The 230686-nt window shown below is 38.1% G+C and carries 190 protein-coding genes and 10 pseudogenes (2 of these 200 cut by a window edge); 101 read left to right on the top strand and 99 right to left on the bottom strand.

Translation table 11 applies throughout. From position 1 onward, the window contains the following. The 3 genes from AA650_RS10945 to AA650_RS10935 all read right to left on the bottom strand — a co-directional run. On the bottom strand, positions 1-892 hold the 5' end (the start) of the coding sequence (locus tag AA650_RS10945; RefSeq protein ID WP_053539048.1) for a PP2C family protein-serine/threonine phosphatase. Its footprint begins 1277 nt before the window's first position; 892 of the gene's 2169 nt are visible here — the first part of the coding sequence; the start codon lies at positions 890-892; the stop codon falls past the left edge of the window. A gap of 214 nt (positions 893-1106) precedes the next feature. Next, positions 1107-1463, bottom strand: a complete 357-nt coding sequence (locus AA650_RS10940) for an NAD(P)H-quinone oxidoreductase subunit M (RefSeq protein WP_027400788.1) — start codon at positions 1461-1463, stop codon at positions 1107-1109. Between the two features lie 141 nt (positions 1464-1604). Continuing rightward, a complete protein-coding gene (locus AA650_RS10935) occupies positions 1605-2786 on the bottom strand; it encodes an RNA-guided endonuclease InsQ/TnpB family protein (RefSeq protein WP_081424202.1) in 1182 nt (393 codons plus the stop codon). A 34-nt stretch (positions 2787-2820) separates the two neighbouring features. On the opposite strand from AA650_RS10935, the pseudogene AA650_RS26370 reads away from it, so the two are divergent. After that, positions 2821-2949, top strand: a pseudogene (locus tag AA650_RS26370) (transposase); the annotation flags it as partial. Between the two features lie 942 nt (positions 2950-3891). Continuing rightward, entirely contained in the window at positions 3892-4173 is a 282-nt protein-coding gene (locus AA650_RS10930) for an Npun_R1517 family heterocyst differentiation transcriptional regulator (protein WP_027400789.1), read from the top strand. Between the two features lie 264 nt (positions 4174-4437). Here the strand turns inward: AA650_RS10930 and AA650_RS10925 are convergent, their stop codons facing one another. Next, the gene (locus AA650_RS10925; protein WP_053539047.1) at positions 4438-5133 is read right to left on the bottom strand and encodes a response regulator transcription factor; all 696 of its coding nucleotides are present in this window, start codon (positions 5131-5133) and stop codon (positions 4438-4440) included. A 220-nt stretch (positions 5134-5353) separates the two neighbouring features. Here AA650_RS10925 and cobA point away from each other — a divergent pair. Then, a pseudogene (cobA, locus tag AA650_RS29455) lies at positions 5354-7022 on the top strand (uroporphyrinogen-III C-methyltransferase). Positions 7023-7181: 159 nt separating this feature from the next. Beyond that, complete coding sequence (gene coaE, locus AA650_RS10910; protein WP_053539045.1) at positions 7182-7781, top strand: dephospho-CoA kinase; 600 nt, start codon at positions 7182-7184, stop codon at positions 7779-7781. Between the two features lie 81 nt (positions 7782-7862). Here coaE and AA650_RS10905 read toward each other — a convergent pair whose 3' ends face one another. The 6 genes from AA650_RS10905 to AA650_RS10880 form a co-directional block, all read right to left on the bottom strand. Then, positions 7863-8678 (bottom strand): PD-(D/E)XK nuclease family protein, encoded by an 816-nt coding sequence (locus AA650_RS10905; protein WP_081424201.1) that lies wholly within the window; start codon positions 8676-8678, stop codon positions 7863-7865. Between the two features lie 249 nt (positions 8679-8927). After that, positions 8928-9410, bottom strand: coding sequence for a DUF3368 domain-containing protein (locus AA650_RS10900; protein ID WP_053539043.1), 483 nt, complete (start codon positions 9408-9410; stop codon positions 8928-8930). Continuing rightward, positions 9407-9652 carry a UPF0175 family protein gene (locus AA650_RS10895; RefSeq protein ID WP_053539042.1) on the bottom strand — a complete coding sequence of 82 codons (246 nt, stop codon included), beginning with the start codon at positions 9650-9652 and terminating at the stop codon, positions 9407-9409. Before AA650_RS10895 ends, AA650_RS10900 begins: the two co-directional genes overlap by 4 nt. A 37-nt stretch (positions 9653-9689) precedes the next feature. Continuing rightward, positions 9690-11201, bottom strand: coding sequence for an anthranilate synthase component I (gene trpE / locus AA650_RS10890; protein WP_053539041.1), 1512 nt, complete (start codon positions 11199-11201; stop codon positions 9690-9692). A 222-nt stretch (positions 11202-11423) separates the two neighbouring features. Next, positions 11424-11840: a photosystem I reaction center subunit II PsaD gene (locus AA650_RS10885; protein ID WP_015079642.1), complete on the bottom strand. Its 417-nt coding sequence runs from the start codon at positions 11838-11840 to the stop codon at positions 11424-11426. A gap of 566 nt (positions 11841-12406) precedes the next feature. Next, positions 12407-14425: a DICT sensory domain-containing protein gene (locus AA650_RS10880; RefSeq protein ID WP_053539040.1), complete on the bottom strand. Its 2019-nt coding sequence runs from the start codon at positions 14423-14425 to the stop codon at positions 12407-12409. A 617-nt stretch (positions 14426-15042) separates the two neighbouring features. Between AA650_RS10880 and ovoA the strand changes: the two genes are divergently transcribed. From ovoA to AA650_RS10845, 8 genes and pseudogenes are all read left to right on the top strand, one after another. Beyond that, complete coding sequence (gene ovoA, locus AA650_RS10875; protein ID WP_053539039.1) at positions 15043-16365, top strand: 5-histidylcysteine sulfoxide synthase; 1323 nt, start codon at positions 15043-15045, stop codon at positions 16363-16365. Between the two features lie 898 nt (positions 16366-17263). Next, entirely contained in the window at positions 17264-18379 is a 1116-nt protein-coding gene (locus AA650_RS10870; protein ID WP_053539038.1) for a mechanosensitive ion channel family protein, read from the top strand. A gap of 170 nt (positions 18380-18549) precedes the next feature. Beyond that, positions 18550-20130 carry a mechanosensitive ion channel family protein gene (locus AA650_RS10865; protein ID WP_053539037.1) on the top strand — a complete coding sequence of 527 codons (1581 nt, stop codon included), beginning with the start codon at positions 18550-18552 and terminating at the stop codon, positions 20128-20130. 355 nt (positions 20131-20485) lie between these two features. Then, a pseudogene (locus AA650_RS29450) lies at positions 20486-20614 on the top strand (5-histidylcysteine sulfoxide synthase); the annotation flags it as partial. A gap of 45 nt (positions 20615-20659) precedes the next feature. Next, positions 20660-21637 carry an L-histidine N(alpha)-methyltransferase gene (gene egtD / locus AA650_RS10860; protein ID WP_053539036.1) on the top strand — a complete coding sequence of 326 codons (978 nt, stop codon included), beginning with the start codon at positions 20660-20662 and terminating at the stop codon, positions 21635-21637. A 173-nt stretch (positions 21638-21810) separates the two neighbouring features. Beyond that, positions 21811-23349 (top strand): radical SAM protein, encoded by a 1539-nt coding sequence (locus AA650_RS10855; protein ID WP_053539035.1) that lies wholly within the window; start codon positions 21811-21813, stop codon positions 23347-23349. 148 nt (positions 23350-23497) lie between these two features. Beyond that, entirely contained in the window at positions 23498-23995 is a 498-nt protein-coding gene (locus AA650_RS10850; protein WP_053539034.1) for a DUF427 domain-containing protein, read from the top strand. A gap of 3 nt (positions 23996-23998) precedes the next feature. After that, on the top strand, positions 23999-25354 hold the full coding sequence (locus AA650_RS10845; protein ID WP_053539033.1) for a hypothetical protein: 1356 nt from the start codon (positions 23999-24001) through the stop codon (positions 25352-25354). A 265-nt stretch (positions 25355-25619) separates the two neighbouring features. On the opposite strand, the gene AA650_RS29445 is transcribed toward AA650_RS10845, so the two are convergent. The 4 genes from AA650_RS29445 to AA650_RS10830 form a co-directional block, all read right to left on the bottom strand. Beyond that, the gene (locus tag AA650_RS29445; RefSeq protein ID WP_442853956.1) at positions 25620-25793 is read right to left on the bottom strand and encodes a hypothetical protein; all 174 of its coding nucleotides are present in this window, start codon (positions 25791-25793) and stop codon (positions 25620-25622) included. 200 nt (positions 25794-25993) lie between these two features. Further along, on the bottom strand, positions 25994-29086 hold the full coding sequence (locus AA650_RS10840) for an alkaline phosphatase (protein ID WP_442853955.1): 3093 nt from the start codon (positions 29084-29086) through the stop codon (positions 25994-25996). A gap of 382 nt (positions 29087-29468) precedes the next feature. Continuing rightward, positions 29469-30995, bottom strand: a complete 1527-nt coding sequence (locus AA650_RS10835) for a glycine betaine ABC transporter substrate-binding protein (RefSeq protein ID WP_053539032.1) — start codon at positions 30993-30995, stop codon at positions 29469-29471. 195 nt (positions 30996-31190) lie between these two features. After that, positions 31191-31958 (bottom strand): ATP-binding cassette domain-containing protein, encoded by a 768-nt coding sequence (locus AA650_RS10830; protein WP_053539031.1) that lies wholly within the window; start codon positions 31956-31958, stop codon positions 31191-31193. 352 nt (positions 31959-32310) lie between these two features. On the opposite strand from AA650_RS10830, the gene AA650_RS10825 reads away from it, so the two are divergent. After that, complete coding sequence (locus AA650_RS10825; protein WP_053539030.1) at positions 32311-34572, top strand: amylo-alpha-1,6-glucosidase; 2262 nt, start codon at positions 32311-32313, stop codon at positions 34570-34572. Between the two features lie 787 nt (positions 34573-35359). Next, positions 35360-36046 carry a hypothetical protein gene (locus AA650_RS10820; RefSeq protein ID WP_027400825.1) on the top strand — a complete coding sequence of 229 codons (687 nt, stop codon included), beginning with the start codon at positions 35360-35362 and terminating at the stop codon, positions 36044-36046. Positions 36047-36142: 96 nt separating this feature from the next. On the opposite strand, the gene AA650_RS10815 is transcribed toward AA650_RS10820, so the two are convergent. Beyond that, positions 36143-39349 (bottom strand): glycoside hydrolase family 15 protein, encoded by a 3207-nt coding sequence (locus AA650_RS10815; protein ID WP_053539029.1) that lies wholly within the window; start codon positions 39347-39349, stop codon positions 36143-36145. A gap of 135 nt (positions 39350-39484) precedes the next feature. Between AA650_RS10815 and AA650_RS10810 the strand changes: the two genes are divergently transcribed. Beyond that, the gene (locus AA650_RS10810; protein WP_053539028.1) at positions 39485-40483 is read left to right on the top strand and encodes an Rpn family recombination-promoting nuclease/putative transposase; all 999 of its coding nucleotides are present in this window, start codon (positions 39485-39487) and stop codon (positions 40481-40483) included. Between the two features lie 339 nt (positions 40484-40822). Then, positions 40823-40993, top strand: a pseudogene (locus AA650_RS10805) (LuxR C-terminal-related transcriptional regulator); the annotation flags it as partial. Here AA650_RS10805 and AA650_RS10800 read toward each other — a convergent pair. The 3 genes and pseudogenes from AA650_RS10800 to AA650_RS10790 form a co-directional block, all read right to left on the bottom strand. Continuing rightward, positions 40985-41385: pseudogene (locus tag AA650_RS10800) on the bottom strand (type II toxin-antitoxin system VapC family toxin). The pseudogenes AA650_RS10805 and AA650_RS10800 sit on opposite strands and share 9 nt — an antisense overlap. Before the next feature lie 4 nt (positions 41386-41389). Further along, complete coding sequence (locus AA650_RS10795; RefSeq protein ID WP_053539026.1) at positions 41390-41686, bottom strand: hypothetical protein; 297 nt, start codon at positions 41684-41686, stop codon at positions 41390-41392. Positions 41687-42367: 681 nt separating this feature from the next. Then, positions 42368-43270, bottom strand: a complete 903-nt coding sequence (locus AA650_RS10790) for an AAA family ATPase (RefSeq protein WP_053539025.1) — start codon at positions 43268-43270, stop codon at positions 42368-42370. Positions 43271-43717: 447 nt separating this feature from the next. On the opposite strand from AA650_RS10790, the gene nifJ reads away from it, so the two are divergent. Beyond that, positions 43718-47275, top strand: coding sequence for a pyruvate:ferredoxin (flavodoxin) oxidoreductase (gene nifJ, locus AA650_RS10785; RefSeq protein ID WP_053539024.1), 3558 nt, complete (start codon positions 43718-43720; stop codon positions 47273-47275). 598 nt (positions 47276-47873) lie between these two features. After that, entirely contained in the window at positions 47874-48605 is a 732-nt protein-coding gene (locus tag AA650_RS10780; protein WP_168636027.1) for a Uma2 family endonuclease, read from the top strand. Between the two features lie 158 nt (positions 48606-48763). On the opposite strand, the gene AA650_RS29225 is transcribed toward AA650_RS10780, so the two are convergent. Both AA650_RS29225 and AA650_RS10770 read right to left on the bottom strand, forming a co-directional pair. Continuing rightward, the gene (locus AA650_RS29225; protein ID WP_053539022.1) at positions 48764-49783 is read right to left on the bottom strand and encodes a Rid family detoxifying hydrolase; all 1020 of its coding nucleotides are present in this window, start codon (positions 49781-49783) and stop codon (positions 48764-48766) included. A 155-nt stretch (positions 49784-49938) separates the two neighbouring features. Next, positions 49939-50370: an NUDIX domain-containing protein gene (locus AA650_RS10770; RefSeq protein WP_053539021.1), complete on the bottom strand. Its 432-nt coding sequence runs from the start codon at positions 50368-50370 to the stop codon at positions 49939-49941. Positions 50371-50522: 152 nt separating this feature from the next. Between AA650_RS10770 and malQ the strand changes: the two genes are divergently transcribed. Further along, entirely contained in the window at positions 50523-52040 is a 1518-nt protein-coding gene (malQ, locus tag AA650_RS10765; RefSeq protein ID WP_053539020.1) for a 4-alpha-glucanotransferase, read from the top strand. Positions 52041-52164: 124 nt separating this feature from the next. On the opposite strand, the gene AA650_RS10760 is transcribed toward malQ, so the two are convergent. After that, complete coding sequence (locus AA650_RS10760) at positions 52165-52941, bottom strand: helix-turn-helix domain-containing protein (protein ID WP_053539019.1); 777 nt, start codon at positions 52939-52941, stop codon at positions 52165-52167. A 16-nt stretch (positions 52942-52957) separates the two neighbouring features. Next, positions 52958-53731, bottom strand: a complete 774-nt coding sequence (locus tag AA650_RS10755; RefSeq protein ID WP_053539018.1) for a pseudouridine synthase — start codon at positions 53729-53731, stop codon at positions 52958-52960. Between the two features lie 142 nt (positions 53732-53873). On the opposite strand from AA650_RS10755, the gene AA650_RS10750 reads away from it, so the two are divergent. After that, positions 53874-54587 carry an LmeA family phospholipid-binding protein gene (locus AA650_RS10750; RefSeq protein WP_053539017.1) on the top strand — a complete coding sequence of 238 codons (714 nt, stop codon included), beginning with the start codon at positions 53874-53876 and terminating at the stop codon, positions 54585-54587. 103 nt (positions 54588-54690) lie between these two features. On the opposite strand, the gene AA650_RS10745 is transcribed toward AA650_RS10750, so the two are convergent. Beyond that, positions 54691-55581, bottom strand: a complete 891-nt coding sequence (locus tag AA650_RS10745) for a phosphatidate cytidylyltransferase (protein WP_053539016.1) — start codon at positions 55579-55581, stop codon at positions 54691-54693. A gap of 567 nt (positions 55582-56148) precedes the next feature. Beyond that, positions 56149-56751 carry a precorrin-6Y C5,15-methyltransferase subunit CbiT gene (gene cbiT / locus AA650_RS10740; RefSeq protein ID WP_053539015.1) on the bottom strand — a complete coding sequence of 201 codons (603 nt, stop codon included), beginning with the start codon at positions 56749-56751 and terminating at the stop codon, positions 56149-56151. A 388-nt stretch (positions 56752-57139) separates the two neighbouring features. Here cbiT and AA650_RS10735 point away from each other — a divergent pair, with 388 nt between their 5' ends. The 9 genes from AA650_RS10735 to AA650_RS10695 all read left to right on the top strand — a co-directional run bounded on the left by AA650_RS10735 (position 57140) and on the right by AA650_RS10695 (position 64358). Further along, positions 57140-58594, top strand: a complete 1455-nt coding sequence (locus AA650_RS10735) for a serine/threonine protein kinase (RefSeq protein ID WP_053539014.1) — start codon at positions 57140-57142, stop codon at positions 58592-58594. A gap of 374 nt (positions 58595-58968) precedes the next feature. Beyond that, positions 58969-59145: a twin-arginine translocase TatA/TatE family subunit gene (locus AA650_RS10730; RefSeq protein ID WP_027400866.1), complete on the top strand. Its 177-nt coding sequence runs from the start codon at positions 58969-58971 to the stop codon at positions 59143-59145. 396 nt (positions 59146-59541) lie between these two features. Continuing rightward, a complete protein-coding gene (locus tag AA650_RS10725; protein ID WP_027400865.1) occupies positions 59542-59766 on the top strand; it encodes a type II toxin-antitoxin system HicB family antitoxin in 225 nt (74 codons plus the stop codon). Further along, positions 59759-59995, top strand: coding sequence for a type II toxin-antitoxin system HicA family toxin (locus AA650_RS10720; protein ID WP_027400864.1), 237 nt, complete (start codon positions 59759-59761; stop codon positions 59993-59995). The genes AA650_RS10725 and AA650_RS10720 overlap by 8 nt, the downstream gene beginning before the upstream one ends. Further along, complete coding sequence (locus AA650_RS10715) at positions 59988-60374, top strand: hypothetical protein (RefSeq protein WP_053539013.1); 387 nt, start codon at positions 59988-59990, stop codon at positions 60372-60374. Before AA650_RS10720 ends, AA650_RS10715 begins: the two co-directional genes overlap by 8 nt. Next, positions 60361-61572, top strand: coding sequence for an AAA family ATPase (locus AA650_RS10710; RefSeq protein ID WP_234413356.1), 1212 nt, complete (start codon positions 60361-60363; stop codon positions 61570-61572). Before AA650_RS10715 ends, AA650_RS10710 begins: the two co-directional genes overlap by 14 nt. Beyond that, positions 61569-62225: a DUF4276 family protein gene (locus tag AA650_RS10705; RefSeq protein WP_053539012.1), complete on the top strand. Its 657-nt coding sequence runs from the start codon at positions 61569-61571 to the stop codon at positions 62223-62225. Before AA650_RS10710 ends, AA650_RS10705 begins: the two co-directional genes overlap by 4 nt. Positions 62226-62275: 50 nt before the next feature. Next, positions 62276-63328 (top strand): dipeptide epimerase, encoded by a 1053-nt coding sequence (locus AA650_RS10700; protein ID WP_053539011.1) that lies wholly within the window; start codon positions 62276-62278, stop codon positions 63326-63328. Further along, on the top strand, positions 63312-64358 hold the full coding sequence (locus AA650_RS10695; protein ID WP_053539010.1) for a DUF1611 domain-containing protein: 1047 nt from the start codon (positions 63312-63314) through the stop codon (positions 64356-64358). Before AA650_RS10700 ends, AA650_RS10695 begins: the two co-directional genes overlap by 17 nt. A gap of 46 nt (positions 64359-64404) precedes the next feature. On the opposite strand, the gene AA650_RS10690 is transcribed toward AA650_RS10695, so the two are convergent. The 3 genes from AA650_RS10690 to lgt form a co-directional block, all read right to left on the bottom strand. Further along, entirely contained in the window at positions 64405-69900 is a 5496-nt protein-coding gene (locus tag AA650_RS10690) for a trifunctional serine/threonine-protein kinase/ATP-binding protein/sensor histidine kinase (RefSeq protein WP_053539009.1), read from the bottom strand. Between the two features lie 335 nt (positions 69901-70235). Beyond that, positions 70236-71051 (bottom strand): precorrin-4 C(11)-methyltransferase, encoded by an 816-nt coding sequence (gene cobM, locus AA650_RS10680; RefSeq protein WP_053539007.1) that lies wholly within the window; start codon positions 71049-71051, stop codon positions 70236-70238. Positions 71052-71175: 124 nt separating this feature from the next. Next, positions 71176-72051: a prolipoprotein diacylglyceryl transferase gene (gene lgt / locus AA650_RS10675; RefSeq protein ID WP_053539006.1), complete on the bottom strand. Its 876-nt coding sequence runs from the start codon at positions 72049-72051 to the stop codon at positions 71176-71178. Between the two features lie 422 nt (positions 72052-72473). On the opposite strand from lgt, the gene coaD reads away from it, so the two are divergent. The 5 genes from coaD (at position 72474) to AA650_RS10650 (ending at position 78536) form a co-directional block, all read left to right on the top strand. Continuing rightward, positions 72474-73007: a pantetheine-phosphate adenylyltransferase gene (gene coaD, locus AA650_RS10670; RefSeq protein ID WP_053539005.1), complete on the top strand. Its 534-nt coding sequence runs from the start codon at positions 72474-72476 to the stop codon at positions 73005-73007. Continuing rightward, entirely contained in the window at positions 72935-73648 is a 714-nt protein-coding gene (locus AA650_RS10665) for a DivIVA domain-containing protein (RefSeq protein ID WP_053539004.1), read from the top strand. Before coaD ends, AA650_RS10665 begins: the two co-directional genes overlap by 73 nt. A gap of 297 nt (positions 73649-73945) precedes the next feature. Then, positions 73946-74407, top strand: coding sequence for a hypothetical protein (locus tag AA650_RS10660; protein ID WP_053539003.1), 462 nt, complete (start codon positions 73946-73948; stop codon positions 74405-74407). A gap of 140 nt (positions 74408-74547) precedes the next feature. Then, a complete protein-coding gene (locus AA650_RS10655; RefSeq protein ID WP_081424200.1) occupies positions 74548-76860 on the top strand; it encodes a tetratricopeptide repeat protein in 2313 nt (770 codons plus the stop codon). 278 nt (positions 76861-77138) lie between these two features. Beyond that, positions 77139-78536: an IctB family putative bicarbonate transporter gene (locus AA650_RS10650; RefSeq protein WP_053539002.1), complete on the top strand. Its 1398-nt coding sequence runs from the start codon at positions 77139-77141 to the stop codon at positions 78534-78536. 162 nt (positions 78537-78698) lie between these two features. Here AA650_RS10650 and smpB read toward each other — a convergent pair whose 3' ends face one another. Then, positions 78699-79169 (bottom strand): SsrA-binding protein SmpB, encoded by a 471-nt coding sequence (gene smpB, locus AA650_RS10645; protein ID WP_027400847.1) that lies wholly within the window; start codon positions 79167-79169, stop codon positions 78699-78701. A gap of 312 nt (positions 79170-79481) precedes the next feature. Here smpB and AA650_RS10640 point away from each other — a divergent pair, with 312 nt between their 5' ends. Next, entirely contained in the window at positions 79482-80165 is a 684-nt protein-coding gene (locus AA650_RS10640; RefSeq protein WP_053539001.1) for a response regulator transcription factor, read from the top strand. Between the two features lie 102 nt (positions 80166-80267). On the opposite strand, the gene AA650_RS10635 is transcribed toward AA650_RS10640, so the two are convergent. The 5 genes from AA650_RS10635 to AA650_RS27835 all read right to left on the bottom strand — a co-directional run bounded on the left by AA650_RS10635 (position 80268) and on the right by AA650_RS27835 (position 85179). Then, positions 80268-81356, bottom strand: coding sequence for a leucine-rich repeat domain-containing protein (locus AA650_RS10635; RefSeq protein WP_053539000.1), 1089 nt, complete (start codon positions 81354-81356; stop codon positions 80268-80270). A gap of 190 nt (positions 81357-81546) precedes the next feature. Beyond that, positions 81547-82503, bottom strand: coding sequence for a leucine-rich repeat domain-containing protein (locus AA650_RS10630; protein ID WP_053538999.1), 957 nt, complete (start codon positions 82501-82503; stop codon positions 81547-81549). A 191-nt stretch (positions 82504-82694) separates the two neighbouring features. Further along, positions 82695-83651 (bottom strand): leucine-rich repeat domain-containing protein, encoded by a 957-nt coding sequence (locus AA650_RS10625; protein WP_053538998.1) that lies wholly within the window; start codon positions 83649-83651, stop codon positions 82695-82697. 69 nt (positions 83652-83720) lie between these two features. After that, positions 83721-84785, bottom strand: a complete 1065-nt coding sequence (locus AA650_RS10620) for a potassium channel family protein (RefSeq protein WP_053538997.1) — start codon at positions 84783-84785, stop codon at positions 83721-83723. 238 nt (positions 84786-85023) lie between these two features. Further along, on the bottom strand, positions 85024-85179 hold the full coding sequence (locus tag AA650_RS27835; RefSeq protein WP_199924424.1) for a hypothetical protein: 156 nt from the start codon (positions 85177-85179) through the stop codon (positions 85024-85026). 70 nt (positions 85180-85249) lie between these two features. Here AA650_RS27835 and AA650_RS10615 point away from each other — a divergent pair, with 70 nt between their 5' ends. The 6 genes from AA650_RS10615 to AA650_RS10590 all read left to right on the top strand — a co-directional run bounded on the left by AA650_RS10615 (position 85250) and on the right by AA650_RS10590 (position 93261). Continuing rightward, positions 85250-86533, top strand: coding sequence for an aspartate aminotransferase family protein (locus tag AA650_RS10615; protein WP_053538996.1), 1284 nt, complete (start codon positions 85250-85252; stop codon positions 86531-86533). A 203-nt stretch (positions 86534-86736) separates the two neighbouring features. After that, the gene (locus tag AA650_RS10610; protein WP_053538995.1) at positions 86737-87792 is read left to right on the top strand and encodes a YwqG family protein; all 1056 of its coding nucleotides are present in this window, start codon (positions 86737-86739) and stop codon (positions 87790-87792) included. 722 nt (positions 87793-88514) lie between these two features. Continuing rightward, positions 88515-90089, top strand: a complete 1575-nt coding sequence (locus AA650_RS10605) for a group II intron reverse transcriptase/maturase (protein ID WP_053537880.1) — start codon at positions 88515-88517, stop codon at positions 90087-90089. A gap of 298 nt (positions 90090-90387) precedes the next feature. After that, positions 90388-91347, top strand: coding sequence for an IS110 family transposase (locus AA650_RS27830; protein ID WP_027404406.1), 960 nt, complete (start codon positions 90388-90390; stop codon positions 91345-91347). Positions 91348-91574: 227 nt separating this feature from the next. Next, on the top strand, positions 91575-92687 hold the full coding sequence (locus tag AA650_RS10595; RefSeq protein ID WP_053538994.1) for a pentapeptide repeat-containing protein: 1113 nt from the start codon (positions 91575-91577) through the stop codon (positions 92685-92687). A gap of 316 nt (positions 92688-93003) precedes the next feature. Continuing rightward, a complete protein-coding gene (locus AA650_RS10590) occupies positions 93004-93261 on the top strand; it encodes a hypothetical protein (RefSeq protein ID WP_027400878.1) in 258 nt (85 codons plus the stop codon). 12 nt (positions 93262-93273) lie between these two features. On the opposite strand, the gene AA650_RS27825 is transcribed toward AA650_RS10590, so the two are convergent. The 5 genes from AA650_RS27825 to AA650_RS10570 all read right to left on the bottom strand — a co-directional run bounded on the left by AA650_RS27825 (position 93274) and on the right by AA650_RS10570 (position 98418). Further along, positions 93274-93429: a hypothetical protein gene (locus AA650_RS27825; RefSeq protein WP_199924423.1), complete on the bottom strand. Its 156-nt coding sequence runs from the start codon at positions 93427-93429 to the stop codon at positions 93274-93276. A 69-nt stretch (positions 93430-93498) separates the two neighbouring features. Continuing rightward, complete coding sequence (locus AA650_RS10585) at positions 93499-94518, bottom strand: transposase (RefSeq protein WP_053537527.1); 1020 nt, start codon at positions 94516-94518, stop codon at positions 93499-93501. A 188-nt stretch (positions 94519-94706) separates the two neighbouring features. After that, a complete protein-coding gene (locus AA650_RS10580) occupies positions 94707-96083 on the bottom strand; it encodes an aminopeptidase P family protein (RefSeq protein ID WP_053538993.1) in 1377 nt (458 codons plus the stop codon). 124 nt (positions 96084-96207) lie between these two features. Next, positions 96208-96435, bottom strand: a complete 228-nt coding sequence (locus AA650_RS10575) for a hypothetical protein (protein ID WP_039199568.1) — start codon at positions 96433-96435, stop codon at positions 96208-96210. A 138-nt stretch (positions 96436-96573) separates the two neighbouring features. Then, complete coding sequence (locus AA650_RS10570; RefSeq protein ID WP_053538992.1) at positions 96574-98418, bottom strand: S8 family peptidase; 1845 nt, start codon at positions 98416-98418, stop codon at positions 96574-96576. Positions 98419-98630: 212 nt separating this feature from the next. Here AA650_RS10570 and AA650_RS10565 point away from each other — a divergent pair, with 212 nt between their 5' ends. Beyond that, positions 98631-99059 carry a hypothetical protein gene (locus AA650_RS10565; RefSeq protein WP_053538991.1) on the top strand — a complete coding sequence of 143 codons (429 nt, stop codon included), beginning with the start codon at positions 98631-98633 and terminating at the stop codon, positions 99057-99059. A gap of 507 nt (positions 99060-99566) precedes the next feature. Here the strand turns inward: AA650_RS10565 and AA650_RS10560 are convergent. From AA650_RS10560 to AA650_RS10550, 3 genes are all read right to left on the bottom strand, one after another. Beyond that, positions 99567-100742, bottom strand: coding sequence for a TRC40/GET3/ArsA family transport-energizing ATPase (locus AA650_RS10560; RefSeq protein WP_053538990.1), 1176 nt, complete (start codon positions 100740-100742; stop codon positions 99567-99569). Between the two features lie 42 nt (positions 100743-100784). Next, the gene (locus AA650_RS10555) at positions 100785-101177 is read right to left on the bottom strand and encodes a DUF2358 domain-containing protein (protein WP_053538989.1); all 393 of its coding nucleotides are present in this window, start codon (positions 101175-101177) and stop codon (positions 100785-100787) included. Between the two features lie 75 nt (positions 101178-101252). Next, positions 101253-101756, bottom strand: a complete 504-nt coding sequence (locus tag AA650_RS10550; RefSeq protein ID WP_168636048.1) for a hypothetical protein — start codon at positions 101754-101756, stop codon at positions 101253-101255. 458 nt (positions 101757-102214) lie between these two features. On the opposite strand from AA650_RS10550, the gene AA650_RS10545 reads away from it, so the two are divergent. From AA650_RS10545 to AA650_RS10530, 4 genes are all read left to right on the top strand, one after another. Then, positions 102215-102928 carry a PspA/IM30 family protein gene (locus tag AA650_RS10545; RefSeq protein WP_053538987.1) on the top strand — a complete coding sequence of 238 codons (714 nt, stop codon included), beginning with the start codon at positions 102215-102217 and terminating at the stop codon, positions 102926-102928. A 10-nt stretch (positions 102929-102938) separates the two neighbouring features. Continuing rightward, positions 102939-103859 carry a phosphate ABC transporter substrate-binding protein gene (locus AA650_RS10540; protein ID WP_053538986.1) on the top strand — a complete coding sequence of 307 codons (921 nt, stop codon included), beginning with the start codon at positions 102939-102941 and terminating at the stop codon, positions 103857-103859. A 272-nt stretch (positions 103860-104131) separates the two neighbouring features. Next, entirely contained in the window at positions 104132-104770 is a 639-nt protein-coding gene (locus AA650_RS10535) for a lysophospholipid acyltransferase family protein (RefSeq protein ID WP_039202124.1), read from the top strand. 255 nt (positions 104771-105025) lie between these two features. Then, entirely contained in the window at positions 105026-105322 is a 297-nt protein-coding gene (locus AA650_RS10530) for a DUF2288 domain-containing protein (RefSeq protein WP_053538985.1), read from the top strand. 172 nt (positions 105323-105494) lie between these two features. On the opposite strand, the gene mnmE is transcribed toward AA650_RS10530, so the two are convergent. Continuing rightward, entirely contained in the window at positions 105495-106889 is a 1395-nt protein-coding gene (gene mnmE, locus AA650_RS10525; RefSeq protein ID WP_053538984.1) for a tRNA uridine-5-carboxymethylaminomethyl(34) synthesis GTPase MnmE, read from the bottom strand. A 98-nt stretch (positions 106890-106987) separates the two neighbouring features. On the opposite strand from mnmE, the gene AA650_RS10520 reads away from it, so the two are divergent. The 11 genes and pseudogenes from AA650_RS10520 (at position 106988) to AA650_RS10475 (ending at position 115824) form a co-directional block, all read left to right on the top strand. Beyond that, complete coding sequence (locus tag AA650_RS10520) at positions 106988-108424, top strand: TldD/PmbA family protein (RefSeq protein ID WP_053538983.1); 1437 nt, start codon at positions 106988-106990, stop codon at positions 108422-108424. 154 nt (positions 108425-108578) lie between these two features. Continuing rightward, positions 108579-108791 (top strand): annotated as a pseudogene (locus tag AA650_RS10515) (Uma2 family endonuclease); the annotation flags it as partial. A 231-nt stretch (positions 108792-109022) separates the two neighbouring features. Continuing rightward, positions 109023-109301: a hypothetical protein gene (locus tag AA650_RS10510; protein ID WP_053538981.1), complete on the top strand. Its 279-nt coding sequence runs from the start codon at positions 109023-109025 to the stop codon at positions 109299-109301. A 26-nt stretch (positions 109302-109327) separates the two neighbouring features. Beyond that, positions 109328-109702 carry a hypothetical protein gene (locus tag AA650_RS10505; RefSeq protein ID WP_053538980.1) on the top strand — a complete coding sequence of 125 codons (375 nt, stop codon included), beginning with the start codon at positions 109328-109330 and terminating at the stop codon, positions 109700-109702. A 104-nt stretch (positions 109703-109806) separates the two neighbouring features. Continuing rightward, on the top strand, positions 109807-109929 hold the full coding sequence (locus AA650_RS29090; RefSeq protein WP_257720902.1) for a hypothetical protein: 123 nt from the start codon (positions 109807-109809) through the stop codon (positions 109927-109929). Positions 109930-110008: 79 nt separating this feature from the next. Beyond that, positions 110009-110737: a hypothetical protein gene (locus AA650_RS10500; protein WP_053538979.1), complete on the top strand. Its 729-nt coding sequence runs from the start codon at positions 110009-110011 to the stop codon at positions 110735-110737. A gap of 71 nt (positions 110738-110808) precedes the next feature. Further along, complete coding sequence (locus AA650_RS10495) at positions 110809-111510, top strand: Uma2 family endonuclease (protein ID WP_053538978.1); 702 nt, start codon at positions 110809-110811, stop codon at positions 111508-111510. A 238-nt stretch (positions 111511-111748) separates the two neighbouring features. Next, on the top strand, positions 111749-112513 hold the full coding sequence (locus tag AA650_RS10490) for a Uma2 family endonuclease (protein WP_053538977.1): 765 nt from the start codon (positions 111749-111751) through the stop codon (positions 112511-112513). A 3-nt stretch (positions 112514-112516) separates the two neighbouring features. Continuing rightward, complete coding sequence (locus tag AA650_RS10485; protein ID WP_053538976.1) at positions 112517-113866, top strand: TldD/PmbA family protein; 1350 nt, start codon at positions 112517-112519, stop codon at positions 113864-113866. A 167-nt stretch (positions 113867-114033) separates the two neighbouring features. Then, positions 114034-115131: a DUF262 domain-containing protein gene (locus AA650_RS10480; protein ID WP_199924422.1), complete on the top strand. Its 1098-nt coding sequence runs from the start codon at positions 114034-114036 to the stop codon at positions 115129-115131. A gap of 6 nt (positions 115132-115137) precedes the next feature. Further along, on the top strand, positions 115138-115824 hold the full coding sequence (locus AA650_RS10475) for an MAE_28990/MAE_18760 family HEPN-like nuclease (RefSeq protein ID WP_053538975.1): 687 nt from the start codon (positions 115138-115140) through the stop codon (positions 115822-115824). An 11-nt stretch (positions 115825-115835) separates the two neighbouring features. On the opposite strand, the gene AA650_RS10470 is transcribed toward AA650_RS10475, so the two are convergent. After that, the gene (locus tag AA650_RS10470) at positions 115836-116867 is read right to left on the bottom strand and encodes a DNA cytosine methyltransferase (protein WP_053538974.1); all 1032 of its coding nucleotides are present in this window, start codon (positions 116865-116867) and stop codon (positions 115836-115838) included. 242 nt (positions 116868-117109) lie between these two features. Here AA650_RS10470 and AA650_RS10465 point away from each other — a divergent pair, with 242 nt between their 5' ends. Both AA650_RS10465 and AA650_RS10460 read left to right on the top strand, forming a co-directional pair. Next, positions 117110-117325, top strand: coding sequence for a hypothetical protein (locus AA650_RS10465; protein WP_053538973.1), 216 nt, complete (start codon positions 117110-117112; stop codon positions 117323-117325). Positions 117326-117485: 160 nt separating this feature from the next. Next, on the top strand, positions 117486-118559 hold the full coding sequence (locus tag AA650_RS10460) for an AAA family ATPase (RefSeq protein ID WP_053538972.1): 1074 nt from the start codon (positions 117486-117488) through the stop codon (positions 118557-118559). Positions 118560-118776: 217 nt separating this feature from the next. On the opposite strand, the gene AA650_RS10455 is transcribed toward AA650_RS10460, so the two are convergent. Continuing rightward, positions 118777-119421: a DUF3386 domain-containing protein gene (locus AA650_RS10455; protein WP_053538971.1), complete on the bottom strand. Its 645-nt coding sequence runs from the start codon at positions 119419-119421 to the stop codon at positions 118777-118779. A gap of 103 nt (positions 119422-119524) precedes the next feature. On the opposite strand from AA650_RS10455, the gene AA650_RS10450 reads away from it, so the two are divergent. The 3 genes from AA650_RS10450 to rlmN all read left to right on the top strand — a co-directional run bounded on the left by AA650_RS10450 (position 119525) and on the right by rlmN (position 122617). Beyond that, entirely contained in the window at positions 119525-120193 is a 669-nt protein-coding gene (locus AA650_RS10450) for a helix-turn-helix transcriptional regulator (RefSeq protein WP_053541250.1), read from the top strand. Positions 120194-120418: 225 nt separating this feature from the next. Then, positions 120419-121252, top strand: a complete 834-nt coding sequence (locus AA650_RS10445) for a metallophosphoesterase (RefSeq protein ID WP_053538970.1) — start codon at positions 120419-120421, stop codon at positions 121250-121252. Between the two features lie 294 nt (positions 121253-121546). Continuing rightward, positions 121547-122617 (top strand): 23S rRNA (adenine(2503)-C(2))-methyltransferase RlmN, encoded by a 1071-nt coding sequence (rlmN, locus tag AA650_RS10440; RefSeq protein ID WP_053538969.1) that lies wholly within the window; start codon positions 121547-121549, stop codon positions 122615-122617. Positions 122618-122637: 20 nt separating this feature from the next. On the opposite strand, the gene AA650_RS10435 is transcribed toward rlmN, so the two are convergent. The 11 genes from AA650_RS10435 to AA650_RS10395 form a co-directional block, all read right to left on the bottom strand. After that, the gene (locus AA650_RS10435) at positions 122638-122817 is read right to left on the bottom strand and encodes a hypothetical protein (RefSeq protein WP_053541249.1); all 180 of its coding nucleotides are present in this window, start codon (positions 122815-122817) and stop codon (positions 122638-122640) included. 388 nt (positions 122818-123205) lie between these two features. Continuing rightward, the gene (locus AA650_RS27820) at positions 123206-123415 is read right to left on the bottom strand and encodes a hypothetical protein (RefSeq protein WP_199924421.1); all 210 of its coding nucleotides are present in this window, start codon (positions 123413-123415) and stop codon (positions 123206-123208) included. Positions 123416-123708: 293 nt separating this feature from the next. Continuing rightward, positions 123709-124485 carry a sulfite exporter TauE/SafE family protein gene (locus AA650_RS10430; RefSeq protein ID WP_053538968.1) on the bottom strand — a complete coding sequence of 259 codons (777 nt, stop codon included), beginning with the start codon at positions 124483-124485 and terminating at the stop codon, positions 123709-123711. Between the two features lie 178 nt (positions 124486-124663). Beyond that, positions 124664-125623: a DUF4351 domain-containing protein gene (locus AA650_RS10425; RefSeq protein ID WP_053538967.1), complete on the bottom strand. Its 960-nt coding sequence runs from the start codon at positions 125621-125623 to the stop codon at positions 124664-124666. 40 nt (positions 125624-125663) lie between these two features. Beyond that, positions 125664-125828: a hypothetical protein gene (locus tag AA650_RS27815; RefSeq protein ID WP_160289983.1), complete on the bottom strand. Its 165-nt coding sequence runs from the start codon at positions 125826-125828 to the stop codon at positions 125664-125666. Positions 125829-126220: 392 nt separating this feature from the next. Next, positions 126221-127129 (bottom strand): AAA family ATPase, encoded by a 909-nt coding sequence (locus tag AA650_RS10420; protein ID WP_039201934.1) that lies wholly within the window; start codon positions 127127-127129, stop codon positions 126221-126223. 207 nt (positions 127130-127336) lie between these two features. Then, complete coding sequence (locus AA650_RS10415) at positions 127337-127927, bottom strand: hypothetical protein (RefSeq protein ID WP_039202138.1); 591 nt, start codon at positions 127925-127927, stop codon at positions 127337-127339. Continuing rightward, positions 127924-129360 (bottom strand): AAA family ATPase, encoded by a 1437-nt coding sequence (locus AA650_RS10410; protein ID WP_053541248.1) that lies wholly within the window; start codon positions 129358-129360, stop codon positions 127924-127926. The genes AA650_RS10415 and AA650_RS10410 overlap by 4 nt, the downstream gene beginning before the upstream one ends. Before the next feature lie 288 nt (positions 129361-129648). Further along, entirely contained in the window at positions 129649-130644 is a 996-nt protein-coding gene (locus AA650_RS10405; RefSeq protein WP_053538966.1) for a bifunctional riboflavin kinase/FAD synthetase, read from the bottom strand. 146 nt (positions 130645-130790) lie between these two features. Further along, positions 130791-131546: a 16S rRNA (guanine(527)-N(7))-methyltransferase RsmG gene (gene rsmG / locus AA650_RS10400; protein WP_199308475.1), complete on the bottom strand. Its 756-nt coding sequence runs from the start codon at positions 131544-131546 to the stop codon at positions 130791-130793. A 122-nt stretch (positions 131547-131668) separates the two neighbouring features. After that, positions 131669-132328, bottom strand: a complete 660-nt coding sequence (locus tag AA650_RS10395) for an ABC transporter ATP-binding protein (protein ID WP_053538965.1) — start codon at positions 132326-132328, stop codon at positions 131669-131671. Between the two features lie 216 nt (positions 132329-132544). On the opposite strand from AA650_RS10395, the gene AA650_RS10390 reads away from it, so the two are divergent. From AA650_RS10390 to AA650_RS29300, 6 genes are all read left to right on the top strand, one after another. Beyond that, the gene (locus AA650_RS10390) at positions 132545-133468 is read left to right on the top strand and encodes a Sll0314/Alr1548 family TPR repeat-containing protein (protein ID WP_053538964.1); all 924 of its coding nucleotides are present in this window, start codon (positions 132545-132547) and stop codon (positions 133466-133468) included. An 11-nt stretch (positions 133469-133479) separates the two neighbouring features. Next, complete coding sequence (locus AA650_RS28685) at positions 133480-133686, top strand: hypothetical protein (protein ID WP_053538963.1); 207 nt, start codon at positions 133480-133482, stop codon at positions 133684-133686. Then, positions 133661-134113 (top strand): DUF3531 family protein, encoded by a 453-nt coding sequence (locus AA650_RS10380; protein WP_039201939.1) that lies wholly within the window; start codon positions 133661-133663, stop codon positions 134111-134113. The genes AA650_RS28685 and AA650_RS10380 overlap by 26 nt, the downstream gene beginning before the upstream one ends. Positions 134114-134121: 8 nt before the next feature. Further along, positions 134122-134553 (top strand): NUDIX hydrolase, encoded by a 432-nt coding sequence (locus AA650_RS10375; protein WP_053538962.1) that lies wholly within the window; start codon positions 134122-134124, stop codon positions 134551-134553. Positions 134554-134674: 121 nt separating this feature from the next. After that, positions 134675-135022: a Uma2 family endonuclease gene (locus tag AA650_RS29305; protein WP_335337443.1), complete on the top strand. Its 348-nt coding sequence runs from the start codon at positions 134675-134677 to the stop codon at positions 135020-135022. Positions 135023-135024: 2 nt separating this feature from the next. After that, positions 135025-135258, top strand: coding sequence for a Uma2 family endonuclease (locus AA650_RS29300; RefSeq protein WP_335337442.1), 234 nt, complete (start codon positions 135025-135027; stop codon positions 135256-135258). Between the two features lie 68 nt (positions 135259-135326). Here AA650_RS29300 and AA650_RS10365 read toward each other — a convergent pair whose 3' ends face one another. From AA650_RS10365 to AA650_RS10355, 3 genes are all read right to left on the bottom strand, one after another. After that, the gene (locus AA650_RS10365) at positions 135327-135599 is read right to left on the bottom strand and encodes a cupin domain-containing protein (protein ID WP_053538961.1); all 273 of its coding nucleotides are present in this window, start codon (positions 135597-135599) and stop codon (positions 135327-135329) included. 9 nt (positions 135600-135608) lie between these two features. Further along, complete coding sequence (locus AA650_RS10360; protein WP_053538960.1) at positions 135609-135947, bottom strand: Mo-dependent nitrogenase C-terminal domain-containing protein; 339 nt, start codon at positions 135945-135947, stop codon at positions 135609-135611. A 501-nt stretch (positions 135948-136448) separates the two neighbouring features. Further along, positions 136449-137261 carry an HAD-IIB family hydrolase gene (locus AA650_RS10355; RefSeq protein ID WP_053538959.1) on the bottom strand — a complete coding sequence of 271 codons (813 nt, stop codon included), beginning with the start codon at positions 137259-137261 and terminating at the stop codon, positions 136449-136451. Between the two features lie 105 nt (positions 137262-137366). Between AA650_RS10355 and AA650_RS10350 the strand changes: the two genes are divergently transcribed. Next, a complete protein-coding gene (locus tag AA650_RS10350) occupies positions 137367-138155 on the top strand; it encodes a hypothetical protein (protein WP_152540406.1) in 789 nt (262 codons plus the stop codon). A gap of 143 nt (positions 138156-138298) precedes the next feature. On the opposite strand, the gene AA650_RS10345 is transcribed toward AA650_RS10350, so the two are convergent. The 3 genes from AA650_RS10345 to AA650_RS10335 all read right to left on the bottom strand — a co-directional run bounded on the left by AA650_RS10345 (position 138299) and on the right by AA650_RS10335 (position 141780). After that, complete coding sequence (locus AA650_RS10345; protein WP_027400919.1) at positions 138299-139015, bottom strand: DevA family ABC transporter ATP-binding protein; 717 nt, start codon at positions 139013-139015, stop codon at positions 138299-138301. Positions 139016-139137: 122 nt separating this feature from the next. Beyond that, on the bottom strand, positions 139138-140292 hold the full coding sequence (gene devC, locus AA650_RS10340) for an ABC transporter permease DevC (RefSeq protein WP_039203688.1): 1155 nt from the start codon (positions 140290-140292) through the stop codon (positions 139138-139140). Between the two features lie 69 nt (positions 140293-140361). Then, positions 140362-141780, bottom strand: coding sequence for an HlyD family efflux transporter periplasmic adaptor subunit (locus AA650_RS10335; protein ID WP_053538958.1), 1419 nt, complete (start codon positions 141778-141780; stop codon positions 140362-140364). A gap of 953 nt (positions 141781-142733) precedes the next feature. On the opposite strand from AA650_RS10335, the gene AA650_RS10330 reads away from it, so the two are divergent. The 4 genes from AA650_RS10330 to AA650_RS10315 all read left to right on the top strand — a co-directional run bounded on the left by AA650_RS10330 (position 142734) and on the right by AA650_RS10315 (position 145482). After that, the gene (locus AA650_RS10330) at positions 142734-143423 is read left to right on the top strand and encodes an ATP-dependent Clp protease proteolytic subunit (RefSeq protein ID WP_039202028.1); all 690 of its coding nucleotides are present in this window, start codon (positions 142734-142736) and stop codon (positions 143421-143423) included. Positions 143424-143462: 39 nt separating this feature from the next. Next, positions 143463-144116, top strand: coding sequence for an ATP-dependent Clp protease proteolytic subunit (locus AA650_RS10325; protein ID WP_053538957.1), 654 nt, complete (start codon positions 143463-143465; stop codon positions 144114-144116). An 86-nt stretch (positions 144117-144202) separates the two neighbouring features. Next, a complete protein-coding gene (locus AA650_RS10320) occupies positions 144203-144796 on the top strand; it encodes an ATP-dependent Clp protease proteolytic subunit (protein ID WP_027400925.1) in 594 nt (197 codons plus the stop codon). Between the two features lie 104 nt (positions 144797-144900). Then, positions 144901-145482 (top strand): J domain-containing protein, encoded by a 582-nt coding sequence (locus AA650_RS10315; protein ID WP_053538956.1) that lies wholly within the window; start codon positions 144901-144903, stop codon positions 145480-145482. Between the two features lie 96 nt (positions 145483-145578). Here AA650_RS10315 and AA650_RS10310 read toward each other — a convergent pair whose 3' ends face one another. Next, entirely contained in the window at positions 145579-146910 is a 1332-nt protein-coding gene (locus AA650_RS10310; RefSeq protein ID WP_053538955.1) for an aromatic ring-hydroxylating dioxygenase subunit alpha, read from the bottom strand. An 87-nt stretch (positions 146911-146997) separates the two neighbouring features. On the opposite strand from AA650_RS10310, the gene AA650_RS10305 reads away from it, so the two are divergent. From AA650_RS10305 to AA650_RS10245, 13 genes are all read left to right on the top strand, one after another. After that, a complete protein-coding gene (locus tag AA650_RS10305; protein WP_053538954.1) occupies positions 146998-147186 on the top strand; it encodes a hypothetical protein in 189 nt (62 codons plus the stop codon). Between the two features lie 8 nt (positions 147187-147194). Further along, positions 147195-147452 carry a MoaD/ThiS family protein gene (locus tag AA650_RS10300; protein WP_053538953.1) on the top strand — a complete coding sequence of 86 codons (258 nt, stop codon included), beginning with the start codon at positions 147195-147197 and terminating at the stop codon, positions 147450-147452. 746 nt (positions 147453-148198) lie between these two features. Then, entirely contained in the window at positions 148199-148390 is a 192-nt protein-coding gene (locus AA650_RS27810) for a hypothetical protein (protein WP_199924420.1), read from the top strand. A 333-nt stretch (positions 148391-148723) separates the two neighbouring features. Beyond that, the gene (locus AA650_RS10295) at positions 148724-156946 is read left to right on the top strand and encodes a non-ribosomal peptide synthetase (RefSeq protein ID WP_053538952.1); all 8223 of its coding nucleotides are present in this window, start codon (positions 148724-148726) and stop codon (positions 156944-156946) included. Positions 156947-157012: 66 nt separating this feature from the next. Then, a complete protein-coding gene (locus tag AA650_RS10290) occupies positions 157013-157420 on the top strand; it encodes a hypothetical protein (RefSeq protein WP_053541246.1) in 408 nt (135 codons plus the stop codon). An 870-nt stretch (positions 157421-158290) separates the two neighbouring features. Further along, positions 158291-158596 (top strand): hypothetical protein, encoded by a 306-nt coding sequence (locus AA650_RS10285; RefSeq protein WP_053538951.1) that lies wholly within the window; start codon positions 158291-158293, stop codon positions 158594-158596. A gap of 343 nt (positions 158597-158939) precedes the next feature. Further along, entirely contained in the window at positions 158940-159431 is a 492-nt protein-coding gene (locus AA650_RS10280) for a hypothetical protein (RefSeq protein ID WP_027400933.1), read from the top strand. Positions 159432-160301: 870 nt separating this feature from the next. Beyond that, positions 160302-160865, top strand: coding sequence for a Pycsar system effector family protein (locus AA650_RS10270; protein ID WP_053538949.1), 564 nt, complete (start codon positions 160302-160304; stop codon positions 160863-160865). Between the two features lie 15 nt (positions 160866-160880). Continuing rightward, positions 160881-161738 (top strand): EAD6 domain-containing conflict system protein, encoded by an 858-nt coding sequence (locus tag AA650_RS10265; RefSeq protein ID WP_053538948.1) that lies wholly within the window; start codon positions 160881-160883, stop codon positions 161736-161738. Between the two features lie 28 nt (positions 161739-161766). Continuing rightward, positions 161767-162918 carry an EAD6 domain-containing conflict system protein gene (locus tag AA650_RS10260; protein WP_190383197.1) on the top strand — a complete coding sequence of 384 codons (1152 nt, stop codon included), beginning with the start codon at positions 161767-161769 and terminating at the stop codon, positions 162916-162918. Continuing rightward, positions 162911-164080: an AAA family ATPase gene (locus AA650_RS10255; RefSeq protein WP_053538946.1), complete on the top strand. Its 1170-nt coding sequence runs from the start codon at positions 162911-162913 to the stop codon at positions 164078-164080. Before AA650_RS10260 ends, AA650_RS10255 begins: the two co-directional genes overlap by 8 nt. 167 nt (positions 164081-164247) lie before the next feature. Further along, entirely contained in the window at positions 164248-166890 is a 2643-nt protein-coding gene (locus AA650_RS28680) for a formylglycine-generating enzyme family protein (RefSeq protein WP_053538945.1), read from the top strand. A 194-nt stretch (positions 166891-167084) separates the two neighbouring features. Beyond that, on the top strand, positions 167085-167900 hold the full coding sequence (locus AA650_RS10245) for a formylglycine-generating enzyme family protein (RefSeq protein ID WP_053538944.1): 816 nt from the start codon (positions 167085-167087) through the stop codon (positions 167898-167900). 717 nt (positions 167901-168617) lie between these two features. Here AA650_RS10245 and aroC read toward each other — a convergent pair. Further along, positions 168618-169705: pseudogene (aroC, locus tag AA650_RS10240) on the bottom strand (chorismate synthase). Positions 169706-169947: 242 nt separating this feature from the next. Between aroC and ftsH the strand changes: the two are divergent. After that, positions 169948-171855, top strand: coding sequence for an ATP-dependent zinc metalloprotease FtsH (gene ftsH / locus AA650_RS10235; protein ID WP_053538943.1), 1908 nt, complete (start codon positions 169948-169950; stop codon positions 171853-171855). Between the two features lie 298 nt (positions 171856-172153). Here ftsH and AA650_RS10230 read toward each other — a convergent pair whose 3' ends face one another. Continuing rightward, positions 172154-172741, bottom strand: a complete 588-nt coding sequence (locus AA650_RS10230) for a hypothetical protein (protein WP_053538942.1) — start codon at positions 172739-172741, stop codon at positions 172154-172156. Further along, complete coding sequence (locus tag AA650_RS10225) at positions 172738-173115, bottom strand: hypothetical protein (RefSeq protein ID WP_233455474.1); 378 nt, start codon at positions 173113-173115, stop codon at positions 172738-172740. Before AA650_RS10225 ends, AA650_RS10230 begins: the two co-directional genes overlap by 4 nt. A gap of 168 nt (positions 173116-173283) precedes the next feature. On the opposite strand from AA650_RS10225, the gene AA650_RS10220 reads away from it, so the two are divergent. Next, entirely contained in the window at positions 173284-173661 is a 378-nt protein-coding gene (locus tag AA650_RS10220) for a hypothetical protein (protein WP_053538941.1), read from the top strand. A gap of 2 nt (positions 173662-173663) precedes the next feature. Here the strand turns inward: AA650_RS10220 and AA650_RS10215 are convergent, their stop codons facing one another. After that, on the bottom strand, positions 173664-176708 hold the full coding sequence (locus tag AA650_RS10215) for an Eco57I restriction-modification methylase domain-containing protein (RefSeq protein ID WP_053538940.1): 3045 nt from the start codon (positions 176706-176708) through the stop codon (positions 173664-173666). A gap of 125 nt (positions 176709-176833) precedes the next feature. After that, the gene (locus AA650_RS10210; protein ID WP_053538939.1) at positions 176834-178090 is read right to left on the bottom strand and encodes a hypothetical protein; all 1257 of its coding nucleotides are present in this window, start codon (positions 178088-178090) and stop codon (positions 176834-176836) included. A gap of 406 nt (positions 178091-178496) precedes the next feature. Here AA650_RS10210 and AA650_RS27805 point away from each other — a divergent pair, with 406 nt between their 5' ends. The 4 genes from AA650_RS27805 (at position 178497) to AA650_RS10185 (ending at position 182116) form a co-directional block, all read left to right on the top strand. Next, on the top strand, positions 178497-178643 hold the full coding sequence (locus AA650_RS27805) for a hypothetical protein (protein ID WP_157749952.1): 147 nt from the start codon (positions 178497-178499) through the stop codon (positions 178641-178643). 564 nt (positions 178644-179207) lie between these two features. Continuing rightward, entirely contained in the window at positions 179208-179921 is a 714-nt protein-coding gene (gene nblR / locus AA650_RS10200; protein WP_053541244.1) for a response regulator transcription factor NblR, read from the top strand. 780 nt (positions 179922-180701) lie between these two features. Beyond that, a complete protein-coding gene (locus AA650_RS10190; protein ID WP_053538937.1) occupies positions 180702-181229 on the top strand; it encodes a DUF192 domain-containing protein in 528 nt (175 codons plus the stop codon). A 659-nt stretch (positions 181230-181888) separates the two neighbouring features. Next, the gene (locus AA650_RS10185) at positions 181889-182116 is read left to right on the top strand and encodes a DUF2949 domain-containing protein (RefSeq protein WP_053538936.1); all 228 of its coding nucleotides are present in this window, start codon (positions 181889-181891) and stop codon (positions 182114-182116) included. Between the two features lie 92 nt (positions 182117-182208). Here the strand turns inward: AA650_RS10185 and AA650_RS10180 are convergent, their stop codons facing one another. From AA650_RS10180 to AA650_RS10140, 9 genes are all read right to left on the bottom strand, one after another. Then, positions 182209-183360: a pyridoxal-phosphate-dependent aminotransferase family protein gene (locus AA650_RS10180; protein ID WP_053538935.1), complete on the bottom strand. Its 1152-nt coding sequence runs from the start codon at positions 183358-183360 to the stop codon at positions 182209-182211. A 167-nt stretch (positions 183361-183527) separates the two neighbouring features. Further along, positions 183528-183773 carry a DUF5340 domain-containing protein gene (locus tag AA650_RS10175; protein ID WP_039202208.1) on the bottom strand — a complete coding sequence of 82 codons (246 nt, stop codon included), beginning with the start codon at positions 183771-183773 and terminating at the stop codon, positions 183528-183530. Positions 183774-184162: 389 nt separating this feature from the next. Then, the gene (gene trpC / locus AA650_RS10170; protein ID WP_039202207.1) at positions 184163-185044 is read right to left on the bottom strand and encodes an indole-3-glycerol phosphate synthase TrpC; all 882 of its coding nucleotides are present in this window, start codon (positions 185042-185044) and stop codon (positions 184163-184165) included. Positions 185045-185213: 169 nt separating this feature from the next. Then, complete coding sequence (lpdA, locus tag AA650_RS10165; RefSeq protein WP_053538934.1) at positions 185214-186644, bottom strand: dihydrolipoyl dehydrogenase; 1431 nt, start codon at positions 186642-186644, stop codon at positions 185214-185216. A gap of 620 nt (positions 186645-187264) precedes the next feature. Continuing rightward, the gene (locus tag AA650_RS10160) at positions 187265-188224 is read right to left on the bottom strand and encodes a hypothetical protein (RefSeq protein ID WP_053538933.1); all 960 of its coding nucleotides are present in this window, start codon (positions 188222-188224) and stop codon (positions 187265-187267) included. A gap of 94 nt (positions 188225-188318) precedes the next feature. Next, entirely contained in the window at positions 188319-189356 is a 1038-nt protein-coding gene (locus tag AA650_RS10155; RefSeq protein WP_234413354.1) for a hypothetical protein, read from the bottom strand. A gap of 347 nt (positions 189357-189703) precedes the next feature. Next, the gene (gene truB / locus AA650_RS10150) at positions 189704-190585 is read right to left on the bottom strand and encodes a tRNA pseudouridine(55) synthase TruB (RefSeq protein WP_053538931.1); all 882 of its coding nucleotides are present in this window, start codon (positions 190583-190585) and stop codon (positions 189704-189706) included. Between the two features lie 170 nt (positions 190586-190755). Beyond that, entirely contained in the window at positions 190756-192513 is a 1758-nt protein-coding gene (locus AA650_RS10145) for an alpha/beta hydrolase (RefSeq protein WP_053538930.1), read from the bottom strand. 250 nt (positions 192514-192763) lie between these two features. Further along, positions 192764-193681 (bottom strand): DMT family transporter, encoded by a 918-nt coding sequence (locus tag AA650_RS10140; RefSeq protein WP_053538929.1) that lies wholly within the window; start codon positions 193679-193681, stop codon positions 192764-192766. A 320-nt stretch (positions 193682-194001) separates the two neighbouring features. Here AA650_RS10140 and AA650_RS10135 point away from each other — a divergent pair, with 320 nt between their 5' ends. Next, entirely contained in the window at positions 194002-195576 is a 1575-nt protein-coding gene (locus AA650_RS10135) for a serine hydrolase (RefSeq protein ID WP_053538928.1), read from the top strand. 144 nt (positions 195577-195720) lie between these two features. Here AA650_RS10135 and dprA read toward each other — a convergent pair whose 3' ends face one another. The 11 genes and pseudogenes from dprA to psaA form a co-directional block, all read right to left on the bottom strand. Continuing rightward, a complete protein-coding gene (dprA, locus tag AA650_RS10130) occupies positions 195721-196839 on the bottom strand; it encodes a DNA-processing protein DprA (RefSeq protein ID WP_053538927.1) in 1119 nt (372 codons plus the stop codon). Positions 196840-197072: 233 nt separating this feature from the next. Next, a complete protein-coding gene (locus tag AA650_RS10125; RefSeq protein WP_053538926.1) occupies positions 197073-197741 on the bottom strand; it encodes a DUF2301 domain-containing membrane protein in 669 nt (222 codons plus the stop codon). 74 nt (positions 197742-197815) lie between these two features. Beyond that, a complete protein-coding gene (locus tag AA650_RS10120; RefSeq protein ID WP_053538925.1) occupies positions 197816-198544 on the bottom strand; it encodes an ABC transporter ATP-binding protein in 729 nt (242 codons plus the stop codon). 120 nt (positions 198545-198664) lie between these two features. Next, positions 198665-198892 (bottom strand): indolepyruvate ferredoxin oxidoreductase subunit alpha, encoded by a 228-nt coding sequence (locus AA650_RS10115; protein WP_027400959.1) that lies wholly within the window; start codon positions 198890-198892, stop codon positions 198665-198667. A 111-nt stretch (positions 198893-199003) separates the two neighbouring features. Beyond that, entirely contained in the window at positions 199004-200215 is a 1212-nt protein-coding gene (locus tag AA650_RS10110) for an ATP phosphoribosyltransferase regulatory subunit (RefSeq protein WP_053538924.1), read from the bottom strand. Next, positions 200215-201147, bottom strand: coding sequence for a J domain-containing protein (locus AA650_RS10105; protein WP_053538923.1), 933 nt, complete (start codon positions 201145-201147; stop codon positions 200215-200217). The genes AA650_RS10110 and AA650_RS10105 overlap by 1 nt, the downstream gene beginning before the upstream one ends. 580 nt (positions 201148-201727) lie before the next feature. Then, a pseudogene (locus AA650_RS10100) lies at positions 201728-202321 on the bottom strand (IS982 family transposase); the annotation flags it as partial. A gap of 17 nt (positions 202322-202338) precedes the next feature. Then, positions 202339-202785 (bottom strand): annotated as a pseudogene (locus tag AA650_RS10095) (S1 family peptidase); the annotation flags it as partial. 54 nt (positions 202786-202839) lie between these two features. Further along, positions 202840-202998 (bottom strand): annotated as a pseudogene (locus tag AA650_RS28675) (COP23 domain-containing protein); the annotation flags it as partial. Between the two features lie 195 nt (positions 202999-203193). Further along, entirely contained in the window at positions 203194-205425 is a 2232-nt protein-coding gene (gene psaB, locus AA650_RS10090; protein WP_053538922.1) for a photosystem I core protein PsaB, read from the bottom strand. Between the two features lie 167 nt (positions 205426-205592). After that, positions 205593-207851, bottom strand: coding sequence for a photosystem I core protein PsaA (psaA, locus tag AA650_RS10085; RefSeq protein WP_053538921.1), 2259 nt, complete (start codon positions 207849-207851; stop codon positions 205593-205595). 530 nt (positions 207852-208381) lie between these two features. Between psaA and AA650_RS10080 the strand changes: the two genes are divergently transcribed. Then, positions 208382-209662: a hypothetical protein gene (locus tag AA650_RS10080; protein WP_053538920.1), complete on the top strand. Its 1281-nt coding sequence runs from the start codon at positions 208382-208384 to the stop codon at positions 209660-209662. A gap of 414 nt (positions 209663-210076) precedes the next feature. On the opposite strand, the gene AA650_RS10070 is transcribed toward AA650_RS10080, so the two are convergent. Further along, positions 210077-211012: a glutaminase gene (locus tag AA650_RS10070; protein ID WP_053538918.1), complete on the bottom strand. Its 936-nt coding sequence runs from the start codon at positions 211010-211012 to the stop codon at positions 210077-210079. Positions 211013-211296: 284 nt separating this feature from the next. Between AA650_RS10070 and AA650_RS10065 the strand changes: the two genes are divergently transcribed. Then, the gene (locus AA650_RS10065) at positions 211297-211662 is read left to right on the top strand and encodes a hypothetical protein (protein WP_081424198.1); all 366 of its coding nucleotides are present in this window, start codon (positions 211297-211299) and stop codon (positions 211660-211662) included. A gap of 364 nt (positions 211663-212026) precedes the next feature. Here AA650_RS10065 and aroB read toward each other — a convergent pair whose 3' ends face one another. Further along, positions 212027-213193: a 3-dehydroquinate synthase gene (gene aroB / locus AA650_RS10060; RefSeq protein ID WP_053538916.1), complete on the bottom strand. Its 1167-nt coding sequence runs from the start codon at positions 213191-213193 to the stop codon at positions 212027-212029. Between the two features lie 130 nt (positions 213194-213323). Here aroB and petL point away from each other — a divergent pair, with 130 nt between their 5' ends. Then, positions 213324-213416, top strand: coding sequence for a cytochrome b6-f complex subunit PetL (gene petL / locus AA650_RS26340; RefSeq protein ID WP_035081422.1), 93 nt, complete (start codon positions 213324-213326; stop codon positions 213414-213416). A 162-nt stretch (positions 213417-213578) separates the two neighbouring features. Here petL and AA650_RS10055 read toward each other — a convergent pair whose 3' ends face one another. From AA650_RS10055 to AA650_RS10040, 4 genes are all read right to left on the bottom strand, one after another. Beyond that, positions 213579-213998 (bottom strand): type II toxin-antitoxin system VapC family toxin, encoded by a 420-nt coding sequence (locus AA650_RS10055; RefSeq protein WP_015081509.1) that lies wholly within the window; start codon positions 213996-213998, stop codon positions 213579-213581. Further along, positions 213995-214264: a DUF2281 domain-containing protein gene (locus AA650_RS10050; protein ID WP_028084968.1), complete on the bottom strand. Its 270-nt coding sequence runs from the start codon at positions 214262-214264 to the stop codon at positions 213995-213997. Before AA650_RS10050 ends, AA650_RS10055 begins: the two co-directional genes overlap by 4 nt. Before the next feature lie 316 nt (positions 214265-214580). Continuing rightward, positions 214581-215144 carry a GTPase gene (locus tag AA650_RS10045; protein WP_053538915.1) on the bottom strand — a complete coding sequence of 188 codons (564 nt, stop codon included), beginning with the start codon at positions 215142-215144 and terminating at the stop codon, positions 214581-214583. Positions 215145-215151: 7 nt separating this feature from the next. Continuing rightward, positions 215152-216138 (bottom strand): GTPase, encoded by a 987-nt coding sequence (locus tag AA650_RS10040; protein ID WP_053538914.1) that lies wholly within the window; start codon positions 216136-216138, stop codon positions 215152-215154. A gap of 169 nt (positions 216139-216307) precedes the next feature. Here AA650_RS10040 and AA650_RS10035 point away from each other — a divergent pair, with 169 nt between their 5' ends. Beyond that, positions 216308-216841 (top strand): hypothetical protein, encoded by a 534-nt coding sequence (locus AA650_RS10035; protein WP_053538913.1) that lies wholly within the window; start codon positions 216308-216310, stop codon positions 216839-216841. 83 nt (positions 216842-216924) lie between these two features. On the opposite strand, the gene AA650_RS10030 is transcribed toward AA650_RS10035, so the two are convergent. The 3 genes from AA650_RS10030 to bioB form a co-directional block, all read right to left on the bottom strand. Next, entirely contained in the window at positions 216925-217293 is a 369-nt protein-coding gene (locus AA650_RS10030) for an aspartyl protease (RefSeq protein ID WP_053538912.1), read from the bottom strand. Further along, entirely contained in the window at positions 217290-217607 is a 318-nt protein-coding gene (locus AA650_RS10025; RefSeq protein WP_053538911.1) for a hypothetical protein, read from the bottom strand. The genes AA650_RS10030 and AA650_RS10025 overlap by 4 nt, the downstream gene beginning before the upstream one ends. A gap of 81 nt (positions 217608-217688) precedes the next feature. Beyond that, entirely contained in the window at positions 217689-218690 is a 1002-nt protein-coding gene (gene bioB / locus AA650_RS10020) for a biotin synthase BioB (protein ID WP_199924419.1), read from the bottom strand. A gap of 78 nt (positions 218691-218768) precedes the next feature. Between bioB and AA650_RS10015 the strand changes: the two genes are divergently transcribed. Continuing rightward, positions 218769-219341, top strand: a complete 573-nt coding sequence (locus AA650_RS10015; protein ID WP_053538909.1) for a GNAT family N-acetyltransferase — start codon at positions 218769-218771, stop codon at positions 219339-219341. A 361-nt stretch (positions 219342-219702) separates the two neighbouring features. Here the strand turns inward: AA650_RS10015 and AA650_RS10010 are convergent, their stop codons facing one another. Further along, complete coding sequence (locus AA650_RS10010) at positions 219703-223470, bottom strand: response regulator (protein ID WP_053538908.1); 3768 nt, start codon at positions 223468-223470, stop codon at positions 219703-219705. Positions 223471-223807: 337 nt separating this feature from the next. On the opposite strand from AA650_RS10010, the gene opgC reads away from it, so the two are divergent. The 3 genes from opgC to AA650_RS09995 all read left to right on the top strand — a co-directional run bounded on the left by opgC (position 223808) and on the right by AA650_RS09995 (position 227852). Further along, positions 223808-224956 (top strand): OpgC domain-containing protein, encoded by a 1149-nt coding sequence (opgC, locus tag AA650_RS10005; RefSeq protein ID WP_053538907.1) that lies wholly within the window; start codon positions 223808-223810, stop codon positions 224954-224956. Positions 224957-224958: 2 nt separating this feature from the next. Beyond that, complete coding sequence (locus tag AA650_RS10000) at positions 224959-226260, top strand: DUF3131 domain-containing protein (protein ID WP_053538906.1); 1302 nt, start codon at positions 224959-224961, stop codon at positions 226258-226260. A 203-nt stretch (positions 226261-226463) separates the two neighbouring features. Further along, a complete protein-coding gene (locus tag AA650_RS09995) occupies positions 226464-227852 on the top strand; it encodes a DUF3131 domain-containing protein (RefSeq protein ID WP_081424197.1) in 1389 nt (462 codons plus the stop codon). Positions 227853-228114: 262 nt separating this feature from the next. On the opposite strand, the gene AA650_RS29220 is transcribed toward AA650_RS09995, so the two are convergent. Together AA650_RS29220 and AA650_RS09985 are read right to left on the bottom strand one after the other, a co-directional pair. Further along, positions 228115-229572 (bottom strand): hypothetical protein, encoded by a 1458-nt coding sequence (locus AA650_RS29220; protein ID WP_053538905.1) that lies wholly within the window; start codon positions 229570-229572, stop codon positions 228115-228117. 336 nt (positions 229573-229908) lie between these two features. Next, on the bottom strand, positions 229909-230686 hold the end of the coding sequence (locus tag AA650_RS09985; RefSeq protein WP_053538904.1) for a DUF3131 domain-containing protein. The gene runs 2297 nt beyond the window's last position; 778 of the gene's 3075 nt are visible here — the last part of the coding sequence; its start codon lies off the right edge, out of view; its stop codon occupies positions 229909-229911.

The raw sequence follows: 230686 nt of genomic DNA, 5'->3' as shown, positions 1-230686 counted from the left end.
CCTGCGGTGATTTAGTGATTAAAGTGTCCCCAGCGGGGTAACAAGCATCTTCGTTACGGGGGCGGCTCGGTCCTGGGTCTGTTTTAGTGTAGATTTTAATTGTAGCTGTTTGAGATTTTGCTAATTGGCTCAATCCCTGATCTAAAATTTTAATTAATTGACTCGATGAGTTAATTTCTCCTTTAATTAACCAATCACATACTTGCTGCACAAATGGAGCAATATTTGGTTTAGTAGTTGGGATCAGTTGCTGCCAAAATTCTCCTAATTGGCATAATGTCGGCGAGTTTTTGTCATCGAACCGTAATTCTAATAAGCGAATTAGTACCCCTTCTACTCTTAATACAGAATTATCTAAGAGGCTAGATGCTACGCCTTCAATGACTAGGGGCTGCCACAGATTAGCTAATTGCCACAGCCAATGAATTTGACGCATTGATGAGGCTTGACTCCAAGAATCGTCTAAGCTTTGACATAGACTGACTTGAGTAATGCTTGCATTAACTATTAATGGTGGTTTTTCTAATAGTAGTATTTCTGTTTTGGTCTGCCCATTACTTAAATTGAGGACTCCATAAACTTGTGGGATGTGGAGACGATGGGTAATTAGTTTGAGGTAGGGTCTAATTTTTTCTAAATTATCTAATTCAGGTATTTCGGGCAATAAACCAGGTTTGATATCTAAAAGTATGGATTTATTAATGACTAAATAGCGAGCGCCCGCATCGCTTAAAATAGAGCCAGGATGACAGTGGCTAAAATCACTGCCCACAGCCCAGAGATAACGCTTCGGCAAGGGAGTGGAACACTGCTGGCAAAATTTGTGGGTGAGGGGATTAGCCGATTGACAATATTCATTTGGGCAGCAGAGCGTTACCGCATCATTTTCCATAGTTTTCCCACCGATTCTGCAATTAGCATTTTCTTCAACAGTATTTGGTAGCTATAGTTACTACCGCGCATATTTTTAGCAACCCACAAATTCATCATAACTTTTATTGTTATGAGAATATGTAGCGATAGCAGAACTAATTCTCAATCTGTCACTGAAACTTGACATAGCCGGCGAATTATCTTCGCCAGGACTAAGTAAGTATGTACTATATTTATTGATTGCTACTGGTTACTACTTGGGGTAGTCCCATACTGTAGTTAGTAACCCGACTGGAGAGATTATAGCTAATTTCACCTTTTTGGAGGAGCGATCGCAGATAATGCTCCAAATCTGAACCAATCCGGCGTAAGTTATAATCTGTCAGATCCTCGCCACTAGATGCTTCTACCAGTTGATCAAACTGGCGATAAACTTTTTGCAAAGCATCTTCGTTCCAGTTGAACTCGTTGTCTGGATCAATATCTAGTGTCAACACTTGATTACTCGGAATCAGTTCATCTTTGTCCATTTCTGCCGCAAAAATGCGAACATGACGGGTTGTGGACTTGAGCAGTATCAGGTTATCCATAAATTTGGGTGTAAGAATTTAGCTAAATTACACTGCAATTATTTTAACTGCTATCTTCGAGCTTACAGCAGAAATGAATGAGAAATTGACATACTCACCGACCTGAAGGTGCGGTGATTCTTGACGCTTCACTGACTGACGCTAACCGTTGCTAGTCTTACTCTGTCTCTGCGCCCGTTTAGAGTCGTGGCAATGCCCTATCCCGACACTTCGGCTTGGCTCAGTGCAAGCTTTATTTATATTTTTTGCGGCGTTCTCGTCTCGGTCGTGTTCAGTCCCACAATTCAGGCACTTAACCGACCGAATTTTTAGATCAAGTTTCCCCCATTTGTAGCCACATTCAGAGCAAATTTGGCTGGTCGGTTCCCATCTATTAATGACGTGAAATGTCCTGCCAAACTTCTGTGATTTAGCTTCACATAACGTCCGAAACTCTCTCCATCCCTGAAGACTAATCGCCCTAGCAAGTTTGCGATTTTTAACCATGCCCGATACATTCAAATCTTCTAAAACGATAACTTCATTTTCGCCAACTATTTTGGAGGATAATTTGTGCAAAAAGTCTTTTCTGGTATCAGCTATTTCGTTATGTAGTTTTGCAATTTGAATTCGGGTCTTATTTCTTCGTTGTGAGTCTTTTGGTTGCCGTGCTAATTTCTTCTGAAGTTTGCGAATCTTCCTGTCTAATTTTGAGTAATCGGGGCTTTGGGCTTTTTCTCCATTGCTCATGACAGCAAAAGTTTTTATCCCCAAATCAATACCGATACTTTGGTTTTTAGCATCAATATTAACGGGTTCAACTTCTACTACAAAACTGAGAAAATAACGGTTAGCACAATCCTTTATTACTGTTACAGAGCTAGGAGCGGAGGGTAAATCTCTTGACCAAATCGGGCTAACGTTACCAATTTTGGCTAGATAAACCTCATCCCCTTTGATTGAAAACCCACCGATTCTAAATCGTGCTGACTGCTGATTAGTCTTCTTTTTGAACTTAGGACGACCTAATTTTTTACCTTTGCGTTTCCCTTTTAGCGAATCAAAAAAGTTTTTATAGGCAACTCCCAAATCTGCAACCGATTGTTGCAAAGGAATATTAGAAACATCAGACAACCATTGCCGCTCAATAGTTTTTTTTGCTTGAGTAATAACCAACTTTTGCAAGTCGTTGTTACTTGGTAGTTTTTCTGCTTGTTTACAAATAGCCAGTGCATCATTCCAAACCACGCGAACACAACCAAACAATTGAGCTAAAAGCTTTTGCTGTTGGTCTGTAGGGTAGAAACGGAATTGATATCTGGCTTTCATGGTTAATGCTATCATTGGGCTGTAAATTAATTATATATTGGTCTGCACTGGACAAGCCGGATATAAAAAACCCCACAAAGAATCTCTATGGAGTCCCAGCTATTTTGCCACTTCAGTCGGTGGTGCGCCACTAGAAATATTAAAAGAGTATATTAAGAATCAAGAAAAGCCGTCCTAGAAGGACGGGGCTTGTGTCCCGTCATTTCGGTCACTCTCATCAGGATGTAGGGGCGCAGTGCGGGACTGCGCCCAGGAGTCACTGAGTCAGGAAAAAAGGAATGGAAGGAGAAAGAGGCAAGAGGCAAGAGGCAAGAGTAAAGAGGTTTTCAGCGATTTTACGTTTCTTTACACAGTTTGGTTTTATTGTGTTCACCTAGTAGTTCGTCAAATTTATTTTGACGGGTAATGATCGGAAAAAACTTCTGTTCTTCCCTCCCCTACCCCCCCTACCTCCCCCACCTCCCCTACCTCCCCCACCTCCCCTACCTCCCCTACCCCCCTACCCCTCTTCTCCCCCTACCTCCCCTGCTTGCCTTCACCCGCCATTTTCGGGTTGACAACCAGTTACTTGCCCTCTGTTGCAATTGAGAAGTTAACTTGGCCTCATGGATGTGATTATTCACAAAAAATTTTCTAATTTTTTTACTGATTCTGGTTTTTTCTCATGTAAATATACTCAACTTCTAGCGACTTTAGTGAATTTTCCTACAATTATGAATTGCATTTATCAAAGGAGTGTCTTCAGTAAAAATGCTTAAGTATTATCAGGAAATAAAAGTAAAAAAAATAATATTTCTTGACGTTTTTAACAAGTTGATGTAAAAACCTTTATCAAGGGCTAATCAACTATTTACAAAAACTTCATGGTATGACATCTTGAAAATCGAATAATAGTTTATGGCTAAGATATGCCATAACTAGTAAAGAAACATCGAAAAATAGTAAAATCTAACTGAAAAAAGACAGGGGGAGTAAAATAGAATGCCAGTTTTACGGATAAGGAGAAATTCTGATCTGTAAAAACTTTGGATTCACAAAAGTATAAAGAAAGTATAAGGAATTTTTCTGGAGATTTAATCCCTAATCCGTATAACCACTAAGCAAATAAATCCTCAAAACTATGAACTCCAAAGCATTACCACGTCAAATAAATAATCCCGAAGTAGGTGTTTATGACTGTGAAATTCACCTCAAATTCCGTCTGATTGAGGAAAAGAGTTTGTTAAGTGATCGTGAGCAACTGTTACAAGTATTACTAGAAGCTTTAACAGAAGGATCTGACGATTTTTTAGAAACCTTACAAGCATCAGTTAAAGCTCAGGAGATTTCAGAGTTTAAAGCCTCTCCACAAATGCGCCGTCAACTGATGCGGTTACGCAATTTCGCTGATACCGTACAATAGTATTCAGCTTAGTTATTTGTGATAGCCTGTCTAATTTAGGGGTTTCAGGATTAAGTGTTAAAAGTCTGCCTCTACCTATTTTCCCAAATAGTAAGCTTGCTTGTAAACGTAAAAATACGTCTACAATATTTGTGTCTTCGTACTAGCAAGCTAAGAAAATTAGTAGTAAAATATGCAACATTATGTTACTATTTCGGCAGCAAATTTATCTAGGTGCATTTTACCATTTTCTTACCAAGTAACTCTCATCACTAAAGGATTAGTTCACTTAGCTAGACCATGTTCTAGCGCAAAACGAACTAACTCCGTGCGGCTATTAGTACCAGTTTTACTAAATAAACGGCTGACATATTTTTCGACATTGCGGACGCTTGTTTCTAGGCGACGGGCAATTTCTTTATTCATTAATCCTTCCGCTACCAAATTTAAAACACTTTGCTCTCTAGGAGTCAAATCTATTTTAAACGGGGCTGGCGTTTGGGATATGGCACTCCGATGAGTTAATAGTATTCTAATTTGAGCGATTTGATTAGCCAAATCGGCAAGATTTGGGGTGTCGCCGTCTTCTCCGGTAGTGGGAGATTGGGCGCTGCGACGCGCTAGTAAGTTTTCAACTATGGCAACTAATTCATCAGGATCGAATGGTTTAGGTAAATACGCATCAACACCTGCATGATAGCCTTGAATGCGATCGCCTGTCATCCCCTTAGCCGTTAAAAATACCACTGGTAAGGCTTGGAAACGGGGGTCATCTCGCATTTGCTTGAGGAACTGATAGCCATCCACCTGGGGCATCATAATATCAGAAATGACCAAATCAGCGGTGTTCTCTTGCATCCAGTTCCAACCTTCACAGGCATTACTGGCAGTTTGAACCCTAAAACCGCTTTCTTGTAAATATTCTTTGACGGCTTCCCGTAATCCCGGTTCGTCATCTACCAGTAACAATTGTGCTGACATTGAAAATTCCTATAAGTGTACCTGGATCTAATCTAGCGAAATTTGGTGAGTCTTGACTACTAGGGCAGAGGAAATCCATTAATTCATCCGTCTTTATCTGCGTTTATCTGCGTTTATCTGCGGTCAATAATTCTTAAAATCTGATTCTATTCTCATCCTAAATTGGTATTATATATCGCATCAAAACCCAATGGTAAATTATTAAAAGTCAACAATAAATATGATTAAAGAAATAGGTAAAGTTTACCTTGTTGGTGCAGGTCCTGGAGATGTAGAATACTTAACCGTTAAAGCCTATCGGCTGTTAGCATCTGCTCAGGTGTTGGTGTACGATGCTTTAGTTGATAGTCAATTATTAGATTGTGTCCCTGTTGATTGCTTAAAAATAGATGTTGGTAAACGTGGAGGTAAACCCAGCACTTCCCAAAGTGAAATCAACGCTTTATTGGTAAAATATTGTTTAGAAAAAAAGCAAGTTATTCGACTAAAATCGGGAGACCCTTTCATATTTGGGCGCTGTATTTTAGAAATTGTAGCTTTAAAAAATGCAGGTTGTGAATTTGAAATCGTTCCGGGAATTTCTTCTGCATTAGCTGCACCATTATTAGCCGGAATTCCGCTCACAGATAACGTTATTAGTCGTTGTTTTGCAGTTTGTACAGCCCATGAACCAGAAACTTTAAACTGGGAAGTATTAGCAAGCTTAGAAACCTTAGTAATTTTGATGGGGGGAAAAAATTTACCAGAAATAATCCATCAACTGATAAAATATAGAAAATCTCATTCTACACCGATTGCTATTATCCGTTGGGCTGGAACACCTCGTCAAGAAGTATGGACAGGAGAACTGGGAAATATCCTCGAACAAACCGCCGACTTATCTCTCTCTCCCGCAGTTATAGTTATTGGTGAAGTTGTCCGATTACGCGATTACCTGTAAGGGATTTCCATTTGTAAAATTATAGGTTGGATAGAACAAAGTGAACCCCAACTGAGTCTAGGAAATGTTGGGTTTCATTCTTCAACCCAACCTACAGATACTTCTTGACGCGAAACCTAAAATTATTACTGCAACAAATTGAATGTCAACCGTGAATTACAATCTTTCTCCCCTTGCTGGGAAAACCATTTTAGTTACCCGTTCTGTGGGACAATCGCATCAATTTAGCGATCGCTTAACCTCCGCAGGTGCTAATGTGATAGAAATGCCAGCTTTAGAAATTGGACCCCCTAGCAGTTGGTCAGCTTTAGATCAGGCAATTTTGCATTTATCAACTTTTAATTGGCTAATTCTCACATCTAGTAATGGTGTAGAATACTTTTTTGAGAGATTAGAAAAATCCGGTCAAGATGAAAATGCTTTATCTGCTGTAAAAATTGCCGTTGTTGGGGAAAAAACCGCCCAAAGTTTACAAAAACAAAATATCCAAGCTGACTTTATTCCTCCTAACTTTGTGGCTGATTCCTTAGTGGAAAACTTTCCCGAATCACTAATAGGTAAAAAGATATTATTTCCCAGAGTTGAAAGTGGTGGAAGAGAAGTATTAGTGAAAGAATTAACAGCCAAAGGTGCAGAAGTAATTGAAGTTCCCGCTTATGAATCTTGCTGTCCTCAAAGTATCCCTCCTGCGGCTGAATATGCCTTAGTTAATAATACTGTAGATATTATTACCTTTGCCAGTTCTAAAACAGTCCTATTTTTCTCGCAATTAACAGCGCATATATTTACCTACAATCCCGAAAATTTAGCCAGAGTTTGCATAGCTTCCATTGGTCCCCAAACTTCAAAAACCTGTCAAACTGTATTTGGGAGAGTAGATATTGAAGCAGAAGAATATACCTTAGAAGGTTTAACAAATGCCATAATTAAATGGACAAATCATAGCTGAATTTTCTAATGACTAATACCAACCTTATGTGAGGTGGCACAGAATCATGAAATCCATTAATTCATCCCTCTTTGTCTGCGTTTATTTGCGTTTATCTGCGTTCAATAAATCTTAAAATCTGATTCTATGAAGATTCATCTTAATTTAGTATTATAACCAATGACTAAAAACTTAATTGGTTTAACTGGTGGAATTGCGACAGGTAAAAGTACAGTTGCTAATTACTTAGCTAAAACTTACAATTTACCGATTTTAGATGCAGATATTTATGCGAGAGATGCAGTATCTGTCGGTTCTCCTATTTTGTCACAAATTGCTGAAAAATATGGTAGAGAAATCATATTAAGTGATGGTAATTTAAATAGAGCCAAATTAGGAGAAATTATTTTTCATCAACCGGAAGAACGTTATTGGGTAGAAAGGGTAATTCATCCTTATGTGAGAAATTGTTTTGATAAAGCTATTAATGAATCATCTGCAAATACTTTAATTTTAGTGATTCCCCTATTATTTGAAGCTAATTTAGAAAATCTAGTTAATCAAATTTGGGTGGTATCTTGTTCTCCACAACAGCAACAACAGCGGTTAATAGAACGGAATAATTTAACAGCGGAACAAGCAGCAGCGAGAATTAATAGTCAATTACCTATTGCGGAAAAAATCGCTCGTGCTGATGTGGTTTTAGATAATTCTGGTAATTTAGAATCACTTTTAAAACAAATAGATAAAGTTTTGTTGCAAAATTCAACATTTTTATAAATAAAATAATTGATATATTCTTGCTTATTGATTGATATTCCATCAATCTCTTTTTTCGCTTGTGTGATATCATTGCACTATTCAATTGTCCTTCAAAATCACCTCTATATTTTCACTGATTATCTTCTCTATAGATACAAAGTCATTTTTAATAAAATCCTCCCAAAAATCCTGAATTTTTTTGAATATATTTTCAATATCACCATCCTCATAATCAATCTTATTTAAAATTTGTCTATTATAAATAGTCATATACTTTCGATTTAGTTTTGTTTTTTTTAAAATTTTTGAATGGTCTTGCTCTTGTAATAAATCAAATATTTTCTGACGAATTTCTTTATCTTCAATGGATCTAAGTTGCACTATCATTATAAGAGAACCAGGAAGATTTTCAATTACAAAACAAATCATTTCTCGACTTCCTGATTTATTTTCCCAGTCTTTAGCTCCAAAACTTATCCATCCCTTGTTCCAAAAATCTGCAAATATTTCGTTAGATTCAATAAGTGGATTTAGTAGTTTCTTAATTTCCACAGCTATTTCTGATTGTAAGTCGGGACGATGCTCAATAATTAAATCAAGAGCTTGTCTATGTTTAAAATAAATTTTGCGGCAAAGTTCTGCAATTTCTGAATCACTCACAATATGTCTCCTAATTAATGTAGAATAATGTGTCATTAATGTGTAAATATCTGCACCAATAGTAGATTTATAACTTTTACAAATACTATCAATTATTTCTACTACTTGAGAATAGCTGTATATTCTCCAATTATTTTCAGATGATAAACTTCCTTCTGGGGTTAAATAAATTAAAATCTTTCTATAATTTTTGTATTCAATATCAATAATGTTCTGATATCTTTCTAACTGGTTTGAATGTTCTCCCGAATCAATTTTAGTAACCGTTCAGGGGGTACAAAGAAAACGAAAAACAACCCCCAAAATCCAGCAATAAAATTAAGCAGCTTTCAACAAGTCAGAATCATCAGAATCAGCAGTAACTTGTGGAAGCAAAGAAGGCACAGTGGTAGAACCACGAGCAGCAAGAACAGCCTGCGTCATAAACTCCAAAACATTACGCTGTTGGGACTTGAGGCTTGTTACCACAGACAGAGATTTATATTATTTTATATCATCCGGTTGCTATTCTCCTGCAACTAATAAAACTTCTGCATACAACTGTTCACGAATCCAGAAACCATTAGCAATCAAATCATCTAATATCGGTTTTACCAGATGAATAATCCCTTGTTGTTTAGCTGCTAATAAAATACCTAAGATTCCAGTAACCTGTAAACCGGACTTTATTGCTTCATTTCTACCTTTTCGCTCATCAATAATCAGTCTATCAGCATTTAACTCAACAGCAAGAGAAATCGCTTCTGCTTCACCTGGATCTAAAATTGTTTGTAGAGTCTGAACTAGGATAACATTTGTAACTGGCATAACTTCAATCCAATTGAGAGTTTGAAGTGCTAGTGTACCTGGATCTGTACTACCAGAAGCAAGAATTTCCTGATAGACTGCTGGTGGAATAATGATATTACCATAGAGTTGCTGCAACAAAGTTAATTGTCCAATCGCAGCGAGGTTACTGATAGGTGATGTATTGCTAATAATAATCATCGCCAATTATTAGCTTTCAAACTTTTTACATCTTCCCTAAATTCAGCAATATCATAGTGAATGGGAATTTTTCGACTAGCAAGTAATCGTTGAAATTCAAGTTGATTCATACCTACAAAATGGCTCGCTTGTCCTAAAGTAAACCGTTCTTGTTCAAAGAGCAAAATTGCTATTTCTTGAATTAATTCTTTGTCAGACATTTTAATTGTCTGCAAAACTTCATCTGTAATCACAATACTCATATTTCTATTCTCCTGCTGGAATTTAATTGGTTAAAACTCACCTTAAACAACGAATAGCTTCTAATAACCCTCTAGCTTTATTGAGAGTTTCTTCATATTCCTTTTCTGGGTCAGAATCAGCTACCAAACCTGCACCAGCTTGGACTGTAACTGTCTGATTATGTAATACCATAGTTCTGATAGCGATCGCACTATTCAATTGTCCTTCAAAATCATAATATCCATACACACCAGAATACACACCTCGGCGACTTGGTTCTAACTCATTAATAATTTCCATCGCCCTGATTTTAGGCGCACCGCTAACTGTCCCCGCCGGAAAGCACGCTTTGAGTAAATCCCATGCAGTTTTACCCGGGGCTAACTTACCCACCACATTACTGACAATGTGCATAACATGAGAGTAGCGTTCAACGATCATTAATTCATCAACCTTCACACTACCACTGCTGCACACCCGCCCTAAATCATTGCGTCCTAAATCAACTAACATGACGTGTTCGGCGATTTCCTTGGGGTCTTGAAGTAAATCAGCGGCTAAAGCTGCATCTTCCTTTGTTGTCTTCCCTCTGGGTCTAGTTCCCGCAATGGGACGGACTGTGGCGATGATTTCCCCTTCATCATTGCATTCGGCTTTGACCATGACTTCGGGACTAGAACCGATAATTTGCCAGTCTTGGAAGTTAAAATAAGCCATGTAGGGTGAAGGATTAATTTGCCGCAAAGAACGGTATAAAGCGAAGGGATTGCCTGTATATTCTGTGGATAAGCGTTGAGAAATGACGACTTGGAAAATATCACCAGCTTTAATATGTGCTTTGGCTTTTTCCACACTGGCGCAAAATTCTGGGCGGGTAAAGTTGCTGGTATAGTCCTCTATGCCCGCTTTAGGCTTGTTTCCAGGGGCTGTCCAAGATATTCTGGTGTTTTCTGGTGATAGGGGCAAAGATAGCTTCCTGACCATTTCCTGAATGCGATCGCTCGCCTTTTGATATGCTACCTCTAACCCGGCTGGATCACGTAAATCTGCGTAGGCGATCGCCCAAATTTTCCGTTTTACCTGGTCAAAAATCAATAATTGGTCTACCTGCATCCATAATCCATCGGGGATGTTGCGCTCATCTTGAGCATGAATTGGTACACGCGGCTCAATCCAATTAATTAACTCATAACCCCAAAACCCAAATAAACCACCAATTCCTGAAGGTAATTCTGGTAATTTTACTGGGTGATAAGGCGCTAAACATTCAGATAAAATTGTAAACGGATCACCTATAAAAACCTGTTGATCACCATTTCGATGGGTTTGGGTTGTTTTATCACCCCTAGCCTCCAATATCCACAAAGGATCACAGCCTAATAAACTATAACGCCCTACAGTTTCCCCACCTTCCACCGATTCCAGCAGAAAGCTGTAAGGTTGATCTGCACAAACTTTATACCAAGCAGATACAGGTGTATCCAGGTCGGCTATCCATTCCTGATACACTGGCACAAAATTACCTTGGACAGCAAGCTTTTGAAACTGGTCGAAATCGGGGAAAATCATAAATAATTAAAAATTGACAATTAAAAATTAAAAATTAACAACGAGCTTTTAGTCATGGGTAAGGGGGCAAAATTTTTCTTTTTTCCCTATTACCCATTACCCACTACATAACGATTAGTTGACAACGGCGTAAATCAACCAACAATTAAAAATCACACAAAAAGCTAGTTATTTCTGCTTTTTTAATTTTTAATTGTTAATTTTTAATTCCGCCCTGCGGTACTAAGCGTCGTGAGTAGCTTTACCGCTGAATTTGATTTGTGCAGGGTTGGGGTTTTGACCGATTCTGCGGGGTACGTGACGCACCATAGAACGTCCAGCATTTACTTTTTCAGGGAAAACGCCATCAGCAGGGTGAATCATGGTAGTTTCGCCGCCGGGGAGAATGCGGTAAACTTTGTAGTCGGTGATTTTGAATTTGCGAAGTTGCGCGCCTAAAGCAATACCGTACTCTTTGCGAGCAATGTAAAGTAGGTTTTCGCCTTTTACCATTTTAGCAGCGCCACCTGTGGGCATTTCAAACACTTGCTCTTTGGGACTAGTCCAGGTGATAGCGTACTTTTCTTCTACATCAGCTTTTGTGAGTAGCCCGCCAGTGCTGCCACCAAAGATTGGGGTTTTTCCAGTCAAAGTTGCCATAAACTGTCTCTTGTAGGTTTTTACGGCATACTAACATTGGAACTCGACTTATGTTGCGATCGCGTTATAGACTGTAACAGTTTTTAGGGACTTCCAATTAAAAAAATCCCCAAAAGTTTCTTGTGGTGCGGGACGAATTGCCCGCTAATTACCAAGGACAGGCAGGATGCCCATCCCACAAAATTGGGTAATTTATTTTTTGGTGATCCCTTAGTGATTGGTTGGTTGTCAGTCGTCAATTATAAGGAAGAACGCCGAAAACCCTTGAAAATGTGGCTGACTCAGGAAGCCACATTTGGACTTTAGACAAGGGATGAAGGCTAGAGGCACGATAAATCCTGCCTTGACGTTAATTTGAAAATTTGAAATAATTTCAAATTTTAATCCATATTCGTGATACAACTATATTGTCACTAAAGACATAAAAAGCTACCGAGGGACTCTCGGAAAGTTACGCTTGTCAGATATGATTTCGCCCGCCAAGGCCAACGAAATCAGGGCAAGAACCCAAATATTTAAGGCAGTGCCTGAAACTGGGATAACTGAGGGATATAGACTGAAACTCTCTATAGAATCTCCGCGTCTTTAGACCGGAGAGTGTCAATTTCCTGACTACCATACACAATGGGAATAGTAAAATGGAACTGACTGCCTTGGTCTTTACCTGTGGACTCTGCCCAAATTTTTCCATGCCAGCCATTGACAATTTGCCGACAAATGGCTAAACCTAAGCCAGTTCCCCCGGTAGTTCGGCGCAATGCCCCTTCTTCTTGATAAAAGCGGTCAAAAACGATTTCTAGGCGGTTGGGTTCAATTCCTCGCCCTGTGTCAGCTACGGTGACTTCTAGCATCTCCTGACTATTGCTAATGGCTTTAATAATAATTTGCCCAGAAGAGGGAGTAAATTTACAAGCATTATCTACAAGTTTGGCGATTACCTCCACTAACCAATCACCATCAGCCCTGACTAAAGGTAAGTTAGCGGAAATTTGAGTTGTGATTTTGGGTATTTTTTCTTGGCTAGAGCGTGTCCGTAAGCGACTGAGGGCTAAATCTATACATTCTTGAATGGTTAATGATTCAGGATGCCATTCTACCCGACCGCTTTCTAAGTTAGAAAGGGTTAAAAAGTCTTGTACCAGTTTCCGCATTCTTTCGGAATCGGTAAGGGCTGTACTCAACATTATTTGTTGCAATTCCCAAGGCATATCCGGTTCAGTAGCCAAGCTTTCTAAACAAACTTGAATGGTGGATAATGGAGTGCGGAGTTCGTGTCCTGTAATGGCAATTAAATTACTCCGAGTGCGGTCTAAAGCTTCTAGTTGTTGGTTGAGTTCTTCTAAATTGGCAAAAGATTCGGCTTGAATCAGGGCTGTACCAATTTGGGTGGCGATCGCTTTCACTAAGTCTAACTCCCCTGGTTGCCATTCATGGGGAGGAAAATGGCAATCATGTAACTCCACAATTCCCAATAGTCGCCCTTGATATAATACGGGTTCGATCAACCAAGAACGCACGCCAAACTGCCTGACAATGGACGATAAGGCTGGTGATTTCTTGACTTGAAAGTCCCCCAGGGTATCAGCCACACATACCCCCTCAAGCTGTTGTAGCACCTGCTGAAATAGGGGATTATGTTCTAACTCCCAACTTTGACCCAGTACCGATGTGATATTAGAGTTCAAAAATTCATGTTCAATTATAGCTTTGGCATCTGTAGCTTGGGCGCGATAAATTAGACAACGACAGGCTCCTAAATGTTGTCCTAATTCTTGCGCTGCCACTTGAAGAATTTCCCGTGGATCAAGCGATCGCCTAATTGCTGTACTAATCGAATTTACCAGCCGTTCTTTCTGAGCTTGAGCCGCAATCGAACGGTAAGCTTTATGCAGCTTATACTGACTAGCTTGCAGATATGTCACCAACCTCTGCACAAACGGGTCAGTATCAAGATCACAAGCATACTCATGATCAGAATTGATCACTGACCTACCTGTTAATTTCCCAATTCCCAACCGACTGGACACTTCATCCACTTTTTCCGCTAAATCTGGACGATACGCCTGAATTCTATCTAATAACAATTGGGCAGCTTTTAAACACACTCCTTTTTCCGATGTCCAAATCCCCTCAAATCTTTGCGCTGTATCCATATCCAAGTTAGGGAGCATCTCTGAGGTATGTTGATTTTTAGCCAGAGAACCCAAGCTTTCTCTACAGATTAAGCAAGTAGCATAATTATCAGCAACTACTAGCAAATGCCATTCTTGAGCTAAAGCATCATCATGCTCAAAAGCGATCTTCTCATAATATTCTGAGCTATTAGCAAACTCCGTTTCCGGTGCAGATAATACATATATTTGATTACTTTTTTCTGCCAGTTTTTGATAACGATGGGCTTCTTGACGGTAAAATCGCTCTTTCTGAAAACTAGCAATAATCAGAGGACGATCCAAATTAGCGGCTAAAACCTGATCCTCCATAGCATGGGAGAGCGCAGTTAGTGAAGCCTTAAAATATAACTGAGGTCGTAGATGGGGGAGTGAGTCTAGTAAATCACTCAGTATAGAAGTAGAAATACTCATTAGTCATTAGTCGTTAGTCAGTGGTCACTGGTCATTAAACACATACAGCAATAGGCAATAGGCAATAGGCAATAGGCAAGAGAAAAGAAGTTTTCAGAGATTTGAGTGAGATAGAATTAATTACACAATGTCATTGCGTAAGCCAGTCCCTTTGGGGCTGGGTTACTGACGATTCCAATATAGCTTTGTTGGCAACTAACGCCAAAACACTATAACAGGGGCTAATGTATGATTCTAACAAACTCGCCCAAAAAATTGGTATTCTTAGAAATTAATATACTTAGTTTAGACTAGCCTAAAAAGATTGTTTATATTTGTTTTTGTCAATATAGTAATTCAGCTATTGGTAATTTTACTGAAAACATTAAATACAGGAATCCGGCTGGTAGTGATTTTACTGGAAAATATTAAATTTTAATTAAAAACAAAAAAATGGTATCAAAATAAGATAATTAAATACATAGCATATAATTCTCGCACAAAAATTCCTGTACAATTCCTGTAAATATTTATCATTCAGATAAAAATTTTATTAATCCCAGGATTAGTCACTGGTTTGATTTAAAAAAATTAATCAATCCAGATATTACCAACAATTAATTCACCAGGTCAATAAAATGATAGATGCTCCTATTCCCCGACTCAATGATTGTAGTTCAACAATCCTACTTAACTATTTTGAAAATTCCTGGGAAATGGAAGAAACCTTAATGAAAAGTGTAATTAAGGAAGAAACCTTCTATCTAAATCCCGATCCTTTAAGAAATAAATTAATTTTTTACCTTGGACATTCGGCTGTTTTTTATATCAATAAATTAATTCAGGTGGGATTAATCAAACATCGGATTAACCCCCAATATGAAACCCTATTTGAAATTGGCGTTGATCCAGAAACACCGGCAGAATTAGAAATAGCCATTCAAGGAGTTAATTGGCCTAAACTTCAAAAAGTTTGGGAATATCGAGACAAAGCTAGAGCAGAAATTACCGCAATTATTCATCAAACTCCTTTAAATTTACCCATTCATCAACAGCATCCTATCTGGGCTTTATTAATGGGAATAGAACATAGTCGCATTCACCTAGAAACCTCATCTATGCTACTGCGTCAATTACCTATTGAGAACTTAAACCGTCCCCAAGAATGGAATTATGCACCTACTAATCGAGAAATTCCCCATAATCAAATGCGAGAAATTCCTGGTGGTATAGTCAAATTAGGAAAACGCCAAGATGATTTAACTTTTGCTTGGGATAGTGAATATGGTGATTTAGAAGGAGAAGTCCCACCATTTTTAGCAAGTCAATATCTGATTACCAATGGAGAATTTTTAGAATTTGTCCAAGCCGGTGGGTACAATAATATCAATTATTGGCATACTGAATCTTGGGCATGGAAACAACTCTACAATATCCAACATCCCAAATTCTGGATATACCAAGAAAATAACTATCGCTATCGTGCCACATTTGATGAACTAGATTTACCTTTAGATTGGCCAGTGGAAGTCAACCATTATGAAGCAATGGCATTTTGTCAATGGAAAGGTAAAAATACTCGATTAATGACAGAAGCAGAATGGAATCAAGCATTAACAATATCTGAAGATTCTAGTTTAGTAAATAATTATAATCTCAACTTACAATTCATTTCCCCAACTCCTGTGGGAATGTTTTCAGGAAATCATCAATCTGGACTTTCTGACTTACGGGGTAATGTCTGGGAATGGTTAGGCGAAACATTTAAACCCTTACCAGGATTTCAAACTCATCATCTTTATGCAGATCAATCTGCACCCTTTTTTGATAATAAACATTTTATGATGTTGGGCGGTTCTTGGGCAACGAATGGTACAATGGCTTTACCTTGTTATCGTAACTGGTTTCGTCCTTATTTTTATCAGCACGTCGGTTTTAGAGTGGCTGAAAGTTTGGATTAAATATAAAATTGAGATCCCCGACTTCTGAATATTAATTGGTAATTTATTTACAAAAATACAAAAGAAGTCGGGGATCTTATAGCCACCTTAGAGGTTGTTTGAAAACTTTTTCGTGTGGGATCTGACACCCGTTGAAAATTGTCGTTATGGCAAGGCAAAAGGCAAGAGGCAAGAGGCAAGAGTGAAGAGGGTTTAGGCGACTTTACATTTCTTTACACAGTTTGGTTTTATTGTGTTCACCTACTTATTGGATTTGAAGGTATTTTTTCAAGAGGGAGAAAGTATATTAAGTAATTGGACAAAAATATTTACAGTCATTGCGGGCGAAGGGAAGCAATCACAACCCTTGGAATTGCTTCATTTCACTTCGTTCCATATGGCTAACGCCACGCAACGCTTACGCAATGACATTGTGTAATTAATTCTGTCTCACTACTTAACAGAAATTTCTCGGAAGTTTGATTTACGAACCATGGAAACACAATTACAAACTAAACGATTGAAAACTGTGAAAACTTGGACAGATTGATTTTTTGTCAAGTTAAATGATATCATTTCTGTGTCAGTATTCAGAAATTGAGATTAAGTTTCAAAAGCCTAATATATTACGCGGAAATCACAAAACCTGTAGGGGTGGGTTTATCCGCCCTTCATTGTATTGTATCCGACCGATAACCGCTATGTTTTTCAAACATTTTCTAAGAGGTTGTTTGAAAACTTTTTCGCGCGGGATCTGACACTCGCAGATCCCCCTAAATCCCCCTTGAAAAGGGGGACTTTGAGGAATTTAGCCCCCCCTTTGTAAGGCTTTGTAAGGGGGGTTGGGGATATCGATTAATTCTGATACTTTTCAAACATCCTCTAAAGTTAACCAACTCAACTATCTATCAGGGTAAATATGGAAGCTATCTGGAACACGCTCAAAAATATCAATTATTCCCATGTTCCCATTGCTAAAATTGTTATTGTCCTTGTCATTCTTACATTGACACAGACACTAAGAAGATTTGTCATAGCAGTTATCATTAAAACCATTGAAAACTTCACCAAGAAAACAGAGACAAACCTTGATGATGAATTAATTGCTATTCTCAAACCTGCGATGAGTTGGCTAATTCTCATTGGTGGATTTTGGCTGAGTAAGGAAATTATTGCGGATAACTTAGGTCTTCAACTGAGCGAGACAATTAGTAGATTTCTCAACTTAATAGTTATCTTCATAGTTGCTTATGTCGTTTATCGTAGTTCTTCAATTTTAGGACAGTTAATTGCTAATGTGACGCTGCAAACAGAAACTGAGCTTGATGAATTGCTCAGACCTTTGATGCCGAAAATTTTTCAATCAGCAGCAATTATTGTATTAGCATTTAAAATCAGCGAGATATTTTTAGGACAATCAGCCGCTGCGCTGGTTGGTTTACTTGGTGGTGCTGGTATTACTTTAGGTTTACTGTTCAAAGATATAGTTTATGACTGGTTTTGTACAATTATTATCTACTCTGATAACCTCTATCGAGAAGGTGATTGGATAGGAGTATCAGGAGTAGATGGTTTTGTGCAAGTCCTAAATATTGGATTTAGAACCACAAAACTACATATAGTTAAGTGGGGTTCAATCATGAAAATGCCCAATTCTCGAATGATTTCTGGAATTGTGGAAAATTGGTCACAAAATCCTGGCAGTGATTTAAAGTGGGGACTGAATTTAATTCTCAAAATTGACGGAATTTCTGCACAGCAAACTGCGAGAATTTGTGACACTATTCAAGAAATGCCAAAATCTATTGCTGGCTTTTCTCCTCTATGTACAGTTCGTTTTAAAAACATTGAACGCAATGCCCGTGTTATTGAAGTTATGGCATTTGTCAATGATGACAATCTCTATTTTCAGGCTGAAAGGAACTTGAATTTAGCCATCTTGGAACTTTTGGAGCAAGAGGGGATTGATTTTCTGTATGTGGATCTCAGAACAGAACCAGAAAAATATAAACCGATGAAAAATATCAATAATTAAAGATGAGCATCCACTTTGGAAATGAATATAGTTCTGGTATTCTAAAAAAGTCTATCCGCTCAAAGTGGATGCTTTCTAAAAATTTAAGTTTTACGAAAACCGGTTTGATATCTGAAATATTCTTGAAAAATCAAATAAAAATCCCATGAATAATACAAGGCATTAAAACCGTGAACATATTAATTATCCTGGCTGAAGTTGGACTTGTAATCCTTGTTTTTCTATTATTAAGATGGATTTTAGGTAAGTTATTCAAGCTATTCATTAGATTATCAATATTGAAAAGTGACGATATAAAAATCAAAATATTGCGCCGCAACATGACTGGTTTGTTATTACTTAGTTGCTTAGTATTGTGCGTTTTTATTATAGCTGCTAACGGCTTCCTTATTTATCGGCGTGAAAACATCCAAGCATATACTCTAGAGCTAATTCGCCGGATTCCTTCAGGATTTTGGCTGGCGTTAGGAATTGGTATTGCTGAAAGTATTGGTGTAATAATTGCAGCGGTGATCACTCTAAAAGTGATCAAATATTGGTTGGAGATAGCTAGTAACCGCGCTAAGAAATTAGACCAAAATACCGCTGACGATGAAAGTATTGATGCTTTTTTTACCGCCCTGAATCGAAGAATCAGAGGTGGGGTTTGGTTATGGGTACTAATTAGTTGTACCCAATTTCTCAAATTACCCACAGTAGTTTCTGAATATCTATATATCGCACTGCGGATTTATCTGCTCATTGGTGTGGGATTACTCATACTCAAAGCAGTCGCCGCGATTGTTGATACTCTAGATGTTCTCAGCGTCAAATATTCCAGTCCTGATAACTTATTGAGGTTCTACGATCGCCTACAATATCTAATACCCTTTTTGAAGCGGTGTTTGGAATTTGTGATCTATGTCTGTATAGCAACATTGGTAATTCAACAGGTGGAGTTAATAGCCAAACTTGCCACCTTTGGTCTACGAATTATCAAGATCATTGGGATCATTTTCATGAGTCGTGTTTTGTTTGAAGTTATTTACTTACTTGTAGAAGAGGTGCTATTCAACAACAATAATTTGAGTGAGACGCAAAAAAGTAGACGCTTAACTCTCATTCCTTTGTTTCGTAGTTTGTTACAATATTTTGTCTACTTCAGTGTGACAATTTCCATTCTCTATATTCTAGATATTAATCCTACTCCAATCTTGGCTGGTGCTGGGATTGTTGGTATCGCTGTAGGCTTAGGCGCACAAACATTAATTAATGATATAGTTTGTGGCTTCTTTATTCTTTTTGAAAACTACTATTTGGTAGGTGATTATATTGAGGCTGGGAAAGTTGAAGAGAAAACTGTAGAAGGTACTGTTGAAGCGATTGAACTCAGAACTACCCGCATCAGACATCCCAATGGTCAATTACATATTATTCGGAATGGGGATATTGGTTCAATTACTAATTATTCCAAACAATACATATTTGCAGTAGTGGAAGTTGATGTACCATTAGACTCCAATTTAGCTCATATATATCAAGTGATTGAGGAAATAGGACAGCAGTTAAAAGCAGATGATCCAGATGTGCTTGAACCCACTTTAGTGGATGGTGTGGAAAGTCTCGGTGAATCTTACTTGTTATTGCGAACCTTGACAAAGGTAAAGCCCGGAAAGCATATTCATATCCAGCGTATTATCCGTAAACTTTATATAAATAAATTGCGCGGCCAGATTCTAATTTCTGGTGTTGCTGAAGGGAGCAAAGATTAATTTACTATTAAATCTATTTGCTAATAGTGTATCTAACTCAGATAAAATTTCTTGTATTAAAGATTAATAGGGGATTTCTATGAAACCTTGGGGATTGTATGACGAAGGAGGACATAATTGGACAGCATTATATAGACGTAATACATTATTGAGTCATGTCTGGGAATGATTAGAAGAAACATTCAAACCCTTACCAGGATTTCCAACTCATCATCTTTATACAGACCAATCTGTACCCTTTTTTGATGATAAGGAACGCAAATTTAATAACCTGCAATTCTGATGTAACCTGGAATGGTGCGTTACGCTGTCGCTAACACACCCTACTTTTGCACCTTATTTAATTCACATTCCTAAACATTTTATGATGTTGGGTGGTTCTTGGGCAACGAATGGTACAATGGCTTTACCTTGTTATCGCAACTGGTTTCGTCCTTATTTTTATCAGCACCTCGGTTTTAGAGTGGCTGAAAGCCTGGATTAAATAAATATCTTTTTTCACGCAGAGTCAACAGAGAGGATTTAGAAAATGATTACACAACCTTTAACCGTTTTAGATCATCATTATCAAGAGTTAAGTATTGATGGTAAAGATGTCATTAGGGGGTTAACTGAAAAACCGAAAAGTTTACCTCCCAAATATTTTTATGATGATCCTGGTTCTCAATTATTTGAACAAATTTGTGAGTTACCAGAATATTATCCGACTCGGACAGAAGCCTGGATTTTACAACAATACGCTGATGAAATTGCCGAAATTACTAATTGTTGTGAGTTGATAGAGTTAGGAAGTGGGAGTTCTACTAAAACTCAAGCTTTATTAACTGCTTATCAGAAAATTTCTGGTAATTGTAGATATCTGCCTATTGATATGAGTGGAGGTATTCTCAAAACTAGTGTTTTACAGTTGCAAGAAAAGTATCCTGATATTGCTATTCATGGATTATTAGGAACTTATGAACAAGCTTTAGTGCATTTAGAAACCAATTATTTACAATCACGGATGTTATTTTTTCTGGGAAGTTCTTTAGGCAATTTTAACCCAGAGCAATGTGATATATTCTTAAATCAAATTTCTCGCACTTTACAAACTGGGGATTTCTTTTTACTAGGAATTGATTTACAAAAGCCCAAAGACATTTTAGAAGCTGCTTATAATGATAGTCAAGAAGTGACTGCTGCTTTTAATTTGAATATATTTTCTCATTTAAATTGGCGGTTTCAAGGTAATTTTGATATCAATTTTTTTAAACATCAGGCAATTTATAATGAGCTTGATAATCAAATTGAAATGTATTTACATTGCCAAGAAAGTCATTGGGTTAATTTGGAAGTATTGGATCTAAAGGTGTTTTTTGAAGAGGGAGAAAGTATATTAACAGAAATTTCTCGGAAGTTTGATTTACGAACCATGGAAACACAATTACAAACTAAGGGATTGAAAACTGTCAAAACCTGGACAGATGAAAAAGGATGGTTTGGTTTGATTCTTTGTCAAGTTAAATGATATCATTTCTGTGCCGGTATTCAGAAATCGAGATTAAGTTTCAAAAGCCTAATTTATTACCCGGAAATCACAAAACCTGTAGGGGCGGGGTTTCCCCACCCTTGATTTTATTGTATCCGACCGATAACGACTCAGATAAAATGTCTTGTATCAAAGATTAATAGGGGATTTCTATGAAACTGAAAAATCAAAGCATCGGATTAGTTGAAGTACCTGCTTTGGGATTGTATGACGAAGGAGGACATAATTGGACAGCATTATATAGACGTAATACCTTATTGAGTAAACAAGTTTTAATCGCAGATTTACAAGCAGGTGGTTTTGATGCTCAACTTGTGAATCTGAAAGCTGGTGATTGTCAAGAACCCTTTGGAGAAGTAACTTGGAAAGGGATGAACTTGACCAAAGCTTATGTAGGTCAGAAAATTGATGATATAGATCCTGAAACTTATGATGCTTGGGGAGTAACAGTTAATTATACCCAAGAGCGTCAAGTAACTTGTATGGCGATCGCACATTTTGCCAGTAAAGGAAAGCCTGTTGTAGTTGGTGGTTCTGATGCGATCGCCGAACCTCGTTACTATCTAGAAGCAGGTGCAACAGCAATAGTAATTGACAAATCAGGTGCAGCAAACTGGCCGATTTTTGACTATGTACTCGGTAACACTCCCAGAGAAAAACTCACAGGAGTAATTTTAGCTGATGGTACTTATCATCCCACCCGCAGCCAAGCCATGAGTCCTGATGATTGGGCTTTACCATCGGTGGAAGTAGCCAGACAATGTTTAGGACAAGAATACTCAGAAGAGCCTTTTATCGAGAATCTCGTACCCATAGGTTCGGTGTATCCTGACATTGGGTGCGATCGCAAATGTGACTTTTGCCAAACCCCAACTTACACATCAGGCTATCGGCGGATGTCACCTCAAACCACCCTCAATTGGATTGCTCGTCAAAAAGAAGCCGGAGCAAAATGTACAGTCATGGGTTCAGACCAATTTCTCGGTCGCGTCCTATTTCCAGGCGGAAAAGAAGAGATTCTAGAAATCACCAAAGGTGCAAGAGAAATGGGAATGCCACTACTGTGGCCTAATGGTTTAGAACTCAGAAAAGCCACATTAGGAAGAGGACGCAACTATGACCACACAGACCTCACACCAGACGAAGAACTGATCGAAGCACTTTGGGGATGGGATGGCAAAGTAGGCGGTTTTCTAGGATATATTCCCGCAGAACGTCCAGTTTTTGGCAGAGAGTCCTACAGCAAACTTCTTCCCTGGCAACAACATTGTGAAATGATGCAACTGATTGTCAAAGCAGGTCTTCCCGTCATCGTTTATGGTCTAATTATCGGCTTTCCTGATGACACCCACGATAGTTTACTCCGTCTAGAAGAAGCAGTATTAGAACTCCATCAACAACTCAGAGAAATTAACCCAGAATTAGAATTTCAAGTTGCTTCCTATGCAATCTCTCCCATACCCGGAACACCCCAAGGAGAAAACATCCGTAAATCAGGACTACTACGTTTTGATGATCCATCTATAATTGGTGGTTTCTGGACTCCAAGTTGTGACACACACCATCTCAGCTATGAAGATATTTCTGAATGGCAATTTCGATTAGCTAAAATTGGTAAAGCCGAATCTAAATTGATCAACTATCATGGAGGACTCACAAAAATGTCTGCTGGTGGTAAATCAAGTAATTAGAAAAATTTTGGTGTTGTATAATTGCAAGATAAAACCATTAAATAACACTTGCTCTTTGCGTCTCTGCGTGTTAGCGAAGCCGGGCGTAAGCCCAAAAAAATTATCCCATTAGCAACACCAAAAACTCCAATCAATTGAGGAAAAAATCATGATTAGACCCAATCCAATTACACCAAACCCAGGACAAGAATCAGTTTGGGAGTATCCCCGTCCAGCTATTTTACAAGATACCGACAAACATCTGAAAGTAATTTGTAAAGGTATTGTTTTAGCCGAAACAACTAGAGGAAAAAGAGTTTTAGAAACTAGTCATCCTCCCACCTATTACTTCCCTCCAGAAGACATTAAACTAGAACATTTAATCGCTACACGAAAAAAAAATATATGTGAATGGAAAGGCGCATATCAATATTATCATATCAAGATTGGTGATCAACTCATCAAATATGCTGCTTGGCAATATTTTGCACCAACTCCAAATTTTATGCCCATGCAAGAATATTATGGTTTTATTGCGGCTTTAATGGATGCTTGTTACGTAAATGATGAGCTAGTAAAACCCCAATCTGGTGATTTTTATGGCGGCTGGATTACAGCGGATATTGTTGGACCATTTAAAGGTGAACCCGGTACATGGGGATGGTAAATCATGAAAATTTCGGTCATCAAAATTGATAGTTTGAGAATTCATGAACATCATATAGAAATTATCTATCTTGCCGATAAATTTCAATTCTCAACTAAGATTTTCTATCATGATGTTTCTTTTTCTAGGTTGATGGAAAAATATTCTCAACCAATCATACAACGAATAGTTTCTCATATTGCCTTATTTGAAGGCATGAAATTATGTTCTTTGTTTCCTGAATATTATGATATTTCTGTCATTGCTGAATATTTAGAACTTCCCATTTTAGATTTGTTCCTGACAATATATCAAGGAGTATTTGGACAACATTGGTATGAAAATAATATTACCAATTATCAACAACCAGAAATTATTTATTCTCAAAATCTAGGAGTAAGTCAACCTACTTATATTTTAGGAGATAATCACACAATTCTCGCTGGTTGTGGTGGGGGAAAAGATAGCATTTTAGCCCTGAAAATGTTAGAAGTAGGAGGTATTCCTTTTGCTTCTATGCAATATTCCCATAGTATTTATGGAAAAGCTAATTTTCAGCATGATTTAATTTCCCAAGTGTTAAAAAGTGTCAAACCAGTTCACAAACATCAAATATCTATTTATGATGATTTTACTGAATTTCCGTTTTTGAAATTATATTTTCCTGAAAATTCCGGTATTACTGCTCCCGAAACACCAGTTTCTATTTTTGAATCTTTGATTTTAATGTTAGATCAAGGATATAATTATCTCTGTCTAGCACATGAAAAAAGTGCAAATACTGGTAATTTATTCTGGGATGAAATAGGAAAAGAAGTAAATCATCAATGGGGTAAAGGTTTAGCAGCAGAACAGATTTTAGATCAATTTATTCAGGAACATCTGTTCACTAATTTTAAATACTTCAGTATTCTCCAACCTATTTACGATTTTCGCATCTTTTATAACTTTAGCAAATACCCTGAATTTATACCTAATATTCATTCCTGTAATGTACAAAAACCTTGGTGTAGGAAATGTCCTAAATGTGCTTATGTTTGGTTAGGTTTAATGGCATTTTCTCAGCAAAGTATTGTTGATGAAGTCTTTAAAAAAAATTTATTCGATGATGTAGATTTACTTCCTACTTTCCGAGAAATGGTAGGTTTATCGGAACATACACCTTTTGAATGTATTGGAGAAATTGAGGAAAGTAGGTTATTGATGAAAAGATGTTTAGAAAGGGATTTATCTGGTAAAGCTTTGGATATGTTTACTGAGGAAATTTTATCAGATACTACAATTAATTGGCAGAAAATTGAAGAGAAATATAATTATGTTTACGCAACAGAACACGCTATACCTGATTGGATATTTGAGAAAATTAAAGACCAGTTGTAAAAACTAACTACTTCTGAAATCAGAGATTAACCCCTATCATGAAATTGATAAAACCAGTCAAATAATCTCAAATAGTGAACCAGGAACTATGTGGTGGTAAATAAAGAAAATTTCAGTTGTTAAAATAGTTGACAAGATTTGGAGGTAGTATTAGCAAGCGATCGCACTATAGTCTCTAAGTGAAAAAAGAACCAGAGAGAAGAAAATATAGAAATTCTGATCTTCTTCCCTGGTTAATGATCAATTCAATTCCAATACTTGTCGGTTATTGAAAAACAAAGTTGGTATTGATATCCAAACCGGTAACGCCATTAACAATAGCAACAGTTTGACCAAGTAACCCGATTTCCGTATTCCCATTGAGAACATTGAGAGTCAAACTGCTAGAGGAAATACCAAGAACACCGATGACATCAGTGCCTTTTTGGAAGTCAAGCACAGTATTAGCAGCTTTGGGTAGTTCAGCATTGACAATCCAGAATTCGTCAGCGCCAGCACCACCGGAAATTAAGTTACCACCACCAAGACTAACGTAGAATTTATCTTTAGGAACGTGGATTTATTAACTTACAATTCTTGATAACGACCGTCTAACATTAGTTAGATTACATCTAACAAGATTTGCACTTTATTTAATCCTCATTCCTTACCATCACCGCCGAGGGCGCGACCATTAGAACCAAGGTAGAAAGTATCATCACCCACACCACCTGAGAGGCGATAGCCGCTTACATCACTCGCATAAAGGTGATCATTGCCAGAGCTACCAAACACAACATCATTATTGCCAGCGAAAATTGTGTCATTACCGCTACCAGAGTCTATGCGGTTACGTCCTGCAATGGGAGAAGATACTGTTTGTGCTTCAATTTCATCATTACCAGCGCCAGTGAACACAGTATCATTAATCCCATCAAAGGTAGTATTAGCTGCACCAGCAATTAATATATCAGCACCAGTTGTTCCTGATACTACCTGAGTTGCTTGTTGAGATGCCGCAAATTCGGGTGTCACACCAAACATAGTTTGGTACATGACATTGTAAATCTCGGTGTTGTCCAAGGTGCTGGGTAGTTTATCTGCGTTCATCCCATGGGCTTTAGCAACAATGCTACCAGGGAAATCGGGAGTACCGACCCAAGCTACACCGAAGTTACCCATTGGTCCATCAATGCTGCTTTTAGCTGCGAAGGGTTTCCAAGGCGCTTCAGGTGTACCTGTGCTGCCATTGACACCATCCAAAACTGCCTGATTTGTATTAGTAGTGGTGGGGTTGACACGAATAAATGGCGCACTAGGCTCAGTATCCGCTAGTGTAGGGCTAGAGGTAGAGTTACCAGAGGGGCGGGTGTAAGGCTCGAATTGGAAAACTTGCAATCCGCCAGCATCGCTATCTGCGGCCGTGATCACCAAAGTATTAGGATCTTGGGTGTTGATGTAGTTCATGGCTACACCGATCGCTGCATCAGCCCGGCGTACAGCTTCTATAGTGCCAACTGCATTGTTGTTATTAGCAAAGTTGTCTGTACCTTCCTCTTCCACTACCACAAAGAAACCATCAGGGTCTTTGTTGAGGATTTTTAAAGACGCATCTAGCATCTCTGCTACTGTAGGTGCAGTGTTTAGGTAGAGAGGTAAGGGATTAGCAGTGTTTAATCCTAATTGTTCTTCCCTGCGATCGTCAAAGGTGTGGTTTGCAGCAAAAACTCCGAGTAACTTCGTGGAAGCAGTAGCACTTGCTACGGCAGTGTTCATTTGCTGTTCTGTGTAGACCACAGTATAGCCCAAGGATTTTGCTAAATCAATCAGGTTAGTGGTGGGACGATCTTCGGCATCAGCGAAAGCAGCATCAATTTGGGCGGTAACGTGGAAACCAGTAGTACCTTTAGGTAGGAGGTAAACTTCACCGCCGGCCATGATGATTTGAGTGCCAGAACGAATTACCTGTTCGGCAATTTCGGCGGTTTTATCACGGGCGCGGATGGTGTTGCCAACGCGGTTAGTGGTGGCAGCAGCAAAAGCGGCTGTTCCCGGTTCACCAATATGACCTGATTGAATAAGGGCGGTTGCTTTACGAGCAGCGATCGCTTCTTCTAAAATTGTGTAGCCAACTTTACCAGAAGCAGGAGTAATAATAGATTGGTCTTCATTCAAGCCAAAGGACTCGTTGAATACCTTCACACCGTTAGCATGGGTGACAGCCCCGGCATTGGAAGTACCAGTTAACTGGTTTGCCATGTGTCCTAGATAGACACCTGCATTGGACATCTTGTCCCAGTTGAGCCTACCATCAGGACCAAGATCAACATTGCGGGTTGCCATGTAGTGAGAAGGACTTGTACCATCTGGATGGATAAAAATCACATTCCCAGTTGACTTGGTAGCTTTGGGGGCTGGTGTGGGGTCAGGATTCCGAGATACCAATTCCTTATTGAATAGGGTCTCATACATCAACTCATAGATCTTGGTATTATCCAAGGTTGCAGGTAATTTATCTGCATTTAAACCATGAGCTTTAGAAACAATAGAACCGGAAAAATCAGGTGTACCAGCCCAACCAATACCAAACTTGAACACATCACCACTAGCATCTGGTGCAGCTACAAAAGGCGCAGTGTTAGCACCAGTTTGACCATCTAAGGGTACGTTACGGTTTGATGTAGTGGGGTTATTATTAACAGTACCTACGGTTGCACCAGTGCGGGGATCTACTACTTGCAAACCACCAGCATCACTATCAGCAGCAGTAACCATCAAGGTGTTAGGATGCTTTTTGATAAATTCCATTGCTACACCAATGGCTGCATCTGTGCGGCGCAATCCTTCTAAAGTTCCGGCCGCGTTGTTGTTATTCCCGAAGTTGTCTGTACCTTCCTCTTCCACAATGGCAATAGAACCATTCTTGAAGTTGGGGTGTTTTTCCATCAACTTCTGGGTTACATCCAACATCTCGGCAATGGTGGGTGCTGTAGCCAGATATAGTGGTAAATTGTTCGCTGCTAAAACTTCTTCAGGGCGATCGTTAAAAGTGTGAACAAGTGCAAATACACCTAATACTTTGGTTGGGGCTGTAGGTAAATTAAGTAAAGCTTTGAGTTCGTCTGCTGTATAAACAACTGTATAACCTTTGCTCTTTGCCAGTTCAATCAGGTTTTCCGTGGGGCGTTGCACAGGACTGGTGCTAATACTATCCATTTGAGCAGCAGTTCCGTGAAAACCATTTGTACCAACGGGCAAAAGGTTCAGTTCACCACCACCCATGATAAAGTCAACGCCTGAGTTAATTACCTGTTTGGCAATTTCCGCAGTTTGGGCGCGAGGTACGGTGATACTTCCATTACCGTTAGTAGTTTCCTGTGTCTTAGCAACAAAGGCGGCTGTACCAGGTTCATAGATCGCTCCAGATTGAACTAGGGCGGTAACTTTACCTGCATCTCTAGCTTCTTCAACAATGGTTTTGGTAGTTCCAGAAAGGGATGTGATGGGTAAATTCCCTAGTTCATAACCAAAAGACTCCGCATAAACTTTAACGCCTGTAGCGTGAGTCACAGCACCAGCATTAGATGTTCCACCCAACTGGTCTTCCATGTGACCGAGGTACACACCAGCATTGGACATCTTGTCCCAATTTAAACGTCCATCAGGACCCTTATCTATAAATCTTGCAACAGCATAGTGAGATGGACTAGTTCCATCTGGGTGCATGAAAATGACATGATTACCTGTTGTCATAAAACCTCTCAATTGGTTAGTTCAGTTTTTGCAAGTAATATTCAAATAATCATGCTTGTGTTAAGAAAAGTTACTGCAACAGGTTAACTTAAATTTATTTAGGGATTGCTAAAAAAAATGTAATTTATTATGCTACATAATGAATTGCAGAATATGGGATTAGAGGTTGTTTGAAAAGTATTAGATGAAACTAGTAATTTCCAAAAACCTAACCCCCCAGCCCCCCTTCCCTGCCAGGGAATGGGGTTTTTAAAGCCTCTCCCCGCGTCGGGGAGAGGTTTGGAGAGGGGTTTATTTATACATTAAAAACTTTTAAAACATCCTCTTAAACAAAGCAAAAAATTTATGGAAATTGCTGATAAAACTTTATAAGTTTTAAAAATCATAATTGTTGAGATTTTAACCACTCACTGACAACTTTTTCCACTGGTTGAGATTGGTTATCTACTTGATAATTCATCTTTTGGATTGCAGTTGTCGAAATTTTACCTCCTAATTGATTAATGGTATTTGTTAACTCTGGATATTTTTGGAGAATTTCTTGATTAAAAATAGGTATAGCTTGATATGGTGGAAAGTATTTTTTATCATCTTCCAAAATCACTAAGTTTAACACTGGAATTAAACCATCTGTAGAATTTGCAGCAATAAAATCTACTTGTTTTTCTTTTAATGCTTGATACATTAATCCTAATTCCATTTGGTTGATATTGGCAAATTTTAAGTTGTAGGTTTTAGATAATCCTGGATAACCATCTGCTCTTTCTAAAAATTCATAGCCAAATCCTGCTTTCATTTGCGGAGTATATTTACTAATTTCCGAAAGGCTTTTAATTTGCCATTTTTTAGCATCTTCTCCGCGGATAATCATGGCAAAGGTATTCTCAAATCCTAAAGGCTTCATCACTGCTAATTTCAATTTTTGATCATAGTATTCCTTGACTTTTTTATAAACAGTCTCAGGATTACTAATTGGTTTTTCTTTTAAAATAGTCGTAAATGAAGTTCCTGTATATTCCACGTACCCGGCAATTTTTCCGGCTTTTACTGCTTCATGAGCAATAAATGTTCCTCCTAAATTAAAACGACGATCTACTTTTAATCTCGTATGATTTTCTATGTGTTGTGCTAATAATTCCCCTAAAATAACTTGTTCAGTGAAATTCTTTGAGCCGATGATAATTGTTGCGGGTTTTTGTTGATAGTTAAAGGCAATTAATCCAGCTATGATTAAAGAAAAAATCCCTAAAACAATGGCAATTTGACGATTAAATTTACCCTTTTTTTCAATTTGGTTGGTGAGTCTTTTTTCTAATAATCCTAATCCGAAATCTGCACTCAAAGCAATCAAAGCTGCGGGGACTGCTCCGGCTAAAATTAATTCATTATTAACTGTGGAAATACCGCGAAAAATAAATACTCCTAAACCACCACCACCAATAGCAGCAGCAATTGTGGCAATTCCTACGGATATAACTGTGGCTACTCTTACCCCTGCTAAAATGACTGGTAAAGCCAGGGGAATTTCTACTTGGAATAGTAATTGTTGATCTGTCATTCCCATGCCTATCCCGGCTTCTTTAATGGCGGGACTGATGCTATTAATGCCAATATAAGTATTGCGAATTATGGGAAGTAAGGCATAAAGAGTTAAGGCAACTATGGCGGGGATTTTGCCAATTCCTCCCAGAAAAGGTACGGAAATTAAAAAGCCGAAGATGGCTAAACTAGGGATGGTTTGAATGGCATTTGCTAAACCAAGAATGGGGGAAGCTAATTTTGATTGACGAGTGATCAGAATGCCGACAGGAAGACCAATAGAAATGGCGATCGCTAGGGATATAATGACTAATATTAAATGTTCTCCACTGTGGATAATTATTTCTGTGCCGTATTGAAATAAAAACATAATTTTTGGATTTCTTTATCTACTTTTAATGGATCTACTGTTTCCTTTATTTAAAACAAAATTTATTGTAGGTTGGGTTAAGGAAGGTTCACGTAGTGTGCCGGAAGCATAACCCAATACTCCTTGCTATCTTGCCGATAATGTTGGGTTTCACTTCGTTCAACCCAACCTACAAAAATTAAATTAATATTCATTCTAATTAAGTTGTTCCCAATTATTACTAGTATTTAAACAAGCTAAAAATGCTTTTGCTTCTGGATGTTGAGATTGGAGAAATTCTCTTCTAGTTCCTAATACAACTAAATTCCCTTCATCCATTAAACCAATTCTTGTAGCTAAAAAGAAGGCCTCTTGAATATCATGGGTGACGAATATCACGGTTTTTCCTAATTGTTGTTGTAAATATTGAAATTGCTGTTGTAATTCTAACCGGGTAATTGGGTCAAGTGCGCCAAAAGGTTCATCCATTAATAGGATAGGTGGATCTGCGGCTAAAGCTCTAGCAACTCCCACTCGCTGACGTTGACCTCCTGATAATTGATGGGGATAACGTTGAGCAAATTTTTCTGGTTCTAATCCCACTAAGTTTAACATTTCATAGACTCTATTTTGAATTTTCTGTGGTGACCATTTTTCTAAAGATGGTACAAGTCCGACATTTTCAGCGATGGTAAAATGGGGAAATAAACCGGTTTCTTGGATGACGTAACCTATCCGTCTTCTCAGTTTAATGGCATCCCAGTTAGTTGTGGGACGATTTTGGACTAAAACTTGTCCTTGGGTGGGGACAAGTAAATGATTAATTAATTTTAAAGTTGTAGTTTTCCCGCTACCACTACGTCCTAATAAAATTAAGGCTTCCCCTTGATGAATGCTCAAATTTAAGTTAGATAACAAAGGACGGTGATTAATGGCAAAACTGGTATTTTGAAACTCAACGGCAATTTCTGATGTTGTTGACATAATGGTTTCGTTAAACAAAATTAAGGTGGTCAGATCCCCGTCAGATCCCCGACTTCTCTAAGAAGTCGGGGATCTTATTGGTTCTGTATGAAAAGAAACAAAGGTGGTGAGTATTTCTTATTCACCTCTTTCTACTTTTATGAGATTTTATGCCTGAGTAAGTATTCTCTACCCCTAGCACCTCTCAATGTTGAGGAAGGAATAAACTATTGGAAAACAGCCAGTTTTCAGGCTTGACTTCTAATTAATAAGGTATACATTTATAGAAATTCATTGTCTTTGATTTAATTACTTTTCTCTTTTAACAGTATTGATTTGAGCAAATTTACACCTGTATAGGTAACTCTGGCTAATGACACCGGATACATTGATGACTCCAGAAACAATTGTCCTCGACAACAGAACTTTTACTCCCGCAGACCAAAAAGAGATTTCCGAATGGCCTTGTGTTGTCAGTCAAAGACCACAGCCAACCATTACAGTTAAAGATGATGATTTATTCCTGGTGACAGATACGATGGGGAATATTTCCGATTGTTACCTTTATGGTAGCACTCCTAGTATGGGGATGTTTTGCCGTGATACAAGGTTTTTGAGTCGTTTGGAGTTACAGATTGAGGGGCGATCGCCTATATTATTGAGTAGCAACGCTGATAAGGGATTTGCCCTCTCGGTTTTATGCACCAATCCTGATTTAGACAATCTTTTTAAGGCTGATACTGTGGGTATTCGTCGAGAACTGGTTCTGAATGGGGCATTATTTGAAGAAATAGAAGTTGCTAATTACAACACTACCAGCATTGTTTTTGAATTGAGTCTGAGTTTTGAAGCTGATTTTGTGGATTTATTTGAAGTTAGAGGTCATCACCGCCAAAAACGGGGAAGACTTTTACACTTAAACAACCCAACATCTGATCATGTTGCACCTGTGTCTTCTCAATCATACAAAGAAGAATCCCTTACCCTAGCATATCAGGGCTTAGATGGTTCGATCATGGAGTCTCTAATTCAATTTCAGCATTTGCAACCAAATCGGTTTCACGGTTATACGGCGGTTTGGCGGATAGAATTGGCGGCTCATGAAACTAAGAAGTTAGGTTATCGGCTGAAGATGTTCACTGACAGCCAACCTAGTTCTACTATCAGTTCTGCCTCTACTTTGGCACAGGCAAAAGCCGCTGAATTAATGGAGGAGCAAAATTGGTTGCAGCAAATTACCCGGATTAGCTCCGATAAAAGTCTTTTTAATCGCGTCCTTTTGCGGGCTGAACAAGATATATATTTGTTGCTTCAGTCCTTTGGCAAACATAAAACTGTTTCTGCTGGTGTCCCTTGGTTTTCTACTCTATTTGGTCGAGATTCCATCATTACTGCGTCCCAAACCTTGATGTTGAATCCCAAAATTGCCAAAGAAACCTTGCTACTATTGGCAGAATATCAAGGTCAAACGGATAATATTTGGCGGGAAGAAGAACCGGGTAAGATATTACATGAACTGCGGTTGGGAGAAATGGCGAGATGTCAAGAAATTCCCCATACACCCTACTACGGGACTGTGGATGCTACGCCGCTGTGGTTAATGTTGTATGCTGAATATTACAGTTGGACTCATGATCAAGAAACCCTAGAAGCACTGTGGCCAAATGCTTTAGCGGCTATGGGTTGGATTGATCGTCAAATCCAGGAAACTGGTTATCTCAGCTATGCTCGCAAATCTAAAGGTGGTTTAATTAACCAAGGTTGGAAAGATTCGGGTGATTGTATTGTCAACCGCAAAGGGGAATTAGCCATTGGTCCAATTTCTCTGTGTGAGGTGCAAGCTTATGTCTATTCAGCGAAAAACCGCCTTGCAGAAATTGCCAAAATCCAACAACGTCCAGATTTAGAAGAACTTTGGCAAAAAGAAGCTAGACAACTCAGGGCTAAATTTAACCAGGATTTTTGGTTAGAAGATGAAGATTTTTGTGCTTTGGCTTTAGATGGAGAAGGTAAACCAGTAGATAGTATTAGTTCTAATCCTGGTCATTGTTTAAATTTGGGGATATTTACGTCTGCAAAAGCCTATAGTGTGGCGGAAAGACTGCGGGCGGCGGATATGTTTAATGGTTGGGGAATTAGAACTTTAAGTAGTTTGTCCCCTGCTTATAATCCAATGGGTTATCATACTGGTTCAGTTTGGCCTCATGATAATTCTATGATTGCAATGGGATTGCGATCGCTCGGTTTAATTGATCAATCTCTGGAACTATTTCAAGGGTTATTCAACATGACCTCCCAGCAACCCTATCAACGCCCCCCAGAACTATTTTGCGGCTATGAAATGAACGGTGATAATTCTCCCGTCCAGTATCCCGTTGCTTGTACTCCCCAAGCCTGGGCTACAGGTAGCATTTTTCAACTATTGCAAATGATGGTGAATTTAGTCCCAGACGCACAGAATAATTGTTTGCGAATCATTGACCCCGCCTTACCAGAATCAATTAACAATTTATCTTTTCATAACTTGCGTATTGGTGGCACAATTTTAGATTTAGAATTTGAACGAGTTGGTAGCACTACCGCTTGTCGAGTTGCTAAAAAACGCGGTAACTTGCGCGTCGTCATTGAAGCTTAAATTAGAGGATGTTTATCTGATTCCCAGTCTCTGACTGGGAATGAATTCCAGAAGGCTCTGCCTTCAATGATATCAACTGCATTCCTAGTCAGAGACTAGGAACGAGGTGTGGTAGGGATTTGAGCTTACAATAAGATCCCCGACTTCTCTGAGAAGTCGGGGATCTGACTCTGACACCAATCAAATAGGATGGCTATATTCTGTAGGGGTTTATCAAAAATGCCCACAGATAGCAAAAGTTAATTAAACTTTCATCTGTACTTGATGTTAGCTTTATTTTTCCTATGTTAGACTTGCCTAAGTTCTAGAAACTCACCACCCAGTATTTTTTAGGGTGATCACATAGAGCAGGTTTTCAGGGATTTTGATGAATTTTGTCCATCTAGGATAACTCAATCTTCAAGCAAATCATCAGTAATCATTTGTCTGTCGCCATCAAGCACAACAATTACAAAAATAATCCGGGATGTCAATTTACTTGGCTCAATAAATTTGAATTGGGCTAACTTTATATAGCTTTATTGTAGTTTTGCTGATGAATATTTGTAGCATCCTAAGAGGTTGTTTGAAAAGTATTAGATGAAACCGACAATCTCCGAAACCTAACCCCCCTTCCCCCATTCCCTTGTAGGGAAGGGGGGTTTCAAAGCCTCTCCCCGCGTCGGGGAGAGGTTTGGAGAGGGGTTTATTGATACATTAAAAACTTTTCAAACATCCTCTAACTGAGTACGTCTTTTATCCAACATATCAAAAACATCTTTTCCCAACTATTGAGGTTGATTAATTCATGGTTAATAGTATTAGACAAACCGTTCGGGGGATAGTTTTTACAAATCGCCACTTAGCAAGACTTTACTATTTTTTAAGTTTTTCTCGCCCAGTTTTACCACAATGGGTTGGCGCTGATTACTACCGCGAAAAATCATCTTGGGGATTACAACCAGAACGTTGTCCATGTGATCTTGAATTAGTTGAATATTTACAAAATCATAATATCCAAGATCAAACTATCTTTCATTTTGGAACAGGTTCTCATCATATTCTAGGATTGGCAAATCAGAAATTTTCTCAACCCAATGAAATTATTGGGATTACCGCTTCTGCACCCGAACATCAAGAATATATCCGATTATCTCTTAAAGATCGTCTATTGTTCAAGTATTACAAAGTTCTCTGTACAGATATATACACCTTGACAGACCGTTCTTTACCGATGCTCGATGTAATTTCTCTGTTTCATCTCGGCGAATTTTATATGCCTGAAGAAGCACCTTTTTTGCATCATAATGAAGAATCTCTTCTAGGGATGTTTCTGAGTAAACTCAATCCCAATGGCAAAATTCTCTTCTATACAAAATCAATTGGTTGGGGTCATGCTCAACCAATAATTGAATCATTTGTAAAACAGGGAAAAATGCACAAAATTGAAGAATACAAGAACTTATTGGTGTATGCCAAATGTAGTCTAAACTGATCCAGATAGCAATAAGCAGTGAACACTGTTCACTGTTTACTGTTCCCTGTTCCCTGTTCCCTGTTTTACATGAAAGGTGCTGGAAAAGCCTTGAGTTTAAACATCTTCAACAAACTCCGTTAAGAACCTAAACGCCTTCAAAATATAATTGGCACAATCTTGGGGAGAGCTATTATAAAATGATGGCCATGCACTGGCTTTATCTTCATCATAGCGATCGCTCCTATGGGGATGATTTTCCAACCACGCTAACCGGACTGCGTGACCGATTAACACATCTAAAACTATATATTCCTCAATTTGCAACTTAGGGTTATTAGCCACGATTGCAGCCAATTCCATCAAGGCTTCTACATTAACTTGGCGATATTCTGGAGCTTCAATTTTATTCAGCAAATGTTCAACTAATAAAGCGAAATTTCTTTCTCCTGCTGTCATTTCCGAAAGCATAATTTCACTTTCTAACCGATTCCGTCGTTCCAATTTATCGCCAATAACTAAACCTTTGCAATGCTGCATTAATAGCCAAACTTGTTTAAAAAAGTCTTTAGGTACGCGATTTAATGCCCCTTCTGCTTGACGAAATCTCCGCCAACCATCAGGAGGAACTTCTGCTTCTTCACTAATTACAGGTAGGACAACCCAAGCAATGTCACTTTCTTTTTGTTTAACGTGCAATGATTCCTGTTGACGTAATAAACTACTCACCCCACTATATCCAGTTAACACTTGACGCAACCGCATTTTTACTTCAAAAGGTGATAGCTGCATTAATCTTTCATAAGCTTCATCTTGGGTGAGGATGAATTCTCTGGCTATGTCGCTAGTAATTAAAAGAATCAAATAACCAACCCTTAATGTGAGAAATCCACGAAATAATTCTGGTTCTGACTTGATTAACACACCAAGATAAATGAGAATTTCTTGTGTTAAAACTCTATCTCGTATATCCTCACGACAGAAGTTATTAATTTTCTCAGTAATCTCACTTCCAGATATAGGAACAACTATCAAAGAAGCCTGACTATAAGCCCTCCCAACTGCAATTTGCTTACCTTGAACCAAAATACTCGTTATCGCGTCTGATAAGCCAATATCGAGCATTTGGCGTAAACCCGCAGCCCGTCGTACCACCGCCCACAAACCTAAATCCCCGGCTTTAATATAAACTTCATCAAGTAAATCGGCTACAGTGACAGCATGGGTAGGACCCGCATAGCCCGTATCAAATTCTAAACCCTGTAACCGAGTTAAAGTTTGCAGTAATTCAATTTGCTCATAAATATTTTCTGATGAGCGCAAATATTTTAATAATAAATCTAAGTTAGTTTCACATTCCATTTGGAATTCTTGGGTATGTCCCAAAGACCAACTTTTTTCTAAATGAGAAGTCAGGTAATAACAACGGATTCCCCGATTTGCAACTGATGATTGAGAGAATTGTGCATCTGACAAAAAATCAATTCTTTGAATTGCTGCTGTCAGCATTAATTGATTGAGTTTTCCTAATTTTACATGGACTCCGTTACAAATACCATCTTTGAGTTCTTGCATTAATTCTAATAATGCTTCAGAACCAGTTTCTAGCATAGTTCGAGTAATCATTAAAGTCAAAGTCGGACGACCTAAATCACTCCAGTATTTTTGAATATAAGCCAATTCACCTCTAATTTGATCTACTAAAAAATGATAATCAAGAGTTAAATAAAACTGTTGAGAATCTAGGAATGATGGTAAAAAGACAACTGTTTGCTCTCGAATCCGAAAGAACCTTGATATCGTTAAACTTCTCAGTCTTCGCAAAGGACGACCCGTTAAACCCAATTGATCATTTCTGCCAATTTGCGTATAAATTTGGGAAAGTTCTTCGGATTTTCTAATTTGAATTGGTGCAACTTGGGTAGGAGTTTGAGTTTCAATTCCATATACTTCTAATTGCGTTTGTAGAGCTTCATCTTCTGCTATTAAAGCAATTTGAACTAAAGCACTGCGCTGTTTTCCGACATTTAAATGTCTTCCCAAAGGATCAATATCTCCCAATGAGATTAAGCCTTCGCTTAACATTTCACCCAAATAATATAAGCTTTGCGCCCAAACTAAAGGAATATTTTCATTTGGTAATCTTAACTGAGACTGAGGATTTAATTTCTCAGCTTCTATACTTTCTTCAGGAACATAATAAATTTCTGGTAATAGCTGTAACCCATTTTGTTCTACCAACAATAATTGTAGAAGTTGCTGATATTTCTCAACTTGTGCTTGTTCACCCCGAAATAAACCATCAAGAACTAAATAAGTAAAAAACAATGGCCATTCACATTCAATATGTTCAAATTGTTTAAGTTCACCAGGTTCATAGTGGAGGCGTTCGGTGTCTTCTAAAACGGTTTGATGTCCATCTCGCAAAAACCTTTTACAACCATATTTTCCCTCAAGTTTACTAATAATTTCATTCAAGGTGCGTTCTCGTAACTGCTCATCTTTCACCGCAAAAGCAGGATAACTAATAATACTTAATAACGCCGCATCAATTTCTTTAGAACCTGATTCTCTAGGTAATAATGATTCTAAAGTAATTCTGGCTCTAGCAATTTCATCTGGTAAAACATGAATTACTGATGCTTGACTACCATGAACACCAAATAAGTTTAATCCATTTATAGATTCTAAAGCTGCTTTAGCCATTCCCAAGGAACTAGCGTTTAATTCTGCACTACCATGATTAATTTTATTCCCCCGTTCCCAAATACCAAAATCCGGTGTTCTGTAAGCTCGACCAATATAATAAACTAGGTTTTGGACAAAGTTCACTTCATCTAATGTAAAAATAATTGATAATCCACTGGCGGTCATTTGTGCCAACATTAATAAAAATATAGATGTCGCGTCAAGTTGCAAATGTCCCCATTCATCATCACCGACGACTATATCACCTGTAGCTGTATTGTATTTGGCATGAAGTCCATCTAATAAAGATTGTGTATGTTTAAATGTTTCGACTTTATGGGATTGTCGCATCATAGAAAACAACAACCCTCGCATTAATTTAACCACACTATGCTCTAGCTCATAGGTTCGCCCATCATCATGATCTAATTTGCGATAGGCTAAAGCTAAACCCCAAACGGCTAAAATACTATACACATTATCTCGCACCCACGCATCCGTATAATCGCCATGAGCAGTAATAGCGGTACTTGCTGGTAATAAACCAGTAATCGGGTTTTGACGCGCTAAAATAATTGTCTTGATTTGCTGGTAGTAAAAATCTAAGCGTGTTAATGGTGTGGTTGATGTGTTCATTATGGTGATGAGAAAATTTAACTTTGTTGCTGTGAGGTTGATAAATAAAAAAGTTGTATAATTCCCTCTTTTGGTGTATGTAACAATTATCGAGAGGAGAATTTATTTTGGGTAGGATCAATCTAGAATCATAATATGCGACGTGACTCTATTTTCTATTATTTATTTCAAACATATCCAACCATACTGTTTGAGTTATTGCCAAATCCCCCCGCAAATGCGGCTAATTATCGCTTTGATTCGGTAGCGGTGAAAGAACCAAAGTTTGAAATTGACGGGGTGTTTTTACCACCGGAAACCGAAACTCCTGGGATTGTTTATTTCTGTGAAGTGCAATTTCAAAAAGATGAACGACTGTATGAGCGGTTATTTGGGGAGTTATTTCTCTATTTTTACAGAAATAGGGAGCGTTTTCAAGATTGGCAAGCGGTATTAATTTATCCAACTCGGAGTATGGAACAAGGGGACATTCACCCCTATCGCGCACTTTTGAGTTCGGAACAAGTCCATCGAGTATATTTGGATGAGTTGGGAGAATTTGAGCAATTACCCCTTGATGTCAGTTTGTTGGTATTGACAACTCTAAAACAAAACAAAGCCCCAGCAGCAGCACGATATTTAATCAATCGTTGTCAGCAGGAGTTACAAGAACCAACAGCTAGACGTGGCATAATGGAAATAATTACCACGATTATTTCTTATCGGTTTACTCGTTTAAGTCGTGTGGAGATAGAAGCAATGTTAGGCATAAGTTTTCAGCAAACTCGCTTGTATGAAGAACTCAGAGAAGAAGCGACCGAATTAGGTATGCAACAAGGTATGCAACAAGGTATGCAGCAAGGTATGCAGCAAGGTATGCAGCAAGGTATGCAGCAAGGTATGCAACAAGGTATGCAGCAAGGTATGCAGCAAGGTATGCAGCAAGGTATGCAGCAAGGTAAACAGGAGGGAGAAGTAAAACTGATTTTGCGGTTGTTATCGAAAAGATTTGGGGAAGTTCCTAGTCAGCTAAAAATGCAGATTGAGAAGTTATCTCTGGAACAATTGGAAGCTTTAACTGAAGTGTTTTTAGATTTTGCAAGTTTTGATAATTTAGTTGTTTGGTTGCAAAATTTAGAAGTTTCCCAGAAGTAAGTAGGTTAGCATTGAAAATCGTCGTTATGGCAAGGCAAGGGGCACTCATGCAAGAGGCAAGAGTGAAGAGGGTTTGGGCGATTTTACTTTTCTTTACACAGATTGGTTTTATTGTGTTCACCTACTTAAAAGCCAGAGATTAAGTAGGTTGGCGTTGAAAATTGTCGTTATAGCAAGGCAAGAGGCAAGAGGCACTCATGCAAGAGTGAAGAGGGTTTGGGCGATTTTACTTTTCTTTACACAGATTGGTTTTATTGTGTTCACCTACTTACCCGCGAAATCTGTAGCAGTTGAATAATTTGTAATTTGTAGGGGTTTAGCACAATGCTAAACCCTATTCTTTTGGCAGCGGGGAAAACTAATCAAGAAATTGCCCTTGCACTTTATATTACACCAGGAACGGTTAGGGTACACGTCCATGCTATCTTACAAAATTTAGAAGTGAGCGATCGCTCTCAAGCTGTTGTTGCGGCTTTGCAAAAACGGTTGATTAAAAATGATTTAATTTAATTCCTCTTGTAACCAATCTTCCAATTGCAATTCTTTTATTCTTAATAAATCAGAATCATGGGAAACTACAATTAAATTGTGAATAATAGCCGTAGCTGCTATAAATATATCTGCATCTTGAATTGGTAAACCTCTTTGTTTTAAATCAGCATAGATTTCTGACGCTTTCTGAAAAATTGCCATATCGTCCAAGAGTAAAACTTGGTATTTCTTCAAAAATTTTTCAAAGTCTGATAATTTCTTTACCGCTTTAACTGCTAAGAGTCCTCGCTCAATTTCATAGTAAGTAATCCCACTAATGAAAACTTCCTCGTTTTGACGATTTAAACTTTCTAGCTGATTGGTTACTTTTGGATTTTCCTTGAGAATTTAGTATCTAGTAGATATCCCATTGAATTATTTCCGTTTCACTGATTCATCAAATATTGCCATTTCTTCTGGTGTAAAATCATTTAACAAACCACTGATTGCTTCTACAGCTAACATTTTACTAATTCTTTCTGTTAAGTCATCTTCAGCAATTGTATCTATATCATCACCAGAATTTGGTTTAGTAAAAAGTTCGTACATTTTCTGAATCATTTTATCTTGTTCCAATCTTTCTTGATACACACTGTCATTAGCGATCAAATATTTTACGATTGCTGAAATGCGGTTAAAGGCAGTTTTTTCTTTTAGAGATGTGTTGTTCATATTTTTGTGAGATATTTTTGACAGTATACGTTATTATAGCATAGCCTCTTAACTCAACCGAGAAAATAAATAATCGCACTTAAAGAGATGTTTTTAATTTTAAACAGATGAATGGTGCGTTACATTTCATTAACTTCCCCTAAAATATCAGCGAAATGTAATAATTTCGTCATCAAATGAACCAATACAACAAGTTATTAGAGATAATGAGTAGTTTTATTTAATTTTTTCTCATAATCTTGGGTTCTGTTATCTAAGGGACTTCCAAGAAATCAAATCCCCAAAAATTTCTTGTGGTGCGGGACGAAAAGCCCGCTAATCATCAAGGACGGGCAGGATGCCTATCCCACAAAATTGGGTAATTTATTTTTTGGTGTTCCCTAAGATTAACCGATAATATCGCACTATTTAAGTTTTTTAATTGATGTAAATGATATAATAGTACGATAGTAACTTATGCGAAAGCATCGGGAGCGATCGCAATTTTAGGAAATTTCAGAAATGCCAAAGTTATTTATCAAGTAGGGTATGTTAGCGATAGTGTAACGCACCGAATATGGTGATAGTGGGTTAAGATTCCCATTTTTAAACAAATACCCCATCAATAGGGTGCGTTACATTTCATTAACGCACCCTACAAGATCAGCTAATAACGTCAAAAAGATGATTGATATATAGTTATTAAATATCCTCCCAGGTAATTGTCATCATCATTTCCTTATTAACATCGGTTATTTTAACTAATCTATTAGCTTGTCTTTCAATCGTTTTTTCAAAAATATTCCTGACAAGTCTACCATTTCCAAAACTTTTGTTTTTTTCAAAATATAACTTTGTGAAGTGTTTCAGAAGTTTTTCTTTACCTCTTGGGGTTATTCTATAATGTTGTTGCTTACATATTCCCTCAAAAATATTTAATAGTTCTTCTGGTTTATAATCTTCAAAATAAAAATATCTATTAAATCTCGACTGTAACCCTGGATTAGCATTAATAAATATTGACATCTCATCACTATAACCAGCGACAATCACAACCACCCTATCTCGATAGTCTTCCATTCTTTTGAGTAAAGTATCTATCGCTTCTTGTCCAAAATCTTTTCCTGAATCTGCTGGTGCTAGTGTATAAGCTTCATCAATAAATAATACTCCATCTAATGCTGAATTTACAACTTCATCTACTTTTAAAGCTGTTTGTCCAACATAACCTGCAACCAAACCTGATCTATCAGTTTCTACAACATGGCCTTTAGCAAGTATACCTAGTTCTCTATATATTTCACCCATTAAACGTGCAACTGTGGTTTTACCAGTTCCCGGAGGTCCACAAAATACTGAATGTAGGGAAATAGAAATATTTGGTAAACCTTGTTCCTGACGCATTTTCTGAACTTTGAGAAAATTGATAAAAGTGTTAATATCATTTTTGACATTTTCCATTCCCACAAGGTGATTTAACTTAGTGATAACATCATCTAAACATTGAGATTGAGAATTACTTTGACTGTTATTCTTTCCAGATATATTTAACTCACTCTTTAGGCGTAATAGTTCAATTTCAATTTCAGGATCTCGATAAGTCATAATTGATATTGATTGGGTGTTAATACAGGTGATTAACTTTAAATTATACTGTAAAACCTTGTATAACTGTCAACTATCTTGCCCAAAAACTTCCCGCACCTCCACCCCATGACAATCATTTAACTTTGATAAATCAAAGATTATAGCTATTGAGTACAACATTAATATTGATATATCCAGAAGATTTACTATTTGCTATAATCAAAATATTGGCTAAAAGTCAGAATAATTCATGAGTAATAATTGATAATTAATAAAACTGTAGAAAATATCACAAATTAACTTCCTGACTTTAGCTGTTTTCAATGCTTATCTTTTTGGTTTCTCTGCATAGATTAGTAAGGTGCGTCAGACGTTAAATCATACTTAAATTCGACTATTTATCAATCTGACGCACCCTACGGAAAAATTGAAACAAACAGAAAAGAGACACACAGAAGGAAAATCATGCCCAAATCTTATGCCACAATTGATGGTAACGAAGCTGTTGCCCGTGTAGCTTACAAATTGAATGAAGTAATTGCTATTTATCCGATTACCCCATCTTCAAATATGGGTGAATGGGCTGATGCTTGGATGTCAGAAAATAAACCAAATCTTTGGGGAACTGTTCCCAGTGTTACCCAAATGCAAAGCGAAGGAGGGGCTGCTGCTGCTGTCCATGGGGCATTACAAACGGGGGCATTAAGTACAACTTTCACCGCTTCTCAGGGATTATTATTAATGATTCCTAACTTGTACAAAATTGCGGGAGAATTAACCAGTTTTGTCATTCATGTTTCTGCCCGTTCTTTAGCTACTCATGCTTTATCTATTTTCGGTGATCATAGTGATGTTATGGCTGCAAGGGCGACTGGCTTCGCTTTTTTGTGTTCAGCTTCTGTGCAGGAAAGTCATGATTTTGCTTTAATTTCTCATGCGGCAACTTTAGCAGCAAGAGTGTCATTTATGCACTTTTTTGATGGGTTTAGAACTTCCCATGAAGTGCAGAAAGTTGAGTTGTTATCTGATGAGGATTTACAAGCTTTCATTCCCCAATATTTAGTATTTGCACATCGTCAACGGTGCTTAACTCCAGATAAACCAGTATTACGAGGAACAGCACAAAATCCTGATGTTTATTTTCAATCTCGTGAAGGTGCAAACCCTTATTATGATGGTTGTGCTGATATTGTTCAAACAATAATGGATAAATTTGGAGAACGCACAGGCAGATATTACAAACTCTATGAATATCATGGCGCACCCAAGGCAGAAAGAGTAATTGTAATTATGGGTTCTGGTTGTGAAACTGTCCATGAAACTGTGGATTATCTCAACAATCAAGGGGAAAAAGTTGGAGTTATCAAAGTGCGGCTTTTCCGTCCTTTTGATGTAGCCAGATTTATAGAAGCATTACCAAATAGTGTTAAATCTATTGCTGTCCTTGATAGAACTAAAGAAGCTGGAAGTGCAGGAGAACCTTTATATTTAGATGTGGTGACAGCTATTTATGAAGGGTGGAAAAAAACTACATTCCCGAAAATTGTTGGGGGCAGATATGGACTGTCTTCTAAGGAATTTACTCCGGCAATGGTGAAGAGTATTTTCGATAATCTGACTCAACTTAAACCCAAAAATCATTTCACAATTGGGATTAATGATGATGTCACTTTCACTTCTTTGAATTTTGATGCCAATTTCTCTACAGAACCAGATCATGTGGTTCGGGCAATGTTCTATGGTTTAGGTTCAGATGGTACAGTAGGGGCAAATAAAAACTCCATCAAAATCATCGGGGAAGGTACAGAAAATAACGCCCAAGGTTACTTTGTTTATGATTCTAAAAAGTCCGGTTCTATGACAGTTTCTCATTTACGGTTTGGAACTGGAACAATTCGCTCAACTTACCTGATAGACAAGGCTAATTTTATCGGTTGTCATCATTGGGGATTTGTGGAAACTATTGATATTTTAAAAGCTGCTGCACCGGGAGCGACTTTGTTGTTAAATAGTCCTTATGATGCTGATCAGGTTTGGGAAAATCTACCTTCAAAAGTTCAACAGCAAATTATTGACAAGAACCTGAAAGTTTATACTATTAATGCTAGTCAAGTGGCAAAAGATAGTGGTATGGGACACAGAATTAACACTATCATGCAGGTGTGTTTCTTTGCTTTAGCGGGGGTATTGCCAGAAAGAGAAGCGATCGCTAAAATCAAACAAGCCATAGAAAAGACTTATGGTAAAAAAGGCGCGGAAGTTGTCAAGATGAATTTAAAAGCCGTAGACAACACCCTAGAAAATCTGCATTCTGTAAATGTAGAGACGTTCCATGGAACGTCTCTACAAAATAACGCAAGATTTCTACAAAATAATGCACCCAAATTTGTCGAGAATGTTCTTAGCAAAATCATGGTCTGGGAAGGTGATGATTTATCTGTAAGTGCGTTACCTGCTGACGGAACTTTCCCCAGTGGAACTGCAAAATGGGAAAAACGCAACGTTGCGGAGGAAATCCCCGTTTGGGAGGCTGATGTCTGCGTTCAATGTGGTAAATGTGTGATGGTTTGTCCTCATGCTGCTATTCGCGCCAAAGCTTATCAATCCAGTGAGTTAGTCAACGCACCCATATCTTTTAAGTCCACTAATGCCAAAGATAAGAGCTTTGCTAACCAGAAATTTACCATTCAGGTAGCCCCAGAAGACTGTACAGGCTGCGAAATTTGCGTGAGTGTCTGTCCTGCCAAAAACAAGGCAGAACCCACCCTCAAGGCGATTAATATGAGTCCCCAGTTACCGTTGCGGGAACAGGAACGGGAAAACTGGAATTTCTTTTTGAGTTTACCAAATCCAGACCGGAAAACTTTGAAAGTAAGCCAAATTCGTCAGCAGCAATTACAAGAACCGTTGTTTGAATTTTCCGGGGCTTGTGCTGGTTGTGGAGAAACGCCCTACCTTAAATTATTAACACAATTGTTTGGCGATCGCTCACTCGTTGCCAACGCCACCGGCTGTTCTTCCATTTACGGTGGAAATCTCCCCACAACTCCTTGGAGTCAAAACGCTGACGGTAGAGGTCCTGCATGGTCTAATAGTTTATTTGAAGATAACGCCGAATTTGGTTTTGGTTATCGTTTATCTATAGACAAACAAGCGGAATTTGCAGGAGAATTATTGTCACAATTAAGTAGTGAAATTGGCGATAATTTAGTTAATGCCATTCTCAAAGCTGAACAAAAAACCGAAGCTGATATTTGGGACCAACGGGAAAGAATTGTCATTCTCAACCACAAATTAGCTGAGATTGCGGAAACTATAAAAGACGCAAATCTCAAATCCAAAATCCAAAATCTCAAATCCCTCGCTGATTATTTAGTCAAGAAAAGTGTGTGGATAGTTGGGGGTGATGGTTGGGCGTATGATATAGACTTTGGTGGAATTGATCATGTGATTTCCACAGGACGCAATGTGAACATTTTGGTAATGGATACAGAAGTTTATTCTAACACTGGAGGACAATCTTCTAAAGCCACACCAAAAGCCGCAGTTGCTAAATATGCAACTGGCGGAAAACCAGCACCAAAGAAAGATTTGGGTTTAATGGCGATGACTTATGGTAATGTTTATGTGGCGAGTGTAGCGTTAGGTGCGCGTGATGAACATACACTCAAAGCATTTTTAGAAGCGGAAGCTTTTGACGGTCCATCAATCATTATTGCTTACAGTCATTGTATTGCTCACGGGATTGATATGACCAAAGGTTTACATCAGCAAAAGGCTCTAGTAGACTCAGGAAGATGGTTGTTATATCGCTATAATCCAGCATTACAAGAACAGGGTAAAAATCCCTTACAATTGGATATGAAAGCACCTTCTGAATCGGTGGAGAAGTCAATGTATCAAGAGAACCGATTTAAGATGTTGACGAAAAGTAAACCGGAGGTTGCCAAGTTGTTGCTAGAACAAGCGCAAATGGAAGTTAATGCTAGATGGGAAATGTATCAATATTTAGCGAATAGGTAAAGGTCTTCCTAAGTAGGGTGTTTGAAAAGTATTAGATGAAACCGATAATCTTCAGAAACCTAACCCCCCTTCCCTACCTCTCCCTAACCCTCTCCTCTTAGGAGAGGGAAAAGGAATAACAGGCGTTGCTGAATCGAGGTATGAAATTTCCAAATTGAACCTTTAAAAATCTTACCTCAGTGCGTCTACTCTTCGAGATCACGAAGCGTGATTGCGCCTTTGCGTGAGACTAAAATTCATACCCTTAATCAGCAACGCCGAATAACATTTAATACTGGAGAGGTTTACCAGAGGGGTTTATTTTGCCAAAGATTATCAATTTACTTCTGTGGAAGTGAAAGAAAAAACATTTCGGTCCGAGAGAAATGAAGTTAATCCTCTTCTGTCAGATTGGGAAAATTCAATACCTGGGAGGTTTATGGAGCTTTGGTTTTGACATTTTATGCAGCAATTTTATTTTTTAATACATAAAAAAAGTGCCAACCCTTGATGAAATAAGAGTTACAAAAAATGGATTCAATTATTGTTTTCCGAGAGTGACATAACAGGGTTAACTAGTTAAACTAGAATTTACAACCTGAATACAGGAAAACCCATCATGATTATTGCTACCCAAGCATACCAAATCACTTGGGAAAAACTACCCGATGATTACATTCTCCCAGATGATCCAGTGGACAACATCTACCAACCAGCCCAAGCCGCTGCCCTGACTGAAAGCCTCCAACTAGCCGGTAAACTTCCCCCAAATTGCCTCACACCGACTAACTACGGTATCTGTGCCACCGTCAATAGCAAAATTGTCATTAAAGCTCCTGATTGGGCTTATATACCCGAAATTCGCGTCACGAAGCAAGAAGTCTTTCGTAGTTATACACCCCAAGTACAGGGAGATATTCCCGTAATAGTGATGGAATTTATTTCTGATACAGACGGAACAGAATATTCCAGTAAACCTACTTATCCCCCTGGAAAATGGTTTTTCTATGAAAAAATCTTAAAAGTACCTAATTACGCCATTTTTGAACCAGATAGCGGTAGTTTAGAATTTTATCAGCTAAACTCTAATACAGGTTTGTACACCTTACAAAATCCTCATGAAAACCAACGTTACTGGATAGAGGAAATGAACCTTTACTTGGGAGTGTGGGAAGGGACAAGGGAAAACCTCACTAGTAAATGGTTAAGATGGTGGGACGAACAGGGAAATTTGCTGTTGTGGAGTTCAGAATTAGTAGAACAAAAACAACAAGAGATAGAACAACAAAAACAACGTGCTGACAAATTAGCTGCCCAATTAAAAGCATTAGGTATCGAACCAGAAAAATAAAAGTAGAGTGGGCATTGCCCACAGGATATACTGCAAACGGTTCATAGTTTAACCAAATATGAAACCCCTCTCCAAACCTCTCCCCGCAACGGGGAGAGGCTTTGAAGCTTGTTCTTTGTATGATAAAAAAGTCCAGTTTCTAGCCGTTTTGAGTATAATTAACCACCAATAACAGCAATACAATCAATTTCTACCAACACATTTTTAGGCAAACGGGAAACCTCCACACAAGCACGCGCTGGGGCGGTATCTTCGGAAAAATATTTTGCATAAACCGCATTGACAGCGGCAAAATCATTCATATCAGCTAAAAATACACCAGTTTTTACCACATCTGCAAATGTAGCTCCTGCTTCTGTCAGGATAGCTTCAATATTTTTCATTACCTGTTCAGTTTGCTTAACTACATCTTCGGTGTAGTCAACATCACCTAAACGGGGATCTATGGCAATTTGTCCAGCTACAAACAACATTTGCCCAGAAGCGAGAATTGCTTGATTGTATGGTCCAACTGGTGCAGGTGCTTTATCGGTACGGATTACTTTACGAGTCATAATATATATGTCTTTTGGCTCTTTTGTTAATGGTGTTTCTGGTTTACCGAATTCTAAATCTGTAGATGTTTGGTAAACTTCTCCATCTGGCATTATCGCACCTGTGAGGTCTGCATTTTTAAAGGTTGCACCGTAAATATTCGCGCCGGTTAAATCTGCTTTTTTCAGATTTGCACTATCTAGATTTGCTCTCATTAAATCTGCATTTTGTAAATCTGCTCTTTCTAAATTTGCCCCTTGTAAACAAGCTTTTTGGAGATTTGCACTATTGAGGTTTGCTTTTATCAAGTTGGCATTATCCAAGTGAGCATTACTGAAATTTGCACTTTCTAGCTTTGCTTTACTCAAATTAGCACCACTCAAGTTAGCCCAACTCAAATTCAAATTAGAAGCGCATACTAACTCACTCAAGTTAGCATTTTCTAAAGATGCCCTCGTGAGATTTGTACGGTCAAGATCCGCTTTACTCAGGTTAGCATCATTCAAATCTGCCCGCGACAAATCTGCACCTGTGAAGTCGATTTCACTCAAATCCGCACCTTCAAGGTCTACCGTTTTCAGATTTTCCGAACGAAAATTCCGTTCCCCAGCAGCGTATTTCTCTAAAAGTTCTTCAGCGTCCATAATGCACCATTGAATACCATGAAAACAGTATAAAACAAAGAAGCAACATGACTACAGAGTTAAACGCCTTGGGTTTAGCATTGCTAAACCCCTACATTTTTCTTCTTTCTTCTTCTCTTCCTTCGTGTCCTTCGCTTCTTCGTGGTTTATTTCTCTTACCCCAACCTCGGACGAATCCCATAATTTCTATATTGCCAATAATCCCGCAAAATCCGGTCATGATCAAAACACAAATTACCAGGAACACACCAAGGCGAGAAAATACCCAAACTCTTAGCATCATCACCCGCCAAAGGTTCACCCGTAGCAGTTGCTAAAAACACAATACTAATCGTATGCTGACGGCGATCGCGCTTAGGATCAGAATACACTAATAACTGTTCGACTAATTCTACTTTTAAACCTATTTCTTCCTCTGCTTCCCTAATTGCCGCCTTTTCCAGCGATTCACCATAATCAACAAAACCACCGGGTAACGCCCAACCTAATGGTTCATTATGTCTTTCAATCAGGATAATGGGGCGATGAGGTCTATCAATTAATTCAATAATGATATCAACGGTGGGTGCAGGATTTCTGTAAGTCATAAAATTTTAGATTTTGGATTTTGGATTATGTATTAATTATTTACTCTTGTTTCTATTTCTTCATGAATCAGAACAGTCAACGCTGGCTATGGCATGATAAATTCGATGCGTGATTTATAAAAAATTACGTTTTCCTATATTTCAGGTTAAATATGCCTTTTCCTAGATCAAGTGGTATTTTACTACATCCTACTTCTTTCCCCAGTCGGTTTGGTATTGGGGATTTGGGTTTGGAAGCTTATCGGTTTATTGATTTTCTCAAAAATAGTCAGCAGCAATATTGGCAAGTTTTACCGCTAGGACCGACTGGTTACGGTAATTCTCCTTATATGTGCTACTCCGCAATGGCTGGAAATTACTTTTTGATTAGTCCAGAGAAGTTGTTAGAGGAGGGTTTGTTAATTGCCGAAGATTTGGCTGATTTACCAGATTTTACCGTAGATAAGGTAGATTTTAATGAGGTGATCCCTGTCAAGGTCAATCTGCTCATTAAAGCTTGTGAGGATTTTAAAATTAAAGCAAATTCAACTCAAAAACAGGCTTTTGCTAAGTTTTGTGCTGATAAAGGCTATTGGTTAAATAATTATGCGCTATTTATGGCTCTTAAAGATATCCAAAATGGTGCAAGCTGGTACAATTGGGAACCGGAATTGGCAAAGCGTGAACCAGCAGCTTTAGCTCAGATGGAAAAAGAATTAGCAGAGGAGATTTTTTATTACAAGTTTGTTCAATATGAGTTTTTCCGGCAGTGGTCAGAACTGAAAAACTATGCTAATGACAATGGGATAGAGATTATTGGTGATATCCCTATTTATGTAGCCCATGATAGTGCTGATGTGTGGGCTAATCCTGAGATTTTTGCTTTAGATGCAGAAACGGGAGAAGTGGCTTTAATGGCGGGAGTTCCACCCGACTACTTTAGCGCTACTGGTCAATTATGGGGAAATCCGGTTTATAACTGGGAAGAATTGCAAAAACAAGATTTCAAATGGTGGATATTACGCTTTGAGGCGATGCTGGATTATGTGGATATAATTCGCATTGATCATTTCCGGGGTTTTGAGGCTTATTGGGCTGTTCCCCAGGGAGAAACGACTGCCATGAATGGCGAATGGATTGAAGCACCTGGAGTGGCTTTATTTGAGGCAATTAGAAAGCATTTGGGTAAGTTACCTGTTTTGGCGGAGGATTTGGGAATTATTACGCCAGAAGTGGAAGCACTGCGAGATCAGTTTGAGTTTCCAGGGATGAAAGTATTGCAGTTTGCCTTTGGTTCTGATCCCGGTAATCCTTTTTTACCCTTTAACTACACACGAAATGCTGTAGTTTATACTGGTACTCATGATAATGATACGACTGTAGGCTGGTTTAATGCTGCAAATGATTACGAAAAGCAAAATCTATTGTTGTATTTGGGTTGTATCAGTCCAGATGGTATAAACTGGGATTTAATTAGGTTAGCTTTGAGTTCTATTGCCAATCAAGCAATTATACCTTTGCAGGATGTATTAGGTTTGGGGACTCAAGCCCGGATGAATTTTCCCAGTACGGCGGTGGGAAATTGGGAGTGGCGTTACCAATCGGGGGTATTAACGCCAGATTTAAGCGATCGCCTAAAAACTCTCACTTTCCGTTGCGGACGCGCTTATAGGGAAGCAGGTGACAGGTGACAGGGAGTAGGGGGAGTAGGGGGAGTAGGGGGAGTAGGGGGAGTAGGGGGAGTAGGGGGAGTAGGGGAAGTAGGGGGGGGAGAAAGAATTTTCCCACTGACTACTGACTACTGACCACTGACCACTATAAGTTTGGTTTAGCAGCAATGTTGATTTCTTGAGCTTTGCCGATTTCTCCCATTTCCTTTGCTTCCTGCTGATTCACACTCATTAACACACCACCAGCATTATCAGTTTTTACTGTCAGTTGCTCGGTGGCGTTCCAGGTGCGGCTAGAACCTTGTGGTAAAACTCCCTCAAAGGCTGTTTTACCATCTGTAACCACGCTAATCCAAGATGAAGCTTTTAATGTGACACCAATTTGTACGGATTGATCCCCTTGCTTGTTGATAAATGTATTATTAGCAGCTTCTTCCCCTGCCAATTGGGTTACAGTTTTTGGTTGAATTTGGCGATTGTTTGCTTGCAAAGTGGAATTATTCAACAACTGGGATAAACCGTTAACAGAGCAGAAAATCAGCCCAATATAAAGCAGGTAAAGATGAATAGGACGTAATTGAGGAACAGCTTGTACTTTCCAATTGGATTGAACACTTACTGATTGAGAACCAATGGGGAAATGACTAGCAAATTCCCCACCCCGAATTCCTAAAGCGTCTGCAAACTGTCTAATTAAGCCTTGAACATAGATGGGTTCTGGTAAGTCGCTTAAATTACCTTCTTCAATGGCTTGTAAAAGTCTTCGAGGAATTCTGGTGAATACGACTAACTCATCTAGAGTTAAACCCTGTTCCTGCCGTAGCGAACCTAGTTGAGAGCCAAGTTGCCCTAACTTTTCGGCTTGATGTTCCTTGATAGAAGGTTTGATTGACTGTTTACCCTTCTTTCTGAACCATTTCATGTTTTTCTTTTACTCCTTAACTCGGCTTTGTCTTAATAGGTGTGCGAATTATCTGCTTATTTAAAAAACTAATTTCATCCTGACTAAGATGACGGTATTTACCAGATGGCAAGGATGCTGTTGTTGATGTTTTTAATTGAATTGAACCAATAGCCGTGCGATGTAGCTTAATGACTGGATATCCCAACTGTTCGGCTATACGACGAATTTGACGGTTTCTTCCTTCCTGTAAAACTATCTCTAAACAGCTTTGATCAATATAATTTTCAATCAAACGCACTTGAGCAGGTCTTGTGATTCTTCCTTCCAGAACTATACCCTGACTCCAATTTTCGAGAACTTTTGCTGGAGGGTGTCCTTGAACTACAACGCGGTAGGTCTTGGGAATACTATGACTAGGATGGGTAAGTCCATAGGTCAATTCTCCATCATTGGTTAAAATCAATGCTCCTGTCGAGTCTACATCTAAACGGCCAACCGGGTGAATACCCCATCCGGTTCTTAATGCTGACGGAAGGAGATCCAAAACCGTTGGTCTTCCTTGGGGATCATGGCAAGTGGAGACAAATCCTGCTGGTTTATGCAGTAATAAATACATTTTGGATGGACGCTGTTCTCCCAGTACAGGTTGACCATCTATAGAGATTTTATCTTGGTGAGGATCGACTTTTTGTCCTAAATGTGCTAATACCCCATTCACACATACTCGTGATTGCCTAATCATTTCTTCAGCTTCACGTCGTGAGGCTATACCCCATTGAGCTAGAATTTTTTGTAGCCGTGCCTCCATGTTTAAACTGTGATTTTCTCGCTGAATATTTTTATACTGCTAATGTTTGCATTTTGTTGTTAACAAACTTCCATGTTAAAGTTAAGGTTTGTTTAAGATACTCAAGTTTTGAGCATATTTACATTGATATAACCGTCGAAAAATGACAGAACCAAGTTCCCCAAATACAAATAACAGCAAAGTCAGGATCATTACAAAAGTTTTAACATCAGCGATTAAGCTTTGGTTAAGAAGCCAATTAAATCAAGTATCTCATTTAGAGGTACAGATTACAGCAAGCGATCGCCAATTGCTGTCTGGTTGCATTCCTGGAGTATCAATTTCTGCTAGTAATGCTGTGTATCAAGGTCTTCATGCTACACAAATTGAACTTCAGGCAGAACAGATCCAACTGAATGTGGCTTCAATTTTGAAAGGACAACCTTTGCAATTATCAGCAATAGTACCTGTAGTTGGTAAGCTGATAATCGCTGAACAGGATCTTAATAATTCTCTGTCATCTCCATTATTATTAACAGCTATAAATGATGTACTGATTCCACTACTAGCAGAATATAGCCTAAATTTCAAGGACATTACTTGGCGAAGAATCACCCTTGACAATCAGGTATTGATCCTGAATGGTATCCCAGTCTCTGAGATAGAAGGGGCATTTTTCAATATTTATTTAGGCTTAGAACTGCTCAATGGTCAAGAACTACAATTAACACAAGTTCGGATCAAGACCGATCAAGAGGTGCTGTTAGAAAAGAATTCTCCTTATATTATAAATCTGGGAACAGATGTTGATATCGAAAAAATTTCTCTGATACCGGAACAACTTAGTTGTTATGGACGTATTAACATTAACCCATAATCATTAAAAAATCAAAATTCAATATTCCCTGAATTTACTTTAAATTATATGGCTATTGTGAGTGATGTGGGCAAGTAGAGATTAAATCTTATCTTAGTTCCTGTTACAGCGTTTTTTCTAATAAAGGTAAAAGTAAGGTAACGAAATAATACACTAAAGGAGCAGTAAAAATATAGCTATCGGTGCGATCTAAAATCCCTCCATGACCAGGGATCAATTGTCCTGAATCCTTGACACCAGCATCACGTTTGAGCAAAGATTCTGTTAAGTCACCTAACAAACTAGCAATACCAATAATTAGACCCAATGTGAAACCAGTGATTAACCAGTCGGGAAAATTGAGAAAGTAAGCTCCTGTGATCGCAACAGCTACACTAGCACTAATACCAAAAACTGCACCTTCTACGGTTTTTTTGGGACTAATATCTGATAACCGAGTTTTCCCAAAGAATTTACCAAAAGTATAAGCGCCAATATCCGCAGCCCAAATACATAAGAACGTGAGGATAGTCGCAGTTAAACCTGTGGGAAAGGCAGTCAAATTGCCTTGTCCGATATCTTGCCAATTAGATGGCCAATAACCACCTAAAGGTAAATTACTGCTAATAGCATGATCAATTCCCCGTAACCTGACCCAGTAACTTGGTAAGTAACCTACATAAAACAAACCCATAATAGAAGCGGAAATATCCGCAATGGTGGCTAATTTGGGTTGAAAAAGTAGGTAAAAACAAATAAGTGTTCCGGCTATTGGCATAATTGCATCAGCTAAACTACCATTAAGGGTACAAATTGCCAGTAGAACTTGACTAACAATCATGGTAGTTTTAACTGAGGGTGTTATGCCTCTAGAGCGAACCAAATTAAAATATTCTTGTTGACCTAAAAATACGACAATAGCGATCGCTATCGTAAAATACCAACCCCCCAATAGGGTTGCAGATAGCGCCATGATAATTGCAACAATTCCACTAATAATTCGAGACCAGGGCATAGGATAATATTTGGGATTTTAGATTTTGGATTTTGGATGCAACCCAAAACCGAAAACCGAAGGAATTTAACAATTTGTGGAAGTCCCCAGCTTCAATGTACTCCTAATATGGGGATTGTGAGCAGGGGATGACGAATCGCCAGGATTTTTTGGTAAGATATTGTGTATCTTGACCACCAATGCCGTAAGCGAAAACCAAGCTGATAGTTCACGGGCAGAAGCAACAGGGAACAGAAAAAACTCATGTTTAAAAACATGAGATTGAAATAATGACACTGTTTTTTTTCGTGCTACGCATCTTTTAAAAACATCTTTTTCTTGACTGAATCTCTAAACTGGTGAAACTTTTGTTTCTTATCTGTTCCCTGTTCCCAGTTAAGATTTCCCTGTTCCCTTTTTTTGTAAGTGTCGCCAGAGAACCCTTCGGCATAGCTCAGGGTAAAAGATTTGGGTCTTGGGAATCAGGACTCCTGCCCTTGGAGGGAATGTCAGACCCATAGAACTATGGAGTTCTAGCGGCTATTCCCGATGAATTGGGAAGCTCCGTCCGTTTTACGGCGGAGTAGTTCACTCTAGTTTCTCACCACTGAGAATGAAAATGGGATCGGCTGCTACAAAGGTTTGAGAATAGCCCCGTGTTTCTAAGCGATTCACCGCTGACTGGACAACTTCAATATTCCTAACTCTTAACTGAGAAAAGCTTTGAGAAATGGTATACAGATTTTCTAGATTAGCAGCAGTGGCAACCACTCGACCAGATGTTGGTAAATACTGCCATGCAGCTTGGACAATATCCTGTATGGCTTTTCCTCCCTCAATGCAGATGCGATCAGGTACTGACTTGATTTGGTTTAAGCATTCTGGGGCGCTACCCTCAATAACTTCGACGTTTTTAACTTCAAAGCGATCGCAGTTGCGTCTAATTAGATTAGCAACATCCTCGTCCCTTTCGATAGCAATTACCCGTCCTTGGGGACACAATAAACCTACCTCTATAGGAATTGTACCTGTTCCTGCACCAATATCCCACAATACAGAATCAGCTTGTAGTCGTAATTGGGAAATCAACAACAATCTTAATTCTCGCTGACTCAGAGGAATACCTGGTAAATTCTCAAATAATTCGTCGGGAATACCTGGGGTGATGTAAGGCCAAAGTGGGGAAGGCATAAGCAATTAACAATTAACAATTAACAATTAAAATTTAACAATTGGAAATAGGGACGATAATTTTGGTATTAAGTAGAGTTTGCTGAAAAAGTTATCTGTGAGGGCTAGAAGTATGACTAACGCCACGCTGCGCTATCAGAAGTATGGCTAACACCACGCTGCGCTATCAGGAGGTAGGGGCGCAGGGCCTGCGCCCATTCAGGAGTATGGCTAACGCCACGCTACGCTACCAGCAAACCCTAAGTAGGTGAACACAATAAAACCAAACTGTGTAAAGAAACGTAAAATCGCTGAAAACTTCCTTACTCTTGCCTCTTGCCTTGCTATAACGACAATTTTCAACGCCAACCTACCTAATACTGACAAGTGACATCAGGAAACTGCAATGATGAACAGGGAAATATTAGCTAATCGTTACGAACTTCAAAAACAGCTAGGCAAAAAAGCCGGCAGAAGGACTTTTCTCGCTACTGATTTAGTAACTGGAAAATCGGTAATTGTCAAGTTACTTGCTTTCAGTAGTGATTTTGAATGGGATGATCTCAAGTTGTTTGAGAGAGAAGCCCAAACCTTAAAGTCTTTATCACATTCTCAGATTCCTGCCTACTTAGACTATTTTGAAGTAAATTCCTCTAAATATCAAGGATTTGCCCTTGTCCAAACTTATATACCAGCCCAAACTCTAGAGCAATATTTACAAACTGGGAGAAAATTCACTGAAGTCGAAGTTAAAGAAATTGCTTCATCAGTTTTAGAAATTCTTATATATTTACATAATTTAAATCCACCAGTTATCCACCGTGATCTTAAGCCTAGCAATATTTTATTAGGAGAGCGCTCTGGTAATAGCGTTGGTCCAGTTTATTTAATAGATTTTGGGTCAGTCCAGACCGTCCTAGCAGCAGAAGGAGGGACAAGAACTGTTGTCGGAACTTATGGTTATATGCCACAGGAACAGTTTGGAGGGCGTACTGTTCCCGCTTCTGACCTTTATAGTTTAGGTGCAACTCTGATATATTTGGTAACGGGGACTCACCCAGCAGATTTACCCCAAAAGGATTTTTGCATTCAGTTTGAGCAAGCAACTAACCTGAGTCCCAGTTTAACCAACTGGCTAAAGTGGATGACACAAATTAGTTTAGAAAAACGCTTGAGTTCTGCAAGTGAAGCTTTGTCTGTTTTACAAAAGGATTTTTCCAGAGAAATCATCCCATTAGAATTAACACGAGGTGATTGGTATTGGGATAAGAATAATTGGACTCTCAAACAACAGCAGCAGCAGGACAAACCAGCGGGTAGTAAAGTTCAACTCACAAAAAATGAAGATGCTTTAGACATTACTATTCCTCCCGTTGGCTTTCAATCCTCAATGGTGTTTATGGGTTTTTTTGCCATATTTTGGAATTTATTTATCTTAGTTTGGACTATTGGCGCTCTTTCTGCACCTTTTCCCGGTAATATACCCTTTGCGTTGTTCTCCCTACCTTTTTGGGGTGTAGGTTTTTCGATGATTTACGGTATAGTATACGGCTTATTTGGTGGTGTCAGCATACATATAGATCAGCAACAAATTTCTCTTAATCACCAGTTAGGGAAATGGAAAATCCCCCGTTGTCGTTCAGTTTCCAGAGAAAGTATTAATAAACTGGTTTATACACCCCAATATTTTACTAAAGACTCAGACGGGAATAAAACTCAAGTACCTGCAAAATTGGTAATTTGGGCAGGGGTAGAAAAATTTGAGTTTAGTGTTAATAATTTTCCGATCAAATCGGTAGGACAACTGGAATGGTTAGCCAGGGAATTAAGTCAGTGGTTAAATATGCCAATTATAACAGAATAAATTCTATAGTTATACTCAAAACGGCTTGACTGTTTGATTCTAAACGTAGGGGTAAAGCAAGAGCTTCATTGGTGTCAACTTAAGCTCAAATCCCTACCACATCTCGTTCCTAGTCTCTGACTAGGAATGCAGTTGATGAGGCTCTGCCTCTAATATTATTGAAGGCAGAGCCTTCTAGAATTCATTCCCAGTCTCTGACTGGGAATGAGACGACTTGAGTTCTTTGCGGGATTTGCGGGATAGATGTTTTACGTTAAGTTGACACCAATAAGCTTTTGCTTTACCCCTACACATCTGGGTTCTTTGTCATTTGGCAAAAGTTTAAATCTCACCCGTTTTTAGTATAATTACAGTGACTCAAGAGGAAAATTATCATGTTTGGATTAGGCTGGCCGGAAGTAGGGATTATTGCCATAGTTGCTATTTTGATTTTTGGACCGAAGAAAATTCCTGAGTTGGGAGGAGTCTTGGGAAAAAGTCTCAGAAATTTACAAGAAGGAATGAAAAAATCTAATGAAGATGATCATTCAGACAAAGAAAACTTCGATTAAGAAAAACAAATTATTTCCCAGAATAAATATCTTTAACTAGTACCGTGCAGCTTAAGTAAATGAACCATTTTCAAGCCTTGTAATCAACCAATTTCCGAGCTTTTAATAGTTATCTTATTTCCGCCAACCTGTGCTATAGGACTCCTATTTGATTTTTGAACGGAACTCGGTACACCTTTATATTCTTGAATCCTCTTACCTCTTGCATGATTGCCTCTTGCCTTCCTACGTAGGAAAATATGGCTAACGCCACGCTATGCCTGATGCCTCCGGCACGCTACCGCGAACGGCACACTGCGTGAACGCTATCAGGAATCAAACCGGATTCCTATAGATATGCAAAATAATGAACTATGATATAATAGTCAGTCATTAATCATCAAATAGAAGTTACTTATGTCCTATAAAGTTAGTATTGTCATTGAAAAAGATGAACATGGCTATTATGCTTATTGTCCTGAACTTCCTGGATGTCAATCTGAAGGTGATTCATTAGAAACAGTACAAGCAAATATCAAAGAAGCTGTTGAATTATATATAGAAACATTATCAGAATTTGAGAAACAAGCACTTCAGCACAAAGACATATTAACTATGACTTTGGAGGTGAAAGTTGCCTAAACTGCCGCGACTAACTGCCAAAGAATCTGAAAAATTACTATTAAATGCTGGTTTTATAGAAATGAGAAGCAAAGGTAGTCACAGAATTTATTTTCGAGAAAATGTTAGAGTAGTGATTCCTTTTCATTCAGGTAAGATTCTACATCCGAAAACAGTACAACAAGTTTTTACTGCTATTGAAGCTTTTGCAGTTGAGAACACAGAAGAAGAAATAAATAAAGATGACTAAGAATGTAAGTATTTATAATCAGTCAACTTCCGAGGTAGATGAAAAGTATCTAGAAGCATCCCAACAGTTGCAGCTAGATAAAGAAACCTATGGCTCAGATTATATTCATCTTTATGTTGATGATATAGAAGGTGATTGGCTGGAAGATTGGGATTGGGAAGATGATTTAACAGATTATATTGATGCTTTTTATCATCATTGTGAACAGGGAAATTATCAATTTGCTTTTGATACTTTAAAGGCTGGTGATGATTTGTTAAAAAAGCTAGAGAATCGTGAAAAATGGTTAGAACTTTATAGTTATCTAGTTGAAAGGTTAGAATTACAAGAGACAAAAGAATCAAAAAATAAATCATCAAGAGATTTTGAACTTAGCTAAACAACGGATTTTAGAGTTACAAAAACAGAAACAAGGAGAAAATATGTCATCCCGTCAGATTATTAATATGACCGAGGAAAAAATTACTCTGGCAAAGTTGATTAGTGAAAAACAACTATCAAGGATTGTTTTGAAGGGCTTTAAATCTATTGCAGAATGTAATCTTGAACTTACTCAACTCAATATACTCATTGGCTGCAATGGCGCAGGAAAATCCAATTTTATCAGCTTTTTTCGCATGGTTCAAGAGATACTTGATGGACATTTGCAAGTTTTTGTTAGTCGTCAAGGTGGACCAGATACAATATTGCATTTTGGTCGAAAAACAACTGAACAATTAGAGATTGAACTATATTTTGGCAATAATAGATACCTTGCCACCCTTGAACCTACTCAAGATAACCGTCTGATGTTTTCTAAAGAGTCATTTGGCTGGAGTAGTGGTAAGTCAAAAATGCGATCGCAAGCACTAATAGGTAGTGGTCATTTTGAAACTCAGGCTTTTACTGGTACTGGTACAAAAATGGATAAATATATATTATCTGCCATGCAGCAATGGCGGGTTTATCATTTTCATGATACCAGCGACAGTGCCTATGTAAAACAAGCTGCTCCTATTAATGATAATATTTATCTACGTCCAGATGCTCGCAATTTGGCGGCTTTTTTATATTTATTGAAAAATAACTATTCCCAATCTTATCAACAAATTGTTAAAACAATCAGACTTGTCGCACCTTTCTTTGGTGATTTTTTATTGCGTCCTTCTCCACACAATAATGATGTGATAGAGCTAGAATGGTTTGAGCAAGGTCAAGATATGCCTTTTAAAGCTCATCTTCTTTCTGATGGAACACTGCGTTTTATATGTTTAGCAACGGTATTTTTACAACCTACTGCTTTACAACCAGAAACTATTTTAGTTGATGAACCAGAATTAGGTCTTCACCCCTATGCAATTACTATTTTAGCTTCTTTAATGCGTTCTATTTCGAGAGAAAAACAAGTGATTGTTTCTACTCAGTCAGTTGAATTATTGAATGAATTTAGTGCAGATGATGTGATTGTTGTAGATAGAAAATATGGTAAATCATTACTTCGCAGATTGCATGAGGATGATTTACAAGAATGGTTAGAAGATTATACTTTAGGAGAATTATGGAAAAAGAACATTATTGGAGGTAGACCTTCAAGATGATTAAAAGACACCGATTATACATTTTTGTAGAAGGACAGACTGAAGAAACTTTTGTAAAAGAATTACTATGCAAACATTTTCTGCGACAAAACCAAAACATAGATGTTATACCTATTCTGGTAAAAACTAGTTCAAAAGGTAAAGGTGGTGTGGTTAGTTATGGAAAAATAAAACCTCAATTGCTTAAATTTTATAATGATAGCAATGCTTTTGTAACTACAATGTTTGATCTGTATGGACTACCAGCAGACTTTCCCGGTAAAAGTTCTATTCCCACTACAGCTAATCTTTTTGAGAAAGCTGAATATCTTGAACAACAAATGGGCGCAGATATTGGAATCCAAAATTTTATTCCTAATTTATTGGTGCATGAATTTGAGGGACTTCTTTATAGTAATCCACAAGCTTTTTTAGAATACTTCGATCAAAGTACCGTAGAACAGCTACAAAGTGAGCGTGAATCATTTCCTTCACCTGAACATATTAATGATAGTCCGATAACAGCACCTTCTAAACGTATTCTTCGATGTTGTCCTGGATATGATAAACCTTTACATGGTTCTTTAATTGCTATGGATATCGGATTGGATACAATACGTAAACAGTGTCAGCATTTCGATAAATGGTTAACAAAACTGGAAAATATCAAGTAGCTGACAATTCCAACTCCATGTAAAATACATATTCCCTATTGAATATATTTATGCAAATCAATTTTCAAACCTTTACCGTCAACAAACGATTTCCCCTCACAATTAGTCGGGGGACAACAGCACAAACAACAAATATCTGGTTACAAATTACCGCAGAAGGAATTACAGGTTGGGGAGAAGCATCTCCTTTTGGAGTGGGCAACCATAGGCAATCTACGGAGAAAATCCAGGAAACTTTGCAGCAAATCATACCTACTTTACAAAAGTATAGCCCTTGGCAACGGCAGGAAATTGAGGCACTATTAGAACAAATGCAAATTCCGTCCGCAGTCAAAGCGGCTGTGGATATGGCATTACATGATTGGTTGGGTAAGCGTGTGAATTTGCCATTGTGGCAACTGTGGGGACTGGATAAAAATGTTATAGTGCCAACATCGGTAACAATTGGCATTAACTCCCCAGCAGGTGCAAGGGCAAGGACGGGAGACTGGTTACAATTTATGGACGTGCAGTTGTTAAAAGTCAAATTGGGTTCAACCGAGGGAATAGAAGCAGATCAAAAAATGCTCTTAGCGGTACGGGAAGAAGCGGACGGAAGAGATATATTTGTTGATGCTAACGGAGGTTGGAATTTGACCGATGCTGTAAATATGTGTAATTGGTTAGCTGATTTGGGAATAAAATATGTAGAACAGCCATTAGCAAGAGGTGAAGAAGCAAATTTAGCCCAGTTAAAAAAACATTCTCCGTTACCAATTTTTGTAGATGAAAGTTGCTTTACCAGTGCGGATATTCCCCAATTAGCTAATCATGTTGATGGCATTAATATCAAATTAATGAAATCTGGGGGAATCACTGAAGCCATGCGGATGGTGCATACAGCCAAATCTCATAATTTACAAGTCATGTTTGGCTGTTATTCTGATAGTTGTCTTGCTAATACCGCCGCTTTACAACTTGCACCACTGGCTGATTATTTGGATTTAGATAGTCACTTAAATCTAATTGATGATCCTTTTACTGGTGCAGTGGTGGAAAATGGGCGAGTTTTGCCGAATAATTTACCTGGTTTGGGAGTGAAACATTGTGCGTCTGTCGCTTAATCAAAAAATAGCAATTCTTCTTCATGAGGGAATTACTGGAGTTCAAGGAAAAACAGGGTTGTCAATTTTACGCTACAGCGAGTCCCCCATTGTGGCGGTGATTGACAGAGAATCTGTAGGTAAGTCTTTAGTCGAGTTAACAGGTATTCAGCGAGATGCGCCAATTGTGGCATCTGTGACAGCAGCTTTACAGTATAAACCGGAAGTTCTAGTAATTGGGATTGCACCTAAAGGTGGTGCTGTTCCTGATGATTATTGGCTGGATATCAAAGATGCCCTCAAGGCGGGAATGTCTTTGGTAAATGGGTTACATACACCAATGGCAAATATACCGGAGTTAAATGCCCTCCTGAAACCAGGACAATTAATTTGGGATGTCCGCAAAGAACCAGCTAATTTAGATGTAGCATCGGCAATGGCGCAAACTCTGCCCTGTCGGCGGGTGTTGACGGTGGGAACGGATATGGCTATTGGTAAAATGTCTACCAGTCTGGAATTACACCGGGTGGCTAAGTTGCAGGGTATCCGTTCTAAGTTTTTGGCTACTGGTCAAACTGGGTTAATGTTGGAAGGGGAAGGGGTGGCTTTAGACGCTGTGCGGGTGGATTTTGCTGCGGGTGCGGTGGAACAGTTGGTGATGCGTTTTGGTCAACATTACGACATTTTGCAAATTGAGGGGCAAGGTTCTCTTTTACACCCTGGCTCAACGGCTACTTTACCGTTAATTCGCGGTTCTCAACCTACACATTTAATATTGGTGCATCAAGCAGGACAAACCCATAACCGGAATAATCCTCATATACCAATTCCATCGTTATCTGAGGTGATTCGGATGTATGAAATTGTTGCTAGTGGTGCGGGGGCTTTTCGTCCTGTTCCTGTGGTGGGAATTGCTTTGAATACTCGGAATTTGGGGGAAGTAGAGGCAAAAAATGCGATCGCTCAAATTATAGCAGAAACTAAGTTACCTTGTACAGATCCTGTTCGGTTTGGGGCTGGGTTATTATTGGATGCTGTTATGCAGAGTTGAATATTTTTTTGCACGCAGAGGCGCAGAGGCGCGGAGAGTAGGCGTTTTATGGTTGGTGGAGTTTTATGGGAATTTCAATGATAAATTCTGTTCCTTTTCCGGGTGCAGAGATACAATCTAATTTACCACTGTGTTTATCTACGATAATTTGATAACTGATTGATAGTCCTAAACCTGTACCTTCTCCTACAGGTTTGGTGGTGAAAAAAGGATCAAATATGCGTTGTTTAATTTCGGGATTTATCCCCATACCATTATCTTTAATGGCAATTTGTACCCAATTATTATTAATGATTTGAGTGCGAATAATGATCTGGTTAGGATTATTCTTGAGTTCTGCGGTAGATAAACTTTTTTCACGCTGTTTGAGAACATCAATGGCATTACTAATGATATTCATAAATACCTGATTTAGTTGAGAAGCATAACATTGGACTAAGGGAAGATTACTATAATTTTTAATGACTACATTGCTAGAATAGCCTAACTTTTCTTGGAATCGAGTTTCTAAAATCATTAATGTACTATCAATTCCCTCATGGATATCTACAGGTTTCATTTCGGACTCGTCAAGACGGGAAAAATTACGTAAACTTAAAATAATCTTCCGAATCCGTTCTGAACCTACCGTCATTGAATCAAGAATTCTAGGTAAATCTTGAATAACAAAATCAAAATCATTGTCTTGTTTATATTTTTCAATAGTAGCTGAGTGACTAGGATATTCTTGTTGATATATATTCAGTAAATTGATAATAGATTCAGTATAATTACTAGCGTGTTCAATGTTCGCATAGATGAAATTTATAGGATTATTAATTTCATGGGCAATACCCGCTACCATTCGTCCTAAACTGGACATTTTCTCCGTTTGGATTAGTTGGGATTGTGTGGCTTTTAACTCATGTAGTGTTTGTTCTAAATGCAGATTATTTTCATTTAATTCCTGAGTTCTTTGGGTGACTTTTTCTTCTAAATTACTATAGAGTTGGGCATTTTCTAGGGAAATAGCAGCTTGAGAAGATAGGAGGTTTAATATTCTTAATCTGTCAATAGTGAAAGCACCCACAGTTAGATTATTTTCTAAATAAAGAATACCAATTAATTGCCCTTTATTCAAAATAGGATTGCATAATATGGATTTAGATTGATGCTGAATAATGTATGAATCATTGGCAAAATCCTGATCATTTGTAGCATCACTAATTAATAAATATTCTTGCATATTTGCTACATAATTAATAATACTTAATGGTAAATCTTGGCTATCGTTAATTGGTGTAGTAGAAAATTTACATTCATGTTCATTCATACATTGAGCTACTAATATTAAATTTCCCTCTTTTTGCAAAATTAATGCAGATTTATTGGCGGCAACATTCTCTGATATTACCTGCATGAGAGTATATAATAACTTATCTATCTGAATTTCCGAAGCAATGGCTAAGGATGCTTTAGTCACAGTTTCTAAATCTAATAATGCAGAAACACCTGTCAAACTAGGTTTACTAATAAGTGTACTTACTTCGCCGGCTGTTAATTTAGTTTTGGTTTGATTAATAATAGGTTCAAGCAAATGAGGATAGGTTGTTTCTAAACTCTCAATTTTAGCCCTAGCTCCCCAATTAGCATAACAATAATAAGCATCTATTAAGTAAGTTTTAGCAATTTTATCTTTATTAAAGCTCAGGTAAAATTTAGCTGCTAGTTCATTAGCTAGTGCTTCTTCATGAAGATATTTGTGTTCTTTAGCTCCAGCAATTGCTTGGTCATAAAGCTCTATTGCTTGCCAATTATTTCCTAACACTCTCGCTTTTTCTGCTTCTATTAATTCATATTTATGTTGAAAATTCATCGGTGCATGAACAGCCCAATTTTTCATTTTCTCTTGATTGGATAAAACCTTTTCTAAATATTGTTTTTGTCCACTCACAGACTGCTGATCATATTCAGCTAAAAGAGATAAAGAATAATAAAAATTATATTGACTCGAGGGCGCAGACCCTGCGCCCCTACAGAGTTTGCGATTGGCTGACTGTATCTCACTCAAGTGCATACTGCTATATATATAGCTCGTAGTAACTTGTCCCACTACACATTCTAAATAAGCTTCACCTTGAATCCCATTCTCAACAGCGATACTGGTAAAACCAGAGAAGTAATAAAATATAGTTTTTGCTAAATATAATGAAAATATTACATTTGATGCTTTAGATGCGATCAAAATTGGTAATATTTGAGATTCATCAAATAACTCACCATCAAATGTTTGTTTGGTTTCATTAATTTCTGCAAGATTAAAAACTAGCTGATACCATAGCTTATGTAGTAAAACAGTACCTTCTTGCTTCAAGCTATACATTAAAAGTATATGACTTTTTAACTGCTCAAATACATAGGATAAGTTTTCACCACTGAAAATCATATTCATGTTATACATTGACGAGCAGTAACCAGAATATTCTAAATCTCCAGTTTCTATTCCGCTTTGTAAGGCTTCTTGTAAGCTACTTACTACTGTTTTGAGATGTTTTTTCCAAAATAGGACATTGCAAGCCCACATTAGCATAACTCGACATTTAACTGTTCTACCATCAAATTTATCTAATATATTTAAAGCCAATTCACCATAACGATATCCAGTTTCAATATCAGCAACAAAACCGCAGAGTATCACCCCATAATTCACATATCCAGGAGCAGAAAATGGAGAATTGCCATATTTTACTGATAGATTGATCATGGTAAAGATAATAACTGGGAATAATTCTGGATCAACAAAATAACTAGCAGCAGTCAGATTAGTTAAAATCCGCATCACCGCAAGTTTATCAGTAGCTATCATCTCTGGTAAATTGATTAAATCATCAACATTTAAGTTTTGTGGAGGTGTTTTTTCTAAATTTACTCCCAGCAAGTTGACTAAATTCAACCCTGTCTCTATTGCTCTTTGTAGTTGCAATTGAGACATATAGATTTGTATTTGTGCTTCATATACTTTTACTTGATCTATAAGACTGGTAGCATTTTGTTTAACTAATTCTATATATATTTCTGCTTGCTCAAAATCAATATTTAAATATTCTGCTTCTGCGATTTCTGTGTAAAGATTTAAAGTTAATTCATACTCATCTTCCCAACTATTTATTGCTAAAAGTTCCAAGCCTACCTTTAAATATCTAATAGCAGATTCATAAGCGGTAGAAGATTTTGCTTTACAACCAGCAATTAAATTTAATTTAGCTAATTCATGTCTTTCTGACTGATTAGTAATTAATTCAACCCCAATATTTAACTGGTTAACTATCTCAAATATCTTCTCTTCCAGTTCCGCAGCATTGGTATTTTTTAATAGTAACTGACCAATTTTTAAGTGCATTGCTGATTTATCAACATCAGAAATTAGGACATAAGCTGCTTGCTGAACTCGGTCATGAAAAAATTTATATTTAGCGAAAATTGATTCAGTGTTATTAACCGGGAAATTTAAGTTAAAAACATCAAATACTGATTCTTCGCCCGTAAAAAATTTATATGCTTCATTTTGGGGAATAATCAGTTCTTCTTGCAAAGCATCCCATAATTCAGCCGCTATTTGTATTTGGGATTTTTCACAAACTATAGCCAGGGTAGATAAATCAAATTGGTTGCCAATACAAGCAGCTATTTTTAAAATATCTTGAGTATTTTTAGGTAATTTTTGTAATTGGATTTTGAGAAAATTAACAATATCATCATTATGATATAAAGCTTTGGCTGCATTTATATCACACTGCCAATAACCAAGGCTAAAATTAAAAGTAATTAATCCATCTTCATGTAATGATTTAAGTAACTGATTGGTAAAAAATGGATTACCTTGAGTGGTTCTTAAAAGTAGTTCTGTTAGGTCTTGGTTATGTAATTTCGGACAAGATAGAGTATCTGTAACTAATAGTCTAATATGAGATTTATCTAAAGCTTGCAAAATAATCTGATTAATTGTGATATTTTCTTGACGAATATCATCTAAAGTTGTGATTAAAGGATGTCCCGGATTGACTTCATTATCTCGATATGCTCCAATTAATAATAAATATCTTGTGTATTTTTCACACATTAATAATTTTATTAATTTTAAAGAAGCTATATCAGCCCATTGTAAATCATCTAAGAAAATGACTAATGGATGTTCACCTGTAGCAAATACCTGAATAAACTTACTAAATAATAAATTAAAGCGATTTTCTGAAGCATTTCCCGTCAGTTCAGGAACTGGTGATTGCTGACCAATAATATTTTCTAGTTCAGGAATGACATCAATAATTACCTGTGCTTGTTCTCCCAAAGCTGATAATATCTGAATCTTCCACTCTTGTAACTGTACCGTATTTTCAGTTAGCAGTTGTCTCATGAGACTGCGAAATGCTTGCACTAATGCAGAAAAGGGAATATTTCGCTGAAATTGATCATATTTACCAGAGATAAAATAACCTTTTTGCCGAACAATTGGTTTATGAACTTCATTAACGACAGCAGTTTTACCAATCCCAGAAAATCCTGCGACTAACATTAATTCTTTATTGCCAGCACTGATGCTTTCAAAGGCCTTTAATAAAGCAATAATTTCCTGTTCTCTACCATATAGTTTGTCATGAATCAGAAACCTATCACTAATATCTCGTTTTGCCAATTCAAAGTTATTAATCTCTCCTTCAGTTAATAACATTTTTTGACATATTTCTAGATCATATCTAATTCCTCTAGCCGTTTGATATCTATTATCGGGGTTTTTTGCCATTAACTTAATAATGATATCTGCGAGAATCTGAGGGATTTGTGGATTAATTTCTCTAGGATGAATAGGCTCTTTGGCAATATGGCAATATACTAATTCCAAATGATTTTGACTATAAAAAGGTAATTGTTCTGTGAGTAATTCATAAAAAGTTACTCCTAAAGAATAAAAATCAGTGCGGTAATCTATGCCTCTATTCATTCTTCCTGTTTGTTCTGGAGACATATAGGTAAGTGTCCCTGATAATACATTCGGGCTTTTGATGTCCGCAGTTTCTTTAGGTAATAGGGAGGAAATACCAAAATCTATCAGCTTGATTTCCTGAGTTTGGGGATTAATTAGAATATTTCTGGGCTTAATGTCTTTATGAATAATTTTCTTGGCATACAAAAACTCTAATGCTTTAGTAATTGCGATCGCAATAGATATAAAAGAGTTAATATCTAATTTTTGTAAATTGGTATATTCACTCAACGATATACCACTAAAATCTTCTAAGATTATGGCATAACTATTACCATATTTTTCTAGGGCATAACATTTAATAATATTTGGGTGATCTATTTGTTGACTAATAGCAAATTGATTTTTAAATGCTATTAAATCCTGCAACCGGGGATATTCTGCGTTGAGAATCTTGATAATAACTGAAATCTGTGTTGTTTGCTGTTGACCACGATAAACTGTAGTTTTTTTACTAGCATAAATAAGTTCAGTAATTGTATACCCAGGAATAGTAACTATACAGATATTACTTTTGTTCATCTTGTTTTTTCAGAGATATTCCATCTTCAGGGGTGGGGGAGGTGGGGGAGGTAGGGGAGGTAGGGGAGGTGGGGGGGGGAGGGGAGGTAGGGGGAGGTGGGGAGGTGGGGGAGGTGGGGGAGGTGGGGGGAGGTGGGGAGGTGGGGGAGGTGGGGGGAGGTGGGGAGGTGGGGGAGGGGAGAACAGAAGTTTTTTTCCATTACCCGTCAAAATAAATTTGACGAACTATTAGTACAAAACGGCGTAAATAAACCAACCATTCTAAATACTCCAAAAGCCTATACTGTCTTCATTTTGACTTTTGACTTTTGACTTTTGACTTCCGCCTTGCGGTACTAGCCAAGATTATGGGATGCACGGAATAAATGATTATGTTCGGGGTGATACAAGCGGGAGCGCCCACTTACTGGTAGTAGTGCGGGACTGATTACATAAAGTGTAGTTCGCCGTAATTTTTCTTCATGGGTACAATCTGCGATTTGTGCTAAATTCACAACCCGGATTTTTTCATCTGGCCAGCCTAAGCGATAGCAAATTGCTACTGGAGTATCTGGATCATAATGTTCTAATAATTTCTCTTGGGCTTCAGTAATATGACTCACACTTAAATATAAACATAAACTGGCACGATGGGCGGCTAAAGCTGCTAACTCTTCAGTATCAGGGACATGGGTACGACCGCTAATGCGAGTGAGAATAATAGTTTGGACTAAACCAGGGACAGTTAACTCTATTTTCAATTTAGCTGCGGCAGCTTGAAAGGCACTGATACCAGGGATAACTTCAAAGGGAATATTCGCATCGGCTAATAGCTGCATTTGTTCATGAATAGCGCTATACAGACTAGGATCACCAGAATGTAGCCTGACCACTGATTTATGCGATCGCACGGCATCAATCATCAATGGTAAAATTTCTTCCAAAGTCCGATTTGCTGTTTTAATAATTTCCGCATCTGCACGACAAATATCTAAAATCTGTTCGGGAATTAAAGAATCTGCAAATAAAATCACATCAGCCGCAGCCAACAACTTTTGCGCCCTAACCGTTAATAAATCAGGATCTCCTGGTCCGGCACCCACAATATAAACCGCAGATTCTAAGGCATTGGGATACTTAGAAAAACTCAAATTACTAGTAGATTCACTCATCAATTTTCCCCTTCAAAACCCTGCAAAAAAAACTTTTAGCATTTCCTGAGTAATATCCGGATTCAGCCACTTTGCCTAGTAGAAATAGATGGTAGATGCACCCTGGTTAAGCCCTAGAGATTAATTACTCTGGGGCATTTTTTTCTTCATTTCCCCCAGCAACAACATCAGGTAAGGAACGCTTGAATATATATAGCCAAGCTAAACCAAATAATCCTAAAGTCATTCCCCCTAAACTTACCATTTGTGCCATCCGTAAAGGTCCTAGCATTAAGCTATCTGTGCGTAAACCTTCAATCCAAATCCGTCCCAAGCTATAAGCAACCCAGTAAACTAAAAATAACGTCCCTACTTTCAACCGGGATTTTTTAGCTAAAGCTCGAAAAAACAAAGTTATTAACAATGCAAACACCATTAAATTCCACAACGATTCATAAAGAAAAGTGGGATGGAAATATTCAAAATTCACTAAATCCAAAGGACGACGATCTGAGGGAATATATAACTTCCAAGGTAAACTAGTTGGTCTGCCAAAAGCTTCCGAGTTGAAAAAATTTCCCCACCGACCAATTGCTTGCCCTAATATTAATGAAGGAGCAACCAAATCAGTCAATTGCCAAAAAGATACCTTATTCAGTCTAGCAAAAATTAACGCCGCGATCGCACCGCCAATAATTGCCCCATGAATAGCAATACCCCCTTGCCAAATTGCAATTATCCGTTCTGGATGTTGAGAATATTCTGGCCATTGAAACAAAACATAATATAACCTAGCGGCGGGAATAGCTGCAATCACCAACCAAATTGATAAATCACTAATTAAATCGGGATTAACATGACGACGCTTGGCTAGGTATTGAGAAAGACTAACACCAATTAACACAGCAGAAGCAATTAACAACCCATACCAACGAATAACAATTGGTCCCAATTTAACCACAATCGGACCAGGGGAAGTAAATAAAAACCCCAAAGGCAAAACAGAAAAATCCACTACCATACAAAATTACCTATAGGAATTTGAAATCTATGGAGATGAAACACAATAATATAGTATGCCTTAGTCACTATAGCGATAAGTAATTCGGCAAAATTAAAATCATTAGTCAGTTGTCAGTTGTCAGTTGTCAGTTGTCAGTTGTCAGTTGTCAGTTGTCAGTTGTCAGTTGTCAGTTGTCAGTTGTTCGTTGTCATTAGTAAAATTCCCCTCCCTACCCCCCTACCTCCCCCCTACCTCCCCTACCTCCCCCACCTCCCCTACCTCCCCTACCTCCCCTACCTCCCCACCTCCCCTACCTCCCCCACCTCCCCCACCTCCCCCACCTCCCCCACCTCCCCCACCTCCCCCACCCCCCACTCCCTGTGTTAGATTTAATAAAGTTCTGTTGAAAATCCGTCAATATAATCACTTAAAATAACATTGTGATTGCTATTTATCCTGGTAGTTTTGATCCCATCACCTTGGGACATTTAGACCTTATTCAGCGCAGTAGTCGCCTATTTGAACGAGTCATTGTTGCCGTCCTCCGCAATCCCCATAAAATGCCATTGTTTACAGTAGAGCAAAGATTAGAGCAAATTCGTCTAGCTACAAAACATTTACCAAATGTAGGAGTAGACAGCTTTGACGGTTTGACTGTAAAATATGCTCAAATGCAACAAGCGCAAGTTTTGTTACGGGGGTTAAGAGCGGTTTCTGACTTTGAGATTGAGCTACAAATGGCTCACACTAATAAAACATTGTCTACTCAGATCGAGACAGTTTTTCTGGCAACATCAAATGAGTATAGTTTTTTAAGTAGTAGTGTGGTAAAAGAGATTGCCAGGTTTGGTGGCTCTGTTGATCATCTTGTTCCCCCACACATTGCCCTAGATATATACCAATGCTACAACCAAAAATCCCTAGCCTCGAATCCAACCACAACGGCAACAATCCTCCCCCAAGAGAGTACGTGAATGGTATCCCCTCCATTGGCAATCCAGAACCAACAGCAGGGGTAGATATTCAGCAGGAACTCAACCGCTTAGAGGACATAGTTCTCTCTAGTTTGAGGATTCCCCTGACAGGACGAACTTTAATAGATGAAGATAAATTACTAGAACAACTTGATTTCATCCGTCTTTCTTTGCCAACAGTGTTTCAGGAAGCACTCGATATTTTGGCACAAAAGAATGAAATTCTTCTAGAAGCGGAAGAATATGGACAACAGGTTGTAGATGTAGCCCAAGCAAAAAGAGCGCAAATTTTGGCAGAAAGTGATATCGTCAGGCAAGCACAGCGGGAAGCTGACCAACTACGGCGACAAGTCCAGGACGATTGTGAAACAATGATGCAAGACACTCTTGCGGAAATTGACCGTAAACGTCGCGCTTGTCAGCAAGAATTAGAAGAAATGCGCCAAACGGCAATTTCTCAAGCTGAAGAAATTGAAGATGGTGCTGATAAATACGCCGATAACGTTCTGGCTAATATTGAACAGGATATACAGGAAATGTTAAAAATTATTACTAATGGCCGCAAACAATTAAATTCTGCTAATGTCCCCAAAAATGGAGATCATCCCCAACAACGCCCCCATAATTCCAAAAAAAGATAGTATCACCTCGTTCCCAGTCTCTGACTGGGAATGCTATCACAGAGGCTCTGCCTCTTAATCATATTCTCATTTAATTACTATTTTGAAGGATAGCATCGAACGCAGATAAACGCAGATAAACGCGGATTTTTTTGTTCTCTCTGTTTATAGATAATTTTTTCTGCAAATTATATTTAATTCAATCAGAAGTTTTAATTTGATCTAGGATAATACTCGCTTATTTATCCGAATTTATGGTACAAATAAAACAATTAGAGAAGTTATTGTTCTGCTGACAATTAAGAAGGGGTAATTTTTATGGTAGAACCACTCACTGGCGCTGTTATTGTTTCTTTATTTTTCTCGGAAGCAATCAAGGAAGGTGGAAAATTTGCAGTTAAAGGTGTCGCAGATACTTTTGCAAAGTTGGTTAGCACTATTCGACAAAAGTTAACTACAGAAGGAATGGAAGGTTTATTAATTCGGGCTGAAAAAGATCCAACTGAAAAAAATAAACTTCAGTTACAAGATGAATTGCAAGAATACATTAATGCTGATGAAATTTTTGCTAATCAACTTAAATTGCTGGTTGAAGAACTCAAAACACAAGACCCTAAGATTCGTCAGGTAATTCTGAGTGGAATTGAATTAAATGGTGATTTACAAGCTCAGAATATCACTCAAAAAACTTCAGGAAGTAGTGGTTCTGTTGACCAAGAAATGCTCACCAATATCGAGGCTAATAATATTAATGTAGGTGATTTAACTCAAGAAGGTTAAGCTCTAATCATGAATACAAATCATCTCCCTCAAATTGTTCAGGAGATATTCAAAAATGTTCAAGCGGAACAATGCTCACCAATATCAAGGCTAATAATATTAATGTAGGTGATTTAACTCAAGAAGGTTAAGCTCTAATCATGAATACAAATCATCCCCCTCAAATTTCTCAAGAGCTTTTCAAAAATGTTCAAGCGCGTGATATCTCTGTGAGAGATATTACTCAAGTTTTTCAAACTGTCAATAATTTAAATGATTGGGATAAACCTCTAGGTTTTCCCCACAATATCCCTAATAGTAATACTCAAAAGTTTATTGGTCGAGAACATGAATTAAAGAAAATTCATCAACATTTACAAACTAGCAATCATGCTGTAATTTCTGCTATTCAAGGTATGGGTGGTATTGGTAAAACTGAATTGGCTACCCAATATTCTCTTGAGCATTTATCCCTAAAATCTTATCCGGGAGGTATTTGTTGGTTGTCGGCTACAAATCAAAATCTCGGTTTACAAATTATTGAATTTTGTCGCACACATTTCCGTTTAAATCCACCAGATAATGTATTATCAAAACAAGTAGATTGGTGTTGGCAAAGTTGGCCAACGGGTAATACTTTAGTAGTTATTGATGATGTCCAAAATTATCCGGCGATTCAGCCCTATTTGCCGCCACAATCATCTCAATTTAAGGTTTTGATCACAACTAGACTAAAACTAGATTTTCCTGTTTCTTGTACTTTGTCTTTACAAATCCTTTCTCTACCGGAGGCAATGGCATTATTATCGGAATTAATTGGTGAGGATAGGTTAAATCAAGAAACAGCACAAGCAGAAGAACTTTGTCAACGGTTAGGTTATTTACCACTAGCTTTACAATTGGTTGGTCGTTATGTCAAATATCGTCAGATATCTTGCGCGGAAATGTTGCAAAGATTAGCAGCTAAAGGTATCAATCATCCTGCTTTTGATATTGATGCTCATGACCCTACTTGGACTTTATCTATAACTCGTGGTGTTCAAGCTGCTTTTGAATTAAGTTGGGAAGTTATCAGTTATTCTGCTCAAGAGTTAGGTTGTCTACTCAGTTTATTTGCTTTAGCTCCCATTCCTTGGTTATTGATTCAAAGTGCTTCACGGGAGAAAAACATAGAAAATCTAGAAAATGCCAGAATTGAATTAGAACGATTACATCTTTTACAAAGTGAAAATTATGATCATTATCAATTACATCAACTAATTCGTGATTTTTTACAAGTCAAGTTAGAAAAACTGTCAACGGTTACACAAAAAAAGATCACCTTGGCAAACTTTTTGTTTTTAGATATTGGTCAACTTTTTAGTAATTTATTCAATCGTCAATCTGTCAGCACCACACTAAAACGTAATTTTTGCCAAGCAATGGTTAATATAGCTCAAGAAATTCCTGACCAACCAATACAGAAAGATATTCAAAGGTTCAAATTAGCTATACCCCATTTACAGGAAGTAGCAGATCATTTACTGGATACTGTGAGTGATAAAAATTTAATTTGGGTTTTTGAGGGAGTGGGAAATTTTTATGAAGGACAAGGATTATATAATGATGCAGAACCTTGGCGAAAACAATGTGTATCATTGCTAAAACAGCGTTTAGGTGATGATCATCTTGATGTTGCTACTGGTCTTAACAATTTGGCATTCCTTTACTATTCTCAAGGCAAGTACAAGGAAGCAGAACCTCTCTACCAAAAAGCTTTAACTCTCTGGCAAAAACTGCTGGGTGATAATCATCCCCGTGTTGCTGTCAGTCTCAACAATTTGGCAGAACTTTACCATTCTCAAGGCAAGTACAAAGAAGCAGAATTTCTCTACCAACGATCTTTAGCTCTCAGGCAAAAACTGCTGGGTGATGATCATCCTGATGTTGCTACTGGTCTTAACAATTTGGCATTACTTTACCAATCTCAAGGCAGGTACAACGAAGCAGAACCTCTCTCCCAACAAGCTTTAGCTCTCTGGCAAAAACTGCCGGGTGATAATCATCCTCGTGTTGCTACCAGTCTCAACAATTTGGCAGGAATTTACAAATCTCAAGGCAAGTACAAGGAAGCAGAACCTCTCTACCAACAAGCTTTAGCTCTCTGGAAAAAACTGCTGGGTGATGATCATCCTGATGTTGCTACCAGTCTCAACAATTTGGCAGAACTTTACAAATCTCAAGGCAAGTACAAGGAAGCAGAACCTCTCTACCAACAAGCTTTAGCTCTCAGGCAAAAACTGCTGGGTGATGATCATCCTCATGTTGCTTCCAGTCTCAACAATTTGGCCTCACTTTACAAATCTCAAGGCAAGTACAAAGAAGCAGAACCTCTCTACCAACAAGCTTTAAATATTTTTGAACAACAATTAGGAATAGATCACCCTCATACTATTACTGTTCGTGGTAATCTTGAACTTTTACGTAATCTTTAAGTAAATGCTGTTAATCTTAAAGCATTTATTTTTAGATAAATCTATTGGATAGGATAACAATAGCTTTGTTTAGCAATCTGATGTTTGACGTTAAGATTCGCATAAATTTCGTTGCTGTGACAATACTTTTGTTAAGCAATCTGCTAATACTGGTTTTTATTTCCTGTTTTCCGTTGCCTCTTGCTTCTTAACCCTTGCCGATTCTTCCTTTCAAAATAGGTTTACAATTAGACTGGCGATAAGCTATACTTTATAACTTCTGTACTTTGTATTTCCTCATGAACTTAGTTTGGGAAAGATTAACTTTATCTTCCTTACCACTGAAAGAATATTTGTCTAGCAGTTACCTCCATAAGTTTTTGGTGGGACTGTTAAAACCTTGGCGACAAAGTAGTATTTTCATCCAGTGGGGAGATATAATTGCTGTTGGCTTACTTAGCCTTGTTTATGGTCTTGCACCTTTTGTTTCTAGCACCTTAATGGGTTTATTGTTAGTAGCTTGTGTGGGATTGTGGTTATTATTGACCTTATCCGATGATTATACATCAGTTAATGCTCCTACTGCCACTCCCATTCATTTACTAGTATTGCTGTATTGGAGTATTGCTGCCATATCAACAGCATTATCACCGGTGAAAAAAGCAGCATTAGGTGATTTACAAACATTAACACTTTATTTATTGCTGTTTGTTCTTTGTGCTAGAGTGTTGAGAGTGGCGCGGTTTCGGTCTTGGTTAATTACCCTCTATTTGCATATATCCCTGATTGTCAGCGTCTATGGGTTGCGACAATGGTTTTTTGGTGCGAAGGCCTTAGCTACGTGGGTTGACCCAGAATCTTCTTTGGCTAAAACTACGAGAGTTTACAGTTACTTAGGAAATCCTAACCTATTAGCTGGATATCTTTTACCCGCTGTAATTTTGAGCTTAGTTGCCATTGTAGCTTGGCCGGGTTGGATTAGGAAATCATTAGCATTAACAATGTTTGTGGTTAACGCTACTGTTTTAATTTTGACCTTTAGTCGCGGTGGTTGGATTGCCTTATTAGTGGGATTATTGACAATAGCGGTGTTGCTGTTTTATTGGTGGAGTATAGAGATACCGAAATTTTGGCGGACTTGGTCTTTACCAATATTGTTAGGAACTGTAGTGGGGTTATTGATAATTGGATTGATATTTGTCGAACCTTTCCGGGTGCGAATCGTGAGTATATTTGCCGACCGCAAAGACAGTAGTAATAACTTTCGGAAAAATGTTTGGGAATCTGTGTTTCAAATGATCCGCGATCGCCCGATAATTGGTATAGGACCTGGACATGGTTCTTTTAATAAGGTTTATCCTCTCTATCAACGTCCTCGGTTTACGGCTTTAAGTGCCTATTCTGTGTTTCTAGAAACGATTGTGGAAACTGGCTTTTTGGGTTTTACCTGTTTCTTATGGTTAATAGTCGTCACCTTCAATACAGGATTTTTGCAACTGCGACGATTACGAGAAACTAAAAATATCGAGGGCTTATGGTTAATTGGGGCGATCGCTAGTATCCTAGGTATACTTGCTCAGGGTCTATTTGATACGGTCTTCTATCGCCCTGAAGTTAATACCCTCTGGTGGTTTATGGTGGCTTTAGTTGCCAGCCATTGGCAACCTTTAACCCGCAATAATCATAATCACGCTTAGAAAAGAGTTTCCTAACCCGCCTGGGAATGAATTCCCAGTCTAATAGTTCAAGTCCACTGAAGTGGACTCAAAGCCTTTAACAGTCGTCTTCAGACGACTTTTGCTATAAGACTCCGAATTCATTCGGAGGTGGTTGTGGGAATTTCCCCTGCCCTCTGCCTCCTAGTACCTCTTCATTGCCCTTTGCATATCCCGTTGATCATCACGACGTTTGAGGCTTTCGCGTTTGTCGTGGAGTTTTTTACCTTTACCCAGGGCAATAACTATTTTTACCCAGCCCCGTTTTAGATACATTTTTAAGGGGACTAGGGTTAAACCTTCCTGTTGTACCCTCCCAATAAGTTTACGCAGTTCTTGTTTATGAAGTAATAACTTGCGGGTTCGTCTGGGTTCGTGATTAAAATATGCACCGCTGGAGGTATAAGGAGAAATATGTACGTTAATTAACCATGCTTCCCCGTCACGAAGCAACGCATAACCATCTTGTAAATTGGCTTTACCGGCACGAATTGACTTGACTTCAGTTCCTGTCAATTGAATACCCGCTTCATAGGTTTCTATGATTTCATATAAAAACCGTGCTTGCCGATTATCACAAATAACTTTGTAACCTTCACTCTGTTTATCACTCATCAAAAATCTTCTTAAGTTTTAATAAATACGCCCAAAAATTTCTTTAGACTGGCTTTTTCTTTAATTGTAGTCCAAAGGGACTGGTGATTAGTCATTGATCAAAAATCCTCCTCTCTTTTTTGGAGATTACGTAAAGTTTTATGAACAATTTGTGAAAATTTAATATTTTCTTTAGAAATCACTGATGATGTCATCATGAGTAAGTAATCTTGTCATAGTATTAGAGATAGAATTAGTATTCTTGCTTGTGTCTATTAATATTTGTGATTACAGTAAATTGCTCAACCAAAAGATTATAGGGGTGTACTATCCATGCCCTTGACTATTCTTGTCGCAGATGACGATTTAGGTACACGCCTATCTATTAGTGATTATCTTGATCTGTCCGGGTATAATGTTATAGCTGTTGATAATGGTGTAGACGCTTTGGCTATGATTGAAAAGCGTCATCCTGATTTGATGGTGACAGATATTATGATGCCACAGATGAATGGTTATGAGTTGGTGCGTCGTGTTCGTCAACTATCAGCCTTTCGATTATTACCTGTGATTTTGTTGACAGAAAGAACGAAAACTCAAGAACGAATTTTGGGATATCAGTCTGGCTGTGATTTGTATTTGTCTAAGCCATTTGAATTGGAAGAAATAGCCGCTGCTATACGTAATTTGTTAGAGCGATCGCAAATCATCCAATCAGAATGTCGTTTTCTTTATCAGGAAGAAATCAGTTTTGCCACATATACAAAAGCAAAAAACGGTCATATTTCTATCCCTACTCAGGTACAACAATCTCAAGTATTGACACCGCTAACTGTTAGAGAAACAGAAGTTTTAGACTTATTAACTCATGGTTTGTCTAATGGAGAAATTGGTAATCATTTACATTTAAGTCCGCGCACGGTGGAGAAATATGTGAGTAGTTTATTGAGAAAAACAGAAACTAGTAATCGTGCTGAATTGGTTAGATTTGCGATAAAACATGATTTAGTAGAATAGGATTTTTGTCCAAATTGACATTTTTAGTCTGGTAATATTCAGGGAAATTGAGTATTTTGAGGGTGCGTTAGTAAGTCCATAACGCACCAAAATATAACCGGACTAAAATTTACAAATAGACTCTGGTTCTACGGGACATTGTTTAGAGGTAAGTGGATTTTTCGCAAGGTCAAGAAAAGTCAAATTAGTGAGATTAGACAAAGGTTTGATATCGCTGATTTTATTTCCCCCAAGGGAAAGATAAGCCAAATTAGTCAGATTAGACAAAGGTTTGATATCGCTGATTTTATTTCCCGAAAGGGAAAGAGAAGTCAAATTAGTGAGATTAGACAAAGGTTTGATATCGCTGATTTTATTTCCCGAAAGGGAAAGAGAAGTCAAATTAGTGAGATTAGACAAAGGTTTGATATCGCTGATTTTATTTCCCAAAAGGGAAAGAGAAGTCAAATTAGTGAGATTAGACAAAGGTTTGATATCGCTGATTTTATTTCCCAAAAGGTCAAGAAGAGTCAATTTAGTCAGATTAGACAAAGGTTTGATATCGCTGATTTGATTTCTCGAAAGTTTAAGTTCAGTCAAATTAGTCAGATTAGACAAAGGTTTGATATCGCTGATTTTATTTTCCCCAAGGTAAAGCCGAGTCAAATTAGTCAGATTAGACAAAGGTTTGATATCGCTGATTTTATTTTCCCTAAGGTCAAGATAAGTCAAATTAGTCAGATTAGACAAAGGTTTGATATCGCTGATTTTATTTCCCGAAAGGTCAAGATAAGTCAAATTAGTGAGATTAGACAAAGGTTTGATATCGCTGATTTGATTTCCCCCAAGGTAAAGAGTAGTCAAATTAGTCAGATTAGACAAAGGTTTGATATCGCTGATTTTATTTTCCCTAAGGTTAAGAGAAGTCAATTTAGTCAGATTAGACAAAGGTTTGATATCGCTGATTTTATTTTCCTCAAGGGAAAGAGAAGTCAATTTAGTCAGCGTTTGATTAGCTTGACTACAATTTCGGGTTTCAGCAACTTTTAATAATGCTTCTACCGTTCGTTTCGTCTCTTGAGGTAAACTGGCTTTTTGTTGACACCATTCTTTAAAGGTCTTAGGTGTTTTTATAGGTGCTGCGGTGACTTTTGGGGTATAAAATCCTAATGTCAAGATAAAAATGGTGGTCGCTACTACACTTAGTTTCATGATTTTAGTGATAAGAAGTTACAGTAATTTTATCATGTTGTCGTGCTGAATTGTTAGATTTGCGATCAAACATGATTTAGTAGAATAGGATTTTTGTCCAATTTGACATTTTTAGTCTGGTAATATTCAGGGAAATTGAGTATTTTGAGGGTGCGTTAGTAAGTCCATAGCGCACCAAAATATAACCGGACTAAAATTTACAAATAGACTCTGGTTTCAGGGGACATTGTTTAACGATAAGTGGATTTTTCGCAAGGTCAAGAGAAGTCAAATTAGTCAGATTAGACAAAGGTTTGATATCGCTGATTTGATTTCCCGAAAGGTCAAGAAAAGTCAAATTAGTGAGATTAGACAAAGGTTTGATATCGCTGATTTGATTTTTCCTAAGGCCAAGAGAAGTCAATTTAGTCAGATTAGACAAAGGTTTGATATCGCTGATTTTATTTTCCCAAAGGTAAAGAGAAGTCAAATTAGTCAGATTAGACAAAGGTTTGATATCGCTGATTTTATTTTTCCAAAGTTTAAGAGTAGTCAATTTAGTCAGATTAGACAAAGGTTTGATATCGCTGATTTTATTTTCCCAAAGGTAAAGAGAAGTCAAATTATTCAGATTAGATAAAGGTGCAGTATCGCTGATTTTATTTAGCGGAAGGTCAAGAGAAGTCAATTTAGTCAGATTAGACAAAGGTTTGATATCGCTGATTTTATTTTCCCCAAGGTAAAGATTAGTCAATTTAGTCAGATTAGACAAAGGTTTGATATCGCTGATTTGATTTCCCGAAAGGTCAAGAGCAGTCAAATTAGTCAGATTAGACAAAGGTTTGATATCGCTGATTTTATTTTCCGAAAGGTCAAGAGAAGTCAAATTAGTCAGATTAGACAAAGGTTTGATATCGCTGATTTGATTTTCCCCAAGGTAAAGAGAAGTCAATTTAGTCAGCGTTTGATTAGCTTGACTACAATTTCGGGTTTCAGCAACATTTAATAATGCTTCTACCGTTCGTTTCGTCTCTTGAGGTAAACTGGCTTTTTGTTGACACCATTCTTTAAAGGTCTTAGGTGTTTTTATAGGTGCTGCGGTGACTTTTGGGGTGTAAAATCCTAATGTCAGGGTAAAAATGGTGGTTGCTACTACACTTAGTTTCATGATTTTAGTGATAAGAAGTTACAGTAATTTTATCATGTTGTCGTGCTGAATTGGTTAGATTTGCGATAAAACATGATTTAGTAGAATAGGATTTTTGTCCAATTTGACATTTTTAGTCTGGTAATATTCAGGGAAATTGAGTATTTTGAGGGTGCGTTAGTAAGTCCATAGCGCACCAAAATATAACCGGACTAAAATTTACAAATAGACTCTGGTTTCAGGGGACATTGCTTAGAGGTAAGTGGATTTTTCGCAAGGTCAAGAAAAGTCAAATTAGTGAGATTAGACAAAGGTTTGATATCGCTGATTTGATTTCCCGAAAGGGAAAGATAAGTCAAATTAGTCAGATTAGACAAAGGTTTGATATCGCTGATTTTATTTCCCGAAAGGTCAAGATAAGTCAAATTAGTGAGATTAGACAAAGGTTTGATATCGCTGATTTGATTTCCCCCAAGGTAAAGAGTAGTCAAATTAGTCAGATTAGACAAAGGTTTGATATCGCTGATTTTATTTTTCCAAAGTTTAAGAGTAGTCAATTTAGTCAGATTAGACAAAGGTTTGATATCGCTGATTTTATTTTCCCAAAGGTCAAGAGAAGTCAATTTATTCAGATTAGATAAAGGTGCAGTATCGCTGATTTTATTTAGCGGAAGGTCAAGAGAAGTCAATTTAGTCAGATTAGACAAAGGTTTGATATCGCTGATTTTATTTCTCCCAAGGTAAAGATTAGTCAATTTAGTCAGATTAGACAAAGGTTTGATATCGCTGATTTGATTTCCCGAAAGGTCAAGAGCAGTCAAATTAGTCAGATTAGACAAAGGTTTGATATCGCTGATTTTATTTTCCGAAAGGTCAAGAGAAGTCAAATTAGTCAGATTAGACAAAGGTTTGATATCGCTGATTTGATTTTCCCCAAGGTAAAGAGAAGTCAATTTAGTCAGCGTTTGATTAGCTTGACTACAATTTCGGGTTTCAGCAACATTTAATAATGCTTCTACCGTTCGTTTCGTCTCTTGAGGTAAACTGGCTTTTTGTTGACACCATTCTTTAAAGGTCTTAGGTGTTTTTATAGGTGCTGCGGTGACTTTTGGGGTGTACAATCCTAAAGTCAAGGTAAAAATAGTGGTCGCTACTAAAGCTAGTTTCATGATTTTACAAGTTATACAAAAAAGCCACAGTAATTCTACCATCTTCTAACTTGCAAAATAAGTCTGCTTTTAGCTATTTTTCGGACGTTTTAGGGGAGTAGAATTAATAGGACCGAGAATTTGATTTAAATCCCGCAATTGTTCAGCCGTACCCATACAAATTAATGTATCTCCCGACATTAAAACAGTATCCCCAGTTGGACCACCAATGAGTTTACCATCAAGACGACGAATTGCCAGAACTAATGCTCCTGATTGCGATCGCAATTTCGCTCTTTGTAAACTTTGACCAACGAAGGGACACCTATCGGAATCTAGTAAAAATTCTTCCATATATAACTGACGGTCTGTACCAGAAAGCATCCCATCTACAAAGTCTAAAATCTGGGGTCTGAGGGCTGCTGCTGCCATGCGTTTGCCACCGGTAATATACGGTGAAATTACGGCATCTGCACCACCGCGTTGTAACTTTTGTACAGCTTCTTCCGTACTAGCGCGAGCGATCGCCCGAATGCCTGGATTCAGAGTTTTTGCTGAGAGAACAGTATATAAATTTTCCGCATCTGAAGGTAAAGCCGCCACAATACAAATTGCTTTAGTAATACCAACTTTTAACAAAGTATCATCTAACGTCGCATCACCTTGAAAAACAATGTAACCAATTTCCTGAGCTTTTTGGACAGATTCAAGTTCCGAATCAATAATTACAAAAGAAACAGCTTCAGCCTGAAATTCCTTAGCAATTTGTCGCCCAGTGCGGCTAAACCCACAGATAATATAATGTTCTGATAATGATTCCATTAAACGCCTTTGTTGTCGGAGTCGAATTCCTTCTAGAAAATAACCTTCAATGACTGCGGCTGTAAATCTATTGACAATATAAGTAAGATTGACCACACCCATTAAAATTAAGACAATGGTAAATAAACGCCCTCGACTACCTAATGGGTGAGTTTCTCCATAACCTACAGTTGCTAGAGTAATTACAGTCATGTAAGCTGCATCTTCCCATTTCCAGCCCTCAACCAGGGAATACCATAAAGTCCCGATTAGGAAAATACCAGCTAAAGCAAGCGCCCCAGCCATTAATTCTTTTTGAATCCGTTGATATTTTTGTTCAAGGGTAGAATACACAGGCAATTAAGAATTAGGAGTTAGGAGTCAGGAGTCAGGAGTCAGAAGGAAGAAAGAAGAAATAAGGAATAAGGAAGAATATGAGAAAGTGATAGTTTTTTGATAGTTTTAAAGATTATTCCTTGCACCTTATTCACATTTTATTTCCCTATAACTCTTGATTTATCAAGGTTTTATATTTATATGGTTAACATCACGCTACGCTATCAGCAAGTCCGAATTAAGAATTAAAAAACTTCTAATGTAAGGATTCACAATAAATAATATTTGCACAATTATGGGTGATTTTTCCTCCTTCTTCTTTCTTCTTCCTCCTGACTCCTGACTCCTGACTCCTGACTCCTTCTTCTTGACTCCTGACTCGGTGACTCCTGACTCCTTCTTCTAAAATCATCAAAAATTTTGCTCATATTTCCCAGAACCTAGTAAAGTATTACGATAAAAGCTTTTCAGGAGTAGCGGTAGTGAGCGTGCAAACTCTAATTGAACAAGCCACGAACCCCTTGGAGTCAGGTATTATGCCATCTACACCTTTTGATGTTGATAGCTTCGATGCGGCTGTCATGTCCACTTATGGACGGTTTCCTTTGGCTTTAGAACGGGGTGCTGGTTGCCGCGTTTGGGATAGTCAGGGCAACGAATATCTGGATTTTGTCGCGGGCATTGCCACTTGTACTCTAGGACACGCCCATCCAGCAATGGTAGAGGCTGTAACTAGACAAATCCAGAAATTGCATCATGTTTCTAATTTGTACTATATTCCTGAACAGGGTGAATTAGCTAAATGGATTGTTAATCATTCCTGTGCAGATAGAGTATTTTTCTGTAATTCTGGCGCTGAAGCCAACGAAGCAGCAATTAAACTAGCGCGGAAATATGCCCACACTGTCCTAGAAATTGCCCACCCAATCATTTTAACTGCCCATGCCAGTTTTCACGGAAGGACTTTAGCCACTGTGACTGCCACTGGACAACCAAAATATCAAAAGCATTTTGATCCTTTAGTTCCTGGTTTCCATTACGTCAATTACAACGATATTAGAGCAGTGGAAGCCGCTGTTACTGAATTAGATGAAGGTAATTATCGGGTCGGGGCAATTTTAATTGAACCATTGCAAGGGGAAGGTGGCGTTCGTCCTGGAGATATTGCTTACTTTAAGCGATTACGGGAGATTTGCGACGAAACCGGTATTTTGTTGATTTTTGATGAAGTACAGGTTGGTATGGGACGCAGTGGCAAATTATGGGGTTATGAACATTTGGGAGTAGAACCAGATATTTTCACCAGTGCGAAAGGTTTGGGCGGTGGTATTCCCATCGGTGCGATGATGAGTAAGAAATTCTGCGATATTTTCCAACCAGGAGAACACGCAAGTACATTTGGTGGTAATCCCTTTGTCTGTGGTGTGGCGCTGAGTGTGTGTGAGACTTTGGAAAAAGAAAATATTTTAGAAAATGTCAGAGAACAGGGCGCACATTTACGAGAAGGATTAAGAGCGATCGCTCGTCAATATCCTCAGCATATCTCAGAAGTGCGCGGTTGGGGTTTAATCAACGGCATGGAAATCAAAGCCGATATTCCTTTAACAGCCCCTGAAGTCGTCAAAGCGGCAATGGACGCAGGTTTATTACTTGTTCCTGCAGGTCCTAAAGTAGTGCGGTTTGTTCCTCCTCTCATTGTCACAGATGCAGAAATCAAGCAAGCATTAAAAGCTGTAGAAAAGGCATTAGCTAAAGTTACAGCTTAATTGATATAGCGGTATGCACTTGAATGAGATATAGTCAGCAAATCGTAAAGCCTGTAGGGGCGCAGGGTCTGCGCCCTCGACTATATTGCATCCTAGTGATAACCGCTATGATAATTCGTAATTTGTAGTTTTAAGAATTATCAATTACGAATTTTTTTTGGTTATATTTCTATTATTCCTGATCACATCTAAGGTTAATTATCATGAAATCCAATAAAATATTTAGATTAAGTTCACTGAGAACGTCAATTCACCTCGACGGCTACAACGTTACCCATTATCAAGAACTACATAAATTCTCTTCTGAAGCCGAAGCAGAAGCCTTTTTTAACGAAAGTATTCAAGAATTACTCACACATGGTTGGTATGATGTAGAATCTGTGACCGTAGATGAAAATAACAAAGATTTTACTCCAGATGAATTGTATGGGATGTTCTTAGAATTAAAAAATCAAGTAGATGAATTTGCCAATGCAATTATCAAACCTTCTATAGAAATTACGCCATATTCAACAACAGAAACTACCTTATGGCAAAGTAAATTTGGTGGTTTACCTTACCTTCCTAAAAATACGACCTATCCTGAAGCCCCAGATGGTACTCCCCTCCATCTTTTAGCACAAATCAACTTTTCAGAAACGCCGAATTTAGAAGATTTACCAGAAAAAGGCATACTTCAGTTTTATATTGAAGCATCAGGTCAAACAGCCTATGGAATTGAAGAATATCCGCAATTAAAACAAACAACTTTTCGAGTTATTTACTTTCCCGAACCAGATTTAAACATTGATAATCTCCTAAATAATTTTGATTTTTTACCTCCAGGAATAGGTTTACCATTAATAGACTGTTTGGCTTTGAATTTCGCTATTAAATCAACTCCCATGAGTGCATCAGATTATCGGTTTAGATCCTTAGTTAAAAGCCATTTTCCCATCTTTCAACAAAGTAATTTAACTAAAGCAATGGCAAATTCTTTAGAAGAACTGGTAGATGATTTTATTAATGAGTATGAAGAAAAATATGAAGAATCATTAGGAGGACATTGTTTAGGAGGATATCCCGCATTTGTCCAAAATGATGATCGTGCGGACTTGGAGGAAGAGGAAGGTTATGATTTTCTACTATTGCAAATGAACTCTGATGATGAACATTCAATTATGTGGGGAGATGAGGGAGTTGGTAACTTTTTCATTCAGCCTTCTGCACTTAAACGGTTAGATTTTTCTAAGATTTTGTACACCTATGCTTGTTGTTAAGAGAAGATGAATTATGTTTATCAGTTCTAGCATTGCCTTTATGGTAAAGAATTTAATTTTTGTAGGTTGGGTAGAACGAAGTGAAACCCAACATTAGCGGTGGGACAGCAAGGGGTGTTGGGTTTCGTTTCTCAACCCAACCTTGTATCTTAGAGGTATGTTAGAAGAAGTGGGTGCGATTCGTTGTTAGCTGAATCACGGTAATCAGTCCGTACATAAGCCAACCAACCTAATCCAATCATGGAAAGAGGTTGAACTCTCGGTCGGATATGGGTGTAAGTCCCATCTACCAGACTCAGGTATGACTCCCTATCTGCCCACGATGACCCGACTCGGTATCGGGAGGTCGAAGCTGGAAGACGCAATCAGACATCAGTTGTGGGGTGACACTTGGCGTTAACGGGGAGTTCCTACGGTGAAACAGAGCCTAGAAAAGCAACCTACTCTAAAGCAGGACACAACTCAAAATCCTTGACTTAACTGGAATTAATTCCCGCCGCATCTCCGCTTGATAGCGGCAAGAGTCTAGGGATTCCAGTGGTTGAAGTGGCTACACCTAACGGAACGATCAATCAACCGAGGGAACGAATAAAAACGGATTGAGGGTCTAGGGGAGGTCGAACCCCATAAGTAGGCTAGACGAGCAGCGGAATCCCCTCAATTCGGGTAGGACAGACCGTAATTGGTCTGAGGTGTTCAGAATACACAGATTGGAACAGAGCATGATTAGACACAGAGACAACTCTAGTGAATCCTGGAAGACGTTACCGTGGAAGAAATTCCGCCGTAACCTATTCCGCCTACAAAAACGCGTGTATAAAGCGGTTCAAGTTGGCGACAAGCGCAAAGCAAAGTCACTACAAAAGCTGATTCTGAAATCAACCGCAGCGAGATTACTGGCTATCCGTCAAGTAACACAGCTAAATACTGGAAAAAAGACAGCGGGAATAGACGGGAAAACCGCGCTCACATTCGAGCAAAGGTTTCAACTGAGTGAAAAGCTCAGAACCGAATGTAACGGCTGGAAACACCAGGGGTTGCGTGAAATACCCATCCCTAAAAAGGATGGAAAAACCCGGATTCTCAAAGTCCCCACTATTGCGGATAGGGCGTATCAATGCCTTGTCAAATACGCACTAGAACCAGCACACGAAGCAACCTTCCACGCTAGGAGCTACGGTTTCAGAACGGGACGCTCGGCACATGACGCGCAAAAATACTTGTTTGACAACCTACGCTCATTTTGCAATGGAAAAGATAAACGAGTTATAGAACTCGATATTGAAAAATGCTTCGACAGGATAAACCACACCGCCATAATGGATAGACTCATCGCTCCTTATAGCATAAGACAGGGAATTTTCCGATGTCTCAAAGCCGGAGTTAATCCAGAGTTTCCCGAACAGGGAACACCGCAGGGCGGGGTAGTGAGTCCACTATTAGCTAACATCGCCTTAAACGGGATTGAAAGTATTCATAGATATCATGGGGTATCTAACAGAAGAATCACCGACAAAACCCCCAGGAAAGATATTACCGAGCCAACAATTCGCTATGCGGATGACATGGTAATAATACTCCGACCCCAGGACGATGCCACAGATATACTTGACAAAATCAGTCAGTTCCTAGCAGAGCGGGGAATGAAAGTCAGCGAGAAAAAGACAAAGCTAACCGCCGCGACAGATGGGTTTGATTTCCTCGGCTGGCATTTCAAAGTCCAGAATAACGGAAAGTTTAGATGTGTCCCTTCAGTGGATAACTACAAAGCTTTTCGCAAGAAAGTAAAACACATCGTCAACAACTCGAATTATGGTGCTACCACAAAGGCTGAGAAATTAGCCCCAGTAGTTAGAGGTTGGAGGAATTATCACCGCTTTTGCAAGATGGACGGTTCACGTAACTCATTATTCCACATCGAAACAAGAGCATTTAGGGTATTCAACAGGGAAACGAAACAGAATCGCTACACTAGCAAGAAATTACTAGATAAGGCATTCCCATCAGTTCCCTACTCCGAAAACAAACACATCAATGTTAAAGGTGAAAAATCGCCTTATGACGGAGATTTAACTTATTGGAGCGAACGTAACAGTAAGCTCTATGACAGTCATACCTCTAAAGCCCTCAAACGGCAAAACCATAAATGTGGACATTGTGGATTAAAAATGCTTAGTGATGAAAAGGTACATCTGCATCATGTTGATGGAAACCACGAAAACTGGAAAATAAAGAACCTTTTAGCCATTCACGAAAGCTGCCACGATTATATTCACATGAGCAAAAGCGAAAGCTAAGAACATCGGAAGCTGGGTGCGGTGAAAGTCGCACGCCCAGATTTAACAGAGAGGGGCGCGGGATAATACCCGTCCTCGACTCTACCTAGACCGTCCCAACCTGGGTCAGAAAAGACCGCTTTGTAGCAAGGATCACCACAACAATCTCCATGACAGAACTCGAACAGTCGCCTGGGGTAAAAACTATGAACAAAGACATAGATAATATAGCCCGTATCGTGCAAGGATGAGTGAAATCAAGGGGATGAATAAAAACAAAACAAATTAAAAAGAAGTAATTGAAATTGGAGAGTTAAAAATGGATTATATCTCCCAATGGGTAGGCATTGACGTAAGTAAAGCAACACTTGATGTTTATATCCGTCCAATGGGTAAAGCATTTCAATTTGCTAATACTGAAACAGAAATAGCTAATCTAGTTAAGCAACTTCAATCTAACGATTTAAACCTAATCGTACTGGAAGCAACAGGAGGACTAGAAACAGAATTAATCATTCAATTGCAAGCGGCTCTTTTACCAGTAGCATTAATCAATCCTCGTCAGGGAAGAGACTTTGCTAAAGCTACAGGTAAGTTAGCCAAAACCGATGCCATTGATGCACAGATTTTGGCGCATTTCGGTGAAGCAATGAAACCGGAGGTGTTAGCAATCGAAAGTGAAATGTCACGTCAATTAGGCGAATTAATTAGTCGCCGAAGACAATTAGTAGAAATGTCTACAGCGGAAAAGAATCGCCGTGACCGCGCTCGTGGTAAAGCTTTGACAGATATTGAATCCCATATTGATTATCTTGAGCAACATCTTCAACAACTCAATCAAGAAATTGAGACGTTGACCCAAAATAATCAACAATGGATTGATAAAGTCAATCTACTCAAAACTACTCCTGGCATTGGTCAAGTAATTTCTACCACTTTAGTTTCTGACTTACCAGAATTAGGTCAATTAACTGCCAAACAAATCTCTCGCTTAGTTGGTGTTGCACCAATTAATCATGATAGTGGTCAGCACAAAGGTAAGCGCATGATTAATGGTGGTCGCGCCCATGTTCGTGCCATTCTTTATATGGGTGCTGTTGTTGCCATGCGTCATAATCCTGTTATCAAAACTTTTTATGAGCGCTTGGTTGAACGTGGTAAACCCAAAAAATTGGCCATTACTGCTTGCGTTCATAAAATGTTAGTTATTTTAAATGCGATGATTCGAGATCATCTTCCTTGGTCTATTTCTCAAGACTCACAACCAATTTCTGCATAAAGTTCTACTGTCGTTTTTATACCTCCAATCTAGTTTGGTAATTTATGGCAATCTATAATTTACCTGTTTTGTTCTGTTCTGTTTTTCTCCTCTATTTTCTGACTTTTTTCCTAGACTTTAAATTTTTCCTTAACGATCGCTTGACAATCAAGACAGTCGCTACAATAAATTTTGTTTTACTTTACACCTATGTTTGTTGTTAAAACGTGAGGAGAACAATTTATTTTATGTCTGAGAATAATACAAAAGGTTTCAAGAGTTTATTGATAATTCTAGGGATTATCTTTTTTATTGTCTTAATTTCTATTGTCTTGATATTTTCTTTTTCAGATTTTGCATTTTTAAATCCTAATGGTTTAACAATACATGAAAGATTACAGTATGGTATTCCAGCCGCCCAAACTACTGGAACAATTGTTGCTGGAATTGCCGTTTTTTTTAATGCTTACCAAGCGTCAAGAAGTGCTAACGCTGCTAATGAAAATGCTAAATCTGTATACAAAAATGCACAAGCAGCAGAAGATAAACAAATTACAGAACGGTTTTCTAAAGCCATTGAATTGCTTGGTAATGAAAAGACTGAAGTAAAATTAGGCGGAATTTATGCCCTAGAACAAATTGCTAAAGATGCGCCGAAAAAATATCATTGGACAGTTATGGAAGTCCTGACAGCTTTTGTACGAGAAAATGCACCTTTGAAGAAAGAAGAGGAAGGAGAGAAGGAGGAAATACCAAAACTTCGGACAGATATTCAAGCAGCCCTTACCGTTATAGGACGACGTAATTGTGAGAAATATCAGGGAACTCAGAGGCTTGATTTAAGTAATATTGATATCAGGGGGGCAATTCTTTCTCCTGAAGCGAACCTGGAAGGGGCAAACTTCGAGCAATCTAACTTGCAAGATGCAGATGTTCGGAAAGCCAACCTAAAAGGAGCAATTCTTGCACAGGCTAAATTACAAAGGGTCTTCCTTCAAGAAGCCAAATTGCAAGGGGCAGACTTCAGTGAAGCCAACTTAGAAATGGCACACCTTGATCACGCAAACCTACAAGATGCACACTTAACAGAAGCCAAACTACAACAAGCAAACCTTAACCATGCAAACCTACAAAATGCACAATTTCTAGAGGCTGACCTGGAAGATGCTTCCCTCCTAAAAGCTAACCTGAAAAATACAGACTTTGAAACAGCTATCCTGAAAAATACAGACCTTAGAGAGGCAATCCTTATGGGAGCGAAAAATTTAACATTAGAGCAGATTAAAGAGGCGATTGGCGATGAAAAGACCATTTTACCTGATTATCTTGATAGACCAAAATGTTGGAAAAAATCTGAGTAATTAAGCATTTTTAATTACTATTCAATTTTCGGAAAACTAATAATTTGCCAGCAATTCAAATTACAATGTTAATAGTGGGATCTAAACCACACTCTTGTTTCTCTCTTCCTTTGCGCCTCTGCGTCTCTGCGTGAGATAAAAAAGATGTAGTTCATTTACCTAAAAATCCCTATAAACAGTCCATATTCAGCAAACCATACTTAGCTTTGTCTATTAGCTAACAGAAATATCCACGATATATTGTTATAAATAATTTGACAAGTTCATATTGATTCCCAGGGTGTTATCTGCCATAAACACCACCTTGAGGAAATATATGCGCTATCAAATCTATGGCAAAAAACGTAGTTTTTCTGTAATACCTGCTATTAAATTTGTCAGTGTTACGTTTTTTTTTGGAACTTTAATCTATTGTGGTTTCTCTACCGGTTCGTTCATGATTTCTTATGTTACATCCAACTTAAACATTATTCGCCCTACCTCAATTACTGGTACTAAAGAACAGGAAAAGTGTGAGGCGAAAAATGCAGTTTGGCGTGATCATAAATGTTGGGACTCTGTTGAAAATCCTTAATTTTAAATTATATCAATTGATATGTTTCTGTGCTGGATATGTTGTGGTTGTTGGTTTGGAAATTTCTTGCTTGTACAAGCGGACTACCTTTTGCACATAGTCAGCCGTAAAGCCTTTATCGCAGCCTGTATAATTACCAGTCATCCACCAACAAGCGACACCACGCACAGCAGAAATGTTGAATAGCGTAATAAAACTTTACATATTGAAATAAACTTAGCCTATAAGTGCTATTTTTCATCTTATCCAAATAAGTTTTCTAAACCAATGAACATAACTTATTTCCTGACACATATAGGACTGAAGATAACGGAGTTTATCTAATAAAGTTTTGCCAAATTCTTGCGGTATTTCTATTAGTTGCAATATCAAATAAGCGATTAAACAGCACATTATCTGAATTCTAATTCCATTCTCATTCTTTGTCATAAGTCTGTCTAACTTGAGGTGCATTTTTAAGAATTTCCATAACAATTCAATTTGCCATCTTTGTATGTAAATTTCCATAATCTCTTGATTACTAACTTGCTCTTCTCCTTCATTTAATAAGTTTGTTGCTAAACGAAATTCACTCTTAGTTTCTATATCACAAAATGCTACTACTCTAATTTCCACTTCTCTTTCATCTTTGCCAACTTTACAATTACCATTTTCTAGCATTTCTAAAGTGACATTATTTTTAATTCTTAAGACAAAAGCTTTATTTTTTTGTTGTTTTAATTCAGATATTCTTTCGGAGGATGCAAATCCTCTATCCATTATCCCTACTCCTTTTGACGGAATTGCTTCTACTGTTTCTTGTCCATATTTATGGTCATGTCCTTGCCCAAAATGAATCACCATTCCACCAACTTCTGATGTCAAACTATCTAACCCACAAAATAGTTTTACTTGATGATATCCTTGACTCCATAATAATTTACTTGTTAATGTAATAATTGTTGAATCTATAGGAAATAATGCTTGGGTTTCTTCCTTTCCTTTTTTCTTTCTCAGTTGATTGTTTAATTCAGTTATTATCTCCAAAAATACTTGAGTATCTCTCTTTTTACTTGCCTTGGAAAAATTTGATATTTTTAAATCTATCCCTTGATTATTTAGTCTTTGAAATAAATCTCTCATACTCACTATACTTTTATCCATGACATACTGTAACCACACTGATACAAATGAAAATGTGTCCAGAACTGGATAATCTTTTTTGGGCAATGGTTTCAATATTGTTTTGACCACTTCTGGAAAATTCTTTAAGCGCATAATTTGATAATTCTTTATCTAGATTTTTTTAGATTGTATCAAATTATGGTACTTTTTTTTAATCTTTTCCTAACATTCAACACTTCTGGGTTTTTCTTCATGATTTTAAAAGTATTGAAAATGTGAATTAATGAATTACAACTCTTAATTATATGATCTCATGTTGGGTTTCCTTGCGTCAACCCAACCTACGCAAAATTGGCATTTAATAAATCTTCGATCGCACTAGTTTCAGTTGGTAATGCAGCGGTTAAAACTTCACTCCCTGATTCTGTAACTAAGACATCATCTTCAATGCGAATGCCTCGCACATCTGCAAACTGTTCTAAACGTTCCCAATTGACTAAATATTGATATTGAGAACGAGTTTTTGGATCATTTAAAATTGCCGAAACTTGATAAAATCCTGGTTCAATTGTTACTAACATTCCTGGACGTAAGGGACGATTTAATCGTAAATAACTTAAACCAAAACGGCTACTTCTGCTTCTGCCCTGATCATAACCGGCAATGTCTCCCAAATCTTCCATATCATGAACATCTAAACCTAAAAGATGTCCAATTCCGTGAGGAAAAAATAAAGCATGAAGATCCATTTTTACCAAATCTTCTGGTTTACCTTGCAAAATTCCTAAATCTACTAAACCTTCAGCAATTATAGTGGCTGCTAACAGATGAATTTCTGCATATTCTACACCAGGGACTATGTTTTGAATACAAGCATCATGGGCAGCTAAAACAATATCATAAATGTCTTTTTGGGTTGATGAAAACTTACCAGAAACAGGCCAGGTGCGGGTAATATCAGCCGCCCAACCTGTCTGGGTTTCCGCACCCACGTCGGCTAAAAGTAAATCTCCTGGCTGGAGAGAGTGGTAATAATGATTATTGTGTAAAACTTCACCATGAACTGTAACGATGCTGGTGTAAGCAGTGGTCATGTTCTCAGCCATAATTACTGCTTCCATTGCGGCGCGGACTTCTGATTCTTGTTTAGCTGAAGATGTTGCTGCCATTCCTGCCTTGTGTGCTGTTACACTCACGACCGCTGCTTTACGTAATTCTATCAATGCTGCTGCATCATGGGTAAGCCGCAGAGAAACAATGGCTTTCGCTAGTTCTAAATCAATGCCTTCCAGTTGAGTTTTTGGTAAAATGAATCTATCTAAAAGTTGGGTTTGCTGTGTCCAAGTAGTTGCATCTTGTACTGGCAAGGTCGCCACGTCTTCTAAGTAATTTGCTAATTCTGCCATTGTTTTGGCTTCATCTGCGCCTATTTTGGCGGCAATTTCTTCACGATTTGGGGTTTCTCCATGCCAGAGGGCGCTACTGGGGTGGGGGTCATCTATAAATAGTTGTAGGTTGCCACTTTCTAGGCGAATGGCGGCATTTTGGAGAGGAATTCCGGCGAAATAAAGGAAATGGCTATTGGCGCGGTGGGGGAAGGTATTGGCGGGGAAGTTGCGGGGACTGCTACTACCTGACCAGAGAACGGCGGGTAAGTCTATGATTTCTGCGAGTTTTTGGCGACGGTGACGGAGAATTTCTGGGAGGTTTGTGTACATAGGAGAATTAGATTTTAGTCTCACGCAAAGGCGCAAAGACGCAAAGGTAAGAGTTTTAAAGGTTCAATTTGGGAATTTCATACCTCAATATGGCTACGCCACGCAGGCTATCAGCAACACTAAATTATGTGATTACTTCAAAGGAATGAATTTCTAAAACGGAACCAATCATTGCTGCTGTCATTAAGTCTTCTCGGACTTTTCCGGTAATTTTGGCTTTTTGTCCGGCTTTTAGTAAGGTTTTATCGGAACTTTTGGGGATTTCGTAGGTAACACCATCTTCGGTTACGAAAGCCCAAGCACCAAGTCCAATATTTCGACGTTCGATAGTACCAGTGGTTGTAATAGTCATTTGTTAGTTGTCAGTTGTCAGTTGTCAGTTGGTTAGCAATGGGTAATACAGAACTTGCCGGTGTTATGAGGTACAAGAACCCCACCCCCAACCCCCTCCCCGCAAGCGAGGAGGGGGCTATGATTACCAATTATCTAATTAAGCAATTTGTCCGTCTTTTTTTAATGCTAACCGGGCTAGTCCGTAGCAAAGTAAAGCATTGACGAGGAGGAAGATTCGGGCGAGGTTACTATTTCCTAAACCCCAAACGGCTGGATCATAAATAGCGCTAACTGTGAGGAAAGCTGTTATTCCTAAAGTTGCACCAATAGCAAACCATTTCCAACTAGGATGTCCTAAAAATAAGGCTATTAACACAAAGGGAATTAGGACGCTGGCAAAAAGTGGATTTAGTGCGTCTGTTCCCTGTAAGGTGTTGCCTAATTCGGGAATGGAACTACCTAAAATTCGGAAAGGCCATTGGGGAAGATCAAAGATATAAAATCCTTTGAGGAAGAATAAACCAGAACTGCCGAAAATTAAGCCGCTAGATAGAGACCAACTCCAGGCGAAGGGGAAGTAGGTTCGTAAAAACCAAGCCAGGAGGTAAGAGCCTACTACCATGAATATTTTAGGGACTAAAGCGATCGCTCCGCCATCTATCCAAAAGCCAGGATTTAGATAGCCTTGTTCTCGTAACCACCGGAAAAAGTCGGGAACACTAATTATGCCGTCGCTGGCTAATTTAACCGCTGCGTTGGCGTTGAGTTGTCCAGCCCCATAATAGTTCAAACCGTCGTCTTGAATGACTCTAGCTGACTGTTGGAGAACTTGCAAAATTTCGTCGGGTTCTTTGATTCCCAAGGCTTTGATTAGTGCCGCTACCCCCGCAACGTGGGGAGAAGCCATACTTGTGCCTTGGAGTCCGAGAAATACGCCTTCACCTTGTTCATTGATAGTTTCTTGGAGAATTGTCCCGGTTTCACTCCCTCCAGGGGCAGAAATATCTACACCTGCACCATAGTTAGAATAGGATGCTCTTTCACCGTCGGGTCCAAAGGCGGAAACACCGATAACATGATCATAACGGGCGGGATAGCTCACGCCGTTGGTGTCTTCATTGCCGGCGGCGGCGATAATGGTTACACCTTTGTTGTGGGCGTATTTAATGGCATCTTCCATGAGTTGGCTGGCACCACCACCACCTAAGCTCATGTTAATGATGTCTGCGCCGTTATCAGCCGCAAATTTGATGGCTTCGGCAATGTCGGCTACTGTTCCTGAACCGTCGGCATTTAAGACTTTTAAGGGCATCAGACTGGCTTCATAAGCCACTCCAGCGACACCATAGGCGTTATTGGTGGCTTGGGCGACTGTGCCGGCGACGTGAGTTCCGTGTCCGTTATCGTCTTTGGCTGCTTCTGTATCGTTAACAAAATCGTAGCCTTTGACAAATTTGGTTTCATATAAGTCGCGGACTTTGGTAATACCCGTATCAATGACGGCAACGGTAATGCCACTACCTTTACTCCGTGTCCAAGCCGCTTCTATACCGATTTTGTGTAAGTTCCACTGTTTGCTGTAATACTGGTCATTGGGACTAATTAAGGAAGAATTTGGTTCTTCCTTTTGGGGCGTTAACAGTTCTCCTAACCAAGTGGCTTTTCCTTGGGGGACAATTTTATAAATGTAATTTGGCTCGATAAATTCTGTAACTTTGGCAAAGGGCGATTTCCGTAAATCTGTGAGTGTTTGGCGATCGCCTTTGATAACATATACATGATCTGTCGCTGAATATTTATTATCCAATTGGGGGGTAACATGATATTGCCTAGCGATCGCTTGTAAGTCCTTCTCAATCACACTTTCTGCCACATCTTCCCGAAAATCCAGCAAAATTGTCTCAAACTCACCTTTGGTTGCTAGTCCCTGAAAATTCAGAAACCCAAATATAGCAGCAGCCAGTCCAATCACAAACAAGCACAATAATATAAGTTTTTTCATCACCGCTTCTTGTCAGTTTGCTCACTACCATAACTCATATAGTAGGTAACAGGGAATAGAGAATAATTATCAAGATGGTTATTTGTCTACAAAATAGTTAAATTGCTATATTGTAAAATAGTATTTGGTGGATTTTAGAAAAAATTCTATCTTCTTACCTATTTTCTCATGAAATTAACGACGCTCCTCTCACAGAGGCATTAAGAATTATTATGGAACGTGGTCTTTTTTGGTTGCCTTTGTTAGTTGCATTTTTCTGGTTAGCTTGGCAAGGTTCACAGGAATTTAAGAAACTTCAAGCTTATCAAATTTGGGCAGAACAATTTGAACGGGCAAAGTATGATATTTATGCAGTATTAGCTCAAAAAGGTAATGATATCACTTGGGGAAAACCAACCACAAAAGGACCCATTGAATTAGAAACTTTTTCCTTATTGGACGTTCAAGAAATCCGCTTTTTAGTCAATGATCATGTAGTAGATATAGAAAATCCTCCCCAAAAAGGTCGCAAAATCGAATTAGAGTTTTTATTAACTACTCCTAAATCAATTCGTGTCCCGTTTACAGAAGTTCCCCTAGCAGCAGAATGGGGTAAATTTTTGCAAAGGACATTGAAGAATTTACAGATAGAAATAACCTAAGGGAACACCAAAAAATAAATTACCCAATTTTGTGGGATGGGCATCCTGCCTGTCCTTGATGATTAGCAGGCAATTCGTCCCGCACCACAAGAAATTTTTGGGTATTTTTTTAATTGGAAGTCCCTAAGAGAACTCCACAGAAAAGATGAACTGCTTGCTTCCCTACGAGGGAATGGGGGTTTCAAAGCATCTCCCCGCACCTCTACCTAACCCTCTCCTAAGAGGCTATCATGTACACACAAGTTAAATTACCCCCATTAATCCCCCCGATGCTTTGGGGGGAAACCGGAAAAATTAGTTCCCTCCCCTTTACAAGGGGAGGGTTAGGGTGGGGTAATTTGAGGAATAATGGTGATTCGATAACTTGTGTGTACACCGTAGCTCCTAAGAGGAGAGGGAAAAGGAATAACATTTAATACTGGAGAGGTTTACCAGAGGGGTTTGTTTATACATTAAAAACTTTTCAAACACCCTCTAAGTATGGGCTGGGTTTCCCCGCCCCAGTTTCTATTCAGCGAAGCGAATTTTCAGATAATCATCTTCCATTTTTGCTCCTGCTGGTTGCAGTGCAGCTAAAGCTTGAGGTAATACTAAATTACGGCGATGATTGCCAATAGTAATATTTAACTCATCTCCAGTTTTACTTAATTGCACTTGGCTTTTGGGAATATTCGGTAAATAGAGTTCTAAGCTGTATTGGTTATTCTCTTGGACAACTCTGAGAGTAGTTTCTTTATAATAAACTTGAGTTGGATCTTCATCTTTGTAGAGAGTTTCCTTCAATCTTTCCAAAGCTGCCAAACCACACAATTCTTCAGAGTAGAGAGGAACTTCTTTCACTGGCAAAGGTAAGAAATTGTCATGAATTTCTTGGCGGTATTGTTCTTGATTTTCCTTCCACCTTTGGAAAAATGGATCTGTAACCTCTTGAGGAATAATCCGGTTAGCAATCACTAAATCTGTCGCTACATTATACAAACTCAAATAGGCATGAGCGCGAAGAGATTCTTTAATTACCATCTTTTCAGGATTGGTTACTAGACGCACAGAAGTTTGAGTATTGTCAGTCAAAACCTTTTCCAAAGCTTCGATTTGCTCATAAAATTCATAAGGTGCGTCCATTACCTCCTTATCTGGTAAAGAAAAACCAGCAATAGGTTTGAAAAAAGGTTCTACCAGTGGTCTGAGGGCAACGGAAATATTTTGAAACGGTTTGTAGAAACGACGCATATACCAACCGCCCACTTCAGGCAAGCTTAACAGCCGTAATGCTGTACCAGTAGGGGCAGAGTCAATAATTAAAACATCATATTCTCCGTCATCATAATGACGTTTCATTCTCACCAGTCCGAAAATTTCGTCCATACCCGGTAAGATTGCTAACTCTTGCGCTTGTATGCCGTCCAAACCTCTGGCTTGTAAAACTTGGGTAATGTAGCGTTTCACAGCCCCCCAATTACCTTCTAATTCTTGCAGGGCATCTAATTCTGCCCCCCACAAGTTAGGACGAACGAGACGGGCATCATGTCCTAATTCTACGTCAAAGCTATCTGCAAGGGAATGGGCGGGGTCTGTACTTAAAACTAATGTCCGATAGCCGAGTTCCGCACAACGGAGTCCAGTGGCTGCGGCAACGGAGGTTTTACCCACGCCACCTTTCCCTGTCATTAAAATTACTCGCATCAATTATTCCTTATGCCTGGATTTTATTTACATTTATTTACATTATGATGGTTTTTTCCCAGAAATGAAATGTTGCTTAATTACATCTAAGCGAGAACAGTGCCAATAATCAATATGGGAAACAATTAAACCCTCGGCATTCAGACGTAATTCACTCCAGCCAGAAACGGAAATATAGGGTTTCCAGGGTAATGGTGAATTCCAACTCATAGTCCATTCAGTTTTAATAATTTCTTCCTGAGATTGGATGTTATGTAAATCTAGTTTCAGATTGAAGAAAAAAGTTTGAATGAATTTAATCATCCATTTATAAAGTTCAATTCCCCGAAACTTGAAAACAGCATCTTGAAAATAAACATTGTCGGCATAAATGCTGTAAGTTTGATTTTCAGGAAATCTAGCATAATCGGCTTTGAGGGTTTCAATAATATTCATAAATTAAGAAAAGTAGGAGTTAGGAGAAAGAAAGAAGAAGTCAGACTGATTGATTCTGACTCGGTGAACTCTTCATCACTGATTTACAAAATTACCAATTACAGTTTGTAGCTTAACTCTAGCACAATCTCTTTCTTCTACAGGTAAACAGGATAAAGCAAATTCAAACTCATCTATCTTTTCAGTTAAGGCATTGACTAATTCTTGTTTACCTTCTTGTAGGCTAAGTTCGGATTTACCTAGATCAATTTCGACGGATTCTAAAGATCCTAAAGTTCCCACAATTAAACTATTTTTGCCATTTTGTTCTAAATCAAGTTGATCTTCTAATTCAGGGCTAATCATTTTTGATTTAGTAATTTCTAAAATCTCCTCAGTTGTACACTCTAAATCAGTTTGGGCTTCTCTTAATAGCTGTGCTGCTTCTTTCAGTTTTTCATTGGCTAGTTCTTCCATAATTTTTTTCTTCTCTAAAAGTAAAGATAATTCTTTTTGAGCGTCCAATAATTCTTGTTGCTGTTCAGCGATTTTAGCGGCTTGGCTTTTGATTTGATTTTGAATTTGTGCAAGTGTCATCATCAGCATTCCTTAAAAATTAATCGAGTATTTTTTGTGCATTTTTTCTCTTGTTGTTGTTTGTTATTTATTCACAAGTTAGAGATATTTGATCATCTTTCCCTGCTCAAGAATTTGGTGCGTTAAGCTACCGCTAACACACCCTACGGATATTTTGCATCAAACCGGATGTATATATAGCAGTTCTTAGCTGAGTGAAATACAAGAACCCCAACCCCCTCCCCGCAAGCAAGGAGGGGACTTATGATGTATTTCATTTAAGTACATACCGCTATATTTGGTTTTTGCCTACTTTAGACGGATTTTGGTAGATATTGACTACCCTACGCTACTTAAATATTGCTCAGAAATCATTGAGGATTCCTAGATATACTTAAAGAAATTGACAAACAATTGCTATGTATGCCTATATTAGAGTAAAAATATTACCATAACCACTCTCACTAAAATAACTTTCGGTTATGAAAAAAGCTGTCTACTGGATAATGGGTGAAAGGGCAGGAAGAACCATAGTTGGAACTTGGAACTGGTTATGGGGAATGCCTGTAGAGTCTGGTGGTAAGGTGGCTGTGGCAGTTGCTGAAGAGTCTCTTCAGTCAATGCAGGAAGCTGTTCAGAAATTGGCGGTTGCGGTTGCGGCTCAGGAAGGGGCTTATAAAACTGCCAAGAATAAATATGAGGCAAAAATTAAAGAATTTAATACCTTAGAGCAGCAAGCTATGGTTGCTCAAAAAGGTGGTAATGAAGAAGGTGCGCGAATGGCTATGAGTAAGGCGATTCAAACGGAGCAAATCTTGCCTAAACTAGCGGAAATGGTGAAACAGGCGGAAACGGCGGTCAAGGCTTCTAAGGATAAGCTGAACCGTGAGCGCATGAAGTTAGAAAGCTACAAAGCGGATATGCAAAATATGAAGGATATGTCAGAGGTGAATGAAGCTCTGGCGATGATTGCTAAGGTCAATAATGAGTTTGATATTGGCTCTGCTAAGAGTGATTTTGAAAAGGCTAAGGGGGCTGTGGAACGTCGAAATTTACAGACGGAAGCTTTGGCGGAATTATCGGAAAATCCTGCCGAAAAAATGCAAGCTGAGATTGAAAGTATGACATTAGATGACGAAGTTGCTCGTCGTTTGCAAAGATTACAAGATTCCCAATCTAAACAATTACCAGAATAATTAGGAATTTATGAGTCAGAGAAGCGGTCCACCTCCTATTGTGTTTATTTTGCTATTTTCAGGGCTTTTGGGTGGTGGTTACTGGTGGTTTTTTATGCGTAATCCTGCCCCAAATCCGACAGCTACGCAGCCAGAAAGTAATTCCCCTGCTGGTGAGACAACTACTCCCACTACTCCCACTTCTGCGGCTTTCCCGTTACCAACGACAGTAGCCAGTGGTACGACTGTAAAGATAGACGGTTCTACGAGTATGGTGACAATTAACCAAAATCTCAGGAAGGGGTTTGAGAAACAGTTTCCTGGTACGAAGGTAGAGGCTGTGGGGAATGGGACTGATAAGGGAATTCAGGATCTATTGGCTGGTAAAGTGGATATTGCGGCGGCTTCTAGACCTTTGACAGCACAGGAGCAAGGTCAGAAATTGAAGTCTGTCACCATAACACAAGATGCGATCGCTCTGATAGTCGGTAAGGCAAATCCCTTTAATAGAGGATTAACCAGTAGTCAAATTGCAGATATATTTCAGGGAAAAATTAATAATTGGTCAGCAGTGGGTGGTCTATCTGCGACTATCCGCGTCATTAATCGTCCAGCCATTAGTGGCACACATCAAACTTTTAAAGAATTAGTCTTAAAAGGAGCTAATTTCGGGACTACACCCAACATTACGACCTTACCCCAAGATGCGACCACTCCCTTAGTTCAAGCTTTGAAAACAGATGGTATCGGCTATGCGACTTTTGCTCAAGTTGCTAATCAGCAAACCGCGCGAGTCGTGGCTATTGAAGGCTTGACTCCAGAGGCGGCTAGTTATCCCTATAAGCGATCGCTGTATTATGTCTATAAAGACCCTGCTAGTGCTGGAGTGCAAGCATTTTTAGGTTATGCTACTTCACCTCAAGGACAACAGGCTTTAACATTAGGCAACTAATCTAGGAAAAATAAGCAGTTAGATTTAGGAGTTAGCGGTTAAAATGAGTTCTGACTCCTGAATTCTGACCGAAAAATTTTAGATTTTGGATTTTAGATTTTGGATTGGGAATTTTCGGTACAAGCCTCGCCCCTTCAGGGCGGAATTAATCCCAAAATCGCTAATCTAAAATCCCCAAGCTCCATACTTGAGGGTGGAGTAAATCCAAAATCCAAAATCGTAAATCCAAAATTGATTGACTTTTGTATTCTATTTTATTTATACTATCTTCTGTGACTAGAACTCGTGAACCCTTAATTAGTTTGGCACTGTATCACGCCTTTAAGTGGTCGGTGGTTAGTCCCGTATTACACGCATACTTTCGGGGCAAGATTTATGGCGCAGAAAATGTCCCCCAATCTGGTGCTGTCATAGTCGTTAGTAATCATGCTAGTTATTTTGACCCTCCCATAGTTTCTAGTTGTGTCCGTCGTCCCGTCGCGTACATGGCTAAGGAAGAATTATTTAAAGTTCCTGTTTTAGCACAAGCAATTAAATTATACGGCGCGTATCCTGTCAGTCGTGGCAGTGCTGACCGCAATGCAATTCGTTCTGCTTTAGAGTATTTAGCAAATGGTTGGGCTGTGGGTGTGTTTTTAGAAGGTACACGCACGAATGATGGTCGCATTCATGACCCGAAAAGAGGTGCAGCCCTCCTCGCAGCTAAGGCCAAAGCTCCTTTTTTACCGGTAAGTTTATGGGGAAGTGAGCAGATTTTACAACCGGGTTCTTCTCTACCCCGTTCTGTACCTTTGACTATTAGAATTGGTCAGTTAATTGATGCTCCCAGTTCTACTAATAAGGAAGAGTTGGAAAGAGTTACTCAAATGTGTGCGAAGGCAATTAATGAAATGCACGATTTGGGCAGGTAAAATTTATTAGATTGTCAGAATCAGGATGTCCAGGATTTGAGGATTTGCAGGATGTGATTGTTTAATTATTGGTTATTTATTTATGATGAGGATGAAGTAAGATGAGTCTCATCTATAAACCATCAAATAGCAATCCTGTAAATCCTTTAATCTTGTAAATCCTGATTCTGACAATTATTAGTTTCTCTATAATTCAAAGCTTATGAATAATTTTATATTGTAAAATCAAAATAATAACTAAAAAAGTGGGGAATTATGTCGGAGTTACGGGAAAAATTACAGCAAAATCTTGATGAAGCCGAATGGGAGTGGTTAATTCCCCATGTCCAAAAAGATGCGGTGATTTTGGTAGCGGAGAATTTGGATTTATTAGATGTGGGAGAAGCGATCGCTAGTGATAATATTCTTTCAGTGCAACATTGGATAGATGAACAATTATTAGCCAAACCGACAATAGATCAGGTGGGAGAATGGAATCTCAACCGTGAGAAGCGATTTAATGCTCTGATTGTTGAACCTTATGTCATCATCAAAGAAATAGCCACTGTCTAAAATACAGTCATTTTGAGATTTTATTCGGGAACTGCTAACAATAAATTATCCGGGGTTGCTGAATTGAGGTATGAAATTCCCAAATTGAACCTTTAAAACTCAAACCTCAGTGCGTCTTTGCGCCTTTGCGTGAGACTAAAATTCATCCTCTTAATCAGCAACGCCAATTATCCTATTTACCAATACAGAAACGGCTGAAAATCCGATCTAAAACTGATTCTGTAACTTCTTCTCCGGTGATTTCTCCTAATGCTTGAATTGCTCCTCTTAAGTCAATTGTCCAAAAATCTAAGGGTAATTTATCGGTGATTGTCATTTGCACTTGTGCTAAGTCAATCTTCGCTTTTGTTAAAGCTGCTGCTTGTCGTTGATTAATTGCTAAATCTAGATCAGCGGCTTGAACTTTTCCTTGTTGAACTGTTTCTAAAATCGCTGTTTCTAAATTATCAATTCCTTGATTTATGGCTGCGGCTGTGACGATTTTGGATTTTGGATTTTGGATTTTAGATTGTAAAGTTTCTTGTTCTGCTGTTGAAATCAAATCAATTTTATTAATGACTAAAATTACCGGGCGGTGTTTTACTTGTTCATAAATTTCTTGATCTGCGGGTGTCCAACCTGCGGCTGCATCTATGGTAAATAATACCAAATCAGCGTCATTAGCGGCACGATGCGATCGCTCTACACCGATTTTTTCAACTTGATCTGCTGTTTCCCGAATCCCGGCTGTATCTAGCACTTGGACAGGAATGCCGCCCACAACTAACTGTGATTCTATCACATCGCGGGTTGTTCCTGGTAAGTCGGTGACAATAGCGCGATCGCTCTGACTCCAAGCATTTAATAAACTCGATTTTCCCACGTTTGGTCGCCCAACTATCGCCACTTTTAAACCAGTTCGCAGTAATTCACCTTTGTCTTTTGTGGCTAATAATTTGCTAATTTCCGCTGTCACTTGCTCAATATCTGCAATAATTCTCTGCTGATCTAAAGGTGGTAAATCCTCCTCAAAATCAATTCTGGCTTCGATTTCTGCCAAAATATCTAAACAATTAGCCCGTAATTTGCGGATAGGTTGGGCTAATTTACCTTGTAATCCAGCTAGAGCCGTTTGAGCAGCTTGAGGTGATTTTGCTCCCACCAAATCGGCGATACTTTCCGCTTGGGTTAAGTCTAATCTACCATTTAAAAACGCTCTTAATGTAAATTCTCCCGGTTGAGCTAATCTTGCGCCATTTTCCAAACATAGTTGTAATACTTGTTGTACCGCCATAATTCCCCCATGACAATGGAATTCTACCACATCTTCACGGGTAAAAGAACGGGGGGCTTTCATTATTAATAATAAAGCCTCATCAATAATTTGCTTAGTTTGGGGTTGACGAATATAACCATAAAGAATCTGATGACTTGACCAAACTTGTCGCCCTGGGGCGTAAAATAGACTGTGAGCGATCGCCATTGCCAGATCACCGGAAACCCGGACAATACCCACACTACCCTGTTGAGGGACAACAGCAGTAGCGATCGCCGCAATAGTTCCAGTGTTAGCTAATAATTCCGACATGAACAGTTTTTCTACAAATTCAAAAACAGGCGATAAAGTGTAATATTAAACCACTAAAGTCCCATAGTATCGCAAAGTGGCATTAAAAATTAAAAATTATGTTGATTGAACTAAAAAAAGCAATTGCTCATTTAAATATCCCCGCAGATTGGGTAGGAATCAGAGCCGTAAAAACAACTTCTACAGATCATTCTGTCCGTGATGGTTTACCCCAAAGCAACGGTAAATCATTGAATATGGGAGCAATGATCGAAGTCATCGTTAATGGTTGTTTAGGTTATGCCGCTACCAACTCCTTACATATCTCCAGTTTACAAAAAGCTGCGGAAATCGCCTATAAACAAGCAATTGCAGCTAGTAAATGGTGGATATATCCAATTAGTGAAAATACCCGTCCTCAAGTCATTGGTGAATATAACTCACCATGTTTAGAACCATTTAACGCTATTACTCCCGGAGAAATCAACGATTTACTCATTCAGATTTGTCAGCAACTCAAAATTAGCGATAAAATCGTGCAAACCACAGCTACAGTCGGCACAGATCAAAAAGAAACTTGGTTTGTCAGTAGCAACGGTTCAGAAGTATATCAAAATATTTTATCTCTTAGTCATCATTTTGGGGCGATCGCTCAAGACGGTGCAATTGTCCAACAACGTAGCAACAACGGCGCTCACGCCAACTCTTATCAAGGAGGTTGGGAACTGTTTAAACACGATAACTTATGGCATCAAGTTCAAAAAGTTGGTGAACAAACATTAGAATTATTAACAGCAGAAGAATGTCCAAATACCCAAACTAATTTAGTTTTAGCACCAGATCAAATGATGCTACAAATTCATGAAAGTATCGGACATCCTTTAGAAATTGACCGCATTTTAGGAGACGAACGCAACTATGCCGGCGGTAGCTTTGTTACCAAAGATGATTTTGGTAAATTAGAATATGGTTCACCCCTTATGAATATCACCTTTGATCCTACAGTATCAGGTGAATTTGCCAGTTATGGTTTTGATGATACTGGTGCAGTAGCCAGCAAAGAATATGTAATTAAAAAAGGCATTTTACAACGTGGTTTAGGCAGTTTAGAAAGTCAAGCAAGAGCAGATTTACCCGGTGTTGCTTGTGCGCGAGCTTGTTCTTGGAATCGTCCCCCAATAGACAGAATGGCTAACTTAAATCTAGAACCAGGAAACGCCACCTTTGAAGAAATCATCTCAGGAATAGAACAGGGAATTTACATGGAATCTAACCGTTCTTGGTCAATAGATGATCAACGTTATAAATTTCAATTTGGTTGTGAATATGCCAAATTAATTGAAAACGGCAAACTTACCAAAACCCTGCGTAATCCTAACTATCGTGCCACCACACCAGAGTTTTGGCATAGTTTAATTCAAGTTGGAAATAACACTAATTGGCAAATTTACGGCACACCTTTCTGCGGTAAAGGAGAACCAAATCAAGCCATTTCTGTAGGACATGGTTCACCCGTTTGTGCATTTGCAAACGTCGAAGTTTTTGGTGGTGGTTAATGAATTTTCTGATTTAGGTTGTGGTGAGTTAAAGTAGGTTGGGTTAAGCGACAGCGCAACCCAACAAAAAGATTAAAGATTAATACATTATTATATTATTAATCTTGAATTAATGCTACAATCAACAAGTAACTACTTGATGCCATATCAATATAAATATCAACCTTTAGAACCCAATGAAAAAGGACATTTATGGAGTGAACAGTTAGGTTTATATTTAGGAATTCACCAAGGACTGTTAAGGTATTTTACCCCAGCAGGAGAGTTAGTTCCCACACCTGAAGAAACCGCAGAAAAAGAAGCGAGAAAATCAGAACGTTTAGCAGCAAAATTGCGGGAACTAAATATAAATCCTGATAGAATTTAATCCCGTTGCTAGGTTACTCTGTTGCTTAATCTAACAGGTTGTTTTAAACGTCTAAATTCAGATTAAGTAGGTGAACACAATAAAACCAAACTGTGTAAAGAAATGTAAAATCGCCTAAACCCTCTTCACTCTTGCCTCTTGCCTTTTGCCTTGCCATAACGACAATTTTCAACGCCAACCTACTTATGGTAAAATTAAAATATACTACTATACTTGTTACCTCTGAGAAGTATGAGCATCTACCCAGATTTTCAAGCACAAGGCTATGAGGTTATTAGAGAATTAGGACGCAACCGCGAAGGTGGTAGAATTACTTGGTTAGCAACAAATCTTAACACAAACCAACCAGAAGTAATCAAACAGTTTTGTTTTGCTCAAGCGGGTTCAAGTTGGTCTGGTTCAGAAGCCCACGCACGAGAAATACAGGTACTTAAAGGATTAAATCATCCTGGTATTCCCAGTTATTTGCAATATCTAATTATGTATTCGGCGTGGTGTGCGGCTGTATAACGTTTATTTACTGTCGAAATGAGGCTATGGCTGTGGGTGTGGGTTGGGGTGTGGGTTGCGCTATGGCTGTGGGTCGGGCTGTGACTGTGGGTGTGGGTTGGGCTGTGACTGTGGGTGTGGTTACGGCTATAAGTATGGTTATGGCTGTGACTTTGGCTGTGGACATGGCTAAAGAGGCTAAAAACTTGTTTACTAATATACTAATACTACTCATATTGAGTAGTATAGGATTGGGAATTAGTGTGGGAACGGGAATAATAATAGGCTTTAACTCATTTATTTTGTTAGCACTGACTGGAACAGGTTTAACGACACTTTTCATGCTGCTTTATCCACCCTTAAAAAGACGTAAATTAATTGCTAAATATCGTCAGTCTGAGGAATCTTTAATTAAGCCGTGAAAATATCAGTCATGTAGGTTGGGTTAAGCGACAACGCAACCCAACAAAAGATATAATAAAAATGTCTGAATCAGGATATCCAGGATTTAAGGATTTACAGAATAATGTCAGAATCAGGATATCCAGGATTAAAGGATTTACAGGATGAAGAGATTAAATATTTATTGTCTGAATCAGGATATCCAGGATTTAAGGATTTACAGGATGAAGAGATTAAATATTTTTAATGATCACCAAATTCTATTAATCTACCAATTCTGTCAATGATGATAACAAAGCCTGATAGCGTGGCGTATCCCAGGATATATGGAATTCAATTGTTTTCTGAATGAACTATCTTTGAGAAACACACAATTATTTAATTATTCAAATCATCAAAATCCAAATTCATACAAAAATCCTGTAAATCCTTTAATCCTGGATATCCTGATTCAGACAAAAATATTTAATTATTCAAATCATCAAAATCCAAATTCATACAAAAATCCTGTAAATCCTTTAATCCTGGATATCCTGATTCAGACAAAAATATTTAATTATTCAAATCATCAAAATCCAAATTCATACAAAAATCCTGTAAATCCTTTAATCCTGGATATCCTGATTCAGACAAAAATATTTAATTATTCAAATCATCAAAATCCAAATCCCAACAAAAATCCTGTAAATCCTTTAATCCTGGACATCCTGATTCAGACAAAAATATTTAATTATTCAAATCATCAAAATCCAAATTCATACAAAAATCCTGTAAATCCTTTAATCCTGGATATCCTGATTCAGACAAAAATATTTAATTATTCAAATCATCAAAATCCAAATCCCAACAAAAATCCTGTAAATCCTTTAATCCTGGACATCCTGATTCAGACAAAAATATTTAATTATTCAAATCATCAAAATCCAAATCCCAACAAAAATCCTGTAAATCCTTTAATCCTGGACATCCTGATTCAGACAAAAATATTTAATTATTCAAATCATCAAAGTCATGTAGGTTGGGTTAAGCAACAGCGCAACCCAACAAAAGAATAATATAATGTTGGGTTTTCTCAACCCAACCTACATAATGCTATAATCAACAAATAACTACTTGGTATCACATCATGATGATTACTCAAGAATTAGAATGTAAAGAAAACATCTCCCAAGATGTAATATTTCCCCCAAGTGATTTATATAGTGATGAACCAACTGTGGAAACAGAACTACATCTAGAGCAAATTATGCTCTTAATTAAATGTCTCAAATGGTTATGGAAAGATAGAAATGATTTCTATGCTGCGGGAAATCTCACCATTTACTATAGTCCTAATCAGAAAAAATCTGAATATTTCCGAGGTCCAGATTTCTTTGTTGTCTTGGGAACAGAACGCAAAACCCGGAAAAGTTGGGTTGTTTGGGAAGAAGATGGTAAATATCCTAATTTCATTTTAGAAATTCTCTCACCAACTACAGCTAATACAGATAGAGAATATAAAAAAGAACTTTATCAAAATACTTTTCGCACACCGGATTACTTTTGGTTCGACCCTTATACACTAGAATTTGCAGGTTTTCATTTAGTAGACGGAGAATATCAACCTTTAGAACAAAATCAGCAAGGACATTTGTGGAGTCGTCAGCTAGGTTTATATTTAGGAATTTATCAAGGACTATTACGGTATTTTACCCCAGCAGGAGAGCTAGTTCCCACACCTGAAGAAACCGCAGAACAGGAAACTAAAAGAGCAGAAAAAGAAGCGAGAAAATCAGAACGTTTAGCAGCAAAACTGCGGGAATTAAATATAGATCCTGATACAATTTAATCCAGTTGCTAATTTACTCTGTTGCTTAACCTGGGAGGTTGTTTTAAAAGTCTAGATTCATAATTTAAGCAGAATACTACCGAATTTATACAACAGATTAAACAAACAAAACACCCTTTAGTCATGTAGGTTCGGTTGCGCTGTCGCTTAACCCAACAAAAGAATAATATAATGTTGGGTTTTCTCAACCCAACCTACGTAATGCTATAATCAATAAATAACTACTTGGTATCATATCATGATGATTACTCAAGAATTAGAATGCAAAGAAAACATCTTCCCAGATGTAATATTTCCTCCTAGTGATTTATATAGTGATGAACCTCCCGTGGAAACAGAACTACATCTACGACAAATAATTTTACTTTTCAAATGTTTAGAATGGTTATGGAAAGGTAGAACAGATTTCTATGCTGCGGGAAATTTGACTATTTACTATAGTCCTAATCAAAAAAAATCACAATTTTTCCGAGGTCCTGATTTTTTCGTCGTCTTGGAAACTGAACGCAAAACTCGGAAAAGTTGGGTAGTGTGGGAAGAAGATGGTAAATATCCTAATTTCATTTTAGAAATTCTTTCACCAAGTACAGCTAATACTGATAGAGAATACAAAAAAGAACTTTATCAAAATACTTTCCGCACACCGGATTACTTTTGGTTTGACCCTTATACACTAGAATTTGCAGGTTTTCATTTAGTAGATAATAAATATCAACCTTTAGAACCCAATGAAAAAGGACATTTATGGAGTCAACAGTTAGGTTTATACTTAGGAATTAACCAAGGACTATTAAGGTATTTTACCCCAGCAGGAGAGTTAGTTCCTACACCGGAAGAAACCGCAGAAGAGGAGACTAAAAAAACAGCAATACAAATGCAAAGAGCCGAAATAGAAGCCCAAAGAGCAAAAATAGAAACCCAAAGAGCCGAATGGGAAGCTAGAAGAGCAGAACGTTTAGCCGCAAAATTGCGAGAATTAAATATTGATCCAGATACAATTTAAACCATGAAACTTGAAGAATTATCAACTTTAGAAAAAACTTTTAATCAACTCATCGAAACTCTGCTGAATAAAAAAGCAGAACATGAACATTTCACCGTCAGACTTAGCAGCGAAAGCAGTCAATTTACCCGCTTTAATTCTGCGAAAGTGAGACAAACAGGTTGTGTTCATGATGGTTCGATTCAATTGACCTTAATGGCTAATCAACGCAGTAGTTCTCGTCAGTTTCCCTTGACTGGAAATTGGGACGTAGATTGGGAATTAGCATCCACCGCTTTACAAGAATTACGTGATGAATTACCATTATTACCAATTGATCCTTATTTGGTTTTACCATCAGGAAATAATAGCAGTCGAGAAATTAATACTGGTAAATTATTAACTCCAGAAATATTAGTTCCCAGTATCCTCGAAACTGTGACTAATTTAGATTTTACGGGAATGTATGCTGGAGGAATTGTTATCAGAGGTTATGGTGATTCTAGCGGACAAAAACACTGGTTTGTGACTGATTCATTTAACTTAGATTATTCCTTATTTATGGCATCAGGACAAGCTGTAAAAGGAACTTTTGCCGGAAGTGAATGGAATGAAGCTGCTTATTTAGCTAAAATAAATGATGGGAAACAGCAAATAGAAATGCTATCTCGTCCAGTTAAAGAATTACCCAAAGGACAATATAAAACTTATTTTGCTCCGGCTGCGGTGGCTGAATTATTGGGTATGCTTTCCTGGGGTGCTATCAGTGAAGCTGATATTCAACAAGGTAATAGTGCTTTAGCTGCTTTATCACGTCAAGAAAAACAACTTTCCCCAAAATTCACATTAAAAGAAAATTTTCAAAGTGGTTTAGTTCCCAGATTTAATAATTTGGGAGAAATAGCTGCACCGGAATTAACATTAATTGAAAAAGGGATTTTAATTAATAGCTTAGTTAATTCTCGCACTGCGAAGGAATATAATAAACCTGCTAATGGTGCGAATGGTTCAGAAACATTACGTTCTCCAGAAATCAGCCTTGGTAATTTGGCTTTTGAGCAGATTTTACCCAGTTTAGATACAGGATTATATGTTTCTAATTTACATTATTTGAATTGGAGCGATCGCCCATCTGGCAGAATTACAGGAATGACTCGTTATGCGTGCTTTTGGGTAGAAAACGGCGAAATCATTGCCCCCATAGCCAACCTGCGCTTTGATGAAAGTCTCTATCGTTTTTGGGGTGCAGAAAATCTCGTTGATTTAACCAACTTCCAAGAATTTATTCCCGAAGTCGGAACTTACGGAAGCCGACAATTAGGAGGAAGTTTAGTTCCCGGTATGTTGGTAAACAATTTCACCTATACATTATAAACCTTCAACATTTTACCGCTTATTGGGTAGTTGGTAGCGATAGCGTCTCGTATCCCTTACGGGACAGAAGGAATTAAAGATAGCACGACCTAGCGATCGCAGCAATTCTCATTTTGAGAATGTGATATTATCCTAATAAAACCATTGCATTCAAGCTGGAGAGCCAAATGGCAAAACCAAAAAATATACCGCCAGAAATAGAAATTACTGATGAGCAAAAACAAGCTGCGGAAATGGAAATTCGGGAAAAACAGAAAGTAGTTGACTATGACACCAAAGAATACCCAGTAGAGGTACTAGTCAAGAAATATACAGAGGGATTAGAGGATGACACCAGTGAGTTGTATATACCAGACTATCAACGACACATGATTTGGGAAGAAGCTCGACAGTCAAAGTTTATTGAATCTATTATGCTAGAACTCCCAATTCCATATATCTTTGTTGCTGATTTGCGACCGAAAGATTATGATATTGATGATTTAGCTCGGCTAGAAATTGTTGATGGTACTCAACGTATTCGTACTTTACGTAGATTTATTAATAATGAGCTAAAGCTATCTGGACTAGAAAAATTGACACAACTCAATAACTTCAAATTCAAAGATTTACCCCTTGCAAGACAAAGACGCTTCAATCGAGCTAATCTTCGCATGATTGTATTGACTGATAAAGCCGATGAAGAAACACGGAGAGACTTATTTGAACGCATCAACACAGGTAGTGTGCCATTGAATGACATGGAGATACGTAGAGGTGTATCCCCTGGTCCGTTTGTTAAAATTCTTGAAGAATTAGCTAAATATCCTAAATTCGATCAACTATGCCCATTATCAGATGCTGCTAAACTTAAACGAGAACGAGAGGAATTTGTGTTACGTTTTTTTGCATATCTAAATAATTATAAGAATTTTGGTCATCGAGTTGATCTGTTTCTGGATGAATATCTAAAAGAACATAATAACAATGAAATAAACAAAGAGGAAATGAAAAATGAATTTTATAGAATGTTAGATTTTGTCGAAAAATATATACCAAATGGATTTACCAAGGGAACAGGTCATGTCAGAACACCAAGAATTAGATTTGAAGCTATTTCTGTAGGTGTTGCACTTGCTTTGAGAGAGAACAGTGATTTGGTACCAAAATCAATGAAATGGTTAGATTCACAAGAGTTTAAAACACATACTACCTCGGACTCAAGTAATTCCAAACCTAAAGTAATTGCTCGTATTGAATATGTTCGTGATCAAATTTTGAAATAATTTACTATGCAAACGGTGATTTTAGACTTCAATACCCGTGTTGAAGAGGTGAATAAATACTTCAACTTTCTGAAAGAATTAACTGCGGAAAATACTAAGTTAACAGTATTAGAAGAGAACGGAGATCAGACAGTTAAGCCTATTGATCCTGAACTAGTAATAACTCTCAAAGCTAATGGTTTTTTACTTCTCTATAATTTAGTAGAATCAACTATGCGTAATGCTATAGAAGCTATTTTTGAGGAGCTAAAGAGCAGGAGAGTTTCTTTTGATTCTGTTAGAATCGAAGTTAAGAAGATAGTGCTTTATAATTTTAAGAATCGATCTCCTGATGATGTTCATTCTAGAATAACGGATATTTCTACTGATATTATTAAAGCAGGGTTTAATAGGAGAAAATTATTTTCAGGTAATGTTAATAGAGATAAAATTGCAAAAACAGCAAGGGAATATGGATTTTCTTGCCATACTGACTATACTAAAACAAAGCATGGTGAAAATTTAGATGCTGTTATGGAAAAAAGGAATGATTTAGCACATGGTAATAAATCATTTGCAAGTGTTGGTAGAACTGTGACAATTGGAGATATTGTACAGATTAAAGACGAAGTGGTAGAATATCTTAGACAGATATTGATAAACATTGAAAATTATTTAGATAACCAAGAGTATTTACATTCGGACAATAGATAAATTTGACATATTTATTGGAGATGCTCCAAAATACTCCTCCCTATAACTTCTCCCAATTTAACAGGAACAGCATTACCAATTAATCTTCCTATAGAAATAGCTGCTAAATTTTCATGAGGAGCTATGAATTGGTAATTTGCTGGAAAAGTTTGTAGTAATGCTGCTTCTCTCAATGTAATAGCTCTATCTTGTTCAGGATGTCCAAATCTACCATTACCAAAGCCAAAACATTGTGTTGTGATAGTGGGTCCAGGTTTGTCCCATTCCATGCGACCATATACACTAGAATAACTTTTACCAGTCTTTTTTGTATGACATTTAGCAATTAATTCTGGAGGCCAATCTCGCCAAGTTCCTCCAGGTTTTGAAGCCCGAATACGTTTAAGATTAAGGTTAGACAATTTGCTGCATAAATGGAGTTTATCAGTTTTAGATTGTTCACCCGCAGCTAGTGGTTCTAAATATGCAATAGTTTTTCTAACCGTTTCGTATCTTTCTTTATTATGAGTTTGTGGAATTAAATTGATTTTACCAAATTTTGAAGCAAGTAAAACTAAACGTCTTCGAGATTGAGGGATTCCGTAATTTAGACAATTAACTTCATAAGGCTCGATATAATACTTTGAATTTGCTAAATTCTCAATAAATTCCTGAAAAACTGCATGATATTTTAACTGAAGCACATTTTCCATAGAAATGATATCTGGTTCAGATTCTTTGACTAAACGGACAAAATCTTGTAAAAGTTTCCATTTAGATTGTTTGTCATTATAACGTCTTGAATAATTAGAGAATGGTTGACAAGGCGCACATCCTGCTAAGATTTTTATACTGCTTCCAGAAAAATGCTCTGCTAAATCAGAACCGCTAAGATTCTCTATATCTTGTAATATAAACTTCGCTTTGTTATTATGTTCATAAGGAAACTTACAGGCAGGATCAATATCATACCCAACTTTTACCGGAAGACCTGCTTGCTCAAATCCATGAGTTAGTCCTCCAGCACCACAAAATAAATCCACAGTAGCAATACTGACAGTCATTTCTCTCCTATTTTTGAGATATATAGCCCAACTAGTTAGACTAGCGCATTTCTCCTATTACTACAAGATGGTGGACAGTCGGCATATATTTATTTTTATGTTATCTAGTGGTGAACTAATAAAAAAGATATTGCAGACGGGAAATAAAAAATTAGCCCAAAAAGTGATCACTCCTCCTATTCTACTACGATAAGCTAAGAGGCAAGCGTGCGATCGCTCTTTAAAATCCCGGAGATTTTTACATGGTTTCTACAGAAATTCTCAATAGCTTACACACTCTCAGTCGTGCAGATAAACTGTACATCATGCAGGTTTTGATATCTGAACTAGCTCAAGAAGAAACTAACTTAATTAAACCTGATCAATCTTATCCAGTTTGGTCACCTTATGATGCCTTTGAGGCTGCAAATACCATGTTAGAAGTCTTGCAAGCAGCTAAATCTCAAAACAATGACTAATCCTGAAATATATCCTTTTATTACCGTTAATTCTGAGTTAGGTGAAGCTGGATTTCGTCCATATTTTCCGCTAAAAATAACATATCAAAAACTCTCACTACAAACTTATGCTTTATTTGACAATTCACATTGCCTATAGTTTGAAAATAAAAATATTTATATGAAACTACACTCCTTGGAAATAAAAAACTTTCGTGCTATTAACGATATCTCTTTAGATTTTACCGATTTACTTAGTCGTCCTCGACCTATAAATTTAATTGTTGGTCCTAATGGTTCTGGGAAAACTTCCATTTTAGATGCCATTCATGTTGTAGTTAAAGTCTTTGAAAATCCAAAAACTCCATCCTTAAGAGAAGGTTTAGAATATAATGTGCAACAATTAGTTAGATGTAGAGGAAATATAGCTCAAATTGCATTTGAATATTCTATTGAAAGAGATGAAGCTGAAGCTATTAATGATGTTTATTCATCACTTGAATTAGACCAAAACTTTGATTTATCAAACCCAGTTCCACCTTTAGAAAGTCCAGCAAAAGTTATTTGGTATTATCCAAATAGAAAACTAAATACAAAGAATTTATGTGATTATGATATTTCACCTGGAAATTCTATTAAAGTTTTAGGTGCAAGAGGTAGAGCTTCTCAGGCAATATCTAAAAATCGTCAAACTTCACAAATATTTGATAGAATTGGCGGAGTTTGCTATTTAGATCAAAGACGTACTGTAAGATTATTTAAGAGTTTTAATAAACAAAATCAGGAAGATCAAAATGCACATAGCGATGTTTTATTATGGTTAAATCAATATTACCGTAAAGATTTAACATGGAACGAGGAAAAATATGGTGAATCGTATTGGAAAAGAGTTCAAAGATTATTTAATAAAATTTGTTTTCCTTCAGAATTAATAGGTTTAGAGTCAGGTCCCGATTCTGATACTGTGATTCTCAAAAGAAAGAGTGTAGAATATGATTTATTACAAATGAGTTCAGGAGAACATCAAATTTTAAGAATTTTAGTTGGTTTAGCAGCAGATACCGCTAAAAATTCTATTGTTCTTATTGACGAAGTTGAACTACATTTACATCCTGCTTGGCAAAAAAGATTAATTCAAGTTTTACGAAAGGATGAATCAAATAATCAATATATTTTCACCACCCATTCTCCAACTGTGGCAGAAATGTTTTATGATTCGGAAATTATTAATTTGGGTGAGTTGGAAGAAAAATAATGAAAATAGAGAACGATTTGCCTTTCGTTATTACATATTTTACAGTATTTTTCATCCTGTAAATCCTTAAATCCTGGAAATCCTGATATGGCTTGCGCCACGCTTCGCTATCAGACAAAAAGTCAAAAAGTCCCTATCAACTAGAACCCGTGTATGTAATCATTGTGGGTTCAAGATAGAGACTTAAAAATGAGATTGTCAAAGACTACTCAAAAATCTAACCTAACAACTCAATGTTAGAAAAGATGAAATCTTGAATAGAAATACGTTCTGCGATTTCCGTGCGGATTTCCCGACGGTTGAGAATGTAGTAATTTCCTACCTTTTCATATTCATCAGTAAAATCGCTTTTACCGCCCTTTTGAGCGCCAGTTTCGGGGTCATGATAAACAGAATTGTAGGTGTGAGAAAGATATCCTTCTCCAGTATCGTGACTGCTGAAAGTGTCAATAGTCACAAAAGTACCGTGAATTAAACGGTGAACGTGGCAAACTTCATTGTTACGCACTTTGTACTTATCTCCTTCCGACTTTCCACCAACAAAAAGTTCTACTGCACCGGTTGCGTCAGTGCTACCATATCTAAAAGTATTTGCGCCGTGAGTTTGTTCAAACGCCCGACGGACGCGGTGAACGGCGATTTCCCAAGCTTGTCCGTGAATGGCTTTTTTAGCAGCTTCGTCTTCCACATTCAGAACTTCTGCCTTCATATTGGCATCAATCCGCACTTGACCTTTGATCACTTGGTCATCATACTTATAAGTAATATCTGCGGTATAGCCAGGGAAATTTTCATCCCAAGTATAACGGTTTTGATAGGCAGCCTGAAAAAGTTCTTGGGCTGAGATTTGAGTAACTGTCATCGTGCTTGTCCTCTGGTTACAAGTTAAAATAGCTTTTTATCGTTGCTGGTATTAGCATAGAGGTAATTATCGAGGTTCGCATAGACCCCAAATGGGTACACTTATGGCTAAAACTCTCCACGCCATTTTCCAAGCGATCGCCAATGTCCAAAATGAGCAAGAATTAAAACTAGCTCTCATGGATACCATTGGCGACCATTTTGCAGTACAACATTGGGGTATTGATCTCCTAGATGACCAATTAGATACTCAAATTGAAATTCCCGAAATTCCCGCTGTCTGCTTAGAAGCTAACCCTATTGGGCGCTATGTTGTTGAACGTCACGCCCCCACCCATGAGCAATTAATTTTATCCCCGGAAGACTGGAAAAACTATTGCACTCGTCACGAACACGTAATGACTGGTCCTATAGTTTGTAATGGTCAATTAGTGGGGACTTTAAACTTTGCTCGTGACCCCGGAAGTCAGCCTTTTGATAGTAATGATTTAGCTGATTTAAGTGCAGTTTGTTTACATTTGTCGGCGAAAATGGCCACACTCCAAGCACAACCAAAAACCTTTGCATCTGCTGGTAATTGTCCCCTGACAGCGCGGGAATTAGAAATTGCCAGATTAGTAGCCCAAGGTTTAACTAATGGGGAAATAGCCGTTAAATTATGGATTACTCAAAATTCTGTCAAGCAAGCTTTAAAAAGGATGTTCCGTAAATTAGACGTTTCCACTCGTGCGGAAATGGTAGCAAAACTACAAGATAGATTAGTTTCCTCATAGCTATAAAAAAATGATAGAGCATAGATCCCCGACTTCTTTAAGAAATCGGGGATCTGAGTATTCAAATATATTACTCTTTGGATACAGTTAATATCAAAATCTTTTGTTAATGTATAAACAAATACGATTATATTCTGATAATTGTCGGTTGGTTTCAGCGACAGCAACCCAACCAAGGTTTAAAATGTTGGGTTTCCCGGCATTAACCCAAACTACGGAATTATTATGCACAAATTATTAACTGGAGCTTTGAGTACAGAAAAATTGACAGTAAAAATCCCCAACTTACCTCTATCACTAGCAGGATTAAAGCTGGTACAAATGTCAGATTTTCACTATGATAATGGTCTATTATCAGAAAAAATGTTAACAGAAGCAATTGCCGTTAGTAATGCCGCAAAACCAGATTTAGTTATTTTAACTGGCGACTACGTTAACACAATCGCTAAACCAATTCACCAACTAGCATCACGACTAAAAAATCTAGAAAGTCGCTATGGTGTCTATGCTATCCTTGGCAATCATGATATTTATTATCCCAATTCAAAATTAGAAATTACAAATGCTTTAACCAATGTGGGGATTAATGTACTTTGGAATCAAATTGCTTACCCCTTGGGAGAAAAATTACCTTTAGTGGGATTAGCGGATTTTTATTCACGAGAATTTAATCCAGAAGCAATTATGAATCAACTCGATTCGACTACACCTCGGATTGTCTTATCTCATCACCCAGATACAGCCGAAATCCTCAAAAAATGGCGAGTAGATTTACAATTATCCGGTCATAGTCACGGTGGACAAATTGTAATTCCTGGTCGGGGACCCGCTATGATTTACTATGCAAAAATAATCAAAAAAATCCCCAAAAAAATTCTTCGTAAATTACCATTTTTACGGAAAACCCATTCTATATTACGCCACTGGCAATGGTCACAGGGTTTACATCAAGTGGGAAATAATCAATTATATGTAAATCGAGGCTTAGGAACTTATTTCCCCGGACGGTTATTTTGTCCACCAGAGGTTACTATTATTACCTTAGAAGTCTCCCCGTAAATATAGAATATTTAACCGCAGATAAACGCAGATAAACGCAGATGAAGACGGATGAATAATTTCTTCCTTTGCTTCTTTGCCCCTACCCTGTGGGATCTCTCAGCGAGATTGCGCGAAACAAAAACAGGCGTTGGTGAATGAAAGTATGAGTTAGTCTCACGCAAAGGCGCCAAGGCGCAAAGGCGCAAAGATTAAGAGTTTCAGAAAGGGAATTTTTGATTTTCATACCTCAATTCAGCAATACCCAAAAACAATATAGTAGAATAGAAAATTAGCATCAAATTGTGATTTCTTATGTCTGCTACGCCGTTTGTATCTCAGCTAGATTCTCCTAACTCCACTAAATCTGAACTTCTTCCCCCTCTCCTTGGTGCTTCCGTGACGGAGTTAACTGCTTGGGTACAGCAGCAGGGACAACCCGGTTATCGGGGTAAGCAATTGCATGATTGGATCTATAATAAGAGTGTGCGATCGCTCGCTGATATTTCTGTATTTCCGAAAAATTGGCGTTTGGAAGTTGCAGATATTCCCATAGGTCGTTCTTCTCTACATTACCGTTCTGTTGCCCCCGATGATACCGTCAAATATCTCCTCAAATTGACTGACGGGGAAATTGTGGAAACGGTAGGTATTCCCAGTGATAAACGGTTAACAGTCTGCGTTTCTACTCAAGTCGGCTGTCCAATGGCTTGTGATTTCTGTGCGACTGGGAAAGGTGGCTATAAGCGTAATCTTACCCGTGCGGAAATTGTTGATCAAGTCCTGACTGTCCAAGAAGATTTTCAAGAACGGGTGAGTAATGTGGTATTCATGGGCATGGGTGAACCATTGTTGAATACGGAAAATGTGATTTCAGCGATTAAATCTATTAATCAAGATATGGGAATTGGGGCGCGATCGCTTACACTATCTACTGTAGGCATCCGCGATCGCATTTTGCAAGTCGCTGCACACCAACTGCAAATTACCCTCGCTGTCAGCCTCCACGCACCCAACCAAGCATTACGGGAACAACTCATTCCCAGTGCTAAACCCTACCCCATAGAAGACTTACTTGCAGAATGTCGAGAATACGTAGAAATAACTGGACGCAGAGTTACCTTTGAATACATACTTCTCGCTGGAGTCAACGACTTACCCGAACACGCCTTAGAACTATCAAAACGTCTGCGAGGATTTCAAAGTCACGTTAACTTAATCCCCTACAATCCCATAGAAGAAGTAGATTACAAAAGACCAACCCGCGACCGAATCGAAGCCTTTGTCAACGTTCTTCAACAACAAAATACCGCCGTCAGTGTCCGTTATTCTCGCGGTTTAGAAGCCGATGCTGCTTGTGGACAATTAAGAACAACAAAAAGGTAATTTGTCAATAAAATTGTCAATTATTTCCTAGCATAAATTCCTGGTGCATAAGCCTCAATCACCTTACCCGTGCGAGTGCAAGTGATCATCAAATAATCGCAACTAGGACATTGTGTTCTGGTAACTTGACTATCAGCAATATAGTGACGTTCAGCCGCACTACCGCAATTTGGGCAATGAATCTTTTGTGATGCTTGCATTTTAAAACCCCTGAAATTAATAACTTTTGAGAAAAAGCGAAAAAACTGTTTAATTATTGTGAATGTAAAAAAGTTGATATCTTTGGTCATTATCTTAAACTTGATAGTTTTTATCATCATGCCTCAGATATATAAATTTACTTTAGATCTAACTTTTCTTAGATTAGCCGTGATCCCTATGGTGTAATCCGTGAGATAGTCTTGTTTATTTTTTCATTCAAGCGTTACCAGATAGGAAAAACTGTAATCAAAGTCACAAAATCAATAGTTTTATATTTAATTAATATTTGCACAGACAAGACACCCCTCCCACAAGTCATACAATTATTGTGAGCTAAGTTTCTAGCCCGTCCATTTAGTATTTATAGTGACATACTAGGAAAATATATTAAGTAGGTGGGCGGAGGAAAATCAAAATATATAAATCGCTCAATTTTCCAGACTTGATATTACTTCTAACTTCTTCTAAATCCTCCTGATAGCGCAGCGTGGCGTTAGCCATACTCCTGAATGGGCGCAGGCCCTGCGCCCCTACCTCCTGATAGCGTTTACGTAGTGTGCCGAAGGCATAGCCGTTAGCCATACTTCTAGCCCTCACAGATAACTTTTATGGCTTACGCCACGCTACGCTATCAGCAAACCTTAACGGAACACCAAAAAATAAATTACCCAATTTTGTGGGATGGGCATCCTGCCCGTCCTTGATGATTAGCCGGCTTTTCGTCCCGCACCACAAGAAATTTTTGGGTATTTTTTTAATTGGAAGTCCCTTATTGTGTTCACCTACTTAGTCCGTTTCAACGGACTTGAGCTATGAGACAGGGAATTTATTCCCTGGCGGTTGTGGAAGGCAACAGATAAGCCGTTTTCAGTATAATTGTATCCACCTGCTTAACCATGAATAAAAAAGTAAGTAGTCATCCCAAAAGCCACCACTATCACAAATTTCCTCACCAAATTAGGTTCTAGTCTGCGGGCAAAATGAGCGCATAAATAACCACCCAGAGAACCACCAACCGCCATTATAATAACTTGATGCCAAGCAATCAAATTAGCGAACATAAAGGGAATAATAGCCACACCATTAATGCAACTACCTAATAAAGTTTTAAAAGCATTAATAGAGTGAATATTTTTAATCCCTAAAAAGGTTAAAGTTGCCAACATTAAAATGCCTACACCCGCACCAAAAAAACCACCATATATAGAGATTGCTAATTGAGAAATTAGGAGAATCAATAAAGGTGGCGGTGCAGAAATATCATTTTTACTCTGAAGTTGCAGCCAGCTTTTTAGAGATTCACTGAATGTAAATATTAATGTTGCTGATAGTAATAAATAGGGCAGCATCTTTTTAAACACATCCGGTGATGTATATAACAAAGCTACAGAACCAATCACACCACCAACTAAACTTGTGCCGGCTAGTAATAATAATTGTCTTTTTTCAATATTCAAATCTTGACGATATGCCCTTGCACTAGCGATCGCTGCTATCCACAAAGCAGTATTATTTGTAGCATTAGCGGTAATTGGTGCGACACCCGTAAATATTAGGGTAGGAAATGTAATGAAACTACCACCACCCGCGACAGCATTGAGTCCACCGGCAATGAACGCGGTGCTGAACAGAAGTAAGCTATGGATTAAAGTTAAATCTTGCGGCATTTTCTGTAATTAATAAACCTAGTTATACCGTTAAATACCTTTCTAAATGTAATATCAAAAATAAAATCAAATAATGTTGTTTTTTGCCTCAACCCAAGGGATAAAAATAAGCTGTGCTGGATTTAATTTGGATTATTTTGTATACTTTTTGCGGGCATATTGCCCGCAATACATATTTTTACTGATGAGATTCTAACCAGTTGAATAAATCCTCAATAGCTGTAAAATCTAGCAATGCTTCACCGAGGGATTCTAACTGATTTAAAGAAAGAGTTTGAATTTTTTTCCTAATTTCTTCCGGTAAATTTCCTACCCGTTTTTGTAGTAGTCGAACCACAAGATTTTGCTCACCTTCCTGTTTACCTTCTGCTATTCCTCTCTCGTAGCCAATGCGCTCACCTGTAGTAATATAAGTCATAGTTCGCTCCTGTTCAAATTGTTTAAAATCTTGCCAAAACTCTGCTTCTAATGCCTTTGGTAAAATCATAACCCAGTCTATAAAACGGTAAAGGTTACGAATATCCTTTTCTTGCAATCCTTGTTCATACAATCGGCGAATTAAGCTAAATTTCCAGGTTTTGCGTTCTTGTGGTTTTTTACGGGTTTGTTGTGTTCTTAAATGTGCCATTACCACCGTTGCAAAAGGATTATCACTGGCTTCTAATTCTGTCCAACGGTTTTGGTAATCTAGCAATTTGACTGTACCAAATTCAAAGTTTAACCTGGTATCAGGATAATTATAATTGTATTGGTTTGGTCGCCATTTGGGATCTGCATCACATAAAATAGCAAGACTAATGGCAGGTTTGCCAAAACGGTCAAAAATTCGTAGGTTGTAAGAGAACATCCTTTCAGGAAAGAGTTCTTCAGATTTTGCCTGAATTTCTATATGTATCAACAGCCAAATTTCTCCTCCTTGGTGTTGCCACACTTTGACTAATTTATCCGCATATCTTCTTCCTTGTTCAGCGTTGCGAGCTATTTGTTGAAATTCTTTATCTAGAAATTCGTGGGGTATTTCCCAGTTAATTAATGCGGCTGTTTGCGGGAAGAAAAATTGCATTGCTTGGGGAAAGTATGCTTCTAATATTTCTTTCCAGGGACTGTCTTGGTCGGCTCTTTTGCGTTCTTTGGTCATGTGTTATTTAGTAATAATGGTTTTACCGCTTTCCTTGTGATCAAACATCCTGATTAGGTATCCATAACCATTGCTGTATATGGTTTTGATTCAAATTAATCTGCGATCGCAAAGCGCGACCTAGTAGTTCGTCAAATTTATTTTGACGGGTAATGATCGGAAAAAACTTCTGTTCTTCCCTCCCCTGCTTGCCTTCACCTGTCATTTTCGGGTTAACAGACTACTAGTAATCGCCTATTTTTGAGAAAATTAAACCCTAAAATCCAATCAGAGCCATAGTTTAAGCCATATTTTACCGAAAATATCATCAAGGGAGGGGTAGAACCAATTTTTGGTTCTTCGGTTATTTTTATGGAAAACCTGGTTCAAAATCATTGAAAGCCTTATTGTGTAGGCATTTCATTGAAAATATGGAAACAATTGTTTATAACCCTTGTCCCGTAAGGGTTTTGTTATCATCAATCCTCAATCACCATAAAAGAGACGCAAGAGCCCAATTTTTTTAATCCAAAATCTAAAATCTAAAATTCCTGGTCAAAAGTCAAAACGAAGAGGGTATAGGTTTTTGGGATGTTGTACCCCCCGTAATATTTTATATTAAGGAATAGGCACAGATCGTAATAACCGTTCAACTATAGTTTTCGCATTGCGTCCCCCTTTAGGAATCAGACGATGACAAAGAACGTGCGGTGCGAGAAACTTAACATCATCAGGAAGAGCATATTCCCTACCTAAAATAAAAGCCAAAGCTTGAGCGGCTTTTTGTAAAGCTACAGTACCACGAGGACTAACACCAAGAGTGATTTCTTCATCCTGTCTAGTAGTCCGCACCAATTCTAAAATGTATTGTTGCAAAGATGCTTCTACCTTGACTTGGGAACAAGCTTGGCGTAATGCTTGGACTTCTTCTAAAGTAATACAAGGCTGTAAATCAGCAACCTTTAAACCAGCTTGCAGATTTTGCAGCATTTGCATTTCTTCAGATTCCGAAGGATAACCCAAACTTAAAGACAGCATAAATCTGTCCATTTGCGCTTCTGGGAGGGGAAACGTCCCTTGGTACTCAATGGGGTTTTGGGTAGCAATTACAAAGAATGGCTGAGGAACTAGACGGGAAACACCATCAACTGTGACTTGATGTTCTTCCATTACTTCCAGTAAAGCTGACTGGGTACGGGGTGTAGCGCGGTTAATTTCATCCGCTAGGAGGACGTTAGCAAATACAGGACCTTGTAGAAATGTAAATTCCCCAGTTTTAGGATTCCAAATATTTGTGCCGGTGATATCTGTAGGGAGTAAGTCAGGGGTACATTGTAACCGTTGAAATTTACCATCTACAGAACGAGCTAGAGATTTGGCTAAAAGGGTTTTACCGACACCAGGGACATCTTCTAATAAAGCATGACCACCACCCAGTACAGCTACTATCACTAAGCGTATAGCTTCATGTTTACCAACGATGGTATGAGCCAAATTTTGTGTTAAAGCGTCAATTTTTTCTCTCATGTAGTACCTGGGGGAAATGTAGAAGGTTTACTTCTGAGTTTGGACTAAAAACTTGTTTAATAGTTTAGCCTTTCCTACAGTATTCCCACGTAACAATCCCAATCCAGCATGAGAATTAAAAATTTCTTAAGTTGCTAAACCACCAACGCAAGGAGAAAAAATCAGAAAACAGCTTTTTGGAAATGGGTTTACTTTTAAATATATTATTCAATCACAGATTTTATTGTTTATTTCAAAAAGTTCAAAACCATACTCTTCTAAAAAATCTTTCGCAAATGCTATCCAGCTTGAATTAAATCTTGGGTAAAATTCAGGAGTACAAACATAAGCTTCTAAATTTAAATCCGCGTAATTTCCATTTAATTTCTTATCAAATAAATCAATAGTATTAGTTAATTGTTTAATAGCTTTATCGCGGTTTGCATCTACTTTTCTTAAACTCGTTGCATTTAATTTGAACTCTACAAAACAAAAATCATTTTCATCAAAAAATACAAAATCGCAATGGGAATCACCAAATCCTAAAAGTCCTTTTTTGCCGTCAATAGGAATAAAACCAACCATTTTAGCATTGATTACATTAAATAATTTAGTGATATCAAAACCATTTTCAACCGTGTCAACACCATTTAGTTTAATAGTAAATGTGTCATCATCTGAATTTATATTGATAATAATAAAAGACTGTCCTTGATAGTCTATGATGGAAAATTCCGATCTCACTTCAATTTCCAGAACATCGGGAAAATTATCAAAAGTATTTGATAGAAGTTCTTTAATATCCCCAAATTTACTCATTTTCTTTTGAAAGTTTTAGCGTGAATACTATACAAGGCTTGAAAATCACCACCCAAAATTTCCGAAACTATATCTAAATAATTTTGTTGAATAGTACCTTTTTCTTGATTAAAGATAGGTTCGCAATAATTAGTATCCTCACTAACAGATTGATTTCCCAAAGAATAAGCAGAAAAATCTTTAGCACTTAACCAGGAATCTTGGGGAATTATTTGTGCTACTTCTGATTCTGTTGACGGATTTTTTTCAACTACTCTATTTGCGAAGAGTAAATTATTAAAAACTGTGAGAACATAGGGACTATGGGTGGTTATAATTAGTTGGTTATCATCATTATGATTCACCATTAAAGCCAATAACTCAATCAATTGCTTTTGAGCAATAGGAAATAAATGTGCTTCTGGTTCTTCTATTATTCTTAATACCTTTACATCATCAAGAATGTTAATAAAAATATCTTGTAATATCCTAATAGATTCTTGCTGTCCTGATGAAGTATTAGAAAGCTGAACATATTCTTCTATTTCTTTTTTAAATACAATTTTCTCTCCCCAATTATCAATACGATATTCTCCCTTCAGTATTTCATTAATCTTATTTTTGATCAGATATAATTTTTGTTTTGTATTTTCGTCTTCTTCATACTTAATTAGTCCTTCAAAATTTCCGAATTTTCTTAAAAAATCCTTTACCTTTACAAATTTTTCCATAAATTTTAGCATTAATGTTTCATCTATAGTTTGTGAACTACGTTCATAGTTACCAGTCGCAATATTTTGTTTTAAACTACTTTGAATACTTTCCGATAAATATCTTTCAAAGAAATCAGAATAACCTACTGTTGCACTTCTTCCTGCAATTATAAATAATGAATCTGATTGGTTACTTTCAAATAATTCATTCAATAGTGTATTAAGCTGTTGAGCATATATTATTTTCCTTTCGTTATTAAGTAATTGTTCAATAGTCTTGTTACGTTTAACACTATTCTTAAGATTTAAATATTCCTGCCTAAGCTCCCCAAATTCAAGCTTAATATTACTTACATAAGTTTCAAATTTTTCATTTATAAGATTATCTATAGATATGTTCATTTTTTTATCTTTATCATTACTTAGGTTCAAAAATTTATTTTTATCGCAATTATAATAAAATATTATTTCAAAACTAGGTAAATTATTTGTAGGTCCAAAAAAATTATAAAATTTTTGTTGAATGGGAGATATAAAATCAGAATCAATATCAAAATAATCTTTCTGTGTATCCTGATAGATTTGGCTAAATAAATCATCCCTTAGTGATTTAAAAAAATAAATTAATTTAGCAATAGTGCTTTTACCACTAGCTTGTTCACCAATCAAAACTAATATTTTCTTGACTTCAATTTCTGCATATTTAATTGGACCGAAGTTTTCGATGATTATTTTTTGCATAGGTAAATGTGATTTTTTGATGATTATACAATAAATGTACCATAATAGAAATACTTTTTGGGAGATGTAACCTCCCATGATATTTCATATTACAGAAGTAGTTTTTCTTGTGTAGATGGGCTTTTTACCTTTCTCATTACAGCAGTTTTAATGTATTTATACCACACTCTTATTTTTATATTACTTTCTTCCTTTGCGACTTTGCGCCTTTGCGTGAGACTTTAAAATGTGGTTTATTTACCCAAAATCACTGTAATGTTTAGATTACCATTGAAAATCCTCCCATCATTAACAGCTAAAAATTTCTTGAGCTGCTGTACAATCAAGTTGAATTTGGTTTTTCAGCGCTTCTAAGGAAGGAAATTTCTGTTCGGGACGCAAAAATTTGACTAGTTGTACTAGCAAATTTTTTCCATACAAATCACCAGACCAATTTAATAAATGTACTTCTACACAGGTATCTATACCATTAACTGTGGGACGGTTGCCAATATTCATAACTCCAAAATGCTGAGTGGGAGATTTGTCTGGAGTTTCGTGGATAATCGCCTCAATAGCGTAAACACCATGACGGGGTAAAAATTTGTCTTTTGGTAGTTGAATGTTGGCGGTAGGAAAACCGATAGTTCTCCCTAATTTTTGACCTGTTACTACTTCACCTATGAGAGTGTAAGGTCTTCCCAAAAGCCGATTTGCTTTGGGAATATCACCTACTTCCAAACTTTCTCGGATTAATGAGGTGCTGATGCGAGCATCATCTGTTGCTGGCGAAATATCTGTATCAGTTTTTATAGGAACTATTGTTACGGGTATGTTGTATTTCGCTGCGATCGCTTGCAAGTCTTGAGCAGTACCCATCCGTTTTTTGCCGAAACAAAAGTCTTGTCCCACGCTAATTTGTTGACATTGCAGTTGTTGAACTAGGATTTTATCAACAAATTCTTCGGGAGAAAGGGCAGATAGTTCTCTATCAAAGGGTAATAATACCAATTGTTCTACTCCAAGCGATCGCAATTGTGCAACTTTTTCATCTAGTGGTGTTAACAAATCACGGGGAAGTCCAGTAAAAAACTCTTGGGGATGGGGATCAAATGTAACAACTGTTGAGTAGGGGCGGACTGAATTCTCCTCACCCCATGCTGACTGCAATACTGGCTGAATCACTCTTTGATGACCAAGATGAACACCATCAAATTTGCCAAGAGCAACAGCAGTTGGTGTCAGCAGTTCTTCTGTCGAAGAAGCAACCCGTACAGAACACCCATTTTGAGACAAATTTAACACTTGGATTTTGGGATTTTAGGTTTATTTTCGCTATCAGCGTTTAGCTACTGTTGAACCTTTGGTTCAGCCATTTATAACGATGTTGACGCTCTCGCGCTGTTAGATATCTAATCACCAATCTAATCTAAAATCGAGAAGTCCGTTGATTAAATTGGTTTTTGGTTAGGTATACCAACCCCACGGGGAAAACTAATTGGTGTGCTGGATACTTTTCGCAAATAAAGACAATGACGAATACTATTACTCAAGGGAGTGGAAAATTCCTCAATTAATTCAATGACTCCACCTAATTGCTCAACAGCAGCCTCTAAACTTTCATTTTCTGCTTGAGTCCAAGTACCGCGATAAATTACCGCCAAACCGCCTTTTCTCACCAAAGGTAAGGAATATTCCGCACAAGCAGAAACATTACTCACAGCCCGAATTACAGCCAGATCATACTGTTGTCGGTGTTGAATTTGTTGACCAATTTCTTCCACTCTACTCAGTAAAGTTTTGGTATTACTTAGAGTAAGTGCTGATAAAACTGTCTCGATAAAGGTAATTTTCTTACCCGTAGAATCTAAAAGTGTAACTTGAGAATTAGGAAAAATCAGGGAAATGGGGATACCAGGAAAACCCGCACCCGTACCAATATCAATTATCCGCTTACCCTTTTCAATCCCAGGAATAAATACTTGTTTAGGTGCAATTCCCCGTAAAGAATCCCAAAGATGTTTTTCCCAAAATTCATCAGGTTCAGTAATGCGAGTTAAATTCAGTTGACGATTTCCAGCAATAATTAATTGATAAAGTTGTTGAAATTGATTTTTTTGCAAAACTGTTGGTTGCCAGTTCAGAGTTTTTTGCCATATTTCCGCCATTTCTGGCAAATTAGCTATTGGTAAGGATTCTAAATTCATTGGTTAAAATTAATTTTTTTAAGTTATTTTGGCGTTACTGATTAAGGGTATGAATTCATCCCTCCTTATCTGTGTTCATCTGCGTTCATCTGCGTTCAATTACTCTTAAAATTAATTTAGTCTCAAGCAGATTTTACCTCTTCTCCCTGACTCCTGACTCCTGATTTTAAAACCCCATGATCTAATGTCCAACAATAATCAGCTATTGGTAACATATCACCTGCATCATGTGTTACAACTAACAGTGTCCAATCTTTTTTCAGTTTGGCTAGTAGATTTATCAGTTGGCGACGCATTGACCAATCTAAACCCGCTGTAGGCTCATCTAATAATAATAAATTTGGTTGGCGAATCAATTGTACCGCTAAAGCCAAACGTCGCTGTTGTCCACCGCTTAAAGCATGAGGTGATGCAGATAAGGATAAATGATCTAATCCGACTTCTGTTAATGCTTGTTTAACCTGTTCTGTTCCCAGTTCAGGATGTCCTAAGCGTAATTCTTCTAAAATTGTCCCCCCGCAGAAATGGCGTTCTGGAAATTGAAATACTAAACCTGCTAATTGTTGTAATTGTTCAGCTATGAGTCCCTGTTCTCGCCAAAAAACCCCACCAGCAGTAGGGTCAGCCAATCCAGATAAAATTTCTAATAAGGTGCTTTTACCCGAACCGCTAGGACCAATAATTAAACCTAGTTTCTGGGGTGGTAATTCTAAATTTATAGCTTGGAGAATGGCTTTTGGGCAGGCTGTGGGATGATAAGTTAGATTTCTAAGATAGAGCATTTGTGTAAATTACCAAGTTATACTCAAAACGGCTTGATTGTTTGATTCTAAACCCCTACACATCTGGGTTCTTTGTCATTTGGCAAAAATTTAAATCTCACCCGTGTTTAGTATATGAAAATTTTTGGCGGAAATAGACTAATTTATAATTCACTATTTTGGCATTTTAGGTAATAGATACAACAATTTCAACCGTAATTATTCAGAAAGGCTATTATGTTTAAACAGGTTTTAATTCCTCAATTAAGGATATTCTGGCGATCGCCTACTTTATTAAGTGTGACTGTGACTACTTCCATCCTTTTGAATATGTTGGTAAATCCCTCCTTTGCGGGTGATCCCTTTCGGGGTCGAGAATCGCGGAAAATTGGCGATCGCACAGAAGCCGCTTTTCATGCTATTTTTCAACAAGGAAATTATCCCACAGCCAAAGATGCTTTACAAAAAGCCGCCTCTAGCGAACCCAATGAACCTCTAATTTACGCCATTCAGGCTTCTTTAGCATATCAAAATCAAGATAGTGCTAGTTTAGAAAAATACAGCAGCAAAACTCTAGAAACTGGACAAAATCTGATCGCCAGTGATCCATTGCGTGGTAACTTATATACTGCGGTTGGTCATTTTTTGACAGGGGCGGTAATTTTGAATCGAGAAGGAACTGTAAATGGTGTCCCCCAAGCTTTAAGTCGGTTGCGGAAAGTCTATACCTATCTTGACAGAGCCGAAGAGATTTCTGCCAATGATCCAGAGTTAAACTTGATTCGCGGCTATATGGATTTAATGTTAGCTGTGAATTTACCTTTTACTAGTCCAGATCAAGTAATTGAAAGATTGGAAAAAAATGCTGCTCCTAATTATTTAGTAAATAGAGGTATTGCTTTAGCTTATCGAGATTTGAAACAATACTCCCAAGCTTTAGATTATGTCAACCGCGCCTTAAAAACAACTGCTGACAACCCAGAAATTTACTATCTTAAAGCCCAAATTCTCCATGAAAAGGGGAAAGCGGAAAAAAGCCAGAATTTAATTAAGGAAGCAATAACTTATTTTGACAAAGCATTAGCCAAAAAATCCCAACTTCCTGCTAATTTAGTCAAACAAATTGAACATGAACGCAATCAGGCTTTTAGTAGTCAGTAGTCAGTTGTCAGTTGTCAGTTGTCAGTTGTCAGTTGTTAGTTGTCAGTTGTTATAAAATTCTGATTCTACCAATTACCAATTACCAATTACCAATTACCCATTACCAATTACCAATTACCAATTACCAATTACCAATTACCAATTACCAATTACCAATTACCAATTACCAATTACCAGTTACCCATTACAAAAATGCAAATTCAATTCCGCGAGTTTAATCCTTTTGATGTTTGGATTTGGTTTAAGTTCAGCAATGTTCCCTCCCAAAGGGAAAAACAATATGTAGAAGAAGTATTCAATTCCTGGTTTTATCTAGGTAAATTAGGGGGATTTAATGCTGAAAATTTGCAAATCCAAGACACAGGACTTGATATCAGCTATATGGACTATGATACCAAAGGCTATGATAAAAGTTTAATGGCTTTGATGCACAACATGGGTGAATTTGAATACGAAGGAGAATGGGGTCGTTGTTGGTTTGATTTAGGTACAAGTGATGCGATCGCCTTAGATATTCTTATCAACGCCCTCACTCAACTCACTGAAGAATACGTCACTATTGAAGAACTATACATTGGTGGCGAAAATCCAGATTGGCCTACAGAAGATAGTGAAAGTCGTCCCTCTTCCATTTACGATAATTAATTGTATTTATGAATAAAGAAGGTCAAATTCGGGTGATTGTTTTAGCACTCATCCGAGATGGTAATAGAATATTTGTTTCTGAAGGATTCGATTCGACAAAACAATCAACATTCTATCGGGCTTTAGGTGGTGGCGTAGAATTTGGCGAAACTAGCCGCATAGCCTTAGCTAGAGAATTTCAAGAAGAAATTCAAGCCGAATTAACAAATATTCGCTATTTAACTTGTATTGAAAACTTATTTACCTTTGACGGTAGACAAGGACATGAAATCATTCAACTCTATGAATGTGACTTTGCTGATTCCAAGTTTTATCAAATCGAAAGTTTAACTTTTGCAGAAACACCAGAACGTCAACATCGCGCATTGTGGGTAGATATTTCTCGGTTTAAATCTGGTGAATTAAGATTAGTTCCTGAAGTCTTTTTTGATTATTTGTAAACTTAGATCCCCGACTTCTTTTTTATCTTGTCACTAAATAATAAATTAAGTTGAGAAGTCGGGGATCTTAATCACTCAAGATTGCTATATTAAAACTAAAGGTAAATATAGGAAGTTAATTATGACTTTACAATTAGCAAAACCACACCTTAACATTTTTCGTCTCAATGTTTCTCAATACCATCAAATGAGCGAAGTCGGGATTTTTTCAGAAAATGATAAAGTAGAACTAATTAATGGAGAAATTATAGAAATGTCACCAATTGGTAGAAGACACACAGCTTGTGTAAATCGTTTAAATTCAGTTTTTTCGCAATTACTGGGTAAAAAAGTCATAATTGCTGTACAAAATCCGATTATCCTCAATAACTTATCTGAACCTGAACCAGATATCGCATTACTACAACCCCGTGCAGATTTTTATGAATCTGGACACCCCTCAACCCCAGGATATATTTCTCTTAATTGAAGTTGCAGATAGCAGAATATGATAGAGACGTAAAAATTCCTCTCTATGCTAGTAGTGGTATTACTGAAGTTTGGTTAGTTGATATTTATGAACAAGCGATTATTGTTTATCGCTACCCTAGCGAAAATGGTTATAGCGACATTCAAAAACTCAGTCGAGGAGAAAAAATGTCAATTCAAGCATTCCCCGAAATTAACTTAGTTGTAGATGATATTTTAGGATCAATAGTTTCATAGCCAACCTCTAAATAACATCCAATTCATATCTTCAGATATTAGTTATTGTTATTGAGATTGCAGAAATATTAATCAAAGCAATAATGTTTTCTTACGTCCCTGGTAACTTCCCATGTACAAGACATCCCAGCGGGAAAAGTTACTAAGTCTCCCTTACCCATTTGTACCGCTTGTCCTCCATCAGGAGTGACAATAGCATTACCTGCTAAAAAGTAGCAAGTTTCTTGATCATCGTAAGTCCAGGAAAATTTAGATATTTCCTTTTCCCAAATTGGCCAGTTGAATACATCTAACTCATTAAGATGTGCAAGATTTGGTTGATGTACGACTTTAATTTCCATGAGTTGTATTTAACAATAAGATTGGATGTCTTCTCCACACTTATCTACTAAATAACATAATGCGCGAAAACGCAAGCCGACAAACTGCTCATACAGTGGGTTGAGTTTGCACATAGGCGGAATGTGAGCAATTTTCCGACCAAAAACCACGATATCACGCGCAAAGGGACATTGGGCAGGAATTAATTTAGCAATTAATCTAGCAACTTGAGGATTATCAATTTCAATTTCGTCGAACCATTGACGAATTTTTTGCAATAAATCAAACTTATTTTTAACTGAATGGGTTTCTTTGATAGGGTTCACAAAACTAGAGAGAATCATTGGTTGACTATTTGTTTTTAGCATGATGGTAAGTCCTATGTAGATGAGATTGATAAAATTTTGCCAATGTGGCAATTTGCACAACAAATTATCTGGGAAATTTTCACTGAACTTAAAGAACGGTAAAGTAGTTGAACTAATTTTTATTTAAACTGGCTTTGTGTTGAAGAACTGTTCAGTTGAATACAAAATAACAAAGAAAATATAAAAATGGTATAGCCTTAGCTTATGGATTTCTGATATTGAATATAGTAATTTTATATATAAAATCCCCATGAATGGTTGAGAAACGGCACAGTAATTCCAGGGAGAATTGCTAGAAACACTGATGTATCTGGCTTTCTCCTCTAGCTGGACTGCATAACCATTAGGAGATGATGACATTAATTTTAGGTGATAGCAGATTCAGAAAAAAGTCGTGGAGGTTACTTTCTCGCAGGGAACAGGGAATAAGAAATTTTCTTCTTCTGACTCCTGACTCGGTGACTGGGCGCAGGCCCTGCGCCCCTACATCTGACAGCGCCCCTACCGCTGACAGTTTTCTAGAATATAACTACACAATTCGCAAAAACCATCTCCTTCCGCTGCTGTAGTTATATATGTAGGTTGATGTTGTAACTGATTTTCATAGCCGCGTATATTTGCCACACCTACGGAAATAGGAAAATAACGCTGGTTAAACAAACTTTCATCATTGGGACTGTCACCAACAGTGATCACCTGTTCGGGGAAGTAGGTGGGAAAATATTGACGTAGAACTTTTAATAAACCGACAGCTTTATTTTGTCCTGGGGGTTGAATATGACACTGAACGTTGCTGTAAGTAAATCCCCAACCCATCTGTTGACAAAGATTACCTATTTTTTGTAATTCGTCAGTTGTCAGTGAGGTAAGATCGAAAGTCCAGTCTGTGACTCGAAATAAATTATCAGCGGATTCTTGAATTTGTGGAAAATAAGTTTGTAAGTTAACAAAAGTTTTGGCTAAATCTTGACGATGGTTAACTAGGTCAGGAATATGGGTGAGTGTGACTGGATCAAAATTATCTGATGGATAAAATAAACCACCATTTTCGGCTATCGCACCGGCTATGGGCATTAAACTACTGATAGCGCTTACCCATCCAGCAGACCTTCCAGTAACAATCAAGACCGGAATTTTAGCTGTGGATAGCCTCTCCAAAGTATTTAGTAATTGAGATGTAAATTTGCCATTTTTAGTGATTGTTCCATCCATATCTGTTGCCAGTAGGTAAATATGATATGAATGCGTAGATATATCAGACAACTGCTGTATATTAATAAGATGCTTATCCAAGTCCCTAATAGGTTTGTACATATGATATTACCAAGAAAATGTAAAAAATATTTATACCACAGCAACCTACTAAGTAAGATTTGGGTATTATAAATATCAGTAGTTAATAATTTCAGGTTGTAAATTATGGTTAGTACGATTTTTCTGGCTCAATCTTCTGGATCTAAGACAACAAAGACAAATAAAGTCTCACCTGTTATCCACGAGTCTCAGAGTTTACCTCTACCATTGCTACTATTTGCGGGTGGAGGAATGGTTTTAGTGCTGGTTGCTGTGATTGCCTATGGCAGAATCCTCCTGCAAAGGGGTGATAAAAAACTTAAATTTGAACAATTCCGCACGCGAGAATTAGAGAAAAAGTTGAAGTTGGCTTTGGAAACTATTCGCAAAATGGAGACTAATCCAGATTTAGTTCACTCACGAGAATTTAACCTAGATTATCTGCGGATGCGAATGTCAGAGGAGGTATTCCATTTTGCTCTAGTTAATCAAATTAAAATCAAAGTTAAAGATAAGATTTCTCTATCACTGCGTCCTAGCCAAGCTAACCAAGGATCTGTAGGGATTTCTAGTAGCACAGGTAGGCAGGTAGATGAAACGTTTGATGTCGAGTATGAAACTGGTGTAGCGCCCAACATTGTCAAGCGGGTGCTGTTTCGAGCGCAAATTCGGTTAGTGAAGTTACCAACTCAAGCTACTTCTTCTACCATTACTCAAATTATTAATTGTATAGAGACATACCTTAGCCCCAGGGAAGATGACGATACTTGGCAACCTACTATTCAAGGTCGGATTGTTTATATACACTGGGATCAAAAGGCTAAACCGACTCCGTTGCTGGTACTAGAACAGTCAAATGAGGGGGTAAATGTGACATTTAGAACTAGCCGTCAAACTCCTCCGACGAAACAATAGTAGTTAGTAGATTTATCTGATGCAGTTACGATTCAGAAATAATCACCACTTTAAATTACTAACAAATATCGGAAAATTCAAAACAGAGACAGACTTTTGGTTAGCAAAATATAAGGCGTATTTAAGAAGACGGATCACCCAAATTATGAGTTATGCTTAGAAGGAATATTTTGAGCATCACGAGTAAGAAGACCATCTTCCATTTCCACAATGCGATCGGCAATATCTAAGATCCGGTTGTCGTGAGTTACTAATAAGATGGCAGTTCCCTGTTCTTTGGCTAGACGCTGCATGATTTCTACTACATCACGTCCTGATTGTTTGTCTAATGCGGCTGTTGGTTCATCGGCTAAGACTAGGGGAGGATGATTGACTAAGGCGCGAGCGATCGCTATTCTTTGTTTTTGTCCACCAGATAAATTATCTGGATAGTAGTTAACCCGTTCTTGCAAACCTACAGATGCCAGCATTTCCTCTGACTGAGAAATAGCCGTTGATTGGGAAATACTATTATTTAATTCCACAGCCATTTGCACATTTTGCCGAGCCGTTAAAAAACCCAATAAATTATGAGCTTGGAAAATATAACCAATCTTACGTCTCATGTGTACCAGTTTGTTTTGACTAGCACCACACAATTCATCACCTAAAAATTTTAAACTTCCCTCTTGTACCGACCTTAACCCACCAATCAAACTTAATAAAGTCGTTTTCCCTGAACCAGATGGTCCAGTCATAATCACAATTTCTCCGGCATATATTTCCAAACTAATATCAAATAGAATCTGTTTTCTCAGCGATCCTTTACCGTAGTAGTGATTGATATTTTTAATAGATATTACAGGTTCTTTGTTGATCATAATAGGGGAGTGTAGGAGTCAGAAGTTGGGGAAGTTGGGGAAGTTGGGGAAGTTGGGGAAGTTGGGGAAGTTGGGGAAGTTGGGGAATATTTCTTCCCAATGACCAATGACCAATAACCAATCTAAAAAATATCGGCTGGATCGGCAGAGCTTAATTTCCGAATAGCAATCATCCCGGAAATAAAACACATTAAAATAGTTAACATGATTACCATAATGGCGCGATTATAACTCATAAATATAGGCAAAAGTGTAGCATCTCTAGCAACATTATAAAGAACAAGAGCGCAGCCAAATCCAGGTAAATAACCAACAACAGCTAATAAAAAAGCCTCTTGAAGAATCACAGTTAGTAAATAATTTTGAGTGTAGCCTATAGCTTTGAGCGTAGCATATTCAGATAAATGATCATTGACTTCTGTATACAAAATTTGATAAACAATTACAGTTCCTACAATAAAACCCATAATTGTTCCCAAGGTAAAAATAAAGCCAATAGCCGTACTACTTGCCCAATAATTTCTCTCAAATTCAATAAATTCTTCCTTAGTTAAAACATTAATATCTGTAGGTAGATAACTTCGCAATTCTTGAGCTACCACTATGGGATCAGCCCCAGGTTTTAACTTAATAATACCAATATCAATTAATCCCCGTTGACGGTTATTAAAAATTCGCAAAAAGTTAACATCACTGGTAATTAAATTTCCATCTGCACCAAAAGATGCCCCTAATGTAAATAATCCACCCACCTGAACTTTTCTTCTGCGTACTTCTGCTGTGACAACTTTTCCGGCATTAAAACTATCAGCGATCGGACCATACTCTACCCTAGAAGAACGGTCATATAAAACCACATCAGGCAGTTTAAGTTTATTTAAATTTTCCTCAACTCCGGGTAAATCAAAAAGATTAACTTCTGGATTCATGCCAAAAATTAAGATACTGCGAGGACGACCCGTAACAGGATTTCTCCAGCTTGTATAGTCTAAATATATAGGATGTACTGATTGAACTGTGGGCAAATCTAACGCCTTATATAAACGCCGTTGGGAAAAGGTTTTCATAGCCAAAACAGCATTAGATTGACTGTTAATTAAAACCACATCGCCAACTAGACTACTGTGCATTCTGACGTTACTGTAATAGAGTGCATCTCGGAAACCTAGCTGCATGAACATTAAAATATCAGCAAAGGCAATACCTGACAAAGCTACGGCTAGGCGAGTTTTTTCTCTTGTCAGTTGTAGCCAAGATAAAGGTATTTTTACTGCCATTTTCTAAATCTTTTGATCTGGATACTAATTAAGTAGTTGAACATGAATATTTGGCATAGAAATATGATGTTAATTCTCATTAATTTCTACGGTGACTTTAGCGTTAGTTAAACCAGAAACTTGCTTGGTAAATTCTGGAGATAGGGCAATTTTCACTTCTACAACTCTGGCATCAATGTCTGCGGCTGGATCATTATTTAAGACATCTTTTTTGCCAATTTTTCTACCAATTGATGTGATTCTGCCTTTTAATTGACCGTTAAATGCGCCGTTGTCACTAGAGATAGTAGCAGTTTGACCTAAACGGACTTTATTAATACTATCTTCAGGAACTTCTGCAACTACGAACATCTGATCTGTTTGTCCGATTTCCGCAATTCCATTTGCTCCCATGATTTCCCCGGATTTGGTATGAATTTTTAATATTTCACCAGAACTAGGAGCTTTAACATAGCTTTGCTGAAGTTCTACTTGAGCTTTTCTCATTAAAGCAATGGCATTAGTAACTTGTGCTTGGGCTACTTGAACATTTAATGGACTAACTACTAATATTCTGCTCAATCTTTCTCTTTCTTCGTCTATTTGTCTTTGTAAAGTGGAGACAGTTTTGTTGCGGTTGGCTGTGGCTTCAATTAACTGCTGTTGTAAAGTGGCTAGGGTTTTAATTTGATTAGCTCTAGCTTCGGAAACTTGCTGTTGGATGGTATCTATTGCCCGTTTTAAACTAGCTTGACTTTCGATTAACTGTTGATTTGTAGTTAATGCACTTAAGCGGCGGCGATCGCGCTCTTGCTGAGAAATAGCACCTTGTTTGTATAAAAATTCATAGCGCCCATAATCTACTTGAGCGTTTCTTTGTTCGGCTCTAATCCGCTCCATATTAGCTTTCAAGGAATTTCTTTGTCCCATTAGTTCCGCTTCCAAACGGTTGACTGTAGCTTGTTGGGCAACCTTCTCACCACTTAACTGGGCAGCAATTCGGCTAATTGTTGCCTGTTGAGCCTCTTTTTCCCCCGCTAATTGGGCTTGTAACCGAGAAATAATGAATCTTTGAGCTTGAGCATCTCTGGGTGGACCAGCACTAACTTGGGCTAAATTTGCACGGGATTCTTGCAATTTAGCTTTGGCTTCTTCTACTACTGCCATACTAGTGTCGCGGCTATCTAAAATTGCCACAACCTGTCCTTGCTGTACTCGTTGTCCTTCTCTGACTAAAAGTTGCTGTACTCGTGAACTCCCTGATAAACCTGCTGGAGCAGAAAGTTTAACTACTTCTCCTCTTGGTTCTAAGCGTCCTATGGCAGTAATACTATTAGGAACTGGGGCTACAGATACAGTAGAAGTCAGTTTTTTTAATTGTTCCATTCTCGCTGTAGCTAAGAACCCAGCAGCTATAGCTACTGGCAAAGCTACGGCAATACTCAACCAAATTTTTGGCTGCTCAAGTGCCTTTTCTGGGGATTTTGATTTTTCATTCACCCTTGACATGATATTTAACCTATTTATCTGAATTATGGTGATGAAACTAAAAAAGTAAATTAGCTGTAATTAAAATCCACAGCAAACTTTATGTAAGACTTACACCTTTTGGGGCTTTTGTTTTGGCAAGTTTATAATTATTGTTGGGTATGATTAACCTTGCATAAACTACACTCTGTGATTATTCAGGTGTATTATCTTGACATGAAAATTTCTGTCTCAAAGCAACCTGGGATACAATAATTGGTAGATTTAATAAATCATTAGTAGTTGAGATTTCACATCTTATTTTTTAGAAGATGTGGGAAACTTCAAAAGTTAAAGTTTACAAGAGAAAATAAAACTTTTGAGTAAATAGGTAAGAATTTTAACAATTAATAATTACTAATTATCAGCCGAAACCAGACAACTAGGAATTTTAGTGATTAACGTTATTTTTCCTCCCAGAAGTCTCAGTGGTGATAACTTCATCTAAATTCTACATTTATCAGTTGAGGGAAAACGTAACGCATTTTACAGATAAGGTAATAGCAATTGGGAGCATCTTAGGACATCATGGCGTAAATAGGTTATTTTTTCTCAAAAAGAACAATAAATGGGGATAGATGGGTGTATAAATGGGGATTGATGGGCGTATAAATGGGGATTGATGGGCGCATAAATGGGGATTGATGGGCGTATAAATGGGGATGACTGGGTGTATAAATGGGGATGACTGGGTGTATAAATGGGGATTACTGGGCGTATAAATGGGGATTGATGGGCGTATAAATGGGGATTGATGGGCGCAGGCCCTGCGCCCCTACTTTCTGACTTTTTTGGGATAGACTGTATTTTTTTTTGGCGGGACTCACTAAAATCTAGCTTTTTTAACTATCAGGGAGAAATCCGCACCCTAAATTGGGTGAGCATCGCGCTAGGATGTAATACATTAACGGCATAATCTCAGATCATCAGTTGCTATGGAAAATTCCCCCATCAAGTCAGTTCAGGCTTCTTACTACGGCGATAGTTCCTACCGGACACCGCCACCAGATTTAGCTTCTCTACTTTTAAAAGAACGAATTGTCTATCTGGGAATGCCTTTAGTTTCAGCAGATGAATACAAACGGCAAATGGGCGTTGATGTAACCAAGCTAATTATTGCTCAGTTGCTTTATCTGAAATTTGACAATCCAGACAAGCCAATCTTCTTTTACATCAATTCAACGGGTACATCTTGGTATACAGGAGATGCGATCGGCTACGAAACGGAAGCTTTTGCTATCTGTGATACTATTAACTATATCAAAACACCCGTACATACAATTTGCATTGGTCAGGCATTGGGAACAGCAGCACTGATTCTATCTGCCGGAACTAAGGGTCAGCGAGCTAGTTTACCTCATGCCACTATTGTCCTGAATCAACCTCGCAGTGGTACTAGAGGTCAAGCAACAGATATTCAAATTTATGCCAAGGAAGTCTTAGCTAACAAAACGGCTATCTTGGATATTTTCTCTCAAAACACTGGACAGTCTCCTGAAAAGATTGCCAAGGACACTGAGCGGATGTTTTATTTGACTCCCCAACAAGCCAAGGAATACGGATTGATTGATCGCGTTCTCGAAAGCATGAAGGATCTGCCGAAACCTTTACCAATGATTGCTTAAGTTGGTTCTCATCATCTCTAATTTCTTCTAATTAACCCTATGGCTGTTGATTCATCACTAAAAGTTCCTTATAACATTCCTGGTGGTAACCAGTGGCAGTGGGTCAGTATTGATCAACGGATGGCGCAGGAGCGGATTCTCTTCTTGAATCGTCCACTGGATACGACTCTGGCTAATTCCCTGATATCTGCCATGCTGTATCTGGAGTCCGAGGATCAGAGTAAGCCAATCTACCTTTATATCAATTCTTTGGGTGATCCTGTGCTGGCTGGTATGGATGAAAGTTTGGGAATGATGTCAATTAGGGCTTGTTTGTCAGTTTATGACACAATCCAGTACATCAAGTCAGAAATTATTACTATCTGTTTGGGTCAAGCAGTGGGTATGGCAGCATTGATTCTATCATCTGGGGCGAAGGGAAAAAGATTCAGTCTACCTCATGCCAATATTGCTCTGACTCAGTCTAGTGTGGCTACTCAGGGTCAAGCAACAGATATTCAAGTGAATGCGGAAGAGGTGTTGCAGAAAGAAAAGATAATTTTTGATATTTTTTCCCAAAATACGGGACAGACAGCCGAAAAAATCTCGAAAGATAGTGAACGTATTTTCTATATGACTCCCCAGGAAGCGAAGGAATACGGAATAATTGATCGGGTGCTAGAAAGTACCAAGAATTTGCCAAGCTCTATTTGAGTTTGCTCTCTATTTTGGATTCTGGCTTCTCAACTTTGACGGAAATTCTCCAGTTCTATTTTCATAGTCTTCACTAAAATTGTCCTATGCCTATTGGTATTCCCAAAGTTCCTTATCGTCTCCCAGGTAGCACCTATGAACAATGGATCGATCTCGAAGATCGTCTATTTCGGGAGCGCATTATTTTTTTGACGGAGGAAGTAGATGATGGTATCGCTAATGCGATTGTCGCTTATTTGCTCTATTTAGATTCCGATGATCAAACTAAGCCAATTTATTTGTATATCAATTCTCCCGGTGGTTCGGTGACTGCGGGATTGGCGATTTACGATACTATGCAACACATTAAGTCTGAGGTGGTGACAATTTGTGTCGGTTTAGCTGCTTCTATGGGATCTTTTCTGTTGGCTGCGGGGACAAAGGGGAAGCGGATGGCTTTGCCTCACTCCCGAATTATGATTCATCAACCTTCAGGTGGAACTCGTGGTCAGGCAAGCGATATCGCCATTGAGGCTAGGGAGATTTTACGGCTTCGTCACCAGTTAAATCAAATTTATGTTGATAATACTGGTCAATCTTTAGAGAAAATCGAGAAGGACATGAATCGTGACTTTTTTATGTCTGCTCAAGAAGCTAAGGAATACGGTTTAATTGATCGTGTGATTGAAGAACGTATTTAAATAGGGGAAAATGATTCAAAATTCAAGCTGTAAGGTTCAAAAGTCTGAGTTTCTCGGTTTGAATTTTTAGTTTTGAATTTTGAATTGAAGTCAAATGAAGCAACATGGATCTTGAAGATTATTACCGGATATTGGGTTTAAGGTCGGGAGTTTCTTTTGCTGATGTTAAAGCGTCCTATCGCCGATTGGTTCAGCAGTATCATCCTGATATCAACCCAGATGATCTCAAAGCAAAAGATAAGTTTATTGCGGTAACTGAGGCTTATAAGTTTCTCCAAACGGTTTTACTGCCGGAGGAAATTAACCCAAGGACTAGTGCGACAGAAGTGCAAACTCAACCAGCAGCACCGAAAACAATGGTTACACCTCGTCCACAAAATTTGCAGGAGATTGAACAGCGGTTAAAGTGGAAGACTTATGAGCAATTACAGCGGTTTTTACAGGAAAAACGGTTTCCCCAGGCGATCGCTCTAGCAGAGGCTTTAGTGGCGCGTTTACCGGGGGATGGGGAGGTGCGTCAATGGTTGGCGATCGCTTATCAAATCTGGGGAAGAGCTTTAATTACGCAAAAACAACTCCCAAAAGCCAGAATTTATCTGAAAAAAGCCTTGAAAACTGACCCGTACAATAAAACTTTATGGTCTGAAATTCAGCAAGATTTTCAACGTTTGGAATTGAAGCTTTAGTAATGGGTAATGGGTAATGGGTGATGGGTGATGGGTAATGGGTAATGGGTGATTGGTAAGAGTTTATTATTGATTCATTCTTTATTTTTGAATTGTTTATTTCTGTGCGTGGATGTAATCTACAAAGTAGAATTTAGGAATGAGCGAAAATTTCAACCAACTGTAAGCACCTAAACCTAAAAGTGCAGTAATTAGCAGTGGCAAACCTAGCTGTAACCGCCAATGATCTGGTAATACAGCTACCCCAGATATAACAATTACAAAATATGCTAAAAGTCCTATTTGCAACCTTTCTAGATTTTTAACTGCGCTTCGACAACTACTACAATGCTGGGTATGTTGTTTATATCTATCCAACATTTCCCCATGATTATCATTAATAGGTGTAGGTTCACTGACATTAATTCCTACTTCATGCCAAGGCAATTTACCCTGACAATATTTATCAAACCAATTGCGAAATTCAATTACCAACTTATCAGCATTTGTTGGTAATTTATAAGCCGTTTTCCAACTTTCATGTAATTGTTTCTTCTGTAATAAATACTCTTGCTGATTTAGTAGCATCATATCCCCATCTAATACTAGATTTCTTTCATGAATATGATTCCACCAACGAGGAATAAAGCGATGTAAGGTCTTAGCAAAATTGCGGGAAAATTGAGCAACTATTCTCGATTTACCAGGAGATACAGGAATAGCATAAACCAGTAAACCTAATTTTTTGCCAGTATTACCAAGCTCAATTGTATATTCTAATCTACAAGGTGGTTCAAATGTAATAGTTGTGGGGAAACCCCTTTCGATATTTACTTCAATTAAATTAATGGTTGATTTGACTATATTAAGAGGTATAGGTCTAGCTTTTTCTCTATTACCTTGAACTCCATGATGAGAAAAAGGAACATGACTAGGATCTGCTACATTTTCTATTAATGTTTGCCAATCGTATTCCAAATCTCGAACATAATTAGACCACACAAATCCTTTTTCTGCGTCTATTTGGGGTGATAAAGGTAAGGGTGTATTTTCAGCTATTGCTGCTGTTTTTTGATCTGTCCACACCCAAAGTAGTTCCTGTTGTTGACGAACTGGAAAGGAAATAACACAAAAATTTTCTTGATTTTTGGCAATAAGTTCTGGGTTTTCTGCTTGGGGAACGCGCTGACAAATGCCATTTTCATTAAATTCCCAACCGTGATAACTACACATTAAGTTACCTGTTTTAGTTTCTATTCTACCTTCGCTTAATGGTGCGAGACGGTGGGGACATTGATCTAAAAATACCCGATATGTTTCTGAGTTACTGGGTTTCCAAATCACCAAGCGCATTCCTAGTAAAGTGAGGGATGTTGGTCGCTGGGGATTAATATCTTCGATTGGTATGAGAGGATACCAATGCTGAAAAAAGTTGAATTCAGATTGCATATTGCTTCTAAGAGATAAAACAAGTAGACTACTGATATTATATTGTTATCCCAAAAATTTTAATTTATCGGACTATTCAAATTCACCATGTCAAATCCCTTTTTTCCTGGTAAATCAGTTCCTCCAGAACATTTTGTCGGACGCACATCAGAAATTAACTTTGCTTTTGACCAAATCTGTAACCGTAGTCATTTTGCCATTTGGGGTGGACTGGGAATAATGAGTAAAACCTCATTTTACAATAATCCCCAACAATTAAATTATCAGGTTGTATAAAAAATTATATGTCCCAATCTATCGCTGTCACCGTTAAGTTATTTGCTGTTTATCAAGAAGTTTATGGGGTGAATGAGTTAGTGTGGGAGTTTCCCTATGGTACACCTGTGCAAGCTGTGTGCGATCGCCTAATTAAGGAACATCCAGAACTCAGCCAATGGCGTGAAATAACTCGTTTTGGTATCAACTTACAATTTGTTGAACCAGATACCATTGTTCAAAATGGTGACGAAGTAGTGTTAATTCCACCTGTAAATGGTGGGTAAAAAAAGCTTTTCTTTTCTTCGGAACGCTTTGCACATCCCAAGAGTCCCACCTTTAAGCCAGACATCGCAAGTTTCAAATAAAAAAGGGGATATACAGCGGTTTCCGCTCTTATGGGGTACATCTTAGCCCCCTCATCGCTTGCGGTGAACCAGCGCTGTAGGCGGGTTTCCCACCATAGGCGACTGGTGAACCCGAAGGGGGAGGGGTTCTTCTACCTCATAACACCGGGAAGTGCTGTAAAGATCCAAAAACTTAATTGGAACATTGCTGCAAAATAACCGCAGAGAAATTGTTTATCCGAAACACTACCTTTGATTTTCCCAGTCTTCATCAAATATACGGAGCTTTTTCAAAAACAAAAATTAATCCTAATCCTAAGTAATTGGACAAAAATATTTACAGTCATTGCGAGCGAAGGGAAGCAATCACAACCCTTGCGATTGCCTCATTTCACTTCGTTCCATATGGCTAACGCCACGCAACGCTTACGCAATGACATTGTGTAATTAATTCTGTCTCACTACTTATAGCATTCTATTTACGATTATTGGGATGCCGGTTTCCTTGTGCTAATGTAACAATTATTAATTTTATCTTTTAAAGAATTGACAATATAACACACCATATGGTAGGTTTATACTGAGCTACAGGACAGTGGAATTTTGGTACAGATCCAAACCCTGCTAACATTGTAGATGCTAACGGTAGTGCATTGGATCGTGATCAAAATGGATTTTTATTCCCTATGCGATTCTCTGGTGTCAAACCATCAACATTAGTGGCATTGAAAAATAACCAAGTTGTTGCCAGTGGTAAATCACAGACTATTTCCTTACAACCAGGAGAGACTGTTTCATTCATCATGAATGATCAACCTGGTGTTTATTATGACAACACTGGTAGTCAACTTCTTAAATACTCTTTTGAGTGTAAATAATGTTTGAATGGATATTACATGAGGTAAACATCTTGTCTAAAAAATCAGTTCATTAGAATTATTTAATTAGCATTGTCGTTTATCCTTGCTTCCACAAACATACTTATAAGAATTAGTGGCTCATTGTTTTTTTAGCAGAGCCACTTTTTTTCTCACCCGCTCCCTTTATGCTAAAACATTCCTATTTTGCAGTCATAACCATTACTACCTCTCTAGGATATTTAAACCTCAAATCTAAGCAGAGTGAGGGTTTTAGGATGTGTTTTTGTTGAAAATATCATAAGAGGAGCGGTAGAACCAACTTGTTTAAAATTGACATCTAACATCAATTATATGAATAACCCAGTTAATAATATAGAAATTGCCACATCCACTTTATTCACAAAACAGGCAAGCAATTTGACCAAGTCAGAGGAAAATAACACAGAGGCGGCTAATTTAGCCTCTTCCCCCTCTTTTGTAGAGTCCACTCTATTATCAAACCCCTTAATTGAAGACTGTGTTGTTCTCATCAATAAAACTCAAAGCGGTCAATCTGAATTAGTTGCTTACATAGTTTCTAATCTACCCATATCCCCAGAACAAATCCAATCAGAACTACAAAATCTTATACCAGAATCTTTACTGCCAAAAGCTTACATCCCAGTATCTAGCATACCCTTAACAGTTACCGGAAAGATAGATAAAGCTGCATTATTGAAATTAGAAGTTATTGATTCTGACTTGATAGATAGTGTAGAAAAACAACTAAACTCATCATTAGAAATTGAGCGCGTTGCAGTTGTAGTTGAGCCGCAAGTAAAGATAATTCCCCCTCTTCATTTAGAGGATTTATTACCAGAAGTTCCAGCAATAGTTTCTGAAGATAATCAGACTCAAATACCAACAATTACATCTAGGGAAAAGAGAGAAACTAACCAGAACATAGAATCAAAAAAGCCGGCTATTAGTCATGGAGAACCCCTGCAATACCCAGGAAACGCTCCCAAAACATTAGGAGAAGTGTTGCAACGAGCGGCTGAACAATCAACTAATGGGATCATCTACATTCAGTCCGATGGTAGCGAGAAAATTCAATCTTATCGGGAATTATGGGAAGATGCCCAAAGAATTTTAGCTGGATTAAAAAAGTTAGGACTGAAACCCCAAGACAAAGTAATTTTTCAATTAGAAAACAATCAAGATTTTATATCTGCTTTTTGGGGTTGCGTATTAGGGGGATTTGTGCCAGTACCCATATCCATCGCCCCATCCTATAATCAAATCAACAGTACCACAAGCAAACTCCAGAATGTTTGGCAGATGTTAGAGAAACCCCTTGTATTAACAAGTGCTTCTTTATGTCCTCAAATTCATGATTTCTCAAAACTTTTTAATTTAGAAAATTTTCAAGTTGAGATTATTGATAATCTCTACAAATCTGAACCAGATTTCAACTTTCATAACAGCCAACCAGAAGATTTAGCGATTTTGCTTTTGACTTCTGGAAGTACAGGTACACCTAAAGCTGTTATGCAGAGTCATAGCAGTTTGATTGGACGTTCTGCTGGGACTACTCTAATGAATGGTTTCACGAAAGAGGATGTTTCTTTGAATTGGTTTCCCCTAGATCATGTTGGGGGGATAATTATGTTCCACTTCCGGGATGTATTTTTGGGCTGTCAGCAAATCCATGCTCCCATTGAATTGGTTTTGCAAGAACCGACAAAATGGTTAGATTGGATTTCTCATTATCGAGCCACAATTACCTGGAGTCCTAATTTCGCTTATGGACTGATAAATGAACAACTAGAAAAGCTTTTAACCCAGCGGACTCCCCAATGGGATTTATCCTCAATGGGATTTATTTTAAATGCAGGTGAAATTATTGATGCCAAAACAACCAGAAGATTTTTGCAGTTATTGAAATCCTATCAACTCCCTTCCACAGCAATGCACCCAGCGTGGGGAATGTCTGAGACATCTTCAGCAGTTACTTATTCTGACAGTTTTTTATTGGACTCAACGACAAACGAACAAAAATTTGTGGAAGTGGGAGCGCCTATTCCTGGATTTGCTATGCGAATTGTCAATACTGAAAATCAGGTAGTTGAGGAAGAAACAATTGGACAATTGCAGGTAAAAGGTGCATCTGTCACATCTGGTTACTATCAAAATCCCCAAGCAAACCAAGAAGCTTTCACTGAAGATGGTTGGTTTAATACCGGAGATTTAGGCACTCTGCGTTCAGGACGTTTAACGATTACTGGACGACAAAAAGATGTAATTATTATCAATGGACTTAATTATTATTGCCACGAAATTGAAGCTGCTGTGGAAGAAGTTGACGGGGTAGAAATATCTTATACAGCCGCCTGTCCTGTCCGTGTGAATGCCAGCAATACCGATAAATTAGCCATCTTTTTTAATTCCCAAGTTGCTGATGATCAAACTTTGATAAATCTCCTCAAAGAGATTCGCGTTCAGGTTGTCAACCAAATAGGAATTAATCCAGATTTTTTAATTCCGGTAGATAAAGAAATTATTCCCAAAACTGCCATAGGCAAAATTCAACGCTCTCAACTAAGCCAGCGTTTTCATATAGGTGAATTTAAACCAATTCTCAAACGAATTGATATATTATTAGGCAATTCTCATACTATTCCTAACTGGTTTTATCGGCAAATCTGGCAGCCCAAATCCCCGCTTATTAATAAGGACTATCTAAATTTAATTAATCCTACTTTAGTATTTCTCGATTCCTGGGGATTGGGAGATTACATAAGTCGAATATTATCTCAATATAATCTGCCATACATAACTGTTTCATCTGGAGAAAATTTTCTGGAAATCAATAATTCCTGTTATCAAATTTCTCCAAAAGAAGCAGAACACTATCAGTTATTATTTAACTCTTTAGCAAACAAAAATATTGTCGTCGGGCAAATTATTCACCTATGGACTTATGATGAATATACTGGGGATATCGAAAGTTTAGAAGCTCTTAAACTAGCGCAAACACCAGGAATATATAGTTTATTATTTCTAGTTCAAGCATTAGCTAAAGTTCAGGATTTTGACCATTCAGTTAAATTGCTCTTTATTTCCAACCACATTCAGTCTATTTTGTCAACTGATCTAATAGCTTATGAAAAATCTCCAGCTCTAGGATTGATAAAAACCATTCCACAAGAACTACCTTGGTTAGATTGTCGTCATATTGATTTAACTTTTGGAGAAGTTGAAAAAAATGGGGATTATATTCTCCAAGAACTACAAATTTCTTCAAAAGAACGAGAAGTTGCTTACAGAAATGGGCAGCGGTTTGTGACTCGTTTGGAAAAAGTGGATTTATCAAAAGAACCCAAACATCCAATTCCTTTTCAGCAAGGTGGAACTTATTTGCTGAGTGGAGGACTGGGAGGTGTAGGGGTAGAAATTGCTAAATATTTATTACGAAATTACCAAGCTCGGCTATTATTAATTGGCAGAACTCCCTTACCAGAAAAAAGTACATGGGATTTACATTTACAAAAAAAAGATGCTATTTCCCAACCCATTAAAGCTTATCAGGAACTAGAGCAACTTGGGGGTGAGGTAATTTATGAAGCTGTTGATATTTGTGACTTAAATAATTTACAGGCAATTGTCGAAAAAGCTAAAAACAAATGGGGAAAAAACTTAGATGGAATAATCCATTTAGCAGGAAGATTCCATGAACAGTTTGTGTTAGCAGAAACTCAAGAAAACTTATCAGCACTGCTACGTGCCAAGATGTTAGGAAGTTGGACGCTACACCAATTAATCAAAGACAAGAAAGACAGCTTTTTTATCAATTTTTCTTCCATAAACAGTTTTTTTGGAGGTAGTGCCGTAAGTGCTTATGCTGCGGCCAATAGTTTTCTCGATTGCTTTTCCCATTACCAAAAATATCAGAGTGCATTACAAAGCTATTGTTTTGCTTGGAGTATGTGGGATGAAATAGGGATGAGTGCGGGATATCAGATGAAGAACCTTACCCGTGCCAAAGGTTTCTATGCTATGCCCTCTAGCCAAGCCATATCTTCGATGTTGGCGGCTTTACACCATAACCAAAGACACTTATTTATAGGTTTAGACGGCAACAATCGCAATATCAGCCGTTGGCAGGTGGAAACAGAGAGTTTGCAAAAACTAACAGCTTATTTTACTGCTAGTTCCCCTGTGGAAATTGACGCAGATTTTCAGGTAAAAGACGATTTTGGAACTGTTTGCACCTGTAAGTTAGTACAAGTGTCAGAAATCCCTTTGACTGAAAATGGTGCAATTGATAGAGACAAACTAGTGCGAAGGTTTATCCGTCAGGAAACAGGCGTTTTGATAGCACCCCGCAACGAGGTAGAAGAGAAGATTGCTCAAATTTGGCAACAAGTTTTAAACATCCCGTCTTTGGGTATTGACGATAATTTCTTTGAACTTGGCGGTAATTCCCTTCTTGCAACACAAGTAATTTCCCGAATACGAAAAGCCTTTGGTGTGGAAACTTCCTTACAAAACCTGTTTCAAGCCCCAACCATAGCCCAGTTAAGTCAACTCATTGCAGTTGATAACAGTCAATCATCCTCTGTCACTTACATAATACAACCGACAGAACGGACTGAAGATTTACCCCTCTCCTTTGCCCAAACTCGATTATGGTTTATTGACCAATATGAAGGGGCTAACGCTATTTACAACATTTTCCAAGGTTTACGACTAGAAGGGAAACTGAACATTGAAGCCCTAGAAAAAGCCGTAAATGCCCTGATTGTCCGCCATGAAACCTTACGTACTGGCTTTTTGTCCTCTGAGGGTGAGCCGGTTCAAATCATCCTTCCCCAATTAACCTTAACTATCCCGGTGACAGATTTAGGAGAATTGTCTCTAGAAGAACAAGGTTTACAAGTTCAACACCTTGTCACTCAAGAGAGTCATAAACCCTTTGATTTAAAAAATCCGCCTCTGCTGCGAGTGAGTTTGTTTCGTTTAGGCGCGACAACCCATATTTTACTCCTCACTATCCATCATATTATCGCTGATGGTTGGTCAATGGGAGTCTTGAACAGGGAATTATCCCACCTTTACCAAGCAGCCTGTAAGGAAGAAACTCCCTCTTTACCAGCATTACCAATTCAGTATGCAGATTTTGCCCAATGGCAACGCAATTGGTTACAAGGTGATGTTTTAGAATCTCAGCTATCCTATTGGAAACAACAATTGGGCGGTAGTCTCCCCGTCTTAGAATTACCCACAGATCATCCGCGTCCAGCGATTCAAACTTATAATGGTGCATCTATATCTGTGGAACTTTCCCTAGACCTAACCAATGGGCTGAAAGCATTGAGTCAGCAGGAAGGAGTTACCCTATTTATGACTCTGCTGGCGGCATTTCAGATATTACTTTATCGTTATTCAGGTCAGGAAGATATTATTGTTGGTACACCAATTGCTAATCGTAATCGCCAAGAAATTGAACCCTTAATTGGATTTTTTGTAAATAGTTTGGTTCTTCGCACTAATTTGGGAGGAAATCCCAGTTTCCGAGAATTACTAAAGCAAGTGCGGGAAGTAACATTAGGAGCTTATACTCATCAAGATTTACCCTTTGAGAAATTAGTAGAAGAAATCCAACCAGAAAGAGATTTAAGTCGTAATCCTCTATTTCAGGTTTGGTTCAATATGATCAATTTCACAGGATCAACACTATTGAAATTGATGGATTTAAAGGCAGAAAACCTTTTAAGTCAAGAAATTGATTCCAAGTTTGATTTAACGCTGTATCTGGAAAACAAAGACAAGAATATTTATCTACAATTGGTTTACAACAAGACTCTTTTTAATGCTGATACCATTGAAGAAATGTCAAAGCATTTTCAGCAATTATTAAAAGTGATTGTTAGGAATCCAGAATATCCTATTTCCAATTTATCTTTATTGACGGAAACGGAACGTTATCAATTATCCTGTCGTCGTAATTTAATTCAACCGAGTAATCCCTTTACAGAATTCCTCAAATCAGACATTAAACAATCTATTCCATCGCGGTTTCAACAGCAAGTCGAAAAATATCCCCATCATTTTGCGATTAAGACCAGAAACTATGAGTGGACTTATGAAGAATTAAATCAGCAGGCTAATAATATCGCTCAACAATTGCTTGCATATCTTCCCCATGAACAGATCAGAATTGCTCTTCTATTTGAGCATGATGCACCTATGATTGCTACGATTTTGGGTGTTCTTAAATTAGGTCAAATATACGTAACTCTAGACCCTGATTATCCTCAAGATAGAGTATCTTATATACTAGAAGATTCTCTTGCTAGTTTGATTATAACGAATGATCATAATTTTGATAAAGCTCAAGATTTGGTAGGCGAAAAATTGCGTATTATCAATATTGATCAAATTGAAATAACAGATATTTATGAAGAAATTAATCAAAAAATATCAGCGGATACTATTGCTTACCTTCTCTATACCTCTGGCTCAACAGGACAGCCAAAAGGGGTTATCCAAAATCATGGTAATGTTATCCATTTTATTAGAAATTACACCAATAACCTCCATATATCTACTCAAGATAAACTAACCTTATTTTCATCTTATAGTTCTGATGCTGCGGTGATTGATATTTTCGGAACTTTGTTAAATGGAGCTACTTTATATCCTTTTGATCTTAAACAAGAAGGATTAGCAAATTTATCTCAATGGTTAAGGGAACAAGAGATTACGATTTATCACTCTACACCAACAGTCTATCGCTATTTCCTAAATTCAGTCACTGATAAAAAAGACCTGGAAAAAATTCGTTTAGTTGTTTTGGGTGGGGAGACAGTTGTTAAACAAGATGTTGAACTCTATGGAGAATACTTTGCTGATGACTGTATTTTTGTGAATGGTTTAGGCTGTACGGAATCTTCTTTTAATTTGCAATATTTAATCAATAAGGAAATAGCAATCCCTGGTAATTCTATTTCGGTAGGTTATCCGTTCGATGATACGGAAATTCTTTTACTTGATAGTGATAGAATGCCGACAGATATTATAGGAGAAATTGCTATTAGAAGTCACCATCTTGCTTTAGGTTATTGGCGTAAACCTGAACTCACCGCTGAGGTATTTCTTCCTGATCCTACAGGTGGTAAAAGACGCATTTATCGTACAGGAGATTGGGGGCGTTTTCTACCTGATGGCAGCTTAAAATTTTTAGGGAGAAAGGATTTTCAAGTGAAAATTCGGGGATTTCGGATTGAATTAGGAGAAATTGAAGCCGTTATTAGTAAGCATCCCGATGTTTTAAACACAGTAACAATTGTCCGTGAAGATATCCCCGGAGATAAACGTCTTATTGCTTACATTGTGCTGCAACCCCAAGGAAGATTAACTCAAACCGAATTACGCCAATTGGTGAAACAGAAGTTACCCGACTACATGATTCCTTCTGCTTTTGTCTTTTTAGAAAAAATTCCCTTGACTCCTAATGGCAAAATTGATCGTCGCGCCCTACCCGCACCTGATTCAAGCAGACAAGATACCGCAAAAGCCTTCCTAGCTCCTCGTGATGAATTGGAACTCCAACTAACTAAGATTTGGGAAAAAGTCCTTGCCCGTAAACCTATCGGCGTGAGGGATAATTTCTTTGATCTGGGGGGACACTCGCTGCTGGGAGTGAAGCTATTGGCCCAAATTCAAAAAAGTTTCCCAAGTAATCTGCCTTTATCTATTCTGTTCCAAACTCCAACAGTTGAAGAACTGGCGAAGGTTTTGCGACAGAAAAAAGTGACACCACCCTGGTATTCCCTCGTTCCCATTCAACCCGGTGGCTCTCGTCCTATTTTGTTTGGTATTCACCATATTTATTTCAATGATTTAAGTCGCTATTTAGGACCAGAACAGCCGATTTATGCTCTCCATTATGCAATGGCAGAAGCGACTTATAGGGCGCTTTCTCTACCCAAAATGGAAGATTTGGCAGCCCACTATATCGAAGAAATGCGAACTCTTCAACCAGAGGGACCTTACTTTCTCATGGGTCTTAGTTTTGGCGGAGTAGTTGCCTACGAAATGGCGCAGCAGCTAGTCGCCCAAGGGCAGGAGGTGGGGTTACTGGCTTTATTTGATACGCACATTGAAAGGGGCAGAAAATTATTACCACTCCGCCAGCGAGTCGCTAATTTGTTACGGCTGACTCTCCCAGAATTGATGGAAAGGGTTAATGGTAGGGTGAAAGCGAAACTGCTTGTTCTCAGATATGGGAATCAGTATCTGCCGCACATCTATAATCGAGAGGGAATGGTTGCGACGGCTAAGGCTTATACTCCCAAACCTTATCCGGGACGGGTCAACCTGTTTAAAGCGATGGATGTATCTGTATCTTCCGTCAATTATCAAATCGAACCGCCTGAACTGGGATGGAGGAAATTTATCACTGGCGAGTTAGAAATTCACGAAGTTCCTGGGAGTCATATTGGCATATTGGAAGAACCTAACATTCAGATTTTGGCAGAAAAATTAAGAGTTTGTATGGATAAGGCTTTGGGCGATTTTGAGGTTTAATGCCAGATGTCAGTAAAATAATCATAGATTACGGTGGTTTTGAGATTAATGAGTGGTGTAAAAAATATGATCAAGTTAATTTTTACGGCAATTTTAATACTTTTCCTCACAGCTTGTACTAGTATTGCCTTATTACCGACACCGGAATTAGTCCAAAAAGCGATCGCCCTGCAACTAGAACAAACCCAACAGCAACTTAACCAACAGCTAGATTTAAACTTCCAACAATTTAATATTCAGCGTATATATATTACTCAACAACAACCCCTCACCATTGAAAACTTACCAGCTTATCGGGTACAGGGAAATTACGACTTTACCGTGAAACTACCAAAACGCAGTTTTAAACAACTTGAAAAACCCTTTGAAGTTTATCTACAAATTCAAAAAGAAGGTAAAAGTTGGCGGTTATTAATACCAGAAAAAAACCATCAAGATCCTCAATCCAAATGGCAGAGTTACTTAATTCTTTAATGGGATGTTTGACACTCCCCGGTCTAAGAGGGTGTTTGAAAAGTCATGATTGCCGTATCAAATGTTTTACCCCTCCCTAACCCTCCCCTTGTGAAGGGGAGGAAACCAGATTTTTCTTGTTTCCCCCCTTGACAAGGGGAAAGGGGGGTAAAAATGTGATGAAAATTATGGGATACCACTTTTAAAACATCCTCTAAAGACACGGGGATTCTTGGTTCAACAAGACCACATATATTCAAAACGGCTGGATTGTTTGATTCTAAACGTAGGGGTAAAGCAAGAGCTTCATTGGTGTCAACTTAGGCTACAGATGGCTTATTTGTTGGCTTCCACACCCGCCCGAAAATGATAGCGTAGCGGGGCGTAAGCCATATTTCCGGGCTAATAGCGAAAGTAAACTAAAGTTTACTCAAAAATTTTCGGGTTATTTAGTCATCAAAAGACAACTTTTGCTATTAGACTGGGAATATGGCTAACGCCACGCTACGCTATCATTCCCAGGCGGGCTATGGGTTTTACGTTAAGTTGACACTAATGAAGCTCTTGCTTTCCCCCTACACATCTGGGTTATTTGTCATTTGGCAAAAGTTTAAATCTCACCCGTGTTTAGTATAGAAAAGATAAAATAATTTTATAAATTGAGATAACCTCTTTGTACCAAAATAAATGTACATTAGCTGATATAATCAAGATTCTAACCGCACAAAAAAATCTATCAATCTCAGATTCAACCTGTGATATATGCTGGTTTAGGGTTAGACTCTAAATATATAGGAAAAAAATACTTCTTTCCTTAATTATTGTAAAATTCACTTAACAAACAAAGATTCAGTTTGAACAAGTGTCATCTCATACAAAGGAGAAATAAAAATGACAGAAAATAATCAGGATAATATCAGTAATACTGAAGAAAGTTCTCAGGGAACAATCATAGTGGCTGGAATGCGTCCCATTACCACTGGCACTTTACAAGTAGTTGATACCTTCAACTCCATGGGAATTCGTCCCATAGGTGCAAACACATTCCAAGTAGTTGATAGTATTAACTTGTCTGGTATTCGTCCCATTGGTTCTAGCGCCTTGGTAGTTTCTGACAACTATTCTGTCTTCGGAAATCGGCCAATAGCACCGAACACCTTCGATGACTCCGAACTTTTGATGGGTTTTCTAGACTAATTACATTTCCAATATTTTCATTAGAGAACTTCACAAAAAGAAATACCCAATGTCATTCTGTTCGCGCAGCGTGCCAGAGGCATTGCGAAACGAAGTGTAGTGAAGAATCTCTTGAGATGCTTCGTTTCGCTACACTACACTCAGCATGGCAAAACAGGATCATTTATTTTGTGGCTTACTCTTATATCAAATTCAACCTGGTTTTATCAAGAAACTAGGTTGTTTTATTAAAAAAATTATCAGAAGATCCCCGACTTCTTTTATTTATTATGTCCGCAAATTATAAATTAATGTCAGAAGTCGGAGATCTTATCACTGATATTAAAAAAGGAGTAGTTTAATTATGGCAAAATCTTCAATTTTATCAACATCTTTAAACTTTCAAGAAAATTATCCATGTCCAGTATGTCGCGTGGGTAAAATTTCGCAAATGTTGATGATGGAAGCTATGTGTTGTGATTTCTGTAATGAGATTTTTACAGTTAATTTAGAATTACAACAAATTAAAATGCCTTCTAGAGAACCGCCTTTAGTTTGGAGTTGGAATGGATTGAGGTGGACGCAAGCACGATTAGGAACTGTGGAATTAGGTTGGGGTTATGGTTTATCTGCAATTGCTTTTATTCTTTTACCAACTACCTTAATAGGGGTGACAGCATATTATTTTCCTCCTCATTCTCATGTTCCCCTGTCATGGATTCCATTTGTTTGGACAGTGCTAACTTTTTTGGCACACTTAGGAATTATTATTTGGATTTTTATTGAAGTTTATCAGATTCCCATTATCGCATATTTGCGAGCCATTACCCGGTGGCAAAATAGACTGATTAGATAAATTTTACCAATTTCGAGCATTATACTGAAAACGGTTTATAGTTTAACCACATATGGGCGTTGCTGATTAAGAGTATGATTTTATTTCAGGCAGAGTCGCAGAGAGTAAGAGTTTCATTTTTTTGATTTTTCAATTTCATACCTCAATATGGCTTCGCCACGCAGGCTATCAGCAACGCCAAACCCCTCTGGTAAACCTCTCCTTTGCACCCCTCCCTGACCCTCCCCTACAAGGGAGGGAAAAGGAGCAGCTTTTATAATTGGAGAGGCTTTGAACTTGTTGTTTGTATGATAAAAAGGACAAAAATATTTACAGTCATTGCGAGGGAAGGGAAGCAATCACAACCCTGGCGATTGCTTAATTTCACTTCGTTCCAAATGGCTAACGCCACGCAATGCTTACGCAATGACATTGTGTAATTAATTCTGCCTCACTACTTAGGAATTATTGCTTGTGTGAAAGACACTACTTGAGTTAAGAATTGTTTAGAACTAGCAATACTTTGTTGTACAGTTGGTAGTATGCCGTATAGTTACGGAATTTAAGCTGTCAATGAGCAAACCACAAATTGCCATCAGATTATCTCCATCTGTCTCTACTGCAAGAACTCATGTTGAGCTAACTGGCACGTCGAAAACTTACAGCGGTTTCCGCTTTTATGAGGTACATCTTAGCCCCCTCATCGCTTGCGGGGAGGGGGTTGGGGGTGGGGTTCTTGTACCTCATAACATCGGGAAGTGCTGTATGTGGTTGTGAGTGCAATTAGTCAGTATCTTGACTGTACTGACAATGTACCATTGAATCAAAGGATGGCTGAGTTGGAAAAAAGGCTCAGGGAATTAGAATCTAAATTTGACGAGAGGTGTTTTTATGGATGATGTCTCTTCTAAGCTCATAGCAATTTCCCAAAATGTGAATGACTGGCTGAAGTTTGCAGAGGCTAAGAATGGTATTCTTTTGGCTTTTTCTGGCACTGCGATTACTGCTACTATAACCATTTTATCCACAGCACAAAGTCTGCCTAATTCATTAAAAATTGGGTTATTATTAACAACAATTATTCTTTGTATTTGTGCTTTAGCTTGCTCCTTATCTTTTTTACCTAGAACCAATTTAGAGCGTATTTTAGGGTTGCGACGTAACTTAAATAATACTAATCCAGATAAAGATAATTTATGGTTTTTCGGACATTTGCATAAATACAAGCCAATTGAATTGTTAGAGGCACTGAATAAGCATTATTTTGACAGTAAATTAAATAATATACCTTACAAAAAAGAATATCAAGATATTGCTGCACAAATAACTGTGAATGCTGAAATTACTTTTCTGAAATTTCGGATTTTTACCTATGCAATATATGTTTTGATTGCTGCTATTTTGGTAATTCCCTGTTTTGTTTTGCTTAGTTTGGTTATTTATCGTCATTTGTAACCATCGAGATATTTTATGTCATCTTCGTCTACTAAGATTAAACTAACTGTAGTTCAACTTGATCTGGTTAACTCATCAAAGTCTTTTCAAGATATACACAATAAATACAATTTAGGTGCTGAGGCTCTAGCAATATTTATTAAACAAATTGAAGACATTATTTCTACAGCTTTTAATCAATCAATTGAAAATCGAAAAATTAAAACTCACCTTACCAAAATTGAAACTCCTCTAGCAGATGGTTGTAGACTTACATTTGAATCTGTTGAAAATGCCTATGATTTTGTGAAAATATTTTGCGAAATAGTTGACAAACGTAACCAAAAACCTGGTATAGATCAGTGGTGTTTTCGCATTGGTGCAGCAACAGATGATATTGTTTATGATCCTGAACGTCCTAATCAAATGATTGGAAATGTTTTCATGGTAGTTAAAGAATTGGAATCTGGTGCATTTCCTGGTTGGTTATTTGTTGATAAAATGACCTATAATGAACTTTCTCAAGATAAGTTCTCTAAACAATCTTTTAAAAATAAACATGATGAGTTCAGAGAGGCTTATGGTTATCCAATGCTTGAGAATTATGTACAACCTATTAAACCTATTATATGGACAGATGACGACAACAAACAAGTATTAATTAAAATTCTTCAAGATGTATTTACAGAAGAAGAATTAAAAACTATATGTGAAAATAATACGAGTAAACTGAAAGGAAATCCTTATGATGCAATTACTGGGAATACAGTTAATGCTAGATATAGTTCTTTAGTTAATCATTTAATTAGAAAAGGACTAATAGATAGTTTTTTAGACATACTTTGTAAATCCAGTGAACACTTTGCTGATTTAGTAAAATCTTTACGAGGATAAATTATTTTTTTAGTAAAACATAATGAATATGACTGACGAACAAAAACAAGTATTAATTAAAATTCTTCAAAATGTATTTACAGAAGAAGAATTAAAAACTATATGTGAAAATAATACAAGTCAACTGCAAGGAAATCCTTATGATGCAATTACTGGGAATACAGTTAATGCTAGATATAGTTCTTTAGTTAATCATTTAATTAGAGGAGGACTAATAAATAGTTTTTTAGACATACTTTGTCAAGACAGTGAACGCTTTGCTAATTTAGTACAATCTTTGCGAAGTCAGACAACAATTCAAAATGCAAATAATATTGTTGATTATCTTTTTGTTATTGTAAAACCTCAAACTAATCAAAAGTTTTACATAGAAGCACAATTGGCACGTTTTATTAATAATCAAACTAAACAAAAAAAGGATGACTATGAACTTCCAATTCAAATACAACAACCAGAAGATGGTTGCGAGAAAAAACATATTATTGGTGTTTTAGATAAAATTATCCAAGAGATGTACAAAACAACAAGAGATCATGATATGCAATTATCTAGACTACCAATTATAGAATTATTTTTACCCATTAATCTTTTAAGCGAAGGTTTTGATAGTAGAGAAATTATGGATGAGTGGGGTAAAAAAACACCAATTGGTAAATTATATCCTGTAATTATACGTTCTTATGATAGATTTTTACACAATGAGAAAAACAAAGCAAGATTAAAACTTGCATGGCAACCACAATGGGAAAGTTTAGAAAAAATTATTAATGATAATAATGCTCAACAATTTATAAATATTATTAAAAATAATAACACTTATGTTAGGTTTATTGATGACCCATTACCAAATCAAAAAAAAAGAATTGAGTTATTTCAAGAAATTTTGTCTAAAGGTTTTCCTTTGTGTTTATGGACTAGATATAAAACAATTGATAATAATGTAGTTAAAAAATTTGAAACAATTTTTGCTATAGACTTGAATGATACAAATAATTTTTGCAAAATATATAGGATCTATCAAAACATTCATGATATTCGGATAAATAACATGAAAACAAAAAGTGACTTTGGTTACAATTTAGGAGTATTATTTGATCATGATAAAATACCAACGGGAGCAAATCAACTAATATCTCCTAATATGGCTAGATTAATTAAAAAGGAGAAAAACAATGACTGAACATCAAACAGAAAACAACTCACAAAACAACAAAGACTGGTATTTATTCTATGGTGATGGACAAAATCATAATATAAATATCAAGGAAAAAATGAAATCTCCTCCACCTTGGCGGAAATTTTTAGAAATTCAAGGTCAAGAATTATTAGAAGTTGAAACCCGGTGGAAAAACATTCAAGAATTAGCCAACTCTTGCGAAAATAAAAGAGGTCAAGAAAAAGGTGAAAGATTTCGCGTTTCTAGTCAACTAACCGCAGGAAATGATGATGATAGTGAAGACAATCCTAATATTAATAAAATCACAGTATTAGATGCGGTTAATGCTGCTATATTGTTACGAAGGCCGCTTTTAGTTACAGGAAATCCTGGATCTGGTAAAACTTCTTTAGCTTATGCGATCGCTCATGAATTAAAATTAGGAACTGTATTAAGTTGGCCTATTACTTCCCGTACTACCCTCCAAGATGGATTATATGCTTATGATGCGATCGCCCGACTTCAAGATTATCAACTATCTAAAGACAATCAAACCCAAAATAAATCATTTGATATTGGCAATTATATCACATTAGGAGCATTGGGTACAGCATTTTTACCATCTCTTTATCCCAGAGTTTTATTAATTGATGAAATTGATAAAAGTGACATCAACTTACCTAATGATTTATTACATCTATTTGAAGAAGGTAAATTTTCTATCACTGAATTAGTCCGTTGGGCTGATACTTCTCATACAGAAACATCTAAAATAGAAGCAAATAGAACTGTAACAGTGCGGACAGAAGATGTAAACATTAAAGTTACAATTAACGCAGGTAGAGTACATTGTTCAGAATTTCCCATTATTATTATGACTAGTAATGGAGAAAGAGACTTTCCTCCCGCATTTGTGCGGCGCTGTTTACGGGTAAGAATGCCTGATCCTGATCCAGAATATTTAAAAAATATCATTGCATCTCATTTTGATGGTGATAGTTATGAAGAAACTAAAAAAGCAACAAATGATCTCATAACAGCCTTTAGAAACAAAGAAGCAACAGAACGGGCAACAGATCAATTATTAAATGCTATTTATATGAGAAATAACCTGAATCCTGAATCTTTTACTGAAGATTTACAAGAGTTGTTGTTTAAATCCTTATCTGATACTGATGAACAATAAAAATATCTCTTGTGGTACAGGCATCTTGCCTGTAAAATATAAATAGTAAAGGATTTTAAAACCATGAGTAGGCATCTTGCCTGTAAAATATAAATAAATAAAGGATTCTAAAACCATGAGTAGGCATCTTGCCTGTAAAATATAAATAAATAAAGGATTTTAAAACCATGAGTAGGCAATTTGACCAATTCATCACCACATTAGAAAAAAAATTAAATCTAACTGGTACAGAAATTGCCGAAACTCTCTGGTTAGCACAACAAACTTGTACTCATGTTTCTATTGATAAAAAACCAACTCCACAGAAACAACCACCAACAAATAATGAACTTGAAGATATACCTCAATATATACCGCCACAAACCCCAAACCTAAAAACTCCACCAACAACACTCATTGAACGAAAACCACCTCAAATTCCTATTTTTACCAAAACATCAGATTCCTATCCCGATAGTGGTTTATCAATAAATATTCCTGATGTTTCCTCCCTTCCATATCCCCGCAAAATTGCTAAAGCATTACGTTCTTTAATTCAATATATTGCCTATGGTAAAGCAGTCTTATTAAATGAAAAAGCCACCGTCGAACTTATGGCTGAATTAAACGGTATTTGTATTCCTATTCTTGAACCACGCAGAGAATTAAAATTTGATTTATTATTCCTTATAGATGAAAGTGATTCTATGATTTTTTGGCAACGCATTATCAAAGAATTACAACAGATTTTCAAACATTATGGCATATTTCGCAATATTCAAACCTTTGGCATCCTCAAAGATAATCAAGGAAAGATTTATTTAAAACAAGGAATAGGTAAAAAAAGATATTCTCCTCAAAAATTAATTGATCCTACTGGTCGTAGAATTATCTTCATAGTCAGTGATTGTGTTAGTGAAATTTGGCGTAATGGCACAGCTTTTAATCTATTAAAGATTTGGGGAAAACATAATATTGTCGCCATTGTGCAAATGTTACCGGAAAGAATGTGGTTAAGAACTGCCTTAAGTTCAGGGGCAATGGTACAGTTAAATAGTTCAGCTTATACAGTTGCAAATCGTAATTTATCTATTAAAGAAATTTTAATTTGGGATGATATTAATTTTCACAAATCCATTAAAGTTCCTGTTTTTAGTCTCACACAAGATTCTATAAAAACTTGGAGTAAAATGGTTATATGCAAAGGAACTATTGGTGCTGGTGGTTTTGCCTTTTCAGACATAGTTAAACAAGAAAAACAACAAGAACCACAAACACAAGATATACCTCAAATATCATTATCCAATGAAGAACGAGTATATCAATTTCGCATCAGTTCTTCACCTCTAGCCAGAAATTTAGTCAGTTTATTAGCATCTGCACCTGTAATTAATTTACCTGTAGTCCGATTAATTCAAAAAAATTTCCTACCTCAATCGGAAAAAATAGTTCATGTCATAGCTGAAGTATTCTTAGGAGGAATTTTAAAACCCACGAAAGAAATTACACCAGATACCCATCCAGATTATGTTGAATATCGCTTTATTGATGAAGAAATAAGAGATATTTTTCTTCAAGATAGTTGCCAAATGGATTCCGAGCAAATAATTAATAAAATTTCTGAATATATTGCTAAACAACTGGGGAAAAATCGCAAAGAATTTCAGGCTTTACTTAAAAATCCACAGGAATTAGAAAAACTCAAAAACGAAAAAAATCTTCAAAACTTAAATTTTGAATATTTTGCTACTATTACTGTCAAAGTTTTAAAACGGTTAGGAGGAGCTTATGCTCTGCTTGCTGATGAAATTGAACAATCGCAATATTTACAAAGTGATAATAACAATCAAGCATTCTTTGAATTTTCCTTTGAAGTCGCAACCATCACCATCACCAATCTACAACCGTTTAAATTTGAAGTAGCCACCATTGAACCAAAACAAACAGGTGGCTTCTTAGGATTCGGACAAAAAACAGAATTAATAGTTAAACGTCGTCGTCAACAATCTCAGTATTTTATCGAAAATTTGGAGAATAGAGTCCAGTTAGAAATGGTAGAGATTCCAGGGGGTAGTTTTCAGATGGGCGCTCCGCAAACAGAAAAAGATAGCAGTGATAGTGAACGCCCTCAACACCAAGTGAATGTTCCCACCTTCTTTATGGGCAAATACCCAGTGACCCAACCACAATGGAAAGCTGTAGCTGCACTTCCACGAGTCAACCGTGAACTAAAACCAAATCCATCTCATTTTAAAGGTGATGGTTCGACTTCGCTCACCAACCATCGTCCTGTTGAGCAAGTTTCTTGGTATGATGCGGTGGAATTTTGCGATCGCCTTTCTCAATATACAGGTAAAACCTACTGCCTTCCCAGTGAAGCTGAATGGGAATATGCCTGTCGAGCGGGGACTACTACACCGTTTCACTTTGGAGAGACGATAACAACGGATTTGGCTAACTATAATGGCAATCAAACTTATGGTCAAGGATCTGAAGGAGAATATCGAGAAAAAACAACAGAAGTAGGGAGTTTTCAAGTAGCCAATAACTTCGGATTATATGATATGCACGGAAATGTATGGGAGTGGTGTTTGGATGACTGGCATGATAATTATCAAGGAGCGTCCACAGATGGAAGTGTATGGTTTAATAGTGATGATAAACTAAACGACAAGTCAAGACGTGCTGTACTGCGGGGCGGTTCTTGTATCGACAATCCTCCTAGCTGCCGTTCCGCGTCTCGCCTCTTCATCCGTAGGGTCGAGCGCGGCAGCGTCAACTTCAGTATTGGTTTTCGTGTTGTTTGCGCTGTTGGGAGGATTCTTCAGTAGCCCTTTATACTTTTCCTCTTTTGCCCTTTGCACTTGTTCTTTTACCCTTTGTTAGCGTAGCGATTAAAAATTTTTTTTGCAAAAATGGTCTATGAGAATGCCAAAGGGGAGCGTTAAAATTTTTTTTCAAATCAACCTTGGGTAGAAAATAATCGAATCATAAATTTCAGCAACTAAGAATTAACTAAACACAAATGTCAATAATAGTTATAAACCGGACACGGAAGACAGGAAAATATTATATAGAAGACTTGGGTAATGGTATTCAATTAGAAATGATAATGATTCCTGGTGGTACTTTTATGATGGGTTCACCAGAAACAGAAGAAGGTAGCACTGATGATGAACGTCCTCAGCACCCAGTCACTATCAAAGGCTTTTGTCTGGGTAAATATCAAGTCACACAGGCACAATGGAAGGCTGTAGCTGCATTTCCACAAGTAAACCGTGAACTAAAACCAAATCCATCTTATTTTACAGGTGATAATCGCCCTGTAGAGCAAGTTTCTTGGTATGATGCGGTGGAATTTTGCTCACGCCTTTCTCAATATACAGGTAGAACCTACCGTTTACCTAGTGAAGCTGAATGGGAATATGCCTGTCGAGCGGGGACTACTACACCATTTCACTTTGGAGAGACGATAACAACGGATTTGGCTAACTATGATGGTGGAAGTTCTTATGGTCAAGGATCTGAAGGAGTTTATAGAGAAGAAACAACAGAAGTAGGAAGTTTTGAAGTAGCTAATAACTTTGGCTTATACGATATGCACGGCAATGTCTGGGAGTGGTGTCAAGACCATTGGCATAGTAACTATGAAGGTGCGCCAACAGATGGAAGCGTATGGTTAAATAATGAAAAGGGTACTAACATAAAGCTGCTGCGCGGTGGTTCGTGGGACTACGATCCTGACTATTGCCGTTCTGCTTATCGCGGCTCCGACTACCTCGCTCTCAACAACCTCAATATTGGTTTTCGGGTTGTATGTAGTGGTGCGGCGAGGACTTAATAGCACTATGCACTTTTGCCCTCTTGCTCTTTTCTTGTCTTATCCCTCTCGCGTAGCGAGAAAATTTTTTGTCAGAATCAGGATATCCACCGATTAAAGGATGAACAGGATGAAACCAGGGATTTTATATTGTCAGCTTGCGACGTATAACTAACAACCGGAATTTTAGTCGGTTTCAACCGACTTCAGCTATGAGACAGAGAATTCATTCTCTGGCGTTGTTGATACTAACTTTCATTCTCTAGCATTGTTGAGACTAACTTTCATTCTCTGGCATTGTTGATACTAACTTCTTGGTTGATTTTGTCAATAAATTTAAAAAAATACCCAAAAATTTCTTGTGGTGCGGGACGAAAAGCCCGCTAATCATCAAGGACAGGCAGGATGCCCATCCCACAAAATTTGGCTTAGGGGTAAAGCAAAAGCTGATATGTGTCAACTTAAGCTCAAATCCCTACCACATCTCGTTCCTAGTCTCTGACTAGGAATGCAGTTGATGAGGCTCTGCCTCTAATATCATTGAAGGCAGAGCCTTCTAGAATTCATTCCCAGTCAGAGACTGGGAATGAGACGACTTGAGGTTTTTCGTAATTTTGTAAAAGTCCGTGTCTGAACCGTGTTTAGTATATATGTTTCAATCTGTTTTTTTTTGATGGTTTTGGTTCATATTCGGTATTCATAATAAGTGTTGATGCAGTTCCACTTGATTAAGTATGATTACAACACCTTACACTGTCCATAATGCCTTAATAGATGATCACATAAAACTAAAGCCACCATCGCATCAACCATTGGTACAGCACGGGGTAAAACACAAGGATCATGTCTTCCTTTTCCTGCTAAAACCGTTTCTTCCCCTTCCTTCGTTACGGTTTTTTGTTCCTTTCTAATCGTAGCTGTTGGTTTAAAAGCCACGCGGATAATAATGTTTTCACCGTTGGAAATTCCCCTTGAATTCCGCCTGAACGGTTAGTTACTGTGCGAATTTCCCCATGTTCATCAATATAAAATTCGTCGTTATGTTCAAAACCTGTTAATAAAGTTCCGTCAAAACCAGAACCGATTTCAAAACCTTTACTTGCGGGTAATGACATTACCGCCTTTGCTAAATCTGCTTCTAATTTATCAAAGACTGGTTCGCCTAAACCCTTGGGAACATTCCGCACCACACATTCAACGACACCACCGATGGAATTACCATCTTTACCAGTTTGTTCGATTAAGGAAATCATGGTGTTGGCAATTTCGCCATCTGGACAGCGGACGATATTGCTTTCGACATCGGCTAAAGTGACAGTATTGGTATCAACAACCCCTTCTAAATCTTTAATTCGCTTGACATAGGCGATTACCTCTACACCTGCAACTTGATGTAAAATCTTTTTAGCGATCGCACCAGCAGCAACTCTACCTATTGTCTCACGGGCTGAGGATCTGCCACCACCTTGCCAATTTCTCAAGCCATACTTAGCATCATAGGTAGCATCTGCATGGGAAGGGCGATATTTCTGCGCCATCTCATCATAATCTTCGGGACGAGTATTTTTATTTCTGACTAAAATGGCAATGGGTGTTCCCAGAGTTTTTCCCTCAAACACCCCAGATAGAATCTCACAGGTGTCAGCTTCTTTGCGAGGAGTAGTAATTTTACTTTGTCCCGGTCGTCTTCTATCTAACTCAAATTGAATTTCCTCAGCGGAAATTTCCAGTTGTGGGGGACAACCATCAATGATCACCCCCACACCGCCGCCGTGAGATTCGCCAAAAGTAGTAATACGGAAAAGATGACCAAAAGTGCTGCCCATGATGTTCAGGAAATACAGACTGGAATATTTATTTTACATGGAGTTGGGCGATCGCAAAGCATGACCGAGGAATCGCTCATGAAAAATCCCAAATTTCCCAGGACATCAGTTATCTTAAAGACTTTCATCTTCTCCCCTTGTCACCTGTTAATAATCGAGTCTGACAGTTAAACTGTTAGAAGAAAACTATAATTTCTAGACTTGACAATTTCCGCCCAAAAAAGCCATAAAGGGTAAATATTATGAAAAATTTGCACAAAAAAGCTTTGATAAAACAGCAGTTGCTAGGTTCATCTCCGCGTCACGTTTTAACAGGAGTCATAGCCGCCGGATTGATGACATTACCCGGCATGATTGGTGGTAATCCCGTCTTAGCGCAACAAAAAACCGAGCGAAATTCCTTAACCTATGGTGAATTAATTCAAAAAGCCAGTAAAGGAGAAGTTAAAAAAGTAGAGTTAGATCAAGCTGAACAAACAGCTAGAGTTTATTTAGTGGGACAAAAACGCGATACTCTGCCTTTACAAGTACGTCTTCTAGATCAAAATGCGGAATTAATTAATAAACTTAGAGAAAAAAAAGTTGATTTTGGCGAAGTTTCCTCCGCTGGAAACCGAGCCGCTGTCGGCTTATTAATTAATCTCATGTGGATTTTGCCCCTAGTGGCTCTCATGTTATTATTCCTGCGGCGTTCTGCAAATGCTTCTAACCAAGCCATGAGTTTTGGTAAATCTCGCGCACGGTTTCAAATGGAAGCGAAAACAGGCGTAAAATTTAATGATGTGGCGGGAGTCAAGGAAGCCAAAGAAGAATTGGAAGAAGTTGTCACTTTTCTGAAACTTCCAGAAAAATTTACAGCGGTAGGGGCAAAAATTCCCAAAGGTGTCCTATTGATTGGACCACCAGGAACAGGAAAAACCTTACTCGCCAAAGCTATTGCGGGAGAAGCAGGTGTCCCATTTTTCAGTATGTCTGGTTCGGAATTTGTGGAAATGTTCGTCGGTGTGGGTGCTTCCCGTGTCAGAGATTTATTCAAAAAAGCCAAAGAAAATGCCCCTTGTTTAATATTCATTGATGAAATTGACGCAGTAGGTAGACAACGGGGTGCAGGTATTGGGGGTGGAAATGATGAACGGGAACAAACCCTTAACCAACTATTAACGGAAATGGATGGGTTTGAAGGGAATACGGGGATTATTATTATTGCGGCTACCAACCGTCCAGATGTCCTTGATTCGGCTCTATTACGCCCAGGACGCTTTGATAGACAGGTAATTGTGGATGTTCCCGATTTGAAGGGAAGACAGGAAATTTTGACAGTCCACGCTCATAATAAGAAGATTGATCCTAGTGTATCTTTAGAAGCGATCGCTCGCCGCACCCCTGGCTTTACCGGTGCAGATTTAGCCAATTTACTCAACGAAGCCGCCATTCTCACCGCCAGAAGACGCAAAGAAGCCGTTACCGACTTAGAAATTGATAACGCCATAGATAGAGTAGTCGCCGGTATGGAAGGAACTGCTTTAGTAGACAGCAAAAACAAACGCCTGATTGCTTACCACGAAGTCGGACACGCTTTAGTAGGAACTTTAGTTAAAGGTCATGATCCTGTACAAAAAGTTACACTCATTCCCAGAGGACAAGCGCTGGGGTTAACTTGGTTTACTCCCAATGAAGAACAGGGTTTAATTTCCCGTTCCCAAATTTTAGCCCGCATTGCCGCAACTTTGGGTGGTCGCGCGGCTGAAGAAATCGTGTTTGGGAAAGCGGAAGTTACCACAGGTGCAGGAAATGACTTGCAACAAGTTACCAGTATGGCACGACAAATGGTAACGAAATTTGGAATGTCCGATTTAGGTCCAGTTTCCTTAGAAAATCAAAACAACGATGTGTTTTTAGGACGGGACTGGATGAATAAATCTGAATATTCTGAAGACATTGCAGCGAAAATTGATCACGCAGTCCGGGAGATTGTTAACCGCTGTTATATTCAAGCTAAAGAAATCATTCAAGAAAACCGGTTAATTTTGGAACGGGTAGTTGACTTGTTGATAGAACAAGAAACCATTGAAGGTGATGTTTTCCGCACCATTGTAGCTGATAATACAGCCATTAAAGTAACTAATGAGCCAGTAGCCGTAACTTATTAGTTGAGGTTCAAAAATCGGCGTTGCTGCATTGAGGTATGAAATTCAATTGAACCTTTGAAACTCCTACCTTTGCGTGAGACTAAAATTCATACCATTAATCAGCAACGCCAAAAAATTCTTGTAAGTAGGTGAACACAATAAAACCAATCTGTGTAAAGAAACGTAAAATCGCCCAAACCCTCTTCACTGTTGCCTCTTGCCTCTTGCCTTTTGCCTTGCCATAACGACGATTTTCAATGCTAACCTACTTAGAGAAGTTCCATGGAACGTCTCTACTTTTTTCTGATTAATAAAAATATCAAAAAGATTGTTCCAGAACTTTTTTAAATGGTGGTTTAACATTATAATTAGTATGAATTTTATCTCGCACCATCACCTCAATAACTGTATATGCAAGATCGTGAAAAAATGATCTAGAAGATCCGATTTCCCCAAATGTACCCCATTTAAAAGAAATTTCACCAGAACCAAATATTGAACTAATTCCCGGTTCTTGCAACTTCAATTTTGCACCATTAAAAACACTATCTGCATATTCTTCTGGTATCCCAACTTTCACCACATCTAATGATAATGCCAGAGAAGAATTAACTTCCCGTTCAACTTCAGTGGAAACCGCCACTTTCAATACTAATTTACCAGAATTATTAGGCTCAAATGTAGCCCCCAAACAGCCATATAAAAACCTAGCTCCTAGAGGTGCTAATATCTCTATCATCACTTCTTTTTTAGAGAATAAACCAATCTTTGCATTTTCCAGGATGACTTCTATCTTTTCATCTACAACAGGATAGAAAACAGGTCTAAAATCTCCAGGAAAATAAAATGATTCGTTATTCCAAATCCGAGCTTTTCCGGTTATACCTAAATCTAATACTTTGATCATGAGTCAATCCCCCAAGCTTTTCGCCAATTTCTGTTAAAATCTTCTGGGTAAGCTTTAATTACTTCAGGATGATATAAACTGTATGGTGATACACTATAATGTGCTATAGCCATAGGATGTGCCGTATACCAATCATAACCTTTTTCCATGAGTTCCGCTTCTTTTAGTTCATGAAAGTAGAAACTAGCATCAGAATTGCATATTTTCTGTCCCAAATCTAAAGCGTTTTGAAGTCTATCAATCATTTTTTGACTTGGTAAGAACTCATCAAACTTACTGATATGTTTTCTAACTAGCTCAACTTTTTCATGTTCAACATCATACTCTTGATTAGTTAATGTTCCAAAAAACATTTCATCAGAATTTACAGACAAAAGAACGACCCACTTTTACCTAACTTAATTGCACTGTCTCAGCATCAGCATAAATAATAACCGTACTTTACACAAGGCATTCTCTAACCTGTCCATAAAAATCTCACCATAGTGGGATTTAGGGGCAGATAAAAGCTAAAATAAGCAATTGGAGAGTTAACCGATGCCATGTTTGATATATTGCCTTTTCGCTTTGAGTTAGATACAGTTGCGATCGCTGGAGCTTGTTTATGGGCTTTAGCGTTATATGTGAGTTTTTCCCAAACCAGACAATGGGTAACGACACAACTCAACCGCTGGTTTAATTTTGCTGAACGTTTCCTCTATACCAGTCAATCAGAATTTGAAAAGACTCGCAAAGCCAGAGAATCGCAAAATTCCTTTTATGCTTCACTATTTAGCATTTTCCCATTTTTGATATTTGGTAGTTTATCTAACTGGGTTCTAGATATCAGTTTAGGTAATAGCTGGGGAATTAGTATGGGTATACTTACTTGTATTGGTGCTGGTGTGTATGAATTAGGACGCGGACAAGGGGAAGAGTAAATTTACGTACCTTCAATCATAGTTATTTCCGCATCAGTTAATTCATACAGTTCATAAACTAATTGATTGATGTGTCTATCAGTAGCTTGAATTTGTTGCTGAATCATCTTTTTTGCTGGGGGTGTATTCACCTCATTAATTTTTTCATGCAGAGAAAGCATTTGTTGTACTAAATTAACAATTAAATCATGTTTTTTCTTCTCTGGAATTTGAGAATTATCAATAACTTTAATAGGAAGATTGCGAATAAACCGAGATTCAAAACTGTAGTAACCACCTCTCATAGATGTAGATGATTTTTTGAGATAAAATTCTAGGACTTTGCTATTTAATAACCCTAAAATGTATTCCCATGAATAATTAGATTTTACTAAAATTCCATATCCTCCAGCGACACCACCTGTAAAAAAGATTTCCCCTGTTTTATCCCATGTAAATGATGAACCTGTAGCAATATCAGGAGTAAATATTTTTGGTAAAGCCATGACATTTAAAGCTTGAAATCTACTATATCCATACCAATTTTCTCCTAACATCTTGCTATTTTCTCTACTTTCTAAATAATTTCTATTATCTAGTAAATAATTCCAGGTTGAAGGATATTCTTTTTCAAAGATATTCATAGAAATTAATTCCATTGAACCATTATTTTTAAGCATATAGGGAAAAATAATCAACTTATTGGTTTTAGACAAATAATATCTTTTACTATCACCACCTTTGATTAAAGGATGTAGTAACTTAGATTCTAACCAATATGCTGTTTGTTTCTGTTTAGAAAAAACTTGAATTAAATTATCTTCCCGTGATAATTCTTCTACGATATATATTTTATCAGCACTGGTTTTAATTCCTTGAAAAATCCTCTCTGTTACATCTTCTAGTGTAGATTTAATTTGTTGTAATTTGGTAAATATTTTAGCATCTTCTCCCAGAGTAAAATTCCATTCTGAAGATGAAACTAATAAATGATTAATAATTCCTGTTTGACCATTATTGTGGATTTTCCAATCCATTAAATCAATGACTTTTTCCATTTCTAAATCAGATTGTTGTGATTTTTTCAAAAAAAGCAAACAAGTATAAGTTGAAACCTTGGGGAAAACTTGTTGATCTCCAAAATGCACTATTTTATTCAGATATTTACCCTCAGAAATTAACTTCCTGATAGACTCTCCATATTGAGCATTAAAAAACTTATGAGGTAAAATAAAACCTAAATAGCCATCTTTTCTTAATAACTCCAATCCCTTTTCCACAAAAATAACATAAATATCATAATTTCCCTTACTAGCAGAAACATATTGTTTTTTATAAAATTCAACTTCCAATGCAGCCCATTCTTTTAAAGCTTGAATTCTAATATAGGGAGGATTACCAATAACTACATCAAAACCACCTCGTTTCATAATAGCAGAAAAAGCCAATTCCCAGTCAAAAATATTAACCCTATACGCCGTATCTTCGTCCAAACAATTTAATTGAGTATGTTGATAAAATTCTCCATCTATCAAGGAATTACCACATTGAATATTATGATCTAAATCAGGTAAAGCCCTTTCCTTGAATAACTGTAATTGTCTGGTAATTGTTTCTCCTGATTCTCCCTCCAATACCTTCAATAACAAAGATAACTTAGTCGTTTCTACCGCTTGTTGATCAATATCAACACCATAAATATGAGTTAACAGAATCTGCTTTCTTTCACTTGCACTTAAACGCCATTGATGATCCGAAATTTGATAGAATTTATTTTTGTATTTCTTGGGATTTTGCAGATATTGTTCTAAATACCAATCTAGGATAAATTGATAAGCCACAATTAAAAAAGAACCCGAACCACAAGCAGGATCAAGAATTGTCATATCTTGGATTTTTTCTGGTTTCTTATTTTCTAAAACCTTACCAATAGTTTGTTTAATAATATAATCAACAATGTAACTAGGAGTATAATAAACACCTCCAGCTTTTCTTACTTCCGGTTTATCTTCAATAACTGCTTGACGACTTGCAGATATTTGAATGACTTTCCCTAAAAATTGTTCATACACTTGTCCCAAAATTTCCACAGGAATCACAGAAAACTCATAAGGACTTTCTGGAGGATAAAGTTTTCTAATAATTAAGGTTAAAATAGAATCATCTATAGTTAAATTCAAAGTAAAATCATCAGGATTTTCTCGTCCTTTTTCATCTTGAAAATGGAATAAACCAGAATTATAGCGATAATCTGCATTAATAAATAACCGCCCTAACTCTTGATAAAAATTTTCAAACTTTAATAAATTATATAACTGTTGATAAGGTTCAATTCCCCTATCTTCACAAATGCGTAAAAAGACAATTCTATTAATTGTCATTTGCACAGCAAAATTCAACTCTCTTTGTTGAATTTGCGGATTTCGCCAAACAATATTAGCAGCTAAATTTTCTCGCCAAACTTCAATTTCTTGGAGAAATTTTTGATCAACAGTAATCCCAGACTTAACTTTAGTTTCTGCAAACCTTTCTAAAGAACCATTTAACACAGCTTCCTTAGAAAAAAGATTATAAATCTCTGCCCATTTATCAATATATTCTGTATAATTAAAATGTTTGATTCTAGCCACTGATGCTGAATCATTTTTATTGGGCATAATTCGACAGTCATAAACTGCAAATTCTTCAAAATCTGTTAAAATACTTAAAGCTAACTTTGCAGACCAGCCATAACGTCTCACTTGAAAAGCAGCACTCATATTTTGACCCACATTAACAGCGGGTTTTTTCGCTTCCACAAAAAACTTTCTGACTCCACCAACCCGAAAACTATAATCAGGTGCTTTGGCTTTATTTGCATCACTAATTTTTAAAGAATCTTCATGAACAACATCTTTATAAATATCAGAAATTTGTCGTTCATTGCCAATATCCCATCCTAAAGCAGCAAACAAAGGATTAATAAATTCGATTCTAGTTTGTGTTTCATTAATTCCCCCCGCCCGATACAATTCTATCGAAGAGTGAAAATGTTCAACCAGTTGAACAATACTATCAGGTGCTTTCATATTTTCAAAATTCCAATTTTATCTAAATCTATAAGAGACTTCCAAATAAAAAAATGTCCCAAAACTGATGCAGAAATTCTCTCTCTGTGTACTCTGTGCCTCTGTGGTTCGTTTCTTAGGATAATTTATTTCTTGGAAGTCTCTAATAACTCTTCTTTCACCAAAATAGCCAACTTCTGTGCAGCCCCACCTTCACCTCTGACACTGCGTAATTTATCCCGTATAGCCTCTAATTTCTCTGGATTTGCTAACAAATCTAAAATCATTTCTCCCACTTCTTCAGGTTGCAATTTACCTACTAATTCCGGGACAATTTCTGCTTGCGCCCAAATATTTGGCCAAGCAAATAAACCCTTACGTCTCAACACCCACCAATTAATTAATTTAGCAAAACCAGAACCTACTCCCGGTAAATTTGCCAATACTCCTGGTAAACCATCCCAAGAACGCATTGCATCTAATTGTTGAGTTGGTAATAGGACAATCATCGGTACAGCTAAAGCACCTAATTCTGCGGTATTTGCACCAACTGTAGTTAAACAAATAGAACATTGAGATAATAAATCATAAACTGGATTTTCTTGTTTTAATTCCACGATTAATCCAGTAGGAGTTACAAGAAAATTACCAGATAAAGATGCACCTTGAAAACCAAACGCTTTTGTAAATGAATTAGTTTCAGGATTAGCAAAATTAGCTAAAGTTGGTAAATCTAAAGTTGGTGCGACGGGAATAAAAAACTTCGTTTTCGGGTTTTGACGATAAATATATTCAGCAATTGCTAACATTAAAGGTACACCTTGGGTTAATTTTGCAGATTTTGACCCCGGTAAAATTCCAATTAGTTCGACTTTAGATTGAAGATTTGCAATTTTAGGTGTGATTTCATTCTTTGCTGCTTCTAACATCAAATCACCAACAACAGTGAATTTATCAGCATATTTAGCAGAGACATTTTTCGCAACTTGAGCTTTCATAATGGCAAATTTATCTATAAAATTGTGCCAACGCGCTTCCCATTCCGCATAAACTACAGTTTTATATCCTAATTTTTTACCAATAATCACCGGAAAAATTTGATCACCACCTAAAAATATGACTACACCTTGATTTCTCCATTCCCAATTTTGCGCGGTTTTTCCCCACAGTAAAAATTGCCAAAAATATTCAGGTGCTTGAACTCTATCAACCTCTGGATAACCCAACGCTATATCAGTTTCTTTACCACTAGCATGGGGACAAGGTGACAATATTACAGAAATTCTCAGTTGAGAAACATCATGTCCTAATTCTTCCCTCAATGCTTTAACAACAGGACGTACCCAGGTTGTCACCTCCCCAGGTCCATTGGAAAGAATGAGAATATCTACGGGTGTAGTCATTTAATTATTACCTAATGAGTTATAAAATATGATTATACTTATATAGGACTCCTATTTGATTTTTGATAGCTTGCGTGGCGTAGCCATACAAGACTCAGTAGGTATCAATTCTGTCTTTCCTGTTCCCTGTTCCCTGTTCCCTGTTCCCTGACCACACAAGTAAATTCACAGAATCAAACCGGATTCCTATATAATGAATTAAGGCAACAAAACTGAATCTCGAAATTAAAATCTCAATTAGATATAGTGACAAAGTATCTAAAGTTTTGTATCGTGGTTAATCAAATTCATAACAAAATCAAATAACAATGTATCATAGTAATTAGTAGCGTAAATGTGCAATGCTTCCCTTCCTGTTTTCAAAGGAGATCAGGTAAGCTACGCCCTGATTTACTAATAGCAGAATGTGGCAGCTTTGACGGGTAAACCTAGTTGGGTGATACTGATGTCTAAGGAAAAAAAAGGTAATAAAGAAGTTAAAAAGCCTAAGAAAGATCCCAAGGACAAAAAAGAGAAAAAAGACCCAAACAGATATGATGGTTTAGGTAAGTAATGAAGAGCAAATTCATAAAAGTTTCTGGTAGGGTATAATAAGGGTTTTAGAGATTTAATGGGGTTATCTGTATACATGGATAATCCCATTTGATTTCCATACTTATCGGTTAAGCTAAAAAAAATTGATTCAGCAGAATATAATTTTACCTCACGCAGAGGCGCAGAGACGCAGAGAGTAAAAAGGCAAGAGTGAAGAGGGTTTGGGCGATTTTACTTTTCTTTACACAGATTGGTTTTATTGTGTTCACCTACTTAATGTATTAATTAGTTAGTTTCTATGGGCGAGTTTAGTTTGATTTTATTCACTCAAATGGTAAAATTATGACGACCCTTCCAGGGCAAAAAGGTAGTTTGGCATTATTTTGAGTATAATAGCATTTAAACAGAAATTATTATTGTTCTGATTGAGTTGCAGTAACTTGTGTATAAGTACAACTAGAAAATTAGTAACTTGAATTAGGATTGTTTTAAATATCAGTAACACGGTAATAGGTTATAACTCATGGGAGATGGTTTTTTTCAATTACCAATCCCAATTTGTTGTCTTTTTAGCCCAACTGCTATGATAGCTACCCACAATCCCGCTGTTTTTGTTTTGGTGGTTGAACCAGATGAAACTTTAGCTAATCAATTGGCTGGTGATTTGCAAGAAGCTGGCTATGATGCCATTGTGACTCATGATGCAGCCAATGGATTAAAATACTGTAGCGGTGCTTCCAGCAATCAAACCCATCGCCAACCTGCTTTAATTGTTGTAGACCGAATGCTTGTCGGTGAATCAGGACTATCTTTATGTAAAAATCTCAGAAATATTGGCAATCGTTCTCCGATACTGGTTTTGATGGCTAGAGACACCGTAGATGATCGCATAGCTTGTTTAGATGCTGGTGCTGACGATTACATCCTCAAACCTTACCGTTCGGAAGATTTTTTAAAGCTGATTCGTCTCTATCTCAAACCAGATGTTGATACCACCGAACAATTACGCTTTGGTGATTTGATTTTGGATATAGGAACCCGCCGGGCTATTTACAACAGTAAGGTCATTGACTTAACCATGAAAGAATTTGAACTCTTAAAGTTCTTAATGGAACATCCCCGTGAAGTATTAACCCGTGAACAGATTTTAGAAAATGTTTGGGGTTACGACTTTATGGGTGAGTCCAATGTCATTGAAGTATATATTCGTTACCTCCGACTCAAAATTGAAGAAGAAGGTCAAAAACGCCTAATTCAAACTATCCGCGGTGTAGGTTATGTACTCAGAGACTCGTGACATACTCCAAACACTCCCTTATGCCTTGCGGCACGCTTGCGCGAACAGGTGAGTGTGTACTTCTCAGTGAATTTTCTTTGAAGACATTAACTGAGCTTTAAAGCCCTATGCCCTAGGGACTTTTGGACATAATTTTTAACTTTTGTAATAGGCTGCTTTTGGTGCATTTAATTTGGGTTACACCTATCACCTAGCATTAATTATATCAGATACTTGGAGAAAAACAAAAAAGTGTTCGTTCCGCACTTCGTGCCGCTGCGCTAACATCGACCAACATTGCTGATTTCCCTATGCTCAATTTTGCTCGTTGGTCAATTCTTCACTCGCGCGTGCTTATTCATCTCATCACCTCCCTATCGGGTAGGTGAGAGGCTTCTACTGTTTAAGCTAAAATCCATAAAATCAGAAATAATATCTAAATTTGTGGGCAATTTTGCAGAAATTAAGTAAGATGGTCAGAATCTAAATTGCAGTAAATAATTTAATAGGCAAGAGGCAAGAGGCAAGAGGCAAGAGGCAAGAGGCAAGAGGCAAGAGGCAAGAGGCAAGAGGCAAGAGGCAAGAGGCAAGAGGCAAGAGGCAAGAGTAAAGAGTAAAGATAGATTTCTCCCCTACTCCCCCTACTCCCCCACTCCCCCCACTCCCCCCACTCCCCCTACTCCCCCACTCCCCCTACTCCCCCACTCCCCCACTCCCCCACTCCCCCACTCCCCCACTCCCCCACTCCCCCCACTCCCCCACTCCCCCACTCCCCCACTCCCCCCACTCCCTATACGAGTTATGATTTCTTGGCTTAGTTTATGTTCAATATTACTTAGTATCCTGCTCATGGGCTGTTCATTACCAACCACAGCTAAATCTCCAGCCGTAACACCAGAATCATCAACCCAAACATCAGTAAATGCTGGTCAAAATTTGCCAATTTCGGCTGAAGCTACTCTGCCTCGAAATATAAAAATTCAGTTAGAAGTAGCACGAACACAAGAACAACAACAAATGGGTTTGATGTATAGAAAGGATTTACCAGATAACCGAGGAATGCTGTTTCTTTTTCCGAACGCACAACCAGTACAATTTTGGATGAAGAATGTACCCGTTGCGTTAGATATGGTATTTCTCCGGCAAGGTGTGGTCCAGTACATCCAAACATCTGCTCCTCCTTGTGACATAGAACCTTGCCCCACCTACGGTCCTAATGTCCTGATAGATCAAGTAATTGAACTTAGGTCAGAACGAGCCAAAGAACTAGGTTTAAAGAAAGGAGATCAGATCAAAATAGATTTCCTAGTTCCTGGTGCTATTCCATAAACAGAATCAAGATTGACAATAGCTCTATGCACTTGAATAAGATACAAAATCTCTGGTAGAAGCCATACCACAAAAGACTTTTAACTTTTAACTTCTGACTTCTGCTATAGCAACAATTCTATGTAAAAATAGCATAAGTCTTTATGCTGAATTTTTATCTGGTACAAAATTATTTTTTTGAAAAAATACTACCAAACCTGGCATAAATAGTAGTAAAGAGGTTAATATTTATCAGTAGCCTAAATAACATCAGATTTTAGTTTTTCCAGTTAAAATCACGACTTTTAAAATTAAGTAACAAAATCTCCCTTTTGGCGCAAGTGTAAATAGTCGCCAATAGGTGAGTATAAACTATAAAATCTTTGTTACTTAAATCAAAACAAAAAACTAGAGGATGTTAATGGTGACACTAACATCATGGTTGAAGTATTACCTAAATATCATCCTGATGGGATACACAAGTCACTGTAGTAGAAATTGCTTCGTGATTTTAATTACCTTGGTCTAGTAGTAGATTCAGATAGATTAATGCTTTAAAAAAGGGTTATTTAGAAAAATATATACTTTTTTTATACAACCTCGATTCTCTAATCTACTTATAGCAAGGTGACACATAAAATACTGGCTATACAATACCCACAAAATTAGATAAACAACCTATGATCATCAATTCTACTCAAGTAGGTGAGATACAAATGACACCATCAAGATATTCTCGGCTAATTAATTTTCTCCAGGAAGATTTGGCAATTTCCGCTGCTTCCCTCGCTGTAGCATTACGTAGCCGTGATCAAGATCCTGGTTCTTTAACTATGACTCTTTGGCAATATGGGTTAATTACACTAGAACAGTTGGAACAAATTTATGATTGGCTAGAAACAGCGTAGGGAAGAGGCATGGGGGCAGGGAGTAGGTGCAGAATTTACCCATTACCTATTACCTATTACCCATTACCCATTACCCATTACGAGTCTAATAACTATTGGGCAAAAACTTTTGCTGCTGCTGCTATACCAGCACCGGGGGTGAAGTTTTCATGACCAACTTGTGGAAGGACAACTTCTAGGGAAGCGATACAACTCAGAATGTCTCTATCGCACACAAAACCTAAGTGACCTATGCGGAAAATTTTATTACTCAGATGGTCTTGTCCACCTGCTAAAGCAATATCAAACCGTTTTTTCATCAAAGAACGAATTTTATCGGTTTCGATGCCTGGAGTAGCTACAGCGGTAATGGCAGGACTGGCACATTCATCTGCGGCAAACAATGATAAATTTAATGCTTTCATTGCCGCACGAGTGGCATTTTTTTGGCGTTCATGACGGGTAAAGATGGATTCCAATCCTTCCTTTTTCATCATTCCCAAGGTGGTATGTAGTGCCACCATTAAGTTGACGGGAGGGGTAAAGGGAGTGGTATTTTTAGCGGTGGCTTTACGATATTTCCCTAAATCTAAATAATACTTAGGCAATTTTGCGGTTTTGTAGGCTTCCCAGGCTTTAGGACTGACGGAGACAAATCCTAAACCGGGAGGAATCATGTAACCTTTTTGTGAACCAGAAGCAACTACGTCTAAACCCCAAGCATCTACAGGGACGTTGTAAGCCCCTAAACTGGTGACAGCATCAACAATAATTAAAGCCTCTCCATGTTCTTTAACGTGGCGGTTGATGGCTTCTAGATCATTAATGACACCAGTTGAGGTTTCGCTGTGGGTGATAATGACGGCTTTGATTTCTTTGTTGGTATCAGCTTGCAGTTTGGCTGCAAATTGGGCTGGGTCTAAGGGTTGTCCCCATTCTGCGGTGATTGCTTCTACATTTAAGCCAAAGGCTTGACCAACTTCTACCCAACGTTCACCAAATTTACCATTAGAACCGACTAAAATGCGATCGCCTGGAGAAAGAAAATTAATCATTCCCGCTTCTACAGCCCCAGTCCCACTGACATTTAGCATCAATACATCACTGCTGGTTTGATGTAGCCATTTGAGGTTTTCTGTCACCTCTGCCATCATGCTACTAAATTCACCGCTGCGGTGACCAATAGGGTGTTTAGCTAATGCTAGTAAAGCTGCTTCTGGAACTGGGGTAGGACCAGGAATCATCAGCATCAATTTATCGTCCATGTTTGTGTCCTAGTTGAAAATTTCAATACAATCCAAATTAACCCCTCTAGGGGATAAAAACACAAAAAAACCTACTCAAATTTTTCGTAGGAATGCCAGTTTAAAACTGTATTAAGCAGCCCCACTTTTGCAGGGCTGAGTTTTGTCTAAATGGAAATAGACATTCATCATGAGCAATCTACTTTATCACCAAAATGGTTAATAGACCAACGGTGATCAATGATCAGAGAGGACGATTGAAAACTTTCTTCTAGTCGCTTTTGTTGGGATGCAGCTTTTCGCAGGGTAACAATTAGTTGGTTAACTTGATTGCGTAGGTCTTCGTTTTGACCTAGAGAAGTCATGGTTTGTCTTTCTAAAAGTTGAAGTATAAGTTCGTAATGGATAGGAGAAGGTAAAGGAATTGGCTCCATGTAGTTTATTATGAAGTTGAAACTTAGGGATGCTTAATTTTTAACTTAGTTAAAGTTTTGTTAACCCCAAATTAATTCTTACACAAGAAATAAATAATTGCAGTTATTAAGCAGGAGATAGCCGGGGAAAATGAGAATTTTAGAGGAAGAAGCAACAGGTAACAGAAAAACTCATGTTTAAAAACATGAGATGGAAATACTGATTTTTGACTAAGCTTTAAAATCTGAAACTTTAGTTTTTTCTGTTCCCTGTTCCCTGTTCCCTGTTCCCTGTTCCCTGTTCCCTGTTCCCTGTTCCCTGTTCCCTGTTCCCTGTTCCCTGTTCCCTGTTCCCTGTTCCCTGTTCCCTTTTTCGTAACCCTTGTTTTATATGGAATTCAAGACTGTAATTAAGCAAAGAGATTGGCTATTGCTAATTGAGGATCTGGTTGTTTTACCAAGGATTCACCAATCAGTACAGCGGATGCACCTGCTTTTTTAACTATACTTAAATCCTCTGGGTGATGCAATCCTGATTCGCTGACGACAAGAATGTTTTTTGCTTGTAACTGTTCACCTCTAGCTGTGAGTAATTGACAAGTTGTTTGTAAATCAACAGAAAAATCTTCTAAATTGCGATTATTAATGCCAATTAAAGAAACACCATCTAAAGCTAAAACTCGATCTAGTTCTTCTAAATTATGCACTTCTATTAAAGTTGCCATTTTTAGGTTATGAGCAATTTTGATAAAGTATTGCAAATCTTGATCATTAAGGATGGCTGCTATTAATAAAACTGCATCTGCTCCATGAATTCGCGCCCAATACATTTGGTAAGGATAGATAATAAAATCCTTGCACAGCAAAGGTAAATCTACTGCTGAACGGACTAAGGATAGATTTTCAAAACTACCTTGGAAAAATTTAACATCTGTGAGAACAGAAAGACAACTAGCTCCACCTTTTTGATAAGATTGAGCGATCGCTACTGGGTTAAAATCCTCCCTAAATACCCCTTTACTGGGAGAAGCTTTTTTAACTTCAGCAATTAAAGCCGGATGAGTTTTACCTTGACGTAAAGCAGCCACAAAATCACGAGTTGGTGGTGCTGATAGGGCTTGTGTTTGCAATTCTCGCAAAGGTAGCCTTTCTCGCATTTGCTCAACTTCTGTTTCTTTCTGCCAGACAATTTCTTCTAAAATATTATTTGGTGCAGCCCCTTCTATAGCAGATCGATATTGAAGTATAGAAATATTAATAACTGTGCTAGGTGAACGACGACGGATTTGCATATTTTTTAAGGAGTTCAGAAGGTAGGGGCGCAGGGCCTGCGCCCTTTGTCAGGAGTCAGGAGTCAGGAGTCACCGAGTCAGGAGTCAGGAGTTCAGAAAGAAGAATCAAGAAGAAAGAAAATTTTTCTCTTCCCCATTACCTATCACCTGTAACTCCTTAATTCTTCTATTAACTAACCAATGCCCGTTTATAAGCTTCATCTAAAACTTCTGAAAGCGTTGGATGAGCGTGAACTAGGTAAGCAAGAGTTTGGATAGATTGACGACTGGCAATAGCGGCGGCGGCTTCATGAATTAAATCTGAGGCGTGGGGACCAAAGATATGTACACCTAAAACCTCGCCAGTATCTTTACGATAAATTACCTTCGTCATTCCATCAGTATCATTTTCCGCCAAAGCCTTGGAATTACCTTTAAAGTAACTCTTACTGGTGGCGACTTCAAAACCTTCAGTTAAACCCAAAGCATGGGCGGCTGTTTCAGTCAATCCCACATAGCTAACTTCTGGATGGGTAAAAGCGGCGGCAGGAATGCTGCGGTAGTCAACAGTTTTGTGACGACCCATCATATTTTCTACAGCAATAACACCTTGAGCCGATGCCGCATGAGCCAACATCATTTTGCCAGTAGCATCACCAATAGCCCAGAGATGGGGGATAACCTCCCCGTCTGATAATACCGCCATATTATCATTTACAGGAATAAAATTACGGCGATCAAGAGCGACTCCCACAGAATCTAACCCAAGATTTTGCGTAGCTGGAACGCGACCGGTAGCGACCAAACAAGCATCAACTTCAAGAACTTCTAAATCTTCCTTAGTTTCAAAGTCAGCCAACTCAATGATTACTGGTGAACCAGGAATAATTTTTTTAGCGTAGATACCGACTTTGGTTTCAATATCACGGGGGTTAATTAAGACCCGTTCTGCCAGTTTAGCAATGTCTCGATCAAATCCTGGCATTAACTCACTCAGGGCTTCAATTAAGGTGATTTCACAACCTAAAGCCGAGTAAACATCAGAAAATTCTAAGCCAATGTAACCGCTACCAATAATCGCCACCCACTTGGGTAGAGTTTCTAATTTAACGCCTTGGTCACTGGTAAATACGGTTTTGCCGTCTACTTCAATTCCGGGAGGAACGAAGGGAACAGAACCAGGCGAAAGGATAATATCTTGGGCTGTGATGGTTTTCTCACCTTTGTCTGTGGTGATGGTAACTTTTTGTGTACCAGACACCTTACCCCAACCCCGAATAATCTCCACTCCCAAGCGCTTGAGACTGTTGGTTAAGTCCCCTTGAATTTTGGCAACGAGATTGTTAGCATGATCAGCGATCGCTTGTCGTTCAAACTCCACATTACCAATTTGAATTCCCAAAGACTTGAGATGATGGGCATTACGTAATTCCCTCACCTTTCCTGAAGCCGCCAGTAATGCCTTAGAAGGAATACAACCCCTGTTTACACAAGTTCCTCCCATATCTCCAGCTTCAATAATCGCCGTTTTCAGACCGCAACTGATAGCGTGTAAAGCAGCACCATGTCCGCCCACACCAGCGCCGATAATCACTAAATCGTAATCAAATCCAGGACTCACTTTTATTTCCCCGTTATCTTCGCCTATTTATTATCAACTTAACTTTTTTGTGTAACTTTCTCAAATTAACAAAAAATAACGGAGAAGCTCTTGTGTCTCCCCGTTATTTTTTGTGAGTGTTTAATTAGAGTAAGCCACAAAATAAATGATCCTGTTTTGTCATGCTGAGTGCAGCGTTCGCGGAGCGTGGCGTTAGCCAAACTCTCTAATCTCAAGAGATTCTTCACTACACTTCGTTTCGTAATGCCTCTGGCACGCTGCGCTAACAGAATGACATTGGGCATTTCTTTTTGTGGAGTTCTCTTAGAGGGTGTTTGAAAAGTTATGGTTGATGTATCAAATATTTTTTACCCCACCCTAACCCTCCCCTTGTAAAGGGGAGGGAACTGGATTTTTATTGTTTCCCCCCTTTACAAGGGGAAAGGGGGGTAGCAATGTGATGAAAATTACGGAATACCACTTTTCAAACATCCTCTTAATTATGTTTGAGACTAGTAGTTCGTCAAATTTATTTTGACAGGTAATGATCGGAAAAAACTTCTGTTCTTCCCTCCCCTACCCCCGGTGCCTCTCTTCTCCCCCTGCTTGCCTTCACCCGTCATTTTCGGGTTGACAGACTACTAGTTGACCGCTGCTCTCAATTCTTTTAGCACCTTACCAATTTCCACAAAATCTTGGTTTTCTGAAAGCTGTTGCAAAGTCACCGGACTACTTTCTTGGATAATTTGGTTGTAGGTATTAATAGCATTATGCAAATCGTTGATATCTACCTCTACGCTTGGCAAAATATTATTATCTGACTGAGCAATAACTGGGCTAAATTTTAAAGCTTTAGTGCTGGCCACTAAATATTTTTTTGGTAACTGAACTGAACCGGAACTTTGTGTAGTAGGACGGGGAGCAGGGATGATTTTAATTAAGGTGAATATAAATCGTCCTGCCAATGCTGGACTAACACCAGCCTGCCTTAATATCTCCGTAAATCTATTCGATTCACCCCGTCTGATTGCTTCCGGCTGCCTGAAAGCTACAAGAACTTTACTATTTTCCTTGGTGAATATATTGATGGCAACACGATTGAGTTTGTCTTGACGCTCTGCTGTAATTCTAAGTGAATTTCCTCGTGATGTGCGGACAATGGTAACAGGACTGCCACTTTGACCTCCGGCATTCCCCACACTAGGACTTGTATTACCAGAGCCAGTAGTGCCACCACCACTCATGCTCCCACCAGTCCCCACACTAGGACTCGTATTATCATCGGGATTGGAATCAGTATTACCATTGGAGCCAGTAGTGCCACCACCACTCATGCCCCCGCCAGTCCCCACACTAGGACTCGTATTATCATCGGGATTGGAATCAGTATTACCATTGGAGCCAGTAGTGCCACCACCACTCATGCCCCCACCAGTCCCCACACTAGGACTCGTATTAATTGGTCCAATGTTTCCACCACCACTCATACCACCTGCTGTACCCAGACTAGGCGAAGTTTGGGATTGGCTTGGTTGCTGCCAATTGATTGCCAGTAGGGGAGTGAGAGTGAGAGCCAGAATAAAAGTTCTGATTTTTAACATGGTGATTTTATCAGGATTGAAGTGTTTATTTAGGGTTGGCTGAATAAAGGTAGAAACAATAACAGATAAGGTGTTCAGACTTTTTCAACCAGATCTATTTGGGTAAGAAATTGAAACCATAGCCTATGCTGAGAACAAATACCGTACCGCCCAAGCTAGTATCTGTGAGATCTGCACCTACGGCATTAATTGTCAAGGGAATAGTAGATATAGGGACGAAAGAAGCTCCAACGTTGAAACCAACTCCACTCCAGCCCATACCCACACCGATTTGGGGATGAACTTGTACCCCAACTCCAGCAAATACACCCGTATTTGCATCACCTGTGCGAAAATCGCCACCACCGGCTCCTATGGAAAAGGAAATGGGCATTTTATTAACAGTATCGTTAGGCTTTAATAGGGAGTAACTTGTAACTACACCATAGGCACTGGAAGGTCTAACTGATTCCCCTTTAACGTGCTGTGCAAAAGACTTCCAGCCAGCAGCCGCAGCTATTTGAGTGTTGCCTTTAGCATAGACAATGCGGTTAGCTTTGAGGTCAAAAGTTCCGTTGTAGCCAAAATTTTTGATACTACCAATGTTGTAGCCAAGTTCTAGACCAACTAGTTTCCGGGCATCTCCTAACCCAAAACCCATACTGATACTCCCGTCTGGTTGAGTTCTAGCTTTACCAGTGGTTGCTGCGGATGCCCCTAGGAAAACGTCACCCCAGGTAGCTCCAAAGGCGCTTGGTGTAGCAAAGGTAAGCGAAGGAGAGTAAGTACGTTTGAGTGGAATTACTTTGACCAGAGGGTCAACTAGTAAATATTGGCGTAATTTATCAGTATTAAGTTGACGTTTATCATTTGGTGCTGAAGTATCTGTTTGAGCAGTGATCCATGATTGTTTTTGATAAAGTAGAGGTTCAATCTTCCGCCCTGACTCTACGTTTTTCGCTAAGACATCTTGGAGATCCGGCAAGTTAGTCTTTAATTGAGCTTGATCAGTTATTAATTCTTTACTGCTATGGGTTTTAGGAGTTATTTCATTTGTTGCAGAAGCAGGGGTAACTGAAAGAGCGGTGATAGCCCATATATAGCTTAATAAAGTTGTACCTATGAACTTTAGCCAATTTGGGCGTAATAACATACATAAAAATTTTGTTTTTCTCAAAATTCTACTCCTCACGACGGTTATATGCGCCCGAATGTATATTAGAGTAATTCCCGAAAAACAGTAATGTACAGGATAAATTATGCTATTTTTATGAATTTTCCGTGAATTTATCAGGATAATTATGAACTTATCATGAGAATGTCAAAAACCTTTTCAGGTTAAGTAGGTTGGCGTTGAAAATTGTCGTTGGGGTAAGGGAACAGGGAACTCTTAACTGGGAACAGGAAAAGAGTTTTGAGTGATTTTACTTTTCTTCACATACCTTTAAATTTTTCTGTTCACCTACTTACGCCACGCTATCAGCAAACCCTATTTAATTTTTAATTGGGATATTCAAAAAACACCATTTGAGGGACTAATAAATCATGTGCTAATTTCCCGATTCCTAAAAAATTGGTTTCTGTTTCATAAACTCGTACAAAGTCGTCAATAACCAGATTGAGGGGAATTTTTTGACCTTGACACCATTTTTTAGCTGATTCTGGGGCTAGATTTACGGCTTTGAGATGTTGTAATGGTGTGTCTGCGGATATAGGTTGAAATGTGCTGTTTTCGATTTCGGTGGCTAAGTCTGTAAAGCTGAGACTGGTTGGAAGCTGGAAACTGCTGCTTTGTGTGCGAATTAGGGCAGATAGAGTGCCACCTGTGTTGAGTATTGTACCTAAATCACGAGCGATCGCCCGAATATATGTTCCCGCCCCACAAGATATGGCTATATCTAATTCAGGAAAATCTCCGTCTCGCCAGTCTAACACCTGGATTTGGGCAATTTCGACTGTTCGCACCGGAACTTCGACTATTTCCCCTTTTCGGGCTAAATCATAGAGGCGTTTACCATCAACTTGAATGGCGCTGTAACTGGGGGGGATTTGCTCAATTTTACCGATAAACTGGGAAAGGGACGTTTTGATATTTTCTAAATCTAATCCTGGACAGGGTGCAGAGGTAATAATTTCCCCTTCTAAATCATCTGTAGTAGTTTGTATTCCTAGCCGGACAGTGGCTTGATAAGCCTTTTCTCCCGGTAAATATTGTAATAATCTGGTGGCTTTACCCAAGGCTATCGGTAATACTCCGGTAGCTTTAGGATCTAAAGTTCCTGCGTGTCCGACTCGTTTCATCTTCAGTAGTTTTCGGACTTTGGCTACGCAGTCATGAGAAGTCCAGTCAAGTGGTTTGTTTAAATTGAGAAAGCCTTGCACAAGTTTAGATTTTAGGGTTGAGATTTTTTATTTTCACACAAATAGGAGTTCAGAAATATCGCTAACGCCACGCTACGCTACCAAAAGGTAGGGGCGCAGGGCCTGCGCCCATTCGGGAGTATGGCTAACGCCACGCTGCGCTATCAGGAGTTCTTCAAGAAGTCGGGGATCTAAATTAAATGTAATAGAGAAACACCAATACCTAGCAGCCAAAATCCAAAATGGACGATAGTATGAGCAAGTTTCTTTTTAACAGGTTTGCTGTCTTGAAGATTACCTAAAATTGGTGCTAATTTGAGATGATCAAGGGACTGGACAAGGTTTAAACCCAGGGACTGACTAGAAATACTTTGAGCGTAGGCAGCGTTCAGATAAGGCAGATATTCTGGTTTTCCGGCTATGTAAGTTTGAAAAAAGGGTAAACTTAACGCATTCATGTAATCATGGGCTTGGGAAGCATCACCTACCATATCTGTTGGTAATGCCATTTGTGTACTGTCAGGATTGCTATTACCAATGGTAGAAAAATGAGTACCACCAAGTAGCATAACTAAGTATTTTTCGGGATGAATAATCCAGGAAAAAGGGACAATTTGCTCATATAAAGTTGGGGCAACTGTGTCTTCACTACTACCGACAATCATGACTGGGGTATGAATTTGGCTTAACCCGGCTTGTCCGAAAATAGAACTGGTAATCGGATTAACAGCGATCGCCGCCTTGATTCTGGTATCTTGTAAATTGTAATCTTGTCCTGACTGGTTGGGCAATTCTAAAGCCCGACATTGCAACAATAAAGACATATTCCAAGTATTTCGCAATTTGTCAGGATGACAGTCTGCTTGTAGTTGGGAAAAGTTAATTTTTGCCCCCGCTAAAGCTAAGGCAGTATAACCTCCTAAAGACTGACCAAATACTCCCACTTGTTGTAAGTTCAGCCGTTGCTGAAATTGTGAATCTGACTCTAATTGATCTAAAATATATTTGATATCTAAAGGTCTATCTTTAAATTCATTAGGGTGTGTAACTTGATTACTATTACCATTTATTAAAGATTTTAATTGTTTAGCATCACTACTGGGATGATTGGGAATTACTACAGCAAACCCATGTTTAACTAAATGATCTGCTAAATAACGAAAGTTACTACTATCCAAACCTAAACCATGAGAAATCACAATCACAGGTACAGGATTTTGGCTATTAGGAATATATATTTCTGTAGTTAAATGCCGATTACGGACTACATCAAAGAACTTAATTATTTGTTTCTTGGTCGATAAAATTACTGGATTTGAAAATCTTGGTAATTGAGAAAAATTAGGATAAGAAATTTGATCAGCTTCTAATTTTGATGCTTGGATTAATGCGGAAATAGTTGTTTCCGTATCGTTGATCATTTTCTCTAACTCACCAGCAACTTTTAGGCTGGAAGCCACATCAATCTTAATATTATTTTGAGGATATTTGCGTAATAAATTTAATAAATTTAATCCTTCCGGTTCAGCAGCAGCAGCAATTAAAGCTGTACGTAATGACCAAGAAGTAAATTTTGAATAATCAGATTTAGGTTTAATTAACCCTGCTAATCTTTGTAAGATAAATTTCCCTTGTTGGGTGTCAAGAAATTGGGAAGTTACAGCCGGACTAATTTTCAGTGGTTGAACTAAAATTTTCCTTAATTCTTGCAGTTTGTTTGTAGGAATATATTGATAATAGCCTGCTAAATCTGCATTAATTATCCCATATTTTGCATAGCTTTCTAAGGCACTAATAGGGATAGAAATTTCTAGTGCTGAATAGGAAGCATGAATTTGTTCTGCTGCCATAACCGGGTTACTTATCCCAAATGTTGGCAGCAATATGGACAAAATCAGTATTAGAGAATTTTTTATGAGGGTGCTGCCCCAATTACCAAACATATTCATCGCTTAACTTTTGTGGTGATGTTGTTGAGCGAGGCTCAAATTTTGGTAGTGATTCAAACACCCTGTTAAACTATTCTCAATAGTGCCTATCGCAGACTACACAAACAAAATTTCAGACCGTTTGCGATTAGTTTGCTTTGAATTGCTAAGACTTCTTTTAAGATTATAATAAGTACATGAATTATCTACATCGGTATTTATTATGTATTTTTCCTGATTAATAAAATCTAAATAATGCTAATAAATCCTATTAATTAGGTTCGCATAATGCAATAGATATAGAACCAATGACTACAAAAAATGCCCCAATAACACCTACTAAAGAAATATTTTCTGGAGAGATAATATTAGGAGTAATTACGGACATCAGCCAACCGGAAATTAAAGTAATAATCGGAGCTAAAGCTAATACAGCACCCACTCTTGAGGCTTGCCAATGTACTAAAGATTCAGCAAAAGCACCATAGGCGACGAGGGTATTTAAAGCGCAAAATATCAAAGTTGAAAAATAGAAAGTATCCAGGGTGAAAATTGTGTGAGTTTTTGCCAATGGCGTGAATAATAAAGCACAGCCACCGTAAATAATCAACATAATTTTTGCTGAAGATAACGATTGCAATAACTGTTTTTGTGATAAGGCATAGATAGCCCATGCTATTGCCCCGAAAACAATCAAGCCGCTACCTAGTAAATATTCACCTTTGGCTGTGATCAGATTAACTAATTGGGCATGAAAAAATAGTGCAAAACCCAAAGTTAGTACAGCTACACCTAGCCATTGATACAATGTATAACGTTCGTTAAAAATGACTAATCCACCGAAACTTAATAACACACTAGATAATTGAATGATCACCTCAGCATTAGCTGGAGCGGTCAATGCTAAACCTTGCATAAATAGAAAATAGTTAGCAGCTAAAAATATAGTAGCAACTACTAATAATTGCCAAGAGGTAGCACGTAATTGTTCTAAGGTTGGTAATTGTTGCTGAAACAACAAATAAATTGCCAGTAAGAGGAAGGAAGTTAAAAAGCGAAACCAAATAACGGTGTAGACATCTAGCTCTTGTAGTGTTACCGTCAAAGCCAGAGGTAAAACTCCCCATAAAAAGACAGTTACCAGTGATAAACTTAGACCCAAACGCCAACGACCAGAACTTTGATGCATGATTAATAATCACTAAGGGAGACACATCATTTTTGCATAATAATCAAGTACCAGGAATATTTAATTACTTCTGTCCATTGGCTATGAGTCCGGGTAATATTAATTTTAGTACACTTCGTTTCGTAATGCCTCTGGCACGCTGCGCGAACAAAATGACATTGGGCATTTCTTTTTGTGGAGTTCTCTAAAGGTACACTGACTTTTTGTGCAAAAATCAACTATGAAGTATACTAGATCGGAAAATGCCACTTAGTCCCCAAAGGTAAACTGAGTATCAAGGTGCATAAATTTACAATCTGGGTCGAAGGTGAAAAGTAGCTATGTCAGAAACTAGTGACAAACTCATACCCATATCACAAAGGCAACCTGTACAGCGTCGCCGACGTAAACGTCCAGTCCCCAAGACAGGACAGAAAAAAGTTATCAATCAACAGCCAGTTTCTAGTCCAAGAGAAACTGCAACATTAGCTCGTCCAAACAATCATAGCAGTCCTGTTCCTATCTCGTCTGGGGGGCGAAAACCAGCATCACGGAAGATGATGCCTCCAGGTGTTAAACCAGTACCTACAGTCAAGAAAAATACTCAAATTTCTCCATCAGCAAATGTGAGGTTAAAGACCGTACGCATGGAGAAGCCGAGAATTGAAAGCAGAGGGTCACGCAAGACTAGGTTAAAACCTATGGCTAGAACTGTGTTATATGCCTTGCGGTTGTTGATTGTGGGTGTGGGGATAGGTGCGATTGTGGGTACGTTGTTGTCAATTCTAGACCCTGCTAATCGCCTTGGTTCAGTTGCGTTAGTATCTCAAACTACTACTTCTCAAAAAACATCTCAAACTCCTAATACAAGCTTATATCTGTCCCAAGAAATTACTTCTTTAAAAAATTCTTTACAAACTCTCACCACCGCTAATGCTGATCTGATGCCAGGGGTGTTTTTATTAGACTTAGATAATGGTGGTTATGTAGATATTAATAGTAATGCCAGTTTTGCTGCGGCAAGCACGATTAAAATTCCGATTTTGATTGCTTTTTTCCAGGATGTAGATGCTGGTAAAATCCGCCTGGATGAAATCTTAACTCTCCAAAAAGAGATGATTGTCGGGGGTTCGGGAAATATGCAATATCAAACCCCAGACAGCAAATACACGGCTCTTGATGTGGCTACGAAGATGATTACAATTAGCGACAATACGGCTACGAATATGCTGGTTGCTAAATTAGGCGGACAGGAGGCGTTAAATGGACGTTTTCGCAGTTGGGGATTAACAACGACGATGATTCGTAATCCTCTCCCAGATTTAGAGGGGACTAATACTACTAGTCCGAGGGAATTGGGGAATTTAATCTCGATGGTGAATCAAGGTAATGTCGTGGGTATGCGATCGCGTGATTTAATGCTTAATATTATGAGTCGCACTGAACGAGATAATCTTTTACCTGCTGGCTTAGGAAAAGGCGCAAATGCTTACCACAAAACAGGTGATATTGGCACAATGTTAGCAGATGCGGGTTTAATAGATGTCCCTACGGGTAAACGTTATATCGCCGCTATTATGGTGAAACGTCCCAATAATGATCCTCGTGCGGCAAAATTAATTAGTTCTATTTCTAGTGCTGCTTATGAACACTTTAGCCAAACTACAGTAACACCTAGCAATCCGATAAATAACCAACCGGTTACTCAACCAATCACTCAACCAGCAACTCAACCAGCAACTCAACCAATAACTTCACCAATTTCTAATTATCAACCACCCGTTCAACCCTTTGTTCAGCAACCAGTTCAACAACCGATAATGAATCCTGCTATGCCTAATGGGATGGTTAATAATATGCCTATGGGCAGTTATCCACCTCCTGTAATGACTCCGCAATATTATCCACCACAATAGATAATTCAGAATTCAAACTGGTTGCAGAAAATGTGGCTTTGTTGCTAGACTACAAGCAAAAATTGGCGTTGCATAATTAAAGTATGAATTAGCCTCACGCAAAGGCGCAAAGACGCAAAGGAAGAGGGAACAAAAATCAGAGTTTTAACATTTTTGATATCGCATTCCCGGAAGTTGGGTGACTAAACCCATGAGTTCTAATTGTAATAAGGAACTGGAAACTAAAGCCGCATTCATCCCTGTTTTTTGAATTATAAAATCAAAGGATAAAGTATCAATAGTCAAAGTGTCTATTACCTGTTGTAATTCAGGTGCTAAGTCAGGTAAAGGAGGAGATTTAACTATGGGAATTTCTATATCTATTTGGGGAATTGCCCCCAACATGGTTAATAATTGACTGAGTTCTTGATTAATTAAACCTGCACCTTGACTAATTAATTTTAAACAACCTTGTGATGGTTGATCATCAATTCTTCCGGGTAATGCGTAAACATCTCGACAAAATTCATTAGCATAAGTGGCTGTGATTAAAGCGCCAGATTTTATTGGTGCTTCTATGACTAATACTGCGCGACTTAAACCAGCAATGATGCGATTTCGCCGGGGAAAATGGGTGCGGTTGGGTGTGGTTTTGGCAGGATATTCACTAATTACTATGCCAGAGGTCAATATCTGTTTATATAAACCTTGATTTTTATGGGGATAAATAACATCTACTCCTGTTCCTACAACTGCTATTGTTCTTCCTCCTGCTTTCATTGCTGCTGCGTGACTTTCGGTGTCTATTCCTTCTGCCATACCGGAAACAATGGTAAAACCATTTTTGGCTAATGCGGTACTAATTTGACGAGTCCATTTAATTCCATATTCTGTGGGTTGACGAGTTCCGACAATTCCCACTAAAGGTTTTTGTCCTGAATTCTCCTGTAAATCAACTTCACCCCGATAATACAATAAGGGGGGTGGACTGGGAATTTCTCGCAGTAGTTGGGGATATTCTGGGTCTGCTGGTGTCCAAAAAAGGGGGTTTGCTTGTTGGTGTTGAGTGAGTAGTTGTTCTGGGTTTAAACGGGATTTTTGTTGAACAACTTTTTCTAATGTCTGAAATCCCAAACCTTCAACTTTTCGTAATTCACTAGGAGTAGCTTTCCAAGCATTTTCCAAGTTACCAAAATGCTGTTGTAATCTTTGCAGTAATATGGGTCCAATCCCAGAAATTTGCGACCAAGCTAACCAATATTTACGTTCTTCTGTGTTTGACATAGTATAAATATAATTACATTGGCGGTTAGAGGGTGTTTGAAAAGTCTCAATCCATACTAACCCTGGCGGTTAGAAACCGCGTCTACACAGGCAAAACCTAGATGGTACGTGGGTTCAATATCTTGATTTTTTGGCGTTGCTGAATCGAGGTATGAAATTTCCAAATTGAACCTTTAAAAATCTTACCTTTGCGTCTTTGCGCCTTTGCGTGAGACTAAAATTCATACCCTTAATCAGCAACGCCGATTTTTCAAATAATCAAATACAGATTTATCGCCAATGTCGGGAGGAATAGCTTGAATTACTTTTCTTATAGCAAAGATGAGGAATAAAATTGCCCAAGTTGCTAGTAAAACTTGTTCTGCTGGCGTTGATAAAATTCCGGTTAAATGTCCTAATAATAGTAGGGGAACAAGGGGAGTTAAGATTTTAGTTTCTAAACGATGAAAACAAAAACCTTCTTTGAAAAAGATCCCTGTCAAGGCTGCAAAGGTAAAACCAATTCCTAATATGGTGAGGGGTTGATTATAAATAGTAATTGCAAAAGCTTGACTATCACCATGTCCAAAAATAAAGGCACAAATGCTACCAATTATCCAAAAAAGTTGGAGAATGCGGTGCAAAAATGCCATATAGATATGAATAGTTAATAAACTAACTCCCAGTGCAATACTAAAACAGGTGTAGAGAGGTGTCAGGGAGGCGATAGCGAAGCTCGCCGCAGGCATCGCAGCGGGTTGGGGATAAAATAAGACTAAACCGCTACCAATGGCAAAACACAGGGCGGCGATCATTAATCCTGTGCGATAAATTATCACACTTTGGCGATCGCTCTGAGTAATCGTAAACTCCCCAAATTGACCTTGATATACTGCCGGCGATGATATTGTTTGTGTAGTCATATTCCCAATAATAGTATAGGTTTAGGTTTTAGATCCCCGACTTCTTAAAGAAGTCGGGGATCTGATTTGATTGATTAATGTCCCTTTCCAGCACCTAAATACAATTCTCCGACTTTTGGGTTATTTAATAATTCTCTACCAGGTCCTGAGATAGCATCTCTTCCTGATTCTAACACATAACCACGATCTGCCATTTCTAAGGCTTTTCTGGCATTTTGTTCAACTAAAACTATCGCAGTCCCCGATTTTTTAATTTGTTTAATTTGCTCAAATACTTGAGTTACCAAAATGGGAGATAATGCGGCTGAGGGTTCATCTAATAGGAGTAAACTGGGTTCTAACATTAATGCTTTCCCCATTGCTAACATTTGTCTTTCTCCACCGGAAAGAGTTCCTGCGCGTTGACGACGGCGATCGCTCAATCGAGGAAACATGGTGTATATTTTATCTTTAAGAGGTTTCAAGGGAACATCTCTCACAAAAGCCCCCATTTCTAAGTTTTCATCTATGGTTAAAGAGGGGAAAACGTTGGCAATTTGGGGAACATAGGACATTCCTTTGGCGACAATTTGATTTGATTTTAAACCAATCAAATTCTGATCTTTAAAGGTAATAGTTCCGGTGTGGGGTGTCAAAAGTCCAAAAATGGTTTTTACTAAGGTGGATTTACCTGCACCATTGGGACCAATTACTGTGACTAATTCTCCTGGTGCAATGTGAAAGTTGACACCTTGCAAAATATCTACATCTTTAATATATCCAGCGTGGACATTTTCTACGTTTAATAAATAGTTATTAGTCATTTGTTACATGAGGGAACAGGGAACAGGGAACGGGGAACAGGTAACAGGTAATTTGGTGATTTGGTGATTTTCTTTTCCACTGTCACCTGTCCCCGTGGCGTAGCACCTGTCACCTGTCACCTAATTTACTATTTTCTGCAATTCTGGTCTTTCTTCTGCCAAAATTGCGTTTTCTACGGGGCAAACTTGCAAACAGATACCACAATCAATACAGGTAGCAAAGTCAATCCAGTACCAATCTGTGCCTTTAACGTTTTTTCCTGGACCTGGATGAATACAAGCTACAGGACAAGCACTTACGCAGTCAGCAACACCTTCACAAACGTCTGTAACAATGGTATGTGGCATTTTTCCGATTCCCTCTTTTTTGTCAGTTATTAATTCTTTTGGGCGTAAGTCCGTGACTCATGTTTTGGGCGCAAGTGGGGTATTAATGTTTTGGGCGCAGGCCCTGCGCCCCTACGGGATGATTCCGGGTTCAATGGTGTGTGAACCGTCGGCTTTAATCCAGGCTATTTGGGTAATGGAGCGATCGCTTGCATATTGACGAATCCCTGCTGTGTCCCTACCTCCCAGGTCTATTTCTACTCTCACTAAATTAGTGGAATTACGTAATTTATCGGCATAGGCAAAAGCCGCAGCTTCAGCGCCGGGGGTTTCTGGAACTACTAACCAATTACTAGCGGGAATATCCTGGGGTAATTGCTGATTTGATAGGAGAATTTGGTATAAATCATCAATATTCAATTCAAAGCCGATACCGGGAATATTTTCCTTCTGGGGATGGTATAAACCTAATAATTGGTCATAACGCCCACCACTTCCTAAAATCTGTGCTTGGGAATTTGTCTCGCTCACTACTTCAAAAACCAAACCTGTGTAGTAATCAATGGTTTGAATTAGGCTCAAGTCAAGGATTAAAGGGAATTTACCATCTAGTAATTCCACTAGGGATCTGAGGTTATTTATTGCCTCGTGCTGATCTGGTTCTAGATGTAAACTACTGACCTTTTGTAAAACATCTTTACTATCACCCCGCAAATCCAACATAATTTTAGCGCGTTGGCGGAGTTCTTCCTCTAGAGGCAAAGTATCAATAGTCACGCGATCTAAATTAGCGATCGCCCTGCGGACTTGATTTCTGATTTCCGGGGGAAAAGCATTCAGCAAAGAACGAGTAATTCCCGCTTCCCCCAAAATTAACCGCCAATCTTTTAAATCCAATGCTGTTAAACAGTCTGCTACCAGCAGCAACACTTCCCCATTGGCTAATAATCCCTCAGCACCCAGTAACTCCACCCCAGCTTGATAATACTCCTGCTGACGATTATGGCGGCCTTCCCAATTGCGGCGGAAAACATTAGCATTGTAATATAGTCGCTGGGGATAAGTGGCATCTGCCATGCGAGTTACCACTGTGCGAGCGATAGAGGCAGTCAATTCTGGACGCAACCCCAATTCTTCATTTTGACTATTTTGGAGTTGAATCACCATCTGACGCTGAATAGCTTCACCAGCCATCAGAGTATCCATTCGTTCCAAAGTTGAGGTGATAATCCTGTGATATCCCCACCGTTGAAACACCTGTTCTAATCTATCTTCAATCCAGCGTTTTTGCGCCACATCTAAAGGTAATAGATCCCTTGCTCCCGCTGCTGGTTGATACACCATTATTTTTTCTTCCCACCAAACAAACCGCCAAACAAACCACCTTTTCCAGACTTATCTGGTTGCTTCTCTTCAGTTTTAGAAGCGGAACTCACTTGAGAACCACTGTTTGTAATTCCTAAAGCTTGATCTACTTTGGGTTTCCATTCCAAAGCGATTTTCTCATTGGGATCTAACTTCAGGGCGTTATCAAAGTGAATTTTTGCCATTTTCAGTTGATTTTCCCGTAAATGTACCATTGCCATCAAGCTATGGCAATGACTATTTCGCGGTTCTAACTTTAAGGCATCTTGTAATTCTACTTTGGCTGGGGACAATTGGTTTTTTTCTAATAAAACTTGAGCGCGACGCAGGTATTGTTCTACGATTGACTCTTCTTCGGGTGGGGAGGTTGGCGTTGGTGGTAAATTTGGGGCAGAACCTTGAGGTTGACTAGGTGCGGACTTATTCATTGACTGTCCAGCCACCCGCATCAGATAAACTAGATTTAGCTCACTAACCTCAGCAATGATTTTGTGTACTTGTTGCAAATCACTAAATTGAGTTGGGGCAATTTTAGCGATCGCCTGCTTATATGCCATACTCACATTAGGCGCAGCTAACAATTGCCGCCCCGATTCCGTCTTCAGTCTAATTGCTCCTGGTTCTTGGGCAAATCTCTTCCCCATTTGTGTCAGAATAAACAAATACTCAGCCCGATTGCGTTCCACAGAAAACTTCTCATAAGCCGGATTAACCAACTTTGCTAAAAATTGATTAGCCATCTCTTTTTCCGACTCATTCCTCATCAAAGAACTATCTGGGTGCAATATCCGAGCAATTTGTAAATAACGGTTACGGATTTCCTTAAATTCCGCATCAATCGGCACACATAAAACTGCGTGATGATCTATGAAATCATCCGTAAATAATCCAGAATCTATTTTTAATGACATATTTATTATAGGTATCGCACCCCGGCATATTCTTTCCAGTTTACAGGGAAGTATGGGAAGTTTCAAAGCCATCCAGTAGCAACCAGGAAATTTAATACTTATTAGACGTTGTTTGAAAACTCATGATTGCTGTATCAAATGTTTTACCCCACCCTAACCCTCCCCTTGTGAAGGCTACGGTGTACACACAAGTGGTATCTGCAAGGGTTTCAGGCGTTATAGACCCCTGAAATTGTCATTACGAGCGCAAGTAATCACATAATCCCGTGGTTTTTGCGATTCCTAGGTCGCGCTAGTTCCCTCCGGGACGCAATGCGTTCGCTATCGCTTCGTTATTCCTCCTCTGTGGGAAACGCTATGGGAAGGCAATGAAAGACTTCTAGAGCGATTCCTAGGTCGCGCTAGTTCCCTCCGGGACGCAATGCGTTCGCTATCACCTGAGTTCGATATAAATAATCATCCTGAAAACTAATTATATCGGGCTTTTCTCAATTAGCAATGATTATTGACAATAAATAAACAAGAGAAAACAATCCAAAATTGAATATTTTGGACTCACAATTTAATTGCATGAAAATAATTAAATTAATAAAGCTGGTAGAGAAGTTACTTCATGTTTATCTAATTTTAAAGAAGGTTTTTTATCTTGCCAAGTATAAGCAATTAAACCAGCAATAATATTAACCATAAAATTATAAATACTGCGATGACGAGAATGAACAACTTGGGAAATATTTTGATAGCCTGCGTGGCGTAGCCATAGTTGGTCATTGACAGTTTCAATTAAAGCTCTTTTTCTTAACATAAGTTTTTCCCACAATTCAACTAATTTATTCTTCATATTCTCCTTAAAAGGAGTAATTAATTTCACATCATTTTCCAATAGTTCCTGAAATAAACTTTTAGAAATATATCCTTTATCTCCAAAAAGTCTTCCCCATAAATTTTGTGCCAAAGTAGGAACTGGTTTCCGGTCATCAACATTTCCGGGAGTAACTTGAAAAGCTAATAATTCGCCTTGTTCATTAATAATTAAATGAAGTTTAAATCCAAAGTACCAATCCACAGAACTCCTGCCCCAGCCCGATAAGCCACGGAAAACTTTATTTCTTTTTGCTCTTTTATTATGACAAATAGGAATACCCATGCTGTCAATAAAAGAGATGCCACTACTACCAAAGATACTTTACCACCAATAAATACAAAGTTGATTTTTTCGCTTTCTTCCCCCACAGGAAACCCGGCAATAAATACCTCATCTCTTACTGTGGGAACAGTACCCAAATTTGCGACAGAATAGATTTTTTTAATAGTTGAAAATTGCAATATTGCTAAATCATAATTCTGAAAGTTCACATTTTTTGTAACATCTGCTTTGTATATTTCTCCATCTGGTGTTTGAATGCGATAAGGTGGATTATCTGCTCGTAAAACATGGGCATTTGTTAATACTGTATAAACTGAATTTTGTTTATTTAGTAATATTCCCGAACCCAAAAAATCTGTTGATAATATCTTCACAGTAATAGCCGCCACTTTTTTCTGTAACTGTGCTGCTGATAATGGAATTGGCGGTTTTGTCGTGCTAGTTTCTTCAGCAGAAATACTAATATTTCCTGCCGAACTTGAAAGTAACATTGACAAACCGCCAATACAGGCGACAAATTTTAATATCCGCCAAGTCATGTTAATTTAATCCGGTTCAACAGTGGCATTATCGAGGTAAAGCTGGAAATCAATATTAATTGTGTCACCTGCACTTTCATTGAGTGTATTACCAGCAGCCAAACCCCGAGGGTCTAAGAGTCTGCGGAGAGTAGCACTGGGATTAACTCCACGTTTGAGGGTAAATAATAAATTATTACTCCCCTACTCCCCTACCTCCCCTACCTCCCCTACCTCCCCTGCCCCTGCTTGCCTTCACCCGTCATTTTCGGGTTGACAGACTAGTAGGTTACATCTCTTGTGGGGTGGGCTGCCCGCCCATTAAAAAATCCCCCACCTCACGGCAGGGGATTTTTAATTACCTAAAAGCAGTAGTCAGGATCAACCAAACTTACCAGCCGTAGAGGCAATGAGGAACGCTGCATAGGTGACGATGTAGCCAACAGTGAAGTGAGCTAAACCAACCACACGAGCTTGAACAATGGAGAGAGCAACGGGCTTGTCCTTCCAGCGAACCAAGTTAGCTAAAGGAGTACGTTCGTGCGCCCAAACCAAGGTTTCAATTAACTCTTGCCAGTAACCTCTCCAAGAGATGAGGAACATGAAACCAGTAGCCCAGATGAGGTGTCCGAAGAGGAACATCCAAGCCCAAACAGACAAGTTATTCATGCCGTAGGGGTTGTAACCGTTAATCAACTGAGCAGAGTTAGCCCAGAGGTAGTCACGGAACCAGCCCATGAGGTAGGTAGAGTTTTCGTTGAACTGAGCAACGTTACCTTGCCAAATACCGAGGTGTTTCCAGTGCCAGTAGAATGTTACCCAACCGATGGTGTTTAACATCCAGAACATAGACAGGTAGAAAGAGTCCCATGCGGAGATATCGCAAGTACCGCCACGGCCTGGACCGTCGCAGGGGAACGCATAACCGAAGTCCTTTTTATCGGGCATCAGTTTAGAACCACGAGCATCCAAAGCACCCTTAACGAGTACCAAGGTGGTGGTGTGGATAGCCAAAGCGAAAGCGTGGTGAACCAAGAAATCGCCAGGTCCAATGGTCAAGAACAAGGAATTTGTTCCAGAGTTGATGGCATCTAACCAGCCAGACAACCAAACGTTACCAGCATTGGGGTAAGCGGTGTAAGCAATACTGTCGGGGTTAGACAACAGTACATTCAAGCCATACAAAGCTTTACCTTGAGCAGCTTGGATGAATTGAGCAAATACTGGCTCAATCAAAATTTGTTTTTCAGGAGTACCGAACGCAACAACTACGTCGTTGTGAACATATAAACCCAGGGTGTGGAAACCCAAGAAGAGAGATACCCAGCTAAGGTGGGAGATGATCGCTTCTTTGTGTTGTAACATCCGGTCAAGGACGTTACCTTTGTTTTGTTCGGGGTCGTAATCACGTACCCAGAAAATTGCTGCGTGAGCAAAAGCACCAACCATCAAGAAACCAGCGATGTACTGGTGGTGGGTGTACAGTGCTGCCTGTGTGGTGTAATCCTTAGCGATGAAAGCATAAGGAGGCAGAGCGTACATATGCTGCGCTACCAAGGAACAGATAGTTCCCAAAGATGCCAAAGCTAATGACAACTGGAAGTGCAGGGAGTTGTTGATGGTGTCGTAAAGACCTTGGTGGGGCAGGTTGAACTGACCTTCGCTCTTGCTACCGGGAACTAAACCAGATTTGGAGTTCAGCATTTCTTTGATGCTGTGACCAATTCCGAAGTTAGTCCGGTACATATGACCAGCGATGATGAACAAAACTGCGATCGCCAAGTGGTGGTGAGCCATGTCAGTCAACCACAAGGATTCTGTTTGGGGGTGGAAACCGCCCAAGAAGGTAAGAATCGCAGTCCCTGCACCTGTGGAAGTACCAAATAACTGACCAGCGGTGTCAGGGTTTTGAGCGTAAACGCCCCAGTTACCTGTAAAGAAAGGAGTTAAACCTTCTGGATGGGGAGCTACAGTCAAGAAGTTATCCCAACCCACGTGAATACCACGGGATTCAGGAATAGCAACGTGAACTAAGTGACCAGCCCAAGCCAGAGAACTAACACCAAACAAACCAGCCAAGTGGTGGTTTAGGCGGGGTTCAGCACTCTTGAACCAAGAAAGGCTAGGACGGAACTTGGGTTGTAAATGTAACCAACCAGCAAATAGGAACAATGCGGACAACAAGAGCAAACCAACGGAACCAGTATATAGTTCGCTGTTTGTCCGCATCCCGATGGTGTACCACCAGTGATAAACACCAGAGTAAGCAATGTTTACAGGGTTGCTTGCACCAGCTTGGGTGAAAGCGTCAATTGCAGCTTCACCGAAGTGAGGGTCCCAAATTGCATGGGCAATTGGACGGACGTGAAGGGGATCTTTAATCCACTGTTCAAAGTTACCTTGCCAGGCCACGTGGAACAGGAGGCTGGATGCCCACAGGAAGATGATTGCCAAGTGACCGAAGTGCGTAGCGAAAATCTTTTGGTAAAGATTCTCTTCCGTCATGCCATCGTGGCTTTCAAAGTCGTTGCCTGTAGCGATCGCATACCAAATCCGACGAGTAGTCGGGTCCTGTGCGAGATCCTGGCTAAATTTTGGAAATTTTGTTGCCATAGGTGTGATCTGTCCTCTGACCTTTAGCCATTATTTGTCAGCAAAATTTTAGATTTTAGATTCTGGATTTTGGATTAAATCTCAAATCCAAAATCCCTACGGGTTCGGCAGTCGCTCATGGGGGAAACCCCCAAGACCGCGCTGCCTCACCAAAATTCCACTGATTCTTATCCTACTGAAAGGATGTGTGCGTGGAAGAATGCCCAAGTGGTAGCAATTCCTCCTAATAGGTAGTGAGCCACACCTACAGCCCGACCTTGAGTGATGCTCAGTGCGCGAGGCTGAATTGTTGGGGCTACTTTCAGTTTATTGTGCGCCCAAACAATGGACTCAATTAGTTCTTGCCAGTAGCCACGACCACTGAACAGGAACATTAAGCTGAACGCCCAAACAAAGTGAGCGCCTAAGAACATGAGTCCGTAAGCGGACAATTCAGTTCCGTAGGAGTTGATTACTTGTGTAGCTTGCGCCCACAAGAAGTCACGTAACCAACCGTTGATGGTGATAGCACTTTCAGCGAAGTTACCGCCAGTAATGTGATTTACTGTACCATCTGCATCTACTGTTCCCCAGACATCAGACTGCATCTTCCAACTAAAGTGGAAAATTACAATTGATAAGGAGTTATACATCCAGAAGAGTCCGAGGAAGATATGATCCCAACCGGAAACTTGGCAAGTACCGCCACGACCTGGACCATCGCAAGGGAATCGGAAGCCTAAGTTAGCCTTGTCTGGAATCAGACGAGAACTACGGGCGTACAATACACCTTTGAGCAAGATGAGAACAGTAACGTGAATGGTGAATGCGTGAATGTGGTGAACCATGAAGTCCGCTGTACCCAATGTAATGGGCATCATAGCGATCTTATCGCCGATAGCAACAATTCCACCACCAAAAGCATGACTAACTACTTGAAGAGCGTTAGGTGCTGTATTACCAGGCGCTAATGTGTGCAGGTTTTGTACCCATTGAGCAAATACTGGTTGCAATTGAATTGCACTGTCGGAGAACATATCCTGGGGACGACCCAAGGCACGCATGGTGTCATTATGGATGTACAAACCAAAGCTGTGGAAGCCTAAGAAAATACAAACCCAGTTGAGGTGAGAAATGATAGCGTCACGGTGACGAATCACGCGATCTAAAACGTTGTTTTGGTTCACAACAGGATCGTAATCGCGCACCATGAAAATGGCTGCGTGGGCAGCACCACCAACAATCAAGAAACCACCTATCCAAATATGGTGAGTGAAGATACACAATTGTGTTGCGTAATCAGTTGCCAAGTAAGGATAGGGAGGCATCGCGTACATATGGTGAGCGATGATGATTGTCAAGGAACCCAAGAAAGCTAGGTTAGTAGCTAATTGAGCGTGCCAAGAAGTGGTGAGGTTTTCGTAAAGACCTTTGTGACCTTCGCCAGTGAAAGGACCTTTATGAGCTTCTAGAATATCTTTAATGCTATGACCGATACCCCAGTTAGTACGGTACATATGACCAGCAATGATGAACAGTACAGCGATCGCTAGGTGGTGATGAGAAATATCAGTCATCCACAAGCCGCCTGTAACTGGGTTTAAACCACCCTTAAATGTGAGGATATCAGCGTAAGCTCCCCAATTTAAGGTGAAGAAAGGTGTTAAACCACTGGCGAAACCAGGGTAAAGTGCTGCCATTTTTGCTGTATCAAACAGCAACTCATGAGGCAGAGGGATGTCCTTAGCTGCTACACCTGCATCTAACAGTTTGTTGATGGGTGCAGACACATGGATTAAGTGACCAGCCCATCCCAAAGAACCACAGCCTAGCAACACTGATAAGTGATGATTCAGCATTGACTCCACATTCTGGAACCATTCCAGTTTAGGAGCGCGTTTGTGGTAGTGAAACCAGCCAGCAAATAAGAACAAGCCTGCTAATACCAAGCCGCCAATTGCAGTTACATATAGCTGGAAGGAGCTAGTGATACCCCAGCCACGCCATACTTGGAACAAGCCAGAGGTGATTTGAATGCCGCGGAAACCGCCGCCCATATCACCGTTTAAAATGTCTTGACCAACAATAGACCAAACTGTTTGGGCGCTGGGCTTAATGCCTAATGGGTCAGCCAGCCAAGCTTCGTAGTTAGAGAACTTAGCACCGTGGAACAACATTCCGCTCAACCAGATTGCTACTACAGCCAAATGGCCGAAGTGAGCGGCGAATATCTTGCGGGAAATGTCTTCTAAATCACTTGTATGTGTATCAAAATCATGGGCGAGGGCATGGAGGTTCCAAATCCAGGTTGTGGTTTTTGGACCTCTGGTTAAGGATCTGTCGAAATGTCCTGGCTTTGCCCATTTTTCAAATGAGGTAGGAACCGGGTCATTGTCAACGATCACTCTTGCTTTTTTTTCCTCTCGCTCCGGAGGACTAATCGTCATTCGACCTCCTCTCTATAAGGAATGGGGAATCATGAATACCACCTAGAATAACACAGTCGCCGTTTTCAGATTGGTCTGGACTAGCGATGGGGTTGCCGTGTGGAAAAGAAAAGTTGTTTCTGTTGAATTATAGAGTCTGAACTTGCACATTGTTATAGACCTGTTAACAATAATTAAAAATAGCCAAATTTATTGTCCAATCGGCTTTATAAGTTCCTATACATTGTCCAAAAGTCAATAGACTCTTCATTTAATTTACAAAGAACAACAATTTGGAAAACTTATGATTCATACGCAAAGCCGCTCAAACTCCTGCCATTTGGCTACTTTTATCTAAAATCAGCGGTCTGAAACCAAATTTATTTTCTGAGAATAAGTCAAAAAAATCACTTATTCGACATTTTAATCAGATAAAAGTAGGTAAATTTATAACTTTGGTAGTAGATTTATGCTCTTATCCATAGTCCATGAGCCATAATTTGCGTCACAATAATGGCGTTAATTGTTAAAAACTATTACGGAATAAAAACATGAACACTGGGTGCAGAAAATTTTTTGATCAACTTTTTTCCAAGAGATTCCCAATTATTAAGTGGCTTGCTGCATTAGTGCTAGTTTTAAACTTAAGTAGTTGTGTTGAAGCAGCAAATAGCCAGGAAGTATCCACCAATCCTTTCATGAAAACGCTCCCAGCCTCAGAAATTTCTGGGACTTTTTCAGAAACTGCACCACCTGATGTTATTCAAGCATTGCGTCCCAGTCTAGAAGGTTATCAACCTCAAGTCAGCATCATTAGTCCCCAAGTAGATGAAATTCTTCCAGACAATATAGTTAAAGTCCAGTTGCGGGTTAAGGACTTACCGATATTTAAAGACCCTCAATGGCAACTTGGACCCCATTTGCACCTAATTTTAGACAATCAACCTTATATAGCTGTTTACGATTTAAATCAGTCGGTGGTATTGTCAGACTTATCCCCCGGTACGCATACTCTTCGCGTTTTTGCTTCTCGTCCGTGGCATGAAAGTTTTAAAAATGAAGGTGCTTATGCTCAAACTACATTTCACGTTTTGACGAAAACTGAAGAAAACAACCCAGATTCTAAATTACCCCTACTTACTTACAGTCGTCCCAATGGTGGTTATGGGGCAGAACCAATTATGCTGGACTTCTACCTAACTAATGCACCGTTGCACAGTATTGCTGAAACTAATCCTGACGATACTATGAGCAATTGGCGCATTCGTAGTACAGTTAATGGTGAAAGCTTTATTCTTGATCGTTGGCAACCTATTTATCTTAAAGGCTTTAAACCTGGTAAAACTTGGGTAAAACTGGAATTCCTTGATAATGAAGGACAACCTGTGAAAAATGCCTTTAATACCACTATCAGACTAATTAATTACCAACCCAATGGTCAAGATACTCTTTCTAAAATTGTCAGAGGGGAATTGACAGCAGATGAAGTTCGGGGTATTGTAGACCCAACTTATACAGCTAAGATTCCAGGTACTGAATCTACCGCTACACCAACTCCAGAAACTAAAGTCGAAAAACAACCAATTTCTGAAGTTAAACTTCCTGAAGTTACACCAACTCCAGAAACTAAAGTCGAAAAACAACCAATTCCTGAAGTTAAAGTTCCTGAAGTTACACCAACTCCAGAAACTAAAGTCGAAAAACAACCAATTCCCGAAGTTAAAGTTCCTGAAGTTACACCAACTCCAGAAACTAAAGTCACAGAAACAAAAGAATTGAATCTGGATAAACCAGATACAGGTTCATCTAAGCAATCTCAAATTCAAGAGTAATTAGAGTAACAATACCTTGTCGAAATTGAAAAAAGTCTTGATTTGTAGGTTGGGTTGAGGCACGAAACCCAACAAATGCGTCGGGTTGCGCTGTCGCTTAACCCGACCTACAAAAAATGGACAAGGTATTGGAGTAAGCCACAAAATAAATGATCCTGTTTTGTCATGCTGAGTGTAGCGTTCGCGGAGCGTGGCGTTAGCCATAGCGAAACGAAGCATCTCAAGAGATTCTTCACTACACTTCGTTTCGTTCATAATGACATTGGGCATTTCTTTTTGTGGAGTTCTCTTAAGGGACTTCCAAGAAATAAATTATCCTGATTAACGAACCACAGAGGCGCAGAGGACACAGAGGAATAAGGGTTTGAGAGATTTTTGCGTTAGGTGGTTGAGTATTTTTTTATTTGGAAGTCCCTAACAAAAAATACTCAGTTGCAAATTTTGAGATAAAGTTTCCATGAGTGCTAAACCAGCTACAGGATTACCTACAATATCTAAAGCAGGACTGTAGCTGGCAATAGCAGCGCTCGCCGAAGGCATTGCTCCCTGATTTGGTATGATGGCGACAAGTCCACCACCAATACCCGATTTTATCGGTAAGCCAATTTTCACAGCATATTCTGCGGAAGCTTCATATAAACCACAAGTTAACATCACCGTATTTACGGTTTGACGGTGTTTGTCATTTATGAATTCGCTTTTACAGGCTAATATTTTTCCCAGTTTAGCTAAATCTTCTACCCGTCCAGATATACAGCATATTTGTTCATAAACGTCTAGAGATAATTCAATATTATTTAAATTTCCCGATTCGTAGAGATAGTTGGCAATATCTATATTTATTTGGGAGCGACTAGCACGAACTGAAGCTAGAATATCTGTGTCTATATATATTTGAGTACCTGCTAATTTATTTAACCAATTACAAAACAATTGTGTACATTCATGTCCATCCTTTCCTGGTAGCTTATCAGCAAGAGTAATAGCACCACTATTAATCATAGGGTTGCGAGGATATCCATGATCTTCTTTTAATTGCAATAAAGAATTAAAAGGCGCATCCGAGGGTTTAACCCCAACCCATTGTAAAACCTGTTTTTCCCCGTAATATTCCAGCAGGTATAGTAGAGAAAATGGTTTAATGACACTCATGAATGGAAATACACAATCGGTATCTCCTAAACTATAATTTTCTCCTGATTCACAACTTATATAAACAGCAAATGAGTTAGGATTAGCCGTAGCTAATTTAGGAATGCGTTCAATAACTTTTCCTTTTGCTGCTTGGGTTTTAGCTTGTTCTACCCAGATAGATAAATTATGTATATTAATGCTTTTTATTCCTAGCACAAGCCTAAACCTCAAATCATGAAGATAATCTGGATTATATCTTAATGAGTAATTACTCTAACTTTTTATGTAACTAATTTTAAATACAAAACCGAAAATTTACGTAATATTAGTAATTACGGGTAATTGGTAAAAAGCAATAAAAAGATAAATATTCCCTTTCTTGTGTTCCCTGTTCCCTGTTCCCTGTTCCCTCTTCTTAGATAAGATAGACTGATTAACAACCAAGTTGTCGGAAAAGATAAATTGGTTTATTTCCCTAATAACAAGGTTTTTAAGAGTACATGAACAAAAGATTTATTTTAACTTTGATTTCTAGCCCCGTGTTGTTTACATCCATGTTATCTATGGTGATGATGGGTAGACCTGCTCATGCTAGTCAAACAGTTGACACTGCTGGTACTCATGAATCTTGTGTCATGTCTCCCCATTCAGCAACTCCGAACAAGGTATGTATACAGGTGAGTAATACTCCTTTGGGCGTTGCTAAAGAAACCATGCAAGTGGCACAAGCGGACACAAATAATCCCAAAGAACTAGAATTTTCTGATGCTGAAAGTGATTTAGCTATCAAGCTATTTGGCTGTGATTGCCCTGTTTGTATCAATGCTGCTCGGCAATTGAATGGTTCAGCGCCTTTACCAGTATAGAAGGAAAGGGCAAACAGCAGGAAGCGGGGGAAGAATTTTCTTCTTCTTCTTCTTTCTTCTTTTTTGTGAACTACCTACACTTCCCTTGCGGGTAAGTATAGGCTTCCTACCCAGTTAACAGCTTTTTGCTCTTCGAGAACAACAAGACTGATGTTAAGGCGATAGGCTGACCCCTCGTTCCAAAGGCAAAATCAAGGTTAATCAACAAAAATGATCATGTATCTAGCTTGGTTATCGCTATTCTCTCGCCTTGCCGAGATATTCAATTCATAACACAAATTTTGTGAATTGTCTCCATGTTTTCCTTCCTTGCTGTCGCGTTGGTCGGAAAACCGTCGTCAATTCACGCGCCATTCATCCCCCGCTACCCTATCGGGTCAGACGTGGGGCTTCTGTCGGTTAAGCTAAACTCCTGACTCCTGACTCCTGACTCCTGACTCCTATTCCCTAATAATACTTCTCGAATTATTTCCGTTGGTACTTCGTCGGTAACTTTGACTGCGCCAATTTGGGTTGGTAGGACAAAGCGGACTTTGCCAGATTTAACTTTTTTGTCTAATTGCAAAGCATCAATAAGAGCTTCAATATCTAAATCTGCGGGTATTTGGGTGGGTAAACCTGCTTTTTTAATTAAGGCGTTTTGACGTTCTGTGTCTGCTTGTGACCAAAGTTCTAATTTTACAGCAATTTCTCCCGCTGCTACCATACCAATGCCTACAGCTTCACCATGTTTAAACAGACGATACTCTGTGAGACTTTCCACCGCATGACCAATGGTATGACCATAATTTAAAATTGCTCTGATTCCAGATTCTTTTTCATCTTTGCTGACAACATCTGCCTTTGCTTGACAGGAATGAGTTAATATGCTGTTTATCAGGTCGGATTTCACATAGCGGAGTTGGTCAAGGTGTTTGCTTGCTGTTAGTTGAGTAAATAACTCGGTGTCCCAAATGATCCCGTATTTGATCACCTCTGCCATTCCTGCCCGAAATTCCCTAGCAGGCAGGGTTTTTAAGACTTCTGGGTCAATTAAAACTAAACTGGGTTGATGAAATGCACCAATCAAGTTTTTACCGTGGGGATGATTTACGCCGGTTTTGCCACCAATAGCTGAGTCTACCATTGCTAGGAGACTGGTGGGAACTTGGACTACGTTGATGCCTCTGAGCCATGTGGCGGCAGCAAAGCCTGTCATATCACCAATTACACCTCCCCCCAAGGCGACCATTGTTGAGGAGCGTTCTAGGCGATTTTCCAGGGCGATGTCGTAGAGTTTTTGGATGGAGTTGAGGGTTTTGTAGCGTTCACCGGGGGGGAGGTTGTAGCTGACGACTTGAAAACCGGCATTTTCTAAAGAGGCGATCGCTCTTTCGCCATAATATTTAAATATCATCGGGTTGGAAACTAGCAATACTTTCTTACCTAGTTTCAAACTCGCCATTTGTTCACCTAGTTGATCTAAACTCCCAGGTGCAATGGTAATATCATAAGACTTTTCAGGTATATCTACTTTAATTACAGAAGTCATTCCCCAACCTTAATATAATCACTCGTCTGGGTATTTTACCCCAAGTTGACAACCTCTTTTCTATTCCCTGTTCCCTTTAATAATTATTGATGATTGAATAGAAATAAGTAACTAATCTGGAGCAAAACAAATGGCTGTAGTTGAATATATTGTCTTTCTAGGCGTGTTTATGGGTGTAGCTGTAGGCTTGTTATTTGGTCTACGCGGAGCTAAGATTCTCTAACCCTACAATTAGACGCTAATTAAACCCACTTTATGTGGGTTTAGGTATCTGTCTCAATCGGATTATCAAATGTCTATTTACTACTTTGCTGTTTGATTGCAAGTTTTCACAACTTCGATCTCTAACTCAAGTATCCGAGCAACTTTTTCTACAGTTAGTCCCTCATTTAATAAACCAATTCTCAATTATCAGATCCTCAAAATCCTGAAAATCTGCCACATTATTTGTTACTAAAATCAAGTCATTGCAGAAGGCAATACTGGCAATTTGTCCATCAATAAAAGCAGGTGTTTTACCAATTTTCGATAATCTAGCTCTTTCCTGTGCGTGCCATTTTGCAGCTTTGAGATCATAATCAAACACAGGCAAATCTAACACAGAATCTTGAATGTATTTCCATAAAGAATCCTTGCGTTTAGATGCTGGTAAACGCCAACAGCCATAAAGGATTTCATGAACAACAAGACTTGCTACTGCTACTTCTGAACGATAGCGATTTAATTGATCTAAAACCTGAGTATTGGGAATTGGCCGACTCGGTTCTGAGATAATATTAGAGTCTAGTAAAAAGCGAACTGTCATAAATCAATCTCGCGTCCTGGACTACGATCTCTTAAATTAGCAAAATCTTCATCTGTAAATTCAATTCCTTCTCTTTCAATTGTTTCTCGAAACCTTAAAACCCCTTCCCAAAAGCTATCTCCTTTATTCTGTAATGGTTTTTCCTGTACTTGTTCTTTTATTTGTGACAGTTTATGTTTAAGAAATTGAATAAAATCTAAAACTTCCTGTTGTTTATCGGTTGGTAACTCTCGCAGGTTTTCTAAAACAGCTTGTTCAATGGTCATAGTTTCACCTCTACTACTAGGCTATTATTCTATTATAAATGACATCAGCATTAATTTTTATTTTCTCCTCCATTGTTGATATCAATTCCTAATATTGCCAATTGCTGATTTATCCAATCTGTAGCTGTTGCTTTATCGGTTTCAATGGCTTTTCTACTCCTATTTTAGCAATTTCTAGAAGTTGTTTGGATTTTTGCTTTAAATCAAAACTTTCAAGCAATTTTGAATTAATATGCTGTTCAAGTTGAAAATCAAAAATAGGTATTGGTAAAGATTTTATAGAAGTTTGAGTTACAAGCGGTTGAACATAACCTTACTAAAGCTTGAAAATTGTTGATATTGGTAAAGCACTATCTGCCCAATCTTCAATCATATTATCAATAAGCCAATAATCATGAAAATTATAAGACTGATTATAGGTAATTTGTCGCAGGTAGTTTAGTATATCTTCGTATCTTTGCTTAGTTGCTTCATCTCTCCAGTGAGACGGAACAGACGCAGCAAAAGTCAAGATCAAAATTGTCCGACTCCAGATTTGTGATCCTAAATGTTCAGTTAGTCTAGATAGTGTTCGTTTTTCATCAGGACGAAACCGCGTATCATCAAGACGACTGATATAAAAAGTTGCAAAAGTTTGTTTTAAATTGACTTTCTGTTGAATTAAGCCTAAGTATTTATTGTCACACTCAAGATCATCCTCAGCCAGCCCTGGGGTATCAATCAGACAGACATCTCCCCAAGGACTATTATAAGCATAATGCTCAATAACTCTTGTACAGGCTTCATATTTTGCCGTTTCAGCAATATATTGGCCAAATACTGAGTTAATAAAACTGGATTTACCTACTCCAGTCCGCCCAACAAGCAAATACTTACGCATAAATTACTTATCCAAGTAGAGCCTTACATACGCCCCATACCGCACCAGCTACACTGCCAACTGCTTCACCAGCTTTTCCGAGTAATTCTGAACCGACTGGTCCGCCAATTGAACCGAATGCTTCACCAATCATTTGACCTGTTACGGCACCTGCTTCTGTGGATTGAATTATTATATCTACAGTTCTGTTTCTGACAATTCCTGCTTGTCGTTCATTCAAATATATTGCTGGTGCTGTTGGTGGTGGACTGGGTACATAAACTATTTCACGTTCAATTTTTGGTGGTTGAATACGCTCAACAGTTGACATAAAGAATGCTCCAGCCCCTTCTCTCGCCATACGCGTGTAAACTTGTGTGTAGAGTTCTCCTAACCAGCGTTCACCATCGGGAGTAAATTCTTTGATATTGCTCACTGCAATAGAAGGAATATTATTGGCAATTGCTATTCCCGAATACGTAGAAATTTCCTTGCGAATTAATTCCGTGCGTTTTTCCAAAAATTCAGGATACTCTTCTGGTGAAACTTTATCTGCACAGGTGAAGACGATAATTGCTTGTTCCCATATTTTAGGGTTAAAAGCTTCAGAAATTAGCTTAATACCTCTTTTTTCATCAGAGAGAACCCTGTTCTCATCCAGTTCCGTAACAAACCACATTAGATCAATACGACTTGTATTTAACCTGATTCGTTCTAGATACTCATAGTCGTTCCCTTTCTTTTCTAAATCATCGCACAACCCAGGTGTATCAATTATTGTAAACTTTACCCCTCCAATTTCACTTTTATACCTTTCAACAGTCATTGTTGTTGGCTCAAATTTACCAACAGGAGCAATTTTTTTTCCCATAAGACTGTTAGCTGTGCTAGATTTACCAACACCAGATCGACCTACGAGCAAAAATGTAAATTCTTTATCGCGTTCAAGTTTAAATTGTTCAGCTATGTTTTCTGCAAGACGCTTGGATTCTTCTGGCAAATTTTTATCTAGCATGAGTTGTATTGTTTACTTGATGATATTTAACATTGTATCTATGGAGTATTTCATAAAGATGTATAGATTAAAAGACGGAACATAGCGGATTTAGTAGGAAGTTTTATAAAGAAACTTTACGTTAGGCGGAAAGTATCGGATAATAGCGGAGAGTTACGCAAATTTATTTATGAGTTGGCAAGAAGTGCTGAAATACGTAGATGATCTCTTATTTAATCAAACAGGGCAACATCTCAATAGCTTGCAAATAGCAATACTTCGAGGAGTCTTTGAGAATCAAAAGTATGCACAAGTTGCTAGAGAGAGTAACTGTACTGAAGGTCATGTTAAAGATGAAGCTTATGCGCTGTGGCAAAAACTCTCTGAAGCACTACAAGAAACTACTAATAAATCTAACTTTCGGGCAAACATAGAACGTATTATTATCACAAACTCAGCATTTACAGTTCTTGGTAATCAAATTGGTAGTATTAATCTATGTTCTAATAATTCTCAACAATCAGATACAGATATTGTTAAAGCTGAATCAGAGATCATAGGAGTAGAAAGTCTCAATGCTGTAGAAAATGTGAGAAAAAAAGCAAAATTAGAAGTAGTTTTAAATCTCGTAAAATTAGGACTCACCGCAGATCAAATAGCTCAATCCCTAAATCTTCCTTTAGATGATGTAGAGCAATTTATTTCTCATGAATCTGAAGTCTAAAATCATAACTTTTCAAGAAAAGGTATGCCAAAATGCTAGACTAAATAACTAATCTATTAATCTCCTAAAGTATAACTTTATAATTAAATTAACGCTAAACTCACCCTATGTCCACCATAATTAGCGACTAAAATAAACAACTTCAACCATCGAGAACCTAATAAAATTTCCTGTATTTCATCTCCAGCAAATACAGGAACTTCAAACTCTTGACCATCTATGATCACCCTACCATGATAAACATCAAATTCAGTTTCTCCTTGAGCAGTTCTTAATTTATTCTGACGTAAAAAAGGCCAATCAAGACTTTGTACATCTTGTTTATTCATGGCTAAATATTCAGTAAATCCTGTGTCTAACATTGTTTCTACAGGAAAACTGAAATTATCTCCATCAATTAAATCAATTTCCAAATAAATTTGACCTTTATCTCCAAATCTTCCCTCAATCATATTCTGCCACTAACTCCCGTTTCATTAATGCCATAAATATGATGAATCACATGAGGATACTTTTCTCTAGCCATTTTACTAGCTACCTCTTGATCCTGATCAATAAAATAATCACCGCTATCAGGTTCAATAGCAATATACCAACCATAATATTTATCTAATATTTCTGGTTTTAAACGCTCAAAAATTACCCAACAACGCTCAGAAAATGCCTGTCTTCTAGCTCTATCTTCAGCTTTTTGTTCATCAGTCCACTGAATTTCGGGAAATACTCGACCACGACGGACAACTCTTTGGGGTGTGGATTGTGTCATCTTCATCATCTGCTTAAAGTTCACCCTAAATTCTAGCATATTCGAGTCCTCTCCCAGTCAGGGAGAGGTAATTTTAAACTGTTATATCATCACTGCATTAGGTGTTTTTTCCTGCTTTTGGAAGGGGGGACGCATTTCCAAACCAAGCAAGTTCAACATTTCTTTATCTGCGTCATAATCAGGACAGGGAGTAGTCACCGTCAACATTTTATTATCATCGCTGGAGAAGATGGAATTTGCACCAGCCATGAAGCATAAAGCTTGTTCTACTTGAGAAAGTCTCGCCCTACCTGCACTCAAACGCACGTCAGATTTAGGCATAATAATTCTAGCAGTCGCAATCATCCGCACTACATCCCAAATGGGGACATCAGGTTGATTTTCTAAAGGTGTACCGGGAACTTGAGAAAGAATATTGATGGGTACAGATTCGGGGTGAGGCTGTAAATTTGAGAGAGTATGTAACATTCCGACTCTATCGCTAATATTTTCCCCTAAACCGAGAATACCGCCCGAACATACGGTAACATTAGTTTGGCGAACATTGGCAATTGTATTCAAGCGATCGCCATAAGTTCGAGTCGTAATCACTGTGCTGTAATATTCCTCTGAGGTGTCGAGATTATGGTTATAAGCATATAATCCCGCATCTTCTAACCGCTTGGCTTGATTTTCTGTCAACATTCCCAAGGTACAGCATACCTCTAAACCCATGCCGGTTACGTCCTTAACCATATCCAGAACTTCCTCAAATTGGGAATTGTCCCGAACTTCTCGCCAAGCAGCACCCATACAAACCCGACTAACACCGCTTTCTTTGGCTGTTTTGGCAATATTTATGACTGTTTCTTTTTCTAACAGTGCTTCGGGTTTTACCTCGGTTTTGTAGCGGGAAGATTGAGCGCAGTAACCGCAATCTTCTGGACAAGCACCGGTTTTAATAGAGATAAGCTTACAAACTTGTATTTGTTGCGGTTGATGATATTGACGATGCACAGTAGCAGCTTGATAAATTAGCTCTAGAAACGGTGTATTATATATTGTCAATATCTCTGTTGGTTGCCAATCGTAGCGTATTCCCACCGTAATTATCCTTTTTGCAGTCTTTTGGTTTAATGTTCAAATTAGTATAGCTGATACAAAATATTTAAATTTGAGTATATGACATCAGAGCCACCAATTCTGACAAGCGATCGCCTAATATTAAGAATGGCAGTGATGGAGGATATTCCCTACATACTCAAATATTTTACGGAAAATAAAGAATATCTTACGCCATTTTATCCTCAATGGGATGAAAATTTTTTTACTGACGATTATTGGGAGTATCAAGTAGAAACGAGTTTCTGGGAATTTGTGAACAACTATTCATTAAAACTATTTATTTATCGGAAACACCAGCCTAGAAAAGTTATGGGAACAGCTAATTTTAGCAGCTTTGTCTATAGTGCTGCTCAATTTTGTCAATTAGGATACAGTTTAGCAGAATCAGCACAAGGTTATGGTTACATGACAGAAGCCTTGTCTATTTCCACTAAGTATGTTTTTCAAGAATTAAATCTGCACCGCATTATGGCTAATTATATGCCCCATAATCGCCGCAGTGGTAATGTTCTTAAAAGGGCTGGTTTTGTAGTTGAAGGATATGCTAGAGATTATTTAATGATTAATGGTAAATGGGAAGATCATATTTTCACAAGTTTAACAAATCCCCACTGGCGATCGCATTTATAATACACCAGATCCCCGACTTCTCCAAGAAGTCGGGGATCTGAAGATAATTATGGAGAAATAAATTATGTCAATATAAATAATCGCGGGGCTATTTTAACCATACATATTTTATCAAATATTTTAAGTTTTAATACGTAGTCATTTAACCTTTATTAAGGGTATTCTTGAAAAGGCTTATACTACATTATGAAGTGCGGAATATCGGATATACAGAACTTCCCGGTGTTATGAGGCACATATCTAGCGGGCAAGATGCCCGCACCACAAGATTTTCATGATTCAACTTTGTACCTCATCAGAGCGGAAAATGCTGTCAGTTACCCCTGACCTCATAACCTTGTAAGAGAACGAAAAAACTTTTTCAGGACTTAGTTAAAAACGCTTGAATCTTGTTTATAAAATCAACTAATTCTAATAACAATTCATAAGCACCAACAAAACTCTGTTTGCGACTGAGTTGTTCTAGTTCTTCTGCAATTTTCTGTATGGCTGTAGTGCCAATATTACCACTAGAACCTTTAAGATGATGAGCTTCTCTGGCCAGTTGAGGAAAGTCATTAACGGCAATTGCGGCTTTAATTCCCTCTACATGAAACAGGCTATCTTCCACAAAAACTTTTAATATTTCTAACTCAAATTCTGGATCATTTTCTGAGATTTGATGTAGATGTTCCCAATCAATTGGTAAATCTGTTAACGGATTATTTGTAATTAAAACTACTGGCTCAGATTCAGGAATAGTCACTACTCGTCCCGCTATAATTCTCGAACTCCAAAGCTCTAATAATGTTGCTAATTTATCCTTAGTAATTGGTTTGCTAAAATAGTCATCCATACCAGCATCTAAACAATTCTGTTGATCCTCCTTCATGGCATTAGCAGTAATAGCAATAACTATAGGTTGTCGATGATTAACAAATGAACTTATTGGCCGAGAACGAATTACTTTTGTAGTTTTTAAACCATCGAGAATTGGCATTTGACAGTCCATCAAAATCAAATCATAGGCAATGTTATCCAACATTTCCAAAACTTCTTGGCCATTGGCTACAATATCAGCTTTATAGCCTAAACTGTCGAGTTGCTTGAGGATAACTTTTTGATTAACTGGATTATCTTCTGCTACCAGCAATTTTAACTTTGATGTTGTAGAATCAGATATCTTTTCATCCAACACAGTTATAGAAGATTGCTCAATTTTAGAAGATTGGAAATTATCTAATTTTGGTTGATTTGCTAAAATATCCATAATAGTATCTAGCAAACGAGAAGGCTTTATTGGTTTAACTAAATAACTAATAAATCCTATGTTGATTGCTTTTTTCCATTCATCCTTTTGATTACTAGAAGTCAATAGAACTAAAGGAATATTGCTAATAGCAGAATTAGCCTTAATTTGTGATCCCAGCGTTAGACCATCTATCGCAGGCATTTGCATATCAATTATAACAATATCATAGGGGTGATTTTCGGCAGCCTTTTGTAAAGCTGCAAGACCAGTATTTGCACAAGCAGCTTCATCCACCCACATTCCCCAATGAGTAGCTTGATGATAAATAATTCTCCGGTTAGTGCCATTGTCATCTATTACTAACAACCGCTTGTTAGTCAATATATCAAGCTCCAAAATCTGAGAAGAAGGGTGGATTTGCTTCATAAAAGGTAGCTCAAACCAAAATTGAGATCCTTTACCCAGTTGACTTTTTACGCCAATTTTTCCTCCCATTAAACTTACTAATTGTTGACAAATTGCTAATCCCAAACCTGTGCCACCATATTGACGGGTAATAGAAGCATCAACTTGGCTAAATGCTTGAAAAAGTTTGTTTTGATCTTGAAGACTAATACCAATTCCTGTATCTATAACAGTAAAATTGAGAATGACTAGATCCTGAGTTTCTGACCTTAATTCTACTTCTAATAATACCTCTCCTTCTTTGGTAAATTTAATAGCATTACCAATTAAATTCATGATAATTTGTCGTAAGCGGCCAACATCTCCCCTCAGATATTTATAGACATTCTGTTCTACTAGTGTGGCAATTTCTAGTCCTTTTTGATGTGCTTGAGGAGCTAATAAATCTAGCACTTCTTCCAGACAATTGCAAAGATCGAAATCTATGCTTTCGATCATCATTTCTCCAGCTTCAAGTTTAGATAAATCTAAAATCTCATTAATCAGAGATAAAAGAGCATCACCACTCACACGAACTATTTCTAAAAAATCTCTTTGTTCTGGGTTGAGAGGAGTTTCTAATAATAAACCAGTCATGCCCAAAATGCCATTCATGGGAGTACGAATTTCATGACTCATATTCGCTAAAAAACTACTTTTGGATAGAGATGCTAACTCAGCTTGATGACGAGCAATTTCCAATTCTCGTCTTTGTAGGATTTCCACTTGCAGCAATTTAGCTTGAGCTAAAGCAATACCTATTTGATCAGATAAAGACTTGAGAAATTCTATTTCCCAGTTAGTCCATTGACGGGGTTGGGTACAATGATGAGCAATTAGTAAACCCCAAAATTCATCTTTGAGAAAAATAGGAATAACTAAGTTAGCTTTGACATTAAACCTTTGCAATAGTTCGATATGACAAGGTTGAATGTTAGCTTTTTCAATGTCATTAATTACACCAATCCATCCTTGAGTATATTTCTCGATATAATTTTTTGTCAAACAAGGCTCAACAATATTTGCCCCCATAACAACTGGAATACCGGGAATTAATGCTTCTTTCCGCGCTGTTAAAGAGCCATCGGCCAACAACTCTAGAATCACTACACGGTCAGTTTTCAACAGTTTTTGTACTTCAGTAACACTCGTTTGCAGAATATCATCTATCTGTAAAGAACCGCGGATTTTTAAAGTAATATCAGCTAATAATTGCGATCGCAAGTTGAAGTATTTTAGTTCTTCCTCGGCTTCTTTGCGTTTACTGATATCACGTCCTACACAAATGAATCCGCCATCTTTCAATTTTGTCAGAGACATTTCTGCGGCAAAGTCACTGCTATCTTTTCTCTGAGCAATTGTTTCTCCATGCCAGTAACCTTGTTTCATTAGTTCAGGAAATATCTTTTTTTCAAACAATTTAATCTGCTCTTGTTCATAAACTTCTTGCCATTTTTTTCCTAGCAATTCCGTGGCATCACTATAGCCAAATATATTCACATAAGAGCTATTTAGATAAAGATAATTACCCTGTTTATCAACAATACTAATGCCATCACTCGCCGCTTCTACTGCTGCTAATTGCTGTTTTAGAGACTCTTCAGCTTGTTTGCGTTCAGTGATATCTATGCCGGTACAAACAATAAATTCAATTTCACCATTTTCATTTAAAACCGTTCTATTTGACCAATTAATTAGCCGCAGATTTCCGTCTTTTATTCGCCAATAGTTTTCATATTCTTTTAACCCTTTACTTGATTTAATTTTTTCAAAAATAGATCGCACCGTTCGACGGCGTTTCGGTTCTGTAAATACGCTCCAAAAGCATTGATTTCTAACTTCATTGTAAGAATAACCCGTGGTTTCTTCACAAGCTCGATTAAATCCAATAATTTCCCCTTCTGGGTTAAGAACTATCACTAAAGCATTAACTGTATCTAATACCGTTGAGAGGAGCAAACTATCTAAATTACGCCGCCATTCTAATTGTTGCATGACTTGGCGACCTAAAATATTTAATGCCTCTATCTGTTGTGGTGCGAGTTGTCTTGGTATGTCATCGAGAACACACAGCGCTCCTAAGCCATAACCTTCATCATTAATTAGGGGTATGCCCGCATAAAAACGGATATTGGGATCTGATGTCACCAAAGGGTTATTCACAAATCTTGGATCTAAAGTAGCATCGGGAATGATCATGGGATCTGGTTGCTGGATAGCATGATTGCAAAAACCAATACTACGGGGTGTTTCTGATGCTTCTAGCCCAATTTTAGATTTAAACCATTGGCGGTCCGTATCAACTAAGGTCATTACGGCCATGGGAGTTCCACAAATAAAAGAAGCTAAACGGGTAATATCATCAAACTCCAGTTCGGACTGAGTATCAAGAATTCTGTATTGTAAAAGTGCTTCAATTCTTCCGGCTTCGTCACTGCGTAATAAGGCTTTCATATTTAAATTTACCCTTAGTTAAAAGTGTTGTGATTTTGGCTATCTTGAGTATGTAGACGTAAAAACACCAAAATTTATAATCATACGTAAGTAAATTCAATTATACGGTATTTTACTTATCCATCACTCACCTACTGGTAGCGAAGCGCTACTGCAAGCAGATCAAGAAAATTCAGGATTTTTAGACTTTATTTCTGGCTTTAGGGTATTATCTTATCAGTAATTCTCATTCGATGCGTACTCCATTACAGAGAAGAGTTGAAAACCTACGAAAAAATATTTAGTTAGTTCCTGTTCTAGAACCAAGTAGTTAAATAACCGAAAGTAACCATATCTTGTGCATAACAATACAATTACAACAAATAATCCTCCTGTATCCTGGCGCTATGATCCCACGCTCTACGGAAACCGAGATCTAAGGATTGATTTTCTCCGGGGCATTGCCATTGTTTCCATGGTATTCAATCATTTAGAAAGTTCTTCTTATTTCAGTGCTATCAACAGGGGACATATTTACGCTAGTGCAGCCGAAGGCTTCGTATTTCTCTCTGGACTAGTATTAGGAATGGTGACATTAGGACGTATCAATAAAGTTGGCTTTTCCGAAGCCATGAAAAAACTGTTAGAGCGTTCTGGAAAACTTTATCTCACCAGTTTCATTTTAATGTCTGTCCTGGGTTTATTAAGTATAATTGCCCCCGGTTGGACCCGTCCGGCTTTTGATTTTGCGCCTGGGACTTGGTGGCAAATATTACTAGCGGCAGCTACATTCCATTTAGCACCACCTGTCATTGACATTTTGCAACTGTATGTATTGCTGTTGCTGTTTTCCCCCGCCATTTTCTGGATGTTAAGGAAAGGCTTTTGGTTGCCTGTTTTGGCTATTTCCTGGACATTTTGGAGTATCCAACAATTACATCCTTATGCCTTGAGTTTCCATCCTTTAGACAGAGAACATCCTTACTTTGCCTTAGCTGGTTGGCAAATTTTATATGTGCATGGCGTATTAGCAGGTTATTATCGTCAAAAACTACAAGAATTATGGGGAAAAATCCCGAAAATTCCCCTAATTATAGGCTTGGTATTAATCGTCATTGGCTCAATTACAACCGCACATTATGATATTCAGCTTGGTGTTTGGCCAGCCAAATTCTCAGATAGAGTTGCTTGGTTAGCATGGACAGACCGCAGTCGGGTGGGTTTTTTGCGTTTAATTAATCACATCGGTTTTTTCCCTTTGCTGTATATCATTGTGGATACATTTTGGCAACCGTTAAATAAAATTCTGGGGAAACTGTTGATTAGTTTGGGTCAAAACTCCTTGTACGTCTATATTGTTCACGTTCCAGTCACAGTAATTTGGTTTTTAATTCCGGCTTTAGTTGATGGTAATCCCATAGTCACTACTATCGCTCAGGCTGTAGCTGTGGGCTGCTTCTGGTGGCTGGTGAAAAAAGAAGTGTTGTTTAATATTATCCCCCGCTAACCATGACACAAGATACAACTATCAATCCTACTCCAATCCAACCTAGTTTATTAAAACAAACTATTGTCGCTGCGGCGATCGCTTTAGTTGGTTTTGGATTGCATAAAGGAATACAATGGCGTGAGACTAACATTCTCCCAATTCCAGTGACTTCCGTTAGTCAAAATCGGCTGAATGCAGAAGATATACAATTAGCCCGTACAGCTTGGCGCTATTTCCAGAAAAATCGTTTATCCACGGGTTTAGTTTCTTCCGCTGCGGACTTTCCCAGTACAACCATGTGGGACGTGGGTAGTCAGTTAGCTGGTATGGTAGCAGCACGGGAATTAGGCTTGCTCAAGCCGGCAGAATTTGATCAATGGATAGAGGAAATATTGGCCACCCTAGCCAAAATACCTTTGTACCGGAATGAGTTACCAAACAAAGCCTATAACGCGAAAACTTTAATCCCGGTTAACTACGGCAAGTTGGCAGAACCTGAAGAAATTGGGTTTTCGGCCATTGATTTAGCGCGACTGGTGCAATGGCTAGATATAATCGAAACTCGATACCCCAAACACGCTGCGGCCAGTAAAGCCGTCACGGCTCGTTGGCAGTTAAAGCGGTTACTGAAGAATGGACAGCTAATGGGGACAGGGATTAAAAATGGTAAGGAAACCTGGAACCAAGAAGGACGGCTAGGTTATGAACAATATGCAGCCTATAGATTACAAAAAATTGGGATTGTAGCCCCCAAAGCACTCGATACCAAAGCCGAAACTCAGTTTGTCAATGTTATGGGTGTGGAAGTACCAGCGGATAAACGCACCACCTATCATAATTATGTCACTAGTGAACCCTATATTTTGGATGGGTTGGAAAGTGGTTTTCAGGCTTTACCTGCGGAATATGCAGCCAAGTTACTCCAAGCTCAACAACGTCGCTATCAAGCTACCAATCAACTCACAGCCTGGTCTGAGGATAATTTAGATCGGGAGCCTTGGTTTGTCTACAATTGTATTTTTGTCAATGGTCAACCCTGGAAAAGTATAGACTCATCTGGTAAAGATGCTTTTGTTTATCGGGGTAGTAGTGTTAAAGCCGCAATAGGCTGGAATATGCTGTTTCAAACTCGCTATACAGAAAGACTTCATAAGGGTATGCGCTGGCTGGCTGATCCAAGTCGTGGCGTTTTTGCAGGTTTTTATGAAGAAACTCAAGAACCAAATCGAGCCTTAACCGTGAATACCAACGGCATAGTGTTAGAAGCAATACTATATCGTCGTGTGGGCAAACCGTTGACAGTTTGGGCTAAAGAACCCTAATCATCTCCTATCTATCCTGGATAGGGCTTACGCACGAGTCACGGAATATACAAACAACTCCAGGCACAGAGAAAGGGACTTAGTGCGAACGACCGTTCGCCCCTACTGAGAGATATTTTGCGTAAGTCCTGACTTAAAAAACTAGACAAGAAAAAACCCTCGATTATATTACCAATTACCAATTACCAATTACCAATTCCATGATGAATTCTGATTTTGAGCCACCATCAAAAAAACTATCTTTTCTCGCTACCTTTGGCGGAGTTATAACCGCTGTCATTGCAATTACAGGTTTCAATTCTTTGTCAAAGAATTTAACTATAAATACTGATAATATTAGCAAGCTGAATACTAAATTAACAATTGTCGCAGGTAAACCCATTGCCGCTACCGAATTGACAACCGCCAAAAGACCCTATATTGCGCCCGGAAGTGGGACATTAACTACAGAGGAAACTGCAATGGCGCGTCAAGCTTGGTTATACTTCCAACGTAATTGGAACGATAGAACTGGCTTGGTTAACTCTGTAAATAATTTTGCCTCTGTTACTATGTGGGACCAAGCCGCTGCTATGGCTGCTTTGGTCAGTGCTAAAGAACTTAATATCATTACCGTAGAAGAGTTTGAGAGCAAAATGAGTCAGATGTTAAAAACTCTAGCGTCTATGCCTTTGTATAAAGGAGAATTACCGAATAAAGTCTATAATTCAAAAACATTGATACCTGTAAATTATGGTCAATTAGATAAACGAGAAGAAATTGGTTGGTCTGCTTTGGATTTAGGACGTTTAGCTATATGGCTGAATATTGTTGGTACAAAATATCCCAAAATGCGATCGCAAACAGAAGCCGTTTGGAAACATTGGCAAATCAAGCGCTTGGTCAAAAACGGGCAAATGTACGGTACTTCTGTTATTGCTGGTGAAGAACAGTATAACCAAGAAGGGCGTTTAGGTTATGAAAATTACGCAGCTTATGGGTTAAAACTCTGGGGTTTAAATGTTAAAAAAGCTTTAGATTACACATCTAATACAGACTTTGTAGACCTCTATGGACAGGGTGTTCCTTATGATAGACGGGATTATCAGAATTCAGGTGCAAATAATTATGTTCTCAGCGAGCCTTATATTTTAGATGGCATTGAAACCGGATTTCAAGCTTTACCTAAAGCATTCTCAGACCGAATTTTAGCTGCACAAGAAGCTCGTTATCAAAGAACTAAATTTTTAACTGCTGTCACGGAAGATAATTTAGATCGCGCTCCTTACTTTGTTTATAGTAGTTTATTTGTGAATGGACAACCTTGGGCAACCATCACAGGAACAGGAAAAAAATATGATGATCTACGTTTTCTCAGTGCTAAAGCCGCAGTAGGTTGGCACGTCTTGTATAATACTGATTACACAGGCAAATTATTTAATTTTGTGCAAACTCAACTCAAATCTGATCAAGGTTGGTACAACGGGTTTTATGAGTCTTTAAATCAGCCAAATAAAGCTCTTACTGCCAATAATAATGGTGTAATTTTAGAAAGTTTGCTGTATAAAAAAGTTGGTAAACCTCTCACTGTTTGGGCTGGAATAAAAGAGTAAAGGAAAAGGTTATTTTGATGCTGTGAAATTCGATAATTTATGATTTCAATTTCCCTGCTTTTACAAAAAAAGGGAACAGGGAACAGGGAACAGATAAGAAACACTCATTTGCACCAGTTTAAAGCTCAGTCAAAAAAAAGATGTTTTTAAAAGATGCGTAGCACGAAAAAAACAGTGTCATTATTTCAATCTCATGTTTTTAAACATGAGTTTTACTGTTTACTCTACTTTTGAAATATTGAATGATCAGTCAAAAAACAGGTCAAAATTTTATCTGTAATTGGCCTGTTAATATCTGATTATTGTACAGACTTTCCCCAGTCATGAGATTGTGAGACTTACCTAAACTATAACCTAAGTCTAAGCCTATATTTGGTGATATTTTGACTGTACAGCGAGTTTGATAGCCAGTACCTCCACTTTTATCACCGTTAACTCTTTGTCTTCCCAAGGTGGTATTTAAGCGACAATTTAAAAAAGGAAAAATGTTTTTTCCCCATCCGATTTCACCGTTATAAACTAGAGAAGATACTGGAGAAAAATAGCCACTACTCTCTTGATTATCGCTTGCATACTTCCAAGCGAAAACATTACCAGCAAACCAAAATTCACCCCACTTATGTTCCAAGCGATTAAAAATCTGTTGTTCAAAATTACCATCATTATATAAACCCACACGATAAGAGCCAAAAAAGCTAGTATTAGGGTCAATTTGCCAAAAAGTATTGAAACCAGAGCGTGTAGCTGTAATTTGATTTTCCAGTGTTTTCACACTAGTTTTATAAGGACCTTGTTCTACGACTGCTGATAAAAATAAACCTGACTTGAGGCTATAATCTGGATTGAGTTTAACAGCAATTGGTCTATCTATCTGAGCATTGAAATTGAGAGCCATTGGTAAGCGATTAAATAGATCAATTCCTGCTCCTAATTTTATAGTATATTTACCTGTTTTGCCTTCCCATCCCAACTGAAGGGGAATATTAGTAAGAGATGCAAATTTCGGTTGACTCAACTTATTAAAGGCAGTTTTTAATTTAATTTTCTCTCCATTGAATAACCGAAATTGAAACACTGGTTCAATAGTTTGGCTTTCCTGCTGGGAACTATTCATGTCCCTACGAAACCCTGTTTGGATACTTTCCAAAATAAATGCTGGCCGCACAGGTGTAGTAGAAGTTGGTTGTGAAGTTGGTTGTACTGTAGAAGTTGGTTGTGAAGTTGGTTGTGCTGTAGAAGTTGGTTGTGAAGTTGGTTGTACTGTAGAAGTTGGTTGTACTGTAGAAGTTGGTTGTGCTTGCAGAGGAGATACTCGTTGGGAAGTTAACCTTAGCTGAGGATTGAAGTTTTCAGGTGCAGCAATTAATATTGGTATTGAATGCAAGTTCTGAGGAAGAAAGCCGCTGTCAAAAACTGTGTTTAAGTTTTCTGAAATACCAAAATTTGTAATTTGTGCGGTTAATTCTGGAAATGAGTTCGAGTTTTCATCTAGTGGGAAAAAAACAGAGGAATCTGTTTCTCTAATATCTCCGTTATTTTGGCGTGAATTTGGTAAATTATCAACCACAGGGACGGGTTTTATTAAAAGTGAGACTGAATCCCAATTTTCATCTAGTTCGATAGGAGCAGCAGATACAGACTTAATACCGAAACTAGTGATGATACTTATTGGAAAAAATAAATATAGTATTCGTTGTAGCAAGTTCAGTGAGAGTAACATCTTACAAAATAGTTACGTATGGAAATAGAATGAATATTTTCACATTAGTACCTTTACCAATTTACCAGGGTGAGTTAATGTATCCAAGACTTACAGAAGATATGGCTGATAGCTTGTGTGTCCTAACCATAAACCTTATTTTTAGGCAGCAGTAATTAATATAGCAATATCTCGGAAGAGATTACCGCTATTTTCCTGCTGTTTTGCGTAAATCCTATATAATATATTTTATATCAGTATTTATGAATCTGGACTGGTAAGTTAGGTTCATCTGGTGGACTCATGATCATTTATCTCTTCTTTGATAGCGACATCAAGTATCTAACCATGCAAAAGTTAATTCATACCATCTTTAACAGTAATCCAGTAATGTTCAGTGCCATTACTCACAAATTGTGTTTTTTGAGTAGAAGTATTCGGTAGACCCCGACCAGAATTACCATCAGCTACTGCTCGCCACCAGGGTGATTTCATATCCGTATTAGGACGGAGGAGGGGTTGTTGCTTTGTTGCTGTATACAGTAAAGATTGTAGAATCATACTGTTAGTGCTACTAGTAGAACCAAGAGCAGTTTTACCTGTTTTTTCATAAAAACCTTCATAAAAGCCCAGCAAAGGGTTATATAAGTCCGTTGTTGCCTTGATTAATTCCTGAGTATAGCTATCCTTAGGCAGTAAGGCATAATAGGCAAATGCCACAGCCGAACTGACTAATCTTCCCTCTGGTAGTAGTTTACCATCATCATCTAAGGCTACCCAAGGCTGATTTTGACCAATAATTGAACTGTGGACAGTGTAAGGTTGACGCTCAATGAGAGTAGTAGCTGAGGCAGTAAGAGTCTCAGTATTACGGTAGCGTTGGGCTTGAGCTTGATAGACTGCCGTAAAGAGCGATCGCATTTTTGGATCTAAACCAAACTCTAGAGCATACAGCAGGAAAGGATTACTAACGGTATATTGATTAACCTTTGATTTTGTATCTTTACGAAGCCGTTCAATGGGGACTTCTACCCCCTCCACTGATGTTGTTTTATATTCACCACCCACAGCAGATTTATCAACATTAAATCCCCACAATTGAAAACCTCTAGCAGCATATTCTTCATAACCCAAA

This window comes from Anabaena sp. WA102, from assembly GCF_001277295.1.
GTDB classification, from domain to species: domain Bacteria; phylum Cyanobacteriota; class Cyanobacteriia; order Cyanobacteriales; family Nostocaceae; genus Dolichospermum; species Dolichospermum heterosporum.
Note: the sequence above shows the minus strand (reverse complement) of the source record. Positions and strands in the feature narration are given on the sequence as shown.

Excerpts from the sequence above, each read along its gene's own strand:
- AA650_RS10050 (WP_028084968.1), bottom strand. The coding sequence starts at position 214,264 with ATGACCATTGAACAAGCTGTTTTAGAAAACCTGCGAGAGTTACCAACC.
- AA650_RS10220 (WP_053538941.1), top strand. The coding sequence starts at position 173,284 with ATGTTTGATATATTGCCTTTTCGCTTTGAGTTAGATACAGTTGCGATC.
- AA650_RS10510 (WP_053538981.1), top strand. The coding sequence starts at position 109,023 with ATGAGCATCTACCCAGATTTTCAAGCACAAGGCTATGAGGTTATTAGA.
- AA650_RS10320 (WP_027400925.1), top strand. The coding sequence starts at position 144,203 with ATGCCTATTGGTATTCCCAAAGTTCCTTATCGTCTCCCAGGTAGCACC.
- AA650_RS10930 (WP_027400789.1), top strand. The coding sequence starts at position 3,892 with ATGAACTCCAAAGCATTACCACGTCAAATAAATAATCCCGAAGTAGGT.
- malQ (WP_053539020.1), top strand. The coding sequence starts at position 50,523 with ATGCCTTTTCCTAGATCAAGTGGTATTTTACTACATCCTACTTCTTTC.
- AA650_RS10315 (WP_053538956.1), top strand. The coding sequence starts at position 144,901 with ATGGATCTTGAAGATTATTACCGGATATTGGGTTTAAGGTCGGGAGTT.
- AA650_RS10330 (WP_039202028.1), top strand. The coding sequence starts at position 142,734 with ATGGAAAATTCCCCCATCAAGTCAGTTCAGGCTTCTTACTACGGCGAT.
- dprA (WP_053538927.1), bottom strand. The coding sequence starts at position 196,839 with ATGTCAAACACAGAAGAACGTAAATATTGGTTAGCTTGGTCGCAAATT.
- AA650_RS27830 (WP_027404406.1), top strand. The coding sequence starts at position 90,388 with ATGGATTATATCTCCCAATGGGTAGGCATTGACGTAAGTAAAGCAACA.
- AA650_RS10145 (WP_053538930.1), bottom strand. The coding sequence starts at position 192,513 with ATGAATATGTTTGGTAATTGGGGCAGCACCCTCATAAAAAATTCTCTA.
- AA650_RS10430 (WP_053538968.1), bottom strand. The coding sequence starts at position 124,485 with ATGCCGCAAGATTTAACTTTAATCCATAGCTTACTTCTGTTCAGCACC.
- AA650_RS10410 (WP_053541248.1), bottom strand. The coding sequence starts at position 129,360 with ATGCAAAAAATAATCATCGAAAACTTCGGTCCAATTAAATATGCAGAA.
- AA650_RS10605 (WP_053537880.1), top strand. The coding sequence starts at position 88,515 with ATGATTAGACACAGAGACAACTCTAGTGAATCCTGGAAGACGTTACCG.
- AA650_RS10155 (WP_234413354.1), bottom strand. The coding sequence starts at position 189,356 with ATGTTATTACGCCCAAATTGGCTAAAGTTCATAGGTACAACTTTATTA.
- psaB (WP_053538922.1), bottom strand. The coding sequence starts at position 205,425 with ATGGCAACAAAATTTCCAAAATTTAGCCAGGATCTCGCACAGGACCCG.
- AA650_RS10755 (WP_053539018.1), bottom strand. The coding sequence starts at position 53,731 with ATGGAGGCACGGCTACAAAAAATTCTAGCTCAATGGGGTATAGCCTCA.
- AA650_RS10135 (WP_053538928.1), top strand. The coding sequence starts at position 194,002 with ATGTCAGAAACTAGTGACAAACTCATACCCATATCACAAAGGCAACCT.
- AA650_RS10625 (WP_053538998.1), bottom strand. The coding sequence starts at position 83,651 with ATGAAACTAGCTTTAGTAGCGACCACTATTTTTACCTTGACTTTAGGA.
- AA650_RS10105 (WP_053538923.1), bottom strand. The coding sequence starts at position 201,147 with ATGTCATTAAAAATAGATTCTGGATTATTTACGGATGATTTCATAGAT.
- AA650_RS10855 (WP_053539035.1), top strand. The coding sequence starts at position 21,811 with ATGAAACTGAAAAATCAAAGCATCGGATTAGTTGAAGTACCTGCTTTG.
- AA650_RS10935 (WP_081424202.1), bottom strand. The coding sequence starts at position 2,786 with ATGATAGCATTAACCATGAAAGCCAGATATCAATTCCGTTTCTACCCT.
- AA650_RS10115 (WP_027400959.1), bottom strand. The coding sequence starts at position 198,892 with ATGCCACATACCATTGTTACAGACGTTTGTGAAGGTGTTGCTGACTGC.
- AA650_RS10745 (WP_053539016.1), bottom strand. The coding sequence starts at position 55,581 with ATGCCCTGGTCTCGAATTATTAGTGGAATTGTTGCAATTATCATGGCG.
- AA650_RS10350 (WP_152540406.1), top strand. The coding sequence starts at position 137,367 with ATGGTTAGTACGATTTTTCTGGCTCAATCTTCTGGATCTAAGACAACA.
- AA650_RS10305 (WP_053538954.1), top strand. The coding sequence starts at position 146,998 with ATGTCAAATCCCTTTTTTCCTGGTAAATCAGTTCCTCCAGAACATTTT.
- AA650_RS10665 (WP_053539004.1), top strand. The coding sequence starts at position 72,935 with ATGCTACAACCAAAAATCCCTAGCCTCGAATCCAACCACAACGGCAAC.
- AA650_RS10780 (WP_168636027.1), top strand. The coding sequence starts at position 47,874 with ATGATTATTGCTACCCAAGCATACCAAATCACTTGGGAAAAACTACCC.
- ftsH (WP_053538943.1), top strand. The coding sequence starts at position 169,948 with ATGAAAAATTTGCACAAAAAAGCTTTGATAAAACAGCAGTTGCTAGGT.
- AA650_RS10425 (WP_053538967.1), bottom strand. The coding sequence starts at position 125,623 with ATGACCAAAGAACGCAAAAGAGCCGACCAAGACAGTCCCTGGAAAGAA.
- AA650_RS10635 (WP_053539000.1), bottom strand. The coding sequence starts at position 81,356 with ATGAAACTAAGTGTAGTAGCGACCACCATTTTTATCTTGACATTAGGA.
- AA650_RS10610 (WP_053538995.1), top strand. The coding sequence starts at position 86,737 with ATGAAATCCAATAAAATATTTAGATTAAGTTCACTGAGAACGTCAATT.
- AA650_RS10655 (WP_081424200.1), top strand. The coding sequence starts at position 74,548 with ATGAATACAAATCATCCCCCTCAAATTTCTCAAGAGCTTTTCAAAAAT.
- AA650_RS10475 (WP_053538975.1), top strand. The coding sequence starts at position 115,138 with ATGCAAACGGTGATTTTAGACTTCAATACCCGTGTTGAAGAGGTGAAT.
- AA650_RS10000 (WP_053538906.1), top strand. The coding sequence starts at position 224,959 with ATGACACAAGATACAACTATCAATCCTACTCCAATCCAACCTAGTTTA.
- AA650_RS10705 (WP_053539012.1), top strand. The coding sequence starts at position 61,569 with ATGATTAAAAGACACCGATTATACATTTTTGTAGAAGGACAGACTGAA.
- AA650_RS10820 (WP_027400825.1), top strand. The coding sequence starts at position 35,360 with ATGGTTAATAGTATTAGACAAACCGTTCGGGGGATAGTTTTTACAAAT.
- AA650_RS10185 (WP_053538936.1), top strand. The coding sequence starts at position 181,889 with ATGATCATCAATTCTACTCAAGTAGGTGAGATACAAATGACACCATCA.
- rsmG (WP_199308475.1), bottom strand. The coding sequence starts at position 131,546 with ATGAATTTAGAATCCTTACCAATAGCTAATTTGCCAGAAATGGCGGAA.
- devC (WP_039203688.1), bottom strand. The coding sequence starts at position 140,292 with ATGGCAGTAAAAATACCTTTATCTTGGCTACAACTGACAAGAGAAAAA.
- cobM (WP_053539007.1), bottom strand. The coding sequence starts at position 71,051 with ATGAGTGAATCTACTAGTAATTTGAGTTTTTCTAAGTATCCCAATGCC.
- AA650_RS10650 (WP_053539002.1), top strand. The coding sequence starts at position 77,139 with ATGAACTTAGTTTGGGAAAGATTAACTTTATCTTCCTTACCACTGAAA.
- AA650_RS10040 (WP_053538914.1), bottom strand. The coding sequence starts at position 216,138 with ATGCTAGATAAAAATTTGCCAGAAGAATCCAAGCGTCTTGCAGAAAAC.
- AA650_RS10545 (WP_053538987.1), top strand. The coding sequence starts at position 102,215 with ATGAAAAAAGCTGTCTACTGGATAATGGGTGAAAGGGCAGGAAGAACC.
- AA650_RS10255 (WP_053538946.1), top strand. The coding sequence starts at position 162,911 with ATGACTGAACATCAAACAGAAAACAACTCACAAAACAACAAAGACTGG.
- AA650_RS10445 (WP_053538970.1), top strand. The coding sequence starts at position 120,419 with ATGCACAAATTATTAACTGGAGCTTTGAGTACAGAAAAATTGACAGTA.
- AA650_RS10360 (WP_053538960.1), bottom strand. The coding sequence starts at position 135,947 with ATGCTAAAAACAAATAGTCAACCAATGATTCTCTCTAGTTTTGTGAAC.
- AA650_RS27810 (WP_199924420.1), top strand. The coding sequence starts at position 148,199 with ATGCGATTCTCTGGTGTCAAACCATCAACATTAGTGGCATTGAAAAAT.
- AA650_RS10175 (WP_039202208.1), bottom strand. The coding sequence starts at position 183,773 with ATGGAGCCAATTCCTTTACCTTCTCCTATCCATTACGAACTTATACTT.
- AA650_RS10300 (WP_053538953.1), top strand. The coding sequence starts at position 147,195 with ATGTCCCAATCTATCGCTGTCACCGTTAAGTTATTTGCTGTTTATCAA.
- AA650_RS10230 (WP_053538942.1), bottom strand. The coding sequence starts at position 172,741 with ATGATCAAAGTATTAGATTTAGGTATAACCGGAAAAGCTCGGATTTGG.
- AA650_RS10395 (WP_053538965.1), bottom strand. The coding sequence starts at position 132,328 with ATGCTCTATCTTAGAAATCTAACTTATCATCCCACAGCCTGCCCAAAA.
- AA650_RS10540 (WP_053538986.1), top strand. The coding sequence starts at position 102,939 with ATGAGTCAGAGAAGCGGTCCACCTCCTATTGTGTTTATTTTGCTATTT.
- egtD (WP_053539036.1), top strand. The coding sequence starts at position 20,660 with ATGATTACACAACCTTTAACCGTTTTAGATCATCATTATCAAGAGTTA.
- AA650_RS09995 (WP_081424197.1), top strand. The coding sequence starts at position 226,464 with ATGAATTCTGATTTTGAGCCACCATCAAAAAAACTATCTTTTCTCGCT.
- AA650_RS10030 (WP_053538912.1), bottom strand. The coding sequence starts at position 217,293 with ATGATTGAGGGAAGATTTGGAGATAAAGGTCAAATTTATTTGGAAATT.
- AA650_RS10830 (WP_053539031.1), bottom strand. The coding sequence starts at position 31,958 with ATGTCAACAACATCAGAAATTGCCGTTGAGTTTCAAAATACCAGTTTT.
- AA650_RS10125 (WP_053538926.1), bottom strand. The coding sequence starts at position 197,741 with ATGACTACACAAACAATATCATCGCCGGCAGTATATCAAGGTCAATTT.
- psaA (WP_053538921.1), bottom strand. The coding sequence starts at position 207,851 with ATGACGATTAGTCCTCCGGAGCGAGAGGAAAAAAAAGCAAGAGTGATC.
- AA650_RS10595 (WP_053538994.1), top strand. The coding sequence starts at position 91,575 with ATGTCTGAGAATAATACAAAAGGTTTCAAGAGTTTATTGATAATTCTA.
- AA650_RS28680 (WP_053538945.1), top strand. The coding sequence starts at position 164,248 with ATGAGTAGGCAATTTGACCAATTCATCACCACATTAGAAAAAAAATTA.
- trpE (WP_053539041.1), bottom strand. The coding sequence starts at position 11,201 with ATGATTTTCCCCGATTTCGACCAGTTTCAAAAGCTTGCTGTCCAAGGT.
- AA650_RS10845 (WP_053539033.1), top strand. The coding sequence starts at position 23,999 with ATGAAAATTTCGGTCATCAAAATTGATAGTTTGAGAATTCATGAACAT.
- AA650_RS10505 (WP_053538980.1), top strand. The coding sequence starts at position 109,328 with ATGGCTGTGGGTGTGGGTTGGGGTGTGGGTTGCGCTATGGCTGTGGGT.
- AA650_RS10735 (WP_053539014.1), top strand. The coding sequence starts at position 57,140 with ATGAACAGGGAAATATTAGCTAATCGTTACGAACTTCAAAAACAGCTA.
- AA650_RS10375 (WP_053538962.1), top strand. The coding sequence starts at position 134,122 with ATGAATAAAGAAGGTCAAATTCGGGTGATTGTTTTAGCACTCATCCGA.
- AA650_RS10380 (WP_039201939.1), top strand. The coding sequence starts at position 133,661 with ATGCAAATTCAATTCCGCGAGTTTAATCCTTTTGATGTTTGGATTTGG.
- AA650_RS29220 (WP_053538905.1), bottom strand. The coding sequence starts at position 229,572 with ATGTTACTCTCACTGAACTTGCTACAACGAATACTATATTTATTTTTT.
- AA650_RS10295 (WP_053538952.1), top strand. The coding sequence starts at position 148,724 with ATGAATAACCCAGTTAATAATATAGAAATTGCCACATCCACTTTATTC.
- AA650_RS10790 (WP_053539025.1), bottom strand. The coding sequence starts at position 43,270 with ATGACTTATCGAGATCCTGAAATTGAAATTGAACTATTACGCCTAAAG.
- AA650_RS10835 (WP_053539032.1), bottom strand. The coding sequence starts at position 30,995 with ATGTTTTTATTTCAATACGGCACAGAAATAATTATCCACAGTGGAGAA.
- AA650_RS10285 (WP_053538951.1), top strand. The coding sequence starts at position 158,291 with ATGACAGAAAATAATCAGGATAATATCAGTAATACTGAAGAAAGTTCT.
- AA650_RS10725 (WP_027400865.1), top strand. The coding sequence starts at position 59,542 with ATGTCCTATAAAGTTAGTATTGTCATTGAAAAAGATGAACATGGCTAT.
- AA650_RS10485 (WP_053538976.1), top strand. The coding sequence starts at position 112,517 with ATGAAACTTGAAGAATTATCAACTTTAGAAAAAACTTTTAATCAACTC.
- AA650_RS10895 (WP_053539042.1), bottom strand. The coding sequence starts at position 9,652 with ATGAGTATTGTGATTACAGATGAAGTTTTGCAGACAATTAAAATGTCT.
- AA650_RS10465 (WP_053538973.1), top strand. The coding sequence starts at position 117,110 with ATGGTTTCTACAGAAATTCTCAATAGCTTACACACTCTCAGTCGTGCA.
- AA650_RS10700 (WP_053539011.1), top strand. The coding sequence starts at position 62,276 with ATGCAAATCAATTTTCAAACCTTTACCGTCAACAAACGATTTCCCCTC.
- AA650_RS10460 (WP_053538972.1), top strand. The coding sequence starts at position 117,486 with ATGAAACTACACTCCTTGGAAATAAAAAACTTTCGTGCTATTAACGAT.
- coaE (WP_053539045.1), top strand. The coding sequence starts at position 7,182 with ATGACTAAAAACTTAATTGGTTTAACTGGTGGAATTGCGACAGGTAAA.
- AA650_RS10770 (WP_053539021.1), bottom strand. The coding sequence starts at position 50,370 with ATGACTTACAGAAATCCTGCACCCACCGTTGATATCATTATTGAATTA.
- AA650_RS10310 (WP_053538955.1), bottom strand. The coding sequence starts at position 146,910 with ATGCAATCTGAATTCAACTTTTTTCAGCATTGGTATCCTCTCATACCA.
- AA650_RS10565 (WP_053538991.1), top strand. The coding sequence starts at position 98,631 with ATGGAACGTGGTCTTTTTTGGTTGCCTTTGTTAGTTGCATTTTTCTGG.
- AA650_RS10065 (WP_081424198.1), top strand. The coding sequence starts at position 211,297 with ATGAACAAAAGATTTATTTTAACTTTGATTTCTAGCCCCGTGTTGTTT.
- AA650_RS10495 (WP_053538978.1), top strand. The coding sequence starts at position 110,809 with ATGATGATTACTCAAGAATTAGAATGTAAAGAAAACATCTCCCAAGAT.
- AA650_RS10590 (WP_027400878.1), top strand. The coding sequence starts at position 93,004 with ATGCGCTATCAAATCTATGGCAAAAAACGTAGTTTTTCTGTAATACCT.
- AA650_RS10435 (WP_053541249.1), bottom strand. The coding sequence starts at position 122,817 with ATGCAAGCATCACAAAAGATTCATTGCCCAAATTGCGGTAGTGCGGCT.
- AA650_RS10550 (WP_168636048.1), bottom strand. The coding sequence starts at position 101,756 with ATGATGACACTTGCACAAATTCAAAATCAAATCAAAAGCCAAGCCGCT.
- AA650_RS10580 (WP_053538993.1), bottom strand. The coding sequence starts at position 96,083 with ATGTACACAAACCTCCCAGAAATTCTCCGTCACCGTCGCCAAAAACTC.
- AA650_RS10815 (WP_053539029.1), bottom strand. The coding sequence starts at position 39,349 with ATGAACACATCAACCACACCATTAACACGCTTAGATTTTTACTACCAG.
- ovoA (WP_053539039.1), top strand. The coding sequence starts at position 15,043 with ATGATAGATGCTCCTATTCCCCGACTCAATGATTGTAGTTCAACAATC.
- AA650_RS10260 (WP_190383197.1), top strand. The coding sequence starts at position 161,767 with ATGACTGACGAACAAAAACAAGTATTAATTAAAATTCTTCAAAATGTA.
- AA650_RS10690 (WP_053539009.1), bottom strand. The coding sequence starts at position 69,900 with ATGAACAAAAGTAATATCTGTATAGTTACTATTCCTGGGTATACAATT.
- AA650_RS10365 (WP_053538961.1), bottom strand. The coding sequence starts at position 135,599 with ATGGAAATTAAAGTCGTACATCAACCAAATCTTGCACATCTTAATGAG.
- AA650_RS10245 (WP_053538944.1), top strand. The coding sequence starts at position 167,085 with ATGTCAATAATAGTTATAAACCGGACACGGAAGACAGGAAAATATTAT.
- AA650_RS10015 (WP_053538909.1), top strand. The coding sequence starts at position 218,769 with ATGACATCAGAGCCACCAATTCTGACAAGCGATCGCCTAATATTAAGA.
- AA650_RS10265 (WP_053538948.1), top strand. The coding sequence starts at position 160,881 with ATGTCATCTTCGTCTACTAAGATTAAACTAACTGTAGTTCAACTTGAT.
- AA650_RS10825 (WP_053539030.1), top strand. The coding sequence starts at position 32,311 with ATGACACCGGATACATTGATGACTCCAGAAACAATTGTCCTCGACAAC.
- AA650_RS10450 (WP_053541250.1), top strand. The coding sequence starts at position 119,525 with ATGGCTAAAACTCTCCACGCCATTTTCCAAGCGATCGCCAATGTCCAA.
- AA650_RS10390 (WP_053538964.1), top strand. The coding sequence starts at position 132,545 with ATGTTTAAACAGGTTTTAATTCCTCAATTAAGGATATTCTGGCGATCG.
- AA650_RS10415 (WP_039202138.1), bottom strand. The coding sequence starts at position 127,927 with ATGAGTAAATTTGGGGATATTAAAGAACTTCTATCAAATACTTTTGAT.
- trpC (WP_039202207.1), bottom strand. The coding sequence starts at position 185,044 with ATGCAAATCCGTCGTCGTTCACCTAGCACAGTTATTAATATTTCTATA.
- AA650_RS10190 (WP_053538937.1), top strand. The coding sequence starts at position 180,702 with ATGATTTCTTGGCTTAGTTTATGTTCAATATTACTTAGTATCCTGCTC.
- AA650_RS10795 (WP_053539026.1), bottom strand. The coding sequence starts at position 41,686 with ATGAACAACACATCTCTAAAAGAAAAAACTGCCTTTAACCGCATTTCA.
- AA650_RS10560 (WP_053538990.1), bottom strand. The coding sequence starts at position 100,742 with ATGCGAGTAATTTTAATGACAGGGAAAGGTGGCGTGGGTAAAACCTCC.
- AA650_RS27835 (WP_199924424.1), bottom strand. The coding sequence starts at position 85,179 with ATGATTTTAGAAGAAGGAGTCAGGAGTCACCGAGTCAGGAGTCAAGAA.
- AA650_RS10160 (WP_053538933.1), bottom strand. The coding sequence starts at position 188,224 with ATGTTAAAAATCAGAACTTTTATTCTGGCTCTCACTCTCACTCCCCTA.
- AA650_RS10080 (WP_053538920.1), top strand. The coding sequence starts at position 208,382 with ATGAACACTGGGTGCAGAAAATTTTTTGATCAACTTTTTTCCAAGAGA.
- AA650_RS29225 (WP_053539022.1), bottom strand. The coding sequence starts at position 49,783 with ATGGACGCTGAAGAACTTTTAGAGAAATACGCTGCTGGGGAACGGAAT.
- AA650_RS10470 (WP_053538974.1), bottom strand. The coding sequence starts at position 116,867 with ATGACTGTCAGTATTGCTACTGTGGATTTATTTTGTGGTGCTGGAGGA.
- mnmE (WP_053538984.1), bottom strand. The coding sequence starts at position 106,889 with ATGTCGGAATTATTAGCTAACACTGGAACTATTGCGGCGATCGCTACT.
- AA650_RS29305 (WP_335337443.1), top strand. The coding sequence starts at position 134,675 with ATGACTTTACAATTAGCAAAACCACACCTTAACATTTTTCGTCTCAAT.
- AA650_RS10055 (WP_015081509.1), bottom strand. The coding sequence starts at position 213,998 with ATGACAGTTCGCTTTTTACTAGACTCTAATATTATCTCAGAACCGAGT.
- AA650_RS10500 (WP_053538979.1), top strand. The coding sequence starts at position 110,009 with ATGGAATTCAATTGTTTTCTGAATGAACTATCTTTGAGAAACACACAA.
- AA650_RS10900 (WP_053539043.1), bottom strand. The coding sequence starts at position 9,410 with ATGATTATTATTAGCAATACATCACCTATCAGTAACCTCGCTGCGATT.
- AA650_RS10035 (WP_053538913.1), top strand. The coding sequence starts at position 216,308 with ATGAGTTGGCAAGAAGTGCTGAAATACGTAGATGATCTCTTATTTAAT.
- AA650_RS10925 (WP_053539047.1), bottom strand. The coding sequence starts at position 5,133 with ATGTCAGCACAATTGTTACTGGTAGATGACGAACCGGGATTACGGGAA.
- AA650_RS10730 (WP_027400866.1), top strand. The coding sequence starts at position 58,969 with ATGTTTGGATTAGGCTGGCCGGAAGTAGGGATTATTGCCATAGTTGCT.
- nblR (WP_053541244.1), top strand. The coding sequence starts at position 179,208 with ATGATAGCTACCCACAATCCCGCTGTTTTTGTTTTGGTGGTTGAACCA.
- cbiT (WP_053539015.1), bottom strand. The coding sequence starts at position 56,751 with ATGCCTTCCCCACTTTGGCCTTACATCACCCCAGGTATTCCCGACGAA.
- AA650_RS27815 (WP_160289983.1), bottom strand. The coding sequence starts at position 125,828 with ATGACAGGTGAAGGCAAGCAGGGGAGGGAAGAACAGAAGTTTTTTCCG.
- AA650_RS10640 (WP_053539001.1), top strand. The coding sequence starts at position 79,482 with ATGCCCTTGACTATTCTTGTCGCAGATGACGATTTAGGTACACGCCTA.
- AA650_RS10570 (WP_053538992.1), bottom strand. The coding sequence starts at position 98,418 with ATGAAAAAACTTATATTATTGTGCTTGTTTGTGATTGGACTGGCTGCT.
- aroB (WP_053538916.1), bottom strand. The coding sequence starts at position 213,193 with ATGACTTCTGTAATTAAAGTAGATATACCTGAAAAGTCTTATGATATT.
- AA650_RS10210 (WP_053538939.1), bottom strand. The coding sequence starts at position 178,090 with ATGACTACACCCGTAGATATTCTCATTCTTTCCAATGGACCTGGGGAG.
- AA650_RS10120 (WP_053538925.1), bottom strand. The coding sequence starts at position 198,544 with ATGACTAATAACTATTTATTAAACGTAGAAAATGTCCACGCTGGATAT.
- petL (WP_035081422.1), top strand. The coding sequence starts at position 213,324 with ATGGCTGTAGTTGAATATATTGTCTTTCTAGGCGTGTTTATGGGTGTA.
- AA650_RS10885 (WP_015079642.1), bottom strand. The coding sequence starts at position 11,840 with ATGGCAACTTTGACTGGAAAAACCCCAATCTTTGGTGGCAGCACTGGC.
- rlmN (WP_053538969.1), top strand. The coding sequence starts at position 121,547 with ATGTCTGCTACGCCGTTTGTATCTCAGCTAGATTCTCCTAACTCCACT.
- AA650_RS10325 (WP_053538957.1), top strand. The coding sequence starts at position 143,463 with ATGGCTGTTGATTCATCACTAAAAGTTCCTTATAACATTCCTGGTGGT.
- AA650_RS10110 (WP_053538924.1), bottom strand. The coding sequence starts at position 200,215 with ATGGTGTATCAACCAGCAGCGGGAGCAAGGGATCTATTACCTTTAGAT.
- AA650_RS10180 (WP_053538935.1), bottom strand. The coding sequence starts at position 183,360 with ATGGACGATAAATTGATGCTGATGATTCCTGGTCCTACCCCAGTTCCA.
- AA650_RS10480 (WP_199924422.1), top strand. The coding sequence starts at position 114,034 with ATGGCAAAACCAAAAAATATACCGCCAGAAATAGAAATTACTGATGAG.
- AA650_RS10420 (WP_039201934.1), bottom strand. The coding sequence starts at position 127,129 with ATGAGAGAAAAAATTGACGCTTTAACACAAAATTTGGCTCATACCATC.
- AA650_RS10660 (WP_053539003.1), top strand. The coding sequence starts at position 73,946 with ATGGTAGAACCACTCACTGGCGCTGTTATTGTTTCTTTATTTTTCTCG.
- AA650_RS10585 (WP_053537527.1), bottom strand. The coding sequence starts at position 94,518 with ATGCGCTTAAAGAATTTTCCAGAAGTGGTCAAAACAATATTGAAACCA.
- AA650_RS10760 (WP_053539019.1), bottom strand. The coding sequence starts at position 52,941 with ATGAAATGGTTCAGAAAGAAGGGTAAACAGTCAATCAAACCTTCTATC.
- AA650_RS29090 (WP_257720902.1), top strand. The coding sequence starts at position 109,807 with ATGTCAGAATCAGGATATCCAGGATTAAAGGATTTACAGGATGAAGAG.
- AA650_RS10520 (WP_053538983.1), top strand. The coding sequence starts at position 106,988 with ATGTTGATTGAACTAAAAAAAGCAATTGCTCATTTAAATATCCCCGCA.
- AA650_RS10940 (WP_027400788.1), bottom strand. The coding sequence starts at position 1,463 with ATGGATAACCTGATACTGCTCAAGTCCACAACCCGTCATGTTCGCATT.
- AA650_RS10290 (WP_053541246.1), top strand. The coding sequence starts at position 157,013 with ATGATCAAGTTAATTTTTACGGCAATTTTAATACTTTTCCTCACAGCT.
- AA650_RS10345 (WP_027400919.1), bottom strand. The coding sequence starts at position 139,015 with ATGATCAACAAAGAACCTGTAATATCTATTAAAAATATCAATCACTAC.
- AA650_RS10850 (WP_053539034.1), top strand. The coding sequence starts at position 23,498 with ATGATTAGACCCAATCCAATTACACCAAACCCAGGACAAGAATCAGTT.
- AA650_RS10750 (WP_053539017.1), top strand. The coding sequence starts at position 53,874 with ATGACAGAACCAAGTTCCCCAAATACAAATAACAGCAAAGTCAGGATC.
- AA650_RS10530 (WP_053538985.1), top strand. The coding sequence starts at position 105,026 with ATGTCGGAGTTACGGGAAAAATTACAGCAAAATCTTGATGAAGCCGAA.
- AA650_RS10490 (WP_053538977.1), top strand. The coding sequence starts at position 111,749 with ATGATGATTACTCAAGAATTAGAATGCAAAGAAAACATCTTCCCAGAT.
- AA650_RS10140 (WP_053538929.1), bottom strand. The coding sequence starts at position 193,681 with ATGCATCAAAGTTCTGGTCGTTGGCGTTTGGGTCTAAGTTTATCACTG.
- nifJ (WP_053539024.1), top strand. The coding sequence starts at position 43,718 with ATGCCCAAATCTTATGCCACAATTGATGGTAACGAAGCTGTTGCCCGT.
- AA650_RS10555 (WP_053538989.1), bottom strand. The coding sequence starts at position 101,177 with ATGAATATTATTGAAACCCTCAAAGCCGATTATGCTAGATTTCCTGAA.
- AA650_RS10715 (WP_053539013.1), top strand. The coding sequence starts at position 59,988 with ATGACTAAGAATGTAAGTATTTATAATCAGTCAACTTCCGAGGTAGAT.
- AA650_RS10335 (WP_053538958.1), bottom strand. The coding sequence starts at position 141,780 with ATGTCAAGGGTGAATGAAAAATCAAAATCCCCAGAAAAGGCACTTGAG.
- AA650_RS10215 (WP_053538940.1), bottom strand. The coding sequence starts at position 176,708 with ATGAAAGCACCTGATAGTATTGTTCAACTGGTTGAACATTTTCACTCT.
- AA650_RS10870 (WP_053539038.1), top strand. The coding sequence starts at position 17,264 with ATGGAAGCTATCTGGAACACGCTCAAAAATATCAATTATTCCCATGTT.
- AA650_RS10280 (WP_027400933.1), top strand. The coding sequence starts at position 158,940 with ATGGCAAAATCTTCAATTTTATCAACATCTTTAAACTTTCAAGAAAAT.
- AA650_RS10840 (WP_442853955.1), bottom strand. The coding sequence starts at position 29,086 with ATGACAACAGGTAATCATGTCATTTTCATGCACCCAGATGGAACTAGT.
- AA650_RS10455 (WP_053538971.1), bottom strand. The coding sequence starts at position 119,421 with ATGACAGTTACTCAAATCTCAGCCCAAGAACTTTTTCAGGCTGCCTAT.
- AA650_RS10630 (WP_053538999.1), bottom strand. The coding sequence starts at position 82,503 with ATGAAACTAAGTGTAGTAGCAACCACCATTTTTACCCTGACATTAGGA.
- lgt (WP_053539006.1), bottom strand. The coding sequence starts at position 72,051 with ATGGTAGTGGATTTTTCTGTTTTGCCTTTGGGGTTTTTATTTACTTCC.
- AA650_RS10880 (WP_053539040.1), bottom strand. The coding sequence starts at position 14,425 with ATGAGTATTTCTACTTCTATACTGAGTGATTTACTAGACTCACTCCCC.
- AA650_RS10355 (WP_053538959.1), bottom strand. The coding sequence starts at position 137,261 with ATGTACAAACCTATTAGGGACTTGGATAAGCATCTTATTAATATACAG.
- AA650_RS10810 (WP_053539028.1), top strand. The coding sequence starts at position 39,485 with ATGCGACGTGACTCTATTTTCTATTATTTATTTCAAACATATCCAACC.
- AA650_RS10575 (WP_039199568.1), bottom strand. The coding sequence starts at position 96,435 with ATGACTATTACAACCACTGGTACTATCGAACGTCGAAATATTGGACTT.
- smpB (WP_027400847.1), bottom strand. The coding sequence starts at position 79,169 with ATGAGTGATAAACAGAGTGAAGGTTACAAAGTTATTTGTGATAATCGG.
- AA650_RS10270 (WP_053538949.1), top strand. The coding sequence starts at position 160,302 with ATGGATGATGTCTCTTCTAAGCTCATAGCAATTTCCCAAAATGTGAAT.
- AA650_RS10010 (WP_053538908.1), bottom strand. The coding sequence starts at position 223,470 with ATGAAAGCCTTATTACGCAGTGACGAAGCCGGAAGAATTGAAGCACTT.
- AA650_RS10045 (WP_053538915.1), bottom strand. The coding sequence starts at position 215,144 with ATGCGTAAGTATTTGCTTGTTGGGCGGACTGGAGTAGGTAAATCCAGT.
- AA650_RS10025 (WP_053538911.1), bottom strand. The coding sequence starts at position 217,607 with ATGACACAATCCACACCCCAAAGAGTTGTCCGTCGTGGTCGAGTATTT.